The sequence below is a fragment of the Flavobacterium stagni genome (assembly GCF_004122105.1).
GTDB lineage: Bacteria > Bacteroidota > Bacteroidia > Flavobacteriales > Flavobacteriaceae > Flavobacterium > Flavobacterium stagni.
In genome coordinates, this window is record NZ_SBKN01000005.1 from 1 (window position 1) to 230,686 (window position 230,686).

Consider the following 230,686-nt stretch of genomic DNA (forward strand, 5'->3'; position numbering starts at 1 on the left):
TCAAAAGAGAAGTAACGCAAACCGCTCGTCAACACTTGTGTGCTTACAACGTTGTTGCTCGCATCCAAACGTTGGACTTGGTAGCGGTAAACCGATACTAAAGCAACTGCCGAACTGGTAACTTGTGTTGTTGTATTCGAGATTTGAGTTCCACAAGAAGCTACTGTACTTAATGGTGTTGGCGTGAACACGTAGAAAGCTGGCGCATAGTTCGGTTGCCATACATTGTTAATGCGCACAGTCGATTCAACTTTATATTTTGCACCATAGGCATAGTTGGACAAATTGGACAAGAACAAATTACGTAACCCCATATCCACCGTAACAGGAGCTGACATTGGGGTGTCATCGGCTGGATTCACACGCGTTACTACATAACGGTAGCCTTGTGCATTCGCTACTAAGCTCGTGATAATTGAAGCGCCATAAGTAATGGTTGAGTTGGGAACTGTTGCTGCGGGTGTTGTATAAACAGGTATACAACCTCCGGGTAAGCCAATGTTGTCGATGTTACCATTACAGTCGTTGTCTAAGCCGTCGTAACACACATCCACTGCTCCGGGGTTTACGTTTGCACGTGTATCATCGCAGTCGGTGTTATTCGTTACGTAGCCAGCCATAAATTGACATGCAGAAACCGTAGGATCACCAAAACCATCGCCATCTGCATCTCTAAAATAAGGAGAACCTGCTCCTATGGTCGGATTTGCATCATTGCAATCGGAATTATTTGCAACACCACAGGGAGCAAAAATCATACTTCCAAATCCGTCACCATCCGCATCTACATATTGAAGTTGATTGTCGTTACAATCATTATTATTAACTACCCCACAAGCCACCAAAACATTGCGACCAAAGCCATCGCCGTCGGCATCCATGTATTGCAATTGGTTGTCATTACAATCGGAATTATTATTAGGACCGCATTCGGCAAAGGTCGTACTTCCGTACCCATCGCCATCAGCATCCACGTATTGGAGTTCGTTGTCGTTGCAATCGACATTATTAACTACCCCACAAGCCACCAAAACATTGCGGCCAAAGCCATCGCCGTCGGCATCCATGTATTGCAATTGATTGTCATTACAATCGGAATTATTATTGGGACCGCATGCGGCTAAAGTAGTTCCACCATACCCATCGCCATCAGCGTCTACGTATTGGAGTTCGTTGTCGTTGCAATCGATATTATTGGTGACTCCACAAGCTACTAAAACATTGCGACCAAAGCCATCACCGTCGGCATCTATGTATTGCAATTGGTTATCATTACAATCGGAATTATTATTGGGCCCGCAAGCGGCTAAAGTTGTACCACCATACCCATCACCATCAGCGTCTACATATTGGAGTTCGTTGTCGTTACAATCGATATTATTGGTGACACCACAGGCTACCCAAACGTTGCGTCCAAAGCCGTCTTCATCCACATCTAAATATTGAATTTGGCCATCATTACAATCTACATTATTCGTGGCTCCGCAGGCAACAAGCACCTGACTACCATAACCGTCACCATCGGCATCCAAATATTGCAATTGGTTATCATTACAATCGGATGCATTTGTAACACCACAAGCTACTAATATAGCATTCCCGAAACCATCGCCATCAAAGTCTAAATATTGCAATTGGGAATCGTCACAATCGGAAGCATTGGAAACACCACAACCGGTAAGGGTTGTACTTCCAAATCCATCCCCATCGGCATCGACATATTGAAGTTGATTATCATTACAGTCGTTTGTATTGGCAACATAACCAACAGGAGCTCCTAGACAAGATGTTGTAGACGAATAGGGAACGCCAAAGCCATCACCATCGGCATCGACATAATAGGTTTGGACTGCATTTATTGTAAAATTGGCTTTAAAATTAGCACCATTATTACTCGCGTATTGCGTCCCCGCACAACTTGTTGCTTGATCGGAATACACTTCCAACACATAATTTCCAGGCGACAAAGTAGAAGTTAGATCCACATTGAGGTTGGTAGCACTCCATTGTTGATCACGACCGCCGCATCCATTGGCAAAATCAGAAGTGAAATTAAGTCCCACAGCTGAAAATGCACCGCTGCTTCCATTCACTAAATACACCCGATAATACAAATGCGTACTGGAAATGTCACATCCGCCACATTTCCAATTGTTATGTTCAGCTCCTTTTAAAAAAAGGCCTGAAGAACCTGCACAATAGGTTCCTAACTGTGCATTATCAAAATCGGGATTCGCTGTTGTGGCTTGAAGATCATAGAAGGTATCTCCATTCCCATTATTCAATACTATATACGTGGTATTGAATCCGGCCGACTGACTTCTAAGGTGTAATCCGCTAAACAAGAGCAAGAACAGCCCAACTTTAAAAAATAATTTTTGTCTCATAAGAAGAATTTTAGGGTTAACTAGGTTACTTATGAGATTTGAGGTTATGAGACAAAACTACAGGCTTTGCTGTTGGGCAGCAATACGACATTTTTCGTATTTGCATAAAAAAAACCTCCCGAAGGAGGTTTTTATTGTTTTGATAAAAAAATAATTATCGTTTAATCACACGTAGTGTTTTGATATTTTCACCTTGTGTTAAGATTACATTATAAACACCTGCTGGGAAGTTAGCCCCTACTTCTGTGCTTTCCACTGAATCGGATGAAACCGTTTTCGTTTCCACCAATTTACCCAACATGTCATACACTTGAATTGTATATTCTGCTGTGCTCGCTGAATTCACTTTGAAATAGAAGTTCTCTGCAAATGGGTTCGGATAAACTGTAGCTTCGAAGCTGATGGCTCCTGCTGCTTGTGTATCTTCGATAGTACGTGCTACGTTTGGCACTACAAGCGTACATGTTTTTCCGAATGGACCAAAGTCAGGTTGACCTGGCATACTCACCGCTACTTGTACTGAATACGTTTCTCCAGGTACTAAACCTGGGAAATCAGTCAATTTGAAGTAGTTGGCATTCTTGTCTACACTGTAGTCGTAACCTTGATTTACATTATATAAACGGTAACGGTACAATACTACATTACGAACTAAGTTCGCGTAGATATTTTCGTTATAGCTTGATACCGCGTAGTCGTTACATTGTGTAGCACGAACTTCACTAGTTGGGTGTTTCGGTGCTTGAATAGTACATACAGGACCGTAAGCCATAAACACACCGTCTAAGTTACGGATCGCACACGAAACGCTATAATTAGCATCGTAACGGAAATCGGTTACTTGTTCGAATGAGAAGTAACGTAAACCACTTGTAATTACTTGAGTACTCAATACGTTGTTACTTGCATCCAAACGTTGTACTTGGTAACGGTAAACCGATACTAAGGCAACTGGTGAACTCGTAACTTGCGTAGTCGTATTCGAAATTTGTGTACCACATGCAGCCACTGTACTTAATGGTGTTGGCGTGAACACGAAGAATGCAGGCGCATAGTTCGGTTGCCATACGTTATTGATACGAACCGTAGTTTCTACTTTAAACTTCGCACCATAAGCATAGTTAGACAAGTTAGACAAGAACAAGTTACGCATACCCATATCCACAGTAACAGGAGCTGACATTGGGGTATCATCGGCTGGATTCACACGTGTAACCACGTAACGGTATCCTTGACAGTTCGCCACTAAACTTGTAATGATAGAAGCACCATAACTAATTGTTGAGTTAGGAACAGTAACCGCTGGTGTTGTATAAATTGGAATACAACCACCTGGCAATCCGATGTTGTCGATGTTACCGTTACAGTCGTTGTCGATACCGTCATAACATACATCTACAGCACCAGGATGAATGGTATTTGATGCATCGTTACAATCTAAATCATTAGCAACATATCCAACTAATGGCAAACAAGAAACAATTGAACTTGCTGGATTACCGTAACCGTCATTATCGGTATCAGCATAGTAAGTAGTATTAGATAACAAAGTAATTACAGCAGACCCTGTATTACCCGTACCCACTAAAGAATTTGCATCAGTGATTGAAACAATAGAATACGTTGTAGTTGAAGCTGGAGTAACAACAATACTTGAACCAGAAACATAATTGGATTCTGTGTAATTATTAGTACCGTCAGTATATACTAAAGTGTAAGGACTTCTTCCTCCTGTGATAGCAACATTAATTACAGCACTATCACCAGAACAAATTGAAGTAGTTCCATTCATTGTTGCTGCAGTAGAACCTGTAATTAAACTTGTAGTTCCGTAAAGAATAATATTATTCACATTCGTTGCTGTATCAAAACCTCCAGTTCCTGCTGCACCTGTAGCATTGTATGCATAAACACGGAAAGTAGTAGCAGATTGAACATCCCCTAAAGAAGACATTACAAGACTATTGAAAGCAGAGGTACTTGCAGTCACCCCATTTAATACGGCGATATCAGTAGCATAATTGTTGATTGACGAACGAATCGCAATTGAACTTGGCCCTGTACCTGAACGATCCCACACAAAACTTAAAGATGTTGGAGTGAATTGGTAACCTGCATTAGGGGTAACGGTAAATTGATAGTATTTATTGGCATCAATTGTAGTTGTTAATGGCCAGTTTGAACCCCCTAGACGGTTCGCATTTCCTGTTGTAGTAATTCCGGCTACAGAAATGGTAGATGAAGACACTAAACTATTATTGTAAACACTTGGCTCAGTCGTTTCAGTACCGGCATTTCCAAAAGTACTCCACATTAAAATAGCGGGTTGGGTGATATTAGCTGTCAAACCTACTGGTTGTGTTAACTCATAATTGGCTGCGTCTGCTCCACCTAATGTTGAAGTAGACGTTACAGCAATACCTGTTCCTTGTGCTGAAGTAGCAAAAGTTCCTGTTCCATTTAAGGTAACAACATCCCCAGACACTACACCAGAAAGTGTACCTGTAATTACCGCAGCAGTTGTACCATCAAACGGTTTATTTTGTGCAGTAGCACCAGTAATGGTTAACGTTTTTACAGTGATATCAGCCGTCAAACCTGTCAATTGAGTTACCGAATAATTTCCTGCAGCAGCACCATTTAACGTTAAAGTAATCGACACAGGCTTAGTAGTACCAACCGTTTTGGTATCAAAAGTTGCCACTCCAGTGAAATTAACTACATCGGTATTGTAAATACCATTTAATGTACCGCCAGTATAAGTGGCCGATGTATTGCCATCGTAAATTTTATTGACAATTGATAATCCATCAACAGTCAACACTTTAGCTTCTACTGTAAGTACTAATACATCTGAACCTGTACCTCCTGCATTTGTAGCTTCCAAAGTAATCGAATAATTCCCTGGCGCTGCAGTCAAAACACCTGAAATTTCACCAGTTGTTGTATTTACAGTTAATCCTGCAGGCAAGTTGGTCGCATTATAAGATGAAGGAGCATTTGTTGCAGTAATAAAATAGTTAAATGCAGTTCCATACGTTACTGTTGCTGTTAAAGCACTTGAAATTACAGGCGATGGTTCTGAAGTAATATCTGCAACTAAACCTGAGGGTTGTGTTAATGAATAATTTGAAGAAGCACTTCCTGAAATAGTATACCCACTTACAGTTACGGGAATATCTGTTGCAACAGCTGAAGAAATAAAGGTTGCTACAGGAGTTCCTCCTAAAATAACATTGGCTTCATCACCAGTAACAACACCAACCAATGAAGGTGTACCTGTAATGGTAGCATCGGTATTTCCATCAAATACTTTATTCGCAATTGAAATTCCGTTAATCGTTAATGTTTTTGGAGTTACTGTACTTGAAGCGGTAGCCACATTTACAGAAGTAGCTCCTGTTGTAGACAATACGATATCGCCTGAGTAAGGAGATCCTGCAACTGATGCATTAGCGGCTAAACGGACATAAACAGGAACGTTTGTGATGTTTCCTGCAGCACCTACAGTAGCTGTCGATCCAAATCCAGATCCTGAAGTTGCAGAAACTTCAAATCCCGCTGGAGCCGTTGCTGTTACACCACTTAATAAATAAGTACCTGAAACAGTGAATGAAGTTTCAGTTGAAGCCGTGCCATAAGTTGTAGACAATGCGGCGGGAGAACCACTCGTTGAGAAAGATGGCGCTGGTGCCACACCTGTATATCCTTTAAGTACCACGTTATTGGTTGATACAGCACAATCGAATCCCCCTGTTCCAGTTAAGGCTGTCGCTTGATAACCATAAATACGGAATGTTGTTGGAGTTGAGATTGCTGATAAACCAGAAATCGCAATTGTACGAACTGCTGAAGTACTTGCTGTTAATCCAGTAACGGCTCCAATATTTGAAGCATATCCATCTACTGAAGAACGTAAAGCTACACTTGAAGGTCCGCTACCTGAGAAATCCCAAATAAATTCAAACGATGTGGGTGTAAATGTAAATCCGGCATTAGGAGTTACGGTAAATTGGATATACTTTGAAGTATCAATAGTTGCACCTACTGTCCAATTGGTTCCCCCTAAACGGTTACCGTTTGCAGCAGGAGTAACTGTACTTCCTGTATAATTTAAAGACGCTGAACCAATATTTGTTTCATTAGAAGTGCTTGGTTCTGTAGTTTCAGTACCCGCATTTCCAAATGTATTCCATTGTAATAAAGCAACAATAGCTGGATTGATGTTTGCTGTTAAACCAGTTGGTTGTGTCAAATAATAGTTCCCTGCATCTGCACCACCAATGGTTGATGTAGAAGTCACGGCGATATTGTTACCAATTGCTGATGAAGCAAAAGTTCCTGTTCCAGAAAGTGTCACCACATCTGAACCAGCAATACCTGAAAGAGTTCCAGTAATTACTGCATTGGTATTTCCATCAAAAGTTTTACTTTGTGCAGCAGCACCTGAAACAGTTAACTCTTTTGCCGAAATATTTACAGTTAAGCCCGTTGGTTGAGTCAAGCTATAATTACCTGCTTGAGCACCATTCAAAGTCAATGCAAAAGTTACGGGTTTATTTGAACCTATAACTTTATCAACCATAGTAGCCGACCCTGTAAATGAAACGGTATCTGAACCATATACACCTACTAATGAGCCACCTGTGTAGCTCACAGATGTAGTAGCATCATAGATTTTATCTACTGTTGCAATTCCTGTAATTGTTAAGGATTTTGCATTAATTGTCAACGACAAAGTTGCCGTTCCATCACCACCTGCATTCGTAGCTACTAAACCAATGTTATATACACCTGGTGCAGCAGTAGGAATACCCGAAATTTCACCTGTTGCTGTATTGATTGATAAACCAGCAGGTAAATTGGTGGCATTGTAAGATGTAGGTGAATTATCTGCAACTATTTGATAGGTATAAGAAGTACCATAAGTTGCCGTAGCCGTTAAGGCACTGCTGATTGTTGGCACAGGCGAAGAGGTAATCGTAATTGTTCCATTCGCTGCGGCAAAATTATAATTCGCAGCTGTTAATCCAGAAACATCTGGAGTAATTGTAATTCCGGCTGTTGCGGCTGGAGTTGTATCCGTATAATTTGTAGTGTAGGAAACAGTACCTGAAACAACACTACTTGTATCACCATTATAAAACCCGGATAATGTGTAAGTTCCTGCAGCGATAACTGAAGCGGCAGCAGTACCTTGTGCTACAGATTGATTCCCAGCAGTAGTGGTTAAAGTGGCTTTAGAAACACTATTCCCTGAAGCTGCAGTTGTAATATTTACTGCAGTTGCACCTGTAGAAGACAATACGATATTTTGACTATCATAAGATCCACCAACTGTAGCAGTTGCACTCATACGAATATATAAAGTTCCATTGGCTGTTCCTCCAGATTGGGTGAACGTGGCAGTTGTGCCAAATGTGGTATTATCCGAAGACACTTCAAATCCTGTTGGTGCAGTTGCAGTGATATTCGCAGAAAGACCAGAACCAGATATTAAAGATGTTTGCGATGGTGTTGCAACTCCATAAGTAGTTGAATATGCCAATAAAGAGGTAGTGCTTGAAGATATTGAAGCAGCACTTGGTACTGCAGAAGCCCATGATGTTGCTATTCGAATACCGTCAATTGTAGCACCTGGAGGTGTCCCCTGACGAATGTAAAATGCACTTGGATTTACATCGGCAGCTGTAGGGTCTGGAGCTGTAATATTTGCAGTACCCTCAGTACCATTTAGTGCTGGATTAATAAACACACTTACCGTATCATTCGTTGTTCCTGAAATAATTGAGTATTTAATTACAACTAAATAAGTAGTGTTTAGCGAGTAAGTAAAACCTGTAAATGTAGCACTTGCTACAGCTGCATTTTTGGAAATTCCAAAAGCCAAATTGTTAGAAGCATCTCTTTTAACAAAGAATCTTCCCACAAAGGATGATGCACCTGTACCCAAATGGATAAAATAATCTCCAGTTGTAGTTGCAGAACTTACATTAACCAAGAATGCTGCATAAACATTACCTGAAGTTTGAGCTGTATAAGTTCTGTTTACGTCAGCTACCCCAGTTGTTGAGATAGTAACAGCCCCTCCTACACCTGAGCCTGGGTAACCTGGATAAGTAAGACCAGATGTTGTAAACTGAGGATAAAAGGTACTACCACTATGTGCAGTCCAATTCCCTCCCGAAGCTGTTGTAATATCTCCGGCAGTAGAATAACTAAAATTTTCTGTTAACAACTGAGCATGACCCAATTGGAAAAGAAACATCAATAAGACCAAGAAAAACTTGTTCTTATTGAAAAATTGTAGATTTTTACGCATAATTAAAGATGTTGATTTTGCACAAAATTAAAAACTAAAACCCTGAAAACAGCTATTTTATGTTAGCTTTTTGTTAACAATCCGCTACCGTTTCATACGTCGATTAAATTGGTTTTTTGTCGGTTATTTTAGTTTATTTTAATAAAAAAACTCCTCTATTTCTAGAGGAGTTTTTCTGTATTAGGCTTGTCCTGTCGGACCGAAATTTAAAGGAGTTGGCGGTAAATCCGTTTCTTTAATTTCTCCATGGGCTTGTTCAAATCGATGAATATTTTCTGCCATCGCTTTCAACAACCGTTTGGCATGTTGAGGCGTTAAAATAATTCGCGATTTTACTTTCGATTTTGGAACACCTGGCATGATGGTCACAAAATCCAATACAAACTCAGAGGGCGAATGGTTGATAATGGCAAGGTTAGAATAAATTCCTTCCGCTGTTTTCTCATCCAATTCGATGTTGATCTGTCCGGGTTGCAATTCTTCGCTCATGATTAGTAAACGTATTCTTCTTTGTTAGCCATCAATTCGTTGTAATCATCTTTCGAACCAACGATAATGTTGTCATAATCACGCATACCGGTACCGGCTGGGATTCTATGACCTACAATAACGTTTTCTTTCAATCCTTCTAACTGGTCTACTTTACCTGCTACAGCTGCTTCATTCAACACTTTAGTCGTTTCCTGGAAGGAAGCTGCTGAGATGAATGATTTTGTTTGTAACGAAGCACGTGTAATACCCTGAAGTACTGGAGTTGCTGTAGCCATAACTGCATCACGAGCAACAACCAAGTTCTTATCATTACGTTTCAATACGGAGTTTTCATCGCGTAAATCACGTGGGCTTACAATTTGACCGGGTTTCAAATTCTCAGAATCACCAGCATCTTCAACCACTTTCATTCCGTACAATTTGTCGTTTTCAACCATAAAGTCGCTGGTGTGTGCCAATTGTTCTTCCAAGAATAAAGTATCTCCTGGATCTTGGATTTGTACTTTACGCATCATTTGACGAATCACCACTTCAAAGTGTTTGTCGTTGATTTTTACCCCTTGTAAACGGTAAACCTCTTGAATTTCATTTACCAAATACTGTTGAACGGCTGATGGACCTTGGATTCGTAAGATATCTTCTGGAGTAATCGCTCCGTCAGACAATGGCATACCTGCTTTCACGAAGTCATTTTCTTGAACTAGAATCTGACTTGATAATTTCACCAAGTATTTACGAACATCACCGAATTTAGATTCAATGATAATCTCGCGATTACCACGTTTGATTTTACCAAAAGAAACTACTCCATCAATTTCAGACACTACTGCTGGGTTTGAAGGATTACGCGCTTCTAATAATTCGGTAATACGTGGAAGACCTCCTGTGATATCCCCAGCTTTCGAAGAACGACGTGGGATTTTCACTAAGATTTTACCGGCTTTAATTTTCTCACCATCTTCTACCATAAGGTGTGCCCCTACTGGTAAGTTGTATGAACGAATTAACTCTCCGTCTTTTCCGTAAATCAATAAGGTCGGAATTAATTTTTTATTTCTTCCTTCTGAAATTACTTTCTCTTGGAATCCGGTTTGTTCGTCGATTTCAACTTGGAACGTTTGTCCTTGTTCTAAATCTTCGTATGCAATTTTACCTGTAAACTCAGATACAATTACCCCGTTATATGGATCCCATTTACATAAAGTAGTTCCTTTTTCAACCACATCCCCATCGTTCACAAAAATGCTAGAACCGTAAGGAATGTTATGTGTATTTAATACGATACCAGTTGTAGCATCGATTAATTTTAATTCAGTTGAACGAGAGATTACGATATCCACTTGGTTTCCTTCGCTATCTTCTCCTTTAACCGTTTTTAAATCTTCAATTTCAAGACGACCACCAAAACGTGCTACAATCGATGATTCTTCAGAAACACCTCCTGCAACCCCTCCAACGTGGAAGGTACGTAAGGTCAACTGTGTACCTGGCTCACCGATGGACTGTGCTGCAATTACACCTACAGCCTCACCTTTTTGAGTCATTTTACCTGTTGCTAAGTTTCTTCCGTAACATTTTGCACAGATTCCTTTCGTTGCTTCACAAGTTAATGGAGAACGTACTTCTACTCTTTCGATAGGTGATTCTTCGATTTCACGTACTACTGCTTCCGTGATTTCTTCACCTGCTGCAATAATTACTTGAGAAGTTAACGGATTAATTACGTCATGTAATGTCACACGACCTAAAATACGCTCACCAAGAGTTTCAACGATTTCTTCGTTTTTCTTCAAAGCCGTTACTTCGATACCACGTAATGTACCACAATCAACCGAGTTCACAATTACATCTTGGGAAACGTCATGTAGACGACGTGTTAAGTATCCCGCATCCGCCGTCTTTAACGCCGTATCTGCAAGACCTTTACGCGCACCGTGGGTTGAGATGAAGTATTCCAAAATCGAAAGACCTTCTTTAAAGTTAGAAAGAATCGGGTTTTCAATAATTTCTCCACCACCTGCAGTTGATTTTTTCGGCTTCGCCATCAAACCACGCATACCGGTTAACTGACGAATCTGCTCTTTCGAACCACGTGCTCCTGAATCCAACATCATGTATACTGAGTTAAATCCTTGTTGGTCTTCACGAATATTCTTCATTGCCAATTCAGTCAACAAAGCATTGGTAGAAGTCCACACGTCGATTACTTGATTGTAACGCTCATTATTTGTGATAAGACCCATGTTATAGTTCATGGTAATTCCGTCCACTTGTTCACGAGCATCTGCGATCAAATCGTCTTTTTTCTCTGGCACTTTAATATCACCTAATGAGAAGGACAATCCACCTTGGAAGGCGAATTTGTATCCCATATCTTTAATATCATCTAAGAATGCAGCCGTAGTGGGTACATTCGTAGTAGCTAAGATTTTACCAATAATATCACGCAATGACTTTTTCGTCAATACTTCATTGATATAACCCGCTGCTTCTGGCACCACTTCGTTGAACAATACACGTCCGGCAGTAGTTTGGATAATTTTGTATACCAATTCGCCATTTTCATTAAAATCTTTCGTTCTGATTTTAACGCGTGCATTTAACTCTAAACGTCCTTCATTCAAAGCAATATTTACTTCTTGAGCCGAATAGAATGTTAAGCCTTCTCCTTTAATAGTTAATTCTGGAGTAGACAAACGCTCTTTGGTCATATAGTACAATCCAAGTACCATGTCCTGAGAAGGAACGGTGATTGGCGCACCATTAGCTGGGTTCAAGATATTGTGAGAAGCCAACATTAACAATTGGGCTTCTAAAATTGCTTCTGGTCCTAACGGTAAGTGAACCGCCATCTGGTCACCGTCAAAGTCGGCATTAAACGCCGTACACGTTAACGGGTGTAACTGAATTGCTTTTCCTTCAATTAATTTCGGTTGGAAAGCTTGGATACCCAAACGGTGAAGAGTGGGGGCACGGTTTAGTAATACAGGGTGACCTTTGATTACATTTTCAAGGATATCCCATACTACCGGTTCTTTTTTATCGATGATTTTCTTCGCCGATTTAACCGTTTTCACGATTCCACGCTCAATTAACTTACGGATAACGAACGGTTTGTACAATTCAGCTGCCATATCTTTAGGCAAACCACATTCGTACATTTTCAATTCAGGTCCAACGACAATTACCGAACGAGCTGAATAATCCACACGTTTACCCAATAAGTTTTGACGGAAACGACCTTGTTTACCTTTCAAGGAATCCGAAAGAGATTTCAAGGGTCGGTTCGATTCTGTTTTAACAGCAGAAGCTTTACGTGTATTATCGAACAAGGAGTCAACAGCCTCTTGCAACATACGTTTTTCGTTACGTAAGATTACCTCTGGCGCTTTGATTTCCATCAAACGTTTTAAACGGTTGTTACGGATAATCACACGACGGTACAAGTCATTCAAGTCGGAAGTCGCGAAACGACCACCATCAAGTGGCACCAACGGACGTAATTCTGGTGGGATAACCGGAATTACTTTCAAAATCATCCACTCTGGACGGTTCTCACGGTTCAAGTTAGAATCACGGAATGACTCCACTACTTGAAGACGTTTTAACGCTTCTGTTTTACGTTGTTTAGACGTTTCATTGTTGGCTGAGTGACGCAATTCGTATGACAAAGCATCCAAATCGGTACGTGCTAACAAGTCCATAATACATTCAGCACCCATTTTAGCGATGAATTTATTTGGATCGTTATCGTCTAAATATTGGTTCTCCATAGGAAGGGTATCTAAAATATTCAAATACTCTTCTTCAGTTAAGAAATCTAATTTTTGTAACGGCTCACCATCTACATTTTTAGCGATACCGGCTTGAATTACCACATAGCGCTCGTAGTAGATGATCATATCCAATTTTTTGGAAGGTAATCCAAGGATATAACCGATTTTGTTTGGTAAGGAACGGAAATACCAAATGTGTGCGATTGGCACTACTAAATTGATATGTCCTACACGGTCGCGACGTACTTTCTTTTCAGTCACTTCCACCCCACAACGGTCACACACGATACCTTTGTAACGAATACGTTTGTATTTTCCACAAGCACATTCGAAATCCTTTACAGGTCCGAAGATACGCTCACAAAATAAACCGTCACGTTCGGGTTTGTGTGTACGATAGTTGATGGTTTCTGGTTTTAAAACCTCACCTCTTGATTCTGCCAAAATAGACTCAGGCGACGCTAGTCCGATCGTGATTTTGTCGAATCTTTTAATGGTATTTTTATCTTTATTTCTGTTGTTCATCTTAGTCGTTTTTAAAATAGTTACAGTTAACGGGGCCGATCCTTCTCAGCATCGGCCTTCCGGTACTGATATTATTCTTCTAATCGGATATCTAATCCAAGACCTTTCAATTCATGCATTAATACATTGAATGATTCTGGTAATCCTGGTTCTGGCATTGCTTCACCCTTAACGATAGCTTCGTAAGTTTTAGCTCTACCGATTACGTCATCCGATTTAACCGTCAAGATTTCACGTAAGGTACTTGATGCACCGTAGGCTTCAAGTGCCCAAACCTCCATCTCTCCAAAACGCTGACCTCCGAATTGGGCCTTACCTCCAAGAGGTTGTTGCGTAATTAACGAGTATGGACCGATTGAACGTGCGTGCATTTTATCATCCACCATGTGACCTAATTTCAGCATGTAGATAACCCCTACCGTAGCCGGTTGGTGGAAACGCTCTCCAGTTCCTCCATCATACAAATAGGTATGACCGAAACGTGGAATACCCGCTTCATCCGTTAATGCATTAATTTGGTCTAACGTTGCACCGTCGAAAATTGGGGTAGCAAATTTCTTCCCTAATTTTAATCCAGCCCAACCCAATACGGTTTCATAAATCTGCCCGATGTTCATACGCGAAGGTACCCCAAGTGGGTTCAATACGATATCCACTGGTGTTCCATCTTCTAAGAATGGCATATCTTCTTGGCGAACGATACGCGCTACGATACCTTTGTTACCGTGGCGACCTGCCATTTTATCTCCCACTTTCAATTTACGTTTCTTCGCAATGTATACCTTAGCTAATTTCAAGATACCTGCTGGTAACTCGTCACCCACTGTGATGGTAAACTTCTCACGACGTAACGCTCCTTGAAGATCGTTTAATTTGATTTTGTAGTTGTGGATTAAATCATTAACCAAACGGTTTGTTTCATCATCCGCAACCCACTGCCCTTTGGTTAAGTGTGCAAAATCTTCCACAGCTTGAAGCATTTTCTTGGTATATTTTTTACCTTTTGGCAATACTTCTTCACCCAAATCATTCATTACCCCTTGTGATGTTTTTCCATCAACGATAGCGAATAATTTCTCAACCAATTTATCTTTCAATTCAACAAAACGCACTTCGAATTCCATTTCTAATGCTGTCAAATCGTCTTTATCTTTCGTACGCTTACGTTTATCTTTCACCGCACGAGCGAATAATTTTTTGTCTAAAACTACACCGCTTAATGAAGGTGAAGCTTTTAACGACGCATCTTTCACATCACCGGCTTTATCACCGAAGATCGCACGAAGTAATTTTTCTTCTGGTGTTGGATCAGATTCTCCTTTTGGTGTAATCTTACCAATTAAGATATCACCCGGTTTTACTTCAGCACCGATACGGATCATACCGTTTTCGTCCAAATCTTTTGTCGCTTCTTCAGAAACGTTTGGAATATCATTCGTTAATTCTTCGTTACCTAATTTGGTATCACGAACTTCCAACGAATAATCATCGATATGGATAGACGTAAAGATATCGTCACGAACTACTTTTTCAGAGATTACAATCGCATCCTCGAAGTTGTATCCTTTCCATGGCATGAACGCTACTTTCAAGTTACGCCCGATTGCCAATTCACCGGCTTGCGTTGCATATCCTTCACACAGCACTTGTCCTTTTACTACGCGATCGCCTTTACGAACGATTGGTTTCAAGTTGATACAAGTACTTTGGTTCGTTTTTCTAAATTTAATCAATTGATACGTTTTCTCGTCAGTATCAAAACTTACCATACGCTCTTCGTCGGTACGGTCGTATTTGATGGTTACTTTATCCGCGTCTACGTATTCAACCACTCCGTTTCCTTCTGCATTAATCAATACACGAGAATCTGAAGCCACTTGACGCTCTAAACCTGTACCTACAATTGGAGATTCAGGACGTAAAAGTGGTACGGCCTGACGCATCATGTTTGATCCCATCAACGCACGGTTCGCGTCATCGTGTTCCAAGAAAGGAATTAACGAAGCCGAAATCGAGGCAATTTGGTTTGGTGCAACGTCGGTATAATGTACAACTGTTGGTTCAACTACTGGGAAGTCACCTTCCTCACGTGCAATAACTTTTTCAGCTGTAATTGTACCTTGACCATCCATCTCAATGTTTGCTTGCGCAATCATTTTACCTTCTTCTTCTTCAGCGCTTAAGTAAATAGGTTCAGAAACTAAATCTACTTTACCATTGACAACTTTACGGTAAGGTGTTTCAATGAATCCCATTCCGTTTACTTTGGCGAAAACTCCTAATGAAGAAATCAAACCAATGTTAGGTCCCTCAGGGGTTTCAATCGGACACAAACGACCGTAGTGCGTATAGTGAACGTCACGAACCTCGAAACCAGCGCGCTCTCTAGAAAGACCTCCAGGCCCTAATGCAGAAAGACGACGTTTGTGTGTAATCTCAGCTAATGGATTGGTTTGATCCATGAACTGCGATAACTGGTTGGTTCCAAAGAACGAGTTGATTACAGAAGATAAAGTTTTCGCGTTGATCAAGTCGATAGGTGTGAACACCTCGTTATCACGTACATTCATACGCTCACGAATTGTTCTCGCCATGCGCGCAAGACCTACACCGAATTGTTGTGAAAGTTGCTCACCAACCGTACGAACACGACGGTTTGACAAGTGGTCGATATCATCAATCTCTGCTTTAGAGTTGATCAATTCGATCAAATATTTCACAATGGTGATGATATCCTCTTTGGTAAGCACTTGCTTTTCCATTGGGATATCCAAGTTTAATTTTTTGTTCATACGGTAACGACCTACTTCTCCTAAGTTGTAGCGTTGATCCGAGAAGAACAATTTATCGATAATACCACGAGCCGTTTCCTCATCAGGTGGTTCTGCATTACGCAACTGACGGTAGATATGCTCAACAGCTTCTTTTTCAGAGTTGGTTGGGTCTTTTTGTAACGTATTGTGGATAATGGCGTAATCCGCTTGGTTGTTATCCTCTTTATGAAGTAAGATCGATTTTACATTCGCATCGATGATTTCTTCAATATTGTCTTTATCTAAAATCGTATCACGATCCAAGATAATTTCGTTACGTTCAATAGACACTACTTCACCGGTATCTTCATCTACGAAGTCTTCGTGCCATGTGTTCAAAACACGAGCTGCTAATTTACGACCAGCGTATTTTTTTAATCCGGTTTTAGATACTTTGATTTCTTCAGCAAGGTCGAAGATTTCTAAGATATCTTTATCGCGTTCAAATCCAATCGCACGGAATAAAGTGGTTACCGGTAATTTTTTCTTACGGTCGATGTACGCATACATCACGTTATTGATATCGGTAGCAAATTCAATCCAAGAACCTTTGAATGGAATGACACGCGCAGAGTATAATTTAGTTCCGTTGGCGTGGAACGACTGTCCAAAGAACACCCCTGGCGAACGATGTAATTGAGAAACTACCACACGTTCTGCGCCATTAATCACGAATGTACCGCTTGGCGTCATGTAAGGAATAGTTCCTAAATACACATCCTGTACGATGGTTTCGAAATCTTCGTGTTCCGGATCGGTACAGTATAATTTTAAACGAGCTTTAAGAGGAACGCTATACGTCAACCCTCTTTCGATACACTCTTGAATGGTGTAACGTGGTGGATCTACGAAATAATCGAGGAATTCCAACACGAATTGATTTCTGGTATCAGTGATTGGGAAGTTTTCCATGAAGGTATTGTACAACCCTTCGTTACCTCTTTCGTCTGATTTCGTTTCCAATTGGAAGAAATCTTTAAACGACTTGATTTGAACATCCAAGAAATCGGGATACTGTGGAATGTTCTTCGTCGAGGCAAAATTCAATCTTTCAGTCTGATTAGTTATCATCAATGGACAAAATTTTGATTTTTAAAAAAAGTACTTTTTTGTGTTTAACACGTTGTTTTGTTACTTTCCTTGGGTGAAATAACCGTCACATCTTTAAAAACAAACCAGGAAAACAGTCTGTTTTTTTCTTCGTTTCGGCTATCTTTTTTTATGGTTTTAAAGGAAAAAATGATCCTTTAAAAATTGATAATTTTATTATACGAAAAATGGTTTAGGTCTTCGAGTAACGACTCTAGACCTAAACCTTATTCTTTAACCGGAGAAGAATTATTTCAATTCTACTACAGCTCCAGCTTCTTCAAGTGCTTTTTTCAAGCCTTCAGCTTCTGCTTTAGAAACTGCTTCTTTAATGTTAGAAGGAGCTCCGTCTACGATATCTTTAGCTTCTTTAAGACCTAAACCTGTTAATTCTTTAACCGCTTTTACAACAGCTAATTTAGAAGCACCAGCATCTTTCAATACTACTGTGAACTCAGTTTGTTCTTCAGCAGCACCAGCATCACCACCACCAGCAGCAACTACTACTGCAGCAGCAGCAGGCTCGATACCGTACTCTTCTTTTAATATTGTAGCTAAATCGTTAACTTCTTTTACAGTTAAGTTAACCAATTGTTCTGCGAATTGTTTCAAATCTGCCATTTTTTCTATCTTTAAAATGTTTTTAAATTTATTTTATTTATTAAGTGCGTTCAATTATTCTGCTGCTTCGCCTTTTTGCTCTGCGTTGTTTAACAAAGCAGAAAGTACGCGTTTTGCAGGAGATTGAAGTAATCCGATGATTTCTCCAATAACTTCTTCTTTCGATTTTAACGCTGCTAATGAATCTAACTGGTTATCACCGATGTAGATTTCTTGGTTGATATAAGCACCTTTTAAAAGTGGCTTATCCGACTTTTTACGGAAATCTTTGATGATTTTTGCAGGTTGGTTCGCAACAGTAGCAATTAAGATAGAAGAGTTTCCTTTAAGGATAGTTGGTAATTCACCGTACTCGTTTTCAGAAGCTTCCATAGCTTTTTCCAACAACGTGTTTTTTACCACTTCTAATTTAATACCTGCTTTGAAACAAGCTCTGCGTAAGTTAGATGTCGTTTCAGCATCTAAACCTGACGTATCTGCAATGTAAAGGATGTTCGCCTCTGCTAATTTTGCAGTTAAGTCTTTTATCGCGATTGATTTTTCTTCTCTAGTCATAATAAAACTTTTTAACTACCCAATTATACTGCTTTAGGATCTAAAGCAATAGCAGGACTCATTGTACTTGACAAGTGGATAGACTTGATGTAAGTACCTTTAGCTGCAGTTGGTTTTAATTTGATTAATGTTTGAATAATTTCGTGAGCATTATCTACAATCTTGTCAGCATCGAAAGATACTTTTCCGATTCCAGCGTGAACGATACCAGTTTTGTCTACTTTAAAGTCGATTTTACCAGCTTTCACTTCTTGAACAGCTTTACCTACTTCCATAGTAACTGTTCCTGTTTTTGGGTTAGGCATTAAACCACGAGGACCTAAAATACGACCTAATGGACCTAATTTACCCATAACTGCTGGCATAGTGATGATTACATCAACATCCGTCCAACCGTCTTTGATTTTTTGTAGATAGTCATCTAAACCTACGTGGTCAGCACCCGCAGCTTTAGCTTCCGCTTCTTTATCTGGAGTAACAAGCGCTAATACGCGAACGTCTTTACCAGTACCGTGAGGTAAAGTTACCACACCACGAACCATTTGATTTGCTTTTCTTGGATCAACTCCTAAACGAACAGCAATATCAACTGACTCATCAAATTTTGCATAAGAAACTTGCTTTAATAAAGCAGAAGCATCTTTCAAAGAATACAATTTATTCTTTTCAATTTTTGATGCAGCTTCTTTTTGTTTTTTCGTCAATTTTGCCATAACTCATTATTTTTTTAGCGGAGAATCTCCGGTTACGGTAATACCCATTGAACGAGCAGTACCGGCAATCATACTCATAGCTGATTCCATAGTGAATGAATTCAAATCAGGCATTTTGTCTTCAGCGATCGTTTTGATTTGATCCCAAGAAACATTAGCCACTTTTTTACGGTTAGGTTGACCTGAACCGGATTTGATTTTTGCAGCATCCATTAATTGAACCGCAGCAGGAGGAGTTTTTACAACAAAATCAAACGACTTGTCTTTGTAGACTGTAATTTGAACTGGTAATACTTTGCCGGGTTGATCTTGTGTTCTCGCATTAAATTGCTTACAGAACTCCATGATGTTAACCCCAGCAGCTCCCAAAGCAGGTCCAACCGGTGGCGAAGGATTCGCAGCACCTCCCTTAACTTGTAGTTTAACTACTTTACTAATTTCTTTTGCCATTTTTTACAAAATTTAGCACATCTAACAGTTGGAAGCGTAGATGTAGGATTATAATTAATTGTGATTATACTTTTTCAACTTGCATAAAACTTAATTCCAATGGCGTCTTTCTTCCGAAAATTTTCACCATTACCTCAAGTTTACGCTTCTCTTCGTTGATTTTTTCAATCGTTCCGTTAAAACCATTGAATGGACCGTCAATTACTTTGACTGTTTCACCCAATTTGTAAGGAATCGATTGTGTATCAACATTAACAGCCAATTCATCCACTTTACCAAGCATACGGTTCACTTCTGATAAACGAAGTGGCACAGGATCGCCTCCTTTTACTTCGCCCAAGAAACCGATAACACCGGTAATGGATTTAATAATGTGTGGAATTTCACCGGTAAGGTTGGCTTCGATCATTACATAACCTGGAAAGTAAACACGATCCTTAGCTATCTTTTTCCCGTCACGAACTTGAACCACTTTTTCAGTTGGCACTAGAACTTGCGAGATATAATCTGCCATACCTAAACGGTTAATTTCAGTTTCAATATAGTTTTTAACTTTATTTTCCTGACCGCTTACGGCACGTACCACATACCATTTTTTCACACTTGTATCAGCCATTGTACTGTAGAGATTATCCTTTAATTAAATTGAAAAAACCAGTGATTGCTTTCGAACATAATTCGTCCACACCCCAAGTTGCTAAAGCACAGATTACAGAAAACAAAGCCACCACAATAGTTAACTTTTGTACTTCTGCCCATTCTGGCCAAGTTACATTTGATTTCAATTCTTCAAAAGACTCTGAAAAATATTGGAATACTTTCATCGTATTGTATCTTTTTTGCACGGGTGGAGGGATTCGAACCCCCATCAACGGTTTTGGAGACCGCTATTCTACCCTTGAACTACACCCGTTTATTAAAAACCAGCAGAGTTATCTAACAGACACTCTGCTGGTTATTTTATTTAATTCTTAAGAATTAGTCTAAGATTTCAGTTACCTGACCAGCTCCTACTGTACGACCACCCTCACGGATAGCGAAACGTAAACCTACGTTAAGAGCGATTGGGCTTAACAAATCAACAGTGATTGTTAAGTTGTCACCAGGCATAACCATCTCAACTCCTGCAGGTAAAGAAATAGTACCTGTTACGTCAGTTGTACGTACGTAGAACTGTGGACGGTAGTTGTTGTGGAATGGAGTGTGACGTCCACCTTCTTCTTTTTTCAAGATATAAACCTCAGCTTTGAATTTAGCGTGTGGCTTAACTGATCCTGGCTTACAAATAACCATACCACGACGGATATCAGCTTTGTCAATACCTCTCAACAATAAACCTACGTTATCTCCAGCTTCTCCACGGTCTAAGATTTTACGGAACATCTCAACCCCTGTAATTGTAGAAGTCAATTTGTCAGCACCCATACCGATGATTTCAACTGGATCACCTGTATTTGCAACACCAGTTTCGATACGACCTGTAGCAACAGTTCCACGACCTGTAATTGTAAATACGTCCTCAACTGGCATCAAGAATGGTTTGTTAACATCACGCTCAGGCTCTTCAATCCAAGCATCAACAGCTTCCATTAATTCGATGATTTTAGGAACCCAGTTTGGATCATTGTTCAATCCACCTAAAGCAGAACCTTGAACAACTGGTCCGTTATCTCCATCATACTCATAGAATGATAATAAATCACGGATTTCCATTTCTACTAATTCCAACAATTCTGGATCGTCAACCATGTCCACTTTGTTCATGAAAACAACGATTCTTGGAATACCTACTTGACGTCCTAATAAGATGTGCTCACGAGTTTGTGGCATTGGACCATCTGTAGCAGCAACTACTAAGATAGCACCGTCCATTTGCGCAGCACCTGTAACCATGTTCTTAACGTAATCCGCGTGACCTGGACAGTCAACGTGAGCGTAGTGACGGTTAGCAGTTTCATATTCTACGTGAGAAGTATTAATAGTAATACCTCTTTCTTTTTCTTCAGGAGCGTTATCAATTTGATCAAATGATTTCGCTTGACAATAACCAGCATCAGACAATACTTTTGTAATTGCAGCAGTCAATGTAGTTTTACCGTGGTCAACGTGACCAATCGTACCAATATTAAGGTGTGGCTTGGTACGACTAAAATTTTCTTTTGCCATTTTAATTAATTTTTAACTTAGTTATATTTATTAGTGTTCAAATAATTCAAATTTGAGCCAATGACGGGATTTGAACCCGTGACCTCTTCCTTACCAAGGAAGCACTCTACCCCTGAGCTACACCGGCGGTAAAGTTTTTTTGTTTCAGGTTTGAAGTTTCAGGTTTTAAAACTTGAAACTTGAAACTTTTAAACTTTTAATGGTGGGGAGAGCAGGATTCGAACCTGCGAAGGTGTAACCAGCAGATTTACAGTCTGCCCTCGTTGGCCGCTTGAGTATCTCCCCTAGCCAAGTTTTAGCCGAAGCCAAAACAGTATTTTCAGTATTTCAAAGAGCCGATGGAGGGACTCGAACCCACGACCTGCTGATTACAAATCAGCTGCTCTAGCCAGCTGAGCTACACCGGCAATATTCAATAAAAAAGTCCGCTATTTCTAACGGACTGCAAATGTAGGGAATTTATTTTTCTATCAAAATATTTTTTTGAAAAAAATTTCATCAAATATGGGAACGGATTTTCTCTTTCCGTTTAACTAATAATCGCTCAAGTGATTCAGCTGCTAACTCCGCCGCTTCCTCAAAAGTTTTACACTGTTTTTTTACTACAAAATCATCTCCCGGCACATGTATTTTTACCTCCACACACTTATTCTCTTTCTCACTCGTATTATCTACTTTCAAAAACACATCGGCAGCAACAATCTTGTCAAAAAACTTTTCCAATTTATCCAAACGAACCTGAATGAAATCAACCAACTTACGATCTACTGAAAAGTTTACAGCATTTACATTTACCTTCATACTTCTAATTTTTAAGGTTACACTTGCGAGCTACTTCCGGTTACGGGGATGCGCAGTGCCATGCACCTTTTGCAATTCTGCCAAACTATTGTGCGTGTACACTTGCGTCGACGCCAAACTGGAATGTCCTAACAGCTCTTTTACTGAATTTAAATCCGCCCCCTTGTTCAGTAAATGAGTCGCAAACGTATGTCGCAACACATGCGGACTCTTTTTTACCTTCTCGGAGACATTACTAAAGTACGAATTTATCAATCGATACACAAACGATTCATTCAATTTAACGCCTTTTAACATCAAAAAGAAATACCCCTCATCAACAATCACTTCTAAGTCAGCACGTTCCTTTAAATACACTTCAATTTCTTTAACGATAATGGGCAATAGCGGAATAATTCGCTCCTTATTTCTTTTCCCCAACACCTTAATCACACCACTTCCTAAATCCACATTTTTCACTTGCAACCCAATCAATTCCGCACGACGAATGCCCGTAGTATAAAACAAATCAATAATCAACTTGTCCCGCACTCCTTCAAATCCGTCGGGATAACGCAGCTGATTCAAGACCAAATCCAATTCGTTTTCAGAAAAAGGAATCTGTACTTTTTTTGGGGTTTTTAAGGCTTTGTGTTTTAGGAGCGGACTCACCTCCAATTGCCCCGTTTTTAATAAGAATTTGTAAAAGGCTTTTAAAGAAGAAATTTTTCGGTTAATGGTCGTGGTCGAAATACCATCATCGACCAAACTCACAATCCAACTCCGAATCATAGGATATTGCGCCGTTTCGAGTTGATCAGTAGCAAACGCCCCTACTAAATACTGCCGAAAAAACAGCAAATCATTTTCATAGGCCATCACCGTATGCGCCGAATACTTTTTCTCCAGCGCCAAATACTCCCGAAATGCGTTCAAATTATCCATAAAAAAACTGCTGTAACAAAGTTATGAAAACTTCAGTACAGCAGTTATATTTTTGATAGGAACTATTGACTATCCTTCCATTGCATCACGTAATCCTTGGATATACTGAGCTTTCTGGATTTGTGCACGACGAACCACGGATGGCTTCGTAAACGCTTGACGCGCTCTCAACTGACGTACAGTTCCGGTTTTATCAAATTTTCTCTTGTAGCGCTTTAAAGCTCTATCAATGTTTTCTCCGTCTTTAATAGGTATAATTAACATAAGCAGGACACCTCCCTTCATTTAGTGGGCGCAAAGGTAAACATTATTTTGAATTATAAATTATAATTTTTACTTTTTTTTGGGCGTGCCCCCGAATCGCGTTTTTGCACCTCTCCAGTTCCCTGTCGGGGTCGGGTCGTCCGCTGCAAGTCCGTTGCTTCGCAGCCGGGCTTTCCGCTTCCACCCCTCACGCAATCCCTGCTCCTATCTTATTCCTTTACCGCCGGCTGGTAATCTTTCTGATCAATAATCATCTTCGACAAAATCTCACGCAAGATCTCCGAAGTTCCACCACCAATCGGACCCAAACGACTGTCACGTAATAATCGAGCTAACGGATATTCTTCCATATACCCATATCCACCTAACATTTGCAAACAACTGTAGATTGTTTCGTCAGCTACTTTAGTCGATTTCAATTTGGCCATTGTAGCTTCTTTCACCACATATTCGCCCTGATTCAAACGCGCCGTAGCCGCATAGTTGAAAATTTTACAATGCTCCACATCCGTCGCGTGATTTACTAACGTATGACGTAAGGCTTGGAATTTGTTTATGGTGGTACCAAAAGCTTCGCGCTTGGACATATAATCTATAGTGTAATCCAAAGCATATTCTGCACGGGCATGGGCATTAATCGCCATCACCAGTCGCTCCAAAGCAAAGTGCTGCATGATGTAAGGAAAACCTTTGCCTTCCTCACCCATTAAATTTTCAGCCGGAATTTCTACATTATCAAAGGCAATCTCTGCCGTATCCGATGCACGCCAACCCAATTTATCCAATTTAGTAGCAGAAACGCCTGGTAAATTCGTATCCATCAAAAAGATACTGATTCCTTTGTTTCCTTGCTCCGGACTTGTTTTGGCGGCCACTACATAATAGTCGGCATACACCCCATTTGTAATGAACGTTTTCGAACCGTTGATGATATACTTGTCGCCTTTTTTTACAGCGGTTGTTTTCATACCTGCTACATCACTACCTCCAAAAGGTTCAGTAATACACAAAGCACCAATTTTATCCCCCGTAATACTCGGCGCTAAATAATCTTGTTTAATGCGCTCACTTCCTTCCGCATTCAAATGCGTCATGGCCAAGTAAGCATGGGCCCACATCGCTGCCGCAAATCCTGAAGAATGGATTTTTTGTAATTCTTCTAAAAAAACTACGGTGTAAAACAAATCCAAATTCATCCCCCCATACGCTTCTGGATAACGCAATCCGAAAAAGCCCATTTCTCCAAATTTTTTCCAGATGAAGCGCTCAATGGTGCCGGTCTTTTCCCATTTTTCAATATGAGGCACTACTTCTTTCTGCAAAAAATCTTTAAAACTTGCGCGAAACAATTCGTGTTCTTCTGTAAAGTATACTGAACTCATTTTTATCCGTTTTTTTAGTGTCTTTTTTTAGAATTCCAAATATAGCGCAATAATTTTTAATTTTTCCAAATTTATTCCCTTGACATTTGTTAATTCCTCAATAGTTAAATCCCCATTCATACTGCGATACGCCACAATATTTCGGGACACAGGATACCGGAAATACGGAAACTGACCTAACTCTTTGATTGTCGCCTCGTTAATCTTTATTTTGACCACATCAGGGTATTTTAAAAGGGTAAAATGCTCGTTGAGCTCCGTGATCACTTCGGGTTTCAACCCATAAACTTCATCCAACTGTTCCATGGAGACAAAAGCGCCTAGCGAACTTCGGTACTTCAAAATTCGTTCTGCCAGCACCTCACCGATTCCGCGAATCGCAACAAAATCCTCATCAGTAGCCGCATTGATGTCTTTGGGGACCATCTTTTTTTCTGCAAAAGTCTTTTGATTGAAAATAAACTTTTCCTGTTTCGATTTTGCATTTACCCACGCTGGAAACTTAAAATACACTTTCATTTTGTTTAAAACAGCATCGGGCACTTGTGTAACGGTTTGGAATTCTTGCGCGGAATTCACATACTTATTTTGCTTTCGAAAATCGACCAAACGTTGGTATTCTTGGGTTGACATTCCCCATTTGTAGGCTTTATAATCGGTTAAAAAGTTGGGATTAAAAGGATAAATCGGTGGTTTTTTATATTGTTTTACTACCGTATCCTTATCCTGGGTATCCGCTAACCATTGTTGGATATGTCGGGGAACAGGTTCGAGTTCGGGCTCTAATACACCCGAAAAGTATATTCCTTGCAAGATAAAAATGGTAATAAGTAAGCTTAAAATTCCGAGGCGTTGACTTTTTGTATAATGGGTAAATTGGCGTATAAAAATAAAGTTCATGGTATTATAAGTCGAAAACTGAAGATCGTTTCCCGCGCACCAAGTCTTTTAATTTTAAGATAAAAGCCATGGTTAGGTACAATCCAAAACCTAATCCTGCCGTCACGAAGGAAATGTAGATGAAGAACAAACGAACATTGGTAGCGCGCATGCCCAACTTATCCGCTAAGCGGGAGCAAACATAAAAACCATGTCGTTCAAAAAAGTGACGTAGATCCGTTATCATCAGGTTGTTCAATTTTCTGTTTTCAAAATTACGTATTTCTTTTTAACAACTCGATTCCAATCGCACAATTCAGGCATTTCTTCGCATCACAATACTGTTTTTTCAATTCGATTAACGCTTGTGATTGTTGGGCATTTGTTGCCTGAATTCCGTATTGATTGAATTTTTCCAGCACGCTATTTTCTCTGGAGGAATATGTTGTAACAAGAGCAATTGCGCTTCTGCCTCAAACTTGCCCATTTGTTGCGCATAAGCGAACTTTAAAGGAAGTAAAGTGTTGATGAGTAATAAATGAATAAACGATTCCGACAATTGTTTCTTCTTTTTCTGTGAAGGTTTATCAAAGTTGTAATGCGTTTCCCAATAGGTACTCACGCCAACTTGAAACAAGTCAAGCAACGATTCCAAACTATTTCTCTCCAATACCGATTGAAACAAATGCCTGCGTTTGTGGTAAACCATGGCCAATTGCGCTAATCGAATTGTTGGAAAATTATCCGGTCGTAATTTGAAAAAACGCACATTCACCTGCGGTTTCTCCAAACGGTATTTGAGTTGCAAAAAAGCATACCAATCGACCAACTCTTGAGCGTACACATCCAAGGGCTCATTGGGAAACAAACCAGATTGTCCAAATAGTAAGGCTTCCAAATAATGCACTTCTAAGGCTTCTTTTCTTACAACTGAAAACTGAATGGATTGTGCCACTTGCGCAAACGCTTCGCCATTGGTGTTCAATCCGAAATTCTTGGCGAGCAACACAAACAAAACCGACTCCCAATCGTTTTGATACTCCTCCAACAATTTCAAAATAGGTTCTGATTTTCGTGCTAATCGCTCAAAATACAACCGCTCCAGCCAATTTTGTAAAACAAACTGAGGAATAAATGACAATTCACGCTCACAGGAAATCCATTCTTTGCGTTGCATCAATTCGAGATAGTTGTTGAGCAATCCTTCTTCGACCCGATTCTTTAATTCCAAAACAGGCAACTCGGTATTGTTCTTTCGGTATACAGGCATGTCATGTTCCCAAACCACATGTAGGATGACATTTTCATAATTGGGATCTTGTTCATGGTGGTGGGCATACCAATCCGAAGACTTCAAATGGATTTCAACCATTCCGGCCCATTTTTGGGAACCAATGATGAGTTGGGCATTAAAAAAATCGGGGCCTTCGGTTTGTAAATAGTCTCCCGTTCGAAGTAATTGGATAGAATCTCCCGAAGTTGTATATAATTGTGTAACGTCAAAACGCTTGAAGCGCCACACGTGGTGCAAAAAATCTTCTTTCATAAGGCGTATAAAAATCTAAATGGTCTCGAAACCACGAAGTTAAAAAAATTCCACATGCAAAACCAATTTTTATCTTTGTAAAAAAGGATATCCATGCAAAAAATAACATTCTTCTGTTTGATCGCGCTGCAATTGGCTACGGCCCAATCGTATAAAATCACTTACCAAAAAGCCTCAAACGGAAAAGTCATCGAACCCCAAGATTTGACTCTTGTTTTCACCGATAAAAATGCCACGTTAATTACGACGGCCTCCATTCTAGACCGTAAAGCGGCATTTCCATTTGAAGAAACTTGGGTCAATCATACCCAACAAAAAATCTATCAAAAAGGGTATTTGGGCGAAAAACGTACGGCGCTTACAGTTGATAGTATTGCCTTAGCCAAACAAACTTTTGAACTGCTTCCCGAAACCAAAACCATATTGGGCTATCCGTGTAAGAAAGCCAAAACCATCATCAATTCCAATACACTGGAATTGTGGTATACTGATGCTTTGGGAGTGAAAGGTTCGCCCTCGACTTTGGGACAAAATCTTGGTTTGGTTCTGGAAATTGGTCGCAATGGAAATTTTTATACCACGGCTATTAAAATCGAAAAGCAAAAAAGTAAATCACCTATAACCCTAGATATTGCTCAAAAACCATTAGACCTGTTGAGTTATCGCGATATGTTGTGGAAAAGTCGGTTTACCACGATTCCGATTTTTAAGGATCAAATTCTAAATTTCTCGGACACATCTATCTCTAACGACAGTATTTTTCGTTTCGCGAATGGAACAATAGCCGTTCGTAAAATCAAATTTCCTGAAATTAAAACGGGAAGTCAAGTGTTTTTGGACTTAGTCGAACAATCAAACGGTGATGCCTATGACCGAACCGGCTCAGTTTTTATTATTCCTATGGATAAAAAACAATCGTTCTGGGACGGATTGCAGCAGGGTGCGAATACCTTACCCATCTATGAAAACGGCAATGGTAAAAAATACCAAGGCATTGTGGCAACCGATCAGTTTCAACCCCTAATTGAATTGATCCGTTTTTTCACTCCATTTGGCATTCAGAAGTACAATCATATCGAATTGAAAGACAAAACGTGGCATACGCAAGTTCCTTACCGCCAAGACATCAGTGAATTGGTTTCGGCTTATTCGGGGAAAGAAGTTTATGTGGGTACTTTTATTGGGAATTATGATAAAGGCGGTCATAAAATTTCGATGAATATCACCATTCACCCCGAAGAGGAAGCGCCCAACCGACACGGTGTAGTGATACCTTTATTCAATACGGTGAACATTATGGAAATGGCGGGTCAAGAATACGGGACCTTGTTCAATCACGAAAAAGGTTTGGTGGTTGAATTTACCTTGGAAAAAGACCTTACCACCGCGCGTTTGCGTTACCTAACAACAGGCCATGGCGGCTGGGAAAATGGGGACGAATTTGTCCCGAAGAAGAATACGATACTCTTGGATGGAAAGGAAGTCTTTCAAGTAACCCCATGGCGCGAGGATTGTGGTTCGTACCGTTTATTTAATCCGGCTTCTGGGAATTTCAACAACGGACTTTCCTCTTCAGACTACAGTAGATCCAATTGGTGCCCTGGAATGGTTACGTATCCCTACTATATTGATTTAGGCAATTTAAAAGCGGGAAAACATACGTTACAAGTTATTATCCCACAAGGCGCACCCGAAGGCAACAGCTTTAGCGCTTGGAATGTTTCGGGGGTGTTATTAGGAAAATAAAAAAGGCTGTCGGGAAAGACAGCCTTTGTTTTTATTTTATCGAACCGATAATATCGTGTTTGGTAATAATGTGGAATTTCTTGTTGGGCAATTCTACTAATACCGCTTGATTGTCTTTTGAGAATAATTTTGAAACTTCCTCAATAGGTGCCGCAGCATTCACAATAGGATACGGCTGACTCATTACTTCGCGAATCGGTTTGTTGGCCACATCTTTATCGGCTACATAACTACGGAATAAATCGGTTTCGTCAACGGAACCCACAAATCCAGTAGTGTCAATTACAGGAATTTGAGAGATTTTATATTTACGCATACGATCGATGGCATGCGAAACCAACTCTTCGGTGCGAACGGTAACTAAAGGTTTATCCAAATGATCTTTGATGACATCTTCGGCTTTGGTGATTTCTTCATCCAAGAAACCGCGCTCGCGCATCCAATCGTCGTTGAACATTTTCCCTACGTAACGGCTCCCCGAATCGTGGAATAAAACAACAACCACATCTTCAGGTTTGAAATGTTCTTTCAACTGATGTAATCCTTTGATACAAGAACCTGCCGAATTACCAACAAAGATTCCTTCTTCCAAGGCAATTTTTCGCGTGTAGACCGCTGCATCTTTATCGGTCACTTTGGTAAAGCCATCGATCAAACTGAAATCAACGTTTTTGGGTAAAATATCCTCACCAATACCTTCGGTGATGTACGAATAGATTTCATTTTCATCAAAGATACCCGTTTCGTGGTATTTTTTAAATACTGAACCATAGGTGTCAATTCCCCACACTTTGATGTTGGGGTTTTTCTCTTTTAAATATTTTGCCACCCCAGAAATGGTTCCGCCAGTGCCTACACCTACTACAAAATGAGTTACTTTCCCTTCGGTTTGTTCCCAAATCTCTGGACCGGTTTGTTCGTAATGCGCAATGGCGTTGCTGGGGTTGTCGTATTGGTTGACATACCAAGCGTTAGGTGTTTCTTCGGCAAGGCGACGCGAAACCGAATAATACGAACGCGGATCATCGGGTTCAACATCGGTAGGACAAACCACTACTTTGGCTCCAACGGCACGTAGGATGTCCATTTTTTCTTTGGATTGTTTGTCAGAGATGACACAAATCAATTTATACCCTTTGACGATGGCAGCTAATGCCAATCCCATTCCGGTGTTGCCTGAAGTTCCTTCGATAATTGTTCCTCCAGGTTTTAAGCGACCGTCGGCTTCGGCGTCTTCGACCATTTTAAGCGCCATACGATCTTTTACGGAATTCCCGGGATTGAAGGTTTCCACTTTGGCTAAGACCAAGGCATCAATCCCTTCCACCACTTTGTTCAATTTCACAAGCGGTGTATTCCCGATGGTTCCTAATATATTTTCTGAATAGTTCATTGTACAAAAAATTAAGCGAGCAAAGATAGGAATTTGCCAATAGTTTATGCAATTAGTCGTCTATGAATTATACAGCCCCTACCCCTGACCAGCCTACCGGCAGGCAGGTATAGCGGATAGCAGGAAATAGGTCCTTAAAAAATTATTGGAAAAAGTTCCACACGAAGCCGAAGCGAATAATAAAATCGCGGTACGGCATGCTTGGGGAAGCGTAATAATTATTTTTCCCGAAGAGCGAGTTCACGTGTTCGGCAATCAAGAAAATTCGGGTTTGGCGCACGCGCGCATTGAAGAACACATCGACCACGGGGAAATTCCCGATTTCCTTTTGGGTTTGCACAAAGAATTCACCTAGGATTGGATTGTAATCGTTGGCATAGAATTTTGTGAAATAGTTGACGGTTGCTCCAGTTTGTACAAACATGGCGCGTTTGAACCAGTGGTTAGAATAAAATAGACTGCTGCGGAAGGTAAGTTCGGGTACGTTGAGTACGGGCTGACTTTGATCCACCTTTTGGTAGAGTGCTGTGATGTCCCACCCCAGACTTCTGTACTTGAACTCACGATCCACTTTTACCGCGAGATAATTGATGCTTTCGGCAAATTGGTGGGGCGTGACAAGCTGTTGATTGGGGACGTTTTGGGTATCTTGAAAATAAAGAAAATCGGAGATGTTGGACACCTGAAGCGAAGCATGCAACCATTGGGTATTGGCTTCCGCTTTTAACGTGTTGAATTTCTCATTTTTAAAACTATTGAACCAATTGTAGTTGTCGTAACTGCTTTGATTGAGGATATAATTGTTGTTGGGTAATTTACTTTGGTTTTGGTATTGGAATACAAAATTGTTCTTGTCGTTTACGGTATAGCGTGCTTTCACTTCAAAATTGCGTAGGGTTTGTGAAGTAAAGGAATTGGAAAGAGTTGCGATTCCGTTCCATGCGCCTTTTCGGTATTCGTATTCACCGCCAATGGTTGCAATGGAGGCTTTGAGTTGGCCGGGAATTTCGACGGCGCCGACTGTTTTTGCACCTGGAAAATTATAGAAGTAATTGAATTGCTCGATAAAACCCCGAAGCATACCTAGAGTTTTATTTTCAAATTGAATTCCGACTCGATTATACAATTTATCGTAGGTCAGTTGGTCATTAATTTTAGAAATCGTTGCGGCATCACCAAAGCGATTAAAGGTAGTAGAGGTAGTTTCCCCAACAAGAGTAGTCGAAAGTGTCGCTTGATTGAATTCGAAATATTTGTGTTCGTAATTGAATCGGTGCAATAACACCAGATTATTTTGGGCGTCCTTGGTATTGATGCGCAAGGCATGATCAAAGAAGAGGCGCTTACTTTTTAATACACTGAATGCATCGGTGAGGTAGACCTGTAAACGGGCACGGTTATTATAAATGGCTTCATTTCCTTCAAAATTAGAAAGAGTTGTAATACCGCCATTTTCCCCATTTAAAAAATCTTGTCCTGCAAAGTGAGCGTTGATAGTGTAGCGTCCTGAAGGCATGCGGTAGGACGTTGTCAAACGGAAATTCCCAGTACTTGACAATTGGTTGATGTATTTACCCAGCGACCGAAGTCCTTTGAAAGCCACGGAAACATTCACATTTTTGGAAGTATTAATCGCTACCAAAGCATCAACGGACTGCCCTTGCTCCATTACGGTTTTAAAATAAATATCGGATAAAGGTGTGGGAACATGGTAGTAACGGATATCATTGGCTTCCATAAATCCGTAATGTTTGCCTTTGAAACCCATTTCAGGAAACGTGGAATACTTTTGTTGGCTAAAATCCAAATAGGAATAGGTTTGTCCTTCGTTGGGGTATTGCAATTGCCCAAAGCGATCTTTGCGTTGGTAATTGTATTGGTAATATTTTTTGATTGTTAATGTGGTATCAACAATAGTGGTGTCTTTTTCAAGAGAATAGATTTTGTACCAAGAAATTGGGGCTTTACGGGCTGCTTCTTTTGCCTTTTCTTCCGTTGTTTTGATCATACTTTTCACGGGTTTTTCCTCTTGATTTTGGGCAAAAGAAAAAATCGAGTAAAAGAAACAAATTACTATGATTAGATTTCTCATTAATGTGGTTTTCATAATCTTGGCAAAAATAGACAATGTTTATGAGTCGCGGTGGATTTAACAAAAATTTGGAGCAAAAAAAAACGCCTAAAAAAGGCGTTTTGGAGTTGGCTATAATAGCACCGAATTATTTTTTGGAGAATTTACGAACAAAGATGCCGTTTTCCGAACTGATTTTTACCATATACATTCCGCTTTGTAAAGCACTTACATCAACGGTGTTGTTTACAATTGAACTGGAATGTGCAACCAATTTACCCGTGATATCATAGATATTTACACTATTCAAAGTAAGCTCTTTGGGATTGTTGAAATGAATTTCTGTTGAAGCTGGATTTGGATATACAAAAAATGTATTATCAGAAGCAAACAATGTATTTGACAATGTTAAAGGCACCGTACCAGAAGCCAACAATGAATATCTTTGTGATCCACCTGAAAGGGTACCTTTATGATTCACTTGAATGGTATAAATACCCGGTGTAGCATTTGGAATTTCAATTTTCTCAAAATTATCTACATCATTATCAGAATTGTTAGTTGCGGGATCAAAATAACCATCTGGATTTAATTTCCAAGGATAATAGGTCACACCGTCTTTTACTACTTTAATATCTAAATTATTTACAAGACGTGGAGAACGATTATCGTTATCAGCGGTATTATTTACAGTACCTGCAGGGTCAGTCCAACTTATTGAAAAAACTAAATTTCCAGTAGTGTTAACTTGTACATTTTGAGAATATGTATCCCCTTGGTTTAAGAGTAACTCATCCATTAATGTACCATTACCTCGGTTTGAAATTAAATTAGCGGCTTCAATGCCATCGGGTATACCGTATCCAAAAGAATAATCAGGTCCTACATTATCACCCAAATCTTGAGCAGTATGACAAAGTAATCCACGAACACTTGAAGAACGCATATACAATCCAGGATTTAAATTATTGAAATGTTTTTGCAACAAAGCAATTAACCCTGTAATGGATGGAGCAGACATAGAAGTTCCGGATAGCATTGAATAGGCATTATCTGAAACAGAAATAGAAGAATTCACATCCACTCCTTTACCAACTAAATCTGGTTTTACCCGACCGTCATCTGGCGGACCAAAATTACTGAAACTTGCTAGTGTATTATTTTCATTCGTAGTTGCACTGGTAAAACCATTAACTGCACCTATGGTTAAAATATTTTTTGCTGTGGACAACCCGGATAATAAATCATATCCCCCATAATTCACAACGTGATCCAAAGTAGTATCATTTCGATCGTTACCGGCAGATTTCACCATTTGATAATAGGGATAGGTGGCATGAATTAAATCGGCTTGTCTTGATTGAGTCGTATATTGTCCAAATGTTTCTTCAGCTAATTGTGAAGCAATATTTCCATACGAATGATTTGACATCAAAAAACCCAATCCTGCATAAGCTTCAATTTCACTCATATCACTTGAAAAATCATACGTATACGCTGTAGATTGTGTAGCAAAACCTTTTCGTAAAGGATTAACACCGCTGGCAATAATTGTACCTAATACGTGAGTAGCATGCGTTGATAAAGTAGCCGCACCATCTGAAATTGTGACACGATTACCGAACTCCACATGAGTATTCCGAACTTTCCCTCCATCCCAAATAGCAACATTAATACCAGAACCTGTTAAACCCAATTGAGAGGTACCACCAGGTAATAAATTTGTTGCATTTAAGGATTGAACGGAATAAACATTATTATCCGTTTGATAATAAAAAGGCACACCATTTTCAACCCGTTCTGGACGTAAACCACGAAACAATCCATGACTTTTCACATAGTCATTTACTAAAGAAATATTACGTATTGAATCAAATTTTAATTCTGCTTTCAATGCATTTATTTCTGAGGGTAAAGATTGCTTCAAAATGAATGCACGCTCTTCATTATTTTGAGCAATTGCAACGATTGGAAATAGAAATAGTAATAATTTTTTCATAAATCAAATATAAAAAAAAACCTCTCAAAAGAGAGGTTTTCATTTTTTTTAACTATTTATTAGTAACCGTCATTTTGCGGCATATTGTTCACATTGATTTCCGCTTGTGGGATAGGCATTGTGAAACGATAGTCAGTAATTGTAATGTTTAATGGACTTGTAGCAGATGAATTCACTCCATCTTGAGAATAACGATCTGTAGATGTTACTCCAGCTTCAGCTCCTAAACGTTTTAAGTCAATATAACGGTGACCTTCAAAAGCTAATTCTTTTCTACGCTCTAATAAAATATCAGCAAAAGCAGCTTGTGCAGAAGCATAGGTTGGAGTTGGAACAACTGCACCAATGATATAATTTCTAGCTTGACGAACTTGTTGAATTAAAGAAGCAGCACCTGCTAAATCTCCATTACGTACTAAACACTCTGCTTTAATGAAATACATTTCAGAAAGACGGAATAATTTAATATCATTAGAAGTGTGACCTCCTGTTTTTCCAGGATATTTGTCGATTACAATAACTTCACCTGTTCTAGTAGCTGTAGAAGGATCAACAGCAATTGTAGAAGAACGGTCAACAAAACTCCATCTTCTGAAGTCTTCAGCTCCTCCACCTAGTGGTTGTGTGTATAAGTCAAATAAATTTCTACCCATATCAAACAAAGGACCACCAGTTAAATAAGAACCGTTAGTATTGTATTGGCTAGAGAAGTTATTCTTGTTATTTGGACGGTCTAACGACATTAAACTTTCACCTTGTTCAGCATCAACCCACATTTTACGATAAGTTGGCGCAGCAGTTGAAGTCCATTGATCAATTTGATACAATGCTCTTTGAACAGCTTGCGCTGGAGCTGTAGATGGTGAAGTATTGATTGTTGTACTACCTGTACCTGTACCAACTGGAGGCAACACGTTTGAAGTTGCTGGGTAATTTGCAGGTAAAGTGAAAGTAGATTGTGCTAAAGAAACACCAGAAGTGTTAATTACAGCATTAGCATATTGTAATGCTTTAACATAATCTTTTCTGTACAAGAACATACGAGCACGGAAAGCATTGATAAAATCAAAGTTTACGAATTTGTAAGAGTTAGTTGAAGCTTCAATCAAGTTTGCTTCAGCATAGTCTAAATCTGAATCAATTAAAGAATACAAAGCTGCATTTGTAGCTCTAGGAGTATCTTCTTCAATTGTAGGCACTTTATCTAACAACATAACACCTAAAGCATTAGGGTTACTTAAGTCAGGTGAAAAATACACCATCAATTCAAAATGAGCGAAGGCACGTAAAGCTCTAGCTTGAGCAATAATTGAATTGTAAGCCGCTTGATCAGCAGCTGGAGGTGTAAACAAAGCAGCACCACGGATTAAACGATTACAATAGTTAATCAAATTGTAATGCGTATTCCACATAGATGATGCATAACCATTCGTAGATACTACGAAGAAACGTTGTGTATCATTCACTGTTAAACCACTACCAATAGCAACTTCATCAGTAAGTAATGAAGCAGTCATAAAGTCAGTTTCAACATTGAAACGATCGTAAGTTTCATTTAAGAAAAGTTGCATATTACCCACACTTGTGAAAAGCGCTTTGTCATTCAACTCTCCCTTTTGCACAATATCTGTAGCATCATTACAAGCTGTAAATGATGCAAAAACAGACATCAGTAATAGAAATTTATATACTTTCATAGTCATTATTTTATTAGAAATTAATATCTACACCAAATGTGTAAGCTCTTGGAGTTGGGTAATAACCAGTAGCAGATGCCTGGAAAGATTCTGGATCCATACCTCTCCATTTTGTAAATGTTAAGAAGTTTTCACCTTGCATTTTAATTTTCAAACCTTTGATAAAAGTTTTCTCTAAGAATTTAGCAGGAACATCATAACCGATAGATAAATTTCTCAAACGAACGAAAGAAGCATCTTTCAAGAAACGGTCAGAAATATCACCTGAATCGTAGTTAGTCGCTGTCCAAGAAGGAACGTCAGTATTGGTATTTGTTGGTGTACAAGCATTGAATACATCGGTAGATACTGGGAATGGATCAACATTACGGATATCCATTAATCCAGCTAAATCTGGGTCATATCTGTAGAAATCTAAAGAGTAAACAAAAGTAGCATCTAAGAAGAATCCTTTATAAGAAGTATTCAAACCGAAACCTCCTTGGTACAATGGATACTCGTTCTTTTTAGTTTCTCTACGGTCAGCATCTGTTGGGTTTTCAGTAATGTTATTGTTGATATCTAAGAACAATAAGTTACCGTTGTCTGGATTAACACCTACGTAAGGAACTAAGAAATACTCATAAGCAGGAGCGCCTACAGCTAACATATAATCAGTACCCACACGTTGTTTACCAGTACCATTATCTAAAGTACCTAAGCTAACCATTTTTTGTTTGTTCAACGCACCGTTTGCAAAAAGTGATAATTTGAAATCACCATCTTTAAAGATGTTGTAACGTAAGTTAACTTCAACCCCTGCATTTTGTAATTCTCCGTTGTTACCGCTGATAGAAGTAATACCATTAGCAGCAGAAACAGGAATAGACATATACAAGTCAGTAGTATTCTTTTTGTAGTAATCAACAGAACCAACCAAACGTCCTTTGATATCAAAATCAATACCCACGTTAAATTGTCCAACAGTTTCCCATCTTAAATCTGTGTTTGCATAAGAAGAAACACCGAAAGATGAAACGTTTCCGTAACCTTGTTGTGAGCTATTTAAGTCACGAACCGCTTGAGATGCACCGAAAATTGTACTCACATCCGAGTCAACATCTCTAGCCACGATATTTTGGTTACCTGTAGTACCATAAGAAGCACGTAATTTCAAATCTTTGATCCATTCAACATCTTTCATGAAGTTTTCTTTGTTGATGTTCCAACGACCGGCAACAGACCAGAAAGTACCCCATTTGTTAGCATCAACGAAACGGTAAGATGCATCACGACGAATAGTTCCAGCGAAACCATATTTGCTTGAATAGTCATAATCAACTGTTCCGAAATAAGAGAAAGTACCTGCATCAATACGTGAAGCACCTACAGTTGGAATATAACTTGCTGGTAAAGTTGTGTTATAAGGAATATAACCTGTACCTGCACCAGGATACCAAGTTAATGGATTTAAACCAATTTGTTGGTAAACTGAAGTTCTTCTATGCGCTTTCATGTATTCTGTATACGCAGAAAGATCGATAGTGTGTTTGTCAGCAATAACTTTTTTGTAGTTCAAACGGTTAAAGAAGTTAAACATGAACTCACGGTTACTTCTTTGGTTTTCTAAACCATGGAAAGGTTGACCAGCACCCACTGCTCTAACAACAGATAAGTAAGCTTCTGGACCGATAGCAAAAACACGTTTGTCATCAGAATAGTCAACACCCGCATTGGTAGTAAAGGTAAGATTTTTAGTAAACTTATACCCTAAATTTGAAGTGATGATAGTTTTGTATTCATCAAAGAAACTAGGCGCATGTTTATCTTGGAATAAATCCATCAACATGAATGGAGTCAACTGTAAAGCAGGAGAACCAAATTCATCAAACAATTGTTGACCTGAAACATAAGATGATGGAGAATAATAAGCAGCTGAAGACAAATAAGCTGTCAATGGGTTTTGTAATACGTTTGTATTAATCCCTGCTCTTGTCTCTTGCTCTAACTGATTTCTTCTTGAATAGGCAGCCATGATGTTTAAACCATAGTTGAACTTATCATTTGAAGACTTACCAGTAATATTACTTCTTAATGTAAAACGCTTGAATGAAGTAGTTGGCACAATCCCTTCTTGCTCAAAATATCCTAATGAAGTGAAGTTAGACACATTATCACTACCCGCAGTTAATGAAATGTTGTGTGAAGCTGTTTTACCTGTTCTAAAGAAAACTTTTTTCCAATCTGTATCGATAGCATAAGCACCGATGTTTGTTGGATCAACAGTAACTAAACCTGGATACCCTGTTACTTCACCATCAAAACCTGGTCCAGAACCAAATAAATTTTGTAAAGTTAAGTGCTCTCTTGCATTCACTAAATTGTACTTATCACCTCTGAATTCAGTTGTACCATACGTTGAAGAGTACGCAACACTTAATTTAGATTTGAAACCACCTTTTTTAGTCGTAATTAAAATTACCCCGTTAGCACCACGGTTACCATAAATTGCAGTAGCAGAAGCATCTTTTAAAACGGTAACTGACTCAACATCATTTGGGTTCAAGTTTCTAAAAAACGCTTGACTCAATGGCACACCGTCAATCACATACAATGGATCAGTACTTGCATTCAATGAACTTGCTCCACGGATAACAACATCAATTTTGTTAGACCCTGGTTGTCCAGAAGACAAAGCAATGTTTGTACCTGCCAACTGACCTTGGATAGACTGCAAGAAGTTAACGTTTGGACGGTTTTCAATTGCTTTTCCAGAAACAGTTGCAGAAGAACCCGGATCCTTTTTCTTAATTGAAGTCTTACCATACCCTTGTACGATTACCTCATCCAATACTTTAGATGATTCAACCAATACAACATTGTAAGAATTTGCAGTACCTACTTTTACTTCTTTAGACTCATAACCAAGGAAAGAAATAACAAGTACATCACCTGCTTTAGCTTTGATGGAGAATTTACCATCTAAATCAGATTGCACACCATTGTTGGTACCTTTTACCTTCACATTGGCCATAGGCACAGTCGCCTTACCATCTGTAATAGTACCTGTAACAGTTTTCTCTTGTGCAAATGAAAACTGCATTGTTAACGCCACTAATAGCGTAAAAATCCATTTGAACTTCGATCTCATATTAAATTTATTTGAGTTAGTTATTCCGCAAACTTCCTAATTAATTCTTAAAAAAACAAATAATACTTCGGAATATTACCGTTTTCCATTGTTAAAGTTTATCAGGCATAGCGTAACTTTGTGGTTGCAACACAAAAAAAAGATGTTTTTTTATGTAAAAGGTTGCGTCTAAATTTTAAGAATTTATTTCTGTTTGCATTATGTTAAAATTTAACTTTTCCGATTTTGAATTTGAATGCGGTACCGATGAAGCCGGAAGGGGTTGTTTGGCCGGACCCGTCACCGCGGCTGCTATTATTTTAAAACCGGAATTTTCCATTGAACATTTAAATGACTCTAAACAGCTTTCTGAAAAAATCAGACACTTAATACATCCTGAAATTGAAACCCAAGCTCTATCCTTTGCCATTGTTCATCTCGAACCCGAAGTCATTGACGAAATCAACATTTTAAATGCTTCGATTAAAGCCATGCAGGAATGCATTAAAAAATTGCAACCCCAACCTCAGTTTATAATTGTTGACGGCAACCGATTTAAACCCGTTCTTGACATCCCATTTCAAACGATTGTAAAAGGAGATGCCAAATATATGAGTATTGCTGCTGCCTCTGTCTTAGCCAAAAATGAAAGAGACGCCTACATGGATCGTATCCATAAAGAATATCCTATGTATAATTGGAAAAAAAACAAAGGCTACCCTACTGAAGAACATAGAGAAGCCATTCGAAAATACGGTATCACAAAATACCACCGAAAAAGTTTTCGTTTATTACCCGATCAACTTAGTTTGGATTTCGGTATTTAATTAAAAATGATTTCAGCTTCAAAAAGCTGCGAAAAATAGCGGATAATTTTTTGTTGTACTTCCAACTCATCCACAGCCCTTCCTAATTCCACATGTAACGACGTCACACCCTTACCGCGTATCCCACAAGGAATGATATTATCAAAATAACCTAAATCGGCATTTACATTCAAAGCAAATCCATGCATGGTCACCCAACGACTGGCGCGCACGCCCATGGCGCAAATTTTTCGAGCAAAAGGAGTTCCCACATCCAACCAGACGCCTGTTTCACCATCACTACGCACGCCTTTCAATCCGTAATCTGACAGAACCATAATTATCGCTTCCTCTAATAATCGTAAGTACTTATGGATATCTGTGAAAAAATTCTCTAAATCTAAAATAGGATAGCCTACAATTTGACCTGGCCCATGATAGGTAATATCGCCGCCTCGATTGATCTTATAAAAAGTAGCTCCTTTAGCTTCTAATTGTTTTTCACTCAATAATAAATTAGAAAAATCACCACTCTTTCCTAACGTGTAAACATGCGGGTGCTCAACAAAAAGAAAATAATTTGCGGTTTCAATTTCAGGCTCTGACCTTTTTTGCAATTTATCTGCAACGATACTAGAAAACAATTCCTCCTGATAATCCCATGTTTCCTTGTAATCTTTACGCCCTAAATTTTGAAGTTGCACCTTTTTATTCATGTTATTTTTGAATATAATTCTTTACGGCAAAGATACGAAAAGCCATTTCCTGATCGCGCAAAATGAAACCTTATCTATATAACCCAATTAATCTGTTCTGAATATTGATTCTTTTTGACTAATAATTTATCTTTGCACGCTAAAAATAATTCTATGCAACTTTCCGAACAAGAGCTCATTCGTAGAGACAAACTCAACCAACTTCGTGCCTTGGGGATTAATCCTTATCCCGCTCAACTTTTTCCTGTGGACCATACTTCCAAACAGGTGAAAGAATCGTTTGAAGAAGGAAAGAAGGTAATTGTTTCCGGACGTTTGATGAGTGTTCGTGATCAAGGAAAAGCGGCATTTGCTGAATTACAAGATAGCGAAGGTCGGATCCAGTTGTATTTTAACCGCGACGTAATTTGTACCGGTGAAGATAAAACCATGTACAACACCGTTTTCCGTAAACTGACCGATTTGGGTGATTTTATCGGAATAGAAGGTGAATTGTTTTTAACGAAAGTGGGCGAAAAATCCATTCGCGTGGACCATTTCACTTTTTTGAGTAAAACACTCCGCCCACTCCCGATGCCGAAAGTTGATGAAGAAGGCAAGGTGTATGACAAATTCTCCGACCCCGAGTTGCGTTACCGTATGCGTTATGTGGACTTGGTGGTGAATCCTGAAGTGAAAGATATTTTCATCAAACGCACCAAATTATTCAACGCCATGCGTACGTATTTCAATACCGCGGGTTACATGGAAGTTGAAACTCCGGTATTACAATCCATTCCAGGAGGTGCTTCTGCGCGACCATTCATTACCCACCATAATTCATTAGACATTCCTTTGTATATGCGTATTGCCAATGAATTGTACTTAAAACGATTGATCGTAGGTGGCTTTGATGGAGTGTACGAATTTTCCAAAAACTTCCGCAACGAAGGAATGGACCGCACACACAATCCTGAATTCACGGCAATGGAAATCTATGTAGCTTACAAAGATTACAACTGGATGATGGAATTCACCGAAAATTTATTGGAATATTGTGCCGTACAAGTTAATGGCACTACGCAAGCAACATTTGGAGAACATCAAGTTGATTTTAAAGCGCCTTATGCGCGTGTCACCATGACAGACGCTATTAAAAACTTCACCGGATTTGACATCACTGGAAAATCAGAAGAAGAATTGCGTGAAGCAGCTTTATCCATGGGCATTGAGGTGAATGAAACGATGGGGAAAGGTAAATTAATCGATGAAATTTTTGGTGCAAAATGCGAAGGCCAATTCATCCAACCCACTTTTATCACCGATTACCCGAAAGAAATGTCACCTTTGTGTAAATCACACCGCGATAATCCCGATTTGACCGAACGCTTTGAATTGATGGTTTGTGGTAAAGAAATTGCCAATGCGTATTCTGAATTGAATGATCCTATCGACCAACGTGAACGCTTTGAAGCCCAATTAAAATTGGCCGAAAAAGGAGACGACGAAGCGATGTTTATCGATCAAGATTTCTTGCGAGCCCTTGAATATGGTATGCCTCCAACTTCTGGTTTAGGAATTGGAATGGACCGCTTAATCATGTTTTTAACAAATAACGCCTCTATCCAAGAAGTGCTTTTCTTCCCTCAAATGCGACCTGAGAAAAAACAAGTAGAAATGACGGAAGATGAAAAGTTAATTCTCGGACTTTTAAAAGCAGAGGACAACCAAGCCCTTGGTGTACTCAAAGAAAAATCACAATTAAGTGGAAAAAAATGGGATGCTGCCATGAAAGGTTTAGCAAAACACGGCTTAACTAAAGTGGTGGTTGATGGTGAAAGCAAAACAGTTCAACTCGTTTAAATTTCGCTCACATTATTCATTCTAAGGATTTTATTTTTATATTAGCATCCAAATAAAGATAATTATGAAAAAAATAGCTATAGCCTTGTTTACGTTTTTCGCAGTTCAAATCGCAGCTGCTCAGAAAACAACCGAAACAGCCAATCCTAAAGTGGTTGCTGCTTCAGAAATTGAAGCATTGAGTAAAGCAGTTCCCATGGACGACAATTTGAAAAGTAGTTATGCTACTTTATTTGTTCTTCGTGCACAAGAAATTGCAAGCACTACAGACGAAGCTAAAAAGAAAGAAATTTTTGATATGTATGCTCAAAAATTATGGTGGGGATTGAATGAAGAACAACGCGCTAAGTTAGAAGCTAACAAAGATTTGTACAACAAAATCATGGTGTATAAAAAATAAAGAAAAGGAGGTCAATTGACCTCCTTTTTTTATAAAGCATAATTCAAATTAATTCCGATGCGACTTCGGGCATTCACATTTCCTGCCATCAAATTTTGATGCAAAGGCAACATCACATTCGCACCCAAAGACCACTTCCCTAATCCGGCTTCAAATCCAATTTTAGAAAATAAAATCGAGCCATTCGTTTCTTTCAACTTTTGACCGTGTTGGTAATTGTGCGCATAAACTTCTCCACTTACTCCTAATTGAGGTGCCAAAGTCATTTTATCTTTATTCCAGATATAATAAAGTGTTCCCGCATAATTAAATTGATTGCCAAAACGATAGCCTTTTGAATTCTCGGATTTATTTGTATAATTCATCACGGCATTCACTCCAAATTGCCTGTAGCGAAGAGTATAATCTGTTAAAAAAATAGCATCCCAACTCCCTGTTCCCAATTGATACCCCGGATTGACACTTCCGTTGTTTGCTTGGTCAAAAACTCCGGTAGGCATCTTTACACCACCACCAACGATAAAGGTGTGTTGAACAGTCAAACTATCTTTTTTTAAATTCTGATATATTCGATAATTACCCAATAAAGTAATATCTCCTAACCCTTGCATGGACTGCGTTCCCGTATTGGTTTGATGCTGGTGAAAATGATACGGAACTAAAACTGAAACCTGTATTTTTTTACTCACAGGCAACCGACTCCACACTTGGAGTGTATTGTACTGTTCATCGTACCAAGGGGAATTGGAATACAATCCATCATTTGTACGATAAAATTGGTACAAATAACGCAATCCTACATAATTTGCATTAAGTAACGAACCAAAGCCCATACTGCCTCCACTCGCTGAACATCCACACGAATCACAATCTTCCATCGCTAACTTGAAAGGTTGAAATGCAGTTGGACTCGGAAAAGGCAGGGTGTCTTTCACGTGAGCATGCATACCCATAACCGAGAAAAACAAAAAAATTATTTTTTTCATAACTAAAATTCTGAAAAACGAACATCATGAATAAATTCCATGTCCGTTAAGGTTTTTAAAAAAGCAATCAATTGCGATTTCTCGGTAGTATTTAAAGGAATTCCTAAAGTTGTACCCGTTGTGAAAAGCGGGTCCAAATTGGGTGTATTGACCATTCCAGAATTGTAATGCTCCAAAACTCCTTCCAAGGTAAAAAATCGCCCATCATGCATGTACGGCGCTGTCAACTCAATGTTGCGAAGACTGGGCACTTTAAATTTATAGCGATCTGATTCCAATTCAGTTACCCGATAACGCCCCACATCATTCACTTGTGGATTAATAGGCAAACCGTTATTTCTGTAACTATTATCCGTAAATAAATCGGTCGCGTGACAGGTCGCACATTTTTGATTAAAAACGGCATATCCCGCCAATTCCGTGGCAGTTAATTCGCCACCCAATTCATTTCTCCGGTATTTATCAAACCGTGAATTGGAAGAAACCATCATGGTCATAAATTGACCCAATGCTTTTAGCATATTTTCGGAATTGATTTTCCCGTCTGTAAAGGCATTTTTAAACATCTTTTTATAGGTAGCATCCGATTTCATCATGGTCAATGCTGCATCGAAATTTCCGTTCATCTCAATCGGACTCGTAAACGGAATAATGGGTTGTAAATCCAGGTGCGTGGTAGCTCCATCCCACATAAAAGCCGTTTGAAAGGCTAAATTTTGAATGGGCGGTGAATTCCGTGTTCCTTGTGCATTATTGACACCATGACTGATGGAATGACCGTGATGCGTAAAAGCATCGGCTTGAATATGACAAAATCCACAGGACACCAATCCATCCGAAGATAATCGTCCTTCGTAAAACAATTTTCGCCCCAATTCAAAACCGGCCTGAGTGGGAGGATTATTCTGTAGATTGTAAACTACGTCTGGAAAATTTGACGGCTTATTAAAAGCTAACGGCACATCTACATAGTCCTCTTGATTGGAACAGCTGTAAAGCATTCCTATCATCATAATTACTACTAACTTTTTCATGATAAAAAAGAAAATAAGGCGTTACCTAAGCAACGCCTTTATCATTTTTAGTCATTATGAACGTGTTCGACTTCGAACATATTCGCCAAATTTGCAGTGATCAATGCTAAATTGGAACCACCCATAATCATCGCTCCCATTCCCATTCCATTGGCAGCTGTTAAAGAGATGGTGTTAGTACCATCAATCAATTGTGATGCATCTGCCATAATGTGCACTTGAGGCGTAATGTTTGTACGAACCAAGGCATTTGACGGGAAGTTCAACGTTACCGTAGCATAATTGTAATCAGTTCCTGTTTGGCCTGTATGCACCATAAACGAAGTGTCTGAAGAAACTGTAGGAGCCGTAAATGTCCCTTCAAAAGCTACAAATTTATACCCCGCACTCCACGACCACATCATGCCCGCATTTTGTGCTTGTGTTAAAAAATCACCTTGACCTGTAGCACCCAAATTAAATTGATCTTGATCTACGCCGATACCGAAAGTTACTTTTGTATAATTCCCAGCGGGAACATTGGTTAAATTTAAAAGTAACGAAGCAGGTGTCAATTCGTCAACAATAAAGTAGCTCTGACTTTTGGGATAGGTAAAAACCGTTCCGTCTTCTTTTGTGAGTTTGATATTGCTAATAATGTATTTCAATTTAGAAACCTTCACCACTTCACCATTGGAATTGGTATAGGCCGTATTCATGGCTAAATCAGCCGTTTTATAAACATTATCAAATTCTAATTTTAATGTCCCTTCACCGGAAACATTGGAGTTGGCATCATCATTTGAACAAGACAGTAAAGTTAGGGCCATAGTCATAACTACCGCCATATTTTTGAAAAAAACTTTCATATTAACAGTTTAAAATTTTAAAAAATAAATAGTTAACCATGTCTTAAAACAAGACATAGCGAGAGTATCCACAACAATGCGGAATGAAAAGATTAAGAAAATTTTTAAACGGTTGGTGGATGAAAAAATGCTGTATTCAATGTATACGAATACTGATTGGAATAGGAAGGAATTGGAATATAATATAGGGGCTCAATTGGAATACGAACTGATTCAACTTCAGTTAGCACAAATGGAATTTCCCACTCTACTTTGACATTGCTTTTTTTGTCTTTCTGTTCAGACTTTTCTGTTTCGGAAGCTTTGGCCAATTGTTTCATCAAGTGACATTTTCCGTTACACTTGAGTTCGGGTTTCGCTTTATTTTCGCACAAAACTTTAGCAATATAATCATAATTCAAAAGGTATTCAACCACCGGAAATACGGGTTTGAAAACAAATAAAAAAACAATTATGAGTACACTTTGTTTCACTTTGCAAAAATAGCCAATATTTTCTGTAATTTTAAACCTTAAAACTTTAATTTAGTCATATTCAAAAATAAAGAGAGAAATGAAAAAATTCGTGTTTATCATGGCCTTTTTTACTTGTGTTTTCGTGAATGCACAAGTAGAAAAAACGGGAACTCCTCCAAAATTAACCACAGCAGAAAAAACTACTATTTTGTACAATCGTTTGACAAAAGGATTAACGGTAACTACAGAACAGAAAGACAAAATTCTTCCTTTAGTTGAAAAAATTGTCCAAAATCGCGAAGCACATATTGCAGAATTAAAGGGTAAAAAAGACAACGGCGCTTTGAAAACTAAAGCAGAATTAGCCGAACTTCGCCAAAAACGGGATGCTGAAGAAAATGCGTTTAAAGAAGAGATGAAAAAAATTCTTTCTACTGAGCAGTATACAATTTTTGAAGAAGGATTGCGTCCTAAAAGAAAAATGATGGCTGAAAATGGAGCAGAGTTGGGCGAACCTACCAAAGAGGCAAAGCCTTAACTTTCTTTTTTTTGGTTTATAGTTAAAAAAGTATATCTTTGACTTATTATTCAATTCAAAATCAATTTCCAATGAAAAAATTAATTGCAGCTTTGGTCTTATTTTTTGCAACAACCTTAAGCATGAATGCTCAAGAAAAAGAATTGTCAGTTCAGGAATTGGCTAAGAAAGATGCAGTAGAATTGGCGCAGCTTGTTGGATTACCCGATACTCAAATTGAGGATTTTTTCCACTTGTTTGAAATGAAACATGAAGTTTTAACCAATAAGAATTTAAGTGTTGAACGTAAAACCGAGATGAGTCATGTAATTGAAGCCAAAATCAGAGGAACGTTGTCTCCGCAACAAATGGCTACTTTAGAAGCTAACACCGCTGTTTTTGATCGCCTTGTTGGAAAAGCAACTAAAACCAAGACCACGAAATAAAATAGAAATTAATATAGTATAAAAAAAGCTCCTCGGTTGAGGAGCTTTTTTATTATAGGCTTTTTATCACTTTAGCGACAGCTGCAATTGTGAAATCTAAATCTTCATACGTTAGCGCATCTGTGATAAACCACGTTTCATATGCTGAAGGAGCAATATAAACCCCTTCTTGCAACAATCCATGGAAAAACTTTTTAAATCGTTCATTGTCGCCGTTTTTTGCCGAATCAAAATCAATAACGGGTCGTGCATCAAAGTGAACCGAAATCATGGACCCCAATCGATTAATGGTATAGTCAATTCCTGAGGCTTTTAACACCTGATCCATACCTTCATGTAAATAGGCTGTTTTTGCATCAAGGCGTTCAAAAAGCGTTGCGTCGTCATTTATCGCTTGCAACATCGCATATCCCGCTGCCATCGCTAATGGGTTCCCACTAAGAGTACCCGCCTGATAAACAGGTCCGACCGGTGCCAAATAATTCATGATTTCATTTCGAGCTGCAAATGCACCAACGGGTAATCCCCCACCAATCACTTTTCCAAAACAAACAATATCCGCTGCAATTTGCATGCGCTCTTGAACTCCTCCCTTTGCAAGGCGAAATCCGGTCATCACTTCATCAAATATCAACAATGTACCATGTGCTGTACAAAGGTCACGTAAACCTTCTAAAAATCCTTCAAGCGGCGGAACACACCCCATATTACCGGCCACAGGCTCTACAATGATTGCTGCCACTTCATTGGGATTAGCTTCCAACAACTGTTGGACATTTTGTAAATTGTTGTATTGGGCAAGTAAAGTGTCTTTAGCAGTACCTTGTGTCACACCCGGACTATTGGGTGTTCCAAATGTACTTGCTCCACTTCCTGCTTGAATCAAAAACGAATCGGAATGGCCATGATAGCAACCCGCAAATTTTATGATTTTATCGCGTTTTGTGAATCCGCGCGCCAAACGAATGGCACTCATACAAGCTTCGGTACCTGAATTTACAAAACGAATTTTATCAATATTGGGCACCATCGAAATGGCCAATGCTGCAATTTGGGTTTCGAGTTCGGTCGGCATTCCAAATGATGTTCCGCGGTCTGCACGTTCTTTTATCGCCGAAATTACAGGCTCATACGCATGACCTAACAACATAGGCCCCCAAGAATTGATGTAATCAATCAAACGGTTTCCATCTTCATCATACAGATAAGCCCCTTTGGCTTTGGACACAAAAATTGGCGTTCCACCTACTCCTTTAAAAGCGCGAACTGGCGAATTTACACCGCCAGGAATAACTTGTTCAGCTTGTGCAAAAAGCTGACTACTTCTTTGGTATTGCATATTAATTTACACTCAAGGTTTGGCCAATGGAAATGGCGTTTTCGGTTAAGTTATTTTTCTTTTTTAAATCATCCACCGACATGTTGTATTTTTTAGCGATGGAAAACAAGGTATCTCCTTTAGTTACCACATGCTGATTACCAATTGTTTTCACTGGAAAAACAGTAGGTTTATCAATGGCAATTGAATCTTTTGATTGTATAATTTGGGGCACAGGTTTCCCCAATACTTCTGCATCAAAACGATACAATTGGTACTTTTCAATTAAGGTAATTAATTTTGTAGGATAAGCAGGATCAGTTGCATATCCTGCGGCTTTTAGCCCTCTTGACCACCCTTTGTAATCGTCTTGTTCTAAACGAAATAATGCCGCATAGCGCTCTCGTGAGACTAAAAACATCGAATGGTCTTTAAACGATTCGTGCGGATGAGAATATTTTCGAAAACATTCGCCAGCGGTATCATCGTCATAACTCACACTTGGACCTGTCCATTCTTTATGGCATTTGATCCCAAAATGATTATTGGCTTGCGTGCTTAAAGGTCCGCTCCCCGCCCCAGACTCTAATATACCTTGCCCTAGAGTAATACTAGCGGGAATGCCGTAATCGACCATATCTTTCTTGGCAATTTCTTTGTACTTATCAATGTACGCCAACACCATTGCAGTAGTTACTTTCACCGTTGTAGTAGCTTGAAGAACTTCTGTAGGCTGTTGATTGACCGCAGCTGTAGACGCGTTGTTGTCGGGTGCTGTTGCTTTGGAACTTGACGTTGAATGGGAAGTAGTTGATGACGGTTTATCAGTAGTCGCAACCGTAGTAGTATTCCGTTTTACGGGAGCAGCATTAGGACGTGTCCCTTTTCGTGGATCGGGCTTTTTTGGAGTTTGTGCTACGGGCTTTGTTGTACGTACAACAGGATGAGAGGTACCGCAACTCACTACAAAAAATGATACCAATAAAAAAAGAAAAACTTTATTCATAGACTTGAATTAAGGGCTGATTTTTCTTTTGCAAAATTGCATTTACACCCGATATTCCTTGTAAACCACCGGTGTGTATAAAGAGAATTTTCGAACCTTTAGGAAAATAACCCGATTGTATTTTATCGAGTATTCCAAACATTGCTTTACCTGTATAAATAGGGTCAAGTGGTATTTTGAAATTGCGATAAAATGTATTTATAAACGCAATAAGTTCCGGAGTTATTTTACCATATCCACCAAACTCGTATCCGTTTATTAAATCCCAATTATTTCCAGATGCAAAGCTACAAATATCTTGCCGTAAAAAATCGCCTTTCAAGGCGGGAAACCCTAAAATTTTCACATTGGGCAAGTTCGCATGAATGAGTCCGGAAATGGTCCCTCCTGTACCTACTGCTGTGGCAATAAAATCATAGCAAATATCTTCTGGAGTCAATATTTCTGAACACCCTTTTATGGCTAATGAATTGGTTCCCCCTTCTGGCAAAATATAAGCTTTAGGATAAAGCGATTGCCAATAAGCTGTATTTGTTTTTAATATTCTAAAATCATTACGAGAGACAAAAACAAACTGCATACCCCACTGATGGGCTTGAATTAGGGTCGGACTCCACAGCTTGGAATCCATTAATTCATCACCTCGAATAACTCCAATGGCATTCACTTTATTTTTAAAAGCTGCAAAAGCCGTTGCCGCGATATGATTAGAATGGGCACCCCCAAAAGTGAGCACTGAAGTATACTGATGCTCCTGAATATATTGTAAATTATAGAAAAGCTTTCGGTATTTATTTCCCGAAATGAATGGATGAATTAAATCTTCACGCCGCACATACAATTGTACGTCATTGAATGTTCCAATATAATTCGTTTCAACCTTCATGGGTTGCAAAATTATAATAAAAAAGGGAGCTAATTGCTCCCTCTTCTTATTGTACTCTTTCGATAATCACTTTTTTACTCAGGGTATGTCCCTCTGCGGTTTTTAATCGAGCAATATATATGCCTTCTGACAAACCGCTTGTTGAAAATTCATAGGTAGTATTATTACCAACATTTTTCTTAGTAAAAATCATTTTACCCAGCATATCGTACAAACTCACTTCGGCCAATTCATATTGCGTTGGATTATTAATGGTAAGCATTTGATTGGCGTTATTTTGAAGCACATCCAATTTTCCGGCGTCAAAAGTAGTATTCCCTAACGCTTCATCGGTGAATGTAATTTGAAAACGGTCATTAATTGTTCCAGTAGGCAAAGTAATGCTGTAAGATTGATTTTTAATATCGTGATATAATCCTGTGGTATTATCAAACAAATAAATGTTTTCTGCCAAGTCAAAATTAATTAAATCTTTAACCATTACAGTAAACGTTGTAGCTGCATTGGCCTTAAATCCAACATTAAATCGTTTACTAATATCAAATGAAGTAGTAGCATGTACAAAAGGCTCATTTTCTAATACCAAATACATATCCGCTGGTAAATTGGACGCTGCATCTGGAGATTTAGAATCGGCTTTATCAATTCCATCGATAGCATTGGGTAAAAAACAAACGGCTATTTGTCGTACAGCATTCCCCCCCAACGAAGCATTTACAGTAAAATGGGGTGTTGGAGCCATGGATAACTGCGTATAATCTACACCCGCCACATTGGGTATGTCCCAAAAATTGACTGCCCCAATAGAATTTGTCTGATTAGTATTACGTTGGAATTGCGATAAATTAGCCACACCTTCTTGTACATATACACGATGTGAGTTTTTTAGATGTACACTTCCATTAGTGACACCGCGCACCATAAATCCTTGGCCAATAGGCGAAAAGCGACGTTGATACATATTATTTGGCGAACTGTAAACAGTTCCAGGATTTCCTCCTAAATCATAGGTATAAAAAGTAGCTGGTGTATAGACACTCGTCAAACCATTATATACACCATAACCTCCACGATAATCCACAATATTATGTGAATTTACTGTATTATCGTGCTCCCAAAATAAGGCAGTACCGTCGATGGCTGAATTGGATGGATCCGTTAGGAATGCATTCAAATCAATAGCAGAGGGATAGGGATTTCCAGTTAAAGTAGAAGCTCCTGAACCAACATTTACAACGATAGTTCCATCATTGGGTTTTCCTCTAAAATCATAGCGTTGGCTATTTCCAGGATTATTTGAAGTAGCTTCACTTGGATTCGTGGCATCAGAACCGCTAACTCCTTTCATCGTAAATCCTTGACCAGGACCTATATTGGTAGCAGCACCGGATTGAACCCATTGGGCGTAGTTAGTTGAAGATAAAAAACGCCAGATCCAATACGATGCTATGGTTACTGCTCCAGTTGAAGAAATTCCATCATAACCAGCAGAGGTTAATGTAGCGGGATTACTTGTGGTAACTGTGGTGGGAACATTTAACATAGAAATTCCGAAATCTTCATTTCCAGAACCAGAGGATGGGTTCCCTACGGGTGAACACCAATAATTATAAGCATATTGATTTGACGTACCTTCCTGAAAAACAGAAAGTTTACCTACTCCTCTATTAGAGGAAGATCCGGCAGCACCTTGAAGAAACTGGCCTCCATTTCTAAGATATAAGTAGCTATTGCTACCATTTAGTTCTAAGTTACTTCCAGCGTATAGTAAAGTGCCCCTATTGAACACATAGCTATTATCACTTACATACAATTGTGCATTCCCTTTGGGTAGGAAAAACAACATAATTACGGGCATTAGTAGTAATCTTTTCATAATCAAATAGTTTTGGTATTGTAAAAGTAAGAATAATCTCAATACAATCGATGAAAAATACAAAAAAATCGATGAAATGCATCTTTTGCCGTGAAAAGCCCCTTAAATCATTGAAATATAGACATTTCAGCTAGTCAAAATTATTCATTATTTATGAATTTAGCTTGGATTTTTATTTTAAAATTAAAAAAAAGATATCAAAGTCAAATATTGCCCTTTGCATCCAATTTACTTCATAATCTTTTTCTTACTTTCATCTATAGGTGAATGTATTTTATTTGTAAGTTTTTTCATTCTTTGAAATATCTTTTATGTATTTTATCGATTTTTTATGCATTTCATCGTTATTATATAAAACCATAGACCTTATATTTGACGTATAAAATCAAATCAAAGGAACTCTTTTCATCGCAAAATGAAAAAATTCCAAAACCCTAAATCAAAAACTTCAAATCTTAAAGACATGAAAAAAGAACTACTTCACCCTTGGAATAGAATATTCTTTTTCTTCCTTTTACTTACAGCAGTTGTATCAAAAGCCCAAACCACTTGTGCAACAGCCCAAACGCTGTACATTAACGGACCATGTGTTTCGGGTACGGTGAGTGATAACACTCAAAACACCCCAAATTACAGCACTTGTCCAGGTACGTTTAGAAGAGAACGATGGTATTCTTTTACAGTTTCTGGATCTACGCAGACAATTACAATTTCTGCTACTGCAAGTAACCGAAACTTGGCTTTGATGCTCATTTCATCTACTTCTAGTTGTACTGGATTAACACAAATTGCTTGTGCCAATGCAACAGATACGGACAGTGCGCACTCGGAATCAATCACTCAATCACTAACTCCTGGGATATATTACGTTAAAGTTTTAAATGTTGGTAGCAATAACAATATGAATTTGACGAATTTATGTATTACTGGACCTACGCCTACCAATATTACTTGTGCAACAGCTACAAATTTACCTTGTGGAACTTCTGCTTTACCTGGAAGTACTTATGGTACTACTGGAGCAACAAATCACAATACGGGTTGTACAATGAGTAATAACGGAGTGTGGTATTCTTTTGTTGGAGATGGACAAGAAACAACTATAAGCACCACTGCCATTACAGGCTTTAATCATGAGATGGCCATCGTAAGTGGTTCATGTGGCAGTTTAACAAATATTGCATGTCAAGATCTAGCAGTAGCAGGAGGAACCGAAACCTATATTTTTAATACAACATCCGGTGTCAATTATTATGTATATGTAGCGTCGAATGCCATAGGGTCAACTACGGGTGCTTTTACGATTTCAAGAACTTGTGCTCCCATCTACAATCCCTGTAGCACAATAACGAACATAACTTCTTGTGGCGTTGCAAATTCAGGTACAATAAGTGCTGGTAATGGCATCTATGCAACATCAGCCTGTGGAAATACAACAGCTGGACGTGAATTAATTTACAGTTTCACACCCACTACAAGTGGCTATTACAGCATCAATCAAACTTCTTCATTCTCAACCATTAATTATGGTTTCAAAACGGCATCTGGTGGATGTAATACAACGGGGCTAACCTGTATCGGTGCATATAATGGTGCTGCAACTTCTGGCTATTTTTCTTTGATTGCTGGAACGCAGTATTATTTCATTTTAGACACAAATAGTACAACAGGGGGTAGCGTAAATTTCACTGTAAATTGTCCGCCTTCTGCACCTGCTAATGATGAATGTGCTGGAGCAATCGCCTTGACAGTTAACTCGACCTGTACTTTTTCAAACTATACACTTGTTAGTGCAACAAATAGCGCTGTAGCGGCACCTTCTTGTGGTAATTACATGGGTGGCGATATTTGGTATCGTGTTGTCGTACCTTCTTCAGGCATTATTAGCATTGATACACAAACTGGTACTTTGTCAAATTTAGGTATGGCATTATATACCGGTTCATGCGGGACTTTAAATTTACATTCTTGTGACGATGATTCCAGTTCGAATGGTGCTATGCCCTATTTGTACGCAACTGGACTAGCAGCAGGAACAACTGTATATATCCGCATTTGGGATGAAGGCAATAATGAAGCGGGAACATTTGGAATTTGTGTTTCAACACCACCAGTACCCGGAAATGACAACTGTTCAGGGGCAACTACAATAAATGTAAACCCAACAATCAATTGTACGTTCTCTGTTGATTCAACAACCGCTGGAGCAACACTATCTTCTGCCGGATGTTCAGGAACAGCAGATGATGATGTTTGGTTTCGTTTTGTAGCTAAAGAAGATAGTCATATTGTAACGGTTACTCCAACTACTTTAGGAAATGCTGTTTTTCAAGTATATAGTGGAACGTGTGCTTCTTTAACAAGTTTAGCCTGTATTAATAATACAACTGCTTCTACTCCAGAAACGACAACATTAACAGGGTTGACGATTGGAGCAACCTATTATATTCGAGTTTACAGTTTCAGTTCAGGTTCATCACAAGGTGATTTCAACATCTGTGTAGCAACACCTTGTATTTTAGGTAATGGGATTGGAACCAATTCCAACGGTTGTGTTGCTGCTGTTGTTGGTGCACAAGGTTCAGGTGGGGTTGATCCAGCTCCTGTAACAGGATGTGGTACTTCAACTTGCTCAACGCTTGAAGCTAACTATACTGCGTTAGGAACAACAACTAACTATACTGTCCAAAATATTGCATACCAACCACCTTATCAATTTGGTTGTTTAGCCAATTCAATCAGTGTTTATGTGGATGATGTTTGGTCAAACAACATTTCATTACCTTTCAACTTCTGCTATTATGGCAACAATTACAACCAAGTGATTATTGGTTCCAATGGTACCGTTTCATTTGACACAGTAAACAATACTCCAGGCGGATATAGTCAATGGAGTTTCAACACAAACTTACCCTCTAATGCGATGTTCCTGAATACCATTTTTGGGGTATATCACGACATTGACCCAAGTAAAGGTGGTGAAGTAGGATGGGAATTAATCACTTTACCTTCAGGATGTAGAGCCATGGTTATTGGATGGAAAGATGTTCCTATGTATTCAACAACTTGTAACAACTTGTTATATACAGGTATGATTGTATTGTATGAAAATTCCAACATCATTGATGTATATGTGAAAGAAAAAAATACTTGTGCTTCGTGGAACTCTGGGAATGCTCTTATCGGAATTCAAAATGCAACGGGGACTGCAGCAGTAGTTGCACCTAATCGCAATTCTTTAAGTGCCGATTGGAATACTATGGATGAGGCTTGGAGATTTACTCCTTCCGGAGCGTCAATTTCAACCATTACTTGGTATGAAGGTGTGGGTACTAGCGGTCCTGTTGTGGGAACAACTAATACTATTAACGTTTGTCCTGTGGCAACAACAACTTACACAGCTAAAGTTACTTATACATTCTGTAATGGTGCTGTTTTAGAAGTTACAGATGATACCACCGTAAGTGTTCTGGATCGCAAAACATGGAACGGATCAGTAAGTACAGATTGGTATGATCAAAACAACTGGTCGCCAGACAATGCTATTCCTACCTTGGATGATTGTGTTATGGTACCCGTTACGCCAAACAACCCTTTAATTTCTGAAACAGAATCATTTGCGGAGGCTAAAAATCTTATTGTATACAATGGTGCTGCCTTAACAATTGACGCAAACAATAGTTTAACAGTAAAAAACACCATAACCATTGAACCTAGTGCAACTTTTACCGTTGAAAACGGAGGAAGCTTAGTACAAATTGACAATGTCGCCAATACCGGTAATGTTAATTACAAGCGAAACGTATCGATTCGTGGTTATGATTATGTCTATTGGTCATCCCCTGTTGCGAATTTCAATGTTAGCAATATCGGCGCACCTACAACTTCAAGTTATATCTGGAAATGGAATCCAACCATTGCCAATACCAATGGTGGACAAGGAAACTGGGAATTTGCTTTAGGTAATACAATGACTCTTGGACGTGGATATATTGTGCGTGGACCTAATTCCTTTGGTAATGCTGTACCGCTTTCATTAAGTACAACGTTTACGGGTGTACCAAATAACGGAAATATCTCTTACACCATTGCTCGTGGATCGGATATTAACACTGCTTACCATACGGGAACGAATGGAAGTGAAATTACCAACTACAGTGACAACTGGAACTTAGTGGGGAACCCTTATCCTTCTGCGATTCGTGCGAGCCAATTTTTGTTCAATAACCGTTCTAAAATCCTTGGTAACATTAAAGTTTGGACACACGGCAACTTGCCTTCAGCCATTGCTAGTCCGTTCTATAACACGTACCAATACAATTACAACCCAAGTGATTATCTAACGTATAATTTCACAGGAACTAGTTGTTGTCCAGCTATGTCAGACGATTATTTTATTGGAGCAGGACAAGGATTTTTTGTTCAAATGATTGACGGACCAGCGGCTACGAATACATTATTGTTTGATAACTCATTACGTAATCACACGTATGCCAATACCACATTTTATAGAACATCATCAAATATCAATGCTGAAATAGCTAACGTCAATTTAGAACGTCACCGTTTTTGGTTGGACTTAGTTAATTCGAATATGGTTTCTGATCGTACGCTTGTAGGTTATGTTCAAACGGCAACCAATGGCAACGACAATTTCTTTGATAGCAATACGATGGTTTCTGGAAACATGGCTATCTTCACGATGATTGGAACTGAAAAATTCCAAATCCAAGGTCGTTCCCTACCCTTCAACATTAATGATGAAGTTGCAGTAGGAGTGCATATCCCAAGTACTGGTTTCTATAATATTGCTTTAGCAGCTGTTGACGGAATGTTCCAAAACCAAGCAATTTATATTAAAGATAAAGATTTGAACATTATTCATGATTTACGAGTTGGTCCCTACCGTTTCTATGGCAATGCGGGCACTCGATTGAATCGATTCATCATCATCTATAACACGCAACCGAGTACGACACTTAAAATGAATGTAAACGATGAATTGTATGTGATTGCAAAAGAAAACATTGAAGTACAAAACACACTACAATCTATCGAAGAGATAACCGTTTTTGATACATTAGGTAGAACATTGGGAAGATTTGAAGGTATTAAAGAAAATGAATTTACAATCAACTCAATCCCTAGAAATAACCAACCTTTAATCGTACAAGTAAAATTGGCGAATGGCGATTATAAAACGGAAAAAATTATATATTAACACCTTACTTAAATTGTTAATAATGAAGCCTCTGCACCAGCAGGGGCTTCATTTTTTTGTACTTAGTCTGAAATTATAACCGTTTGTCGAGTTTCTGTTAAAAGTCGTTTTTTTTTACTAAATTTTGTAGTAGAAACACGAATAGAAACAAAAACACATGAAAAACATTTACGCCCTAATCGGAATACTATTCCTATGCCTTAACGTTTCTTCTTTAAACGCACAGAGTGATTGTGCCTCTGCAATTGCAATTTCAATCAACGGTTCATGTCTATCGGGAACAGTCAATGATAATGTTGCTACAGCTCCCGTTTTCTCTGGCCCGTGTGCAACAGGTTCGTTTCGAAGAGAACGTTGGTACAAATTCACAGTTTCAGGCGGCACACAACCTATTGCCATAACGGCAGTCTCTACGAATTACAATCTCGCATTACAATTAATTTCTGAAACGAGTGCATGCTCAGGATTGAGTCAGATTAATTGCGCTAATGCCAGTACAAATAATAACTCTGCCCAAACAGAGAGCATTATCACATCACTTGGAAATGGCACCTATTACATCAAAGTATTGAATGTAGGAACCAGTGGAAACATGACGCTATCCAGCCTTTGTGTTACCAATCCGCCTTCCAATTATGCGTGTACCACTGCAACACCTTTGAACTGTGGCGCTACCCTATCGGGCACTACCGTAAACACTACTGGAACAATCAACAATGGTACCGGATGTACCCTAAGCAACAACGGTGTTTGGTACAGTTTTACAGGCGATGGACAAGAAACGACTATTTCTACCACAGCTGCTTCAGGATACGATCATGAAATGTCTATTTCAAGTGGTTCTTGCGGAAGTTTTACAAACTTAACTTGTCAGGATGTTGGTTTATCTGGAGGTACAGAAACCTATACTTTTGTTACTTCAGTTGGCGTAAATTATTATGTGTATATTGCCTACTATACCACAGGGACAACTACAGGAAACTTCACCATTTCTCGTTCTTGTACACCTGCCTACAATCCATGCAGTAGCATTACGGACATCAGTGCGTGTGGGGTGTCAACTACTGCAACCCTTGCAGCCGGAAATGGCTCTTACAGCACTTCCGCTTGTGGTTTTACTACACCCGGAAAAGAAATTATTTACACATTTACCCCTTCGGTCTCAGGCAATTATTCCATCATTCAATCAGCCTCTTTTGATTATATCGACTATCAATTTAAAGCGGTATCGGGAGGATGTAGCAGTACCGGTTGGACCTGTATCGATGATTTAACGGGCGCAGCAACAAGCGCTAATTTTGCACTTACCGCAGGCACTCAATATTACCTTTTACTCGACCCTGAAAGTTCGACAGGAGGCTCGGTAAGTTTTACTATTAACTGCCCTGTGCCTGCCCCTGTAAATGATGATTGTGCAGGCGCCATCACACTTCCAGTAACTTCACTTTGCAACTATGTAACCTACACGAATGCGGGAACAACTGCAAGTTCTGGAGTACCCGCTCCAGGATGTGCGAGTTATTCAGGTGGCGATGTTTGGTTCAAAATTATTGTACCTTCAACAGGAATCGTAACCATTGATACGCAAACCGGTAGTTTAACCGATGGCGGTATGGCTATTTACACAGGTAATTGCGGCGGATTGAATTTACTTTCCTGTGATGACGACTCGAGTGCCAACGGACTCATGCCCTCACTAACGGCAACGGGACTCACACCCGGCGCTACTATCTATGTTCGTTTTTGGGAATATGGAAACGATAATAACGGTACTTTCGGAATTTGCGTGACCACTCCCGGCCCACCTTCCAACGATGATTGTGCCAATGCAATTGCATTAGCCGTAAACCCAACAACAACCTGTACAATTCCTACTAATGGCACAACTTCTGGAGCAACTTCATCCATGACTGGTTGTGCAGGTACTGCTGATGACGATGTTTGGTTTACTTTCGAAGCCTACGATACTAATCACAGAGTTACAGTTACACCCGGTTCAATGACTAATGTCGTGTTGGAAATTTTTAGCGGCTCTTGTGGTAGCTTAACTTCAATGAACTGCGTGAATGCAACCACTGGAACATTAAACGAAGGAATTACGCTAACCGGATTAACAATCGGCACAATTTACTATGTTCGTGTCTATAGTTTTTCTTCAGGAGCGGGTCAAGGTACGTTCTCGATTTGTGTAACTACTCCTTGTGTTCCTGGTAGCGGCAATGGCAATAATTCAACCGGCTGTCCAACCAATGTTGCCGGTGGTTTAGGCTTAAATGGTAGTGACCCTGCACCTATCACCGTTTGTGGAACTTCTTCTTGTACAACCTTAGAGGCCACTTACAAGGATTTAGGCAATACTTCAACGTATACCGTTTCATCTATTCCTTACGCGCCTCCTTATCAATATGGCTGTTTGGCTAATTCCATCAGTATCAATGTAGATGATGTGTGGTCTGGGCTCATCACTTTGCCTTTTAATTTTTGCTTCTATGGAAATACCTATAGTAATTTAATTATCGGGTCGAACGGAGTAGTTTCTTTTAATACCACAAACAATACCCCAGGCGGTTACAACAACTGGTCATTCAGCAATAACCTACCCAGCACCTCACTCTTCTTAAATTCCATTTTTGGTGTTTATCACGATATTGACCCCAGTAAAGGTGGAGAAGTGGGTTGGGAATTGGTTACGATGCCTTCCGGTTGTCGCGCTATGGTTATTGGATGGAATGATGTTCCCATGTTTTCTTCTTCTTGTAATAATTTACTTTACACGGGGATGATTGTACTGTACGAAAACACCAATATCATCGATGTTTACGTACGTGAAAAACGGGTATGTCCAACATGGAATAGCGGAAATGCAGTTATCGGAATTCAAAACAATACCGCAACTCAAGCCGTAGTGGCTCCTAATCGTAACTCATTAGACGCCGACTGGACCACCACCAATGAAGCATGGCGTTTTATGCCTGCAGGTCCTTCCATCACTACCGTAACTTGGTTTGAAGGCGCGGGAACATCGGGTCCTGTTGTTGGCACAACTCCTACAATAAATGTGTGTCCAACCGCGACAACTACATACACAGCACGTATCCGCTATACGTTTTGTAACGGAGCCGTAATGGATGTCTTGGATGATACCACTGTTAATGTCGACCACTTCCGCTCATGGAATGGATCCGTTGATACAGATTGGAACAAACCAAATAACTGGACACCAAACACTTCTATACCCGATTATGACGATTGTGTAATCATACCTGTAACAACTAACAACCCTATTATTTCTGGCAGCAATTACCAAGCGTATGCAGGCAACTTAATTATTCAAAATGGTGCAACACTAACCGTTGTCTCCAATAATTCAATTACGGTTACAGACTGGATTACTGTCGAACCAACAGCAACATTTAACATTCAAAACAATGCTAGTTTAGTTCAAATCAATAATGTAGCCAATACCGGAAATATCAACTATACCCGTAATGCACTCATCCGTAAATTCGATTATGTGTATTGGTCGTCTCCCGTAGCTGGATTCAATACCAACAATATCGGCGCCCCCACAACCACTGGCTATATTTGGCGTTGGAATCCAACGATTGCCAATACCAACGGTGGTCAAGGCAACTGGGAAATGGCCGTTGGCAATACCATGTCACCAGCGCGTGGTTATATCGCTCGCGGTCCCGATTCGTTTAACAACACAACAGCCTCATTATTGGTGAATACTTTTACTGGCGTACCCAATAATGGTACCATTACAGCAGCCATCTCAAGAGGTTCGGACACCAATACTGCGTATCATGCTGGAACCAATGGCACTGAAATCAACAACTATAGCGACAACTGGAATTTGCTAGGCAACCCCTATCCTTCCTCTATTCGCGCCAGCCAATTTTTGTTCAACAACCGAACAAAAATTATGGGGAATATCAAGATTTGGACCCACGGAACCCTACCTTCCCAAATCGCGAGTCCGTTTTACAACACCTACCAATACAACTATTCACCTGGGGATTATTTGACCTATAACTTTACAGGTACAAGTTGTTGTCCCGCCGCATCCAGTGATTATTTCATTGGCGCCGGACAAGGGTTCTTTGTACAAATGATTGACGGACCCGCAACTAGTGATGTGGTAACTTTCAACAATGGTTTACGCAGCAATACATATGACAACAGTAACTTTTACCGTTCTTCCGATTATATTATCGAACCGCCAGTAAATGTAAATATCGAACGCCACCGTTTCTGGTTGGATATCGTTAACAGCAATCTGGTTTCTGACCGCACATTGGTGGGCTACGTTCAAGGAGCAACGCAAGGAAAAGATAATTTCTTTGACAGCAATACCCTAACCACAGGCGCCATGAGTATTTTTACACTTATTGGAACCGATAAATTCCAAATTCAAGGTCGGGCACTTCCCTTTAACTCTATGGATGAAGTCCCAGTGGGTATCGTAACGCCATCGGCTGGTTTCTATAACATTGCCTTAGCCGCTGTGGATGGTATGTTCCAAAGTCAGAATATTTACATCCGCGATAAGGATTTGAATATCATCCACAATTTAAAAAGTGGACCCTACCGTTTTTACAGCACCACCGGTACCCGAACCAACCGATTCATCATCATCTATGATTATAATTTACGCCAAGAAGAAAGCACCCTATCCAATGAAATCGCCATCGTAACTAACGAAACGATTACGGTGCAATCCACCACCATTCCGATTGAAACCATCACCGTTAGGGATCTATTGGGCCGTGTGCTAGGGACTTTTGAAGGTAATAACGAATATTCGGTGGAATTAATCAATACACCCAAGAAAAAGGTTCCGTTGATCATTCAAACCCAATTGGCCAACGGCACTGTAACCACTGATAAAATTATTTTCTAATAAAAACACAAAAAATTCCAAAAAGACCTTCGCTTCAAATAGTGAAGGTCTTTTTCGTTTTGATAGGCTTCTTTTTCAAAGGAAATCGCCTTATAAGCCGCATATTTATTGTTTAACCGCATCCAATGCACCAAAAACTCCACACCGTACCATACGAAAAAAAACACCCACAACAACTCCAGCTGCTGCCGCAAATGGATTTTTTCATGGTTGATCAATACGCTGTCCTCCGCATCTTTGGCATTGCGAAGAATCACAAAGGGATAAATCGTGAGGGCACGAAATCCAACAGGCGTTAAATATTTGGAAACGATGACTTTCATTCCTGCAAAGTTGTTAATTTTGTGGTTATGAATGACCAATTGAATCCGAATAATCTTGTGGAAGGTGTCGATTATTACCTGAGTCCCGAAGGATATCGCGTATTTACCGAACATTACCACTTGAAACGCGGATACTGTTGCAAATCCGGTTGCCGCCATTGCCCCTACGGCTTTGACAAAAGCACCGGCACCATTCGTACCAAACAAACCAACAAACCCAACAACTAAAATGACTTTTCACGAACAAATACGCGAAGGAATTCCGGCAGTACTGCCCCAACCCAAAGCGTACGAACCGCAAATTAACCATGCGCCCAAACGCAAGGAAATCCTGACCGAAGAAGAAAAAAAATTAGCGCTTAAAAATGCATTACGCTATTTTGAACCGCACCAACATGCCGAACTCATTCCGGAGTTCAAACAGGAGCTCGAAACCTACGGCCGTATTTACATGTACCGCCTTCGCCCCGATTACCGCATGTATGCCCGACCCATTTCGGAATACCCCGGAAAAAGCGAGCAAGCCAAAGCCATCATGCTCATGATTCAAAACAACTTGGATTATGCCGTGGCGCAACACCCGCACGAATTAATTACCTATGGTGGAAACGGTGCTGTGTTCCAAAACTGGGCCCAATACCGCCTTACTATGAAATACTTATCCGAAATGACGGACGAACAAACGCTCGTCATGTATTCGGGTCACCCTATGGGACTCTTCCCGTCACACAAAGACGCACCACGCGTGGTCGTGACCAACGGAATGATGATCCCGAACTACTCCAAACCCGATGATTGGGAAAAATTTAATGCCCTAGGCGTTACCCAATACGGGCAAATGACTGCAGGGAGTTACATGTACATCGGACCCCAAGGTATCGTGCATGGTACCACCATCACCGTACTCAACGGCTTCCGAAAAATCAAAAAGAGTCCGACAGGCAACCTTTTTGTCACCTCAGGTCTTGGCGGGATGAGTGGCGCGCAACCCAAAGCGGGAACCATTGCCGGATGTATCACGGTTTGTGCCGAAGTGAATCCCAAAATCACCCGCATCCGTCACGAACAAGGCTGGATCCATGAGATTATCGAAAATATTGACGCACTCGTCACTCGCGTTCGCAAAGCCCAAGAAACCAAAGAAGTGGTCTCTATCGCTTACCTCGGGAATATTGTAGACGTATGGGAACGATTTGATGAAGAAAACCTGCATATCGACTTGGGTTCTGACCAAACCTCGCTGCACAATCCGTGGGCGGGTGGCTACTACCCGATGGGATACAGTTTTGAGGAATCCAACGACTTGATGGCCAACCATCCTGAAAAGTTCCGCGAGGAAGTCCAAAAAACCTTGCGCCGTCATGCTGCAGCCATCAATAAACACACCGCCAAAGGCACGTATTTCTTTGATTACGGGAATGCTTTCTTACTCGAAGCTTCTCGTGCCGGTGCCGATGTGATGAACGATCATCCTACGTTGGGCCGCGAGTTTAAATTCCCAAGTTATGTTCAAGACATTATGGGACCGATGTGTTTTGATTATGGATTCGGACCCTTCCGATGGGTGTGTGCTTCCGGTGATCCCGAAGATTTGAAGAAAACCGACGCGATTGCTTGTGCCGTTTTAGAAAAAATAATGGAAACCGCTCCTGAGGAAATTCGCCAACAAATGGCCGACAACATCCAATGGATCAAAGGGGCCCAAGAAAATAAATTAGTGGTCGGTTCGCAAGCCCGCATCCTGTATGCCGATGCCGAAGGCCGCATGAAAATTGCCGAAGCCTTTAACCAAGCGATTGCCCGTGGCGAAATTGGCTACGTGATTTTAGGCCGCGATCACCACGATGTGTCGGGAACGGACTCTCCCTACCGCGAAACGTCCAACATTTATGACGGTTCCCGTTTTACCTCGGATATGGCGATTCACAACGTGATTGGCGATAGCTTCCGTGGGGCGACTTGGGTGTCGATTCACAACGGTGGAGGTGTTGGTTGGGGCGAAGTGATGAACGGCGGTTTTGGTATGGTTCTTGATGGAACTGCCGACAGTGATAGACGCCTGAAATCCATGCTGTTCTGGGACGTGAATAACGGAATTTCCCGCCGCAGTTGGGCCCGAAACGAAGGCGCTATTTTCGCAATCAAACGCGCAATGGAAGTGGAACCGCTTTTAAAAGTAACCCTTCCCAATTTGGTGGACGAAACCTTGTTGTAGCCGATTTCCACTCCGAAAGAAGCTGCACTCTTAATACCAATTGTTATGAAAAAACTTTTTTTATTATCCGCAGTTTTGACGTTACTCTTAACGTCCTGTAGTGCTGTTCGTGTCAATACCGACTACGATCAGAACGTGAAATTTGAGCAATACAAAACGTATGCTTACCAAAAATCGGTGATTGATAAAGCGGAGATATCCGACTTGGACAAACGCCGGATTTTGCGCTCCATCGATGAAACGATGCAAACCAAAGGGTTTTCCAAAAGTGAAACCCCCGATGTATTGGTGTCCTTTTTCACCAAAGAAAAAGAGCAAGTGAATGTCTACAACAACAACTGGGGCTTCGGCTGGGGTTGGGGTTGGAACCCTTGGATGTGGGGCGGCGGCTATAATTCGACCTACCGCTTTACCGAAGGCGTACTCACCATCAACATCATTGACGCTAAAACCAAAGAATTGATTTGGCAAGGCGTTGGGGAAGGTGAACTCACCAAACGCACCGAGAAAAAGGATGAAAACATCAAGGAGTTTGTGCAATCAATTCTCGAACAATACCCACCACAATTGAAAAAATAAGTTAAAAATAGTTTTAATTCAGCCGGCACAAGGGAAACTTTGCGCCGGTTTTTTTTGTACTTTTAAGAACCAATATTTCGCCATGATGCAACGACTTCAATCACCTATAGCCCTACTCCTCTGCCTCCTCACCTTCTTGGGGTGCACTTCAAAAAAAGAAACCCCACCCGAAGCCGGTGTCATCATCACCTTTGACGATGCCTACGTCAACGAATGGTACCGCGCCGATCAAGTCTTGAAAAAATACCACTGGAAAGCCACTTTCAATGTGTGCCGCATCGACTCGATTGGCGAACCCCAACAGCGGATGTTGCACCAACTCCAAAACGAAGGGCACGAGATTGCCGGACATGGCTACCACCATTACAATGCCGTCAAGTTTGTCGATCAAAACGGAATGCAAGCCTACCTCCAACAGGAAATCGACCCCATGATGGCCGCCATGAAACGCCGTAAGTTCAACGTAACCACCTTCACCTATCCCTATGGCGAACGCAGCGATGCCTTGGACTCAACGCTCACCAAACGGTTCCACATCATCCGTGGACGCGCCTTTTGCGGGGACCAACCCGAGAAGGAAGGGTGCTATTTTCGCGGCACCAAGTTTATGTATGCCTTTGACATCGACAAAAGCCACAAGCACTTTAGTTACCACTACTTGCTCGAACTCCTCGACTACGCCAAGAAAAACAACAAAATCCTCGTGCTGTGCGCGCACAATGTCGTCGACAACGTGACGAGCAACTACCAAACCCAACTCGAAACCCTCGAATTTGTGTGCAATTACATGAAGCTAAACAACATGAAGTTTTATACGTTGCGGGAGATGGAGGGGTTTATTAATTAGTTTCAGGTTTAAAGTTTCAGGTTTCAAGTTACAGGTTTCAGGTTTCAGGTTTCAGGTTTTGGGCGTGGTAGTAACCGATTATCTAAAGAAATAATGGAGAATATACAAGCCTAGCTATTTTCATTTTTTAATAATGTAATACGTATGAAATATTTCATTCTTTTCCTTCTGTTTAGCGGTAAAGTTCTAGCTTGTTCTTGTACCGAAATCCCGTCATACACGACCAATTGGAACTATGCCGATCAGGTGTTTTCTGCCTTAATTGTAAAAAAAGAAACCAAAATTTACGGACTATATGGCGAAAAAATCAATAGTTACACCTGTAAGATATTGAACTCCTACAAAGGGGAACTTTTACCCAATCAAAATTACCGAACCCTACTGGGTAAAGATGCAGCAAGTTGTGATTTTGAGTTTAAAGTGGGAAAGACCTATTTGATTTTTGCAAATGAAAACGGACTCAGTCTTTACTGTTCCGTTTGTTCCCGTACGAGCTTACTGGAAAACGTCCCGAAAGACAGTTTGAACATCCTTACCGAATACTATCAAAAGAGCCAAAGCGACACAGGCCCCCTTGTTATTAAGCGACTCGAAAGCAATACCGCTCACCAAGTTCGTCTCGCTACCCTTGGATACAAAGAAGCACTTAACCGCAAAAACCGCATCATTTATGGCCTCCTTATTGGTATAGCAGTATTCATTATCGTCATTGGTTCCTATTTGCTTATCAAAAGAAAAAAATGAAAACTTTCCTTACGCTCTGTTTGCTTCATCTTTGCCTTGTCGTCCATGGTCAAGACCACACGAAAAAAGGCTATAGCTACATGGAGAAATCCCAACGAAAGTTAGCTCAAGGCAAATTAGCCCAAGCCCGTGATTATTTGGAGATCGCCCGAAAAATTGATTTTCATGGCGGCAACCCTGAGGCAACGGCCCATAGCCGAATGAACCTCATTGAAGCACAAATTTTACTTCAAGAAAAACGGTACGACGATGCCTTGCGAGTATTAGACACCACACACGGCGCGAGTTTTGGCGTAAACTGCTTGGAGCGGGATTCGTTGAAGATTGTCGCATTGATTAATAAACACGGCCTACAAAAAGTGAAAGCCGCCTTTACAAAAGCAGTTGTACAAATGAATCCCGATACAGCCCAATTTGATGCAACCTATTGCGTGCCCCTCAACGATTTGGGTTATACTTTTTGTTTTTATGCCCCGATTATCCTTACCGAAGAAGAACTGAAAAGCTATCCATTAGCGGCACTCGCAAAAGAATGCCTCTTTTACCAACTGCTTTTCTAAGAAATTGCAATGGACTACACACCTTTCTTTTGGACACGTCATTTGCAAAACCCACACCCCAACTCAGTAACTCAGAAGCTCAGCAACTCAGCAGCTTTTCTCCCCTTTTGCGGAAACCCGTAAAATCACTCCACCACCACGCCGTATTTTTGAAACCTAGGAAAAATACTTCTGCAAACTAGGAAAAATCCTAATAGAGATTGTAGAAGAATGTTTAATTTGCGAGATAATTTTATAGTTAAATCATAACTAGCCGAACGTTATACACAATAGAACCAGAATCAAAACAAGTTAAAAATATTTATGGCAACACTAGAACAACAGAAACAACTTTCGGATCAAATAAAAAGTAAGCTGCAACAATTCTTAACAATTTCTTTAGATGAATTAACTAGAGAAACACAGTTGGGACAACAATTGAGTTTCAAGAGTGGTGAACAACTATTTGTTAAAATCATAGACCTTTTTAAGAAAGTGAATTCAGTTGAGTTATATGAAATTCCATATAAAATGCTTAACGGATTTAATGGACAATTAGATCATGCAATTAGCGTATTTGACCAAATCAAGAATTTTAATCCAGCGACAAATAATCCAGTTGGACAACGTGATAGCTTAATTGATCAATTGGAGAATCAATACGAATCATATTATTCAACAGCGATTCCAATACTTACAACTAGTCTTTTGAATACCAATGATCTTTCATTAGAAAGAGCAAAATTAAATGAAGCACTGACAGAATTAGAAAAGGAAAAAGAAAAGACCAAAAAAGATTCAGAAAAGTATCTAAATGAAATTAAAGATGTGTTAAGTAAAGCTAGGCAAGCAGCTGTTGAGGTTGGTGTTGCTCAGCATAATATGATTTTCAAAGAAGAGGCAGACGAGCATAAGAATTTATCTGAAAAATGGTTAAGATGGACAATTGGAGTTTTAATAGCTATTACGTTGGTTGGTATTGGCTTGCTGTACGTTAAACCATCAGACGAAGGAGCCCATTTTTTAATTCATTTTACAATTACAAAAATTGTGATTTTAACAGTTATGTTTTACGCTTTAGCAATATGCACACGAAACTATAAGGCACATAAACACAATTCAATACTTAACAAACATCGACAAAACGCTTTGAATACTTTTGAAACATTTTCGAAAGCAGCTGGTGCAGATTTACAAACCAAAAATGCGGTATTACTCGAAGCTACACATACGATTTTTTCAAATCAACAAACTGGTTACTTGAATAATGATGGAGAAAGTGACTCTCCGAATAAAATTATCGAGATAATAAAGAACTCTGCCTCAAAATCACAAGAATGATAACTACTGTGCATAACAGCACCTACCCAAAAGTGCCGGTTCAGTGCTTAAATCGAGCTTTGTGCTTCTATCAAAGTTTGTGCTAGGCTGACAGTGAATCGCTCCGAAATCGCCACCTTCGGGTAGCTGCAAAACGTTAGCGGTCAGCTTAAAAAAACCGTTAAAAAAGAACGACTAAAACACAAAAAACATGAAACCTAAATTTTTCACCTTAATTATTTTGCTATTTACAATCGTTTCATTTGCGCAAAGTCAAAGTAAACAGCTCATTCCTATCCAACAAAAACCAGTTGCAGAAAATACCATTTACCAATTATTTCCAACGCCTAATATTTGGACATATATCAAATTGGACACTCGTAATGGCAAGATGTGGCAAGTTCATTTTAGTGTAAATGCTGATGGGTTTGAGGGTCAAATAGTTTTAAATTCAGTTTCATTAACACCGGAAGTAGATGAAATTAAAGGTAGATTTACCCTTTACAAAACAGAAAACACATATAATTTGATATTGCTTGACCAAATTGACGGACGTGTTTGGCAAGTTCAATGGAATAGTGAAGAAGAAAAGAGATTTATAAGTCGTATTTATTAAATCAATTTCATAATAATAAAAAACGAACCGCTAACAGCTGTTACCCGCAAAAACTGGTTGCTTAGTCAAATTGACATTTTTACTTCACGAAAAAACTCTATTTTTAACTGAAATTATTCGTTTCGCAAACTCTGCAACTATTGCCTAGCCACGGAACGTTTGCGATAATTATAAAATGATAGAACAAATTGGACAGTAAAGCAGAACAATATTATCCGACCTACACTTTTAAACCTGAAAATCGGGACGTAGTTTTATTAGAGTTTGAAGAGGCTCAAAAAATTGCAAACGGTCAGGAAAAAGTTTATGGACAAGTAACAAATATTCTTTTAGCTGTAGTGACCGTCTTAATCCCATTGTTTTTCAAACAAGATAAAGAAAATAGTCAGACTTTAAATCTAATAAAGGAAAACGCTTTATTCTTTTCGGCTATAATATTTCTTTTTGGGGCATTATTGCTTCGCTACTTTGTGGATTTACAAAAAAAAATAACAATCAATGGAAGAAAAGTAGTAACTCTAAGAACTATGCTTGGACTTGACTATGGACACATTCATTTAACACTACCTAATTGGCGTGTAGAAGGAGCAACTAATCCTTATGCAATTAAATACTTTAATGGTTGGTTGATGTTTCAAAGTATGCCATTTTGGGTCTTGACAATTGGTGTTAATGCAATTTGGTGGTTAACTACAACTGATAGACCCGCTTTTCCAATTTTAATTAATGACAAAATTATTTTTAAAATTCCGTGGTTGGTGGGTAACTTAATAATAACTATAGTTTACTTATATGTTTTCAGACGTAACTTAAATGACACTCACGAAACAAGCTTCCTAAATATTGGTAGATTCTTAGCTGATATCATTCGGTTTAAATTAATCGACAACTTCGAATACACAATTTACAGAGCAAAGCTTGAAGTAGTTGAAATGACAAGACTCAAAGTAAATTTTGAAAACCTTAAATCGATACTCATTGATATTGAAGACAAAACTTTTTATTCTAACCAAGGGATATCAATTAAAGCAATTATTAGGGGTATTATTAGCCAATTTAGGTCTTTGAGAAAATCATTTCGCTTACTTGAAAGTGGCGGTTCGACAATTACAATGCAACTTGCAAGAACTTTGTTTATTCCTTCAAATCAAAACAAATATTTACGAAAGTTTTTTGAAATTTGGATTGCACTTTGGTTGCAAAGAAAGTTTACTAAACACGAAATTATTAATTTATATATTGTATCTGTTCGCTATGACTATGGTGTTATGGGACTTTCTAAAGCAATTAAACATTTTTATGGAAATATCAAAAGGAAGGCATTAACTCCAGAAGAATGCTTTGTTCTGGTTGAACGACTATCAAACGTTTCTGGAACTTATAGACAAGAACGGGTTGACTATTTAATTACTAAATCAACTGTATCATTGGACAGTAATAAAATCAATAACATTTATCAGACATTAAAAGAACAAGGTAAAATAAAAAAATAACTATTTCCAACAACCCCACATTCCCCGCTACCGCGCGAATCCTTTCGCGTGGTACTTAAAATAAACTCAACCATCTCCGAAGTCTCCCGCTCCACGAAGTCTCCCGACTTCGTAGCCTCAACAATCCCCACTCCCTTAACCCAAGAAACATCACAAAACCACTTCAGTACAAACACACCTCACCGTGTGGTTTTTTTGTATAGTGTTGTAAGCAACTGCCCTACCCAGACAATCCAAGCGCGTACCGAGCTGCTGAGAGGCTGAGCCCCTGAGCCATCGTTGCGTGAAGAATGGAATGGGATTTCTCCTTACGTCGAAAGGACTTTAAAAGCTGCTGAGAGGCTGAGCTGCTGAGCCCCTGAGCAATCGTTACGTGAAGAATGGAATGGGATTTCTCCTTGCGTCGAAATGACAAGTTTGCGCATAAAATTGTTTTTAGCTAGCTAAAAAAATACCACGTCCTGTTGTCATTTCGACGATAGGAGAAATCCCATAGGACAGGCCCCTTTTTTTCGCTTAGCGAAAAACACTTTTCTTTTTTCCAGTTTCACGAAGTCCCCCCACTTCGCAGCCATGATCATCCCTACTCCTTTGCCCTACCCTTGCCGCAGTGTTGATAACCTGACGCCTACATCATAGCCTATTTTTCCTTCGCCGACCGTCGTCATCGCTTCACTTCCCTGCTTATTGCTTAGGTTGTGTTGGCTTTAAGCCGCGATTGGGTTGTGTTTGGGTGCGTTACCCCACTCAAAAGGTAGGGTGAGGTACGCTTTTTACGTACTGCACCCACTAAAAAGGTACGAAGGGGTACGTAAAGTACGTACTGCCCCTACGCGTTTTGCGTACCTCGGGGAGGGGGGTGCCCCCCGTCGGAGTTCGTGTTTTGCGTACCTGGGGTACGCACCTTACGTACTGGATGTATGCTTTTTGCCGCATTGACGCAGCATTAGGCGTACTCTTTAGGGTACTTTGGTATTGGGGTTCAGGTTAGTCGGAACGGGTAGTGACTGAGTTCCTGAGCTGCTGAGCTGTTGAGCCTTCATAAACAACAACTCTTCCTTAGAATCCAACATTAAACACCACGCAACGACTAGGCTAACTATGTTACTATGTGGTTTAACAAAAAAGCCTATCGAATTTTTAAGCTTACTATGCGTTAACACCATGTTGTAATAAATTTAACCACATAGGGAGATAGCTTGCATAGTTACTGTGGTTTGTCACGTCACGACTTGAAACCTTACCCGAGCGAAGCGCCTTAAAACCCTTAAAATCTTAGCGAACTTTGCGAATACTTTTTCTCTTTGCGGTTATTAAAGCTGCTGAGCCACTAAACCCCTGAGCCATCGTTGCGTGAAGAATGGAATGGGATTTCTCCTTGCGTCGAAATGACAAGATTGTGTTTAAAGCGGCTGAGACACTGAGAAGCTAAGCTTCTGAGCCTTCGTAAACGTCAATTTACCACGAATAACCTGAAACTTTAAACCTGAAACTAAAAACTAAAACCCCGAGAACCACCATCTATGATCGTCCTCGGGATTATAAAAATATACTGTTACTTAAAAAGACTTGTCATTAGCACAGTTACTGCGACTGAGACTGCGACTGCGACTGCGACTGCGACTGAAAACTACAAAAGAAACTAATACCGCAACAGCTCCTCCATCTTCGCCTTCACCTTTTCCGCATTCGGGATCATGGTTTGTTCCAAAGTGCTATTCAACGGGATTGCGGGTAGGTTTTCAGAACCGATGACCATCACAGGCGCATCCAAGTCGCGGAAACATTCCTCTTGAATACGACCCGCCAAGCTGCGTGCAAACGAGTTGTTTACCGGTTCTTCGGTCACCACCAAACATTTCTTGGCTTTGCGAACCGATTTGAATATCGTTTCTTCATCCAACGGGTATAAGGTGCGCAAGTCGACAATTTCCACCTGCGTCGCCATGCCCGCCGAGGCATTCAACGCCCAGTGTACGCCCATACCGTACGTAATCACCGTAAGGGTTTCTTGGGTTTCTTGGGGCCATATTTCTTGCACGACATTCGCTTTTCCAAACGGCAACAGGTAGTCTTCAGACGGTTCGTTTACGCGAGCCATATCCGTACCTTTCACCTTACTCCAGTACAAGCCTTTGTGTTCCAAAATCACCACTGGATTCGGGTCGTAATAGGCCGCTTTTAGCAAGCCTTTCAGGTCGGCACCATTACTCGGATAGGCAATCTTAATCCCGCGAATATTGGTCAACACACTCTCCACCGACGACGAGTGATAAGGGCCGCCGCTGCCATACGCGCCAATTGGTACGCGCAAGATCATACTCACGGGCCATTTTCCGTTGGTTAAGTAATTGGAACGACTCACCTCGGTAAACAATTGGTTCAAGCCCGGCCAAATGTAATCGGCAAACTGTACCTCAACGATGGGTTTTAAACCAACGGCCGACATCCCTACCGTAGACCCTACGATAAAGGCTTCTTGAATGGGAGTATTGAACACGCGGTTGTCGCCAAACTTCTGGGCCAAGGTGGCTGCCTCACGGAAAACCCCGCCCAAGCGTCCGCCTACGTCTTGACCGTACAGCAAACATTCGGGATGTTTCTTCATGAGTTCTTCGACCGCAAATAAGGCGCAATCAACCATCACGACTTTATCTTCGCGTTGGGGGGAGCGCTCCCCGACTTCTTCCGTAACGGGTGTTGGAGCAAAATCATGGGTAAATAAATCTTCAGGACGCGGATCTTCTGCGGCTATCGCCTTTTCATAATCCGCTTCCACTTGTTGCAGCACGGTGGCTTCGATCGCTTGTAAATCGCTTGCTGTAAATCCCGCATCTAGCATTTGCTGCCACAAAACGGGATACGGATCGCGCGAACGGGCTTCGTCCAAGTCGTCACGGTACCATTCCATCCGCACACCCGAAGTGTGGTGGTTGAGCAACGGTACTTTGGCATGTACCAAAAACGGACGGCGTTCGGCACGTATCGTCTGGATAACCTGTTCCAGTGCGGTATAACTTTCTATAAAATTGGCCCCATCAATACTAATGGCTTCCAAACCATGGAATCCTTTGGCATACTCAAAGGCATTTTGGGCACGGGTTTCTTTGGCATTCGCCGAAATATCCCAGCCGTTATCTTGTACCAAATACAGGATCGGTAATTGCTTCAAGGCCGCCATTTGAAACGCTTCCGCAATTTCACCCTCGGTAACCGAGGCATCGCCGAGCGAACAAACTACTAAAGGCAGATCACCCGCCTCTTGCGGTATGCCCATACTTTCTTTGTACCAAAATCCCATGGCAGCCCCCGTAGCGGGAATGGCTTGCATCCCTGTCGCAGACGATTGGTGCGGAATCTTGGGTTTGTCGGCATCGCGCAAACTCGGGTGGCAATAGTAGGTGCGCCCCCCCGAAAACGGATCGTCACGCTTGGCCAACAATTGCAACATCAAATCATAGGGCTGCATCCCGATTCCCAACAACATGGCGTCGTCACGGTAATAGGGAAACGCATAATCTTGGGGGCCCAATTGCATGGCTACCGCAATCTGTATTGCTTCATGACCACGCGAAGTGGCGTGAACGTATTTGGAAACGGTTTTAAAATTCGCTTCGTACCATTCGGCCATGGTTTTGGCTGTCACTAAGGTCGTAAACGCTTTTTCAAGTATTTTTTTATCTAACATATCCATGGGGTGCGTCAAGCGCAAATTATTGAGCGGGCACAATCCATCCAAACGGATCGGCTTCTTGTTGTACTTTCATCGCATTCAAGGTATCGTTGACCATGTGCGAAACGGGATTGGCTTCAGGCAAGGTCAACGTGAAATCGTTATTGCCAATGGCTTCCACCATCGCGATGCCTACTGCTGTTCCGGTTCCGAAGGCTTCTTCGAGGAGTCCGTCTGCATGGGCCGCTTTGATTTCATCCATGGTAATCGGACGCTCGGTCACTTCATACCCTTTGTGACGCAACAAGTCGATGACACTCATGCGGGTAATTCCGTTGAGAATAGAACCGCTCAAACTCGGTGTAATGAATTTGCCATCTACTTTAAAGAAAATGTTCATGGTCCCCACTTCTTGGATATAATTGAAATCGTGGGCATCCAACCATAACACTTGGTCGTAACCTTGGGCTTTGGCATATTCGGTGGGACGAATGGCTGCAGCGTAGTTCCCCGCGGCTTTCGCTTCACCAGTTCCTCCATTTACGGCACGCACGTACTTTTTCTCCGCGTATAATTTGATTTTACGACTGAAAAAAGGGCCGGCCGGCGAAGCCATGATGATAAATTTATACGAAGTCGCCGCACGCATTCCGATAAACGCCTCATCGGCATACATAAACGGACGCAAGTACAATGCACTTCCTTCTTGGGTTGGAATCCATTCTTTTTCAAGGGCTACAAATTGCTTCAAAGCCTCCACGAACAAGTCCTCTGGAAATGCGGGCATGCCCATACGATCAGCACTGTGGTTTAAGCGCTTGGCATTTTCTTCAGGGCGAAACAACAAGGGCGTTCCGTCTTGTCCAAGGGTGGCTTTCATCCCTTCAAAAATCGCCTGACCGTAATGCAACGCCATGGCGGCAGGGTGCGTCGGAATCAAAGCGAGGGGTTCGATACGCGGGTTGTGCCACGCGCCATTTTCATAGTCACAGATAAACATGTGGTCGCTAAATCGCGTTCCCATTACAATGTTGTGAAAATCCACGCCGGCCGCTTGCGACTGCGCTACTTTCGTAATTTTTATTTCTTGCGTCATTGGTATCATTCTTTATTTAGTAGGTTGTATTGGTATCAAATTGTTCGAGGTAATCGCCCACCTTGCGCAGGAACGAGCCGCCGAGGAAGCCATCCACGACGCGGTGGTCAAACGATAATGAAAGGAACATCATACTGCGAATGGCAATCTCATCCCCTTTTGCGGTGGTAATCACCTCGGGACGTTTTTTGATAATGCCAAAGGCTAAAATGGCCACTTCGGGTTGGTTGATAATGGGTGTTCCCATCAAACTTCCAAACGTACCCACATTGGAAATAGTGAAGGTACTGCCTTGAATTTGTTCGGGTTTTAAGGTATTGGTGCGCGCACTGTCGGCCAATTGATTTACATCAGAAGCTAAAGCGGCTAAATCTTTGGTGTCGGCGTTACGCACTACGGGTACAATTAAATTCCCCGTAGGCAATGCGGTTGCCATTCCGATATTGATGTCTTTACGAACGTAGATTTTGGTATCTTCTACGGCGACATTAATCAAAGGATACGCCTGAATTGCTTTGGCAACAGCCTCCACAAAAAGCGGCGTGAAGGTAAGCTTCTGTCCCGTTTTGGCTTGAAAGGCCTCTTTGTGGTTATTGCGCCACGTCACGAGATCGGTCACATCCACTTCGAGATAGGACGTAACGTGGGGTGAAGTTTGTTTTGAATACACCATATGATCGGCAATCATCTTGCGCATACGGTCCATTTCGATGATATAATCTTTCCCTTCGGTATAATTGATTTTCGGTTTGGGATAGGAAGATGTGGGTGGACTTTGAACCACGGGTTTGCTTTGCACCGGGTATTTGCGGTTTTTCAAATACTGGTACACATCGCTTTTTTGCAAACGACCGTCAGCTCCTGAACCCGGAATCAACTGCAATTCTTCTATCGATAAGTTTTCTTTTTGTGCGATGCTAATGATAAGCGGCGACAAAAAGGTAGTGCCTCCCTGACGCAATTGCGCCACGGATGAAGGTGTGGCGGAGGCATAGGGCGAAATCGGTTCTGCAACTTGTGACTGCGACCTGCCTTGATCGGCAGGCAGTCCCGAAGTCTCGGGAGTGACTGAAGACTGCGACTGAGCTTGCTCACCCGACGCTTCAATCAATGCCATCACGGTTCCAACAGGTACCACATCGTTTTTTTGGAAACGAATTTCTTTAATAATTCCCGAAACGGGTGATGGCACCTCGCTGTCTACTTTGTCGGTGGCGACTTCCAAAAGGGTCTCTTCGGCCGCGATATAGTCCCCGACATTTTTCAACCAACTGATGACTGTCGCTTCAGCAATACTCTCCCCCAATTTGGGCATTCTAAATTCAACCATTTTTTTAGTTTCAGGTTTCAGGTTTCAGGTTTAAAGTTACACCCGACTGAGGGAATAAACTTTAAAAACGAAAACCGACTATTTATTTCTTTTTAAAATCGTTTAATGTTGCATAAAACGCTTCTTGTGTGGGTCGGTCTTTGGGGATTTCCCGTAAAGGTTCGACCACTTGCAGCGTTTCATAACATTCTTGGGGCAATTGTTGGTACAATTGGGTCCCTTTGGTTTTCCAGGCAATCATCTCGTCGGAAACGTCTTTAATGATTTCGGCGGGATTGCCCACAACCATTTTTCGGTTGGGAATTTGCATTCCGGCTTTGACAAACGCCAACGCGCCAATAATGCATTCGTCACCGACATTCACATCATCCATCAACACGGCATTCATTCCGATGAGGCAGTTTGCCCCAATATTCGCACCATGAATAATCGCGCCATGGCCGATATGAGCCCCGGCTTTTAAAACCATCGTCTTCCCTGGAAACATGTGTAGCGTACAGTTTTCTTGCACGTTACATCCGTCTTCGATGATGATTTCGCCCCAATCCCCACGGATGGCAGCACCGGGTCCGACATACACGTTTTTCCCAATAATCACATTCCCCGTGACCGAAGCCTGCGGGTGGATAAAGCTACTCTCGTGAATGACCGGAATGAATCCTTTGAATGCGTAAATCATTTTTTAGTGATTAGTGATTAGTGATTGGTGATTAGTGATTGGTGACTTGTGAACAAAATAACTTCTTTTTAAAATGCTAGTCACTAGTTACTAGTCACTAATTACTCTTACTTAAACTTTTCCAGTTTTTGTTTCGTGAAATCACTCAGTACCAAACGGCCGCTGATGGCTGCGCGTTCGGCGAGTAAGGTATCCCAATCGTCGGTGCCGCGCCAGAAGACTTTCTTCATTTCGAGCATGGCTTCGGGATTGTAGGTGCACAGGTGTTGTGCGAAAGCCCAAACCGCAGCATCCAATTCTTCTAACGTAGGGAATACTTGTGCAAACAATCCTTTCTCACGAGCCCAAGACGCTTCATAAAACGTATTGGCATCAATGGCAATTTGCGAGGTAGCGGAAACCCCCATTTTACGTTCAATGGCGGGCGACACCACAAAGGGTCCGATCCCTACATTGAGTTCGCTCAACTTAATTGCGGCAAACTGGGTCGCCATACAATAGTCGGTTGCCGCAGCAATACCCACGCCACCGCCTACGGTTTTCCCTTGTATCCGTCCGATGATGAACTTCGGACATTTGCGCATGGCATTGATCACGTTGGCAAAGCCAGAGAAAAAGACTTTTCCTGTAGCGGCATCGTTGATGGCGATGAGTTCTTTGAAACTTGCCCCCGCACAAAACGTACGGTCGCCGCCGCTTTGCAGGATGATAACTTTAACGTCGTCGCGTTGTCCTACTTCGGTTATCGTTTGTGCCAATTCAGCTAAAACGGCACCTGGCAGGGAATTTTGCTCCGGATGAAAAAACTCAATCGTCGCGATATTTTCTTGTATGTGGTGTTTTACGTAAGGTTCCATTTTTTTTTGTGATTAGTGATTAGTGACTAGTGATTAGTGACTAACATCTTGTTTCTTGTTTCTTTCCTCTTGCTTCTTACTTCGCTTAAGCCCTAGCCCCGATAGAGCCGATATCCTCGCAGCGGAGCGGAGAGATAAAGGCGAAAGCGGGAAATAGCTCCTCATTCTTACAGTACATCAAACTGTTCAAAATGGTGGTTCAAATGTTTGCGTTCGAGCAAATAACTCTCGTAGCGGTTCATATGACCAAAGACCATATTCTTCATCACGGCTTCGGGGTTTTGCTTGAAGAAGCTTACATAGGCCTCGCGTGCTTCCCAGAATTTGGCTTTGGCGGTAGCGAGATCCGCGTGGATCAAGTCTTCCAACTCCCCTTTCTTCATCGTTGGGAACGAAGTTCCTTTCGGGAAGGGTTCGTAATTGTATAACGAATGGTGGACTTTATCCAAAATCTTCTCGGGGGTGGCAATCTCGAAATCTTGCTTTTCGCCCGACATGATGCGGTAGCCTTCTTCTAAATGTTCGATCAAATGTTGCGCGGTGAGTATCCCCCATTTCGGTTGAGACGTTTCCGTTAATTTGTCCAAACAGGCTTGGATTTTCTCGGTAGTCATTTCCACAAAAACAGTTTGTTTTTTCTGCACCATGGTGAGAATCGTGGCCACAGCTACCAATTCGTCTTCGCTGTCAAAAACTTCGACAAACCATTTCACAATACCGCTTGGATGTTCGGCCGAAGCTACATCACGCTCGATTTTTTGTTTGCATGTCAAGCGCACATACACCGTATCGTTATGGTACAACGGACGTAAGAAACGGCATTCTTCCAACCCGTAGTTGGCAGCTACCGGTCCCTTGTTGGGGTACACGAATAACCCAGCAGCAGCCGAAAGAATGAAATACCCGTGGGCGGTACGTTTTTCAAAAATACTGCCGTCCAAGGAGGTGATATCGGTATGGGCATAGAAATGATCCCACGTCAGGTTTGCAAAATTGATGATATCGGTATCGGTGATGGTTCGCTTGTGTGTTTTCAACGACATTCCGGGTTGGATATCTTCCCAATGGTACTGGAACGGATGTTGGTCCACTTCCTTGTATTTCGCATTGGCTTGGTAGATACCCGTGATTTCGGTTAAGGTAGTGGGCGAACCCTGAATCGCGCAGCGTTGCATATAGTGTTTGATACCGCGCACTCCGCCCATTTCTTCACCGCCACCAGCGCGTCCGGGACCGCCATGAACGAGTAATGGGAGTGGCGAACCGTGACCGGTGCTTTGTTTGGCGTTTTCGCGGTTAAGTACGAGAATACGGCCGTGGTGTGATGCTGCGTTGACCACATAGTCTTTAGCGATGTCATCGGAGTTGGTAACAATCGATGATACCAACGAACCTTTCCCCATTTGGGCCAATTCGATGGCTTCGTCGAGGTTTTTATACGGCATGAGGGTCGACACAGGACCAAACGCTTCGATTTCGTGCACAGCAGTATGTTCGAAAGGTCGGTCTTGACGCAACACTACAGGCGCGACAAACGCCCCTTGGGTATCGGCACCAACTAAGGATACCGCATCCCAATCGCCACCGTATACGATCTGACTGTGTTGGGCGAGTTCGTTCACGCGCCCTTTCAACACGTCGACTTGGTGTTTGCTTACCAAAGCACCCATGCGAACTTCTTTGAGGCGTGGGTCGCCAATGGTTACTTTATCTAAGGATTTTGCCAAGGCGCTTTGCACGTCGTCCATCAAATTTTCGGGGACAATCATACGGCGAATGGCGGTACATTTCTGTCCGGCCTTCACGGTGATTTCGCTACGCGCTTGGTTGATGAATAAATCAAATTCGGGGGTTCCCGGTACGGCATCAGCGCCTAAAATAGAGGCGTTGAGCGAGTCGGCTTCCATAGTAAACGGAACCGCTTCTTGGATGATGCGCGGATGGGCTTTCAATTTACGTCCGGTGGCTGCCGAACCCGTGAAGGTAATCACGTCCTGACTTTCTACCGTATCAAAAATGTTGGTCACGGTACCGCAAATCAGTTGCAACGCCCCTTCCGGAAGAATATTAGATGCGATGATTTCGCGCACCACTGCTTCGGTTAAATACGACGTCGACGGCGCAGGTAACACCACGGCTGGCATACCCGCCATCCAGTTGACCGCACATTTCTCCAGCATTCCCCAAATTGGGAAGTTAAAGGCATTGATGTGAATGGCAACCCCTTTTTTGGGTACCATGATGTGGTGCGCCATAAAGCGACCACCACGTGACAAGTCGATGGGATCCCCTTCAACGTGATAAGGTTGGTTGGGAAATAATTTGCGCAACGATGCATTGGCAAACAGGTTCCCGAAGCCCCCTTCAATATCGATCCAGCTATCCACGCGGGTAGCGCCCGTGCGGTAACTCAGGTCATAAAATTGTTCTTTGCGTTTGTTCAGGTAGAGCGCCAAACTTTTGAGTCGATTCCCGCGCTCCTGAAAAGTCATTTTGCGGAGTTGCTCACCGCCTTTGGTGCGACCGTAATGCAGAATGGCTGGGATGTCCAATCCTTCTACAGAAGTCTCCGCGATGAATTCGCCGGTAACCGCATCGTAAGTGGGTGTTCCCGACCCTTTGGCGGTGGTCCACTGACCCAAAACGTAATGTTGAATTGTATTCATATACTTTCTTTTGACGTTTGACGTCGTTTGATTTTTATTTTTTTGGAGCAGGACGTTTAGTGTTCTTTACTCGCATTGTCCCGCTATCCGCTATATCCCTCCACTGCGTTCCGGGGATGCCGCTCCTATCGGGGCTAAACCGTCACGCCCGATTTCTTTACGCGCGTTCGATGATGACTGCATAACCTTGGCCCACACCAATACACATGGTAATCAAAGCGTATTGTTTACCCGTTTGCTGCAATTCCAAAGCCGCAGAGTAGGCAATGCGCGCACCTGTTACACCCAGTGGGTGACCGATGGCGATAGCTCCTCCGTTCGGGTTGATGCGCGGATCGTTATCGGCTAACCCTAGGGCACGAATACACGCGATGCTTTGCGCAGCGAACGCTTCGTTTAATTCGATCACATCCATTTGCTCAAGCGTTAAACCCGCTTTCGCTAAAGCTTGCTTGCTCGCCTCTACAGGTCCGATTCCCATGATGCGGGGTTCGACCCCGACTACTGCCGAACTGACGATTCGGGCTAAGGGTTTCAAGCCATATTCGGCTACGGCTTCACTTGAAGCGACAATTAAGGCTGCGGCTCCGTCGTTTAATCCCGAAGCATTTCCGGCGGTAACGCTACCGTCTTTACGGAAAGCGGGACGGAGTTTGGCCAATCCTTCCATAGAGGAATTGGGTTTGATAAACTCGTCTTTTTCAAAAACGATGGGATCGCCTTTGCGTTGAGGAATCGTTACAGGAGCGATTTCTTGCGCCAAGCGGCCGCTTTGTTGGGCAGCGGTTGCTTTTTGCTGACTGTGCAAGGCAAAGGCATCTTGGTCGGCACGGGAAATTTGGTATTGATCCACTAAGTTTTCAGCGGTTTCCCCCATGGCATCGGTGCCGTACATTTCGTGCATTTTGGGATTGACGAAACGCCATCCAAAACTAGAATCGTACATTTTGCTATCGGTTCCATAAGCGGCTGAAGGTTTGGACACCACGAGTGGTCCGCGGGTCATGTTTTCAACACCGCCTGCAATAAATACCTTCCCGTCGCCGGCTTGAATGGCGCGGTGGGCATGAATCACAGCCGATAATCCGGAGCTGCACAAACGGTTCACGGTTTCTCCCGGAACGGTATAGGGCAAGCCCGCTAAAAGAATTGCCATACGCGCCACGTTGCGGTTGTCTTCACCGGCTTGGTTGGCACAGCCTAAAATAACATCGGCATAGGCGTCTGTGGGGATTTGTGCATTGCGTTCTACCAAGGCTTTGATGACGTGAGCCGCCAAATCGTCTGGGCGCACAGCAGCAAGCGTTCCTTGGTAATTTCCGATGGGCGTTCGAAGGCCGTCGATGATGTAAGATTCCATATTTATTTGTTCATGGATTGCACAAGGCAATCGATTTTTATTGTTTCACTTTATTGAGCAGGAGCCCCTAGCCCCGACCTACCTTCGGCAGGCAGGTTTCGCAGGAAATAGCTCCTAAAAACTACCATTCGCGTTCACTACGGAAAACCGTTCCTTTGAACAGCGCGACGGTGGTTTCGTTTTTGGTTATGGCTACGGCATAGAATCCGAATCGGTTTTTGAGGGCTTCCTCGGTGGCGGTGGCGGTAATCACATCCCCGACTTTGAGGGTTTCCACATGGTTGATGGACGTATCGATACTCACCGATTGGCGTCCGTGGGAGTTGGCGGCAAACGCTAGAGCGCTATCAGCCAACGCATAAGTGATACCTCCGTGTGCGATGCCAAATCCGTTGAGCATTTCTGCACGAACGGTGAGTGACAAGGTACAGGTTCCGTGGTCAATGTGTACCAATTCGATCCCTAGCCATTGGCTAAAGGCGTCGTTGGAGAGCATGGTATGGACGATTTCGGAAGGCGTCATTAGAGTTATGAATTATGAGTTATGAATTATGAGTTATGAATTATGAGTTATGAATTATGAGTTATGAATTATGAGTTAGACATTAGACTTTAGTCTTTAGACGTTGGACTAGTTACTCTTATAAAACCGTTGGTTGGTTTTGGCCATTCGACGGAGGAGCGGACTGCAGCGGTAGCGGTCTTCACGGTATTCGTCGTAGAGCGCATCGAGTTTGTCGACACACCATTGAATCCCGAGTTCGTCGGCCCAAGCGAGGAGTCCCTTGGGATAATTCACCCCTTTGGTCATGGCATTATCGATGTCTTGTACGGATGCGACATTCAGGAAATGCGCATCGGCGGCTTCGTTGATGAGCATGACGATGACCCGTTGAAAAATACATTGTGCTAACGCGGTATCTTCAGTGGGTTGTGGCATTGCAGTGCTGTAATCGTAGAAACCACGACCCGACTTTCTTCCGTAGAATCCGGCTTCCGAAAGGCGTTTTTGCGTAAACGATGGTTTGTACCGCGGATCAAAATAGAAAGAGGTAAACACCGATTCGGTTACGGCATAGTTCACATCATTTCCGATGAAGTCCATGAGTTCGAAAGCCCCCATACGGAACCCGCCCACTGTTTTCAACGCCCAGTCGATGGTAGCAAAGTCGGCCATTCCTTCCTCATAAATGCGTAAACTCTCACTGTAAAAGGGTCGGGCCACACGATTCACGATAAATCCGGGAGTATCTTTGGCAACGGCTACGACTTTTTTCCAGGAGCGAATGGTTTCTACCGCGGTTTGCAACACGGTTTCTGCCGATTGCACCGCAGGAATGACTTCGACCAATTGCATTAAAGGTGCGGGATTGAAAAAGTGAATCCCGATGACGCGTTCTGCTTTTTGGCAGGAAGCGGCAATGGATGCGATGGACAACGAAGATGTATTGGAGGCTAATATCGTTGTTGGCGCCACAATACTTTCGAGTTCGGCAAACAACTTGCGCTTCACTTCTAGGTTTTCCACGATCGCTTCAATCACCAAATCCGCATCGGACAAGTCGGATAATGACGTCACATATGCGGTTCTATTTTGAATACCGGCTTTCGTCTCGGCGGTGATTTTTTCTTTTTCCACCAATTTGGACAAGGTCACTTCGAGTGCGGCTTTGCTTTTATCCAATGCCACTTGGTTTACATCAAACAATTTTACGGAGCACCCGGCGGTGGCGGCTACTTGCGCGATACCGCTGCCCATGGTTCCCGAACCGATAATCGCCACGTTGATTAACGATTGATGATTGTCGATTGTTGATTTTTGATTATTACTTTCTATCATGGTAATGCTACTTTGAAATCAGTTTTACAAGCTGATTTCGTTGATCTTCGATCGTTAATCGTTTAGTTTCCTTTGAATTCCGGTTTGCGTTTTTCGACAAAAGCGGCAACGCCTTCACGGTAATCGTTGGACGAACTCGCTTCGATTTGCAAATCGCTTTCCATGGCCAATTGCTCTTGCAGGTTATTGATCATGGAACGGTTCAATAATTTTTTGGTAAGCGCCAAGGCATGTGTCGGCATGTCGGCTAACGTTACAGCAAGCTTTTGCACTTCTTCTTCGAACAAGGCTGTGGGGTAACATTTGTAGATCATTCCCATTTCATAGGCTTCAGTGGCGGACACTTTATCGCCGAGCATCATCAAGGCCGATGCTTTTTGAAATCCGATTAAACGGGGTAAGAAAAATGTTCCGGCACTGTCGGGCACCAAACCAATTTTACTAAAGGCTTGAATGAACGCCGCCTGTTCGTTGGCGACCACAATATCACAGGCTAAAGCGATATTCGCTCCTGCACCCGCAGCAACACCATTAACGGCAGCTACAATGGGTTTTTCGATAGCGCGAATACGTTCGATAATGGGATTATAATGTTCTTCTAAGATTTTTCGGAACCCCGGATTGAGTTCGGGTGTGGTCACTTCTTTCAAGTCTTGACCGGCGCAAAAGGCTTTTCCGTTTCCAGTAATGACGATGGCGCGCACCTCAGGGTTTTGGGCGACCTCATCCAAGGCGGTTTGCATGGCGAGGGCCATTTCGCGGTTAAAGCTATTGAATACTTCGGGTCGGTTCAAGTGTAGGTACGCGACCTTGTTTTCAATCTTTTTTTCAATTGAATTTGTACTCATCGGTATATTGGTTAGTTGTAAGCGGACTTACGTTATTGTTTGTTATATAAACACCTGCAGCAACCGAAATTGTGCAGGTGGACTTTATTTTAAGCATTTAAAATAGTCAAAGGGTTCGTGACACGCCTCGCATTGAAACAAGGCTTTACAGGCGGTCGAACCAAACTGACTGACTAATCGGGTGTGGGTGGAACCGCATTGCGGGCACTTCACTATTTTTTTATTCCCAAGAAGCGCTTCCTTGTCGGCTTCCTCGGTTAGGGGCGCTGCGATGCCATAGGCTTCGAGTGCTTTTCGCCCGCGCTCGGTAATCCAATCGGTGGACCAAGCGGGAGCTAATATGAGTTTGACTTGGGCTTGGTACCCTTCTTTGGCGAAAGCCGCTTTGATATCATCGGCGATGGTATCCATGGCAGGGCAACCGCTGTAGGTGGGTGTAATTTTGATGAAAACATCGCGCTCTTGCACCTCAACTTCACGCACCACGCCCATGTCCATAATGGAAAGGACAGGAATCTCGGGATCGGAAACCGACTCGAGTATCGCGGTGATATGCGGAGTTATTGTTTTCATTTCAATTATCATGTTCTTACCAAGTCATGTTGGGATAAGTGCGTTGCATGTACTGCATTTCGGTCAAGATGAATCCCATGTGTTCGGAATGGATACCTTCTTTACCTCCTTTTAAGAAGTACTTCAAATCAGGCACAGTTAAGGTCGCTTCCGTCAATAAGGCCGTGATTTCTTGAGTCCAAGCCGCTTTTAAAGCAGCAACATCCACGCCTACTCCTGCTTCCACCATGGCGGTATCATCTGCGGTCATTAGGAACAACTCGTTGGTGAAAGTCCACAAATTGTCGAAAGCTTCTTGGATGCGGTTATGACTTTCTTCGGTTCCGTCGCCCAAACGTTTGATCCAATCGCCAGAAAAACGCTTGTGGTAACTCACTTCTTTGATGCTTTTCTTCGCGATGGCAGCTAGCACTTCGTCGTTGCTGTTTTGTAATTGTTCCAACAACAACAGATGAAACACATCAAACATGTATTGACGTGCCATCACATACCCAAAATCAGTATTGGGTTGTTCTACCAACAAGACGTTTTTGTATTCGCGTTCTTTACGCAAAAAAGCTAAGGTATCTTCAGTAGCCTCCCCGCCTTGCAATTCGGCTGCATATTGATAATAGCTGCGCGTTTGCCCTAGCAGGTCTAAGGCGATATTGGTGGTGGCAATATCGGTTTCCAGACTGGGTCCGTGCCCACACAGTTCGCTTAAGCGTTGCCCAAGGATGAGTGCGTTGTCGGCGATACCAAGGATGTAGTTTACTTTAGTCGTATACATGGTTCTATGATTAGTCATAAGTCGAAAAAGTCGTAAGTCGTAAGTCATCTTGGACTAAAACTCAAACCCTTTTACCTATGGACACATTTTATTTTTTTTTTTAATCTTTAAGGCTTAATGATTTAATCAAGCCTCGAATTATTCTTGCTACCTCATTGGCGCGTTCGATTAACATTTTTGAAATTGATTCCTCCAAATAATTTAACCGATTTCCCAAATAAAGCATAGATTTCACTTCGCTACACGAGCCTAAACTAATGTATAGAAATCGAACAAATTCTTTATCACTCATTCGATCAAAACCTTCTGCAATGTTGTTAGAAATAGATACGACTGCATTCTGAATTTGATTTTTGTATCCAAAATCTTTTACACTCGAAAATTCTTTATAAATCAACACTGCTAAATCTTGTGCTTTTTGCCAAGCCAAAATTTCTTCGAACTGATAAAACTTCATACTTTTTAAGATTACTCCACTTCATTTTCCTTTTCATTTTTCTAAAATAGCGTCATGTCTATCTATTCACTTTTCGTAATTATCGCATCAAAAAGTCTTTTTATAAGCCACTTATGACTGATGACTTTCCGACTTACGACTTCTTACATATGCTTTAACTCATCCGGCAATTCATAGAATGTGGGATGACGGTACACTTTATCCAATGCCGGTTCGAAGGTTTCTCCGTTGTGTTCGGGATTGGAGGCGGTGATTTGGCTAGAGGGTACAACCCAAATGCTTACCCCTTCGCCACGGCGGGTATAGACATCGCGTGCATTTTCTAATGCCATGGTTGCATCGGTTGCGTGAAGGGAACCACAGTGGCGGTGTTCTAATCCGTTTTTGCTACGGATAAAGACTTCCCATAGAGGCCAATTGTTCATAAAATTATGAGTTATGAGTTATGAATTATGTGTTGTTACACTGCTTTTTCTAGGTTGCGTTGGGTTTGTTTTTCGGCATGGGCCATGGCGGCATCGCGTACCCAAGTTCCTTTTTCCCAGGCGGAACGACGGGCTTCTAAACGCAATTTGTTGCATTTTCCATGTCCGTTAACGACTTGCCAGAACTCTTCCCAATCGATTTCACCGAAGTCGTAATGTTTACGATCTTCGTTCCATTTTAGGTTCGCGTCTGGAATTTTTGCGCCCAAGATTTCGGCTTGCGGCACGGTTTGGTCCACAAACTGTTGACGAAGTTCGTCGTTGGTTTTGCGTTTCAATTTCCATTTCACGGATTGTTCGGTGTTAGGTGATTCGGCATCACGGGGTCCGAACATCATCAAAGACGGCCACCACCAGCGGTTTAAGGCATCTTGCACCATATCCTTTTGTTCTTGCGTTCCTTTAGACATGGTTAATAAGATTTCGTAGCCTTGACGTTGGTGAAAACTTTCTTCTTTACAGATACGAATCATGGCACGCGAATAGGGTCCGTAGGACGTTCCCATTAAAGCTACTTGATTCATAATAGCGGCTCCGTCAACCAACCAACCGATGGCACCGATATCGGCCCATGTCAAGGAGGGATAGTTGAAAATGCTGGAATATTTTGCTTTACCTGTATGCAATTGCTCGTACATTTCGTCACGTGAAATGCCTAAGGTTTCGGCGGCGCTGTACAAGTACAAGCCGTGTCCGCCTTCATCTTGGATTTTGGCCAATAAGGCAACTTTACGACGCAAGGATGGCGCGCGGGTAATCCAATTGGCTTCGGGCAACATCCCTACGATTTCGGAGTGGGCGTGTTGCGAAATTTGACGAATGTGCGTTTGACGGTATTTCTCCGGCATCCAATCTTTGGGTTCAATTTTCTCGTCGTTATCGATGCGACGTTGAAACAATTCTTCTAAGTTTTTGATCTCTTTTTCTGACATCGTTGAATCCTTTTCGTTAGACAACTTGATGATCCCGAAGGCACATCGTTTTTTTTGTTTTTATGTTTTTCCCTTTTGGGATAATGTGATTTGAAAATCAATATTGTTGTTTAGCCCCGACCTGCCGGCAGGCAGGCAGGTAAAGGCGAAAGCGGGAAGTTACGTTCCTCAGAAATCGGAACGTCTGCTACTTAACTCATTACACCCCAAAGTCCACTACTACTTTCTTGGAAGTTGGAACAGCCTGACAACTCAATGTATAGTTTTTGGCCAATTCGTCTTCTTCCAGCGAGTAGTTCAATTTCATTTCGACCGAACCTTCTTTGACGATGCAACGGCAAGTACTGCACACGCCTCCTTTGCAGGCATAGGGCAAGTCGGCTCCCGCGGCAATCGCACCATCGAGGATGTTATCAAAATCATCGCCCATCACAAAGTGGAATTCTTTACCGCCATCGATGATGGTGACTTCGGTTCCTTCGACTTTTTTCTCGACGATTTTGCTGATGCGTTCTTTATCGGCCTCGGAAATCCCGGTATTGAATAACTCGAAATGAATGTATTCTTTGGGCAATCCAGCGGCCGTGAGTTCGTCCCGCAACAAGTGAATCATTTCCTCGGGTCCACACAAAAAACAATCGTGTGTATTGGGAATATCGATGATTCGCTTAGTAAGCGTTTGTATTTTTTCTTGGGTAAAACGACCGTTGAACAGTTCGGCGTGGCGGTGTTCTTTGGTCAAGAAATGGAAAATCTCAAAACGATTGAAATAGGTGTTTTTCAATTGTTCAATTTCTTCTTTAAAGATAATGGATTTTACGCTACGATTCAGGTAAAACAGTTTAAAAGTGCTGTGGGGTTCGTTGGCCAAATGCGTTTTGATGATGGACAACATGGGTGTTATTCCGCTACCTGCTGCAAAAGCGATGTAATTTTTAGCTACTTCTTTTTGCGTTTCCACATAAAACTTTCCATCGGGCGCCATCACTTCGATTTCGTCCCCCGCTTGCAACTGTTCGTTGACATAAGTCGAAAATAATCCGCCGGGAATTTGTTTGACCGCCACTTGCCATTTTTGTTCGTGTGGTGCCGAACAAAGAGAATAGGAACGGCGCACTTCTTGGCCGTCCAACTGCGTTTTGAACGTGAGGTGTTGGCCTTGTTTGAATTGGAAAGCCGGTTGGATTTCGGCAGGAATATCCAAAGTCACCACCGAACAATCTTTGGTTTCCTTGTAAATAGCAGCAACTTTTACCTTGTAAAACTGAACCATAATTTGCGTTTCTAATTTAACTAACAATTGTTAGTTTACGATACAAATTTAGTGATTTTTTTAATGGGTTACGAAATCGTTGTAAATTTTTAACGTGCGTTTACGGTGATCCCCTCGAGGAGCACGTTGCGCATATCGTTGCGCAGGGTAGTTTCGCTGAGGCTTTTGGTTTTATTGTACCAAAGGTAAAGCGTGCGCAAGGTGGACAAAATAGAGAAAATAATGACTTCGGGATTGCGGTGTTGGATTTCGCCGTTTTGCACACCCACTTTCACAATTTGTCGGAAATTTTCCTCGTAATCGGTGCGCATTTTTAAGAAATATTTCAAATCGGCTTCTTGCTCCAAATGCATCCAATCGTTATTCAAACAAGCGAGTGCATCGGGATTGCGCAGGGTGATATCGATATGCAATTGGATAATCCGTTCGATTTTAGCGATTGCGGAAGCTTCACTTTGCTGTACTTCTTCCATTACGGTTGTAAATTCTTCGGCGATAGTGATCACGATGAGTACGAGAATTTCTTGTTTGGATGCAATGTGGTTGTACAAACTCGCCGCCTTGATGTTCATGGCTTGGGCGATATCGCGCACAGTTACGGCGCTGTATCCTTTCTCTTTAAAGAGTCGGGCCGCGACGTTGATAATTTCCGTTTTGCGATCGGTGGGTTTCATGGGAGTCAAATGTACACAATTTTGCGTTTGGTAACTTGAGTTACGCTACACATGCAATTGACGTTTTACCTTTGTCAAAAAAAAGAACAGTATGGGACTATTGAATATGTTAGGATTTGGTGGAAAATCTGAAAATGTGAAAGAATTTATGGCAAAAGGCGCGGTGGTCATTGACGTGCGCACCTATGAAGAATTTGCTTCGGGTCATATCAAAGGATCGAAAAACATTCCGTTGCAAATTATCAGCGGTAAAGTTGCTGAAATAAAAAAACTAAACCAACCCATCATAGTGTGTTGCCGCAGTGGTATGCGCAGTGCACAAGCCGCTTCAATCTTAAAAGCACAAGGTATTGAAGTTATGAACGGCGGTGGTTGGGAAGGTTTGAATCGAGAATTGGCTTAGTATGAAAAAGTCCCGAGTAAAATCGGGACTTTTTTTATTGAATCGGGATGTTGGTAAAGGTTCCTGTGAGCGAATTTACTCCAGTAATTCCTGTACCTGTTGGAATTGAAAAAGAACCTGAGAGCTTGTTGTTTGCATTTGCCGTAATCGTAACACTTCCTGAAGTCCCCAACCACATCGCATTGGATCCGGGTTTAAGATAAGTTAGTACATTGGTTGCATTGTCTATTGTATAGGATCCTACTGCAAGCGACGACAGATTTATTTCAACAACTGTTGAGCCATTGTGAACTGCAAAAATGGACTTGAAAGTTGCATTTGCATAAGGTGTGGAAACCGTCTGATTCGCTGTAGCACCATTTTCTGTATAAAAGAAACCATCGGTTACGGAATTTGAATTGTTATTTGACGTTGGATTGTCTTTTGAGCAAGACACTAAGCTCGTGACAAGACATAAGAGAACTATTTTAAAAATTTTCATGATCTATTGTTTTAAAATTTGAATGCTTGTTTGTTTTTCTTGGGTCGAAATTTGTACGATATAAACTCCCGCAGGTAACGTGGATACATCTACGGATGCATCTTGGGAGTCACATTGGGCTTGAAGGACACTTCTTCCTTCAATCGAAAATACCTCAACACGAACTTGCTCTTGTAATTGGTCTATGGTAAAATACGATTGGGTTGGATTCGGGTACACTTTGAACTTTCCATTTGAAGTATTCACTACAGCTAAATTCGGGTCGGTCAACATCCATAATTCGGCAGTTCCGCCCAGTTGAAAAGCCGCTCTAAAAAACAAACTATTATTGGACACTTCCAATTCTTTAGGGATTGTATTCATCGCTAGCGTTGCATTTACCGTTGTAGGCATTTGTCGGGCCACGTTCACCGTACCCGCAGCGGTACCGTTAGTTTTAGATAAAAATCCCGTTTTTGTTTTTACAAAATAGAGTTCGTTATTATACACAATCGACACCAAGCCCAACCCAAAAGAATTGTCAAAATGACTCACTTGATTGGTTTGTAGTCCTTGAATCATCGAGAGCGAATCGTCAGAAGGGTTCAAGCGCCAAAGCACTAATTCCGCTTGATTTGAATTCGAAGCACCATCGGATCCTTGAAAATAGAGTGAGCCGTTGAATTCCCGCATGGTATTTTCAACGGTAGTATCGGAAGTTCCTGTATCTCCGAGATAGGTTTCCATGGCGCGCAAATAGGTGAAATTCCCGGCGGTATCGATTTTCCATATTCCTTGTTGCGTGGGCACGAGACGGTTTCTAGCAAAAAAATACAGGGCATTATTAGCTACAGTAAATCCACGTGCTAAGGCAAAATGATTGATAAACAATGAGTTCGTATTCGGATTGGGCAACGTAAAAATTTGGGTTCCTGCTTCCGTTCCGTCGGTGCTGTATAGGGCATAATTTGTATAGTCTGTGGCATTGGTATTGTTGGGTCGGCAGGTAAACCACAGGCGGTTGTTGAAAATTTGAAACGGAAAATACAGATAATTGCCTCCGTAGTAAAAAGCACCCCGTTCTGAAGTGGTATATAAATTACTCAAATCGACTACTTTTTGCGTCCCTGCTGTGGTCCCGTCGGTGGCATAAAGTTCGTAGCCAGTTGTACCATCATTGGCCACAAAGTATAATTTCCCATTAAAAACTTTAAAATTAGGATTGAATTGGGTTGAAACGGCCGAATTGAATCCGGGGTAAATATCTTTTAATAAGGATGTCCCTGCGAGTGTGCCATCGGAAGACCAAATTTCTTGCGCGGTATTTATATTGGAACCCACAAAATACATTTTGCCATTAAAAACAGTCAAGTATTTTAAATTGGTACAACCCGCAGCCGTGTAATCAAAAACTTTAACCGTTCCCGCTGTAGTTCCATCGGTACACCACAATGAATTTGCAGTTTGATTAAACGGATTATCGCTGGCAGGAAAATACAACTTGTTGTTGAAAATGCAGGTTCGATCCCGAAACTCCACGGGATCTTCCATAGCAACATCTAGGGCACTCGAACCGATGAAGGTCCCTGAAAATGAGATTTCTTTGAGTAAAGTAGTTGTATTTCCGTCATAGACAAACAATTCGCGTCCGCTTGTAGAGGACATTCCGGCAAAGATCATTTTCCCATTCAAAACGGTAAAGCCGGTAGGTTTTGCGATTCCGGCAGCTCCCGGAGTGACCACTGGTGGTTGAGCGAATATCCAGGTGGTCCATAAAAAGAAAAACGTGTGTACAAGTGTTTTCATAATCTTCTATTTAAGTTACAAAAATGAACAACTTGTACACACGAATCCATGCGCCAAACGGCGTATTTGTTTAGTATTTAGTCGTAAAACGAATGCTGATTTTTCCGGAAGCATCAAGCAGGATGGTTGCTATTAAGTTGGCCGTACCGACATTGGACCCATAGCGCTTGCGAATTTCAATTTTACGAACGATTCCTGCTTCTTTGTCGGCGGTGGTCAATAATTGGGGTTGTGCTTGGCTGTCGTAATGGTTGTAAGGAATGCTCATGGTTTTCGCAAAAAGATCATCCATGATAGCATTGTCGCCTTTTTTGTTGTATGCTGCGATAATGAAATTTTCGGTAAAACTCACTTCGACGGCTTTTACGGTAAAGTCGGTGATTTTAAGTTCCGATTTAAAGGCTTCGCCTTTTAGTGTTTGGTCATAGCCTAAGGATTTTCCTTTGACTTGGGCGAAGTTGGCTTTAATTAGCGCTTCCAATTCTGCTGGAAAGCGATCTGAGATTTGGGATGTTGCATCTATAGACAATAAAGTCACGACAACTAAAAGGATTGTTTTTAATTTCATAAGACTAAAAATTAGATTTTGTAACTATATTCCACCAACACATAATACACCGTATCATTTGAGACCACTGCCGTTTTTACCAACTCCCCTTTTTCGTCATAGGTATGGTTGTACCGAATAGGATCTTGGGTTTCGACTTTTAGATCTTCTATTAAATTATGATGGGAATCGTAGTTTTTTAAAAGCGTATAGGGTTCGCTCAATAAATTATGTTCCGATTGAACGAGTTGGCCCTTGACATAGTGATAGACTTCATCTACGAGCCATTTTTTCCCTTCTTTTACCCATATTTTTTGGTTGTAGGATGTTGGCAAGGCATACTGGGTAAATGTTTCTTTCCGCACTGGGGTTTTATCATCGGCTATGGTGAGTCTCTGAATGAGATGACCCATTTTGTCGTAGGTCAACAGAATTTGCGCGGTGATTTTACCGTTATCTAGTAATAGAATTTTTTGCAATTGCCCAGTTTTCGTATACAGGTACTTTTCTTCACTTTTGATATCAGGATAATTTTTTGTGTACCCTATGAGAAGCGAGTCTTTGTAATGAAAGGTCTCAGTGATCTCTTGGTCGTTTTCACGGGTAATCCGTTTTTGTAAACGTTGGTTTTCAAAAAAATAGGTAACCGTTTTGAAGGTATTTTTTTCACCCGTAACCCGATTGACTTCTGACTCTGTTTTGATGACTTCTTTCACCGATTTTGGAAAATGAAATTCAGCGACGCGATAGGATTCTTGGGCTCTCAATTCAAAACCTATCCACAAGATTATAATCACGAATATTCTCATAGTCTAATTTCTTGTTTTTGTCCGTTTAACACCACTCTAATTTTTCTATTTATGAAAATTCCAATAGAATCATATATCGTTTCCAAGACCATTTTTTTCAATTTCGCATCAAAACAACCCCATTTCCCATTCTTCTTGACCGCTATGAGTCCTTCATTGTCCGTTGGCCATCGAATTTCTTCAAAACCTTCTTCATAGGTTATTAATGACTCGCCTGATGTTGAATACAATGCCCATTGGTTCTTTTTATTTAGTACCAGAACAACCAAATTCGTGTAATGAATCATATCATATTCGGGTAAATAAATTGGACTTGCATTCTCAACATCCATCAAGATAATTTTCCCATTCCATTTCACTTGTGCTACTTTGAAATAAGGTATGTAGTTATAATGTAACTGTGTCGATTCTGCATTGGGATAGATGTAATCAAACACAGGTAGAGAAATCGCTCCGTTAGTACAATTTAAATAAGCATATTTGCCATTTTTATTTTTTATTACACAACCAAATCCTTCAAAAAAAATGTCAATTTTCTCTTTTTGAAGCGGAACTAGATAAGCTTCCTGATTCGAACTGTAAATACCGTAGCTAATTTCGTTGGATTGGTCTTTGACTTCTACATAAAGTACCTCTCCAAAACTTCCATTTTCTGTATGGTTTCTAAGAACCTTGAACGTATGAAAAGGCACACGTTTAAAATAACGATCTACATAATAACTTTCACCATTGCAATCGACTTCCAGCGCCAGTGTTTTCGAACGTTGAGAATTATTTAGAGGATTCCTAAATTTACAATCATTTTTACTAAAAACAGCATTCTCAAACGGTTTGACATTTTCATCCAAAATACGAATCTCATCCTCGTTATGCAGAAATATAAAAAGGCCATCCGGTATTTCATCCACAACAATTTCATCAATCCGATCTTCAAAAGGAACCAAAAGCTCTCCATCACAATTCATGATGGCTTTATATTTTGTTCCTTTTTGGGTTAAAATACGATATAGATTTCCTTTGGACTCAAAGGATTCTATATAACTAATATCATCAAAAATTGTTTTCCCGTCCAGTTTTATCTTGTAATAATTGCTGAACTTTACAGTGATTCGAGGACAATCTTGCGCCTGTAACCCCCACCCAAGAAAAGAAAGTATTCCAACTACCCAATAGCGCATCTTATAAATTTTTAAAATGAAACTTAAAAAAGTCTAAACCATAATACCGTTCAATATACGCTTTAAAATCGCTTCTAGAAATGGTTGAATTTTTCTTTATAAAGTCCCAATCCTCCTCAGAAATAGTAGCCAAATAGGATTTCCGTGCTTCTGAAGCCCATTTTAATATCGGCCCATATAGCGCATTTATCATTTGTTGCCCATCGGGTGTCCGACTACTTTTTGGACCGCCTTCCATGGTATGATTGATGGGTGTAGCGAAAACGGCTTCTGCAAGATTAATTTTGAATTCGACTGAATAATTGGAATCGTTTTTTATTTTTTCAAACAATAAAAGCATCGGATTGTACCCATATCTACAATTGCCTGCTGCCAACAAACCTTCTTTTGGATACTTATCGATTAATTCCATGAAACGCAACAACATAAGTTGCTGTTGTTCTGTTGTGGCTTTATCGTATTGCGTAGATGAATATTCTGCAAGTCCTCGTGGATACTTTATACCCTTTTTTCGGAAACCTCCAAAAATATAGGGCCAAATTTTAAGTTCTAATTTCTCCAATTGCGCTAATTCCGTACTGTCTTTAGTCACTTGTTGTAAGGTGTTAATTTCGGGCATGAGCATCGAACCCATAATTCGTGCCTGGTACAATTGCTCCATTTTTTCCGACAATGTTGATTTGGATTTTGTATTGAGGTAAAGGGTATAGGCTTGCTCTGCATCGTACATTTTTTGGGTCATTCCTGCAATATAAAAATCCTGATACTCCCCCATTTCGCCACTCTCCACAATATGGAAATTGGCAAACTCAGCTGCCGTTAGTCCATAATAGCCTTTGCTTTGTAATCGTGCATACCATTCGTTGTATCGTTGGGCATACAATGCACGAAAACTAGCATCTCTTTCCGCCTGTTCTGCGGGTTCAGCTTCGAGTTTTTTTTGCCAATGCTCGTCGTATTTCTTTTTGTCCCACATCCACTCAATCATTTTTAAAGCTTCTTTTTGATCGTCAGCAGAAGAACCCGTATTGCCATAATTTGGAGTAGCGGATTTACTATACATATTGGTTCGAATAGTATTGAGCGTGTTTTGTAAATCACGTGATTGCTGCCGATAGATTTCGGCATTATTGGGTGCATGATAGGCGTCACCGTATTGGGCTTGAGCAAAAACAGTATAAAAAAGGATAACGAAACTCCAACGCATAATCATTTTATTTTTGGTTTAAAGTTGAATTAATAATCTCACAGTTCCCATACGCCAAACAGCGTATTATATCAACTTATTATCTCGGGCTTTTTGTACGAGTTCGACCCGATTGTGTGCTTGCAATTTGCGGTAAATATTTTCGATGTGCTTTTTGACGGTTGCCGCTGAAATAAAAAGATTTTCTGCAATGGCTTTGTTTTTTAAGCCTTTCGAAATTTGCTCCAATACTTCGACTTCACGCTCGGAAAGTTGGATGGTTTCCGTAGTTTGTGTCACCAAAACCGCATCGGGATTTTTAAGAATGCGCAGGGTTTTCATGGCAATTGAAGGCGACATTGCGGCACCGCCTTGTAGTGTGTCTTGGATGGCCTCACGAATTTTTTCTCCATTCGTTTCTTTGAGCAAATACCCATCGGCTCCTGATTGTATCGCCTTAAAAATGGTTTCATCGGTATCAAAAACGGTGATCATCACAATTTTGATATGCGGCCATTTCGCTTTAATCGCTGCAGTTGCCTCAATACCATTCATTACAGGCATTTCAATATCCATCAAAATCAAATCGACATTGTTGTTCTTTTCTAAATACTGCACCATTTCGGCGCCATTGGCACAAGAAACTTTGATTTGGATATCGGGAAAATCCAACTTCTCTTGTAGGGCTTTGAGCAAGAAAAACTTGTCATCAACTAAGGCTAAACGAATCATGCTAATGGCAATTGAATAGTTATTAGTGTTCCTTCTTTGGGATTCGATTGTATGGCAAAACTTCCCCCGATTTCGGTAACGCGCTGTTCCATGGTTTGGAGTCCTTGTGATTGGTTTTTGGCGATTGCCCAATCGAATCCAATTCCGTTATCTTGTATGGTTAACACCAAATAATGTTCTTTAGAAAACCATTTGACCGCTATGGTAGTTGCTTTTGAATGTTTAATGGCATTATTGACCGCTTCTTGAAACACGCGAAAAAGGACAAGTGTAGCGCGCGTACCTAATTTTGTATCGGGATTGGGGTGAAAGTCATATTCAAACTGGATCGTCTCGGAAGCCTCACGCGCTTTCATTATAAAATTTACCATACGCAACCGCAATTCGTCAACGGTTTGGTGTTTCGGATTCAAAATCCAAATGGTATCGCGCAATTCGGTTATCGTGGTTTGTGTAAAATCGGCAATGGTTTGCAGCTTGTGTTGCGCTTTGGCATCTTGAAACAAACTTGTCTTTTGCAAACCTTGAATAATGGCATTGATAAAGGTAAGTTGCGAACCGATATTGTCGTGTAATTCTCTGGATATTTCTAGTTTTTGGGCGTTGAGTCGGTTGGTGGTCTCGGTTTCCTTAACTTGTTGTTCCCACAAATACTGCTGTTTTTGTCGTTTATTTTTTTGGTACAAAAGATATCCAATGGCTACGGCTACGAACAACAAAATTGCAGTAATAATTCCGGAAATTTTTACACGTTGCACCTCGACTTCTTTGGCCAATAGGGCATTTTCCTTTGCTTCGGTATCGTGTAAAACACGGTAAGCGATTTGTGCATTTTCGCGTTTTTCGTTCATTAACTCTTGATACACTTGTTGGTATTTTTCTTGGTATTCAAAAGCCTTTTGAAAGTCTTTCTGTGTTTTATAAAAATCCCGAAGTGCACTGTAATTTTTCAAGTAACCCGGTTTGTATTGTACTTTTTCTGCAATTGCAAAGCTTTGGTTGGTGTAATACAACAAGCTGTCTTTTTGCCCTTGAAAAGCGGCTAATTGCGCCAAATTGGTGTAGGTGTCAGCAATTTGTTTTTGTTGTTTATTTTGAATATCTAATACTAAACATTGGTGGAAGGATTGTTGCGCTTTCGCCAACTGACCCGAATACAGATAACAATTGGCTTGATTGTCTAAAAAAGTAACAGTTAATTGTAGGAGCCCGAATTTTTTACACAGTGCAATTCCAGTTGCATCATACGTCAGTGCCGAATCAAATCGACCCGACATGCCTTCGATATTGGCCAACGTATGCAGTGCGATGAGATAGGCAGAAGCATTTTTGGCTGTTGGCGTCGATGCCGTTGCATTTTTTGAAAACGCAATGGCTTTGTCGAGCTCATTTTTTTGATAATAAACTTGACCAATATTTGCCCAACAACTGGCTTCTTTATCCTGACTTCCCAGTTGGACAGCTTGTTGTTTTGCCTGATATAAAAACCGTAAGGCTTGCACATAGTCGCCATTGTTTTTATAATAATTACCAAAAGCAGCTTGAATGTAGTAGGACAGGGAATCGTTGGGTGTGTTTTTTAACAGCGCTTTCGCTTTTGTTGCGTGTTGAAACAAAGCCATTTCATTTCCAACACGTTGTTCATAATAGGTACAGGCTACCTCAGCAAGTACGGCATCCGCAGTATTTTGAGTATGTGAACGAAGCTGATTGACATTTTGTTCCATGTCCACTACGTTTTTGTAGCGCAATTGCATGGCAGTGTTAAAAAGCTGAATGCTTTTTGCATCCAATGAAGAATTTGACTTTCCTTTTTGGCTACATGAAAGGAGTACCAATAGAAAACCAACATATAATAGTGTAATACTTTTAATTCTCTTCATCGGGCAATCGAAGTTCGTGGATTAAATCGACCAACTGACTTTGAATTGCTTTCAGTTGTTCTTCGGTTTTTACAAGTTCTTTTTGGACAAGTTCCCAATCGTGTATTGGGTTTTTATCGGGATTTGGATTGGACATAAAAAGATGAAATTACGGTAAACTTTTTCCAAATCCAAAGGTGACTTCAAAAAGTGCCCGTTTCAATACGCCAAGGGGCGTATTTTTATAATTCAATAAAAAAATCGCATGAAAATCCTTTCACCCTAATGATTCGGTTGCACGACAACGCGCAATATAAAACCACCGAGAGGATCATTCTCAGTGGTACATTTTTATTTCTTCACATATCCCTTTCCGCTACAACTCGTACACGACATGACAACGTATCGTCCTGAACCGCCACAATGGCTACAAGTTGGTGGTCCGCCAGTAGTACCGGTATGTCGATCGTAGGTGACTTGGTCTTTTCGGTAGCCCGCTCCTTTGCACATGGGACATTGGATTTTAACTACTCCAGAACCCTCACATTTATGACATTGGGTTTCGTATTGGGTTTGATTGACGATTTCTTGTTGGCGGGCTTGATCCTCTTGGGCTCTTTTAGCTGCATAGTAATCCAATTCTCTTTGGTTCCCTAAACTTCTGTAATACGTTCCCCCATATACATGGCAGTAAAAATCACTTTCACTGTACTTATCGGGTCGTGTAAACGTACAAGTTGAGGATTTCCCATTGCTCCAATCGGTTGCTTCTAGAGTATAGCCGGTTTCAAAGTAAACGGTTCCTTTACCGCTAATTTGCCCAAAACTGTTGAATTCCCCCTCATAATATCTTGAATTGGGCGTATACTGATTACTTCTAGGAAAAACTTGTTTTCCAATATATTTACCTTGTTTATTACGTTCAATTTCAACGAGGGTATTTTCGATAGTAAAATTTCCTTTTACCAAAATCCCCTGCTCATAATCCCCAATTATTGCAACTGGATAATTATCATATGCTTTGGTACATTTTCCATGAAATACATAATTTTTTATAGGACCTACAATCGTGTATTTTCTACCAATAGCATCTTTACCATTCGCGGTAAAATCACCTATTGGATTTCCATTTTTAAATGTTCCAGATAATTCGTACCCCAAACCAAACTCGGGATCGTTATTTATATAAACAATGGAAGCACTATTTTGACAATCGCCACTTAAACAATAGATATTGGGTGCTAAAAGTTTGGCCTTTCTAACCAATTTACTCTTTTTGTATTCACACCATTCAATCGTTCCCTGTGGATTTTTTATTGGAATAAATCCATCAACCGTATTACCAAAGCCATAACTAAATTCCGCTGTAAAAGTACCCAGCTGGTTTGAAATAGTCCATTTCCCTACCGGACTAAATTCCGATCGTTCTCCAAGGTATTCATAGCCTTCTTTAGTTCGGTAGTAAGTAGTTCCAACAATAGAATATCTAATATTAAATTTTGATTTTAATTTGGTTCCATCAGTAGCTGTAAATTCAAATTCATCCGTAGTTTTAATATCCAATTCTGCTCCATTTTGAAAAGTAAATTTTAGGGCTATGGGAACTTTCATCCCAGAAAAACTCGAAGGACTATCATAGGTTTTATAGGAAGAAATTACCGCTTTGTCACCCGAAGCAAAACTGTAATTTCCATTTACAGGTTTCCCTTCAAAAAAATCACCTTCATAACTATCGCCATTAGCAAAGCTAACTTTTCCATTTCGAAATGAATACGCGCCATCAGATAGACGTTTTTTTACTTCTCCTTTAAAATGAATATCACCTTTTAAAGTTACCTCATAAATCTCTTGATTGCGTTCATTCAGCATTTGATTTTTTAACTTCCCTTTTTTGAAAAAAACTTGGTCTGCAGCAATAAATTGAACAGTGGGAATCTTTACGGGCAGCTTCATATCAAATAATTCCGGGAATACTTCACGGGCATTGATATCTTGTCCAAAACTAAATGAATAGAAAAAGAACAGAAAATATGAAATTACTTTTTTCATGGAATATAATTTTGTTTGTATCAAAACTAATTCGGTAATACCATAATGTAAATACGATAAAATACGTAATTAGATCAGCTTATTCGACTTGGCTTTCTGAATAGCTTCGAGTTTGTTGTGGACTTGCAACTTGGTGTAGATATTTTCCACATGTTTGCGAATAGTTCCAGCGGAAAGAAAGAGATTCTCAGCTATCGCATTGTATTTTAAACCTTTGCTTAATTGTTCGAGCACTTCAATTTCTCGAGAAGTCAACGTAATCTCTTCCCGATTAACCGATTCATCAAAAGAGACCGGTTCGCGCAATAACTTAAGTGTTTTCAAGGCAATCGAAGGCGTCATCGCTGCACCTCCATTGAGGGTTTCTACGATACCGTTGTACAATTCTTGGGGATTGACTTCTTTCAAAAAATACCCATCGGCACCTGCTTTGATGGATTTGAAAATATTTTCATCATTATCAAAAACCGTCAACATGATGATTTTAAGCTGGGGATATTTATGCTTCACCGCTTCTGTGGCTTCGATGCCGTTCATTTTTGGCATTTCGATATCCATTAAAATGAGATCGAGATGATGGTTCTTTTCTAATTTCTCCAACAATTCCGTTCCATCAAACGCCCGAAATTTCACTTCAATATCTTCGAAAAAAGACAATTTATCGAGTATGGCTTTTTGCAAAAATGTATTATCATCGACTATGGCTACACGTATCATTTTCTAACGTTTTAAAGTGAAAGTTACTTGGGTTCCTGTTCCTTCATTGGACGCAATAGTGCATGTTCCTCCTATTTCCTCCATCCTTTTTTTCATATTGTACAAGCCGTTTCCATTGACAACAGTAGCTTCTGAAAAACCAATGCCGTCATCCGTGATCTGAACTAGAATTTCATTCTCATGCTGTTGCGCCGATACTTGTATGGATTTGGCCTTGGCATATTTGAGTGCATTATTCACCGCTTCTTGAATGGAGCGATACAAGTTGATTCCTTCCAGCGACGTGAGATGAAAAGCATCTAATTCCGCAGAAATAACAAATTGCAAATTCACTTGATCTTGTGCCATTTGAGCTTTTTCCAAGAAATTCATCAAGCGCGACCGCAATTCTTCCATGGTGAAATTATCGTTGTTCATTGCCCAAATCGTATCGCGTAATTCTTGAATGGTGGTTTTACTAAAGTCACTGATTTTGGTGAGTTGGGCGCCGAGTTTGGCTTCAACATTGGGAAAACCAAACTTCAAATTTTCAACTGTAGATATAATAAAAGTTAGCTGCGCTCCAATATTATCATGTAAATCTCTTGAAATAGCCAATCGTTGTTCGTGCAATTGATTCTGACTTTCAATTTGCGCTATGGCAGCTTGCAATTCAAATTCTTGTTTTTGTTGGCTGTTTTTAAGTCGCTGCTGACGGTAAATTAAATACCCAATTAACCCCACAAACAAGGTGATCAGGGACAAAATTATTAACCAAGTTGTCTTTTTACGGTTCTTGATTTCTTGCTGTAAAAGCTCTTTTTCTTTTTTCTCGGTTTGGTATTTTGTTTCTAATTCGTTGGTGGCTTTCAGTGTAAATTCCTCCAGCGCTTGGTCTTTGGCATCCGTATATTTTTCGGTATAATATATCACACTATCGCCTAAATTTTCATGCGCATATACGGCTACTAGCAATTGATACGTTTGCAAGGCGTGATCTTTAAAATGCTGTTTTTCAAAAAGAGGTTCAACTGATTTCAGAATAAACTTTGCTTCTTTAAATTTTCCTTGGGCAACTTCTTCTTTGGCGACTTTAAGTTGGGATACCGCTTCGTCCAAATCCGAGTTCAAGCGTTGGCGAACCTCTAATGATTTTTGATACAAGGCCAAGGCTTCTTGCGACTTTTTCTGATCGGCTTTGACACTTCCAATATTACTCAAAGCCGAGGAAATTCCTTTGTTATTCCCAACCGATTGACACGCTTTCAACGCTTTTTCATAATAGCGAAGCGCACCCGTTGTATCTTTCATTTTCAACAAAACATTGCCCATATTGGTGCAGGAAACACAGAGTCCGTCATTGAGATTGTTTTTGGTCTCAAAGTCAATTTCCTCTTGAATGTATTTTTTTGCTTTGAGATAATCTTTTAATTTCAAAAGCACCAAACCGATATTTCCTTTGATGGTGAGGGTATTTTTTTGATCGTTAATGGATTCAAAATAGGCCAATGCCTCTAAAAAAGACTCCATTGATTTTTTGTAATCAAAGGTCCGCTCGTAGATATTACCTAAATTGTTTTGCACTTTGGCGATCCCTTTGGTGTCTTTTCGCGCCTTTCGAATTTTCAAACATTTGAGGTAGTTTTCTTTCGATTGTTGGTAATCGCCTTTACGAAAATGAACGGCTCCCACATCGCTATAGACTTGGGCAATCAAGGTCGAATCGCCTAATTTTTGTGCTTCTCGCAAGGCTTTTCCGCCATAAACGAGTGCAGAATCACTGGAAACATTGGAATAATACCAGGTTAAATCCGAATAAATCGTAGCAGTTCGTTTTGAATCGGGGTGGGATTGTAATTCCGTTTTCAATTTATCGATAAGTGCATTGACGTCTTGTGCGGCTATATTCCATCCGAAACTTAAAAAAAAGAAGAGACAAAGCTTCTTAAACAGGAAGCTGGAGCAGGATTTGCGTGCCATGGTTGGTTAGGGTTTTAATTTCTAGATTACCTCCAATTTCCTCCATCCGTTTTCGCATATTATGTAATCCATTACCAAAGTTAACATTTTCAAGGTCAAAACCTTTACCATCGTCACGAATTTCTATTTGTAAGGAATTATTTATTCGTTGGACTTGAACTTGAATGCGATTCGGTTGCGCATATTTTAAGGCGTTATTGACTGCTTCTTGTATGGAACGATAGAGATGAATACCCGACAAGGATGAAAAAGTTACGGCTGAAGCTTCTGGTGTACATTGAAAATCAAATTGAACAGACGTTGCTACTGAAGCTGCTTTTTCAATAAAATTAGACAAGCGCATTTTTAAATCTTCCATATGAAATTCTCCATGATTCATAGCCCAGATGGTATCGCGCAACTCACGAATGGTCTGTTGACTAAATTCAGAAATTCGGTCCAGTTGTAGGGTTAATTTTTCATTAAGTGCAGGAAACGCAAATTTTAATGTATCTATGGATGAAATTATAAAAGTCAGTTGAGCACCAATATTGTCATGTAAGTCTCTTGAAATGGCCAATCGTTGTTCATGCAACTGATTTTGATTAGCCACTTCTTGAATTGCTTTTTCTAAGGCAAAGGCTTGTTGTGTTTGAAGTAACTTTAATTTTTGTTGGCGCAACAATAACCATCCAATTCCTAAAACACTCAAGAGTCCCAACACTAAGAAACCTAACCAATACTTTTGGCGTGCAACTTGCAATTCTTGTTCATGCAATTGTTGCTCTTTTTCTTGAGTTCGGTAACTCACTTCAAGTTCGGTCTGTTTTGCACGCATGGTGGAAAGATTTAAACTGTCTTTCCAACGCACTACCTCTTGATAATCTGAAACTGCTTTATCGGATTTACCTAACGAATTCCATAGACTTGCGCGTTGCTGTAAACCTTGAACTAACAAGTCCGTAAGTCCTTTACGTTGGGCATAGTGTACTACAAAATCCAATCGCTGCAAAGCCTTAATTGGCTTTTTTTCAGCTTGGTCCAAAGAGGCTAAGGAAAGATTCGTTTCACATAGACCAATGGAATCGTTTAAAGATTGTCGAACCTGCAAGGCTTTTTCAAAAAAAGGTCGGGCTTGCGCATATTTTTTTTGCAAAAGAAAGAGTCCGCCCAAATTATTCAAACTGTATGGCAAACCCGATTGATCATGGTAACGCATTTTCAATTTCAATCCTTTTTGATAAAAAAAGTAGGCACTATCCCATTGCTCTTGCATCTCTTTTAAAACTCCATAATTATCATATAATCCCATGAGTGGTTGATCCAAATTTTTATGTTCCGCCAAATGAAGACCACGCTGCATATATCCTTCGGCTAAAATCATGTTATGCCGTTTCATTCGATACCCCATTTCACCATACAATTGTGCAACTTTCTCCCAATCGTGACGGGATTGGAATCCGCGAATTGCCTTAAGTCCCCACTCGATTTGAAGGTCATATTTTCCTTGATAGTAGAGTAACAAACTAATGTTTGCTGCGGTTTCATTTGCTCGCTTATTGTATTTTGGTGATTGGAATTGTTTCCAATTGTTCAAATAGCGAGGTAAAAGTCGGTTTGCATTTTGAATTTTTTGTTCGAAAGGAAGCTGATTCAATGAATCGATGGTGGTGCTGGACTGACCGAAAAGCGAAAAAGGCATTGTTATTCCAAAAAGAAATAACAACACCTCATTCAAAAGATGATATTTGTTTCTATGCTTTATCATCTATAGAACTAACCCGCTCAAAGAGCATTTTTTGTAACGACACCACCTCATGGCCAATGCGCTGCATATCTTGCGAATAGGTCGTGGTATAAGTGGTGGTCAATTGAGCCTGTTGCACCAACCGTTTTTGTTTTTCGACAAGAACATCTAATGCTATCTGTAATTGACCCAACTGCTTTCTATGTTGGTTTCGCAAACGTTGGTTCTGAATCCAAAGTCGCAGCGAAATCACCATAAAAAGGAAAACTAAGCCAACTAAAAGTAGGGTCATAAAGAAAGCGTTATATCGTACAAATTTTGACTTTTTTCAAACGCTAAACCATACGACAAAATGCGTATTTATTTTGTGGTCATTAATAATGTCTTTGGAACGGCAACCGATTTTAAAAGCACGCCTTCTTCGGAAGAAGTGGTATACCACAACCGCTCATTCGTTTCATCATAAAACGGCTGCACTTCATAATCAACAGTATTAATTACTGGACCTAAATTTTGGGGTTCGCTCCAATTTTTCCAGGTATCATCCAAGCGGTAGGACACATACAAATCATGACTCCCATAACCACTGAATCCGTTGGAAGCGAACAACAAGGTTTTTTGGTCGGACAACAGTTGGGGTGCCGATTCATCCGCTGCAGAATTGATTATTTTCCCTAAGGATTGCAACAACCCATACGTCCCGTCGGGTTTTCGTTTGGTCCAATACAAATCGGTGCCTCCTTGTGTAAAATCGGATTCAATGGAAAGGATTAAAACTTGGGCATCAGGGGTCATGGTCGCGTCTGAAAACGTATCAAAGTTACTGTAAGCGGCTATTTTTATTGGCCCTTCCGAAACCCATTGCCCGTCTTGTTTTTTAAACAACTCATAACCGGATTCTTGGGTTCCATTAGTATACGGCAATCCGCCTTTTAACAGAAATGTATCGGTAGCATATTCGATATAATTAAAAGAGTAATCGCCATTGAAAACGGCACTTTTTTGAGGAGTACCCAGGGTACCTTGGTTGAGCGGATAGCCATAAATAACTTCCTGATTATTTTCATATTGTGTCAAATACATATAATTCCCATTTTGCACACAGGGAATGCTACTATTCGTACCAGTTACTACTGGCTTTGGAAGTTGGGCGGAAGATGGAATACTATTGATTTGCGCTTCAATGGGTTGTTCACTATCCGAAATTCCGATGGCATCAATCTGTTTAGCGCCGGGCAAAAGCGCAAAATTAAATTCGATTTTTACGGCGATTACATTTTCAGACGGATGCTCCAACAACACGCGTTCAACTCCGGGATTGATGATTTCTGGCACCTCACCGATTTTTCTTCGTTTTCTGCCAAAATAATACGAACGATCTCCCCCTAATGTGCGTCGGTATACCGTGGTTTTGTAATCGGGTCTCCGACTCCAGACTGTTTGAAATTTCTCCCCATCTGTGGACACTGAAACGGCTACCACGCAACCTGCATTTAGGTTTTCAAAAATCGCAATTTGCTTTACGGTTTGGGCTTTTTCGAAACCTACACTAACGATCTCTCTTCCGTCCAAGGCATTTTTGGGCATCCAGGCATTGGCACTAAATCCGCCTTGAGGAAAAACATCGGGTTTACCTAAAATGCGTTTTATCCCAAATTGTTTGCCCCCCAAATCACTCGAATATTTGATCAATTTTGAAGCAAACTGTATATTTTGTGCTTGAAGTTGGCACCCCAACATCACAAGTAATATTCCTATTTTTTTCATCGTATTCCATTTTAAAAAAAAGGGCTGCAATGCAATGATTACAGCCCCGAACAAAGCAATATAACCTCTAATTATTCACTTTGATTTTTTCTACTTTTCTTCCTTTAAAGGCAAAGATGAATTCTCCGTCTTCAGTGATATCAATTCCGGTTCCGTATTGCGGACTACCGCCTTTTCCTTTGGACTGAACCGATCCTTTGGTATCGCCGTTTTCCATATTGATCCCGTAGATGATATTTTTGCTGTTGCGTTGGTCTCTTAAGTAGTAATTTCCACTAATGTCGTAGAAGAAATCTACCCCGCGGATTTTCTCAGTTGCATACACACGAGAACCGTCTTTTTTACGGTAAGAGGCCAAACCTTTCTCTGACAATACCACTACATTTTCACCGAAATCAATCACATCCGAGGCGCGACCAACTTTTGCATCATTATGTTTTACATCGAATAATTGTGTTCCAGAAGTAATGTCGTAGCCATAAAACTCGTCGCCATCGCCCACAAAAGCCGTTTTCCCATCTTGATCAACAATGATATCGGTGATGCGTTTGTCAAAGCGCTCTGAACGCCAAGCCGTTTGTCCGTTGGCATCATCAATACACAACACGCCATTTTTCTGGGCTTTATAATCCCAATAAATGTAAGGAACTAATTGCTTGTAACTTCCGCCCATAGCGCTACTTTGGGTTTCCCAGCGTAATTCTTGTACTTGTACTTTTCCACCAATTTGCAATAATACACGGTTACCTGATTTGTATAAATTAGGCATGCTAAACGCACCTGTAATTTTCTCTGAAGCCCACAACAGTTTCCCCGAATTCAAATCGTGTTTTTCCACATACTTGGTGCGATCCCGAGTTCCCAACATCACAATATAAACGGCATCATCTGTAAATACGGGGTCAGCGATAGTTCGGTAGTATTTTTTATTGGCCGAATTGGAAAACAAACCTTTTCCACCATCCATATCGTTTTCATACACTGCTTCCCATAATTTTTGACCCGTATTGATATCGTACACCTGCAAACCGTTCAAATACATGAATACTTTATCGCCTTTGATCCATAAATCTAAAATGGCACGTCGAGTTACTAATTCTTTTTCTACCGTTCCAAAAAAAGTGGCATCCCATAGAATCTCCCCGTTGGCGGCATTGATTTTCACCATTTGATTTTTAAACCCCGCAAACAAAGCGCCTAAAGCGGTAGGTTTAAAGTTTACCATGATAATTTCGTTGCGTTTGGGATCATAAATGTATTTTCCAACTCCCCCTTTGTAACGGTTGGTTTCCCATATTTTTTCACCGGTTTTGGCTTTGACCAAAATGACTGAATTGCGTTGAGAGATGAGAAAAGCATCCAATTCCGTGATGTATTTCACGGTTTCGAGTTCGCCTTGATCAGCACCGTCTTCCGACTTGGTTCCTTTAGGCATTAAGTTTTGGTATTCTTCAGAATTCCAAAGCTCTTTTCCGGTGGCGACATCGATGACCGCTACACGGTCGGTGCCTAATTTTCGTTCGTCGAATAAAAACAAATAACCGCCTTTTTCTTTCCAAATGACATATTGGTATTCGCTGTTGTTGGTTTTGTTGGTGGTAATTTTCTTGTAATCACCACTCCAGATTACTTTACCCGAAGCATCCAAAACGGTGGCTGAGTTGTCATCCGTTCCTAGAATATAAGAACCGTCTCCATTGTTAACCGCCAAGCGTGTGGCTCTATTTTCAAATTCTGATTCCCATACGGTAGCAAAACTACCTGATTTTTTACCCGCGGAACTTTTACCAAAAAGCTTTCCTAACTGGGCATGACTGTTTGTGCTTCCCATTGCTAACAGGGCAAACACACTGAGTGCTAGTTTTTTCATTGTTGTTTGATTAGAGGTTGATTTTTAAAAGGTTATCGTGTAGCGGATTTTATACCGCTGCTGTTTTTGCAGTTTGAATTTGAATTTGTGATCCAAAATATATTTCGACATGAAACTGATAAAATCCATGTCAGTAATATCACTTTCCACTTTGAAGAAAGTGGACACTTTCCCATTTTGAATGACGCTGATATCAACTACCATAGTGCCTTTGGCGTTTGGGAATTTTTTATTTTTCTTTTTGGTAAAATCCTCATCATGGAACACCTCATCGACTTCTTTGGTTACCATTTCGGCAACTTGTTCTTCATCGGTAAGTACGGGTTTTTGTGCCTGAAGGGCAGGTGTAATGAGGAGTAAAAAAGTAAGTCCGATAATAATCTTGACAATTCGCATACCTTGTTTTGTGTTGGTTACAAGGCAAACTTAGTCCGTTCACTTACGTAAGGAAATACGTAAAAAATCGTATTTTAACATTTTACTGTTTGAGGAGAATATCCGGAAAGCGCTGTTTGAAGTGGGCAATCTTTTGTTCCAATTGGTTTTGAAATTGCGCCCAAGCCTGGGTGTTTTGATGTTGTGGGCGGTGGAGAAGCGCCCGTTTTATATCGGCTACTTCTTTCATGATTGGTTCACAAGCGCTATCAATCGCTTTTGCTGTGAATCGCTCCCAGATGTAATCGATAGCCAAGGAATTGGGATGAATCATATCGGCGGCAAAAAAACGGTAATCTCGTAACTCATCCATGACAATTTCAAAGGCGGGGAAATAATAACCGTTCGGGTTCTGTTGTAAATTGTAAATGGCTTGTAATAAATTTCCTTTACTCAAATGATTTTCTAAATAACCATCTTTGATGTGACGTACGGGAGAAACCGTAAAAATGAATTGAATGTTGGGATTAATTTGTTGGATGCAATCCGTTATTTTTTGGAGTGCCTTCTGATTTTCTTCAGCACTTAAAAGTTTTTTCTCAAATTGGGAATTGGGAACTTTATGGCAATTGGCTACTACTTTGCCTTGATGGGTATACACCCATGAAGTTCCTAAAGTAAGGATACAATGGGTGGCATTTTCTAAAAACTCCCGAGTGACTTTTAATTGTGCATTGAGCTGGGCCAAATATGCTTCGGAATCGGTAGTACTTAAAGCAGAATGCACTTCATAGGATTGCCAGAGTTCGTTGGTTAAAAACATATCTTCTGCAGAAAACCATTCCCTATTTATTGAACGTTCCACCAATCGCTGGATGGAAACGGCGTTAAAAATTATTCCAAACGGATTGGTCAAGGTTGAAAAACCATGAAACGCCAGTTTTTCACTCATGTGTTCGGCAAAACACGAACCCAAACTGAAAACCTTGGATTGGTAATCAATGGGATTCATCATGGGTTGCACAGGAACCTGAGTAGTTAATTGTATCATGCAACAAAAATAATAAGGAACTGCTTTGAAATCCCAACTTGAATCATATATAATATATTTCCCAACTTTTAAAATATACTCGTTGAAAATAGTAATTTTACAATAAGTAAGAATTAACTTAAAATTATGGGCGGATTTATTCAAAAATACAATCGACTTGCATCGTTTAAGATTGTTCTTGTCTATGCGGCGGTCAGCGGTATTTACATTTATACTTCGGATTTTTTTCTCAACAAAATCGTTCATAATCCTGAAGTATTATCCCAAATACAAACCTTTAAAGGACTTGCTTTTATCCTCATCACCGCTGTTTTATTGTATTTTTTAATCAAAAAACACCTTCAAACTACGGCGTCTTATTACAAAGAATTAAATACAATTCGCGATTTATCCAATGCGCAACTCACCCAATCACGAACCGAATACATGTATTTGTTCAATCAAAGTCCGCTGCCCAAATGGTTGTTTGATTCCAAAACCTTAGAATTTATCTTAGTAAACCAAGCGGCTTGTTCCATCTATGGGTATAGCGAAAAGGAATACAAAACAATGGTATTGGAATCCATGTTACCTGAATCGGATATTGAAGCTATGCACCAAATATTACAAGTAAAAAATCCAACTACAGCTATTGAAATTCCAGATATTATTCGACTCCAAAAAAAGAACGGTGAAATTGTATTAGTAAAAGTAAAAGCGAATCTAATTGTTTTCGAAAATCGCGAAGTTTGGCTAGCCTCAGCAGTTGATGTAACAGCAGAAATTGAATACCAAAGCAAACTCGAGGAATCCAATAGACGTTTACAATTGGCCAGTGAAATTGCGAATATTGGTTATTGGGAAAATGATTTAGTAGCAAATAAAATTCACTGGTCACCTAACTTGTTCAACATATTCGAATTGGACCCCACCACACCCTTATCCTTGGAGCTGATTCGAAATCTTTTTCATCCAGAAGATCAAATTTATTTTGATTCCGAACGATTTTTACACCTAGAAAACAGAACCATCAATGAAAGCGAACGCCGGATAATTACTCCTGAAGGCAAAATAAAATGGTTACTTGAGCGCCAGTATTTGATTAGGGACGAACTTGGAAATCCATTACGTATGGAAGGTATTGCGATGGACATCACCCGAAGAAAAATTCACGAACAAGAGATTAATGACAGCAATGAACGCTTTCTAATTTTGGCCAAAGCAACGGTTGAAGCCATTATAGATTGGGATTTAATTCATGATACTATTTTTTACGGAGAAGGCTTTCAAACTCAATTAGGTTATAATTTAACCATGCAAGAACCTGATTTATGGTCTAAAAATATCCATCCAGAAGATCGTGAATGGGTACTAAAAGAATTAAATGCTACTATTAAGGATCCCAAACAAACCGGATTTAATGCTGAATTTCGATTTTTAAGAGCCAACCAAAGTGTGGCCTATATGCAATTGCGCGGAATTTTTATTCGCAATGAAAAAGGGCGAGTGACACGAGCCATTGGGGCAATGATTGATTTAACGGAAACCCTTGAACGTTTACAAGAAATAGAACTGCAAAATAAAACATTGCGAGAAATTGCATGGACACAATCCCATCTTGTACGCGCACCGTTGGCGAATATCATCGGACTCGTAAATTTATTACAAGAAAAACATTCGCACATTCCTCCCGATACGCTTATTGAATACTTAGCCGTTTCAGCGCAAGAATTAGATAACATCGTTCGAGAGATTGTCAATAAAACTGCTGAAATTAAAAAATAAGTTGCAAAAAAAAACCTTGTCAATTTCTGACAAGGTTGCTGTTTTATTGTACAAAAGCAATCGCTTTTTCTAAGGCTTCTGGAATTCCGGCAGCATGCTTCCCTCCTGCTGTGGCAAAGAACGGCTGACCGCCTCCACCGCCTTGGATGTATTTGCCTAATTCGCGAACCACCTGACCGGCATTGAATCCTTTGCTATCCACTAATTCTTTGGAAATGTAGCAGGTTAACATCGGTTTGTCATCCGTTACTGTGGCAAATACCAGGAACAAATCGGTTTGATTTTGACCCATTTCATAAGCCAAATCTTTGGCACCGTTGGCATCCAAATCCACTTGTGTGGCTAAGAAACGAACGCCATTCACCGTTTGCAATTGACTCGCCAATTCACCTTTCAAGTTTTTGGCTTTATCTTTTAATAATTGCTCGATTTGCTTTTTCAATTTGGCGTTTTCATCTTGCAAACTCACAACCGCTTTCAAGGTGTCTTGTGGGTTTTTCAACGTTTCTTTGATTTGAGTCAGCGCCGCTTCTTGTTGGGCAAAGAAATCAGCTACAGCCGAACCTGTTATCGCTTCAACACGACGAATTCCCGCAGCTACAGCTCCTTCGGAAACAATTTTAAAATGCCAAATATCAGCCGTGTTTTTCACATGGATACCTCCACACAACTCACGGCTTTCACCAAACTCGATCATGCGAACGGTATCGCCGTATTTTTCACCAAAAAGCGCCATAGCCCCTTTAGCCATCGCTTCTTGAATCGGCAAGTTACGGTATTCCACCAACGCCAATTGTTCAGCAATACGTGCATTAACAAAGTCTTCAACTTGTCGAAGTTCGGCATCGGTGACTTTGGCAAAATGTGAAAAGTCGAAACGCAAATAGTTTGGATTTACCAACGACCCTTTTTGTTCGACATGGGTTCCCAAAACCGAACGCAATGCCAAGTGCATTAAGTGCGTCGCGGAGTGATTTTTAGAGGTCGCGGTGCGTAAATCGTTATTGACTTTAGCCACAAAAGCTGCATTAACATTTTCCGGTAATTTTTTGGTAAAATGTAAAATGAGGTTGTTTTCTTTTTTGGTATCGATGATTTCAATGACTTCGTTAGCGGAAACGAGTGACCCTTTGTCGCCCACTTGTCCACCACCTTCCGGATAGAATGGCGTCGCATCCAAAACTATTTGGTATAAAACACCGTCTTTTTTGGAATCTACTTTACGAATGCGGGTGATTTTTACCTCATTTTCCGTTTGATCATATCCGACAAACGATTCTACATTGCCTTCTACGAAAACTTTCCAGTCGTCAGTAGTCACTTCTGAAGCAGCACGCGAACGCGCTTTTTGTTTGGCCAATTCTGAATCAAATTCGGCTTCGTTGAATGAATAACCTTTTTCTTTTAAGATTAAAGCCGTTAAGTCTTTGGGGAAACCGAAAGTATCGTACAATTCAAATACTTTCTCGCCTTTCACTTCTTTACCAGCCGTTTCGGCAACTACTTTATCCAACAATTGTAATCCTTGTTCGAGCGTACGTAAAAACGAAGCTTCTTCTTCTTTGATAACATTGGTCACTAAATGTTGTTGCGAACGGATTTCGGGGAAGAATTCGCCCATTTGATCGGCTAAAACTGTCACCAATTGATGGATGAACGCTTCTTTTTGGTTTAAAAAGGTAAAGCCATAACGAATTGCACGACGCAAAATGCGACGAATCACATAACCCGCTCCGGTATTGGACGGCAACTGACCGTCGGCAATGGCAAAAGCTACGGCACGCACGTGATCCACAATTACTCGAATGGCAATATTGATTTTATTTTGTTCTTCAGAAATCGATTTGATTTCGTTAGAGGTATATTTCAATCCGGTGATATTTTCCACTTTTTGGATTAATGGCGTAAACACATCGGTATCGTAGTTGGAAGTTACGCCTTGCATAGCCATACACAAACGCTCGAAGCCCATTCCGGTATCAACGTGTTGAGCAGGTAATTTTTCCAATGACCCGTCGGCTTTGCGGTTGAATTCCATGAATACGTTGTTCCAAATCTCTACGACTTGCGGATGGTCGGCGTTCACCAAACTACGACCTGAAACGGCTGCACGTTCGGCGTCCGTGCGTAAATCGATATGGATTTCAGAACAGGGTCCGCACGGTCCTTGATCGCCCATTTCCCAGAAATTATCTTTTTTATTACCGAGAATGATGCGGTCTTCAGACACATATTGCTTCCAAATATCGAAAGCCTCTTGGTCAAAAGGCACATTCTCTGCAGGGTTTCCTTCGAATACAGAAACGTACAAACGGTCTTTATCCAACTTCAAGACTTCGGTTAAGAATTCCCAAGCCCAAGCCAACGCTTCTTTTTTGAAATAATCGCCAAACGACCAGTTCCCGAGCATTTCAAACATGGTGTGGTGGTAGGTATCAAATCCTACATCCTCGAGGTCGTTGTGTTTCCCCGAAACGCGAAGACATTTTTGGGTGTCGGCGATTCGCGGACTTTTAGGCGTTCCGTTACCGAGGAAAAATTCTTTGAACTGCGCCATCCCTGAGTTGTTGAACATCAAGGTGGGATCGTCTTTCAACACGATGGGTGCTGAGGGTACGATCAAGTGATTTTTGCTTTCAAAAAATTGGAGATACGCTTTACGAATGTCCTGAGATTTCATGGAATGTGGTATAAAGTTGGTTTTTTAAACGTTTTTTGGTGCACTACGCTTGTTTGTTAGCCCTGATACCGCCCTTGTTGGAGCTCTTGGTAGCGAAGCGGACAAAGCGACGGGCGGTAGCAGGTGGCAGCTTGAAAAATAATCGGGCATCATGCTCCTGAAAATCAGACACTCTACGCTGCGCAGCGAACAAATTTAAAGTATGTGCGAAACATTTCTTAGATTTGTTCGTATAACCACCGTCTGCGATAGCCGGCACAAAAATAGTAAATTACCCGATGTCGAAGAAAGTAAAATATTATTATGATTCAGAGAGTTTGGCTTATCGCAAGATAAAGTCAAAAAAACGTACCAAAGTGGGGTACGCTTTACTGTTTCTAGCGGCATCGGCGTTGTTTGGATTTTTGAGTTTTGTGATTTTGATGAACACCTCGTATTTTGAGACGCCGAAGGATAAAATTTTACGACGCGAAATCGACAACATGAAAATCAGTTATTCGATTTTGAATAAAAAAATCGAGCAATTGGATGCGGTTTTGGCGAGTTTAGAAGATCGGGATAACAATTTATATCGGGTGTATTTTAATGCCAATCCGATTCCGACTGAAAAGCGGCGTTCGGGAATCATTACCCAGGACCGTTACCGCGAACTGGAAGGCTACAACAATTCTGATTTGGTGATCAATACCCATAAAAAGGTCGATGAAATCAGTAAAGCTTTGGCGGTGCAATCCCAATCGTTGGATGCGATTTTAAAATTAGCGAAAGCGAAAGATAAATTATTGGCTTCGATTCCGGCCATCCAACCCGTGAAAAATGAAGATTTAAAACACATGGCTTCGGGATTTGGGTACCGCAGCGACCCGTTTACCAAGGCGCGTAAGATGCATGAAGGTATGGATTTTACGGCCCGAACAGGTACACCGATTTATGCAACAGGTGATGGCGTGGTCAAACGCGCGGATAATAGTTTGTCGGGATTCGGAAACCATATTGAAATCAGTCACGGCTATGGCTACCTCACGTTGTATGCCCATTTGAGCAAATACAAAGTGCGACCCGGCCAACGCGTAAAGCGCGGCGACGTTATTGGATATGTGGGCAGTACGGGACGAAGTGAAGCCCCACATTTGCATTATGAAGTGCACAAAGGCGGGAAACCTGTGAATCCGATTAATTTTTATTACGGCAATATTTCGGCGGCAGAATATGTGGTGATTTCGAAAATTGCTAATCAAGAAAACCAATCACTCGACTAGGTTGAGTTAAAAATAAACGCAGTATGCACATTGAATTATCAAAAGACAAATTGTATTTCAGCATTGGAGAAGTGGCCAAGGCTTTTGGGGTGAATGCCTCGTTGATCCGTTTTTGGGATAAAGAATTTGACATTTTAAAACCCAAAAAAAATGCGAAAGGCAACCGCATGTTTACGCAGGAGGATGTCAAAAATCTACAACTGATTTACCATTTGGTGAAAGAACGCGGATTTACGTTGGAAGGCGCCAAAACCCATTTGAAAGAAAAACAGAAAAAGACCTTAGACAAGTTTGAGATCATTGCCAAATTGGAAGGTGTAAAATCAGAATTAACCAAAATCAAAAACGGATTATAAGATGAAAAATTTAGTTACATGGGCCTTAATTGGTTCGTATGTATTTACCTTATTGGGTGTGTATGCATTGGTAGATGGGTTTGAACATGCTACAAAACTGATGGTTTTAGGATTCTTTAGTTATGCAACTTTCCTGATTAAAGCCATCATTGAAATTTCAAGCTCCAAAAATAAAGGGGTCAACAAATTTTCATGGATAATGGGATTGCTGTTTATCGGTTCCTTTGTTGGAATTGCTTATATCATTGCTGGCAGAAAACGATTTGTGCAAAATGCGTAACAAGAACTAGCAACGTTCGTCTAATTGAAAAATAAATTAAAAAAATAGAACCATGACAAATATGAAAAAATGGATTGTTCCGATAATCCTTGTAGTGTTAATCCTTTTCGGAATTGGATCGTATAACGGTTTAGTAGGCAAAGAAGCCGATGCAAAAACCGCTTGGTCCAAAGTTGAAAGTGCATATCAACGAAGAAGTGATTTGATTCCAAATTTAGTAAGTACTGTTAAGGCTTCTGCAAATTTTGAGAAATCGACCTTAGAGGCTGTGGTAAATGCACGTGCGAAAGCAACGGCCGTAACCATTGACCCAAGTAACATTACTCCTGATCAATTGGCGCAATTCCAACAAGCCCAAGCAGGAGTTTCCAGCACACTTTCTCGTTTATTAGTGAGTGTAGAAAAATACCCTGAATTAAAAGCTTCTGAAAATTTCAAAGAATTACAATCTCAATTGGAAGGCACGGAAAACAGAATCAACATTTCTCGTGATCGCTACAATGATGCTGTTAACAAGTATGACATATCCTCCAAAACCTTCCCAACTGTGCTATTCGCTAAATTATTTGGCTTTAAAGAAATGGCACGTTTCCAAGCCGAAGAAGGTGCTGAAAAAAGACCTAACGTTGGTGAACTTTTTGACGAGAAAAAATAAAACTGACCAATGTCAACGGTAGAACAATTTTTAACTCCCGAAGAAGAGAAAGCAGTCGTGGCTGCGATTCAAGACGCGGAAAAAGCGACTTCGGGAGAAATCCGTGTGCATTTGGAGAAAACCTTAGATAAAGCCGCCATGGAGCGTGCTTTGGAGGTGTTCCACCAATTGAACATGACAGCCACGGCGCAACGCAACGGCGTACTGATTTATGTGGCTGTGGAGAGTCGGCAGTTTACTATTTGTGGTGACCAAGGTATCCATGAAAAAGTGACCGCTACTTTTTGGGATGCCACCAAAGAAGTGATGCAAGCTTATTTCCGTCAAGGCGAAAATTGCAAAGCGCTGTGTGAAGGCATTCGCTTGGCAGGAGAACAATTGAAAAGTTATTTCCCGTATCAAGAAGATGACCAAGACGAATTGAGTAACGAAATTTCAAAAGGATGATCAAGATTGTTTTTAAACTAGCGCAATTGCTCCTTTTGATGACTTTTCTGTTATTGCATCAATTGGGATTGGCCCAAGCGGAAATTCCGAAGAAACCTTCGTTTATTCCTCCGATTATTGACAGTACACAAACCTTGTCGAAATCGCAGTTGGAGGATTTGTACCAAAAATTAAAAGTCTATTCCGATAGTACGTCGACAGAACTCTTTGTGATGGTCGTCAATACCACACAAGGCGAAGATGTAGCGCGATATGCCACAGATTTGGGCCATAAATGGAAAATCGGACAAAAAGGAAAAGACAATGGTGTGGTGTTACTAGTAGCCTTAGAAGATCGCAAAATGAATATTGCATCGGGTTACGGCACAGAACATTTGTTGACCGACGCGATGTGTCGGCGCATCATTGAAAACGACATCAAACCCTATTTCAAGGCGGGCGATTATTACGGCGGAATTGATTCGGGTACGAATGCCATTTTCAAAGTTTTAAAAGGCGAATATAAAAATGACCGTAAAGGTGGAAAAGGGAAAGCCTTAGGGGCTGGTATCTTTTTGATTTTACTGGTTGTATTTATTTTCATTATTGCTATTGCTTCGAAAAACAGACGCGGTGGCGGTGGTCGCGGCGGTTCTGGTTTCTCAGGATCTACTTTAGCAGACATTATCATACTCAGCAGTTTGGGTCGTGGCGGCTCTGGTGGCAGTTGGGGCGGCGGTTCATCCTCTGGCGGAGGCTGGGGCGGCTTTGGCGGCGGCGGCGGTTTTGGCGGCGGCGGCGCGAGTGGGAGTTGGTAGGGTTGCAGTGGTCAGTATTCAGTGAGCAGTATTCAGTGATCAGTATTCAGTATACAGTAATCAGAATACAGGGAACAGTAAGTAGTGAACAGTTTTTAGTAAACAGAAATTATTCAGATTGTATTTTGTTTACAATCAAATGAACGTATTCAAATAAAAAGGCGGAACTTGATTTCCGCCTTTCTTTTTCTATTAATACATCATAAACCGTCGGCTTTCTTTCTTTTCGCCGGCGCCAAATTTATCCAACTTGTACGTAAGGGAAAACATGACGTAGCGCTTTAAAACGACATTTTGTTCGTCGCGAATTGTGGTTGCTGTGATGGTTCGGGTGGCGTTTTGGTTTTGGTTTAGCAGGTCATAGACTTTGACTTTTGCCGTGAATTTTTTGTTCCAAAAACTATAGGACAAACTGGTGTTCCACAAATAAAAGTCTTTTTTAAAACCATCGGCGATATTGGAATTGTACGTATAACCAAAATCATTCCCAAACACCCAATTCTTCGGCCAGTACAAAGTTGTTTGGAGGTTGAATCGGTGGAGGTAATTGGCGGCTGACTCGACCACATAATTGGTATAATCGGTGATATTTCGGGTGTATTGATAACTCGGATTGACAATCAATTTTTCACCGTATTCATAGGTAAAACTCACCCGGGGATTCAAACTTACACTTTGTGCTTTGTATACATTCCCATCAGTTATCCCTTTACTCAGACCAAAATTTGTCGCCATACGCAATTCATAACGAAATTTGTGCGCCTCTTTTTTATAGCTTTTATTCCAATACAGTCCGAACCAAGAATTATAGGTTCCCGCGACATTGGTATACGTGGTTGTTCGTTTGCGGTTGGCATCATAGGCGGTGGCTGATACGATTTGTGTATCGTAGAAATTCCCGCCCGAATACATCCCGTACCCTGAACGTGTGGCGTAATCAAAATCCCTAAAATTCAAATACAAACCATGACGACGCGAAGCATCCAAATTAGCATTTCCAATCACTGTATTCAGCGGATTACTTAAATCTTCAACAGGCAATAATTGGCTGGCATTGGGCACTTCGTTCTGGTAGTTATAACTGAGCCAGAAATTTCGCGATTTGGTAAAACGATAACTTATATAGGATTCCACATACGGGGTAAAAAAGTTTTTTTGCAATTGGGTGTTTATGCCCAAATAATCGACCGCATTGTTCATTTTTGTCCATTGCGGACCTAAGTCAAAGCTCCAATTGAATTTTGCTTTCTCCGAACTCAAACCGGCTGTGGGTCGGAAGGTTTGTTCTTTCGACGCATAGGCATTGTTCAAGAAATCATTAGCATTGGTATAATCTTGGTTTATCGCATCATATTCAAAGGAAGAACGTCCGTTTTTGGAATTCGCAAATTCTTGATAGATGGAGGTTTTGAGTCGGATCGAATCCCGCAACGGCTCGTAATAATTTACATCATAGCTGTACTGATTGTATTTATTGTACGTCGAATTCCGCTGATTTCGCACATCGTCGGGTTGGACATTTTGAAAAAACTGGGTTCGGGAATTCACAAAATTGGTAGCGTCCTCTTTTTGGTGTTCGTTAGAAAAAACAATGCTCAAATACCGTCCTTTTTTGGCAAATGATTTTGAAAATGATAGAGTGTTCCCAAAAATATCCGAAGTGTTTTCCGAATAATTATCCGATGTGCTTTCGTTTAGTAATTGGGCCAGTGCATCACGGGATTGTTGGGTTGCATTGCTTTTATTTTGCCCCAAAGAACGGCTCCACTTGGGTTCGAAAACAAAACTCATAGTGGAATCAATGACAATTTCGAATTCCCCTGAAGCGTTGTGAGCTGTAGCCGAATTTTTGTAATTGGACCATGATTCGGTTTCATAATTTCCAGAAGGCAATAAATTGAGTTGCTTGGTGCGGTTTTCGTTGCGGGTTTGCAGGTCGTTGAAAAAATAATTCATGGACATCGGACTATCTTTTAGCCATTCATCGGCGTAATTGACTCCCGCTAAATTGGAGTGGGTGATCCCATTATTTCCTCCAAATCGGCGCCCATTGATAGAAAAACCACCGTTATCGCTCATCCAAATGGAGGAATTACGACCACCGCCCATGTTGTCAAAAATTTCGTCCATGGAAAAACCTGTGGCGTTGATATTGTTGGACGAAGCCAGTACACTGACTTTTCTTTTGTTGTTAAAATAATTGATTAAGGTGCTGCTTTCATAGCGTTTATCGGAGCCGCCACCGGCCATGACTTTGCCAAACCAGCCCTTATTTTTTTTCTCATCGATAGTTAAATTGATGCTAGCGTTATTGGACGTTGCCGCAGATCCTGTTTTTTGTTCTTCTTTGGTTTTGGTGTCGGAAACTTGTACTTTATTGATGATGTTGGACGGTAAATTTTGAAGAGCGACTTTTCCATCTTTATCAAAAAACGGCTTCCCGTTGACCAATATCTGATTCACTTCTTTGCCGTTGACAGTAATCTTTCCATCGGCATCAATTTCGACTCCAGGTAATTGCTTTAATAAAGTTTCCACATTGGCGTCGGGGCGGACTTTAAACGATGCGGCATTGAATTCGACGGTATCTTTTTTGATTCGAATGGGCGGCGTTTCATTTTTCACCACGACTTCATCCAAGGTATTTATCGCTGATTTAAGGGCAATCGTTCCAAAATCATGATCTTTTGTCAATTCCTTCAATTCTAATTTATGGTCTTGATAGGTAACAAAGGAGACTTTTAAAATAACCGGTTGGGCTATTTTTTTTAATTTAAAATCAAAAACCCCCATCTTATTGGTAATGGAGTATTCAATTACGGTAGAATCTTTGGGATTGGTGAGATAAACAGTTGCGGATTCAATAGGAACTTTGGATTCCTCGTCTATAATTTTTCCTTTAATTTGAATTGTTTTTTGAGCAGATAAGAGCGAACATAAAAATAAAAGAACTGTTGTAAATACAATTTTCGGCATACAATGAATTGGTTTTAGTTAGAAGAAGAACTACAAATAACTTTAATTATTGCCAATTCCATTTTAGAATATACAATTTTAACACCAATAAAAAACCCGGAGTAAATCCGGGTTCTTGTAAATCAAATGGTTATCTTATTTCAATACTTTCAAAGATTCGGTAGCATACGAATTGGTTGGATCTAACGCTAAGGTTTTATTCAACAATTCTTTGGCTTTTGCTTTATCAGTGTTGGCATAGAATGAAGCCATATTATTGTAAGCTTCTGTAACTTTTGCTTTATTTTTTGTCACTTCTTCAGGACCTTTTGTACTAACAAGATCCACATATTTTTGATATTGTTCAGTCATGATATCATCTTTCGACATCACACTGTTGATTCGTGCTTTGTACAAATACGCTTCTGCATATTCAGGCTTTGCTGCGATCACATTATCCATGGCTTTGTCGGCATTAGCTAAAGCAACCATATCGGCTGTTTTTGCATCTTTTCCACGGTTTACAGTATGCACACACAAACCGTAGTAGATATTGTCTTCAAAAAAGTTTTTTGATGTGGTATTCATTATAGCGGCTTCAAAAATTCCAGCTGCCACACCGTATAACTTCTGAGCGAAATACGCTTTCCCGATTTCATTCAATCCATTGGCTAAGTTGGCATCCATTTCAACCCCTTTTTTCAAATTGGTCATACCGTCAGCAAACAATACTGGATCTACTGTTTTTCCGTCAGCGCCAATCGATTTTTTGATTTTAGCTAAACCTAAAAAGTAGTAGTCACCACCAATGATTTTTGTCCCTTTTGCTAAATATTCGGTTAACGCATTGATGGATTCATCGGTATTTCCGTTTTCATAAGCGGCGTAACCCAAATAACGTAAAATACGTGGATTCACTTTATCCAATTTCTTCATTTCTTGTGCTTCGGCTTCTAAAGCTTTATAGTCACGAGCTAAAATTAAGAAATCGGCATGACGCATACGCGATGACAAAGAGTAATCCGTCATTGACATGTATTTCTCATAGTTTGACAACGCTTTTGCAATATTCTCTTTATAGGTTTGCGGTTTATTATTTGCCCACAAATAATACGTTTCTGCTAATTCACGATACACAGGACCGTAGTTAGGATTAATTGCAATCACTTCGTCATACGCTTTTACTGCTTCGACATAAGCTTTGGCTCCTTTTAACAAGACACCCAACTGCATTTTAGCGCGAATAATTGAATTATCGGTTGCATAGGCATCACGATAGGCACTGTACGCATCATTTTGATTTTTCATACCAAAATAGGCGTCACCTGTTGCTAACTTTACGTAAGGATCATTCGGATTCGCCAATTTCGCTTTTTCTAAAACGGCCAATGCAGCCTGATAATCCGGTTTGTCTGCATTCATGTAGGCTTGAGCAATATAGACATACTCTTCTACATCTTTTTTACGCATTCCTTGCGTAGCCAAATCAAATTTAGCTTTTGCAGCTGAAGCATTCCCGGATTCTAAATCCAATTGCCCCAAACCGATGTTGTTAAATTTACCACCTTCAGCGGCAGTAAGACCTTTATCAAATGTAATTTTTGCTGAATCACCTACATTTTGTTTTAAGTACACATTTCCTAAAAGGAAAGCCGCTTTACCATCTGCAGGTTTTGTCTTTATGATAGATTTCAAAATTGATTTTGCCTTATCATATTGTTCAGCATCTATTGCTTTCTTGGCTTGCTCTAAATCTTGAGCTTGCATCATTGCTGAAGCAGTAAGAAACGCAACGCTGAAAAATTTAATCTTGCTCATTGTATTCAAATTTTAATTATGTGTTTTTTCGATTTGTTTTCGGGTGACGATTTTGCGACCGGGTTCCCGAACCGGTGCGATGCCGGATTTTAGCACGATGCGTTGTCCTTTCTCGCCGGCGATGAAAGAAGCGAAACCAATTCCGAGTCCTTCATAACCTTGACAATTGACGATGTACAAAACACGTGCCAAAGGATATTGATTGGTTCCTATGCTTTCTTGTGTAGGATATACATACTTCCCATTAACGCCTTTTACAGCCAATTCGTGTACTTGATCTACAAATGGTTTGAGATCAGCTGCGGGTTCGAACAACCAATTGCTTCCTACTACACCAATTAATCCTTCATGTTCCGCTACATATTGAATGACTTCTTTACTATTCTTAACAGAATAAACGCCTTCTTGAGGCAATTCCGTTATTTGTGCTAGTTCCATCATATAGCGCACACTTGCCGAATTGGGATTATCAAACACCAATCCCTTTATGGTATTTTTTTTGCCTTTAAGGTAATCCAGAACATCTTGTAAAACGATGGTGGTATCTTGCTCTTTGTTGTTGCGAATCAAGGCTAAAGCATCTAAAGCAAAAGGTGTTTCGCGAGGAACAATTTTATGAGCGGCAAAGAATTTATTTTCGTTCGTATTTAATTTACGGGCCAAAATAGCAATTCCTGCTTTTTTCTTTGACAATGCATTAATTACTTCTTTTTCTGACAAAGGTTGAATGTCCAATTTCGCTTCATACGTGGTTTCAAAAACCAATGCTTGATCAGAAACAATTGGCAATAAGGATTCGTCAACATATACTGTTGCTTTTCCGTGCAAAATGGTATCTTTTGCATTAGGATCATTTTGTTTACATGAAATAAACAATCCAACTCCCAACATTAGCAGTAAAAACAACGCTGAAATATAGGTTGTATAGGACGTTTTCTTATTGTTCCTCTTCATCAGAGTTCGGACTTAAATAACGAATAAATCTAAAAAAAGCATAGACAATTAAGAGTCCGCCAAAAGCATACCGATAATTTTGTTCCATGCGAAGCGGAATTTTTTCCCAAAATATGATCATTAACCCTAATGTTAAATAAATCAAAAAGAACAAAATTCCTATAAATAGAAGAAATCGCCCTTTAAGCGATTTCTTCTTATAGTTTGATCTAAATGTATCAAGCATAAATTATTCTTCCGGAGTTTCAATTTTAATTGGAATCTGGTACGAACATCTTACTTTTTTACCATTTTGTTCAGCGGGTGTCCAACGTGGGCATTTGCGTAACACACGTTCTGCCTCTTTCCCAGTACCGTAACCGATATCGCGTAAAATTTTGATATCCGTCAAAGAACCGTCTTTTTCCACTACGAAAGAAACGAAAACCTGACCTTTCAAGCCCGGCTCGTCTGGAGCCACGTAGTTTTTCTGAATAAAACTGTAAAACTTAGCGATACCTCCTGGGAAATCAGGCTTAACTTCGATACCTGCAGAGCTATAAATGGTATTGTCTTCTACAACTTCTTGTTGCGCAGGACCATTTCCTGGAGGCTCAACTGTAAGTACAGCATTCGGATCCCCTTTGATATCTTCTTTACCCAAGTTTTTATCCTTGATTTCTTCCATTTTTGGTGGTTCTTCAGTTACCTCTTCGGTTTTAGCCACAACAGGCTTCACGAATTTCACCTGATCCACTTTTGGAGGTGGCGGTGGTGGTGGTGGAAGATTCTCTTTAGGTTTTTCTTCTTTGGGCGGCAATTTTACCGTTCTAATTTTGGTATCCATAGTCGCACTATCATCTGCTGTTGCAGAACTGATAAACTCAGCGATTTTTGGCGTTGCTACAGCCACAGAAAAAATGACAGCACCAATAATGAAAGCTTTCATATTGGTATTCCCGTCTTTCATACGTAAATCGTAAGCACCATAACTCTTGTTACGTCCTTCGAAAACGATGTCCAACCATTGTTTTTTTAACAAGTCTAGTTTCATACGTTATAAATTTTGTACTGCAAGAGTGGTTATTACTTATTTAACTTTTCTGCCAATGCCTTTTCTTCAGGAGAAAAATCATTTACAATTGCATAGGTAGGAACCGAACAAATTGCCATTTCATCCAAAATATCTACTAAGTTTTTATAAGAAGACTTAGCTGTTGGTTTGATGATTACAATCAATCCTTTATCCTTATTCCCTGTTACTTGAGGAACCGAAGCTACGCGCTTTAATATTTCTTTACGAATTCCTTCACGACCATGGGTAGTCTGTGTCGGTTTTCCTCCTGGTTCTGGAGTTGCAAGTAATCCATGAAACCATTCGATTTTATCGTTAGCCCCTAAGATGATTGTCATCGTACGACGTTGGTCTACTTTGATTTCTGTATTATCCCTTGGGTTATCTTCTTTATCAGGCAATCCCAGATCCATTGCCTGAGGTTTCGACAAGGTGGTTGTCAACATAAAGAACGTGATCAAAAGGAACGCCAAATCCACCATAGCCGTTAAGTCTACTTTGGAATTTTGTTTTTTACTGCGAACCTTGCCCCCGCCTTTCTTGCCACCACCGTCGTTGGTATTTAATTCAGCCATTTCTTCTTGGGATTAATAGTTTTTACCTCTTAAACCGGTTACTAAGCTAAAGCTATTCACCTTTTGTTTCTGAAGCTCATCCATAATTTGTTTCACTTTTGGATATTGCTCTTTCGCATCGCCTTTAATTGCAAAATTCAATTGTTCTTGTTGAACATCAATATTTGCTTGACGTGATGTATAAATCCAGTCTTTCAACTGATTTTCCTTGTTATCATTTAGTGTATCGTGAGGAATACCCGGTTGTACTCCTTTTTTGTTACGATCTGCTCCTTTCATGGCGATAACTTGCTTTAATGCTTCAATTGGAGCACCAAATTCTTCAATCAACGCGAACTCATCTTTTTCTTTGTCGGTAAATTGAATATTGTACATGTCACCCATCAATTCAAGAGTTCTTTTGCGAACTTCTCTTCCTTTGATTCCGTAGAACACTTTGTCTCCGTCACCGATAGTAATCACTGCCAAATTATCTTCAGGCAATTTCGATTGTACGGTGGAATTTGGTGTTTCTACTGGAAGCGGTTCCGGATTTTTAGCGGTAGCCGTAAGGATAAAGAATGTAAGCAAAAGGAACGCAACGTCACACATCGCCGTCATATCAATAGACGCCGCTTTCTTGGACATTTTAACTTTTGCCATAATTACTTCTTTTTGATTATTTGGTTACGCTAAAAATTATTTTAAGCTTCCTTTCATTTTACGGTATTGATTAACGATAGCAGTACCTGCTTCGTCAATTGAATACGTAAGGGTATCAATTTTAGAAGTAAACAAGTTGTAAGTTACAATTGCTAAAGCAGAAGTTGAGATACCTGTAGCTGTATTGATCAACGCTTCAGAGATACCGTTTGCCAACATCGCTTGGTCAGGAGTACCTGCTGTTGCTAATGCCCCGAACGCTTTAATCATACCTGTTACTGTACCTAAAAGACCTGCTAATGTACCTAAAGAAACTAACGTCGATAAAATCGTCATGTTTTTCTCTAACATTGGCATTTCCAATGAAGTCGCTTCTTCGATTTCTTTGTGAATCATTTCAGCCGCTTCTTCAGAGCTAAACCCTTCTTTTTTAACATCATTATATTTAACCAAAGCTGCTCGAATAGCATTCGCTACTGAACCTTGTTGTCTGTCACATGCTGCAATTGCATCATCAATGTTTCCTTGAGCAATGCTTGCTTGAACTTGTTTTAAATAAGTATCTAAGTTTCCTTTTCCAGCCGCTTTAGAAATCACGAAAAATCTTTCGAATGAAAAAGTAACTACCATTAACAATAATCCCATAAGTACAGGTACGATTGGACCTCCCTTATATACCATTGCTAAATAGTTACCAGGTAGTGGGTGACCTTCGTTTGTCCCTCCTTCGAAGTTAGAACCTGCACCCATGATGAAATTCCATACAATCCATCCTACGAAAATACATAATACAATTACAATTGCGGAAAAGTAGTTACCGCCGTTTGACCCATTTGCGTTTTTTGCGTTTGCCATTTTTTAAAAATTTTTAAGTTTTTAATAATTTATAAGCTATTAGTTGTAAATAAACTTGAATTGGAGCAAATTTAATTTTTTAGTTCAAAAAAAAAAACTTTTTTGGTCTTTTATAACATTCTCTCAAATCATACCCTTCATTGTGAGAAACTTGACTAAATCTGCCGATTTTCTAAAGATTCACTAATAATTGTGCTAATAATTTTATGCTTAACCTTAAGTTAACATTGTTAAAACGATTCGATATTCGTCTTTATTATTTAAAAGAGCCTTTTTTTGTCAAAAGGGTTGGAAAACTAATTGAAAATTTTTTAAAAAATCAAATTTTACGCACCACAATATTGTAGTAAATTAGCCTATAATTCAAAACGAAACTTGCTATGAATTCATCCACTTCATTCACCACTAAAATCCAAGAAGGGTATTCATTTAAAGGCGGCAAATTATTGCTAGGAGCTGCACAATACAACGGTCAAATCATCGCTGAAGCCAAAATCGAAATTCCGTTGCGCACCATGAACCGCCACGGATTGATTGCAGGAGCTACGGGAACTGGAAAAACAAAAACGATACAAGTCCTTTCTGAACAACTCTCATTTCAAGGAATTCCGGTGTTGATGATGGATATCAAAGGTGATTTTTCGGGGATTGCACAACCTGGCACGGAGCAATCTTTTATAACTGAACGCCACAGTAAGATTGGAATTCCCTACACACCCAATGGCTTCCCGGTGGAATTAATGAGTCTATCAGCTCAGGATGGTGTTCGACTTCGTGCAACCGTATCTGAATTTGGACCCGTTTTGTTTTCCCGCATTCTTTCATTGAATGACACACAAGCGGGCGTCATGGCCGTAATTTTCAAATTTTGTGACGATCAAAAAATGCCTTTGTTGGATTTAAAAGACATCAAAAAGGTACTCAATTACATCACTGAGGAAGGTAAAGAAGTCATCGCGGCCGATTACGGCAAGATTTCAACGGCAACCACAGGAACCATCTTGCGAAAAATCATTGAATTGGAACAACAAGGCTGCGATATATTCTTCGGAGAATTGTCATTCGAAATCGAAGATTTGATGCGCATTGATGAAAATGGCAAAGGCTATGTCAACATTATCCGGCTGACCGACATTCAGGACAAACCCAAGTTATTTTCGACATTCATGTTAAGTTTGCTCGCTGAAATCTATCAAAAAATGCCCGAACGCGGCGATGTTGACCAACCCGAATTGGTCGTTTTTATTGATGAAGCGCATTTACTCTTTGATGAAGCTAGCGATGCCCTTTTGGACCAAATTGAAACCATCATCAAATTGATTCGTTCCAAAGGGATTGGTATTTACTTCATTACTCAAAATCCAATGGATATTCCCAAAGGGATTTTAGCACAATTGGGATTGAAAATCCAACATGCATTACGGGCGTTTACCGCTAACGATCGCAAAGCGATTAAAGAAACTGCTGAAAATTATCCCGAAACTGAATTTTACAATACAGAAGAATTGCTAACTTCCCTTGGAATCGGAGAAGCCTTGGTAACGGCATTAAACGAAAAAGGCATTCCCACTCCCCTTGCCGCTACGGTATTACGTGCGCCCGAGAGTCGGATGAATATTCTCGAACCGCACGAAATTGACGCTGTCAACCAACGCTCGAAATTGGTAAAAAAGTACCAAGAAAACCTGGATCGGGAGAGTGCTTATGAATTGCTCACGCAAAAAATTGAATCGGCTTACGCTGCTCCTGCAACTCCAGAAGTTGAAAAAAAGGAAGAACAGGGACCATCTATGGGTGAAACCATCGGAAAATCGGTAGTTAAAGTAGTGACGAGTGCGAGTTTCATTCGTGGGGTTTTTGGTGTTTTAAGTAAATTAATGAAATAATGAAAAGTATCATCACGATTGGTTTATTGGTTTTATCCAATATTTTTATGACGCTGGCTTGGTACGGTCATTTAAAATTTAAAGAACTGAAATGGTTTGAAAACGCGGGCTTGATAACGATTGTTTTGCTCAGTTGGGGCATGGCCTTTTTTGAATATTGCTTTCAAGTGCCTGCGAATAAAATAGGCTACGAAGGCAATGGCGGCCCTTTTTCACTGCTCCAATTAAAAGTGATTCAAGAAGTGATAACGTTGGTCATTTTTGTGATTTTTTCGTTATTGTTTTTCAAAAATGAAAGCTTGCGTTGGAATCATTTGGTGGGTTTTACGTTTTTGATTTTGGCAGTGTATTTTATTTTTAAAAAATAAATACTCAATCAAACTTGAAGCTGAATCGTTAAAACCACCTGTAGAATCTATTACAGCTTTTTGTGTAGTATTTTTTTCTATATTTGATACTATTAAGTCAATGCCTTATGAAAAAAATTATCTTCTTTATCTGTTTACTATCATTCGGTTTAACAACCCAAGCTCAAATCGTAACAATTCCGGATACCACATTGAAATATTATTTATTAAATCCTAGTGGTTCCAATCCCATCATTGATACTAATGGTGACAATGAAATTCAAGTAAGTGAAGCTCAAGCAGTAACCGAACTTACATTATTTGCGCAAAGCATTACCAATTTCACTGGAATAGAGGCTTTTGTGAACTTGAACAAACTTACTTTGTTTTCTTATACAGGAACAACTTTTACGCCTTTTACCACTTTACCAGCTTTACAAGAACTTACATTGATGGATCATAATGCCAATTCGGCTCAATTTTTACCTCAATTTGTCAATTTAAAAAAATTAATAATTCAATTATCCACTCCAATTGCACAGCTCAATTTCAATTCCAATCCTTCAATTGAGTTTCTTGAAATAAAGAACGACCCTAACTTATCAACATTATCAATATCTAGTTTAACAGCTTTAAAAACGCTTTTAGTCAGAACTCAGAATTTTTCAACTTTGAATTTAAACGCTAATACAGCTTTAGAAACAGTCGTTTTAGACGGCCCAACAGGCAATTTAACTTCATTGACAATTAACGCATTGCAGAATTTAAAATCGATTACAATTCCCGGAGCTTATTCGTTGCCCTCTATTGCTTTAAATAACAAACCCAATTTGGAATATGTAAATATAGGAAGCGATCTCATCACTACTCTTGATTTAACTGGCACAACGAACCTAAAAGAACTGATTTGTGGTTGTCCAATTAATCAGTTGGATGTAAGTCAGCTGTCCCAATTAATTCGTTTAGATATTCAAAATCAAGATACCCCAACCCAACCTTTAACTACTGTAAACCTTCAAAACAATCCCCTTTTAAAATATCTTATTCTTAAGAAAGTTGGCCTTACATCTTTAAATGTTTCCAACAATCCGACACTTGAAGAATTTCAGGTGAGTGACAATAATCTTAGTCAAATCAATCTGTCTCAAAATGGGAATTTAAAAATTGTGAATATTCAAAACAACAGTCAGATTTCTGTTTTCACAACATCCAATTTAACCCAATTAGAACAATTATATATTTTAGGTAATTCCATTACAAGTCTAGATTTGACACCACTTCAACAATTAAAAGTTTTGTATTGTGGCAGTCCATCCATTGCAAATTTGGATTTTTCACAAAACAATCTTTTGGAAAGCTTATCACTTTTCGGATTGCCCTTACAATCATTATCAATATCTAATTTGACTCTTTTAAAATATCTTAATTTAAATTCGATTCCAATTTCCCAGATCGATCTAAATGCCAATACTCAATTATCAAATATATATTTTCAAAATTGCAATAATCTTGAAACTGTGGATATGACTACTCAAGTGGATCCATTCTTTAATAGTTTCTTTTTTAATTGTCAAAATTTAAAATACATCCTCGCTAAAAACGGTGTTTGGAATGGCAACAACATGGTATTAAGCATGCTCCCCAATTTAATGTATATCTGTGTTGATGATAATGAAGTACAATCGTACCAAAATACGGGACCTAATGTGAGTGTGAACTCGTATTGTAGCTTTGTTCCTGGAGGTTCCTACAACACTATTCAAGGAACTGTAACTTTAGATATCAATGGAAATGGGTGTGATAATACAGATATCCATCCCGATTTTATTCGAATTAACCTTACGGATGGATCAACATTATCTGGAAGTACATTCACACACAACAATGGATTATTCAATTTTCATGTTGGACAAGGAACCTACACTTTGACTCCTAGTTTCCAAAACCCCTATTTTACATCTGGATCAAGTCCTCAAAGTGTGACTTTTACTACTACCAACACACAAATACCGGTCAATTTTTGCATTACGCCAACAGGTGTAAATCCTGATTTAGAAATTTCTATTTTACCTTATTTCCCGGCACGACCAGGCTTTGATGCTGTTTATCGCGTCATTTATGCCAATAAAGGGAATCAAATCATGAACGGCTCCCTAACTTTTAATTTTGACGATTCGGTTATGGATTTCCTAAATGCCAGTGTAAATCCAAACTCTATAAATACCGGAGTGTTGACATGGAATTACACGAATTTATTACCATTTGAAACACGTGAAATCTTGGTTACACTCAATATCAATTCACCAACAGAAACTCCAGCCATAAATATTAACGACCAACTTACATACACAGCTCAAATCACACCGATATCTGGAGACATGAGTACGGAAGATAATCAATTTACGTATACAGATGGGGTGGTGGGTTCCTTTGACCCCAATGATAAAATGTGTTTGGAAGGCAGTACCGTTTCAACCACCAAAATTGGAGACTATTTGCATTATCAAATTCGTTTTCAAAATACCGGAAATGCACCCGCTGAAAATGTAGTGATCAAAGACATTATCGATACCACCAAATTTGACATTGCTACGTTACAACTCATCAGTACGTCCCACGATTCAAGTTCGCGCATTGTCAATGGCAATCAAGTCGAATTTATATTCCCGAATATTATGCTTCCAGGCGAACAAGTAGACGAACCCGGTAGTCACGGCTATGTGCTTTTTAAAATCAAAACCAAAACAAATTTGACCAACGGTAGTACCGTAAACAATACGGCTTCTATTTATTTTGACTACAACTTCCCGATTGTGACCAATACAGCACAAACAACGTTTACGAATTTGGGAGTAGAAGAAGTGGCTCTTGAAGGCGTAACTGTGTATCCGAATCCGGTTCAAAATACCTTGCAAGTGAAAGCAAAACAGTTGATTGAATCCGTTCAAATTTTGGATCATCAAGGGCGAGTATTGGAAGTACAAATTCAAAATGAAATGGCTACGCAATTGAATTTTGAAAAATACCCAAAAGGAATTTACTTTGTGAAAGTTAGAACCGCTTCCGGAACGGCTGTTCACAAAATTGTAAAAGACTAATGAAAAAATACCAAATCCAATCTACACCCTTTGTAGTTCCCACTACTGACGGCAAATTAATTGAAGAACATCACGGTCGGGTGGCTACCCAAAATGAAGCGATTTCGATTGCACACATGGTTGCGCCACCGCATTGGAGCGAACCCTTTCAAACACCCGAATTTGAAGAATATACCTATATTATTTCGGGGAAAAAGCAATTTATTATTGAAGGTGAGACTGTAATTTTAGAAGCAGGCCAATCGATTCGAATAGCAGAAAACACTCGAGTACAATATTCGAATCCGTTTGATGAAGCGTGTGAATATATTTCGGTATGCCGACCCGCATTTGATTTTACCAAAGTGCATAGGGAAGAATAAATTGTAGCTTTTTTCTACTAGTAGGCGCAACCAATTTTGGATTTGTTCATCTACTGTAAAAAGAAAAAGCCATGAAAAAAATTCTCCTCACTATCACTTTCTGCTTCCTTTATCAGCTGTCCTCAAGTCAAATTGTTCTTTTTAACGACCCTGATTTTAAGCAACGCATCCTTTTCAACTATAGTAATCTGGATGCAAACTTTAATAATGAAATTGAAGTTTCAGAAGCCTTAACACTCACTGAAATGGAAATCGGAGGTTTAGACATATCCGATTTGACCGGTTTGGAAGCGTTTCAAAATCTGACCTTCTTAAAACTAGAGGACCTATCGGTAACCGATTTAAACGTCAACGCTTTAGTGAATCTGACCGACTTATGGTTGATTAATGTTACCGCGACCAATTATCCTTTATCAAACGTAACACAACTCACCGACTTAATAATCTATAATTCACCTGTGCCGAATTTGGACATTTCCAATTTAACAAATCTGGAAATACTCAATATCAATTCAGGTAATTTAACTTCGTTAAACCTTACTAATCTTATTAATTTAAAACAATTAGCTACACATAACAATGCGGCGTTTCCCATTTCATTCCCAAATCCGAATACAATTGAACGCTATTTTTGTGTAAATACCGAATTATCTCAAATAAACTTAACTGGATTTACAGCTTTAAATTATCTAAATTGTAGCAACAACCCTTTTACAAGTTTGACTATTGCTAATAATCAAACCCTCGACACTATAGTTTGTCAAAACATCAATCTGCCTAGCATTGCTTTATTTAACCTTCCCTCTCTAAAAAGATTAGACTGTTCCAATGGGCAGCTTTCAAGTTTGGATATCTCCACTATTCCATCTCTTGAAATATTGAATTGTAATGAAAATAACATTACTTCAATCAACCTGAGTAATTCAGGGGCACTGAAAGAACTTTATTGCCAAAACAACGAAATCAATGCATTCAATTTCACCAACCTTGGACAACTTGTACATTTAACTTGTAAAGACAACCCTGCTCCTTTACTTGATTTCTTGGGGTTAAATTCTTTGAAATACCTAACTTTTGGTAGCCCCCAATTATCCCAAATTAACTCTATTGGTGCGTTGACAGAACTTGACTTTTTCAACATGTACAATACAACCTTAACTCAAGTTGATCTTAGTCCGTTACAAAATGTTACCCGATTAGGAATTCATAACACCCCGTTAACCTCAATTGATTTTTCAAACAACAGTAAAGTTCGATTCATCAATTTTGATTACAATGCTCAATTAACCTATTTAAATGCAAATAATGGACTTCGCATAATTGGACTATTAACAGGAACATCCTATATCTATTATAGTCCTAACTTAAACAAAGTATGTACTGCACCCTTTAATATTGCAGATTTCACCACAATATTAACAAACTCGAATTACTTTAATTCGGTTCAAAATCCGTTAGTGTTACCGTATTGCGATTTCAATTCTGGCAATCGATTAACGGGAACCGTTCGGTATGATGGAAATGGAAATGGTTGTGACCCAACCGACAGCGTTGTAAGCAATGTACCGGTTCAAGTCATTTCAGGCGCTACAACATTTGCAACATTTACTGATGGCTTTGGCAACTACCAACTGTATCCTTCTGCTGGTCAATATACAGCATCAGTTGCTGTCGACCCTAATTATTTCTTTATCAATCCTAATTCTGCTACATTCAGTTGGAACAACACGAACTTGAATGTCTATATTCAAGATTTCTGTATTAGCCCAAATGGAATAAAAAATGACTTGGAGGTGACATTAGTTCCTTCAACTGAGGTGCGTCCAGGTATTCAAGTAGCTTATCAAATTGTATTCAAAAACAAAGGTAACCAACCGCTTTCGGGTACACTTACTTTGAATTATGACGATGCCGTAATGGATTTACAAAATGCTGGAACAACGAATCCTTATACCAATACAACCAATACGCTGTCTTGGAGCTATAGCAACTTATTACCTTTTGAAAGTCGCTCCTTATTTGCCACTTTTCAATTCAACACACCCACACAAAATCCACCTTTAAACTTAGGCGATGTTTTGACATTTACAGTTACGGGAACACCAACGAACAATGATTTAACACCAAATAACAACACTTTTACACTCATCCAAACCATTGTAAATTCATTTGATCCAAATGATAAAACGTGCTTAGAAGGTGCTGCAATTTCAACACAAAAAGTAGGCGATTATCTTCATTACCGCATCCGTTTTCAAAATGAAGGCAATGCTCCTGCTGTTAATGTTGCCATAAATGATGTAATAAACACTTCCATGTTTGACGTTTCTACGTTGCAAATTATTGGAAGTTCCCATTCCATGCGAACAGAGCGCTATAACAATTCGGTAAGTTTTATTTTTGAGGGAATCAATTTACCTCCTATGATTCAAAATGTGACTGCGAGTCAAGGATATGTTGCTTTTAAAATTAAAACCCTAACCAATTTAGTACTCAATGATGTTATCACGAATACTGGGGCAATTTATTTCGACTTTAATTACCCGATTATTACAAATACAGCTACAACTACGGTAACGGCTTTAAACAACAACATCTTTTTGGCCAATCAATTGCAAATAGCTCCTAATCCAACTCGCGATCGAATAACTATCGATTCTAAACTAGTACTTCTAGAAATTAGTTTGTATGATCTTCAAGGGCGACAGATTAGTGTTCAAAATACACAAGGTTCAACTGCAGTTGTGGATTTTTCTAATCGTGAAAATGGAATATATCTTCTAAAGATCAATACTGATCAAGGAACTGCAACCTACAAAATTGTAAAAGAATAAAACAAAAAAGCCCAATCATTTGATAGATTGGGCTTTTTAAATTATTGTAAAAGTGCGATGATTTTTTCTTCGACTTCAGGACTATTCCAAATTTCTTCGATGTTGGGTAATTTCATCACCTCTTCCATAATGGCATTTTGGTAGTCACCAATGGCTAATGCTTCCGAGTAAGGCTGTAAACTGAAGGTCACCCGACTGTAAAGCGGCATCCATTTATCAGGATGTTTGTCGGAAAACCATTTTTCAATTTTCTTTTGTAACAAGAAATTCGCATCGGCGGTTTTGGTACTCATTTCCACAAAATTGCGTCGGGACAACTCGGCAATGGCATCGGCATTGGGTTTGCGCGATTTTTCATAGGCGCGGAAAATGGCTTTCCAATCGTCACCCAATTCTTCAATCAACTGGTTTAAAACAGTAATATCTTCGAAACCGGCATTCATCCCGTGGCCATAAAACGGCACAATAGCATGAGCCGAATCGCCAATTAAAGCGACTTTATCTTCAAAAGTCCACGGATAGCATTTCATAATGGCCAAATAACTCGTCGGATTCTTGAAGAAATCGCTTACCAAATCAGGAATCACGGCTGCGGTATCTGGGAAATATTCGGCAAAGAAATTCACCAAAGCCGTTTCATTGTTCAATTGTTCAAAGGAATTTTCCCCTTCAAACGGCATAAATAACGTACAGGTAAAAGTTCCATCCAAATTGGCCAACGCCATTAACATAAAGTTACCGCGGGGCCAAATGTGTAAGGAATTTTTATCAATTTTATGGGAACCATCGGGATTGGCGGGAATGTGCAATTCTTTGTAGCCAATCTTCATGAATTCCTGCGAATAATCAAACATACTTTGGCGTTGCATACGGTGGCGAATACGTGAAAACGCCCCATCGGCACCAAAAACTTTATCGTATTTTAAATCGGACCACGGTCCTTTTTCAGTTTCTCCAATATGAAGCGTTGCTTCGGCTAACGTCACATCCCAAATACGGTATTCAAAAAAGAATTCTACACCAGCGGCTTCTGCCAAATCAATCATTTTTCGATTCAAAACGCCACGCGATAACGAAAAAATGGCTTCGCCTTCCTTACCATAATTTTGGTAGGTCAAATTGCCGTCTTTCATGTGAATGGCGCGTTTGTCAACGGGAATTCCAATGCGCCTAATTTCCTCATCCAAACCAATATCGGCGAGTGCTTTCCAACCGCGATCTGACATCACTAAATTGATGGAACGACCTGAAAACTCTACGGTGCGAATATCTGCACTACGGTCGTAAACATGTACGGTATGCCCTTGTTTTTTGAGGTAAATTGCCAATAAAGTGCCCACTAATCCGGAGCCTACAATGGCAATTCTTTGTGGCGTTTGCATTGTAATTGTAAAAAAGTTGGACAAAAATACTCAATATTATCCGAACGTCACCGAATTGTAAGGCAAAAATTACGTCAAAACCTAAATTTTGTTTAATATTTTATTTATTTTATTAAACAAACTTATCTTTGACAAAAAAAGTGATGAAAAGAATTACGCGATCCGAATTCAGTGAACTCCCGAAAGTCCCCCGTCTGAATCTGATCAACAGTTGCATGGGGTACAAGTCGGCGAATTTAATAGCCACCTGTTCGGTTGACGGTTTTGAAAATGTAGCCATTTTTTCTAGCATCACCCATTTGGGCAGTGATCCTGCTTTGTTGGGAATTATCGTTCGTCCTGCTTCTGTACCACGGCATACCTACAACAATATCAAAACTACGGAGTACTTCACTGTAAATGCGATTACCAGCGACATTATAGCTCAAGCGCATCAAACTTCGGCCGCTTATGATTATGGAGTTTCTGAATTTGAAATGACCGGCTTGGAATCGGAATACAAAGAGGGAATTGAAGTTCCTTTCGTTTCGGGTGCTCCGTTGCAGTTGTTGTGTAAGTATGTGAATGAATATGCTATTACTGAAAACAATACGATTCATGTCATTGCTGCAATTGAGGCCATTTATGTGAATGAGACACTGCTCGAAGACGATTACTGGATTCGGCTGGACCAAGGAAATATTGTCGCCATTAATGGATTGGACGGTTATGCCGAACCCCAACTGAAAGATCGCTTTGCCTATGCACGTCCGAGTAATTCGCTGAAATCACTTTTGAAACATGAGTCATAAGAAACCCTTTTTACCTGAAAAAACATGCGTCACTTGTGGCTTGCCGTTTAGTTGGCGCAAAAAATGGGAAAAGAATTGGGAAACCGTAAAATATTGCAGTGACCGCTGCCGCAAAAACAAGAAATAACATGAAACACTTGGTTTGGTTTCGAAACGACCTACGCACGGAAGACCAATATGCCTTATGGAAGGCAACTCAACAAGCGGAACTTGTCATCGGTGTGTATTGCATAGACCCGAGACAATTTGCTCCTACTTCGTATGGATTCCCCAAAACAGGTGCATACCGAGCGCAATTTTTATGGGAAAGCTTGCGCGAATTAAAACGCAATTTGAAAGCCTTAAATATTCCACTTTTTTTGCATTATGGGCATCCCGAAGTGTATTTGCCTGAATTGGTCAATACCTACCGTATCAATACCGTTTATTCCCAATACGAATGGACGGATGAGGAAGTAAAAGTTACCAATGCCTTGCAGCAAACTTGTCCACACATCGAATTGCAGCAACTCCAGGACGGATTCTTGTTTCATCCTGACGATATTCCGTACGGTTCAGCGAAAGAAGTCCCCGAAATCTTCACAGAGTTTCGCAAAAAATGTGAGAAGCTTTCGAAAATAAGGACGTTGGTCGAACCCAAACCGATGCCGGATTCCAATTATTTTGAAACACCCGAAATCCCTTCTTTGGAATCGTGCGGCATTACTCCGCAACAACCTGATAAGCGAACAGCCTTTCCATTTAAAGGGGGCGAAAATAAAGCATTGGCGCGCTTGGAGGATTACTTTTTTACTACCGAAAATTTATCCCAATACAAACAAACCCGCAATGGTTTGATGGGTGCGAATTACAGTTCGAAGTTCTCCCCTTGGCTCGCACACGGTTGCATTTCTCCCCGAAAAATATATTGGGAAGTGCAACAATATGAAGCTGAAGTATGCAAAAATGAAGATACCTATTGGTTGATTTTTGAATTGATTTGGCGCGATTATTTTCGGTACATCTCTCAAAAACACGGCAACAAAATTTTTCAATTGGATGGCATTGTCAAACAAAAATACGAATGGGAATTTAACGCTCGTAAATTTGAAAAATGGACCCAAGGCAAAACCCCCGAACCCTTTGTGAATGCCAACATGAAAGAATTAGCGTCTACGGGCTTTATGAGCAACCGTGGGCGTCAAAATGTGGCGAGTTTTTGGGCCAAAGAATGGGAACAAGATTGGCGTGCGGGTGCCGCTTGGTTTGAATCGCTATTAATCGACTACGATGTACATTCCAATTACGGGAATTGGTTATATAATTCGGGTGTAGGCAACGATCCCCGCGACCGAAAATTTAATATTCGCCGTCAAGCGGAAATGTACGACCCTAACAACGACTACCAAGATTTATGGAATACGTAACCCTACGCTTGATTTTGGGTGACCAATTGAATCTAAAGCATTCGTGGTTCACTCAAAAAGATCCCTCTGTACTGTACTTGATGGCCGAAATGCGTCAAGAAACCGACTATGTGAAACATCATATTCAAAAAGTAACGGGCTTCTTTTTGGCGATGCGTGATTTTGCGCAAGAGTTACAAAACCAAGGGCATGAAGTGCATTACATTCGTATAACGGAAGAACTGGCTGTAAAAAGTTTGCCTGAGATTCTGCAACATTGTTTCGACACCTATTCCATTCAACATTTTGAATACCAACTCCCAGATGAATACCGTGTAGATGAGCAATTGAAAACCTTTTGCACAGAATTATCGATTTCGCACCAAGTTTTCGACACCGAACATTTCTACACCACTCGGGAAGAATTGGGTCAGTTTTTTGAAGGCAAAAAGCAATTCTTGATGGAAAATTTTTACCGCATGATGCGCAAAAAACATCAGGTGTTGATGGTCGGGAACGAACCCTTGGGCAACCAATGGAACTTTGACCATGATAATCGTTTGAAATACAAAAATCAAGTTCCCGTACCTCCCATGGCGGTTTTTCCAAAAAATGTAATTTCGCTATTGAAAGAAATAGAACAAGCCGGCGTGGAAACCTTCGGCAGTATCGAACCCCATTTTTTTGCTTGGCCAACCAATCGAAAGGAAGCTTTGGAACAACTCGACTATTTCTGCGAGCATTTGTTACCGCATTTTGGCGATTATGAAGATGCGATGCATACCGAGCAGGCCTTCCTTTTTCATTCCCGCTTATCGTTTGTGATGAATACGAAAATCGTGAGTCCGAAGGAAGTCGTGGACCGCGTAGTCCTGCATTTTTACAAAAATCAAGACACTATCACACTATCCCAAGTTGAAGGATTTGTGCGACAAATACTGGGCTGGCGCGAATACGTGCGCGGAATTTACTGGCGTCACATGCCTGATTATGCGCAACAGAATGCTTTGGACAATACTTATCCGTTACCCGAAATGTATTGGACCGGAAAAACCAAAATGAATTGCATGCACCATGCTTTGGGCTTGAGTTTGCAAAATGCCTATGCACATCACATCCAACGACTAATGGTCATTGGCAATTTTTCGCTTCTCACCCAGCGGCATCCCGATGCGGTAGACGCCTGGTATTTGGGTGTTTATATGGATGCATTGGAATGGGTCGAACTCCCAAACACCCGCGGGATGAGTCAGTATGCCGATGGCGGAATATTGGCTACTAAGCCTTATGTCTCCTCGGGGAGTTATATTCAAAAAATGAGCAACTACTGCACGGGTTGCCACTATGATGTCAAATCCCGAACGGGAGAACAATCCTGTCCGTTCAACAGTTTGTATTGGAATTTTTTGGATGATAAAAAAGCCTATTTTGCCAAAAACCAACGCATGGCCATGATGCTGAATTTATTGGGAAAAATCCAACCCGAAGAATTGTATGCTATAAAAAAGAGGGCTTCCGAAATTATCGAAAACCCCGACCTTTTTTAAACTATTAAGAATTGTAAATTTTGAATTTTAAATTAATTGGCTTTGGGTTTTAGAACCAATAACGTTGACGTTGCTTCAATTTCTTTGCGGTTGAGTTTCATTTTTCGGAAACGGCCTTTGACATACATTTCGGCTTGATCGTTGTAATGCGGACTGGAGCGCACACCCGATTGACCCGTAGGTAATATACTCACACTATTTTCTACATCGGAGAAATCGATGATACGTCGGGTTGAAGGGCCTCCTCCTACTTTGTAATGACCATCTTCTGCCAAATAAAACAATAAGTTATTGATGACTTCATTACCACCGGGTACTTCAAAAGTGCCGACATTGAACAAAGGACGTAAAGCCGCGACTTTACCCAACGGGTGTTGGTGTTCCAAAGTATGTACTTTTCCCCAACGCCAATTGGTATATTCAGGTCCTAATTGTTTCTCTAATGCTTTGATGGCTTCATGAAATGAACGATTCACAATTTGATCTCGGGTTTCTTTGATTCCTTTGGTTTTCACATCATCCCACCACGGTGAATTGGGATTGACACTTTGGCCTGCCACCATTTGTTTGAGTATATGCGTTCCCAAGAATAAGGAAAAGCGCTCTTCTCCCAATTCGTCTTGGAAGGTGTTTTTTAAATAAAAATACAACCATTTGTTATAAATCGTAGGTGCGATATCATAAACGGCATGTGTACCCTCCCATTGTTGTAGAGTTTCTAAAGCACTTTTTTCAGTGGATGTCAATCCGTCTCTGGTCACACATTGCATCCAATTTTTCACCAATCCGGGATAAATTAAAGACGTATGGTCGTTAATCATGCGTTCGACATCGGCGCGTTCCCAATTGCTTTTGGTTGCTAGCAACGACTGTATGCGTTTGGCTCGGTCTTGGGGCAAATAATAACCTGGGTACAAATACCCGTTGATGGGTTCGGGTTGGTTATTGGACGAATACACATAATGCCAATCGGGATTGATAGCATGCGGATTTTCTTCAAAAGGTAAAAACGTGCGCTGATCGTCTTTGCCATTGGCTCCATTTAATATAAAATTTGGATTCACGCCTTCGGGCATTTTGTATAATTTCCCAGAAGTAATCCAACCTATATTATTTTTTGCATCGCCATACATCACGTTCAATCCGGGAGCATGCACGAGTCCGACCTTCTGATGAAAATCGTCCAAATTTTTGGCATGACTCAACCCGTACACCGCTTCCAAAATTCGATTGGGATGTTGGGTATAAATCCACGACATCGCCACCGGATTTTTGGCATTCAATCCTTTTAACAAACCATTCATCACGGGCCCGTGTTGGGTAGACTTAATAGTGAGTTGTACATCAGTGGTATCTTTAACTTTGATGGTTTTGGTTCGAACCGAATAGTTGGCATACCCCGATGCTGTTTTGTATTGCTTGGCATTTTGCGGATGATTTTCTTCTTGGAAAAAATCCAAATCATCGTTTTCAAACATGGTCAATCCATACGCATAATCGCGATTATGACCGAGTAACGGAAAGGGTGTCCCTGCCAAATAATAGCCGTACATTTCATAGCCAGGACAGGAAATATGCGCTTCATACCATGTGCCCGGTTGGGAGAACATAATGTGCGGATCGTTTGCAAAAATGACTTTGTTGTTTTTGGTTTTTTCGGCACCAATCACCCAACTGTTACTTCCGATAAAAGGCGGAACGGGCGATTGTTCTAAAAGTGCGGTAACCGACTTAGCAATGGCCGCATAGTCCTTGGCTTTTCCATCATAGGATTTTAATCGGGTTTTGGCTAAGGAGCCGTCTAGACCAAAATCAGCCAAATAGTCCATGCCCCATTCGTCACGAATTTCCGTAAGCAACGGGTCGGTTTTTTGTGCCATAGCAAAACTAAAGGACATGAATCCGAAGATATTGTACATGTCTTTAATGGTAAAGGGTTCTTTTTTCACGCCCACCAAATCAAACTCAATCGGTGTTTTTCCTTCTTCAAGATATTGATTTACCCCATCGATATAGGCTTGTGCCAATTGGTAGGCTTCCGAATTTTTGTCCAAGTTAGCTACCGCTTGTGCCGAATTTTCATCAATTCCGATTCCTGAAAAAAATTGATCGTTTTCTAAGGCTTTCGACCCAAACAATTCCGACAATCGCCCTGGGGCAATTCGACGCATTAATTCCATTTGCCACAACCGATCTTGGGCATGCACAAAGCCTAATGCATGCAGCGCATCTTTTTGGTTTTGGGCATAAATATGAGGTACACCGTATTCGTCAAAATAGACTTTGGTTTCCGAGGACAAACCCGTGAGTTCACGTTCGCCTTCATATTGCGGGGCTTTGGATTTGTAATAAATAAAAACGCCTAGAACGATAAGGAAAACTAGGGCAAGTATACTAAATAGAATTTTCTTAAGGATTTTCATAACGAAAGGAATTACAACAAATTTAGTCAACCCCATTGCAATTTTGTTTCATTTATTCAAAAAAAAAAGAGGCCGACACCATCCCTGATGTCCACCTCTTTTTCGGATAGAAGAAAATTATCTTTATTTCTTTTTCGAATCATCGATGATAGCGCCCGTTCCTGCACCTACTCCGGCCCCAGCTAATCCACCGATTATGGCGCCTTCTCCTTTTTTCTTGCTCACGATAGCGCCTGTTACGGCACCTACTCCAGCTCCAATTACGGCTCCTTTGGCGGCTCCACTCCATTTTTTACGGGGTTGAGTTGTAGTTGCAGGCGCAGCGGTTTGTTGCACCACCACTTCTTTTTCCACCGATTGATTCAATTCATTGATTTGTTGCATAGAATCGATGATGCGTTGTTTTTCTTGGGCTTGTTTCATGGAATCAATGGTGGCTACTTTTGCCGCTTCCACTTCTTTATTTACTTGCTCTGGGTTTTTGCAAGCTACCACCATCCCGATAGTCAACATTGCTACAATTATCTTTTTCATATTCTGTTAGTTTTGAGTTACAAGACAAAGTAACGGCAACAAGTAACCGATTGCTTTACAAGATTTTCAGGAATTGTTATAGGATTTTTAGTTGCACAAAAAAAGCCCTGATTTTTCAGGGCTTTTGGCTTGTTTTATTTTTTTAATTCGGTAATTCCTTGTTTGAGAATTTGACCAAATTCGTACATATCTTCATAGGAACAGTAAAACGGAGCGGGTGCTAGACGAATCACATTGGGTTCGCGCCAATCGGTAATCACACCGTTTTGCATCAGATAATCAAAAAGATTTCGTCCTTGACCGTGTAAATACACCGACAATTGACAGGCGCGTTCATCTTGATTTTGAGGTGTAATGACTTCGAAATCGGCGCCATCCAACTGACTATCGATATCATGAAGTACGAATTCGAGGTAAGCCGTTAATTGGTTTCGTTTTTCAATCAACCGATCCATTCCCACTTCGTCAAAGAGTTCGACTGATGCCAAATACGGCGCCAACGACAAAATGGGTAAATTACTCACTTGCCAACCGTTGGCTCCATGAACGGGATCAAAGTCGGGCTCCATTTTAAAACGACGTTCTTTGTTGTGTCCCCACCAACCTGCAAAACGCGGAAGATTAGTGTGGTGGTGTTTTTCGTGTACAAAACATCCGGAAGCATTTCCTGGGCCGGAGTTCATGTATTTATAACTGCACCAAGCGGCAAAATCGACATCCCAGTCGTGTAAGTTCAATTTGATATTACCAGCAGCATGCGCCAAGTCGAAACCTACATAAGCACCAACCGCATGACCGGCTTCGGTGATGGCTTTTAGATCAAACACCTGACCCGTGTAATAATTCACACCACCCCATAAAACCAAAGCTAACTCATCGCCGACTTCCTTGATTTTAGCGATAATATCTTCATGGCGGATGTTGTGTTCACCTTCACGACGTTTTACCTCAACTATCGCATCTTTGGGATCATAGCCGTGTACACGAACTTGTGATTGAAACATATATTGATCGGAGGGGAAGGCTTTTTCTTCGCAAATGATTTTATAGCGTTTTCCTTCAGGACGGTAAAACGAAACCATCAATAAGTGCAAGTTTATGGTCAAAGTATTCATTACCGTCACTTCAGAAGGCAAGGCACCTACAATTTTACTCAAGGGATTAGCAAATCGTTCGTGGTAATCCCACCAAGGTTTTTCAGCATAAAAATGACCTTCTACGGCAAGATTTGCCCAATCGTTCATCACGTCTTGAACAAATTTAGAAGCCGACTTCGGTTGGAGTCCGAGCGAATTCCCGGTAAAGTACACCACATTTTTACCGTTGTGCTGGGGGAAAATAAATTGGTCACGGTATGCGCGCAAACCATCTTGCGCATCGAGTTGTTGTGCAAACTCGCGTGTATTTTGAAATGTCATGGGTTAGTTTGTTTGGACGGTAAATGTAGTAATCTTGGAGGAGATTTAAAATAGCAGTTATGAGTTATGGATTATGAGTTATGAATGAAGTGCTGGTTGTATAATAGTTGCATCGACACATTGCCACATTGTCTAATTGTCACATTAAAAAAGGCCATCATTACTGACAGCCTTTTTTTATTTAATTATAAAATCAACATCGCATCTCCGTAGGAGTAGAAACGGTATTTTTCTTTTACAGCCTCTTCATAGGCTTTTTTCATTAAGTCATGCCCACAAAACGCAGAAATCATCATTAACAAGGTTGATTTTGGTGTGTGGAAATTGGTTACCATACAATTGGCAATACTAAAATCATACGGTGGGAAGATGAACTTGTTCGTCCAACCGTCATACGGATTTAAGGTTCTGTTGGAAGAAACCGAACTTTCAATGGCACGCATTGAAGTAGTACCGATACAACAAACGCGTTTCTTGTTTTCGATGGCTTTATTCACCACGTCACAAGCTTCTTGGGTGATGCGTAACTCTTCCGAATCCATTTTATGTTTGGACAAATCTTCTACTTCAACAGGGTTGAAAGTTCCTAAACCAACGTGCAATGTAACTTCTGCAAAGTTGATTCCTTTGATTTCCAAACGTTTTAATAAATGCTTAGAAAAGTGTAAACCAGCAGTTGGCGCTGCTACCGCACCTTCTTCTTTAGCATAGATGGTTTGGTAACGCTCCGCATCCTCTTCCGTTACTTCACGGTTGATGTATTTTGGGATGGGTGTTTCACCCAATTCTTTTAATTTGTAACGGAACTCTTCATAGGAACCGTCGTACAAGAAACGTAGGGTACGTCCACGAGAAGTGGTGTTATCAATTACTTCAGCAACTAACGAATCGTCATCACCGAAATACAATTTATTACCGATACGAATTTTACGAGCAGGATCTACTAATACATCCCATAAACGTTGCTCTGCATTCAATTCACGTAACAAGAAAACTTCGATACGCGCACCTGTTTTTTCCTTGTTTCCGTACATACGAGCAGGGAAAACTTTGGTATTGTTCAAAATCATCACATCACCGTCGTCAAAATAGTTGATAATGTCTTTAAACAACTTGTGTTCGATTTGACCTGTACTACGGTGCACCACCATCAAGCGTGATTCGTCACGGTTTTCAGCTGGAAATTCCGCTAACAACTCTTGAGGGAGATTAAAATTAAAATGGGATAACTTCATTGTTTCTAGTGTATTAGTTTACATGGATTGCCTAGTAGCAAACGGGTGCAAATATACTATTGGCAAAAGGGCGTTGTCAAGTAAATTGGGATTTATTTTTGTAAAGCCTTTATTTACTTGCAACACCCTTGAAAAAACTAAAACTACTCGACTACTTTACTATTACTTTATTGACAAAAACATTTCTTTCAGCGTCTACAGTTTTAATGATATACATTCCTGAATCCAATCCAGAAACATCGATTTGGTTTTGATTTGAAGTGAGCACCAATTGACCTTGAAGAGTCGATACTTCAACCATTTGTATGGGATATTGTCCTTCAATCGTTATTACATCTTGAGCAGGATTTGGATAAACTCGTAAGGAAGATTGATTTTCAAAATTTTGATTGGTCAATGAATTATTAACATATAACCCTGTTACTTCAGCAGCAGTAATCGGATAATTATAAATCTTTAAGTCGTCAATTGCACCATTGAATGTCCCACTTCCTGTAAACGACCCAAGATAGAAGGTATTGTCATCAAAAGCGGTAAACAAATTAAAAGCATTACTCCCGATTAAGGTGCCATTTCGATATATACGAACGGTTGTTCCATCATAAGTAAACACAAAATGATTCCATTCATTGGCGGGAACGGTTTGTGGCACAGAAAATCCGTTACTAAAACTCACAAAATCTAATGCATTCGAATAATTAACACATGCAAAGGCCATATCCGTTAAAATACCTCCGTAACTAAAAGGATAAGCTCCATTAGGCACCGCATTATATTTTACCCAAAGAGATACAGTACGCGTTGATCCATCAATAGGTAATCCAGTAATCTGCGCCAAAGTATTCCCGTTGGTTAAATTCAACGCTGCATTTGCATTTCCGTTACGATCAGAGGTGAAACCAGTTCCTGCATTGGACACAAAGGGTTGGTTAGCAGCTAATGAAGCGTAGGTTGCATCGAACGAATATTCCCCTATAGTTTGTTTTGTCCCTGTTGTAAAACTATCTGTTGTGGTGGTAGTTGTTCCTTCAGCGTTGGTGATTTCTAATTTATAATAGTAAATGGTGTTTTCCAACAAACCATTTATTATAGCTCCAAAATAATTTCCTGAAATAGAAATTGCATTTTGCTGACTAGTTAAGGCATTACTTATTGTACCGTATTTCACTACCACACTAGTAATTGCCGACCCATTTCCGTTTAACTCTGCATATAGAGTGGCGTTGATAGCTGCTGGTTTTTTTGTAATAGTATTGACAATTGGTAGTTGGGGAGCTGTTAATGAATTGTAGTTGTATAAATTGGAAATTTGAGTATCCTGCAATGCATAATTATAAACTTTCAAGTCATCAATAGCACCATTAAAAGAAACTTCTCCACCAACCCCAATTCCAAGTTTGAAAATATCGTTATTATTTAACGTATTCCATTGCAGTTGTGCCGTGGAAAGCAATTGCCCATTCTTATAAATCTTTGCATTTGTTCCATCATATACATAAGTGAAATAGTACCATGTATTAACAGTGTTTGTGCTACTGCCAAATGTGTTATTTGCAAAACCAAAAAACTCAACGCGATTATCTCTAAAAGATCCACCGCAGGCATTACTAGTTGAAGATTGACCATACGAAAAAGTCATATTATACGGACTTTGCATCGTATTTACTTTTGCCCAAAACGAAATAGTTCGCGCAGCATTTCCATAGGGTAAATTGGGAATAGATGCTGTCGAACCTGAATTCACAATATTTAAAGCGCTTGCGGCATTGCCATTTCTATCGGCTACAAATGATGTTCCGGCATTACTTGAAAAAGGCGTATTCCCATTAATATTATTGTAGGTATTATTAAAGTTATATTCTGCTACAGTAACGTTTGCTGGAGGAATTCCATCATTATAAATCAAGGTAACTTCAGCAGCCGTTAAAGCTCTGTTGTAAATCAACATATCATCATAGGCACCACTAAAGTGTGAACTTGTTGGATTATTCAATAAACTACCCAAATAAAAATTAGTAGCAAAGGTATTTAAACCAATATTGCCTTGATTCACCAACACCCCATTGATGTATATACTCGATTGTGAATTGGTTGTGTTGTAAGTAACCACTACATGTTTCCAACCATTTACTTGCATCGTAGAAGAAGCCGATACATTGCTGGAATAGGTAAAATTATATACCGTAGTTGGATTAAATGAAGCTCCATAAATTTGTGTTCCTGATCCTGTGCCGTATGTAAAAATTATATTATCCGCATTTACTTCTGAAGGTTTAATCCAAACACTAACACTTCTACTCTCATTTACAGTAGGCAAATTAGTTAAATTAGTACTGATTAATTGTCCATAGACTTTAGCAATTGCTCGATTAGCATTACCAAAACGATTCGAAGTGTAGCTAATTGTAGAATTTGAGGTAAACGTATTTGTTCCCGCCTCGCTGGTTGGCGTTCCATCAAATTTAAAATTATACAATAGTCCGTTGGTAGGAATTTGCGCATGAACAAATGGTCCACAACATAGTAGGAATAAAGCAAGTAGTTTTGATTTCATATTCAAAAAGATTTAAAATAGCATTCAAAACTAGTGCGATTCCTACTCCAGTATAGTAATGAGTTAACGAAACCCATTTTCGGGTTAACCAATCCTCTTAATAGACACTTTGTTAATCGAAATCAGGGTTTTATTAACTTCGAGAACATCCCTTAACGTAAAAAACTATCTTTGTCGAGATGCTCAACTACAGGCCCATATTACTTTTCCTTTTGTTTTTTTTGTCTTTATCCTATTCGGGTAGTGGGCAAAATCACCCGTTTTATTATACCATAAATAAAAGTAACGGACTCCCATCGAATACCGTTTATGATATTTTTCAAGACAAACAAGGTTATATGTGGTTTGCAACCGAACTCGGCATTTGTCGTTTTGATGGAAAAGTATATGAAACATATACCGAAAACTCTGCCCTTTCAAAAACGGGTTCTTGTATTAAAGAAGATGCTTTAGGGCGTATATGGTATAGCAATTTTGACGGCAACTTATTTTACATCGAACAAAATCAATTGCATGCTTTCAATAATAAAAACACGATTGGATTTGTGAAATTTTGTCTTTTTGAAAAAAACCTAATTGTCATTGAGAAAAATGGGATTATGGTTTATGATATCAAGACTTTAAAGCCAATGAAACGTATCCCGCTTTCAACACAAAAACTTATTACTGCCTACTCCAACGCCAACCATCTGTGGATTTTGGCTGATCAATTTTACACGCTTGATCCCCAATTAAAACTTCGAAGTCAAAAGTTACCTACTCACTTTTTATCCGATTTCCCAGCTGCAATTATGCAAGAGCGCTCAAACGGCTTGTTATTAGTATCAAAGTATGCCAAACATTTTTATACTTATGAAAATGGAACGTTTACAAAACATATTATTAAAGAGCATTTAAATTTTATACAAAATATTGGATTCGACCATCAATCCAATTGGATTTGTACCACACAGGGCGTCATTAAGTATACTGGAAATGATATTGTTTCCAAAAACAACTATTTCAAAGATTTCAACATTTCTTATGTATACAAAGATCGCAGTGGAAATTATTGGTTTTCTACAATTAATGAAGGACTATTGTTGGTTCCTGAAATTCAGAACCAATTTATACCCTTTTCACATAAGCCCAATGTGATTACAATTGATGGAACTCAATTATTTGTAGGCACAACCGATGATCATATATTTAAATTTAATCTACCTAATTTTCAACCTCATCCTTTTTATGAAGGAAAAACAAATCATGAAGTGTATTTTTTAAACTATGATCCACTACTTAAAAAATGTTTTTTTACCTCAAATACATTTAAAAGTTGTTCCCTTAATAAAACTAATGAAATCAATGAAATTATAGCCATAAAAGATATAGACCGAGTAGATAACACCCTCTATTCTTATGCGGCGAGTGGGAATTGCGGACTTTTAAGAGTAAGTAATACTCCAAGTCCGATGGATAAATTTATTCAAAAAAAAGGGCTAAATACCGAAGGGAAAGATAATTTACTGCGTATTTTGATTGCTAATGTTCAAGGAAAATCAACCACTTTCAATCCTTTAAATCAAACGATTTACTTTGCAACAAACAAAGGTCTTTTTGCTTTTAAAGACTTAAAAAAAACAGCGCTACTATGGAATAGCAAACCCCTTTTATTAAAAAAAATAAAAACAATTAACGGAATTACGTATGGCTTAACGGGTGATAGTAAATTAATCAAAATTGATGTAAACAATCGAATCGCCGAACTTTCAACCTCCCGTCTTACCCATCAAGAAGCCATTGAAAAAATCAAATTTATCGGCTCAAACATTTACCTATTTACGTCACAAAGTATTTTTGAATGGAATGTCAATTCTTCTTTTTCAAAAAAAATTTTCACCTTAAATCCCGAATTTGAAGTTAGCGATCTTGACCGCTTTAACAGCCAATACATTTTAGCGACCAATCATGGCTTTTTACTTATTCATTCGCAAGCAACAACAAGAGGTGCACTCCCAAAATTCAATTTAAATTATATTCAAATCAACGATACTGCCATCGCTCCTTCTCAATTACAAACGTTACAGTATAACCAAAACAAACTAAGATTTAATTACTCCATCCTTTCTTTTATTCCTAATCAAAAAAACAAGTTATTTTACAAACTCAATGATGAGCCATGGCAACTATTGGATGAGGAAAGTAGAAATTTTACCCTCAGTGCACTTGCTCCTGGAAAATATACACTTCAATTTAAAATAGTTTACGACAATCAATCCTCTGCTCCTGTGCAAATCCAATTTGAAATTGAAAAACCTTTTTGGCTTACCTTTTGGTTTTATGGTTTTGTACTACTAATCATTTTAGGACTTTTTTATTGGGGCTTTCAATGGCAATTGAAAAAAATAAAAAAACGCAACCAACTTTTAATCGACAAAATCAATCTAGAAAAAAACGTCAACCAGTCAAAACTAAAAGCGATTAAATCCCAAATGAATCCGCACTTCTTTTACAATGCGCTGAACACCATTCAATCGTTTATCTTGGCTAATGAAAAAAAACAGGCGGTGAATTATTTGTCTAAATTTTCATCCCTAACCCGAATGATTTTGGAAATGTCAGACAAAGAAGTGATTTCTATCGCTGAAGAAATTAAAGCACTGTCCCTGTATCTTGAAATTGAGAAGGCGCGTTTTGAAGAGGATTTTAGTTACCAAATACAAACCGATTCTTCTTTGGATACTGAGACTCTAAAAATCCCTACCTTGCTCATTCAGCCCTATGTTGAAAATGCAATCAAACATGGCTTACTGCATAAATCGGGTCCGAAAATCTTACACTTGGACTTTGCCCTTGTTGATCATCAAATCGTAATCACAATCGATGATAACGGTGTAGGCCGACAAAAAAGCAGTGAATTGAATCAAATAAAAAATAGAAAACATAAAAGCTTTGCTACAGAAGCATTACAAAATCGAATCAGTCTTTGGAACCTGTATCACAACCAACCTATTCAACTGGAAATTAGTGATAAAATAAGTGCAAATGGAATCGCACTAGGCACTTTTGTTCAACTTAAAATACCCTATTCTTCATAAAATGAAAGCACTACTTATAGACGATGAAAAAAGAGCACGCGTAAACTTGCAATTATTACTGGAAGAATACTGCCCCCAAATCACTATTGTTGCCGAAGTTGAAAATCTAGCCGAAGGAGTCAAAGCTATTCGAAAACACCAACCCGATTTGGTATTTCTTGACATCGAAATGCCAGGACATAGCGGACTCGAACTCTTGGATTTTTTTAATGAAGAGGAAATTAATTTTGGAATCATATTTACTACAGCTTATAACGAATATGCGATTCAGGCGTTTAAATTTTCTGCTATCGACTATTTGCTTAAACCTATCAATCCCGAAGAGCTAACCGCAGCTGTGGAACGTTTTGAAAAACAACTTTACAGTAAGGAAAGTTTAAAACTTTTGAAAGCTAATATTCAAAAAGAGCAACTGGATCGTATCGCTGTTCCTAACGGCAATTCTTTACTCTTTCTAGACATTACGGATATTATGTACATCAAAGGTGATGGTGCCTACTCGGATCTATTCATGTCCAATGGCGTAAAACATACGGTAAGTCGGAATTTAAAAAACTTTGAAGAACTCTTTCAAGAGGAAACAAATTTACTCCGGATTCACAAATCTTATATGGTTAACATGGCCTATACCGTAGCATTTCACAAGGCAGATGGCGGAAGTTTGGAGTTAAAAAATGGCACACATCTTCCCGTATCCTCGGAAAAATCTCAATTCATTTTGGAAAAAATCCAAATCGTTAAGCGTTAATCTTCTGTAGTTGAATTCCCACTTGCTCCAAATCATCCCAAAAGGAAGGATACGATTTAGAAACCACCTCTGCATCATGAATGACAATCGGGACTTTTAAAGCTAAAGGAGCAAATGCCATTGCCATTCTGTGATCTTGGTAAGTAGCAATTCCAACACCTTCATTAATTGTTGTGGTAGCGTCTAAAAGCAACTGTTCGTGGGTTACCGTTACCGTAGCGCCCAACTTTGACAATTCATTTTTCAAAGCTTCGAGACGGTCGGTTTCTTTAATCTTTAACGTATGTAAACCAGTTAAGGTACACGATATTCCAAGTCCGAAACACGTTACGGCAATCGTTTGTGCAATATCCGGTGCCCCTATTAAATTCGCCTCAAAATGACGAACGGGAGGCATGGCCACTTTGGTCAAACGAATTTGGTGATCAGCGAGAAACTCGGTTTCCACACTGAGTTGAGCATAGAGTGTGGCCAAAACATGATCGCCTTGTAAGCTTTTTGGATGATAACTCGACAAAGTAACTTGTGTTCCTACTTTTGACAACGCAATCAAACTGTACCAATAGGAAGCCGATGACCAATCGCTTTCCACCGTTAGTGTTTGGGTATCGCTATTTGAAATTTTTAAGGGAGCGACATGAATGTGGTTGCCTTCAAAAGTAGTCGTAACACCAATTTGATGCAACAAGGCCAACGTCATTTGGATGTAGGGCACCGAGGTAATTTCCCCTTCTAAGGTCAATTCAAGTCCGTGCTCCAAACTCGGCGCAATCAAAAGTAAAGCTGAAATATATTGACTACTTACATTTGCAGGCAATGTGACTTTGTGCTGTGTTAGTTTTTTTCCGTGAATTCGCAACGGTGGAAAACCTTGATTTCTTTCATAGGAAATATTCGCCCCCAACTGAATTAAGGCTTCCACAAGAATATGAATCGGACGTTCTTGCATGCGGGACGAACCCGTAATTACGACTTCCTTACCTTCTTGAATGGCAAAAAAAGCAGTCAAAAATCGCATCGCGGTTCCAGCATGATGGACATCAATATGAAGTACGTCTTGATTATTGGTTTTTAATTGTTCTAAAGCCTTCAACATAACTTCAGAGTCATCGGAATTGGAGGCATTTTCAACGTTCAAATGCGGATACAAAGCTTGCAACAAACGCAAACGATTGGTTTCTGATTTGGAACCAGTAATCGTAATTTGCTTCCCGTTGAGCAACGTTGAATGAAGTAAATGATTAGTCATGTGCCGCGACAAATTTAAGTCCGATAATAGACAAAATTAAGGTACTTAAAAAGAAAACACGCCAAAAAGTAGCCGGTTCTTTAAACACAAAAATACCGACAAGCACACTCCCCACAGCGCCAATCCCGGTCCAAACCGCATACGCTGTTCCGATGGGAAGTTCTTTGGTGACTTTAACAAGCAAAACCATACTCAGTGTTAAACACACCAAAAAGCCAACGTACCACCCCACGGTAGCCGAGCCTTGTGCTTCTCGCGCTTTTCCAAGACAAGTCGCAAATCCGACTTCAAAGAGTCCGGCAATGATTAAAAGAAACCAGTTCAAGGAGTGAGGAATTATGAATTATGAGTTATGAATTATGAGTTATGAGTTATGAAATACTAGTCACTAGTCACTACTTCAACTTCTCATTATTATGATGACGGTCGTGATCGCGTTGGGTTTTTAAGTCCATTTTCTTATCAAAAGCGGCTTGCAAATCAACGCCTGTTTGATTGGCCAAACAAAGTACAACAAAAACGACGTCGGCGAGTTCTTCCCCTAAATCTTTATTTTTATCGCTTTCTTTTTCGGATTGTTCTCCATAACGGCGGGCGATTATACGAGCCACTTCACCCACTTCTTCGGTCAATTGCGCCATATTGGTGAGTTCGTTAAAATAGCGAACCCCGTGATTTTTGATCCAGTTATCGACGTCTAATTGTGCATTTTTTAAATCCATATTTATTGTTTTATCAAAACGATTTTCTCCGTTTCTTTAGAAACCACCAAAGTTAGGAATTCTTTGAGGGATGGAAACAAATCTGGAGAAAATTCAGCTTGATTACAATCTAAGGTTCGAATCACTGTCATTTGATTTCCATTAACAGCGATTACAAATTTGTAAGACATTGCGTTATCAGGCAATGAAAATGCAACATCCTTGGGAAAAGATTGAATCGAATATCCCTCTGGTATTGTAAAAACTACGGTTGCCTTTTCTCTATTGGGATATGAAAAATGAACAGGATATTCTCGAGTATCGGATTTAAAAGGATTTTCAATGATACTTTGAAACAATAAAGGTGAAATTAAAAGTTTGTCACCAATACTTTCAATATATTTATGAGATTTAAATTCAAACAATTCCTCCGCTACAACTTTATCTTTTAGGTCATTTAAACCATAATTAGTTATTTCATCTAAATGCCATTTTTTCTCTTTTTGCTGTGTCCAATTATCTTTATCACTAGCTGAATAATCTGCAAGAACGTCCCAACATTTATAATCAGTATAAATACATTTTACTTGGCCACTTAAAGACCCATCCTTATCCACCTTTGTAAGAATTGAGGTGTTTTTTAAAGATAGTGTGCTTGGCATTAAGTTAACCGTTTCAACATTCCCATTTGCATAAAACATTTGCCCTTTATCATTAAGTGCCATAGTGGGCAATAAAGTAGATGTCCCCGCATGTTGTGAGGCATCCAAAAGATAAAGTTGATTCTCTAATTTTACACCTACAACAACATAATTAAAATACGAATAACTTGGAAAAGTAATCGCCCCATTTTCTCGGGTACTTAACAAAACGGGGTGGGCATCGAACCCTCCCATTCGTAAAAAAGAAATTAGAATTAGATTAATGTCCGCAACAGAGCCTGAACGTTTTTGATAAGCTTCATCTAAGGGCTGTGAACTAAAATAACCTTTGTTTTTATTCCATGAAATTTGTTTCTTCACCCACTCAAAAATAGCTAACATAAACTCTTTGGGTTGTAAATTATCATTAGCTATTCGATTAAAATCATCAATATAGTAATCGGAATTTTGTAATGCTTTTCCAAACTTTTCATGTTCATTTAGCATTTTAGCGACATCACTCCAAGTTGTGGCATACTTTTTTTGAGGTTCATCGGGAAACTGAACGGATTCTAATTCTAATGCAATTTTTGAGTAATAATCATTAATATCATTTGTAAATGGCTCTTCTTTGAGTGCTGGAATATTCTTTAATTCTGCCTCATTAACCACTTGATTAAATTGTAGATAGTAGTCACTATTTGCTCTTGAACTTCCAACTTTTGCAACATAGTTTATTGAATTTTGGTTGACTTTACTTCTTAAATCAAATTCTAATTTACCAAATCGAATTATTTTGTAAGTAAAGAATAAAGGGATTTCAATTTTTAATTTTGCCGCAGCTACTGGAATAGCATGTTGTAATTGCATTAAGTCAATCGATTGAATATCCTGTGAACGAATTTCATAGTTTAATTCAATAATTGAACCCACTTTTACACTCGGAAAAGCGACTATCTTTTTAGCCCAAAACTCATTTGTTTTTATATCAACACGACCTTCAGAAGTGACTTTTTGACGAACAATTTCCCCGTCAATTAAATTATATGTATATCCTTTAACATTCGTTACAACATCTTTATTAAGCGTCTTATAGCCAACATAATAGGGTATTGTAATGTCCGCCCAAGATAGCCCTTCAAGTTTGTATATTTTTAACTTTAGGGTATATTCAGCTACAATAGAAAAACCCGTTTCAGCATTGTAATCAAATTTTAATTTACAAGTTTTAAATAAAAAAGCTGCAGAAGCTGTAGAATCAGCTGGATAAAACTTTTCTTCCAACTGACTCTTGGTAACTTTATCTAGATTGTATTGTGCTATCGTAAGTAAAGGCACAAAAAAGACTAGAAATACAAATCGCAATTTCATGTATTAATTTTTCTTCAAAACGATCTTTTCAGTTTGTAACCGCACTAATTCAGCCATTAATTCCTTTAAAATCACATACTCATCCGCTAGAATAACTGCACTATTGATATCAAAAGTCATGATGATTTGGATGTTTCTATCATCATTTGTTATGTTAAATTTAAAACTTGCTTTATTGTCAGGCATAGAAAACGCTTTTGGCTTTGGCATGGATTCTACGCTATATCCTTCAGGAATCGTCAAGGCTACCATATATCGATTTTGATTTGGATATAGGAAATCTACTGGAAATTCTCGACTATCTTGTTTAAAAGGGTTTTCATGAAGGGTTTGAAATAAAAGCGGATTGACGTATAATTTCCCTCCAATTATTTCTACAGAATTGTTATCATCAAATTCAAATCCCTCCACAATTGGCTGCGCCAAATCCTTCACATTCTGTACGGAGTAGTTTTGAATTTCGATCCCTTTATTATTTTTTTCAATTCGATCCATATGGCTATCAGTTGTTAGTCCACCATAATTCGATCTAAAACGGAAAGCATCATAATCATAATACATCTCTTTCAATTTTCCTTTTACTTTTCCGGTTTCATCAATTGTAGCCATCATGGTAATCATATCTTTTGATATAAATTCGGGGGACAAACTGATGAGTGTATTAGTTCCATCTTTTTGTATCATACGCCCCATCCAATTTAAATCACGAGTAGGGAGAATATTAGGCATCGCATTTTTATCTGTGGCATCTAATAAATATAATTTATCTTGAAATGTCACTCCACAAATGACATAATTAAAAGCTGTCCGACTGGGAAATAATGCAATACCATTGCTTCGTGTACTTAAAATGATTGGATTGGCGTTTAATCCAATAAAACGCATCATTGAGGTAAGCATTAAATTTATTTCGGCTGTATTTCCTTTTTGGTTTTGGTAGGCTTTTCGAACACCGTCATTACACGAATACCCAATAAATTCATCCCAATTCATACGGGATTTTACAAAATTAAAGAGTAAGGCAATTTTTTCTTCTGGATCTGTGACATCTTTTAAAAGCGTCTCGACATCTTTTTCATAATAGCCTGACTTATTCAATTCGCTCCCGAAATTATCGTTTTCATAGATTTGTTTTGCAACGGTATCCCAATCGGTTGCAAAATTTTTAAATGGTTGTCCAGGGTAACGAGTACTCGCCAACTCATGGATCAACGCTGAACGGTAGTTGTCAATATTATTGGTATACGGTTCATCTTTTAAGGCCTGAATATTTTCTAACACATACGTTGTTATAGCTTCATTAAATGACATGGAATTTTGCTCTCTACCGGTTAATGTAGATTTATCCAACATATTTACACTTGAAAATTGGATGGTACGTTGTTTTCCATTTGTGGTTTTTAAAGGACTCAAAAATCCTTTAATATATAAATTGTACTGGAAATATTCAGGAATATAAGTCGTATATTCCGAATACATTACGGGGATATCTTTTTGAAAATCCCAAGTCGGAAAATTTTGAATATATTCTGAGGTAATGGTTACTTTGTATTCGATAATCGAACCTTCTTTTACATTCGGCATGGTGATTTTTTTCACTGCCCAAAATTTATTTAGGTCTTCGCGAAATTCGCCATCACTCGATAATTTTGTTTTTTCAACTTTACCATTCACCAAATTATAGGTTGCGGCTTTACTGTATATCACTTGTTCAGCATTGGCACTCCCTCCAATGTAATATCTTTCTGCGTGATTGGCATAATCATAACCCTCTTTTTTATAAATTTTTATTTTGGTCATAATTTCCGTAACAATTCGAAATCCTTCATCCGCAGAATAAACAAAAGAAGTTTTTGCTTCATTAAATAAAATAGCCGCAGGAGCTGATGAATCTATGGGACAAACTTTCTCACTCAATTCTTGTACAGTAACTTTTCCCAAATCAAATTTTTGAGCTTGAAGTGAGATTCCAATAAAAAGGAAGGCGATGAAAACAATTTTTTTCATGTTGGTTAGGCTTTAATTAATAATAATTTTGTTCCGTCATAACGGGCTATTTGTTCGCGGAATTTTCTAAAATTTTCATATTCTGATTTGTCAAATGTCCCTTTTTTTACAAGTAAACTTCTACTTACATTGAGCTTATTTGAACTAATTTCTTTTATCGTTAAGGTATAGGTTCCAAACTTATCTTCCACTTTTACAGGTTCAGGAATGGCCTCACATTTTAATCCTTGTGGCAATTCAATGGTATAATTTTCTTCATCGTAAAATCCTCTTGAAATCTCTAAAGGAAATTTACGATTGCGGTAGCGTTGTGGAATCGATGTCAATTGATTTAAAGGATTCACAAGAAAAGTCAAATACCCCCCGTTATTGCGAATGTAATCCGTAGCTGTGAAGAATAACTCTTCCGTAAATTCAACCTTTTCTTTATCGTCATTGTGCTTGTATTTTTCCACACTCAAGTTGGTTAACCACGAAAATTCTTCTTTGTAATCCTCAACAATTTCTTGTTTAGATTGCTGTTGGATATGGTTTTTCGCACTGTATTGCGTACCCGTACTTTTTCGGATAAAATCAGCGGACATTGTTCCGTCTTCGTTCAACTTTACGGCCCCTGAAATAAGTTGACTACTTAATTTTTCATTATAATTGTTTGTCCGTATCAGCTCACCTCCTTGTGGCTTTACTACTAAAGCCAATCTGTCATCGGTAAAATCACTTTGAAAACCAAATGGATTATCTTGGCTTGTACATTCAAGAAAGGTGTACTTTTTATCATTGGGCAAAGCCAATATCACATGGTTCCCTTGCATGGCTACAAAATCTTCCGATATATCGGCTTTCTCTCTACCCGCAAAAATGACCGTATAAAAGGATTCTACCCCAACGGCATTTAATAAAGATCGGGTATAATTTGTTAGTGCCTTACAATCCCCATAGCCCAATTTGTCAACATCTTTAGCCAACATAGGTTTCCAACCTCCAACACCCAACTGTATACTTACATACCGGGTTTTATTTTGGACATATTGGTAAATTCGCTGCGCTTTTTCAAGATCTGTTTTGGCCCCTTTCACCAAATCTTTCATTTTTGCTACAGTTTCCTCTGGCAATTCATCGGTTTCTTTTAAAAGTGTATTATACACCCAAATACCATGATCTTTCCACGTTTTCGCATCTCCATAAACACCAACTAAATTAAATTTATCCAAAGCAAATCGCACCATCGGCAATATTTTGGATTTGGAAGGTGTATAATCTTCTGGTTTTATGGCATTTAAATTTTCAATTTGTAATTCTAATTTCCCTGGAGTTAAGTTCTTTTGTAAAGTCAATCCCTCAAAATTGAATTCTTTAAAATTCAATTGCAAATCTGTGGGATACAAATAAGTTATTTTGGATTTTTGAACGCTTTCATAAAAGTCGTTAATGGGTGACCAAACGGGTAAAAAAGCGGTATTATTCGATTTTACTTCGCTTTCAAAAACAATAGTAAAAGGATATTCAGTAGGGGTATAATCCAAATAAAGCACACGATCGTCTGTCAATATTGAATAACCATCCGCAACACTTTGATCTTTAAAATCTGATGTTTTAATTTTTTTTAATTCTTTACCTAAGGCATTGTACACTACAGCACTTATAGCATTAATTTTCTCTGAAGAACTGTAATGTTCGTTGGCATCCAGATTATTTAATCCTTTAACATTTAACACGGTTAATACCTCGCGTTTTTTTATAATGTACGATTTTTGAGACACGATTTCGACAAGAATTTCTTGCTCACGCACCACACTATTTGCTGTTTCTTTCAGATTGTCCGAAATAGCTAAGGTAGAATAGGTATTGTTTTGTGCATATAATGTTTGCACCGCTACGAATAGCATTAGGAGAAATGGCTTATACATACTATAATTTTTCTCAAATATAAAATATTAAGAAAAATTAACAAGCATTATTCTTTATTTTTTGTGTCAATAATTAGGGTAACGGGGCCGTCGTTAAGCAATCGCACTTTCATATCCGCACCAAAGACACCCGTACCAATTTTTTTGCCTAATTCCTTTTCCATTTGTTGAATAAACGCTTCATATAACGGAATAGCTTGTTCAGGTCGTGCCGCGCGGATGTAAGAGGGCCGGTTGCCTTTTTTGGTCAGGGCGTGTAAGGTAAACTGACTCACCACGATACAATCGCCATCCGCCTCTTTCACCGAGACATTCATCACTCCCTTTTCATCTCCAAAAATGCGCAAATTGGTAATCTTTGCCGCCAACCAATTCACATCTTCTTGCGTGTCAGCTTCTTCAATACCTAAAAGCACCAAAACGCCCGATTGTATTTCGGAAACACATTTTTCCTCAACTGTAACCGATGCTTGTGAAACTCTTTGGATGACCGCGCGCATGATGAATTATTTTGAATTTTGAATGATAAATTTTGAGTTATGAGTTACAGTAGTAATACCAGTTATTTACATTTAAAAGGTTTGATCAGTGACCACTGATTTCTGTTTACTGATCACTGTTTACTGATCACTGCAAATTCCGCCGTTCCTCTGCATACTGATCCCCGCGGTAGTGTTCTTCTTCTCCTTCTAAAATTTGAATATAACTTCGGTACCTTGACCAGGCAATTTTATCAGCGTCTAAAGCTTTTTTAACCGCGCAATGGGGTTCTTCTTTATGCAAACAATTGTTGAATTTACAGTCTTCTTTCAAGGCAAAAAACTCCGGAAAATAATCCCCCACCTCTTGCGGCTCCATATCAACTACACCAAACCCACGGATTCCAGGCGTATCAATGATTTTAGACCCAAACGACAAATCAAACATTTCGGCAAAAGTCGTGGTATGTTGCCCTTGTTGATGGGAGTCGGATATCGCTGACGTACGTAAATCTAAAGTAGGTTCTAACGCATTGACCAACGTCGATTTCCCCACCCCAGAATGGCCGGAGAACATACACACTTTATCCTGCATCATCGCTTTTAATTCTTCCAACCCCTTATGTTCTAGTGCAGAAACACGCAAACAGGTATAGCCAATCTGACTATAGACATACTGTAAATACAGCTGTTCGTCTAAAGCCGCCTCATCATAGGTATCGATTTTATTGAAAATCAGCACCGCCTCTATACCATACGCTTCTGCAGTGACCAAAAATCGGTCGATAAAAGAAGTCGTTGTCGTGGGATTATTGATGGTCACCAATAAAAAAACAACATCGATATTCGAAGCAATAATATGGACTTGCTTGGAAAGGTTGACCGATTTCCGAATAATGTAATTCTTGCGATCGTGGATGTGGTGGATTTGACCCATGGTTTCATCCGTGGATTGATCCAATTCAAAATCAACAACATCGCCTACCGCAATGGGATTGGTACTCTTGATTCCTTTAATCCGGAATTTCCCTTTGATACGGCAATCGTAAACTTCGCCCGTTGCGGTTTTTACGGTGTAATAACTCCCCGTTGATTTATAAACCCATCCTGTCATGATGCAAAATTACATTTTATCCTTTCTAAACATAAAAAAAAGCTGTTTTTCAACAGCTTTCTTATTTTTTAATCTTCTAAAATCATTCGACCTAACTTATCATTCGATTTTCGGGAAGCATAAATAATAAATTCTCTTTCGCTTTTACGGCAATAGACACCGGGGCGAATCACCAATTCATTTTTTATCACCTCATCAGGATCTTTTCTGGACATGTTTCCTTGGTTATCAAACACAAACAAAGAAGGAACTGCATTGTTGTAATTCCCCATGGAGCGAATTTCCTCAATATTGGTTACCCCTTTATTTTTCACGTGATCATTGATCAAAATATTCAGCTGTCCATTTTTGTAAATCGGAATAAAACTTAAGTATTCCGGACCTTTACCCATCATCGCTACAGGGATAGACATTCCTAATGCCACATTATAACTCCCTGACGCACCTCCTGCAAATAAATTCACAGACATAGCAGTAATGGTAGCCGATTGTTCTTTGGGCACCACATTACCCCACTCAAAAGTTCCATCTGGACGTAAACTGGTTACAATAATTTCGTTGGTGATGTAGGTAATCGGTTGAAATCCTAAGGGGCCAATTCCTTGACGCTGTCCAAAAACAACCATTTGGTATTCAGACAAAACAATCAAACCGCCATCGTTCTTTTCGATAATTGTTTGAATGTTATATAACGGCTTCACGTCTTTTCCTTTTTTGGCACGACGCTCACCGATTAATTTCACTTTTGTCGCATAATCAAATTCATTGAAAACACTTTTTCCAACGGTATTATCCGCCACATTGATGGTGATGTTGTAAATCCCTTTCAACTCTTTATTGGCTCTACCGCTTTCGCGAACGCTGGAAAAGAAACCGGTTAATTTCACTGTACCTTTATTGGTGGCCAACATTTTACAGTTGATGATTTCTTTATCTACAATGTCCACTTTCACCACGTCTTTTTTATAGCCGTTGGCTTTTTTGTACAAATGCAACTCTACTTTCTCAACTTTTTCTTTTTTCTTTTTATCGCGGTATCCTTCATTCACTACGATAAACACATCGTCATTCACATTAACGTCAAAATCAGAAATCGTAAACTCGTAATCTTTTTTGTTGTCGTCGTATTTCACAACATCTTCAACCGAAAAAAACGAAGCCATGTTTTCATCAAATAATTTGGTTTCGTATTTCATCGAATCTTCTTTTTCGAACAACGAAGTGTGCATCACTAATAACACTTGCTCATCAGGTGATTTGCGGAAATAGAATCCTCCACGATCCGATTTATTCGCCACTTTGGATTCAAACATCAACGTGGTTTTGGTCGACATTTTCCCTTTTTCATCAATGGGAATTGCAACTAAAGAGAATGTTTTATCGGAACGCACAAATACGCTTCCAATCACGTACAATTTATCATTCAACAATACCATTTCTTCAAAATCCAATTCTTTATCCTTTAATTCTGGAAAAATGATAGGATTCTTAGAAAGTTGTTTCATACTTCCTGATTCAAAAATCTTCAAAAAATAATCGGATTTTCCTTTCAAAACCAAAGCATATATTTTTCCTTTGGTTTCCCCTACAATCTTAACAATCTTACCACCGTCATCTGGGAGTTCCTCCCCGTAGGTCATGTTAATTTTCTCAATTTTGTTTTGTGCAGATACAAGCGTAGCACAACAGCATAGCAAAGCTGTCACTGCTACAGCAAATAGTTTTTTCATAAAAAGTTAATAATTAGAGGTTATTAAGACCACAATGATAAGGAATTATTTGGAGCAAAAAAAAATCCCCGCAGGGACTTTCTTATTCATTTTTATACACTTTTTCTTGATGCGAAATACTTTCTTGGTGAATTGCTTTGAAAAATTGAACGATGAATTCTTCACTTAATCCACGTTGTTCGCCTTCTTTCACCATGCGTTCCAAAATCTCATTCCAACGTTTGTTCTGTAAAACCGCGACATTTTTTGCCTTTTTCAACGCCCCAATATCTTCGGCCACTTTCATGCGTTGTCCAATCACATCCAATAATTTGGAATCGTAATCGTCAATTTTCACCCGTAATTTGGACAATTGCTGTAAATAATCGCCGTCAGCATCGTCTTCTTTTCGAATGACCAAATCAAAAATAATTTGCTTTAATCGCTCGGGAGTCACTTGCTGTGCCGCATCACTCCAGGCATTATCGGGGTCACAATGGGTTTCGATAATCATCCCATCGTAGTTGAAATCCAAAGCTTGTTGGGTCACTTGAAAAATCATATCGCGTTTCCCTGTGATGTGCGACGGATCGATAATCAACGGAATATCGGGATACTTGCTTTGAAAATCAATCGCAATTTGCCACTCGGGGTTGTTGCGGTACTTGGTCTTTTCATAGGTCGAAAAACCACGGTGAATCACGCCTAATTTCTTGATTCCCGCATTGTACAAGCGCTCTACCCCACCAATCCACAAGGCCAAATCGGGGTTTACCGGATTTTTGACCAAGACTATTTTATCGGTATTTTGCAAAGCGTCGGCAATTTCTTGAACGGCAAAAGGGTTTACCGTTGTACGCGCTCCAATCCACAACACATCAATATCGTGTTCCAAAGCCAATTTTACATGTGCTGCTGTAGCTACTTCTACTGCCATCAACAAACCCGTTTCGGCTTTCGCTTTTTGCAACCATTTCAATCCGATTTCACCAACGCCTTCAAATCCGCCTGGACGAGTACGGGGTTTCCAAATGCCTGCACGAAAAATCGACACTTTGGAATCTTGTAATTCACGGGCAATCTGCAGTACTTGATTTTCGGTTTCTGCGCTACAGGGTCCGGCAATTACCAACGGATGCGGCAATTGAAAATCATCCAGCCAGGTGCGCATTTTTTTATTATTTTCCATAGGACTTATTTTTTGATTCCGTTTAATATTTCTTTGATGCGATTGGTATGTTGCATTTCTTGATACAAGGCTTCATACTGATCGGCTTCCAATAATTCCCGAAATCGGGACAAATTTCGGATATATTCTTCTAATGTTGCCAATACATTAACTTTGTTTTGACCAAAAATGGGCGTCCACATGTCGGGCGAACTCTTTGCCAAGCGCACCGTACTTTCAAATCCACTGCCCGCCATGTCAAAAATGTCGCGTTCGTCTTGTTCTTTTTCGATGACGGTTTTGCCCAACATGAACGAACTAATATGTGACAAATGGGAGACGTAGGCAATGTGTTTGTCGTGCGACTGCGGGTCCATATACCGGATGCGCATGCCCAATTTCCGAAACAATTCCATCGCGCGTTCTTGCAACCCAAAGGCTGTTTTTTCCACTTCACAAATGATATTTGTTTTGCCTTCAAACAATCCTTGTAAGGCGGCGTTTGGTCCGGAAAACTCGGTTCCCGCAATGGGATGCGTTGCTAAAAAATTGCGTCGGTTGGGATGGTGTTGCACGGCTTCGCATAAGGGTTGCTTGGTCGAACCCACATCTAAGACTAAGGTGTTTTCGTTGACCAAATCCAAGACTTGGGGCACTACGGTAAGCGCTTTGTCCACAGGCACTGAAACAATCACCATATCCATTTGCGGAATTTCTTCCCATTTCCCTTCTCGGTTCACTAGACCGAGTTCGATTGCTTGTTCCACATGACCCGCATGGGCGTCCAATCCAATGATTTCCGCCTGATCCCAAATCAAACGGATATCTCGAGCGAGCGAACCGCCTATCAAACCAATTCCGATAACTGCTATTTTCATTTCCTAAATCGTTGGATTACTTCTTTAATTTTTTCTTCGGTCACACAGAGTGAAAACCGAATGTATCCATTTCCGTTGCTGCCAAAAATGATACCCGGGGTGATAAATACATGGTAATGGTACAACCATTCATCTATCAACGTCTCGGCGTCAATCCCCTCAGGCAACTTCGCCCAAACGAAGAGTCCGACCCCTTTTCTATCATACGAACACCCCAACAAATCGGCCAGTTGCCAAATCAGTTCGCGGCGTTTGCTGTAGACCTTATATTGTTGATTAAACCAATCGGATCCCAATGCCAAAGCGGCCACAGCGCCTTTTTGTATTCCTAAAAACATACCGCTATCCATGTTGCTTTTAACTTTTAAAACAGCATCAAGAAATTCGGGTTTCCCAACCGCCATACCTACACGCCAACCTGCCATATTAAAGGTTTTGCTGAGTGAATTGAGTTCGATAGCCACCTCGACCGCACCCTCACAATTAAAAATTGAAATTGGGTTGTGGTGCAACACAAAACTGTACGGATTGTCATTGACCAAAAGCAGTTGGTGTTTGCGTGCAAAATCGACCCATTGCTGCAACAATTCCAAACTTCCCGGCGCACCCGTGGGCATGTGGGGATAACCGATGACAATCATTTTTACTTTTGACAAATCCAATGCTTCCAAAGCGGCAAAGTTGGGCAACCAATCCTGCTCGGGTTGTAGGTCGTAATATACCGCCTCAGCCTGCACCAATTCTGTTACCGAGGCATACGTTGGATATCCCGGATTGGGCAACAATACTTGATCACCAGGGTTTAGAAACGCCATGGCGATGTGCAAAATCCCTTCTTTAGAACCCATTAAAGGCAAAAAATCAACGGGAACATCGGGAGCCAAATTAAATTGCGTTTCATAAAACCGACGCATGCCAGCGCGGAGTTCGGGTATCCCTTGATAACTCTGGTATTCGTGCGCTTTGGGAAGGGAAAGTGCCTCGACTAAGGCTTGTTGCACGGAAGGGTGCGGCGGCAGGTCGGGACTCCCAATGCCCATATTAATCACGGGGTGACCTTGAGCCACGAGGGCTTGAACTTCTTTCAATTTGCGCGAGAAGTAATATTCTTGTACGGATTGTAAGCGATCGGCGGGGGTAATCATGGTAATGTATTTTGGTAAATTCCTAATAATTTGAATGAAGAAGCCATTAGGTTGAGCAAGGCAGCGGCCTTTTCAAAATCGGCATAGTTTTCAAAGGTTACATCGACAAAAAAGGCGTAGGTAAACGGCGACTCGATTTTGGGCAGCGATTGAATTTTGGTAAGGTTCAAACGGCAATCGCTCATTACGTTAAGCACGGCTGCCAAACTCCCGCGTTGGTGGTGGAGTTCAAATTTCACCGACGCTTTATTGATGGTATTCGAAGGCGCATTGGGTTGGCGCGAAACGATGGCAAACCGCGTAAGGTTGTTGTTCACGGTTTGAATTTGTGGCGCGATGATTTCGAGGGCAAATAATTCAGCGGCTACCACACTTCCAATGGCGGCTATACCCTGTAATTGCTGCGCTTGAATGCGGCGGGCGGTTTCGGCAGTATCTTTATCTTCAACTAATTTAAGATGAGGGTGCTGTTTTAAAAACTCCATGCACTGGAGCAAGGCCATGGGATGGGAATGGACTTCTTGGAGGGAAGCCAACGACTGACCGGGTAGTGCCATCAGATTTTGTTGGATTTCCAAATACTGCTCACCGACAATATGAAAATCGTTACGATCAATCAGGGCGTAATTGGGCAACAATGCTCCGGCAATCGAATTTTCCAAGGCCATAACGGCTTGGGTAGCGTGACCACGTAGCAAACTGTCGGCAACGGCTTCAAACGACAGGCATTCCACCAACTCAAATACGTCTGGAAAATACGCAAGAGCGACTTGATGGTGGAACGAACCTTGAATTCCTTGTATGGCTATTTGTTGTTTCATGGGCAAAAAAAAAATCCCGATGGGAATCGGGATTTTCGTATGGTTGCTTAATTTTTTACTTCTTGACATAACACAATACCCATCCCTTTTCCTTCGGTGTGAAGAAATAAAAGAAATAATTAAAATAGGTAGTGAATGTGTTACGCATCAGCTCTGTTGTTTTTGCTAAAATATTTATTTTAATTCAATAAACAAAAAATAATCTAAATTAATTCCTCCAATACATTTTTAATTTGATGCTGTTGGATAGGTTTCACTAAATAATTACTAGATAAACTATATTTTTTTGCACGTAAGAGGTCTTCCTCATTATTGGAACTTGTCAATAGATAAATTGTGATTTTTTGATCAATAGAGATTTTCGTAAATTCATCCAAAAAATGCCATCCATCCCAAATTGGCATATTCAAATCCAAAAAAATAACTTCAGGCAACTTTGAATCATTGGTTAACAAACAAGTAAGTGTATCATACGCATCTTTACCGTCCCTACAGACTAGAATACGCTCTACAAAACCTGATAGCTCTACATATTTTTTGGTAATAAAAACATGCATCGGATCGTCATCAATGATACAGACTAAGTCAATTTTTCTCATACAATATTAGGGTTTTAAAAAAATTTTGAATGTTGTTCCTTGGTTTACTTCGCTTTCGACTTCAATTTTTCCACCCATACTTTCGATTTGATTCTTGGTGATAAATAAGCCAATACCTCTTGAATCTTCCCGATTGTGAAATTTTTTATACATTCCAAACAATTTATCGCCAAAACGATTTAAGTCAATTCCTACTCCATTATCCTCAAAACTAATTATTTTAAATTGTGGGGTTGTTTCTGTTTTAATTTTCAGATAGGCCTTTTTTTCATAATCACGATATTTGATAGCATTAGTGATAAAGTTTAAGACGATACTATCTACATAAACAGGCACTCCTTGGACCTCAAAATTTTCATCTACTTCATTAATTAATTGAAAATCGGATTGTTTTAATTGCAACAACAGACTATTTCTATTTTTCTCAATAAGGGTATACAAATTTACGGGGCAAAGTTGATGTTTAGTTAAATTAACTTTAACAATATCTGCTAAATCATCAACGGTTTGAACAAGACTTTTGGCTCCTTGCTTTAATAAATCAAATTGCTCATAATTATCAAGATGTGGCAATTCTAATCGCAATAATTCAATTATTCCTGAAATGCCACCACTATGTGAACGTAAATTATGAGATACTATTTGAGCAAAATTTTTAAGGCGATTATTTTGTTCTTCTGTAATGTTGAGCAAAGATTGAATTTCGTCAACTTTTTTGATTATAGTGATATCTGTAGCAATTCCAAGATAGCCCACAATTTCATGGTCAGTGGTAATCGCATTGACGGATAACAATACGGGTATTTCATTTTTATCTTTATCGATGTAAGTCCATTCTTTGGTAATGGGCATTCCAAGATTCACTTCATGAACAAAAACTTCAAAGCCATTGATTTGCTTTTTGTAATTCAAAGACAAGCGTTTACTTTCTTTCTTAACCTCCTCCTCTTTATGAATAATCAATGGGGTTTGCAAATTGATCATTTCCTCAGCACTGTAACCTAATAATTTTTCGGCTCCTGAATTAAAAAAAGTGATTTGACCAAGAGTATCCGTAGCAATTATGGAAACTTGAGTACTTGCATCTAATACCGCTTGAAAATTTGACAACGCTTCTTTCAATTTACGTTCCGCTTCTTTTTCAGTACTGATATCGCGTATAATGGACCAAATTCGCTTGTTACCATGAACATCGTTTACACAAACTCCCTGAAGTGCAACTGGATATCGTGTACCGTCTTTACGAATCAACTCTTTTTCATACAATTGATAGCTCCCTTTGGAGTCGAGTTCCGTTTTAGCTTTTGCATCAACAACCTGATACTCTGGCGGAGTAATATCTTGATTGTTTAAAAGTAAAAACTGAATTTTGGTATATCCTGACGGCTCTAACAATTTTTCATTGACATCAATAAAATTACCTGTTTCATAATCCATTAATGCAATACCAATTGGTGATAATTTATAGAAAGTATTCAGCAAATCTTGTTGATAGGCAATTTCAAACTCTTGTTTCTTTCGCTTTGAAATATCAATAATTTGAGAGATAAAATGAAGAATTGTGCCTTCAGTATCTTTGACCATTGAAACTGCTAAAATGATATAAACGATATGACCCTCTTTATGAAAATACCGCTTTTCCATCTGATAATGGTCGCGTTTTCCTTCAATTAATTCATTGAGATAAATCAAATCTTTTTGGAGATCATCGGGATGGGTAATATCTTGAAAAGTTCGCTTTAATAGTTCATCTTCAGAATACCCCAAAATGTTGCATAATTCTCGATTCACTTTAAGCCAATTTCCATTTAATCCGACCAAAGCCATACCGATGCCTGCACTTTCAAAATTACCTCGAAAGGCTTCTTCACTGACTTTTAACGCTAATTCATTTTGCTTTTTAATCGTAATATCTTGTCGTGTTCCATACATTAATAAAGGAGCACCTTCATTTGTCCATTCAAAAACTTTTCCGCGATCCAACACCCATATCCAATCCCCATTTTTATGTTGCACCCGCGCCTCAAACTCATAAAAATCTATTTTGTGTTGAAAACAATCGGATAACCGTTTTTTTGAGTTAATTAAATCCTGTGGATGAACAAGTTTATGCCACGTATCAATAGAAATTGGCGCTAACTCTTCTAACGTATATCCAGCAATAGCAGCCCAACGTTCATTAAACACAACCGCACCACTTTCTATATTCCACTCCCATGTTCCTGCATTGGTTCCATCTAAAACCGACTTATAGCGTCGATTATTATCCACTATTTCTTGGATTGGACGTCCTTCAGGAATGACAAACACCACCTCCCCATTTTCATCAAAAATAGGCTTCAAAGTAAATAGAATGGTGATCGGGGTTTTATCTTTTACCCAAACAACGACCTCGTATTCAATAACCTTCCCTTTAACCGCTTCAAAAAAGTTAGCTTTTAATTCTTCTTTTGTATTTTCTGAAATTTGCCACCAATAGCAATCCCAAAAGTACTTTCCAATAACATCTTCATGTGTAATCCCTGCCATAGTAATGGCAGTATCATTAGCTTCCAATAAAATACCATCTAGATTTAAAAATCCAATAAATGTAAATGTGGAATTAAAAATGGCCTTGAACTTTAACTCATTATTTTTTAATTCGGTAATATCTTGAAAACTTCCTATTAATTTTTCACCAACTTTTCGCCCTGTTGCTTTTACCCAACGTTGATTCCCTTTGGTAGTAATCAAAATACACTCTAACTGATAAGGAATATCGTGTTGAATACAGTTTGCGACTGCTTTTTCAATTTCCTCAACATAGTCGCGATGGTAAAATTGAATGCCGTTTTCCACAGTGATTGCAGTTTCATAGGGTAATTCATGAATCTGATATACAATGTCACTCCATACTATTTTACCCGAAGTCAAATCATATTCCCAAACCCCTATTTTATTGACTCGTTGTGTTTCTTCTAATAAATGATTTTTTGTGTCAATTTGATGAAGCAACTCCTCCCGCTCCAATAAATTTTTACGGTATTCAAATAATTTCACACACAAACTGGATAAGTTTTTTAACTTTTTTATTTGAACTTTGGAAAGTGATTTAGGATTATCGTCAATGGCACACAGTGTACCAATTGGATACCCATTTTTGGTGATCAATGGAAAACCAGCATAAAAAACTAAATTTGGCGCATCAACCACTAAAGGATTGTCATAAAACCGTTCATCTTCACGAGCATTTTCAATTAAAAAAGGTTCTTCAGGAGTGAGAATAGCATGCGCACATAATGAAATTTCACGAGGAGTCTCTTTAACTTCAAGACCTTGTCTTGACAAAAACCACTGTTTATCTTCAGTAATTAAAGAGATTAAGGATATCTTGGTACCACAAATCGTTGCCGCCATTGACGTAATCATATCAAACTCGTCTTGCTCGTCCAATCCAATTAATTGCAAACTCTTCAATTCATTCAATCGTTCATTTTCATAAGAAGGTGTAGGTGGAATCATCATGGCAATTAATTTAAACGCTTTGTAATTGACTAATTTACAAAAAATAGTCCTATTGTAAAAATAAGACTACAGTTTTAATACTTTAATAATTGAAAATGTGATATAAACACTTAAAGAATTATTAGGTTTCACAGAACGCTTTGAGCAATTAATTATAGTTAAGGACTTACTTTATTCTAACAAACTTCTATTTCACCCGACTCGGCGTATCTTTCCCTTGCACGATGGATTGTGCACTGACGGCAATCGACTTGATCACTTCGGTCATGTTGGTTAAATCCAAGGTATTCACCTCATCACTCAATTGGTGGTAATTGGGTTCGGCATCCATTTTTGAGGTGGAAATCGTATGAGCAGGGACGCCCAAAGCGGCTAAAGTAGCGTTATCCGAACGGTAGAACAATTGCTCTGCGGGATACGGATCAGGGTGAAATTGAAACGGCGACCCTTGTAAGTTGCGTTGCAAAATAGTCCCGAAATCGGACTTTTCAAAACCGGTGATGTAACAGGAGTTTTTGCCCCATTTGCTTTCCGTGCCAATCATTTCGATGTTGAACATCGCGACTACTTGATCGGCGGCGATGTTCTTTGAGAAGTAACGCGACCCGAAACCGCCCACTTCTTCAGCAGTGAAGGCTACGAAAATCAAAGTGCGTTCGTTGTTGTTTAAGGCTTTATAGTATTGTGCCAAAGCAATCACAGCGGTTACTCCCGAAGCATCATCGTTAGCGCCGTTGTATACGGTATCTGTCCCTGTGGGTTCTGTACCTAAGTGATCAAAATGGGCCGAAAAGACCACATACTCATTGGGCTTGGATTTCCCTGGGATTACTCCAATCACGTTGTTGGCGGCTTTGCCACGAATTTGGAATTCCTGACGGTAGTTGGATAACGTCCCCCAATAGCCTAACCCGATTTTTGCAAATTCTTGTTCGATAAACGCCGACGCTTTGTCTATGCCCGGCGTAAAGAGTTTACGACCTTGCATGGCATCGGCGGCGAGTTCGTTTTCAATTCGGGTTACTTCTGTTTGGGAAATGGTGGGATTAGTTTGTGCAGTAGCGAATGAAATCGTGGCGGCACATAAGAACAGGATTTTTTTCATGGTGTTTTTGTTGTTTGATGAATGATTTAGGAACAATAACTGCTGCTAAAAGTACACATTTTTAGTAGGCAAAAATGGGGTTATGAATTATGAGTTATAAATTATGAGTTATGAATGAAGTAGATTAGACCCATTTGATTTTTTTTTGGAATTTCAGATCTACAGGCACACTTTCCCGCACGGATTTGCGTTAAGGATGGAGGCCTTGCGGAGCTCGCCTGAGACCACGAAGGCAGCGACGGCCGACAGCCTGACCTTGTGGGGTGGAAAACAAGTCACGTAGTGCTGTTTTTCACCCCACAAGGGAACGCCCAAAAATTCAATGAGAATCTGTACCTTTGTGTCAAATTTAGTACTACCATGTCTATAGAAGTTCACGCTATTTCCAAATATTACGGCACACAAAAAGCCTTGGATTCGGTTTCTTTTTCGGTTAAAAAAGGAGAAATCGTGGGTTTCCTCGGACCTAACGGCGCGGGTAAATCGACCTTGATGAAAATCTTAACTACGTTTTTAAGTGCCGATGAAGGGAAAGCCGTGGTGAACGAACATGATGTGACTACCGATGCGCTAAAAGTGCAACGCTCGGTGGGTTATTTACCGGAACACAATCCGCTCTACCTCGATTTGTATGTGCGGGAATACCTAGCATTTAATGCCGATGTATACAAAGTGTCGACTTCGCGCATTGAGGAAGTGATTACCTTAACCGGACTCACCCCTGAGGCGCATAAGAAAATTGGGCAACTCTCCAAAGGATACCGCCAGCGTGTGGGCTTGGCTACAGCGCTACTCCACAATCCCGAGGTATTGATTTTGGACGAACCCACTACGGGACTCGATCCGAACCAGTTGGTTGAAATTCGCAACGTAATTCGCAACGTCGGTAAAGACAAAACGGTTTTCCTATCCACCCACATCATGCAAGAAGTGGAAGCGATTTGCGACCGGGTCATCATCATCAACCAAGGGAAAATTGTAACCGACAAGAAACTGGATAAACTGGTGGAAGAAGTTACGGTACAATTGGTGGAAGTCGAATTTGATCAAGCGGTAAACGCTGATTTGTTTGCCCAACTCAAAGGTCTGACCCAAACGAAAAACGTGAAAGACAATTTGTGGGAACTGACGTTTCAAACCGAAGAAGACCCCCGCGCCCGTATTTTTGACTTTGCTACCGCTAATGGTTTGCGTGCCTTGCAAATTGTGGCGAAAGCGAAAAACCTCGAACAAATTTTCCGCGAAAAAACGGCCAAGAAGAACTAATTGAACAACAATTGTCCTTGGTAGGTTTGCTGCACATCGATAGTAGGTGGTGTGTGGAATAACACTACATTTCCTGTACTCACGATGCTGCCATGGATGTACTGCATGGGTTTGACGAGCATGTCATTGGACCCGCGACTGTAGACGTACATATTTTGAACTTCTAAATTTTGAGCTTCGATGCGGCCATCACCTGCCCAGAAAATCAGGGAAGCATTTTGCGCCTGACCCGTGATATAAAATCGGGAGACGTTATTATTTTCGATGGTGAATTCGGTCGTATTCACATTCAAAACAAAATCACCTGTAGCCGCACCGGGCACACCGTCACCGTGTGCATCGTTGGCATAAATATGCAACAAAGGATAATTTAATATCCCCACAGACCGGATATCTTGTTCGGTTTTGGAATAAATTTCTTCGAGATTGGGCGCGGTAATGATTACTTTGGCAACGCCGTATTCGCGAACCCAATTACAAGTAGATTTGTCTCGAATTTTCAACACGTTCCCATCTTGAACCACTTGGATGTTATTGATAAAATTTTCACCCGATTGCAACACGACTTTGTATTCGGGACCTTGGGTGATTTCGACTCCAATGCCGCGATAGACTTCGATGCGTGTGAACGCTGTAACGGGGACTTCACGGGTCATGATTGTACCTTCCGACTCAATACAATCGGAGGGTTTTTCACAAGCAACAAGCAGGACCAGTAAAAGTGCGAGCAGTTTTTTCATCTTATAAACGGATTCCTAGACCAAATTCGATAGCCTCAGCCAGAAACATGTGGGTTTTCAAACTCAAGGCGGAAAAGACTTTGGGTGTCCAATAATATTTTAATCCGATGCGGTCATACACCGGAATTTCGTTGTGCAAAGGATCATAAAAATAATACCCCACCTGGGCCTCAAGCGACAAGCGGTTGATATACAATTCATAGCCCGCAAAAATACCTGCGCGTTTGTAATCGGTATTGGGGTCGATATGATCTTCGGGGTAAGCTGCCGATTTGTATTTGATAAAGTCTTTAAAACTTTGGGTTAGGAAAAGATCGGCTCCCAGTTGCACACCGCTTTTGCGATTCAAACGTTTGTCGATATACGCCCCGAGGTGATACAACGGATGGCGGCCACTATTGATGACCGAACTCTCATTAAACCCTGTGCGGAACACAAAGTTATAGTGCAATTTTTCACGGTAATTCGTTTTCACTTTAGTTGTGTCGGGCGAATTAGAAACGGGTTTTTGAAGGTTGTAAGCGACTCCGATCGTGAGTCCATACGTATTGATACCGCTGTTGGGCGACTTTGAACGGCCGTTGGAATAATGCGTGAATAACAATCCGGCCGACACGTCCATTTGGTTATGAAACAACGGTTGGTGGTACTCGAGTCCGATGTTGATATTGGCCAACAGCGTACTCCCAAATGCTTTGTTTTTGGAATTGGTCACCTTGTCATACGGTTGGTTCATATACGCCACACCCGCGGCTGTTTGGACTTGGAGGTGCCGTTTTAAAAAATTAAATCGGAAATAAGTCCCTGTAGCCCAACTGTGTCCGAGGAACCGGTTGTTGAAATCTTGGTACAACAAATACACACCATACGATGGATAATTATAAGCCGCATGCCATTCTTGTGCGCCGTGGGTTTGTAGATTGTAATGGAATTGAATGCCTTCGGGATGTCCTTGCAAATGGTACAAATCGGGGGTGTGCGGCAAGACATTTCCTCTGAAAAAACGGACTTCAAAAGACGGTGTATTGGCGTTCTTCTGGGCGAAAAGGGCCTGAACTGTAAAGAAAACCAATACGATACTCTTGCGCATGAGTGGAATTTAGTGAAGCAAATATAATGGAAATTTGAAATTTGGAATTTTAAAGGATTGAAACAAAGCAATATTTGTATTTATATTTACTTTTATCCTATGAAATCGCATAACAACCAACCAAAAACCATATATCTTCTTTTATTGGTGCTTTTTTGCCTAGGCATCATTACGCGAAAATTTTCTTTTTTCATCTATCTCTACGGAATTTCAGTAGTACTTAACTTTTATATCTTGTATAAAATTCCGAGTTGTAACCTAGAGCATCCTAATCAGTACCGAGCCCTTTCAGCAATATTGATTCTACTCCCTTTAATACTCCTTGGACTACTGTTTTGGTTTTTTAGTAATGTTCAATGCTAATCCGTTCTTCTGGGAGAAAACAACCTGAACAAAAAGAAGAAGCCTTACAATACACTTTCGAATGAGAAATGATTCGTGAGGCAAATAAAGTGGAATTTGGGATTTTAAAATTTGGAATTTAATACCTTATTCCTTCACCACTTTCCGTGTCAAGCGTTCACCAGTAGCAAGTTGGACCTGTACATAATACACGCCCGCTTCCAGCGAAGACAAATCAAGTGTTGCAACATGTTTGCGGGTGAAGACTTGTTTTCCTAATGCGTCAAAAAGGATAACCTCATCATAGGTTTGTCCCAATTCTAAACTGGCTTTTGTCGGATTAGGATAGAACGCTTGTAATGGTGACGAAACCTCTGGCGAACTGAGCGAAATATAATCTTGGTAGCGGTATAAAATTGCGCTGACCATAACAACCAACTTATTGTCATTTTGTAAATGTGCTGCTCGCGCCCAATCCCAAGCGGTTACATCATTCAAATAATAACCATTGGTCATGAAAGCCGAATATAAGGTAGTATCCTCATTCAAATGCGCAATAATGTAATTGTAGGAATTGCTCTGACGCACAGTCATACACAGAATGTATTGCCCGTTGGGCATTTGCTCAATTAAATCCGAACTGATTCCAGGATAATTTTCAGCCCCAATGGTGTAATGATTGGGCACCGCAATATTGGTGAAGCTCATTCCATCGCCACTAAATGAAGGATCTAAAACACCGTTGGGATCCAACTTGGCAAAAGCCAACCCGCTCGTAATATTGAGTCCGGCCACCATTAAACTCCCATTGTATTGCACAAACAAATTTCCGGGATACGTCTTTCCACCGAAGTTGATTTGGGTAATTCCGTTGGTTCCAAACCAAGATGTCAAACTTCCGTTGCTATTGATTCGCATGACGGTTAGGTTCGAACTCGTACTCGAAGGGACGACATTCCCTAACAACAGAAAATCGCCATTATCGGCGGTATAAATAGTTGAAAAACTATCGGTTCCGGTCAGTGGTGATTCAAAAATACCGTTCACTCCAAAGGTGGTATCCACCGCTCCATTCGCTGTAAAACGAATCGCCAAACCACTGCCGTCGTAATTGGTTCCGCCCAAATACCAATAATTGTAACCCACAGCTAGAATACGGCCCTGACTGTCTACGGTGACATCCGTCAAACGCTCATCGTTGGGATCGGCACTGGTTTCTACATAGGTGTTGAGAATCGTCACGCCGTTGGTTCCAAAGCTGGTATCTTTAGTTCCATTCGCATTAAAGCGGCATACAAAAACTTTATAATCATAAGAGAAACCGCCCAAACTATGGGTGCGCCCCACCAACACGATTTTGCCATCATCTTGCACCGTAATCCCTGAAATATCAAAGCGCTCCGCATGATTATTGGACGTAAACAAAGCAGTACCGTTAGTTCCAAAAGACAAATCTAGACTTCCATTCTCTAAATATTTCTTCACGCCAATGGTCGGTGCTAAATTCGGAAACTGAATACTAAAATTTGGATTCAACGAATACGGAATCAACACCGATCTATCGGGATAAAAATAACTCGCATTCGACACCCCACTAATTCCGCTGCTATAGGCATTTCCCGAAGGCAATCCCGTATCAACAATTCCGCCATTGCCATAAGTTGGATCCAAAAGCAGCTGGGCAAACGAAAATGACGTACAGCATAAAATAAGTAAAGTAATCCGTTTTTTCATGGCGCTTTTTTTTACAAATATAAAAGAAACTCCTTCTAGTCAAAAAGTTATGATTTATGAGTTATGAATTATGAGTTAAAAGGACATGAGTTACAAGCCCCCAGCCCTCTAACGTCTAATGTCCAACGACTAAAGTCTAAAAAAAACCTGCCCCAACGAAGTGCAACAGGTTTTCAAATATAAAGGTTAGTTAGTAGCAATTAAAACACCTCTTTGGCAATGGACTTGATGTTGTCGGCTTTCCCCATCGAATAGTAATGCAACACGGGAACGCCCGCTGCCAAGAGTTCTTTACTCTGCGCAATGCACCATTCAATTCCAATCTGCTTCACGGCATCGTTGTCTTTGGCGCGCACCACTTCCATAATCAAACTGTCGGGCAATTCGAGACTGAAACGGTGTGGAATCAAGTTCAACTGCTTCTTCGTAGCAATCGGTTTGAGTCCGGGAATAATTGGCACCTCAATACCTGCTTTCCGACATTTGTCCACAAATTCAAAAAACTTTTGGTTGTCAAAAAACATTTGCGTGATGATATAATCGGCGCCATTCTTAATCTTTTGCTTTAAAAAATGGATATCCGAATCCAAACTCGGCGCTTCCATGTGCTTTTCAGGATAGCCGGCCACCCCGATACAAAAATTGGTTTTGGCGGTATTCTTTAAGTCTTCGTCCAAATAAATGCCACGGTTCAGGTTACTAATTTGCTCCACCAAATCCGAGGCATAATGGTTCCCATCTTTCTCGGGTTTGAAATAGGTTTCCGTTTTCAACGCATCCCCGCGCAACGCCACCACATTGTCAATACCGAGGAAGTCCAAGTCAATCAACAAGTTCTCCGTATCTTCTTTGGTAAAGCCACCGCACAGTACGTGCGGAATCGCATCCACGTCGTATTTCCCTTGAATGGCCGCACAAATCCCTACGGTGCCCGGACGTTTTTTTACAATTTTCTTTTGCAACAAACCGTTTTCCAACTCCTTAAATTCATATTCCTCACGGTGATACGTCACGTCAATAAACGGCGGTTGAAATTCCATCAACGGATCAATCCCGTCAAAAATCGACTGGATATTCTGCCCTTTCAACGGCGGTAAAATCTCAAAAGAAAACAACGGTTTTCCTTGCGCATTTTCGATATGTTGGGTTACTCTCATCTATTTTAAATTATATATTTTAAATTTTAAATGTGTAGTTATTTAAAATTTTTCCTCCATTTTAATGCCTGCCTGCCGTAGGCAGGTTTCAAGTTCAATGTTTTTTTGGGCGCGTCCCTGTGGCAGCACCTTGGTTTTTATTTCGTGAAACTGCGCCCACAGGGTCGGGTTATCCGCGGTGCATGGCATCTTGCTTCTACCCCTCGCGCAGCCCCTGCACCAAACAATTTTATTCTAAAGTCCAACGTCTAAAGGCTAATGTCTAATGTCTAATATCTAATATCTATCCCTCACTCACATTCGGCGCCAGCCATTTATGTGCCACTTCCACCGAAACGCCTCGACGCTGAGCGTAATCTTCCACCTGATCGGCTTTGATTTTCCCCAATCCAAAATACTTACTTTCCGGATGGGCAAAATAGTACCCCGATACCGAAGCCGCTGGCCACATCGCCATACTCTCGGTCAAGGTCACCCCTATACGTTCTTCCACTTGCAAGAGATTCCAAATCGTCGGTTTTTCCAAATGGTCGGGACAAGCGGGATAGCCCGGTGCGGGTCGGATCCCCTTATAATCTTCAGCAATCAAGGCTTGGTTATCCAACTGTTCATCGTTGGCATAGCCCCAAATTTCTTTACGAACCTTCCAATGCAAATATTCCGCAAAGGCCTCCGCCAATCGGTCGCCTAAGGCTTTGACCATAATCGCGTGGTAATCGTCCAAATCCTGTTCAAACACCGCTGCTTTTTCATCCACTCCAAAACCCGTCGTCACACAAAAACACCCGATATAATCTTGCACACCCGTTTCTTTGGGCGCGATAAAGTCGGCCAACGCAATATTCGGCGCACCCGCCGTTTTTTTCGACTGCTGACGCAGGGTGAGAAAAGTTGTCGGTTGTGGGTTGTCGGTTGTGGGCTGCACTGCAATATCATCATCGTTGACGGTATTTGCGGGAAAAATACCCACCAATCCTTTGGCAGTAAACCAGTTTTCCTCAACGATTTGCGCCAACATTTTTTGGGCATCGTCAAATAGCTGTTGCGCTTGTTCGCCCACGACATCATCCTTCAATAGCGCAGGATATTTCCCAAACAACTGCCACGAATGGAAGAACGGCGTCCAGTCGATAAACGGCACCAATTCCGCTAAAGTCACTTTCACTTCTTGTACCCCAATAAAATTGGGCTGTACCGGTTGGTATTGGTCCCAATCCAAACGCAATTTATTGGCACGGGCTTCACTGAGACGCAAGAACTCCTTTTCGCGACTGCGACTCAAATACCCTTCGCGCAATTGATCGTATTCCTCCCGAATTTGTTCGGCATATGTGACTTTATTTTCGGGTTGCAACAAATTACTCGCTACCGTTACAGCACGCGAGGCATCGTTGACATGCACCACACTTCCCGTGTATTCAGGGGCAATCTTCACCGCAGTATGGGCACGCGAAGTCGTTGCGCCTCCAATCATAATCGGGATGGAAATATTCAAGCGCTCCATCTCTTTGGCGAGATAGACCATTTCGTCCAAAGACGGCGTGATCAAACCACTCAATCCGATGATGTCTACATTTTCAGCAACAGCAGTTTGTATAATTTTCTCAGGCGGTACCATCACCCCCAAGTCGATAATTTCAAAGTTATTACAGGCCAACACCACCGATACGATGTTTTTTCCGATATCGTGTACGTCGCCTTTTACAGTAGCCATGAGAACCTTCCCTGCCCCCGCCGACTGACCGTCTTTGCTGGCTTCAATAAATGGCAACAAATAGGCTACAGCTTTTTTCATGACTCGAGCCGATTTCACCACTTGCGGCAAGAACATTTTTCCCGAACCAAACAAATCGCCAACTACATTCATTCCGTTCATCAAATGTTGTTCGATGACTTGGATGGGTTTATCAACCAAATGACGTGCTTCTTCCACATCCTGCTCGATAAATTCGTCCAAACCTTTCACTAAAGAATGCGTAAGGCGTTCTTGTACCGAACCATTGCGCCATTCTTGAACAACTTTATCTGTGGTTTTGGTATCCGATTTTAAGTTTTCGGCGTAGTCGAGCAAGCGTTCTGTCGCATCGTCACGACGATCGAGCAAAACATCTTCAACATAGGTGAGTAAATCGGGGTCAATTTCGTCATAAATCTCCAGCATTTTCGGATTCACAATACCCATCGTCATGCCGTGTTGGATGGCATGGTATAAAAAGGCCGAGTGCATGGCTTCACGCACTTTGTCATTCCCTCGGAAGGAAAACGACACGTTACTCACCCCTCCCGAAACATGGGCATAGGGCAGATTTTCACGAATCCATTTTGTCGCTAAAAAGAAATCTAACGCATTGCGGCGGTGTTCTTCCATACCGGTAGCGACGGGAAAAATATTGGGATCAAAAATAATATCGGTAGCTGGAAAACCCACTTGATGCACCAATATATCGTAGCTGCGTTTACAGATTTCGATTCGGCGTTCGTAGGTATCCGCTTGTCCCACCTCATCAAAAGCCATGACAATCACGGCAGCTCCGTAGCGTTTGATCAATTTGGCATGATGGATAAAAGCAGCTTCTCCTTCTTTCAAGGAAATCGAGTTCACGACACCTTTTCCTTGAATGACTTTGAGTCCGGCTTCAATAATCTCCCACTTCGAACTGTCGATCATCACGGGAACACGGGCAATATCGGGTTCGGCGGCAATTAAATTTAGGAATTTGGTCATGGCTTCTACCCCATCAAGCATTCCTTCGTCCATGTTGACGTCGATGATTTGCGCACCACCTTCTACTTGGGCGCGGGCGATATCTACGGCGGCTTCGTAATTCCCTTCTTTAATCAAACGTAAAAACTTACGCGAACCCGTCACATTGGTCCGTTCCCCTACGTTCACAAAGTTGGTTTCTGGAGTGATGATTAGTGGTTCTAAACCGGATAATTGCAAATATTGGGTTATCGGTTGTCGGTTGTCGGTTGTCGGTATCTCCTTACTCATAATGCACTTATAAACGGGCTACTGATGACTGTAAACTGCTCTCGGTTCTCGGTTTAAATTCGGCAGCCACTTGTGCAATCGCACGAATATGCTCAGGGGTAGTCCCACAACAGCCACCGATAATGTTCACCAAGTTTTCATTCAAATACTCGCGAATTAACGCTTGCATTTCTTCGGGTGTTTGATCGTATTGACCGAAAGCGTTGGGCAAACCGGCATTGGGATGCGCCGAAATATTGAGTTGGGTATGTTGGCCCAAGCGTTTTAAATACGGTTTCAATTGATCCGCCCCGAGTGCACAATTGAAGCCCACACTCAACAAAGGAATGTGTGCAATGGATATCAAAAAGGCTTCCACCGTTTGCCCGGACAACGTTCGTCCCGAGGCATCGGTAATAGTTCCAGAAACCATCACGGGAATGTCGGATTGACGTTCTTCTTTTACTTCTTCAATAGCAAATAAGGCGGCTTTCGCGTTCAGTGTATCAAATATGGTTTCCACCAAAAGTAGGTCGGCTCCTCCATCGATAAGTGCTTCCACTTGTTGGCGGTAAGCCATTCGCAAATCGTCGAAGGTTACGGCACGATAGCCGGGATCGTTGACATCCGGACTCATACTGGCGGTACGGTTGGTCGGACCGATAGAACCGGCTACAAAACGGGGTTTGTCAGTAAATTCATCGGCGACTTCTCGGGCAATTTTAGCGGATTGGTAATTGAGTTCGTAGACTAAATCTTCCATGTGGTAATCGGCCATCCCGATAGTCGTTCCCGAAAAGGTATTGGTTTCCACGATGTCTGCGCCTGCTTCAAAATAGGCACGATGCACGGCTTTTACCGCCTCGGGTTGGGTAATGGAAAGCAAGTCGTTATTCCCTTTCAAAGGATGGGGAAAATCTTTGAAACGCTCACCTCGGAAGTCGGCTTCCTCAAATTGATTGCGTTGTAACATCGTACCCATGGCGCCATCGAGGACGAGGATTCGCTGTTTTAGAATTGCATTGATATTTACACGCATACTGATAACTAATCTTGTATTGCGTTATCAGGAAAGAGAGGTATTTCCAAAGTTATCTTTTTCTGAACATGGTCAGAATAGAATGTAGCACCTTCCTCAGGGAGTGAGGGGTTGCTAAGCGTTCATAGGGTCTATTCCCTCCCGCTTTCGTGATAACGCCATTATTATTAAGAACCTCGCAAAGGTAAGACAAGAAATCGGGGATTTCAAAATAAAAATTTGAAAAAAAGCGCAAACGTTTGCGAAAAATTTAAAGATATATTTAGATTTATTGAAATTGATTTTCATAAATTTGCAGTCGAAAAACAGAAGAGGAGAAATTTGATCTGATTGCAACCTCGTAAAAAAATGCTAAAGCAGTGATCCTTCTTTAGTTGTTGCAACCGCATTTCCTTCCCTTCTTAGCTTAATAAAACAAAATTTTAAAGTTATAATTATGGCTTATTTATTTACTTCTGAGTCGGTAAGTGAAGGACACCCAGACAAAGTAGCCGATCAGATTTCTGACGCATTAATCGACAACTTTTTGGCATTTGATGCTGAATCCAAAGTAGCTTGTGAAACTTTGGTAACGACCGGACAGGTAATCTTAGCCGGTGAAGTAAAATCAAACACCTATTTAGACGTTCAACAAATCGCTCGTGATGTGATCAAAAAAATTGGTTACACTAAAAGCGAATACATGTTTGAAGCCAACTCTTGTGGGGTTTTATCTGCCATTCACGAACAATCGGCTGACATTAACCAAGGGGTAGACCGTGCGACGAAAGAAGAGCAAGGGGCTGGCGACCAAGGGATGATGTTTGGTTATGCAACAAACGAAACCAACAATTATATGCCGTTGGCGTTGGATTTATCGCATGCTTTGTTGATTGAATTGGCGAACTTACGTCGCGAGAACAATGAAATTACGTATTTACGTCCGGATGCAAAGTCGCAAGTAACTTTGGAATATTCAGACGATAACAAACCCCAACGTATTGACGCGATTGTGATTTCGACCCAACACGACGACTTCGATCAAGAAGAAGCGATGTTAGCAAAAATCAAGAAAGACATGATTGAAATCTTGATTCCACGTGTGAAAGCAAAATACCCACAATACGCTCATTTATTCAACGATGACATTACGTACCACATCAACCCTACGGGTAAATTCGTTATCGGTGGACCTCACGGAGATACGGGATTAACAGGTCGTAAAATCATCGTAGATACTTACGGTGGAAAAGGGGCACACGGTGGTGGTGCATTCTCTGGAAAAGACCCAAGTAAAGTAGACCGTTCTGCAGCGTATGCTACGCGTCATATTGCAAAAAACTTGGTAGCTGCTGGATTGTGTGATGAAGTTTTGGTACAAGTATCGTATGCGATTGGTGTAGCGAAACCCACTTCTATCAACGTAAACACTTACGGTACGGCTAAAGTTGACTTAAAAGACGGTGACATTAGCAAAATTGTAGAAACGATTTTCGATATGCGTCCGTACTACATTGAACAACGTTTAAAATTACGTAACCCAATTTACAGTGAAACGGCTGCCTATGGCCACATGGGACGCACGCCTGAAGTCGTGACTAAAACCTTCAAATCGCCTGATGGACAATCGAAAACCGTAGAAGTTGAATTGTTTACTTGGGAAAAATTAGACCACGTTGAAAAAGTAAAAGCGGCTTTTAATTTATAATACTTAGTTATTACGTTCATAAAAAAACCTGACTTTAACGAGTCAGGTTTTTTGTTTTTATAAGTTGTATTTCAACGTAAGCATTACATAACGCGGCTGTACAAAATATTGCGAATTGGTTACTCGGAATTGGTCAAACGAGTTATCATTCAGCGCCTTGGTGTTCAAGATATTCGTTGCTGAAACTTTATATTCCCATTTGCTGTCTTTCTTTTGGTAGGTGAAACTGGCCGACAAGAAATCGTATTCATTATCGACGGTTTTATCGCCGTTGTAATAATGATAGAATTCATATTCTGACACCAAAGAGAACGCATCCAAGAAATAGTATTCCAAACGCACAAAAGGTTTGTCGGTAAAGAATTTCGTTTTACTTCGTGGGTTTTCAAATTCGCTAATTGAATAAGTGTAACCAATTTCTAAATTGGGCACTTTTTTGTAGTTGGTTGCCAATTTAATCGTGTGGTTTTGAGCGATACTTTTCGATAACGCACTTGTTCCTCCTAAGAAATTATAAAACTTCGACCAGTTAACATTGGTTGAAAAAGACGCTTTGTAGTATTTATAAAACGAACGACCGTAAGAACCCGCTCCACTTAAGGTTTCATCCACATAATTGTAATTGTTCAACGGGGACGAAATTTGATTCACGCCGCTAAATACTGTTTGCGATTTAATCGCATCTATACTTCGGGTGTAGTTAATGAAGCCCGAAATATTTTCGAAATTGAACATGTTGTATTTGAAATACCGCAACGAATGGGTTTGCGCCATGGCATTTTCCAAACGGCGGTTTCCACTTGACAAACTGCTGTAATTGTTCAAAACATAGCCTTCAGCCAATCTTGAAATATCCGTAAATGTATTGGTAATGGCAAAATTATAAGTAAGCGTTTCTGCCTTTTTGATTTGGTAAAGGGCGAAGAAATCAGGTAAGATACGCGTAAAATTTTGCTTATAATCGGAGCCCAACTGCACATTGTTCATGTTGTAATAATGGAAACTTACCCCCGGATTGAACGTGAATTTTTTGTACAACATTTTATAATGTACCCCTAAAAATACATCGTTGAAATTGTAGGTTACCTTATTGTTGTTCTCGGGCGCTGTTAAATTATTGACTGAACCGTTGTCCAAAATTTGATAAATCGCCGAATTGAAACTTTGGTACGAATACGTGTTACCAAGAGTAAGATTCAAATTCGCTTTTGGGGTAACCATATAATAGTAATCCACTTTGGCATCCACTTTATTGGTTTTCACCAAACGATTCTGACTGTAATCGTTGCGGGATTGCGGAATATAGCCATTCAATGCAAAAGGTTGTGTGGCCAAATTAGCATTGTAAAAAGGATCTTCATTTTGATACAAATGCTGCAATTCAAAGGCAATCACGTGCTTTTCAGAGGGCGTACTGTAAATGGCAAAATTCTGATTTACGGAAGTCGGCTGTTGGTTTTTGGCTGTATTAATATTTTCATCAAAAGAAAATGTTCCCGACATGGTATTCCGATTCAAATTCCCATTTTCAAGTTGGTCGGAACGCTTTGCCAAAATATCATAATCCATTTGAAATTTGGTGCTTGGCTTATAACTCGCACTTCCTTTCATCAACCCAAATTTGCTGTTTTGCTTGGATAAATCGGTGGTATTAGCGATGGTATTGTTGGCGAAATTGGTCGTATTGGTTTGGGTTAGCATTTCTGTTTTCGAACCCGAATAAATTCCGAAACCACTTATGGTCCATGCTTTAGAAGGATTGATGGCAAAATTCACGGCACCAAATTTAGTATCTATACTTTTAGCACGGTTGTTGCGCAACATGGCAATTCCGAGGTCATTCGAACCCACATTAAAGCTACTTCCTCCTTTGGACATCATGTTTCGAAAGCCACCTGTCATTTTAAAATAATCTTGAATGGTCAAGGGCAATTCCCCAATATTATTGATATTGGTAATCACATTGATGCTGTATTTGGGATTGTAATAAAACAACTTCGGGTTAACGTTGTAGCGATCGAACTTAGTTTGGGGTTGGAACCCGCCTGAAGCCGTTACATCACCAAACCAGAAGTTTTTCTTACCTTCTTTCAATTTGATGTTCATCGCCACATTATCTTGGTTGTTTTCTACGCCTTTAAGAATCGAATTTTCATTGTAATTGCGTAACACTTGTACTTTATCAATGGCATCGGCGGGAATGTTTTTCACCCCAAGTTTGGTGTCACCATCAAAGAAATCTTTGCCTTCCACCATTAATTTAGTTACTTTTTTTCCTTCCACTTCCACTTCTCCGTCGGCATTGACTTCAACACCGGGGAGCTTTTTCAAGACATCTTCCAACTTGCGTTCTGTACCGTTTTTAAACGAATCGGCGTTATACATGATGGTATCACCTTTGATGGAAACGGGCATTTCTTTGATGATTTCCACGCCATCCAACTGAATTCCGCCGGGTTCCATGGCCACGTTTTGGGTCATGTTCTCGGACTTGGTTTGCAAAGTGATTTCTTTGTTTTGCATCCCGATGTAACTCAATTTGAGTACATAAGTCGTATTGGCTTTTAAAGTCATGGCAAATTTCCCTTTATCATTGGTAATGGCATAGGAATCGACGCCTTTGGTTTCTTGATTGACAGCCATAATGTTGGCCATTTCCAAAGGTGTTTTTCCCGATTCAGTAACCGTTCCTTCAACACGAATGTTTTGCGCAAAAAGGATTCCTGAACTACAAAGTAGTAAGAGGTAGTATATATTTTTCATGTTTGTCTTTGAAATGAATAAAATTAACGTCCCATTCTGAATTCCATACGGTTTCCTCCAGGGCCGCTATTCATCTCACGCATTTCCTCCATTTTTTTGAGTACGATATCGTCGTATTCTTTTTGTTTCACCTCTTTCCCATTGGTAGGTGCTTTGATTTCGACTTTGTCTTTGGAGTTCAATACAATTTTTGAACACAATACAATCGTCTTTCCATCATTCACTTCCAAAATCAAACCGGGCAAGCCCCAATATCCTTCCGGACCTTGATTAATAGGGATTTCAGGCGTATACCATGCGGTGATGGTAATGTCTTTGGGAAGATCAAAATCTTCCATAAAATTGGTACGGGTTTCTTTCTTCTCTGTGGTTGCCGTTGCATCTTTTGCTCCATCTTTGGGAGTTTCTGTTGTTGTTGCTGGTTTTTCTTCCGCTTTTTCTTCTTTCTTCTTGGGTCGGAAATTGCGGAAATCGGTTTTGCTTGCTGGAATGATACAAGTCGCTTTCATGCAATTGTAACCGCCAATTTGTTTGGTTTCCCCAGTCATTTGCCACTTGTAATGCGTCAAGGTATCTTTCACCAAAAACTCTTTCCCCATAAACTCTTTGTCTACGGTATACATTTGGTCTTTGACATTTTTATAATACGTTCCTCCGCCGCCCATCACAGAGGCCATCATACGGAAACCGCCATTGCCTTGTCCGGGTGCGTCTAATTTTTCTTCTTCTTTATAAATGGAAGCTTGACGATCGAAATTAAGCACAAATGTTTTTTCAAACATTTTCTTCATGCGCTCTTCAATCATTTTTTGCATTTCTGGGGTAATGTTTTTATTCCCTTCAAAACGGGATTTGAAATCGGCTGTACTTGTTTTGGATTCGTACACCGCCATCCCTTGAAAATCTTTTTGTGCCCAAATAGTTGTAGAACAAAAAAGTAGTGATGCAAAAAGAAAAAACTGTTTCATTATTTTAGTTGTTTAAGGAAAACAAATATGACGAAATACCCGCCAATTTGTTACCAAGGTTTTGTTAAATTCAACCTTTGGACATTTTTATTATCAAATGGTTTAAAGTATCTTAGCCGTATGCTACGTCACCTCATTATTGTACTTTTTCTTTTTCCTTTCTCCATTTGGAGTCAGGAACTTACACTTACTGTTGAGAAATTGGATGAACGACCTCTTACAGCGGATCAATATTGGGGATTTGACGGATTGGGAAATTACTTTTACAGCACCAACACTATTGTCTATAAAGACAACGGCACTTCAAAAATTCAATACCAAAATTTACCTCTGGGTCCTATAAAATCGGTGGACTTAACCAACCCGTTACGGCCCGTTGTTTTTTACGAACAGTTTAATACGGTGGTGATTTTGGACAATTATTTGAATGAAATCCAAACGATTAATTTTTCAAATACGACTCCACCGCTGGTTGTGAATGCAGTGGGCATGTCGAATCAAAACCGTTTGTGGGTATACGATAGCTTGCAACAGCAAATAGGCTTGTTTAGTTTGACAACTAACACCTTTACACCAATTGGAAATCCGATGCAAGGTATTTGGCTTTATGCCCAATTTTCATTCAATTCCTTACAATGGATTGACGCGCAAAACCATTGGAAAAGCGCCTCAATTTATGGTCAAATCGCAGATTATGGTGTTGTTCCCAGTGGACTCGTTCAATTTATAGAAGAAAAAAACTTCTTTTACATTGAAGCGGATCATCTGTACTATAAATCCTTTGAAACAAACAAAACCTACAAGGTCGAAATTGTTGAGAAATCCATCAAAAAAATATATTGTAAAGAACAAATTTTATCTATTTTTACGGACAAAGGAATCACAAACTATAAAATAACATTACCGTAATGCATATTGCTGTAGCAGGAAATATTGGCGCTGGAAAAACTACGTTGACGCGTTATTTAGCGAAACATTATAAATGGGAACCTCACTATGAAGATGTAGTTGACAATCCCTATTTGGACGACTTTTACCACCAAATGGAGCGTTGGTCGTTCAACCTTCAAATTTACTTCTTGAATAGTCGTTTTCGTCAGATTTTACAAATTCGCGAAAGCGGTAAAAAAATCATACAAGACCGTACCATTTACGAAGATGCGCATATTTTCGCGCCCAACTTACACGCGATGGGTTTGATGACCAATCGCGATTTCGAAAACTACAGTTCGTTGTTTGAATTAATGGAAGCCTTGGTGAAAGCACCGGATTTGATGATTTATTTGCGCAGTTCGATTCCGAATTTGGTGAAACAAATCCACATGCGCGGTCGCGATTATGAAAATACCATTTCCATTGATTACCTCAGCCGTTTGAACGAACGCTATGAAGCTTGGATTCAAACCTACGACAAAGGAAAATTATTGATTATTGATGTGGACAACATTGATTTTGTGAATAATCCCGAAGATTTGGGGACGATTCTCAACCGCATTGACGCTGAAATCAACGGTTTATTCTAAAACCAAAAAAATACTCCCAACCTGCTTCACGGCAGGTTTTTTTTATGGTAAGGTATCCCAAAGACTTTTCACTATCAACGAGGAAGTAAGCGGTTTGTCAAGCGTAATGTACTTGGTTTCCCCGGGAAGCAAATCAAAATAATTATCGCTAAATAGCACTTTTTCAGAGCTGATTAATGCTACATTTTTCGCAAACACATCGGTTTGAATGGCAATCGTAGTGGCATTGATTTTTTCTAACGAAATTCGAGGTTTTTGCAATTGCAAATCTTTAGGAGCAACTCCTGTATAAATTGCATTTAGTTGCATTTCAGGCGCTTTGAAATTAATTTGTAAAACGACCGTTCCGTCTAATTTTGGCCAATCGGTTTCTTTTTCTAAGGGTATTGTGTTAACACCATTGGCCGACATTGTCGCGTTTAGTCGTTTCTCTTTTAACAGCACACCACGCATCGAGAACCATCTGAGTTGGACTTCTCCCTCATGAACAGTATCTGCATCATTAATCAAATTAATTTCTAATGCATTGTCTTTCCATTTTGGCACAATCAATTGCGGAGCAAAACTTCGTTTCACTTGATACTGCGCGGCTTTCCAATGGCCAAAATAATCCATCGAACTCCAGGATGTCACCGGCCAACAATCGTTCAATTGCCAATACAAACTCCCCATGCAATAGGGGCGGTTGCGTCGATGGGTTTCAATGGCTTTTTGCAAACCGTAAGCTTGTAAAAGTTGTGAAACGTAAACGTAATTTTCAAATGAATTGGGGTTTTGGTAATCCCGTTGCAGGTAGTTTTCAATAGTTTCAAAACCCGTACGATGTTTTTGATGGTGACGAATGGCTTTTGAGGTTAGTGCTAACGGTTCACCATCTGATAAAATGCTTAATGTTTGAAGTGAAGGCATCCCTTGAAAACCGTATTCGCTCATGAATCGGCCCACTTTTTTATCATAGCTTTCAAAAGGTTCCAATCCCCACCACACGCCCCAATAATGGGAATCGCCTTGGGTCAGACTCTCCTTTTTTCCCCAACCGATAGACGGCGAGGATGGCCAATACCGGTTTTCATTCGAAGGCAATAATCGACTTAACGTATTGGGTATTCGTTGGTGAAACAACTGCTGATAATCCTTCCAAATTCGGGCAGAATCTTGAGAAGTATACTTGTACTGTTTTTGCCAACCCCAATTGTGCCATCCTTCGTCGCTTTCGTTATTGCCACACCATAATGCTAGGGAGGGATGGTTTTGTAAACGCTTGACCTGATCTTCGACTTCCTTTTCAACCGATTGCAGGAAGGGTTCATCACCCGGATACATGGCGCAAGCAAACATAAAATCCTGCCATACCAAAATCCCTTTTTCATCACAAGCGGCATAAAACGCATCATCGGCATAGACGCCTCCACCCCAAACGCGCAGCATGTTTTGATTGGAAAGTCGGGCATTCTCTACCAAAGCTTCCCATTGTATGGTAGTCGTGCGCGGCACAAAACTATCGGGAGGAATCACATTCGAACCCTTCATAAAAACGGGTTGCCCATTGAGTTTGAAGTAAAAACTTTTCCCTTGGGCATCAGGTTCCTGAACGAGTTCGATTGTGCGGATACCTATTTTAAGTTCCCGACTATCGCGTACTTTTCTTTTTTGTTCAAGGGCAATCGGAATGGAATATAAATGAGGTATACCCAAACCGTTGCACCACCATAATTTGGGATTTTCAATAGTTATAGGAAAATCAACGACCGTAGTCCCGGGCTGCACTTGAACCTTACGTTTTTGATGATTAACCAAGAGCGTTACTGTTGTTTCTTTGCTTGCTTCCAATGCCACGTGAACAATAACTTCCGCTTGTTCTTGAGTGATATTTTTTTGTTCGTGAAACACATGCTGAATGCGCACATCGTCCCACAACTGCAATTTGACAGGCTTCCAAATGCCACAAGTTACCAAGCGCGGCCCCCAATCCCAACCGAATTGATAGGGCGCTTTTCTAGCAAAAACGCGATTATCATCCGGGAGTTGATAGGGTAATTTTTGGGCTAATGCATTGGTTCGTTGCACTGCTGATTTAAACTGAATTTTTAAATGGTTTTGCGCTTTCGCGAAAGGTTTTATATCCACATGCCAGGTGCGAAACATATTATCCGCATCGAGCAAGGATTGGCCATTTAAAAAAACCGAGGCATAGGTATCGAGGCCTTCAAATAGGAGTTCGATATGCTCCTTTTGGAGTTCGGCATGGGTCAACACAAATTCGGTTTCATACACCCAATCTTCGTTTTCAATCCACTGCACCTCTTTTTCATTGGATTGTAAGAAAGGATCGGGAATACGTTGGTTGGCGAGCAAGTCGGTATGAACAGTTCCAGGAACCGTCGCTTTTAATTTTTCATTCTTTCCCCATTGATGAACTGTCCATGACAACTGACTCAAGTCTTTTTCCAGTACTTGAGCGGTGAGTCCGATTGACCAAAGAAGAAAAAACAACCACTTTTTATGCATTCGATTCCTTTTTTAAAGCTATAACTTCTTCAGGGTTAGCGATGGTTCCTCCATCCGTAATTGCCGAAGAATGTACAAAATGCACACCTGTTGTATTTACAATTTGCCGAACATTGGAAGAACGTAGTCCGCCACCGGGCATGATGGCAATACGATTTGCTGCTTTTTGTTGCATTGCTTGGAGTTCGTGTATTCCTTCTACCACATTGGCTTTTGTTCCTGAAGTGAGTATTGTTGTAAAGCCACAATCGATGATTTGTTCCAAGGCGGTTTCCCAATTAGACACACGGTCAAAAGCACGGTGAAACGTACACGGAATGGGATGCGCTAGTGCGACTAATAGTCGGTTGCGCTCTTCATCCAACGTTTCATCTTCCTTTAAAATTCCGAATACCAAACCATGGACTTGCAATTTTTTAAAATCCGTAATACTGCCTTTCATAGCCTGAAATTCTGCATCGGTATACACAAAATCACCCCCTCGTGGCCGCACCATCACATAAACAGGAATGGGCACTTGGGTCAGGACTTTTTGTGTGGTTTCTAAATCGGGAGTAGTTCCTCCTACTTCGATTCCGTCACACAATTCGATGCGGTCGGCACCGGCTTGTGCAGCGAGAATAGCCGATTCGGGATTAAAACAAGCGATTTCGAGTTGGATCATTTTAAATAAAAATTAGCGTCAATCAAACGGTTACCAGTAGTGTCGTGTACAGCATAATTGAAACCGCCTTGCACGCAATAGGAACCATAATTCCCTTGTTTGTCAAGGGCGATAAATCCCACTTGAATATCTTTTAAATTCTTTTTCCGGTTTTGGGTCAGTTTCACGATGCGCATCACGGCTTCTTCACAAGCTTGTTGCGGCGACTTCCCTTGGCGCATGAGTTCGACCACCAAATGGCACCCGGCAATTCGAATTACTTCTTCACCATGTCCAGTAGCAGTAGCGGCACCAATTTCGTTATCGACATAGAGTCCGGCGCCAATTATCGGCGAATCCCCCACACGACCGTGCATTTTATAGGCCATACCACTCGTGGTACAAGCGCCCGATAGATTCCCAGCTGCATCAAGAGCGATCATGCCAATGGTATCGTGATTTTCGATATTGACTTTGGGTTGGTACTGACTGGTTTTCAGCCACTCTTTCCATTCTTTTTCTGAGGCTTCGACTAATAAATTCTCTTTTTTGAATCCTTGGGACAAAGCAAAATCCAGCGCTCCTTGACCGACCAACATCACATGCGGTGTTTTTTCCATAACGGCACGCGCAACGGAAATAGGATGTTTGATATGTTCGAGACACGCCACCGAACCGATATTGGATAATTCATCCATGATACAAGCATCGAGTGTCACTTTACCATCGCGATCGGGACGACCGCCATAACCCACACTGCGTTCGTTGGGATCACCTTCAGGAATGCGCACACCGGCTTCCACAGCATCGAGGGCGCGACCTTTTTTGGCTAAAATTTCCCATGCCGCTTCGTTAGCTTGTAAACCAAAATTCCATGTAGAGAGTACGATGGGTTTTGTTCCTACTAAAGAAGGACTATCGGAACGTTCAGCAGCCTCAGTTTGCCAAGAAGTTAGCGATAAGCCAACCGTTCCCAGCGCGGCTGATTTTAAAAATTTACGACGTGTATTTTCCATTTATTCCACGATTATTTCGTCCACAAAAAGCCAAGAACCATTACCGGCACCGGGCATTCCGTCTTGAATTTTACCCTTATTTTTGGCCGTTACTTTCACGAATTGTGCTTTTACTTTTTTTCCTTTCCAATCCACATTCCCCTTTGCTTGTTGAATATCTGATTGGGAAAAAGTTTGAATTGTTTCGAATTTAATGCCATCGGTAGACACTTCGAAAACAATTTCATTGGGAAAATAAATCCAGCTCGACGGACTCTCGAGTGTCCCAACATTCAAGTGCGTGATGGATTGTTTTTTACCCAAATCGATAAGAGCTACCATATCTTTTTCCCAAAACCCTAACCAATCGCGACCGAACTTTTGGGTATCCCCTTTGACACCATTCACTAAGGCAAAACTACCTCCAGCACTGTAGCGTTTATCGGGTTGATTTTGAAGATTGACCATACAACTGGTGGCTTTGTGTATGGTAAAAGCTTGTTCGGAAAGCGCACTTTTTTGGGTAGTTTCTTCAAAATAGGCCGCTTTCACCGTTTGGGATTGCTTTAGAGTTAGCGTATTGGAAAAAGTTGGCGATTGTGCGGTGGGCTGACTCCCGTCCACCGTATAATGAATATTGGCTTGGTTTTGGTTGGATTTCAACACATACAATACGCCATTTTCACCACCGGGATTTGGCATGACCTCCGTAGTAATTTCGAATACTGCTTTACTAAAGTTGATTTTTTTGGTTTCCCATTCTTTAAAATGTTGGGTCACACGGTTAAAGTAATTGGAATAATCATTGGCATTAGCCGTTCCCCACAACACTTCAGCAAGTGCCGTCATCCTTGGGAAAATCATGTATTCCACCTGTTCAAAAGTGGGAATATATTCCGTCCACACATTCGCTTGTGCGCCTAAAATATATTGCGCTTCGTCCGCATTGAGTTCGGTAGGAATGGGTTGATAGCTATACACTTTTTCCAATGGTGTATACCCGCCTATCGCTAAGGGTTCGTTTTTGGGTTCGCCCTGATAATGATCAAAATAACAATGTGAGCCGGGCGTCATCACTACTTGATGTTTTTGTTTTGCGGCAGCGATTCCGCCTTCGGTTCCCCGCCAACTCATCACGGCTGCATTCGGGGCTAAACCACCTTCGAGAATTTCGTCCCAACCGATGATTTTTTTGCCTTTAGCATTGACAAATTTCTCAATACGTTGGATAAAATAACTCTGTAATTCGTGTTCGTCTTTCAGGTTATTTTCCTTCATCCTTTTTTGGCAATTGGGACAGGCTTTCCAACGGGTTTTCGGACATTCGTCACCACCAATATGGATAAATTGTCCGGGGAATAAATTCATGACCTCTGTCAATACATCTTGTAAAAAAGTGAAGGTTTCTTCTTTGGGACAAAACACATCCTCGAGTACGCCCCATTCTTGGGCCACTTCAAAAGGTCCGCCCGTACAAGAATACTGCGGATAGGCCGCTAAAGCTGCACGCGCATGTCCGGGCATTTCAATTTCAGGAACAATCGTAATATGTCGGATGCGCGCATAATCCACCACATCACGGATATCAACTTCGGTGTAATAGCCGCCGTAACGTTCGGCATCAAACTTTTGGTCGTTGTAATGACCCACCATCGAACCGTTGCGCCACGCACCTACTTCGGTGAGCTTGGGATACTTTTTAATTTCGATTCTCCAACCTTGATCATCGGTGAGGTGCCAATGGAAGGTATTGTATTTGTAGGCAGCGAGGTAATCGATGTATTTAAAGATGGCTTCTTTTGGAAAGAAATGCCGACTCACATCGAGGTGCATGCCGCGCCATTTGAATTTGGGGGCGTCTTGAATAATTCCGCAAGGAAACTGCAACTGATCTTTGGGAACATTAATGAGTAGTTGGGTTAAGGTTTGAAATCCGTATTGCACGCCGGTATAATCAGCTGCTTTTAGAAAAATAACTTTGGGGTTGATCTGAATTTCGTAGGCTTCAGGAGCTAATTTGGGTTCGATTTGCACAATGATAGCATCCTCTACGATTCCCGCTTTATTGGTAACATACAGTGCTTTTTTACGCAAACGAATTTCCTTCATTAACGGTTCGGCTTCGGCATCCATATCCATAGGAGCCGAAATGATAAGGGTTTCTTTTACCGTAAAAAACCCATCGTGAAACTCGACATAATTCGGTTTTGGAATCAAAGGATAATTGGTTTGAGACCATGCCCATGAGGCTAGAAGAACAAAAAGCAAAGAAAGTTGCGTACGCATTTTTTAGTTTATATTGTTTAGGTAAATATAAAAAAAAAGCCCCACCGAAGTGAGGCCTATATTGAAATCTAAGTTGATTATAAATTCAAAATCACATATTCTAAGATATAGGAAGTGTTTCCGATATTGCCTGAAGCGTGATTATGGAAAGTTGTATAATAAATGGTTCCACTATTGGCATTTCCTTGACAAGGTCCGAGTGTATCACCGTGGGCTTGATGAGCTGCCCAAGCTGAAGCGCTTATGGTTATTGTAACATTAGAATTTGTCGCCTCATCGTGATGGCAGATGGTTACCCAACCCGTATCGTCGCCACCAACGGGTGTACCTACTGCTCCACCCGAGAAATCCGTGTTGCGCACCATTAAAGGTTGGTTATTGGAAGGATTCATTACCAAAGCTTCCCAAAACGCTGGGTCATAGGCATTGATTTGTTCCCAACTTCCGAGATCGTAATCAATATTCAAGGTTGAAAATCCGATAGCGGCTGCTAAGTTAGCATCGGGAATGGTGGCGCCATTGATGAACCCTGAAGCTCCGTTATTGATGGCACACATTTTATCGTCGGAGATAAAACCAAAGGGTAAGTTACACGAATTGGAGTTGGTGCCACCACCGGTTAAATAAGCAACGGCCCAATCGGAAGCATACAAACTACCTCCATTGGTTACAAAATTGGCAAGATTCGTATCAATTTGTGCATTAAGTGTATTTTGTTTCCCCCCACAATTCAAAAAGATAATATCGTATTGAGAAATGGTGGCATAATTGGCTAGATCGTTATGTGTAATGGACTGAATAGTATACCCCAAAGATTGTACAATCAACTCGATTTTATCATAGGATCCCGGTACATAGGCCATATTGGCAACTTGTTCCAAACGACAAAGTGTGGGGTCTACTGTAATTGTTTCGTCTTTCACAACATCAATTTCGAGAGTAGTCCTAAAATTGGATCCGTTACCTGTTTGAAGATATAAATCTCGATGTCCGGCGGGAGCTAATAGCGTAAACGTTCCATCAGCAGCAGTTCGGGTGTAATGGATCTCATTTTTAGAATCGAATACAAAAACGAGTGCACCACCGACAGGCTTCGATCCGTTTTTAACCGTGAGCGTTCCTTTTACGGTTCCAGAAGGTTCGGTAATTTCACCTTGATTATCGTCTTTGCTACAACTAAGAAAAAAACTCATTAAAGTCGCAAGCGCTAAGAATACAATTTTGTTTTTCATGGGATTGGTTTTGGTTGGTAAAAAATTAAACTGTAGCGACTTGAGGAACTCAAATGTAGCTAAATACTTTGTAAAAGCCTCATTTTCAACAAAAAAAATCCCCGCAATTGAGCGGGGATTAGTATTTATTCGTTTTGACCGATTATTTATGAGCTTCTGAACAGCATTCTTTGCCTTTCATTTCACCAATAAATTTTCCATCTTTATCATAATGTGACATGCATTTTTCTTTTTCTTCGGGAGAGCAACCTAAAGAATCGCACATTTTGGCACATTCTTCTTTGGTCATGGAGGCACATTTGCTCATATCGCATTTGCCCATCATTTCTCCTTCGCATTTACCTTCACATTTTTCACCGGTACAATCGCCTTTACAGTTTTCTTTTGAAGCGCACATTTCTTTTTTGGCGCATTCTTTTTTGTCCACTGTACTATGACCGTTACTTAAGATAGGTGCGATTACCAATCCAACCAAACACGTTAATTTGATTAAGATGTTCATCGAAGGTCCTGAAGTATCCTTGAATGGATCCCCAACCGTGTCACCTGTTACAGCTGCTTTGTGCGCATCGGAACCTTTGAAGGTCATTTCACCATTAATTTCAACTCCTGCTTCGAATGATTTTTTCGCGTTATCCCAAGCACCACCAGCATTGTTTTGGAAAATAGCCCACAATACACCCGATACACAAACACCAGCCATATATCCTCCTAAGGCTTCAGGTCCCATTAATAAACCTAGAATAATTGGAGTAATGATTGTAATAGCACCTGGTAACATCATTTCGCGAAGTGCGGCTTTCGTAGAAATGTCCACACATTTTCCGTATTCAGGTTTGCCTGTTCCTTCCATAATACCTGGAATTTCACGGAACTGACGACGAACTTCTTGCACCATATCCATGGCAGCTTTCCCAACGGATTGCATCGCTAAAGCCGAGAAAATTACGGGGATCATACCACCGATAAACAAGGCCGCCAAAACATCTGCTTTGAAAATATTAATACCATCAATTCCAGTGAAAGTAACATAAGCCGCAAATAAAGCCAATGCCGTCAATGCCGCAGAAGCAATTGCAAAACCTTTACCAACAGCAGCAGTTGTATTTCCTACTGAGTCTAAAACGTCGGTGCGTTGACGCACTTCTTTAGGCAATTCACTCATTTCAGCAACACCACCAGCATTATCTGCAATGGGTCCGAAAGCATCAATGGCTAACTGCATTGCTGTAGTGGCCATCATCGCAGAAGCAGCGATAGCTACTCCATAGAAACCTGCCAAGAAATAAGCACCCCAAATCGCTGCAGCAAAAAGAATCACTGAACCGAAAGTAGACTTCATCCCTGTTGCAAGTCCGGCAATAATGTTGGTTGCAGCCCCTGTAGATGAATTTTGTACAATGTTTAAAACTGGTTTTTTACCTAAAGCGGTGAAGTATTCGGTAATCGCAGAAATCAACAAACCTACAGCTAAACCTACTAAAGTTGCGTAGAATACGTTGATACGCGGCACTTCTTTCACCCCTTCACCAAAGAAATTCATATTGATTGTGGCGGGTAACATTTTGTCGATTAAGAACCAACAAGCCACTACTGTCAAGGCTAAAGAAATGTAGTTTCCTAAGTTTAAAGCACCTTGTACTTCAGCTTCTTTAGCATCGTTGTTTTTAATTTTCACAAAGAAAGTTCCAATGATCGAAGCTAAGATTCCGATACCTGCAATGGCAAGCGGTAATAAAATAGGTCCCATGTTTCCGAAAGCATCCGTAAATTGCGAACCACTGGCTTCGGTCATGTCTTTAATGATATAATTACCTAGAACCATTGACGCCAAAACGGTAGCCACATACGAACCAAACAAGTCGGCTCCCATACCCGCTACGTCTCCAACGTTGTCTCCAACGTTATCCGCGATAGTTGCAGGGTTACGTGGATCGTCTTCGGGAATACCAGCTTCCACTTTTCCTACTAAGTCGGCACCTACGTCAGCGGCTTTGGTATAAATACCACCACCCACACGGGCAAACAAAGCAATTGATTCTGCTCCAAGCGAGAATCCGGCTAAGGTTTCCAATACCATAGACATATTATCATAGAAGGATTTTCCTTCGATGCCCATGAATTGGTTTAAGAATACTAAAAAGAAAATGCTCAAACCTAGTACGGCCAAACCGGCAACTCCCAATCCCATTACAGTTCCTCCTGAGAAGGAAACTTTCAAGGCTTGAGGCAAACTTGTTTTAGCTGCCTGTGTGGTGCGTACATTCGATTTTGTTGCGATGCGCATCCCGATATTTCCGGCTAAAGCTGAGAAGATTGCACCAAAAATGAACGCGACTACGATCATCCAATGCGAAACTCCAGAAATTTGGGAAACGGCGAATAAAGCTACAGAAGCGATGACTACGAAAATAGCCAAAATTCGGTATTCGGCTTTCAGGAACGCCATGGCTCCTTCTTGAATACTTTTGGCAATACTTTGCATGCGTTCATCACCGGCATCCTGTTTGTTTATCCATGAGGCTTTAATCCCCATGAATATCAATCCTAACACTGCCATAGCAATTGGCAGATAGATAAACATTTTCTCCATAAAGTTGGTTAGTTAGTTATAGAATTTAAATTATCAAATCGAACAAAAATAAAGAAAAATAAATACTAAGATTATGAATTTTGCCATTTTATTACAAATAAATGCCGAATAACCAATTTTCCTTGAATCAAGAGCCTTTTCGAAAGATAAGTCGTAAGCAAATCGTTAAATTTTCATCATTTTTTGGATATGAATCTGGATTTGCATTTCAAAAGTACTGTTGAAATTGAACGTATTAAAAAACAAAAAGAGCGGGCAATAAACCCACTCTTTTTAATTTGATTTGATAACAATAAACGCTAACTCAACGTATTTGTCAATTATTTGATGCTAAATAATCCTTCTGGACGGTTTTCAATCGCTGCAAAACGATCGATACATTGCTGTAAGATTTCACGGGCTTCGTCAACATTCCCCCAACCGTGTACGTCTACTTTTTTATTTTCAAGATCTTTATATACTTCGAAAAAGTGCTCGATTTCTTTCAACAAGTGCGGATTCACATCTTGCAAATCGTTTAACTTGTTCCAAATAGGATCGGAAACTGGCACACAAATGATTTTCTCATCCGGACCTTTATCATCGGCCATGTGGAACACCCCAATCGGTTTTACTTCCATTACACACATGGGAAACGTTGGTTCTGTGACTAAAACCAATACGTCTAATGGATCACCGTCTAATGCAAGCGTTTCTGGAATAAATCCATAATCTGCTGGGTACATCATGGAAGAAAACAACATACGGTCGTAACGAATTTTCTTTAATTCAAAATCGTATTCGTATTTATTGCGGCTTCCTTTTGGGATTTCGATTAATACATCGAAAGTATTTTTATTATCTGCTGTCATAATCTTGCTGTTCAATTAACTGAGGGCGCAAATTTACAGCGTGTTTCGACTATTCGCCAAAAAGATTTGCAAAAAAAAAATACACTTTCGACGCAATTGTGAATCCCTAATTTTTTTAACCGAAAAAATAGACATCGTGTTTTTTTGGGTGATAATTTTTATGAATTTACTATACATTCCCACTAGCGTCTACAAAGTACATTTATGTCCAAAAAAAAACTGATTTTGAAAACAAAAGTTCCAAAATCAGTCTATTGTCTTGATTTGTAGTGACGTACTTAAAAATAGAACCCAAATTCCCCTTTAATGGTGAAGTTGTTGGTTCCGGGTAAATCGCGGTAGTTTCCTCTCCAACTGGCATCAATGCGGAAAACTTTAAAGATATTCCCGATACCAACGCTGTATTCCCAGTAGGGTGTTTTTGGAGCTTTATACACTAAATCCGAAGCATTTAACAAGCGGTTTTCTTCTGAAAAATCGCCGTATACTCCACGAATTCCGATAATCTCCCGCCAATTCAATTTTCGGATACCAGGGATTCTAGAAAACAAACGCCCTTGGAAATTGTGTTCCCATTGAAGGGTTACGTATTCATCGGTAACAAATTCGTAGAAATTCAAATTACTAAAAGTGTTGCCAATGATAAAATAGGTTTGATTTCCGGGTACTACACTCATCAATCCTAGCGGAACAGCACCAAAGGTTTTCCCCATTTCCATGGTCAAATTGGTTCGCCCTAATGGACCGATAACGATAGGCTGTTTGTAATACAATTGCAACTTGGTATAATCAAAATCACTATTCAAAACTCCTTTGAAACCCTGACTCATTTTTAAAAACAAACGACTATAGGGATTATCTACAGATAAGCGTTCCACTCCATATCCTACCGATTTTTTCTTGGGTGTAAATTCGACCTGAAAATACACTTCAGATTGGCGCAAATCGCCACGCGTTTGTGTGCGTGCTTTATCAGTAAAATAATCCATAGTGAATAAATCGCGGGATGCCGATTCGAGTGTACGGAAAGAGAATCCGGTTTCAAAAATTAAATTTTTCACCGGTTCGATTTCTGCAGAAGCAGAAGTCAAGTTGATGTTGGACAATTTCCCGTTGGTTCCTGACATGAAAATACCGGAGGAAGCAAAACTTCGACCCAAGACATCATTGGTTGTGGTTAAACTTGCTCCAATTTGTTCGATATCTCTCCGATTCCCCGCAGCGAGAATCAAACGGTTTTTGGTATTGACCATCCATTTGGCAGAAACCCCGTATTTAAATTTATGATCATCAAACCCGAAAGCGGTATAGCCTTGGATTCGCCATTTATCGTTCGGACCAAAATACGTTCGCCCACCTGCGCGCAAACGAATACCTTCAACTACATTATATCCAAAAGTGGAAAAAATGGGACCGTAATCAAAATGCCCTTTTTGAATGTAACCGCTGGCTAAAATAGTCACCAGATTATACATTTGTTTGAACTTCTTGACGGTTTTAAGGGTGTCGAGCATTTTATACACCCCAACTTCATCTTTGTTCAATTTTTCAAAGCGATTTTTCTCCCAAAATTCTTCATTTCGGGTATACACTGCATTGTCAATGAAGTTGACTTCATCGCGGTAGAATTTTTCGGGTTTGGGTTCGTTGAATTTATGATTACGGTACAAAGAAGTTCGTTTCCCATATACACCTTTGGCTTCTTCCTTTTTAGACAACGAGAAATCGGACATCATATAATCTCTGGTGAGTAAAAACACCGAGTCGTTCACTACATCAAATTCTTGTTCGATATAAATATCTTTTACCCAGTTAATGTTGGCGCTTTTCGAAACGGCCATATTAATCGTCTTAATAGCAAATGTGGAATCATTCACCCAAAAATCCCCTTTGAAGGTCAATTCATTTTTACGTCGGGGATAAAAAACGATGTTGTAGCACCATTTGTCATCAATGTAAGCACTATCCCGCAATACGTAATTATAGACGTCAATTCCTGTTGTGGAAATAGGACTTGTAAAACTCTTATCAAAAAAGGTCAAGTGGTTGTTGTAAATATTGTAATCGTTATACAAGTCTTTGATAAACGTGTTGACGCCATCGCCGTTACTTAAACCTGAATTTTTATTTCCTTCTAAAATTTCTTTTTGCTTCCCTAATTTATTGTCGCCGTAGACTTTATATACCGACTCGTTGATAAAAATGGGTAAATACGTTTTACCCGTAATTTTGGAAGTATCAATTTTATTGAATACAAATTCCATCCCTTTAAACACTTTGCTTTTGGTGAAATTGCTGTCAATACTATTGAGATCAAATTCGACTTTTTCGTACTTATCGTAAGCGTATTGATCGAAGAGGCGCAATCCATTTTTGCGTTTGCGCTCCCAGATTTTCCGTAAGATTCGTAACGCTGGATTATTTTTCTTGGACGTTTTCCCGGTATACACCACGACTTCTTGAAGCACTTCTTCTTCATTAAGTACAATTTTTAAATTGTAGGTAACGGGTTTTTCCAAATCAACATCTTTTGTTGTATAACCCATAAAAGCCACCACTAAGGTGGTGTAACTTTTTGCTGATTCGATATAAAACTTCCCGTTTTCATCGCAAACCACACCCTCATTCGACCCCTTAAACACGAGGTTTGCAAAAGGAATCGGTTGATTTTTCTTGTCAATAACCACTCCACTCACTTTGGTTTGAGCGGCGACAAGAACGGTAAAAAAGAACAAAATAATACTTGCGCGTAGGTTTTTCTTCATCCTGTTTTGTTAAAATAAAAAAGCCATTCCAAGTGCTCTCGGAATGGCTTCAAATATAAAGGAAATCCTTATTTATACATTACTTTTTTGACGGCTTTAACAACATCACTTGCATTCGGCAACCATTCTTTCAAAAGGGTTGGCGAATACGGAGCAGGTGTATCTGCAGTTGTGATACGTTGTACGGGCGCATCCAAATAATCAAAAGCACGCTCTTGAACCATATAAGTGATTTCAGAAGCCACACTCGCAAAAGGCCAAGCTTCTTCTAATACCACTAAACGGTTGGTTTTTTTCACCGAATTGATGATTGCGTCATAATCCATTGGGCGAACGGTACGTAAGTCGATGACTTCACAAGAAATGCCTTCTTTAGCCAATTCATCGGCAGCGATTAACGCTTCTTTGATAATTTTACCAAAAGAAACAATCGTTACATCAGCACCTTCGCGTTTGATATCGGCTACACCAATTGGAATGATATATTCGCCTTCAGGCACTTCCCCTTTATCACCATACATTTGCTCTGATTCCATGAAAATAACAGGATCGTTATCACGAATCGCTGCTTTCAACAAACCTTTTGCATCATAGGGCGTTGAGGGCACAATCACTTTCAAACCGGGACAGTTGGCGTACCAGTTTTCAAAAGCTTGTGAGTGGGTTGCTGCCAACTGACCTGCAGATGCTGTAGGACCACGGAACACCATAGGCATAGGAAATTGACCGGCTGACATCTGACGCATTTTGGCTGCGTTGTTGATGATTTGGTCAATACCTACTAATGAAAAGTTGAAGGTCATGAATTCTACAATTGGACGACAACCGTTCATGGCTGACCCTACTGCGATTCCTGCGAAACCAAGTTCTGCAATAGGCGTATCAATGACACGTTTTGCGCCAAACTCATCCAACATTCCTTTGGAGGCTTTGTAGGCACCGTTGTATTCGGCCACCTCTTCACCCATTAAATATACTGATTCGTCGCGACGCATTTCCTCGCTCATCGCTTCGGCAATCGCTTCTCTAAATTGGATCGTTCTCATATCGAATATTTCGTTATTCAGTTTTAGGATTCGCAAAAATAAGAATTCTCGATGATTAAAATATTCCGTCTTTCGATTTTGTGCCTCCTTTTTTTACGAAATCGATATAATTGCGTTAAAAAACAGCTTTCATCAACCGAAAACCCAACTTTTCCAGCAAAAAATATTTTCACTACACCGAAATTTTGCGTTAAATTTTTAACAATTCAAAATCGAAATCCTAACTCTCTATTGAATCTTCAGCGAAATCGATTGAAATATGAAAAAATATTATGCATGCATACAAAAGTTAGAAATATATTTTTTACTTTTACGTCGGAAAAATTTAAACCCCTCAAAAATATATGAAAATATTAGTTTGCATCAGCCACGTGCCTGATACTACTTCAAAAATCAACTTCGTTAACGGGGACACGGAGTTTGATACCAACGGTGTACAATATGTGATTAACCCTAATGACGAATTTGGACTTACCCGTGCCATTTGGTTTCAGGAGCAACAAGGTGCGAAAGTAACGGTTGTGAATGTGGGCGGACCCGATACGGAAGCGACTTTACGCAAAGCCTTAGCCATTGGTGCTGATGACGCTATCCGTGTCAATGCTACACCAACTGATGGTTTTTTCGTAGCGAAACAATTGGCCGAAGTGGCTAAAAATGGAGGATATGATTTGATCATTTGCGGAAAAGAATCGTTAGACTACAACGGCGGAATGGTTCCAGGAATGTTAGCCGGATTATTGAACTACAACTTCGTGAATTCTTGTACCGAATTAACGGTTGACGGATCTGCGGCAAAAGCCTCTCGCGAAATTGATGGTGGAAAAGAGGTAATTGCTACAGCATTACCTTTGGTAGTAGGTGGACAGAAAGGAATTGTAGAAGAAAAAGACCTTCGTATCCCCAACATGCGTGGTATCATGACTGCTCGTACAAAACCACTTGCTGTGGTAGAAGCAACAGGAGCTGACAACAAAACCAAAGCGGTGAAATTTGAAAAGCCAGCACCAAAATCAGCGGTGAAAATGGTTTCTCCTGATAATCTTGACGAATTAATCAACTTGTTACACAACGAAGCGAAAGTAATCTAAGCTTCCAAAAAAGATAAAGACTATGTCAGTACTTATATATGCCGAATATGCAGACGGCAAATTCAAAAAAGTAGCGTTGGAATTGGCTTCCTACGCCAAAGCTGTAGCCGACACCATGGGCACTAGCGTAACAGCAGTAACTGTTAACGCGGGTGATACTTCAGAATTGGGCAAATACGGTGTTTCCAAAGTTTTAAATGTAAACAATGGCCAGTTAACCAACTTTAATGCAAAAGCTTATGCTGATGTGGTAAAACAGGCTGCACAAAAAGAAGGCGCTAAAGTAGTAGTTCTTTCTTCAACAACAGACAGTTTGTATTTAGCACCGTTAGTGGCTGTTGGCTTGGGAGCTGGTATGGCTTCCAACGTAGTTGGCTTACCTGTAAGCACGTCACCTTTCCAAGTAAAACGCAGTGCATTTTCACAAAAAGCATTCAATTATACGGAAGTTACCACAGATGTAAAAGTGTTGTGTATTTCTAAAAACTCATTTGGTTTGGTTGAAAACAATACCGCTGCAAGTGCAGAAGATTTTTCACCTGCTTTAAGTGATGCCGATTTCAATACTAAAGTGGAATCAGTTGAAAAAGCGAGTGGTAAAGTATCTATCGCTGATGCAGATATCGTGGTTTCTGGTGGACGCGGATTGAAAGGTCCGGAAAACTGGCACATTTTGGAAGATTTAGCTACAACACTTGGAGCAGCAACCGCTTGTTCTAAACCAGTTTCAGATATCGGTTGGAGACCCCATAGCGAACACGTGGGACAAACAGGTAAACCTGTGGCTTCTAACCTTTATGTGGCTATCGGAATTTCAGGTGCGATTCAGCATATTGCCGGAATCAATGCTTCTAAAGTAAAAGTGGTCATCAATACCGACCCTGAAGCACCGTTCTTTAAAGTAGCCGACTACGGAATCGTAGGTGATGCTTTGGATGTAGTGCCCCGTTTAACACAAAAATTAAAAGAGTTCAAAGCACAAAACAGCTAAGATTCTTTGAAAATATAACCTAAACTTGATAGGCCGTTTGTTTTTTTACAAGCGGCTTATTTTTTTTAGAAATCCCCAAATCTTTTTGTTATTTTGCAGTCCGTATTCGACTAGAAAATTAGACCCCCTAATTTTCAAAAATCAAAAGGTTTAGATAGAAGTTTACGACCGACAATAAAGGTGTTTTCATTTTATTGCCGCAATAATATTAAGATAGTATGAGTTTAGTCAAACTTACCATAAAAGGAATTTCGTACAGTCAGACCCAAAACGGTGCCTACGCATTGATTTTAAATGAAGTGGATGGCGAGCGCAAACTTCCGATTGTTATTGGCGCCTTTGAAGCCCAATCGATTGCGATTGCTTTAGAAAAAGAAATCAAGCCGCCGCGTCCGTTAACTCACGATTTGTTTAAAAGCTTTGCCGATCGATTTGATATTGTGGTCAAACAAGTGATCATTCACAAATTGGTGGATGGTGTATTTTACTCAAGTATCATTTGCGAACGCGACAAAATTGAAGAAATCATCGATGCGCGTACTTCGGATGCGATTGCCTTAGCATTGCGCTTTCAAGCCCCCATTTTTACGTATAAAAACATTTTGGACAAAGCGGGTATCTATTTAAATCCTTCCGGAAATGAAGGAGAAATGGGCGACGGCGTACTGTCAGAACCGGAAACTTTTGGACAATCCAACGAACCTACACCTACAGCAGGTAGCGGACTAAACACTTACAGTTTGGCGGAACTCAATGACATGTTGGAAGCCGCTGTACAAGATGAAGACTATGAAAAAGCGGCCCGTATCCGCGACGAAATATCCAAACGCGAATCTTAAAATTAATCCCTGTGAAACAATACCACGACCTCGTTAAGCATGTTTTAGAACACGGTGTTCAAAAAGGTGATCGCACTGGAACCGGAACCAAAAGTATTTTCGGCTACCAAATGCGTTTTGACCTCAGCGAGGGTTTCCCGATGGTAACCACCAAAAAGCTCCATTTAAAATCCATTATCTATGAATTGTTGTGGTTTTTAAAAGGAGAAACCAATATTGGTTATTTGAAAGAAAATGGGGTTAAAATTTGGGACGAATGGGCAGATGAAAACGGCGATTTGGGTCCGGTTTACGGCCATCAATGGCGCAACTGGGACAGTAAAAATATTGATCAAATTGCGGAGTTAATTGAGACTTTAAAACAAAACCCGAACAGCCGTCGCATGTTGATTTCGGCTTGGAATCCTTCGGTATTGCCCGACACTTCGGTATCCTTCGCAGAAAATGTAGCCAATGGTAAAGCGGCACTTCCTCCCTGTCATGCGTTTTTCCAATTTTATGTTGCAGAAGGAAAATTATCCTGTCAGTTGTACCAACGCAGTGCCGATATTTTCTTAGGCGTTCCGTTCAATATTGCTTCTTATGCGTTGTTAACGATGATGATTGCGCAGGTGTGCGACTTACAACCCGGCGATTTCATACATACCTTTGGCGATGCCCATATTTACAACAACCACTTCGAACAATTGGAATTGCAATTGAGTCGGGAGCCTCGCCCCTTACCCACCATGAAAATCAATCCAAACGTGAAAGATATTTTCGCTTTTGAATTTGACGATTTTACGTTAGAGGGATACGACCCGCATCCGCATATTAAAGGTGCTGTGGCGGTTTAAAACTATAATTTAATGAAAAAAAACATCTATATACTGGTAGTTTTACTTAGTAGTGCATTTGTATTTGCACAAAATGAAGTCATAAAATACACCGACTCTCTGGGTAAAGAAGCAACAGAAAAAAACTTTTATAACAAAAGTGTATTCAGTTTTCAAGATTCCTGCAAATGTTATGTCATTACAACTTTTAATGCTAAAAATATTCCAACTAAATCCGTTTGCTACGAAGATGCTGACACCCGAATAGTACATGGACAATATGTGGTATATGATTCCAAAGGGAGATTAGATTATGCCAACACCTACAATAAAAATTCGCTTGAAGGACCTTATCGACGTTGGTATGAGAATGGCAAATTATGTGAAAAGGGATATTATACTAAAGCAGATGAAACCATCGGCAGCAATTACAAAATTCAGAGTTTTTGGAATCGTGATGGCATTCAAACTGTGAAAGAAGGTAATGGAACCTATTTTTATGAAAATGAATTTTTTTCCGATAAAGGAACCTATAAAGAGGGTGTTAAAACAGGAAAATGGACGGGTTTATTTGGAAAAAAAATGAACACCTATGAAGAACTATACGAAAACGGCAGCCTCATTGAGGGAACGAGTACCACACCTGAGGGTGAAAAAGTAAACTACACAAAGGCTGAAATTCGTCCCGAACCCATTAAAGGCATTAATCATTTTTATAAATACATTTCAACAAATTTTGAACCAACCAATGAAGCGTTAAAAAAGAAAGTCAAGGGCACAATTATTTTATATTTTATTGTTGAAAAAACAGGGCAAATCAATGGGATACGCGTGAGTAAAAGCCTCGGGTATGGTTTAGATGAAGAAGCCGTTCGATTACTGTACTCATATCCCAAGTGGACCCCAGGATTACAAAAGGGATTGCCTGTTCGAACTTCCTATCAAATTCCTATTCGACTTGATTTTTCATCAAGCTATTAATACAAATAAAAAATCCGCCTTGAAGGGCGGATTTTTAAAACAAACCAACTAAAACTTACACTTCAAGAACGCTGTTTTCAGCGTTGGCATAAGCATTCCAACGGTAGCTGTCGGCTTCTGGATCATTAATAAATGCACCATCTACCACATATCTGAATTCAAAGGAGTTGTCTTTTGGCAAATCAAAAGCGCCTTTGAAAGATCCGTTCTTTAATTTTGATAGTGAGCCGGCTTCAGAATTCCAATCGTTGAAATCCCCCACTACTGACGCAGTAGCCGCTTCTTTAGCTTCCACAGTAAACGTCACTTTACAAACCGGTTTCGTTTTAATAAACTGTTTCTTAATCGCCATAACTATTTCATTTATAGATTACTGAAGCAAAGTAACGCAATAAAAACAAAGGTTGTACCCCCACAAAAACGATTTATTATTTTCACAAAAACAACCATTTTTTAAAATCAAATTCCCATTTTTTTCTTGCTTTTTAAAAATTATAAAATCAAGAAAACGTTTTCTTATTTTCAGATAATGAATTTGACTTTTCAAAAATTGAATGATTTTCCGTCCAACAAACGCCAAAATTGTATTAAAATCGGCGTGAACTCGCAATTCAATAAAAAATAATTGCTGGAAACCCCGTATTTTTACAACGCAAAAAAGCACCTTATGATTACTTTAATTGCGGCAGCCGCTGAAAACAATGCTTTGGGCAAAGACAACCAATTGGTTTGGCATTTACCCGACGACTTCAAACGATTTAAAGCGTTGACTACAGGTCATTACATCATTATGGGAAGGAAGACATTTGAAAGTTTTCCAAAGCCACTGCCCAATCGCACGCATGTGATCATCACCCGTCAAACCGATTACGCGTACGAAAACTGCATTGTAGTACATTCTTTGGAAGCCGCAATCGCTTCTTGTCCAAATGATGAAGAAAACTATATCATTGGTGGCGCCGAAATTTACCGTCAAGCCTTACCTTTTGCGGATAAAATCGAACTCACTCGCGTTCATGCTACTTTTGAAGCCGATGCCTTTTTCCCAGAAATCGATGAAAAAGAATGGAAAATCGAATCGGAGGAATTCCATCCCAGTGATGAAAAGCACCTTTGCGCCTTTACTTTTCAAACGTTTACCAAAAGATAATCCGAAAATTTCGGTACAAAAAGGAGCAATTATCGCTACCTTTGTGCCGCTAAAAATGCAAGTGAAATGGCAGAAAATGTAACCCCATACAAAGATTCCAACTTGGGTAAAAAAGAACAAGTTACCCAAATGTTTGACACGATTTCCGGTAATTACGACGGATTAAATCGGGTGATTTCGTTTGGAATTGATGTAAAATGGAGAAAAAAAGTACTGCAATTGGTGAAAGCTACCCAGCCAGAAACGGTATTGGATATCGCCACAGGAACTGGGGATTTGGCTATTTTAATGGCGCAGACCAAGGCCTCAAAAATTGTGGGCTTAGACATTTCTTCCGGCATGTTGGAAGTGGGCAAACAAAAAGTAAAAGCGCAAAACTTAGACACCATAATTGACATGGTATTGGGCGATTCAGAAAACATGCCTTTTCCTGACCATCATTTTGATGCCATCACGGTTTCTTTTGGCATTCGCAATTTTGAAACACTTGAAAAAGGTCTCGCCGAAATTTTACGCGTATTGAAACCTGGCGGTATTTTTGTCATTTTAGAAACTTCTGTTCCCGAAAAAACTCCATTTAAACAAGGGTACCGTTTCTATACCAAATTCATTTTACCTTTGATTGGCAAACTCTTTTCCAAAGACAATGTCGCCTACGGGTATTTATCCGAATCTGCAGCTGTTTTTCCTTATGGTGAAAAACTAAACAATATTTTACGTAAAATTGGGTTTATAGACGTGAAAGCTATGCCACAAACATTTGGAGTTGCGACCATTTATTCGGCATCAAAATAATTATGAAGAAATTAATCCTAATCCTCTTGTGCTTCCCTTTGGGCGTTTTGGCCCAATCAAAAGGTATTTTTTCTAAAGACCCGATTATTCATTTAGAAAACTTTGACAAACAACGGGTACATTGGGGTTACTTCTTAGGATTTAATAGTTTTGATTTCAAATTTGACTATATAAATCCACCCGTCAAAGATATTGCAGTGGCCAATACAACGGGATTTAATGTAGGTTTGGTAGGTAATCTTCGCTTGCACGAATACATCGACCTTCGCTTTGAACCCGGACTCTATTACACCCAACGCAATCTTACCTATAGTGGATTTACAAAACCTTTAGATGCGCTGCGGGAAGTGCGATCCACCTACATTATGTTTCCTCTTTTGGTTAAGTTTTCCTCCCAACGTGTGGGTAATGTTCGCCCTTATTTAGTAGGTGGTATTGATGCAACCTTGAATTTATCCAGTAATTCTAAATCGATAGATGACAATTACCAACAGCGATTTCGTGTAAAACCTTGGACCAATAATTATGAATTGGGCTTTGGTATCGATATTTATTTGGAGTATTTTAAGTTCTCGCCCTCAATCCGGGGTATTTTTGGGATGAATGACGAACTCATTCGCGATAACAATCCGGCGAGTCCATGGACGGGAAATATTGCGGGTATGAAAACACGCGGTTTCGTGGTGAATTTCACTTTCCACTAATCCCTTCTACGCATTTCACTTAAAAAAATAGCCGCGGCTGTAGCCACATTCAGGCTTTCAGTTTTTTGAACAGCACCAAAACGCGGAATGGCTAATCGTTGCTGCACAAGAGCTTCAACGGCACTGGAAATTCCGTTCGCTTCATTACCCAAAATCAAAATCCCTTCTTTGGGCAATGGGGTTGCATATACATTTACACCATCCATAAACGTACCCATGATGGGGAGATTCGTCGAACTCAAATACGCGGATAAATCGGTGTAAATTACTCGAACCCGTGTCATCGAACCCATAGTTGCTTGCACCACTTTAGGATTATACAAATCGGCGGTTTGCAAACTGCATATGAGTTGGGGTATCCCAAACCAATCGCACAACCGAATAATAGTTCCCAAATTCCCCGGATCGCGCACGTCATCCAAAACCAATTGAAATCCTTGTGGTGCTATGGCTTGCTCGGGTGCCATTTTAAAAACGGCCAAACAATTATTGGCGGTTTTCAGTGCTGACATTTTATTCAAATCCGTTTCAGAAACGGTCGTCACAGGCAATTGCTTTTCAGAAAAAAGAGCTGTCGTTTGGTAGATGTTTTGAAGTTCAAAATCCGAATGCAGCAATTCATTAATTACTTTAAAACCTTCCGCAATAAAAAGTCCGTTTTGATCGCGGTACTTTTTTTGATGAAGAGATGCAATTAACTTGATTTGGTTTTTGCTAACCATAAAAATACGTTACTTTTGAAATTAAATTTTGAACTTTTGCGCTACCGCCTTACAAAAATATCATTATTTATTGTAATACTGTTGTTCATCTTCAGTTGTGATGTTACCAAACGGGTACCTGAATCCAAGCGTTTATTGACAAAAAATGAAATTGTGATTGATAAAAAACCCAATCATGATGAAGTCGTTTATTTTCAATTGTACCAAAAACCGAACACTTCGATATTGGGATACCGTTTGCGATTACAATTATACAACTTAGCCAAACAACATTCAGACAGTCTTTACAAGCAATGGCTCGACCGCAAACCCAAGCGCAGAGCTCGTTTAAACCGATTATTATCCGCCAAACAAGTAGAACGCTTGGGCCAATCCTTTGTGGTATCTGGGTTGAGTAATTTTTTAATGAAAACAGGGGAAGCGCCTGCGATTTATGATTCCACTGCCGTAAAAAAATCCATCAAACGATTAAATGCTTACTATTATAACAAAGGCTATTTTGATGTTGAAACTACGATAGAAAAAGACACTTCTACAACGAAAAGAATTCAAATCAAATACAACGTCAACCGTAAAACTCCGTACACCATTGACAGTCTGAAGACGGCAATTACGAGTCCGATGCTCGATTCCCTTTTCCGTATTCATAACAACCGTACCTTAATTAAATCCGGAAAACAATACGACACTGAATTGTTGAATGGGGAGCGCGATCGTATTACGAGTGATTTCCGAAATAATGGTGCTTTTTATTTTCAGCAAAATTACATTCGTTACAGTTTGGACACCATTAGTACGGGAAAAAAAGTAAACGTAAATTTAATTATCAAAGACAATTCGTACCGTAAAAATGACTCAACGGTAACGGAACCCTTTCGCCTATACAAAATCAACAAAGTAGCCATTTACACGGATCAAACTACGAGTAAAAATGAAATCAAAGTCAGAGACAGTTTGGTCTATAATGACTTTATTTTGTACAGTGAAAACAAATTAAAATACCGCCCTAAAGCAATTACCGACGCGGTTCTGATTACCAAAGGAAGTTTGTTTTCTGACAACAATACCACATTAACCACCAAGTATTTGAGTAATTTACGGGTTTTTAAATATCCAACGATTCAATACAAAGAAGACCCCAAAGACCCCAACGGACTCATCGCGAATATTTATTTAACGCCGCGGAAGAAATATACTTTTGGGGCATCGGTTGACTTTACCCATTCCAACATTCAGGATTTTGGTATTTCAGGAAATACATCGTTGGGCATTCGGAATGTTTTTAATGGTGCCGAAACATTTGAAATCGGATTTCGTGGAAACGTGGGAGCTTCCAAAGACTTGGCCAATCCCAACAATACATTTTTCAACATTTCTGAAATTGGTTTGGATGCGAAATTGAATTTTCCTCGTTTGTTTTTCCTTTTTAATACCGAAAAAATCATCCCAAAAACCATGTTGCCCACCACTACGGTTTCGATGGGTTATGCCAAACAGCAAAATATTGGATTGGACAAACAAAACTTCACGGGTTCGTTCACGTACAATTGGGTTCCTAAAAAAAATCAAAACATTCGTCTGGATTTGTTCAATATTCAGTTTGTAAAAAACTTAAACATTAGCAATTACTTTAATGTATACAAATCGTCGTTTGATGCTTTAAATAATTTGGCGATTTATTACGATGCCGACACGAATTTTCCCCAGTTATTTTCGAATGGGAAATTGATCATTGACGAGGGAACAAACGGTTTTGTGAATGCCGTACTTGGTCCCAATCCGACAATCACTACATCGGCTGATGATTTAAAAACCATACGAAGTATTGAAGAACGCCGCAAAAGATTAACCGAAAACAACTTGATTTTCGCCTCTAATGTTAGCTATTACAAAACAACGAGCCGTGGCGTGGGCGACAATAATTTTTATTCCATACGCACCAAATTTGAGTCGGCTGGAAATATGTTATCTATTTTAGCCCGTGCTTCCAAACAATTGCAAAATCAATCGGGAGCCAATACCTTTTTTGAAGTACAATTTTCACAATATTTAAAAGGTGAATTTGAATTTATCAAACATTGGACATTACAAGGTAAAAATGTGATCGCCGTGCGCACATTTGCTGGTTTGGCAGTTCCTTATGGCAATTCCAACACCATTCCTTTTTCACGAAGTTATTTTTCTGGAGGATCCAATGACAATCGAGCGTGGCAACCCTACAGTTTGGGTCCGGGCAGTAGCGGCGGAATCAACGACTTTAACGAAGCAAATATGAAACTTTCGGCCAATGCTGAGTTTCGTTGTAATTTATTTGGCAAATTTAACGGTGCTGTATTTGCAGATGTGGGCAATATTTGGAACATTTTCGATGCCGTAGACCAGGAGGCCTATCAATTTAAAGGATGGAAATCGTTAAAAGAAATGGCATTGGGAACAGGATTTGGTTTGCGCTATGATCAAGGACTTTTTGTGGTTCGCTTTGACATCGGATTTAAAACCTACAACCCTTCGGAACAAATTGAAAATAAATGGCTGAGGGAGTTTAACTTAGCGAAATCCGTTCTAAATATCGGGATAAATTATCCGTTCTAATTTTTTTTATTTTTACTTTTGTACACTTAACTAAAAATATAACTACATCATGTCACACAACATTAAGCCCGGGGTTGCTACCGGAGATGAAGTTCAAAAGATTTTCGCTTACGCTAAAGAAAAAGGATTTGCTTTACCTGCTGTAAATGTGGTAGGTTCCAGCACGATTAACGGTACTATTGAAACGGCAGCTAAATTAAAAGCCCCTGTAATTATTCAGTTTTCAAACGGTGGTGCACAATTTAATGCCGGTAAAGGATTATCGAATGCTGGTGAACAAGCGGCTATTTTAGGAGCTGTAGCTGGAGCGAAACACATCCATACTTTAGCCGAGGCTTATGGTGCGACCGTGATTTTACATACTGACCACTGTGCAAAAAAATTATTGCCGTGGATTGACGGGTTGTTAGACGCTTCTGAAAAACATTTTGCAGAAACGGGTAAACCCTTATTCTCATCGCACATGATTGACTTGTCCGAAGAGCCTTTACAGGAAAACATTGAAATCTGTAAAGAATATTTGGCACGCATGAGTAAAATGGGAATGACCTTAGAAATTGAATTGGGAATTACGGGTGGCGAAGAAGACGGTGTAGACAATTCTGATGTTGATAGTTCAAAATTATATACCCAACCTTCTGAAGTGGCTTATGCTTATGAAGAGTTGATGAAAGTAAGTCCGCGCTTTACCATTGCTGCGGCTTTTGGTAACGTTCATGGGGTATACAAACCAGGGAATGTAAAATTGACGCCAAAAATTCTTAAAAACTCACAAGATTACGTTCAAGAAAAATACAACACGGGTGTAAATCCAGTTGATTTTGTATTCCACGGAGGTTCCGGATCTACTTTGGAAGAGATTCGCGAAGCCATTTCGTATGGTGTAATTAAAATGAACATTGATACCGACCTACAATTTGCGTTTACAGAAGGTATTCGTGATTATATGGTAAATAAAATTGATTATTTAAGAACGCAAATCGGTAGTCCAGAAGGTGCTGATTCTCCTAACAAAAAGCATTACGATCCGCGCAAATGGGTTCGTGAAGGTGAAATGACATTCAACGCTCGTTTGGAGCAGGCATTTGCCGATTTGAATAACGTAAACACATTATAACATTTAAGTGCCGAATTATTTTTGATAATTCAGCATTGCTAAATCAATAACTATGGCTTGGTTTAAACGTACTGAAAAAGGAATTAAGACCGCTACAGAAGAGAAAAAAGACGTACCCAAAGGATTGTGGTACAAATCTCCAACCGGTAAAATTGTAGATGCAGACGAATTAGAAAGAAACTTATGGGTAAGTCCGGAAGACGATTTCCACGTTCGCATTGGCAGTAAAGAATATTTCGAAATCTTATTTGATAACAACGAATTCAAAGAATTGGATGCAAAAATGACCTCCAAAGACCCGTTGGATTTCGTGGATACCAAGAAATATTCCGATCGTTTAAAAGAAGTAATGGATAAAACCAAACTGAAAGATGCAGTTCGCACAGCAGTAGGAAAATCCAAAGGAAAAGACTTGGTAGTTTGCTGTATGGACTTTGCCTTTATTGGCGGTTCGATGGGTGCTGTAGTGGGCGAGAAAATTGCACGTGGTATTGATTACTCCATCCAACATAAAGTTCCTTTCTTGATGATTTCGAAATCTGGAGGAGCCCGTATGATGGAAGCGGCGTATTCGTTGATGCAATTAGCAAAAACTTCTGCTAAATTGGCGCAATTAGCCGATGCAAAAATTCCTTACATTTCTTTATGTACCGATCCAACAACGGGTGGAACAACCGCTTCTTATGCGATGTTAGGTGATATTAATATTTCAGAACCGGGTGCTTTGATTGGATTTGCAGGGCCACGCGTGGTTCGTGACACGACGGGTAAAGACTTACCGGAAGGATTCCAAACCGCTGAATTCGTCTTGGATCACGGATTCTTGGATTTCATTGCTCACCGCAAAGAATTAAAAAACAAAGTGAATTTATATTTGGATTTAATCTTGAACCAAGAGATTCGATAATTCAAATAGTACTCCATAAAAAAAGCACAATAGGTTTTCTATTGTGCTTTTTTATTTATGCTAAAGAAAATTACATTCCACTGCGAATGGCTTCTACAGGATCTAATTTGGCTGCAGAAATGGCAGGCAAAATTCCGGAAACTACACCGATTGTTATCGCTAAAACCGAACCCAAAACAATATTGCTAAAGCTAAGGATAAACTCAAAATCCAACGCTGAAGTTAGAATAAATGTGAGCCCCCAAACCAATCCAATACCGACCAAACCTCCGAACAAGCAAAGGATAACGGCTTCAAATAAAAATTGGAACAAAATCATACGGTTTTTGGCACCCAACGATTTTTGAATCCCAATCAAATTGGTGCGTTCTTTTACAGAAACAAACATAATATTGGCGACACCAAATCCGCCCACCAATAACGAAAAGCCAGCGATAATCCAACCTCCTAGATTCATCATACTGATAATTCCATCAATTAAATCGGTGAATCCTGAAAACACATTAATAAAGAAATTATCTTCTTCATCGACTTTCATCCCGCGGTAATTGCGCAGTTTCATAGACAATTCTGCCTTAAACGCTTGCATATCTATGCCTTTTTTGGGTTTGACAATAATAATTGGCGTTTGGTATTTATTTTCTCCTAAGGCTCTTCGGATAAAATTCACTGGGATAATAGCGGAAGAATCGTCATTGCCAAACATCCCGTCCCCTTTCTTTTTCAATACCCCAACTATCGTAAATCGTTGACCATACAAACGGGCTTGTTTCCCTATTGGATTAAAATCTCCAAACAAGCCTTCGGCCAAGTCGGCTCCAATAACCGCCACCGCTGCCCCTGAATTGGATTCGGATTCATTAAAAAAACGGCCGTCGGTAAATTCAAAACCTTGAATATCGATAAATGAATTGGTTACTGGCACCACATTGACACTGGTAACCGTTTTATCTTCGAATTTCATATTTTCCGGACTCAAGAAAATTTGATACGACATTTCTTCGGCATCGTCCAAATTATCTTTTAGAAATTCATATTCTGCATAGGTAACATTCGGGAATTGCTCGCGTTTCCAGGCAGGAATATCGGAAGGTCCAAAACTGTCATTAAAAAGATAAATGGTGTTTTTATCCAAACTACTCAATTCTTTTTTGATTTTATGGTCTAAAGAATCAACGGCTGCCAAAACGGCTATGATGGAAAAAATACCTATGGTCACCCCAAGTAACGAAAGAAATGTCCGCAACTTATTATTGCGCAAAGCATTAACTGCAAACGCAAAACTTTCTTTCAATAAACGAAGGTATAATAACATAAATTTATAGATACTCAAAGATAACCATTTGTAGGGCGTTTTCGGGAATTGTTACATCGTGAGCGTCTATTTTATTTTTTAAAAAAATAGTTTTCAAAAAACGCTTAAAATGAACTACTTTTGCGCCTTAATACAACAACAACACAATGACGACTACAAAACCTATTCAGTCGGCCCTTATTTCGGTATTTTCGAAAGACGGTCTCGAACCCATCGTACGTAAACTTCACGATTTAAACGTTACTATTTATTCCACTGGCGGAACCGAAGAATTTATTAAAAACCTTGGAATTCCTGTAGTTCCCGTGGAAGAAGTAACCGATTATCCTTCCATATTAGGAGGACGCGTAAAAACATTACATCCAAAAATTTTTGGTGGCATTTTAAACCGTCAAGACAATGCTTCAGATGTGGCGCAAATGGAAGAATATCAGATTCCCCAATTGGACTTAGTCATTGTTGACCTCTACCCTTTTGAAAAAACGGTAGCCTCAGGTGCTTCGGAAGCGGATATTATCGAAAAAATTGATATCGGCGGAATTTCTTTAATTCGAGCAGCAGCCAAAAACTTTAAAGACACCGTTATCGTTCCATCTGTCAATGAATACAGTTTGTTTTTGGAAATGCTTACTTCAGGAAATGGCAGCACCACGTTGGCTCAAAGAAAGTTTTTAGCTTCCAGAGCGTTCCATACCTCTTCGCATTATGACACCGCAATTTTCAATTATTTTAATGAAGAAGAAACGATTTTCAAAGTAAGTTCAGACCAAGGACAGGTTTTGCGTTACGGTGAAAACCCGCACCAAAAAGGATTCTTCTTTGGTGATTTTGATGCGATGTTTACCAAGTTACACGGCAAAGAATTGTCTTATAACAATTTATTGGATGTCGATGCGGCGGTGAATTTAATTTTAGAATTTAAAAACAACGAACCCACTTTTGCCATATTAAAACACAACAATGCATGTGGACTAGCGACTAGATCTACCATGAAAGCCGCTTATTTGGATGCATTAGCGGGCGACCCCACCTCAGCGTTTGGAGGAGTATTAATTGCTAATGGTCGTATTGATTTGGCTACTGCTCAAGAAATCAATCAGTTGTTTTGTGAAGTAGTCATTGCACCTGCTTATGATGCAGAAGCCATTGCTGTATTACAAGAAAAAAAGAACCGCATTATTTTGGTTCAACATGAAGTAGCGTTACCCAACCAAAATCTACGTACTTGCTTAAACGGTCTGTTAATTCAAGATAGAAATAACAGTACCGATACTAAAGCGGGACTTACTTACGTTACCACTTCTAAACCCACAGATCAAGAAATAGACGATTTGCTTTTTGCTTCAAAAATTTGCAAAAACACCAAATCCAATACAATTGTTTTAGCAAAAAATGGCCAATTGATTGCTTCGGGAACGGGTCAAACCTCTCGCGTTGATGCATTACGTCAGGCGATTGAGAAAGCCAATTCGTTTGGATTTGATTTAAAAGGAGCGGTAATGGCGAGTGATGCTTTCTTCCCATTTCCTGACTGTGTTGAAATTGCAAACCATGCTGGAATCACTGCGGTAATTCAACCCGGTGGTTCAATTAAAGATGAATTAAGCATCAATTATTGCAACGAAAATAATGTTGCAATGGTATTTACAGGTACGCGTCATTTCAAACATTAATTTTATTATTTTTGTGGGCTGATTAATAAATAACGAACTAACACCCTTATAGAATCGTATGGGATTTTTTGATTTCATGACTGAGGACATCGCAATTGACCTTGGTACCGCCAATACCCTAATCATTCACAACGACAAAGTAGTCATTGATTCACCGTCAATTGTTGCTCGTGATCGTATTACGGGTAAAATTACTGCTGTTGGAAAAGAAGCCAACATGATGCAGGGTAAAACCCATGAAAACATAAAAACCATCCGACCGTTAAAAGACGGAGTTATTGCAGATTTTGCGGCTTCTGAAGAAATGATCAAAGCGTTCATCAAAAGCATCCCTGCCTTAAAGAAAAAAATGTTCACTCCGGCGTTACGTATGGTTGTATGTATTCCTTCAGGAATTACTGAAGTAGAGATGCGTGCGGTAAAAGAATCGTGTGAACGCGTGAATGGTAAAGAAGTATATTTGATTCACGAACCGATGGCTGCGGCAATTGGTATTGGAATCGACATCATGCAACCGAAAGGAAATATGATTGTAGATATCGGTGGTGGTACTACCGAGATTGCGGTTATTGCCTTGGGCGGAATTGTATGCGACAAATCTGTGAAGATTGCAGGTGACGTATTTACCAACGATATTATTTATTATATGCGTACCCAACACAACCTTTTTGTTGGGGAAACGACCGCAGAGAAAATCAAAATTACCATTGGTGCAGCAACCGATTCATTGGATTCACCACCTGATGACATGTCAGTTCAAGGACGCGACTTGTTAACGGGTAAACCAAAACAAGTAGAAGTATCGTTCCGTGAAATCGCTAAAGCGTTAGATAAATCCATTCAACGTATTGAAGATGCGATTATGGAAACCTTATCTCAAACGCCACCAGAACTAGCGGCAGATATTTACAATACGGGTATTTACTTAGCCGGTGGAGGTTCGATGTTACGCGGATTAGACAAACGAATTTCATTAAAAACGGATTTACCGGTTTACATTGCCGAAGATCCGTTGAAAGCAGTAGTTCGTGGAACTGGAATGGCGTTAAAAAACATTCCAAAATTCAGAAGTATTCTGATTAAATAATACTAGAATTCCCTAACTTTAGCATTGATTCGAGTCGTACCTAGTAGTGTAACACATGCAGCAAATATTTAATTTCCTATTTAAAAACAGCTATCGTATGCTGTTTTTGCTGCTTATGGCAATAGCGGTATCGCTTACAATTCAGTCGCATTCCTACCACAGAAGTAAAGTGATTAGTTCGGCCAATTTTTTAACGGGTGGCATTTATCAGCGCATCAATGATGTCAACGAATATTTCAACCTTAAAACGAAAAATGAAGAGTTGGCTCTGGAAAATGCGCGTTTAAAAAGCATCTTATTCAATCAAAAAGACACGACTAAAGTGCCGCTTTTGGATTCCATTAAAGGTGTGAAAAAAATTGATTTGATTGTAGCCAAAGTAATTCACAATTCCTACAGCTCCCAAGTTAACTTCCTTACCCTTGATTCTGGTGCAAAACAAGGCATCAAAGAAGAAATGGGGGTAATTAATAGTTTAGGTATTGTGGGTGTTGTCGAAGATGTTTCCCCCAATTATGCGACCGTATTGAGTATTTTAAATACCGAATCACCGATTAATGCCAAAATCAAAAAATCAAATCACATTGGTTCTTTGATTTGGAATGGGAAAAATACAGGTTTTGTACAATTGATCGACGTACCCCGTTTGGCTTCAGTTCGAAAAGGAGACACGATTGTAACCGGCGGACAATCCACGATATTCCCAGAAAATATCAATATTGGAACCATTGAAAATATTTACACGGATGACGAAACGAATTATTACACCATCAACGTTCGTTTATTTAACGATATGACTAGCTTAGGTCATGTGTATATTATTCGCAACAAAGACCGTAACGAAATACTCAACCTAGAAAAGAAAACACAAAAGCAAAATGAACAGTAACGCCTTACTTTTCAATACCGCCCGATTTGTTTTGCTCCTTTTGGTGCAGGTTGTGCTATTTAACAACATCAACTTTTTAGGATTTATTAATCCTTATCCTTATATCTTATTCATCATTTTGTATCCTGTAAACGGAAACCGCTATGGCTTACTTGCTGCGAGTTTTCTATTGGGAATTGTGATGGATTTATTTTGCAACTCGGGTGGCGTTCATACAGCGGCTTGTATTACTCTAGCAGCCATTCGTCCAGCCATTTTTAAATTTTCCTTTGGTTTGAGTTATGAATACCAAACCGTTAAATTAAATGATGTTCTCACACCGGAACGGTTTTCGTTTATACTCATTGCGGTTACCGTACACCATCTGTGTATGTTTCTTATGGAAATATTCGCTTTAGAATTTTTCTGGAGCATTATCGTTCGCACGCTTGTAAGTACTTTGTTTACAATCCTCATGTGTATTCTGATCATCTATTTAATTAAGCCTGGAAAACGATGAGAAAAGTTTTATTGCCTTCCTTAGTAATCATTGCGGGTTCTTTATTGTTGATTCGTATTTTTTTCTTGCAAATCATTGACGATTCGTTCAAACTGAAATCAGAGAATAATGCGATTAAAATCAAATACGATTATCCCGAGCGCGGTTATGTGTACGATCGTAATGGGAAACTTTTGATTGCCAACCAACCGTCGTATGATATTATGGTGGTGCCTCGTGAGGTGAAAAATTTAGACACCCTTGAATTCTGTCAATTATTAGACATCGACAAAGCCTTTTTTCTTAAAAAAATGGAAAAAGCAAGAGTGTATAGTCCGATGCTCCCCTCGGTATTTCTTCCCCAACTCAATAAATTAGAATACGCTGCTTTTCAAGAAAAAATTAGAAAATTCAATGGTTTCTATATTCAAAAAAGGTCGATTCGTGATTACCAAGTAAGTTATGGTGCGAATGTTTTTGGATTTATCGCTCAAGTAAACGAAGCGATTGTAGCCAAAAACCCCTATTACAAACCTGGTGATTTGATTGGAAAACAAGGTATTGAGCAAAGTTACGAGGAGATTTTACGCGGACAAAAAGGGGTTAAACACATCCTTCGCGATAAATTCAACCGAGAAATTGGTTCCTACAAAGATGGTAAATACGATACCATTGCCCAACAAGGAAAAGACATCACGCTAACTATAGATGGCGATTTGCAACAATATGGTGAAGAATTGATGGTGAATAAATGGGGAGGTATTGTAGCTATCGAACCCAAAACAGGAGAGATTTTGGCCTTGGTTACTTCACCGAATTACGATCCAGCCTTACTCGTAGGGCGCCAACGCTCGAAAAACTACAGTTTATTATATCGCGATTCGATTGCCAAACCCTTGTATGATCGCGGACTCTTAGCACAATATACACCCGGTTCTCCATTTAAAATTTTAACCGGACTCGTGGCTTTGCAAGAGGGAGTTATAAGTGACAGCACCCGTTTTGTTTGTAATCATGGGTTTAGTTATGCTCGTGGGCGATTCATGCGTTGCCACTGTTCGGGTGGATCCATCCAATTGCACCGCGCCATTTATGAATCTTGTAACACCTTTTTCTCCAGTTCCTACATCAAAATCATCAATAAGTACAACGACCATGGCTATGCCGTCGACTTATGGGCAAAACATTTAAAGAGTTTTGGCTTGGGAGATTTTATGGGCTACGATTTACCGATTGGTGTTCGAGGAAATATTCCTACTTCCAAAATTTATAATCGTACTTATGCCGGTTGGAAATGGGATGGAAAAACGATTGTTTCCAATGCCATTGGCCAAGGCGAGGTGTTGATGAGTCCGATACAACTGGCTAATTTTATGGCCACCATTGCCAATCGCGGGTATTATTATACCCCTCATATCATTAAAAAAATCAAAAACCAACCTATTGACCCAAAATATAGACAGAAACATACAACAACTATTGACCGCAAATACTTTGACCCCATCATTGAAGGAATGCATGCTGTGTATGGACCCGCAGGTACAGCATCTGGATTAGGAGTTGAAGGCATAGAAATTTGTGGTAAAACAGGTACCGCAGAGAACTTCATGGTGATTAACGGGAAACGAACCAAACTACAAGACCACTCTATTTTTGTTGCTTTTGCACCAAAAGACAACCCGAAAATCGCGATTGCCGTTTTTGTGGAAAATGGATATTGGGGAAAACGTTGGGCAGGTCCTATCGCGACCTTAATGATTGAACGGTATTTAAAAGGGAAAATCACGCGTACAGATTTTGAAAAACGCATGTTACAAGGTAGTTTACAAGATCAATACAACAAGCGATATCCCCAAAAACACCAAGACAGTTTAGGAATATTAAATGCCCGCGTGAAAGACAGTATAGCCCGAGAAAAAGGTAAAATTGATTCTTTAGCCACAAAAAAACCTGTAGAAGTAAAAAAAGATACGGTTAAGAAAAAAACACCATGAGAAACCAAAGTGTAAGTAGCAACATTGACTGGATCAGCATTGTGATATACATTACCCTAGTTATTTTAGGGTGGTTGAACATCTATTCTTCTTCCTTATCGGGTGCGCCAGAGGATGCCTCAATCTTTGACTTTAGTCAGATTTATGGAAAACAATTCCTATTTATCCTTTTTTCCATTCCGATTATATTTACCATTTTAGCCATCGAGGCTAAGTTTTACGAGAAATACTCCATCATTATTTTTGCGGTTTCACTTCTCTCACTTGCTGGTTTATTTGTATTCGGAAAAACAATAGCAGGTCAACGCTGCTGGTACGGAATTGGTAGTTTTACCCTCCAACCGTCTGAGTTTGCCAAAGCGGCAACAGCCTTAGCATTGGCCAAATATTTAAGCGATGTGCAAGTGAATCTACGCGAAATGAACCGCCAAATACAAGCACTATTTATTGTTTTTCTCCCCGTAATGCTTATCCTTCCACAACCCGACCCAGGTAGTGCATTAATTTACTTTGTTTTCTTTTTTGTATTGTATCGTGAAGGATTACCCGGCTGGTATTTGGTTACAGGCTTTATTGCTATCTTACTTTTCATTCTGACATTAGCCACAAACAATCCCTATATTGTAATCGGATTAACGGCTTTAACACTTGTTGTTAATCATTACCGAAGTCGCCTAGTCGACCGCAATATTTTTGCAAGTATTTTAATGTTTTTGATGATTTCGGTGTTTACATTTTCCGTAAACTTCGTTTTTAATAACGTTTTCAAACAACACCACCGCGACCGCTTCAACATTTTATTGGGTAAAGAAGTCGACATGAAAGGCGTGGGTTACAACACCAATCAGTCTGAAATTGCAATCGGTTCTGGAGGTTGGTTTGGGAAGGGCTATTTGGAAGGCACACAAACCAAAGGAGGCTTTGTACCCGAGCAACATACCGACTATATTTTCACCACTGTAGGTGAGGAATGGGGATTCTTAGGAAGTCTTTTTGTGATTGGCTTGTTTGTCGGACTCATACTCCGCATCATCTATTTGGCGGAGCGACAGAAAACGAAATTCAGTAGGGTTTACGGGTATTGTGTCGCGGGAATTCTCTTTATCCACTTCTTTGTCAATATCGCCATGGTTATTGGGGTTTTCCCGACCATTGGGGTGCCACTACCCTTTTTCTCCTATGGAGGTTCCGGATTATGGGGATTCACTATTCTATTATTCATATTCCTTAAAATGGATGCCAATAAGGTAAATGAGTGGTAAAAATAGGATTTAACAGAATCTTATCAGCCCTTTATTAAGGATTATTGTACCTTACTTTTTTAAATTCCAAGCTTATGAAAACAATACAAAAAATCAGCATAGTCGCTTTACTCCTGTGTTTCAGCGCTAATTTATCAGCACAAGAACAACAAACCACAACGGTTTCACCTGAAGTTATTCAAAAACAACAAGAAGAAGCTTTAAAAGCACAAAAACAAGCTGAAAAAGAACAACGAAAGGCTGAAAAAGCGCAACGCAAAGCCGAACGCGAAAAGGAAAAAGCCGAAGATAAATTACGTAAAATTGAAAAGGAACAACGTAAAATTGAAAAAGCCCAAGACCGTGTAGATTCCTATGAGAAAAAACTGCAGAAAGAACAACGCAAGTTAACCAAGATGCAAGAAAAACTCGAGAAGAAAATTCGCAAGAATAAAACAGAACCCGATGATCTTGAAGCCGCCAATAAGGCAATTCTCCGTCAACAAGAACGAATTCAAGAAACACAGCAAGACCTTGAAAAGGCAAAAGAAAAATTGCAACGTGTACGATAAAAAAAGCCCCGATTAATTCGGGGCTTTTTTATTATGACTTCATTATTTTTTCTTTTTTCACTTTGTTGGATACCCCTTTATTGGAACCGTTTTGTAAATCATCCAATACGTGAATGGCTTCCTCAATGTAAATATCTTTGGATAAATTTTCATGCCAACGCGAACGTTTTTCTTTTAATGTTGCATCCGTTTTCATTTGTTCTTCTTCGTCTGGTAACGATTTGAATTCAAATTTATTAGTATAATCACCCAATGATTTATACTTCTTATTGGCTTCATCTAATTGCTTTTGCTCTTGCTTGTATTTATCGATTTGAAGGCTAAAAGTTGTAACATCATTACGTTCGTCCAACCATTTGGCATTTTCATCAATCAATTTCATTTGCGTATTATTCGCAATTCGCTTTTTACTACTCGCTAACGCATAATCATAGTTGGGTTCATTACTCCATGTTTTGTATTGTGCTGGATCAATTTTATCCCAAGGCATAGCATTATCAATATCGCGCTCACCCATTTTTAAATACGCATATTTATCGGGCATTACCACATCACTTTTTACGCCTTCCAATTGGGTTGAACCCCCATTGATACGGTAAAATTTCTGCGTTGTTGTTTTTAATGCTCCTAAATCTCCTACTGAACTTCCACGAACAAATTGGTTCAAATCAATTACATTCTGTACTGTTCCTTTACCATAAGTTTGTTTTCCACCAACAATAACGGCACGTTTGTAATCTTGCATTGCTGCCGCTAAAATTTCTGAAGCTGAAGCGGAAAATTCATTGGTCATAATCACCAACGGGCCGTCCCAAGCAACTTTGGGATCACGATCATACAACACTTCTTTGCGTCCTGCCGCTGAACGTACTTGAACAATCGGACCTTGATCAATGAACAATCCACCTATGTCAACAACGGTTTTTAAAGAACCTCCTCCGTTGTCACGTACATCCACTATCATTCCTTGAACGCCTGCAGCTTTTAGTTTTTCAACTTCCACAGCTACGTCTTTGGCTGCATCACGACTGTCTTTATTTTCAAAATCGATGTAAAATTTAGGCAAATAAATAATCCCGTATTTTACCCCATTTTTCTCTACAATACTAGAACGTGCATAGGTCTCTTCTATCTCAACTTCATCTCGAATAATCGAAATTACTTTCAACGAACCATCTTGTTTTTTTACGGTTAAACGAACTTCCGTTCCTTTTGGACCTTTGATTTTTTTCACCACATCATCCAGGCGCATACCAACTACATCCACAGGTTCTGCTGAACCTTGAGCGACTTTCAACACGATATCACCTGCTTCCAATTCTTTTCCTCGCCATGCTGGTCCACCCGAAATTAATTCCGTAATTTCTGTGAAATCATTTTTCTTCTGTAAACGCGCACCGATTCCTTCTAATTTCCCACTCATGCTTACATCAAAACGCTCTTTGTCTTCAGGAGCAAAATACGATGTATGGGGATCAAAACGCGTAGTGATTGCATTTACATATACTGAAAACCAATCCGAACGCGTTAAATCTTTGATGAAGTCAAAATTCTCATTCAACGACTTTAACGCATTATCGCGGGTTTCTTTTTCTAATTGCTCATACGATTTAACTTCGATTTTAGCATCCTTCTTTTCTTCTCCCTTTTCTTGCAATTTTTGTTTTTCCACCAAAGAAGAAAGTGTAGATAACTTGATTTGTTTTCTCCAACGCTCCTTTAATTCGGAAACATCTTTACAATAGGGAGCACT

General features: G+C 40.0%; 179 protein-coding genes, 4 tRNA genes and 1 riboswitch (1 of these 184 cut by a window edge). Of the genes, 58 read left to right on the forward strand and 125 right to left on the reverse strand.

The window, feature by feature from the left end:
- The 23 genes from EQG61_RS08830 to EQG61_RS08940 form a co-directional block, all read right to left on the reverse strand.
- On the reverse strand, positions 1–2,387 hold a 2,387-nt coding region (locus EQG61_RS08830; protein WP_206733879.1), incomplete at its 3' end, for a putative metal-binding motif-containing protein.
- Between the two features lie 154 nt (positions 2,388–2,541).
- Positions 2,542–8,709 carry a YDG domain-containing protein gene (locus EQG61_RS08835; protein WP_129461565.1) on the reverse strand — a complete coding sequence of 2,056 codons (6,168 nt, stop codon included), beginning with the start codon at positions 8,707–8,709 and terminating at the stop codon, positions 2,542–2,544.
- 180 nt (positions 8,710–8,889) lie between these two features.
- Complete coding sequence (locus tag EQG61_RS08840; RefSeq protein ID WP_129461566.1) at positions 8,890–9,198, reverse strand: DUF3467 domain-containing protein; 309 nt, start codon at positions 9,196–9,198, stop codon at positions 8,890–8,892.
- 2 nt (positions 9,199–9,200) lie between these two features.
- Complete coding sequence (gene rpoC / locus EQG61_RS08845; protein WP_129461567.1) at positions 9,201–13,502, reverse strand: DNA-directed RNA polymerase subunit beta'; 4,302 nt, start codon at positions 13,500–13,502, stop codon at positions 9,201–9,203.
- 71 nt (positions 13,503–13,573) lie between these two features.
- Positions 13,574–17,386, reverse strand: a complete 3,813-nt coding sequence (gene rpoB, locus EQG61_RS08850; protein ID WP_129461568.1) for a DNA-directed RNA polymerase subunit beta — start codon at positions 17,384–17,386, stop codon at positions 13,574–13,576.
- Positions 17,387–17,653: 267 nt separating this feature from the next.
- Positions 17,654–18,025, reverse strand: coding sequence for a 50S ribosomal protein L7/L12 (gene rplL / locus EQG61_RS08855; protein ID WP_073364273.1), 372 nt, complete (start codon positions 18,023–18,025; stop codon positions 17,654–17,656).
- A gap of 54 nt (positions 18,026–18,079) precedes the next feature.
- The gene (gene rplJ, locus EQG61_RS08860) at positions 18,080–18,580 is read right to left on the reverse strand and encodes a 50S ribosomal protein L10 (protein WP_129461569.1); all 501 of its coding nucleotides are present in this window, start codon (positions 18,578–18,580) and stop codon (positions 18,080–18,082) included.
- Between the two features lie 23 nt (positions 18,581–18,603).
- A complete protein-coding gene (gene rplA, locus EQG61_RS08865) occupies positions 18,604–19,293 on the reverse strand; it encodes a 50S ribosomal protein L1 (RefSeq protein ID WP_129461570.1) in 690 nt (229 codons plus the stop codon).
- Positions 19,294–19,299: 6 nt separating this feature from the next.
- Positions 19,300–19,743 (reverse strand): 50S ribosomal protein L11, encoded by a 444-nt coding sequence (gene rplK / locus EQG61_RS08870; RefSeq protein ID WP_129461571.1) that lies wholly within the window; start codon positions 19,741–19,743, stop codon positions 19,300–19,302.
- Positions 19,744–19,807: 64 nt separating this feature from the next.
- The gene (gene nusG, locus EQG61_RS08875; protein ID WP_129461572.1) at positions 19,808–20,359 is read right to left on the reverse strand and encodes a transcription termination/antitermination protein NusG; all 552 of its coding nucleotides are present in this window, start codon (positions 20,357–20,359) and stop codon (positions 19,808–19,810) included.
- A gap of 13 nt (positions 20,360–20,372) precedes the next feature.
- Positions 20,373–20,567, reverse strand: coding sequence for a preprotein translocase subunit SecE (gene secE / locus EQG61_RS08880; protein WP_129461573.1), 195 nt, complete (start codon positions 20,565–20,567; stop codon positions 20,373–20,375).
- A gap of 18 nt (positions 20,568–20,585) precedes the next feature.
- Positions 20,586–20,656: transfer RNA gene (locus EQG61_RS08885), tRNA-Trp, on the reverse strand.
- Between the two features lie 65 nt (positions 20,657–20,721).
- On the reverse strand, positions 20,722–21,909 hold the full coding sequence (gene tuf / locus EQG61_RS08890) for an elongation factor Tu (RefSeq protein WP_129461574.1): 1,188 nt from the start codon (positions 21,907–21,909) through the stop codon (positions 20,722–20,724).
- Between the two features lie 55 nt (positions 21,910–21,964).
- Positions 21,965–22,036 (reverse strand) — tRNA-Thr (locus tag EQG61_RS08895).
- 73 nt (positions 22,037–22,109) lie between these two features.
- Positions 22,110–22,194 (reverse strand) — tRNA-Tyr (locus EQG61_RS08900).
- Between the two features lie 48 nt (positions 22,195–22,242).
- A tRNA-Thr gene (locus EQG61_RS08905) sits at positions 22,243–22,316 on the reverse strand.
- Between the two features lie 91 nt (positions 22,317–22,407).
- A complete protein-coding gene (gene hpf / locus EQG61_RS08910) occupies positions 22,408–22,710 on the reverse strand; it encodes a ribosome hibernation-promoting factor, HPF/YfiA family (RefSeq protein ID WP_129461575.1) in 303 nt (100 codons plus the stop codon).
- Between the two features lie 30 nt (positions 22,711–22,740).
- A complete protein-coding gene (locus EQG61_RS08915; protein ID WP_129461576.1) occupies positions 22,741–23,634 on the reverse strand; it encodes a tyrosine-type recombinase/integrase in 894 nt (297 codons plus the stop codon).
- A 69-nt stretch (positions 23,635–23,703) separates the two neighbouring features.
- Positions 23,704–23,898 carry a 30S ribosomal protein S21 gene (gene rpsU, locus EQG61_RS08920; RefSeq protein ID WP_073364309.1) on the reverse strand — a complete coding sequence of 65 codons (195 nt, stop codon included), beginning with the start codon at positions 23,896–23,898 and terminating at the stop codon, positions 23,704–23,706.
- A 209-nt stretch (positions 23,899–24,107) separates the two neighbouring features.
- Positions 24,108–25,280, reverse strand: coding sequence for an acyl-CoA dehydrogenase family protein (locus EQG61_RS08925; protein ID WP_129461577.1), 1,173 nt, complete (start codon positions 25,278–25,280; stop codon positions 24,108–24,110).
- A 27-nt stretch (positions 25,281–25,307) separates the two neighbouring features.
- A complete protein-coding gene (locus tag EQG61_RS08930; RefSeq protein ID WP_129461578.1) occupies positions 25,308–26,180 on the reverse strand; it encodes a ComEA family DNA-binding protein in 873 nt (290 codons plus the stop codon).
- A 4-nt stretch (positions 26,181–26,184) separates the two neighbouring features.
- Complete coding sequence (locus EQG61_RS08935; protein ID WP_129461579.1) at positions 26,185–26,406, reverse strand: PspC domain-containing protein; 222 nt, start codon at positions 26,404–26,406, stop codon at positions 26,185–26,187.
- Positions 26,407–26,517: 111 nt separating this feature from the next.
- Positions 26,518–27,705, reverse strand: coding sequence for a DUF2851 family protein (locus tag EQG61_RS08940; protein WP_317127774.1), 1,188 nt, complete (start codon positions 27,703–27,705; stop codon positions 26,518–26,520).
- 93 nt (positions 27,706–27,798) lie between these two features.
- Here EQG61_RS08940 and EQG61_RS08945 point away from each other — a divergent pair, with 93 nt between their 5' ends.
- On the forward strand, positions 27,799–29,451 hold the full coding sequence (locus EQG61_RS08945; RefSeq protein WP_129461580.1) for a PNGase F N-terminal domain-containing protein: 1,653 nt from the start codon (positions 27,799–27,801) through the stop codon (positions 29,449–29,451).
- Between the two features lie 31 nt (positions 29,452–29,482).
- Here EQG61_RS08945 and EQG61_RS08950 read toward each other — a convergent pair whose 3' ends face one another.
- The 5 genes from EQG61_RS08950 to EQG61_RS08970 all read right to left on the reverse strand — a co-directional run bounded on the left by EQG61_RS08950 (position 29,483) and on the right by EQG61_RS08970 (position 39,741).
- Positions 29,483–30,844: a pyridoxal-phosphate dependent enzyme gene (locus EQG61_RS08950; protein WP_129461581.1), complete on the reverse strand. Its 1,362-nt coding sequence runs from the start codon at positions 30,842–30,844 to the stop codon at positions 29,483–29,485.
- Positions 30,845–30,986: 142 nt separating this feature from the next.
- Positions 30,987–32,936, reverse strand: a complete 1,950-nt coding sequence (locus tag EQG61_RS08955; RefSeq protein WP_235829047.1) for a putative porin — start codon at positions 32,934–32,936, stop codon at positions 30,987–30,989.
- A 127-nt stretch (positions 32,937–33,063) separates the two neighbouring features.
- A complete protein-coding gene (locus tag EQG61_RS08960; protein ID WP_129461582.1) occupies positions 33,064–34,914 on the reverse strand; it encodes a S8 family peptidase in 1,851 nt (616 codons plus the stop codon).
- Positions 34,915–34,973: 59 nt separating this feature from the next.
- Positions 34,974–36,611 carry a RagB/SusD family nutrient uptake outer membrane protein gene (locus EQG61_RS08965; protein ID WP_164974921.1) on the reverse strand — a complete coding sequence of 546 codons (1,638 nt, stop codon included), beginning with the start codon at positions 36,609–36,611 and terminating at the stop codon, positions 34,974–34,976.
- A 13-nt stretch (positions 36,612–36,624) separates the two neighbouring features.
- Positions 36,625–39,741 carry a SusC/RagA family TonB-linked outer membrane protein gene (locus tag EQG61_RS08970; protein ID WP_129461584.1) on the reverse strand — a complete coding sequence of 1,039 codons (3,117 nt, stop codon included), beginning with the start codon at positions 39,739–39,741 and terminating at the stop codon, positions 36,625–36,627.
- A gap of 200 nt (positions 39,742–39,941) precedes the next feature.
- On the opposite strand from EQG61_RS08970, the gene EQG61_RS08975 reads away from it, so the two are divergent.
- A complete protein-coding gene (locus EQG61_RS08975; protein WP_129461585.1) occupies positions 39,942–40,547 on the forward strand; it encodes a ribonuclease HII in 606 nt (201 codons plus the stop codon).
- Here the strand turns inward: EQG61_RS08975 and lipB are convergent.
- Positions 40,544–41,242, reverse strand: a complete 699-nt coding sequence (lipB, locus tag EQG61_RS08980) for a lipoyl(octanoyl) transferase LipB (RefSeq protein ID WP_129461586.1) — start codon at positions 41,240–41,242, stop codon at positions 40,544–40,546. The genes EQG61_RS08975 and lipB overlap by 4 nt on opposite strands.
- A gap of 153 nt (positions 41,243–41,395) precedes the next feature.
- Here lipB and lysS point away from each other — a divergent pair, with 153 nt between their 5' ends.
- Together lysS and EQG61_RS08990 are read left to right on the forward strand one after the other, a co-directional pair.
- Entirely contained in the window at positions 41,396–43,084 is a 1,689-nt protein-coding gene (gene lysS, locus EQG61_RS08985; protein ID WP_129461587.1) for a lysine--tRNA ligase, read from the forward strand.
- A gap of 64 nt (positions 43,085–43,148) precedes the next feature.
- On the forward strand, positions 43,149–43,484 hold the full coding sequence (locus EQG61_RS08990; protein WP_129461588.1) for a hypothetical protein: 336 nt from the start codon (positions 43,149–43,151) through the stop codon (positions 43,482–43,484).
- Between the two features lie 29 nt (positions 43,485–43,513).
- Here EQG61_RS08990 and EQG61_RS08995 read toward each other — a convergent pair whose 3' ends face one another.
- The 4 genes from EQG61_RS08995 to EQG61_RS09010 all read right to left on the reverse strand — a co-directional run bounded on the left by EQG61_RS08995 (position 43,514) and on the right by EQG61_RS09010 (position 46,768).
- Positions 43,514–44,470 carry a transporter family protein gene (locus EQG61_RS08995; protein WP_129461589.1) on the reverse strand — a complete coding sequence of 319 codons (957 nt, stop codon included), beginning with the start codon at positions 44,468–44,470 and terminating at the stop codon, positions 43,514–43,516.
- A 2-nt stretch (positions 44,471–44,472) separates the two neighbouring features.
- Entirely contained in the window at positions 44,473–45,504 is a 1,032-nt protein-coding gene (locus EQG61_RS09000) for a cytochrome-c peroxidase (RefSeq protein ID WP_129461590.1), read from the reverse strand.
- Between the two features lie 47 nt (positions 45,505–45,551).
- Positions 45,552–46,352: an MbnP family protein gene (locus EQG61_RS09005; protein WP_129461591.1), complete on the reverse strand. Its 801-nt coding sequence runs from the start codon at positions 46,350–46,352 to the stop codon at positions 45,552–45,554.
- 104 nt (positions 46,353–46,456) lie between these two features.
- Entirely contained in the window at positions 46,457–46,768 is a 312-nt protein-coding gene (locus EQG61_RS09010) for a hypothetical protein (RefSeq protein WP_235829048.1), read from the reverse strand.
- Between the two features lie 136 nt (positions 46,769–46,904).
- Between EQG61_RS09010 and EQG61_RS09015 the strand changes: the two genes are divergently transcribed.
- The gene (locus EQG61_RS09015; protein ID WP_129461592.1) at positions 46,905–47,345 is read left to right on the forward strand and encodes a hypothetical protein; all 441 of its coding nucleotides are present in this window, start codon (positions 46,905–46,907) and stop codon (positions 47,343–47,345) included.
- A gap of 71 nt (positions 47,346–47,416) precedes the next feature.
- Complete coding sequence (locus tag EQG61_RS09020) at positions 47,417–47,770, forward strand: hypothetical protein (RefSeq protein ID WP_129461593.1); 354 nt, start codon at positions 47,417–47,419, stop codon at positions 47,768–47,770.
- A gap of 52 nt (positions 47,771–47,822) precedes the next feature.
- On the opposite strand, the gene hemL is transcribed toward EQG61_RS09020, so the two are convergent.
- From hemL to EQG61_RS09040, 4 genes are read right to left on the reverse strand one after another with little or no spacing between them, the layout of a single operon-like run.
- Positions 47,823–49,109 carry a glutamate-1-semialdehyde 2,1-aminomutase gene (hemL, locus tag EQG61_RS09025; protein ID WP_129461594.1) on the reverse strand — a complete coding sequence of 429 codons (1,287 nt, stop codon included), beginning with the start codon at positions 49,107–49,109 and terminating at the stop codon, positions 47,823–47,825.
- A gap of 1 nt (position 49,110) precedes the next feature.
- Positions 49,111–50,094: a glucosaminidase domain-containing protein gene (locus EQG61_RS09030; RefSeq protein ID WP_129461595.1), complete on the reverse strand. Its 984-nt coding sequence runs from the start codon at positions 50,092–50,094 to the stop codon at positions 49,111–49,113.
- A complete protein-coding gene (locus tag EQG61_RS09035) occupies positions 50,087–50,980 on the reverse strand; it encodes a 1-aminocyclopropane-1-carboxylate deaminase/D-cysteine desulfhydrase (RefSeq protein ID WP_129461596.1) in 894 nt (297 codons plus the stop codon). The genes EQG61_RS09030 and EQG61_RS09035 overlap by 8 nt, the downstream gene beginning before the upstream one ends.
- A 46-nt stretch (positions 50,981–51,026) precedes the next feature.
- A complete protein-coding gene (locus tag EQG61_RS09040; protein WP_129461597.1) occupies positions 51,027–52,856 on the reverse strand; it encodes a T9SS type A sorting domain-containing protein in 1,830 nt (609 codons plus the stop codon).
- Between the two features lie 463 nt (positions 52,857–53,319).
- On the opposite strand from EQG61_RS09040, the gene EQG61_RS09045 reads away from it, so the two are divergent.
- Positions 53,320–58,077, forward strand: coding sequence for a T9SS sorting signal type C domain-containing protein (locus EQG61_RS09045; RefSeq protein WP_164974922.1), 4,758 nt, complete (start codon positions 53,320–53,322; stop codon positions 58,075–58,077).
- A 157-nt stretch (positions 58,078–58,234) separates the two neighbouring features.
- Positions 58,235–62,983: a pre-peptidase C-terminal domain-containing protein gene (locus EQG61_RS09050; protein WP_129461599.1), complete on the forward strand. Its 4,749-nt coding sequence runs from the start codon at positions 58,235–58,237 to the stop codon at positions 62,981–62,983.
- On the opposite strand, the gene EQG61_RS09055 is transcribed toward EQG61_RS09050, so the two are convergent.
- A complete protein-coding gene (locus EQG61_RS09055) occupies positions 62,980–63,306 on the reverse strand; it encodes a hypothetical protein (protein ID WP_129461600.1) in 327 nt (108 codons plus the stop codon). The two genes, EQG61_RS09050 and EQG61_RS09055, sit on opposite strands and share 4 nt — an antisense overlap.
- A gap of 27 nt (positions 63,307–63,333) precedes the next feature.
- On the opposite strand from EQG61_RS09055, the gene EQG61_RS09060 reads away from it, so the two are divergent.
- The 9 genes from EQG61_RS09060 (at position 63,334) to EQG61_RS09100 (ending at position 71,659) form a co-directional block, all read left to right on the forward strand.
- Positions 63,334–63,534: a DUF5522 domain-containing protein gene (locus tag EQG61_RS09060; RefSeq protein ID WP_129461601.1), complete on the forward strand. Its 201-nt coding sequence runs from the start codon at positions 63,334–63,336 to the stop codon at positions 63,532–63,534.
- 1 nt (position 63,535) lies between these two features.
- Entirely contained in the window at positions 63,536–65,521 is a 1,986-nt protein-coding gene (locus EQG61_RS09065; RefSeq protein ID WP_129461602.1) for a urocanate hydratase, read from the forward strand.
- 45 nt (positions 65,522–65,566) lie between these two features.
- Positions 65,567–66,100 (forward strand): DUF4136 domain-containing protein, encoded by a 534-nt coding sequence (locus EQG61_RS09070; RefSeq protein WP_129461603.1) that lies wholly within the window; start codon positions 65,567–65,569, stop codon positions 66,098–66,100.
- An 82-nt stretch (positions 66,101–66,182) separates the two neighbouring features.
- Entirely contained in the window at positions 66,183–66,947 is a 765-nt protein-coding gene (locus EQG61_RS09075; RefSeq protein ID WP_129461604.1) for a polysaccharide deacetylase family protein, read from the forward strand.
- Positions 66,948–67,091: 144 nt separating this feature from the next.
- Positions 67,092–67,691, forward strand: a complete 600-nt coding sequence (locus tag EQG61_RS09080) for a hypothetical protein (protein ID WP_129461605.1) — start codon at positions 67,092–67,094, stop codon at positions 67,689–67,691.
- A complete protein-coding gene (locus EQG61_RS09085; RefSeq protein ID WP_129461606.1) occupies positions 67,688–68,251 on the forward strand; it encodes a tetratricopeptide repeat protein in 564 nt (187 codons plus the stop codon). Before EQG61_RS09080 ends, EQG61_RS09085 begins: the two co-directional genes overlap by 4 nt.
- A gap of 303 nt (positions 68,252–68,554) precedes the next feature.
- Positions 68,555–69,571, forward strand: coding sequence for a hypothetical protein (locus EQG61_RS09090; RefSeq protein ID WP_129461607.1), 1,017 nt, complete (start codon positions 68,555–68,557; stop codon positions 69,569–69,571).
- A gap of 190 nt (positions 69,572–69,761) precedes the next feature.
- Positions 69,762–70,166, forward strand: coding sequence for a hypothetical protein (locus EQG61_RS09095; protein WP_129461608.1), 405 nt, complete (start codon positions 69,762–69,764; stop codon positions 70,164–70,166).
- A gap of 188 nt (positions 70,167–70,354) precedes the next feature.
- Positions 70,355–71,659 (forward strand): biosynthetic peptidoglycan transglycosylase, encoded by a 1,305-nt coding sequence (locus tag EQG61_RS09100; RefSeq protein WP_129461609.1) that lies wholly within the window; start codon positions 70,355–70,357, stop codon positions 71,657–71,659.
- 1,642 nt (positions 71,660–73,301) lie between these two features.
- Here the strand turns inward: EQG61_RS09100 and EQG61_RS09105 are convergent.
- The 17 genes from EQG61_RS09105 to EQG61_RS09185 form a co-directional block, all read right to left on the reverse strand.
- Positions 73,302–75,347 carry an alpha-ketoacid dehydrogenase subunit alpha/beta gene (locus EQG61_RS09105; RefSeq protein ID WP_394345563.1) on the reverse strand — a complete coding sequence of 682 codons (2,046 nt, stop codon included), beginning with the start codon at positions 75,345–75,347 and terminating at the stop codon, positions 73,302–73,304.
- A 25-nt stretch (positions 75,348–75,372) separates the two neighbouring features.
- Positions 75,373–76,428: a branched-chain amino acid aminotransferase gene (locus EQG61_RS09110; RefSeq protein WP_129461610.1), complete on the reverse strand. Its 1,056-nt coding sequence runs from the start codon at positions 76,426–76,428 to the stop codon at positions 75,373–75,375.
- 16 nt (positions 76,429–76,444) lie between these two features.
- Complete coding sequence (locus EQG61_RS09115; protein ID WP_235829049.1) at positions 76,445–77,758, reverse strand: dihydrolipoamide acetyltransferase family protein; 1,314 nt, start codon at positions 77,756–77,758, stop codon at positions 76,445–76,447.
- An 82-nt stretch (positions 77,759–77,840) separates the two neighbouring features.
- Positions 77,841–78,437 carry an acyltransferase gene (locus EQG61_RS09120; protein ID WP_073364173.1) on the reverse strand — a complete coding sequence of 199 codons (597 nt, stop codon included), beginning with the start codon at positions 78,435–78,437 and terminating at the stop codon, positions 77,841–77,843.
- Between the two features lie 107 nt (positions 78,438–78,544).
- Positions 78,545–79,294 (reverse strand): enoyl-CoA hydratase/isomerase family protein, encoded by a 750-nt coding sequence (locus EQG61_RS09125; protein ID WP_129461611.1) that lies wholly within the window; start codon positions 79,292–79,294, stop codon positions 78,545–78,547.
- A 167-nt stretch (positions 79,295–79,461) separates the two neighbouring features.
- Positions 79,462–81,960: a phenylacetic acid degradation bifunctional protein PaaZ gene (paaZ, locus tag EQG61_RS09130; RefSeq protein WP_129461612.1), complete on the reverse strand. Its 2,499-nt coding sequence runs from the start codon at positions 81,958–81,960 to the stop codon at positions 79,462–79,464.
- Positions 81,961–82,117: 157 nt separating this feature from the next.
- On the reverse strand, positions 82,118–83,320 hold the full coding sequence (pcaF, locus tag EQG61_RS09135; RefSeq protein WP_129461613.1) for a 3-oxoadipyl-CoA thiolase: 1,203 nt from the start codon (positions 83,318–83,320) through the stop codon (positions 82,118–82,120).
- A 121-nt stretch (positions 83,321–83,441) separates the two neighbouring features.
- Positions 83,442–83,843: a hotdog fold thioesterase gene (locus EQG61_RS09140; protein ID WP_129461614.1), complete on the reverse strand. Its 402-nt coding sequence runs from the start codon at positions 83,841–83,843 to the stop codon at positions 83,442–83,444.
- 108 nt (positions 83,844–83,951) lie between these two features.
- Positions 83,952–85,160 (reverse strand): 3-hydroxyacyl-CoA dehydrogenase NAD-binding domain-containing protein, encoded by a 1,209-nt coding sequence (locus tag EQG61_RS09145; RefSeq protein WP_235829050.1) that lies wholly within the window; start codon positions 85,158–85,160, stop codon positions 83,952–83,954.
- A 62-nt stretch (positions 85,161–85,222) separates the two neighbouring features.
- On the reverse strand, positions 85,223–86,008 hold the full coding sequence (locus EQG61_RS09150) for an enoyl-CoA hydratase-related protein (protein WP_073364161.1): 786 nt from the start codon (positions 86,006–86,008) through the stop codon (positions 85,223–85,225).
- Between the two features lie 84 nt (positions 86,009–86,092).
- Positions 86,093–86,581: a 1,2-phenylacetyl-CoA epoxidase subunit PaaD gene (gene paaD / locus EQG61_RS09155; protein ID WP_235829051.1), complete on the reverse strand. Its 489-nt coding sequence runs from the start codon at positions 86,579–86,581 to the stop codon at positions 86,093–86,095.
- Between the two features lie 16 nt (positions 86,582–86,597).
- Positions 86,598–87,350 carry a 1,2-phenylacetyl-CoA epoxidase subunit PaaC gene (gene paaC, locus EQG61_RS09160; protein ID WP_129461616.1) on the reverse strand — a complete coding sequence of 251 codons (753 nt, stop codon included), beginning with the start codon at positions 87,348–87,350 and terminating at the stop codon, positions 86,598–86,600.
- Positions 87,351–87,450: 100 nt separating this feature from the next.
- Positions 87,451–87,807: a four helix bundle protein gene (locus EQG61_RS09165; RefSeq protein WP_129461617.1), complete on the reverse strand. Its 357-nt coding sequence runs from the start codon at positions 87,805–87,807 to the stop codon at positions 87,451–87,453.
- Positions 87,808–87,950: 143 nt separating this feature from the next.
- Positions 87,951–88,232 (reverse strand): 1,2-phenylacetyl-CoA epoxidase subunit PaaB, encoded by a 282-nt coding sequence (gene paaB, locus EQG61_RS09170; RefSeq protein ID WP_073364158.1) that lies wholly within the window; start codon positions 88,230–88,232, stop codon positions 87,951–87,953.
- 35 nt (positions 88,233–88,267) lie between these two features.
- Positions 88,268–89,224 carry a 1,2-phenylacetyl-CoA epoxidase subunit PaaA gene (gene paaA / locus EQG61_RS09175; protein WP_129461618.1) on the reverse strand — a complete coding sequence of 319 codons (957 nt, stop codon included), beginning with the start codon at positions 89,222–89,224 and terminating at the stop codon, positions 88,268–88,270.
- Between the two features lie 199 nt (positions 89,225–89,423).
- A complete protein-coding gene (gene paaE / locus EQG61_RS09180; RefSeq protein WP_129461619.1) occupies positions 89,424–90,497 on the reverse strand; it encodes a 1,2-phenylacetyl-CoA epoxidase subunit PaaE in 1,074 nt (357 codons plus the stop codon).
- A gap of 89 nt (positions 90,498–90,586) precedes the next feature.
- Positions 90,587–91,171 (reverse strand): TetR/AcrR family transcriptional regulator, encoded by a 585-nt coding sequence (locus tag EQG61_RS09185; protein WP_129461620.1) that lies wholly within the window; start codon positions 91,169–91,171, stop codon positions 90,587–90,589.
- A 91-nt stretch (positions 91,172–91,262) separates the two neighbouring features.
- Between EQG61_RS09185 and EQG61_RS09190 the strand changes: the two genes are divergently transcribed.
- Positions 91,263–91,574: a rhodanese-like domain-containing protein gene (locus EQG61_RS09190; RefSeq protein WP_129461621.1), complete on the forward strand. Its 312-nt coding sequence runs from the start codon at positions 91,263–91,265 to the stop codon at positions 91,572–91,574.
- A 34-nt stretch (positions 91,575–91,608) separates the two neighbouring features.
- Here the strand turns inward: EQG61_RS09190 and EQG61_RS09195 are convergent, their stop codons facing one another.
- The 18 genes from EQG61_RS09195 to EQG61_RS09275 form a co-directional block, all read right to left on the reverse strand.
- Positions 91,609–92,055: a hypothetical protein gene (locus EQG61_RS09195; protein ID WP_129461622.1), complete on the reverse strand. Its 447-nt coding sequence runs from the start codon at positions 92,053–92,055 to the stop codon at positions 91,609–91,611.
- A 3-nt stretch (positions 92,056–92,058) separates the two neighbouring features.
- Positions 92,059–93,840, reverse strand: coding sequence for a T9SS type A sorting domain-containing protein (locus EQG61_RS09200; protein ID WP_129461623.1), 1,782 nt, complete (start codon positions 93,838–93,840; stop codon positions 92,059–92,061).
- 70 nt (positions 93,841–93,910) lie between these two features.
- Complete coding sequence (locus EQG61_RS09205; RefSeq protein ID WP_129461624.1) at positions 93,911–94,408, reverse strand: hypothetical protein; 498 nt, start codon at positions 94,406–94,408, stop codon at positions 93,911–93,913.
- Positions 94,409–94,419: 11 nt separating this feature from the next.
- Positions 94,420–95,196, reverse strand: a complete 777-nt coding sequence (locus EQG61_RS09210; protein ID WP_129461625.1) for a hypothetical protein — start codon at positions 95,194–95,196, stop codon at positions 94,420–94,422.
- Positions 95,193–96,374: a WG repeat-containing protein gene (locus EQG61_RS09215; RefSeq protein WP_129461626.1), complete on the reverse strand. Its 1,182-nt coding sequence runs from the start codon at positions 96,372–96,374 to the stop codon at positions 95,193–95,195. The genes EQG61_RS09210 and EQG61_RS09215 overlap by 4 nt, the downstream gene beginning before the upstream one ends.
- A gap of 1 nt (position 96,375) precedes the next feature.
- Positions 96,376–97,581: a hypothetical protein gene (locus tag EQG61_RS09220; RefSeq protein WP_129461627.1), complete on the reverse strand. Its 1,206-nt coding sequence runs from the start codon at positions 97,579–97,581 to the stop codon at positions 96,376–96,378.
- Positions 97,582–97,647: 66 nt separating this feature from the next.
- Complete coding sequence (locus tag EQG61_RS09225; RefSeq protein WP_129461628.1) at positions 97,648–98,292, reverse strand: response regulator; 645 nt, start codon at positions 98,290–98,292, stop codon at positions 97,648–97,650.
- Complete coding sequence (locus EQG61_RS09230) at positions 98,289–100,175, reverse strand: tetratricopeptide repeat-containing sensor histidine kinase (protein ID WP_129461629.1); 1,887 nt, start codon at positions 100,173–100,175, stop codon at positions 98,289–98,291. The genes EQG61_RS09225 and EQG61_RS09230 overlap by 4 nt, the downstream gene beginning before the upstream one ends.
- Entirely contained in the window at positions 100,162–100,311 is a 150-nt protein-coding gene (locus EQG61_RS13770; RefSeq protein WP_164974923.1) for a hypothetical protein, read from the reverse strand. Before EQG61_RS13770 ends, EQG61_RS09230 begins: the two co-directional genes overlap by 14 nt.
- Before the next feature lie 194 nt (positions 100,312–100,505).
- Positions 100,506–102,203 carry a hypothetical protein gene (locus tag EQG61_RS09235; protein ID WP_129461630.1) on the reverse strand — a complete coding sequence of 566 codons (1,698 nt, stop codon included), beginning with the start codon at positions 102,201–102,203 and terminating at the stop codon, positions 100,506–100,508.
- A 69-nt stretch (positions 102,204–102,272) separates the two neighbouring features.
- Positions 102,273–102,920, reverse strand: coding sequence for a response regulator (locus tag EQG61_RS09240; protein WP_129461631.1), 648 nt, complete (start codon positions 102,918–102,920; stop codon positions 102,273–102,275).
- A 3-nt stretch (positions 102,921–102,923) separates the two neighbouring features.
- Complete coding sequence (locus EQG61_RS09245) at positions 102,924–104,879, reverse strand: tetratricopeptide repeat-containing sensor histidine kinase (protein ID WP_129461632.1); 1,956 nt, start codon at positions 104,877–104,879, stop codon at positions 102,924–102,926.
- Positions 104,845–106,560, reverse strand: coding sequence for a sensor histidine kinase (locus EQG61_RS09250; RefSeq protein ID WP_164974924.1), 1,716 nt, complete (start codon positions 106,558–106,560; stop codon positions 104,845–104,847). Before EQG61_RS09250 ends, EQG61_RS09245 begins: the two co-directional genes overlap by 35 nt.
- Positions 106,561–106,612: 52 nt before the next feature.
- A complete protein-coding gene (locus EQG61_RS09255) occupies positions 106,613–106,897 on the reverse strand; it encodes a hypothetical protein (protein WP_129461634.1) in 285 nt (94 codons plus the stop codon).
- Positions 106,898–106,965: 68 nt separating this feature from the next.
- Positions 106,966–108,372, reverse strand: coding sequence for a hypothetical protein (locus tag EQG61_RS09260; protein WP_129461635.1), 1,407 nt, complete (start codon positions 108,370–108,372; stop codon positions 106,966–106,968).
- Between the two features lie 67 nt (positions 108,373–108,439).
- Positions 108,440–110,242, reverse strand: a complete 1,803-nt coding sequence (locus tag EQG61_RS09265; protein WP_129461636.1) for an outer membrane protein assembly factor BamB family protein — start codon at positions 110,240–110,242, stop codon at positions 108,440–108,442.
- 24 nt (positions 110,243–110,266) lie between these two features.
- Entirely contained in the window at positions 110,267–110,638 is a 372-nt protein-coding gene (locus EQG61_RS09270; RefSeq protein ID WP_129461637.1) for a hypothetical protein, read from the reverse strand.
- 82 nt (positions 110,639–110,720) lie between these two features.
- Positions 110,721–111,668 carry a GSCFA domain-containing protein gene (locus EQG61_RS09275; RefSeq protein WP_235829052.1) on the reverse strand — a complete coding sequence of 316 codons (948 nt, stop codon included), beginning with the start codon at positions 111,666–111,668 and terminating at the stop codon, positions 110,721–110,723.
- Positions 111,669–111,794: 126 nt separating this feature from the next.
- Between EQG61_RS09275 and EQG61_RS09280 the strand changes: the two genes are divergently transcribed.
- Positions 111,795–113,432, forward strand: a complete 1,638-nt coding sequence (locus tag EQG61_RS09280) for a PAS domain-containing protein (RefSeq protein ID WP_129461638.1) — start codon at positions 111,795–111,797, stop codon at positions 113,430–113,432.
- A gap of 43 nt (positions 113,433–113,475) precedes the next feature.
- Here the strand turns inward: EQG61_RS09280 and alaS are convergent, their stop codons facing one another.
- Entirely contained in the window at positions 113,476–116,112 is a 2,637-nt protein-coding gene (gene alaS, locus EQG61_RS09285; RefSeq protein WP_129461639.1) for an alanine--tRNA ligase, read from the reverse strand.
- 278 nt (positions 116,113–116,390) lie between these two features.
- On the opposite strand from alaS, the gene EQG61_RS09290 reads away from it, so the two are divergent.
- Genes EQG61_RS09290 through EQG61_RS09315 form a run of 6 tightly spaced genes read left to right on the forward strand, consistent with a single transcriptional unit; the run spans position 116,391 to position 119,906 of the window.
- On the forward strand, positions 116,391–117,371 hold the full coding sequence (locus EQG61_RS09290; protein ID WP_129461640.1) for a M23 family metallopeptidase: 981 nt from the start codon (positions 116,391–116,393) through the stop codon (positions 117,369–117,371).
- A 23-nt stretch (positions 117,372–117,394) separates the two neighbouring features.
- Positions 117,395–117,727: a MerR family transcriptional regulator gene (locus tag EQG61_RS09295; RefSeq protein ID WP_129461641.1), complete on the forward strand. Its 333-nt coding sequence runs from the start codon at positions 117,395–117,397 to the stop codon at positions 117,725–117,727.
- A 1-nt stretch (position 117,728) separates the two neighbouring features.
- On the forward strand, positions 117,729–118,007 hold the full coding sequence (locus tag EQG61_RS09300) for a hypothetical protein (RefSeq protein WP_129461642.1): 279 nt from the start codon (positions 117,729–117,731) through the stop codon (positions 118,005–118,007).
- 52 nt (positions 118,008–118,059) lie between these two features.
- A complete protein-coding gene (locus EQG61_RS09305; protein WP_317127775.1) occupies positions 118,060–118,662 on the forward strand; it encodes a LemA family protein in 603 nt (200 codons plus the stop codon).
- Between the two features lie 9 nt (positions 118,663–118,671).
- Positions 118,672–119,109: a TPM domain-containing protein gene (locus EQG61_RS09310; protein ID WP_129461644.1), complete on the forward strand. Its 438-nt coding sequence runs from the start codon at positions 118,672–118,674 to the stop codon at positions 119,107–119,109.
- Positions 119,106–119,906 carry a TPM domain-containing protein gene (locus EQG61_RS09315; protein ID WP_206733881.1) on the forward strand — a complete coding sequence of 267 codons (801 nt, stop codon included), beginning with the start codon at positions 119,106–119,108 and terminating at the stop codon, positions 119,904–119,906. The genes EQG61_RS09310 and EQG61_RS09315 overlap by 4 nt, the downstream gene beginning before the upstream one ends.
- Before the next feature lie 192 nt (positions 119,907–120,098).
- Here EQG61_RS09315 and EQG61_RS09320 read toward each other — a convergent pair whose 3' ends face one another.
- The 8 genes from EQG61_RS09320 to EQG61_RS09355 form a co-directional block, all read right to left on the reverse strand.
- On the reverse strand, positions 120,099–122,882 hold the full coding sequence (locus EQG61_RS09320; RefSeq protein WP_129461645.1) for an outer membrane beta-barrel protein: 2,784 nt from the start codon (positions 122,880–122,882) through the stop codon (positions 120,099–120,101).
- A gap of 135 nt (positions 122,883–123,017) precedes the next feature.
- Positions 123,018–124,679 carry a tetratricopeptide repeat protein gene (locus EQG61_RS09325; RefSeq protein ID WP_129461646.1) on the reverse strand — a complete coding sequence of 554 codons (1,662 nt, stop codon included), beginning with the start codon at positions 124,677–124,679 and terminating at the stop codon, positions 123,018–123,020.
- 12 nt (positions 124,680–124,691) lie between these two features.
- Positions 124,692–125,633 (reverse strand): PstS family phosphate ABC transporter substrate-binding protein, encoded by a 942-nt coding sequence (locus EQG61_RS09330; RefSeq protein WP_129461647.1) that lies wholly within the window; start codon positions 125,631–125,633, stop codon positions 124,692–124,694.
- A complete protein-coding gene (locus tag EQG61_RS13925) occupies positions 125,617–125,754 on the reverse strand; it encodes a hypothetical protein (protein WP_317127776.1) in 138 nt (45 codons plus the stop codon). The genes EQG61_RS09330 and EQG61_RS13925 overlap by 17 nt, the downstream gene beginning before the upstream one ends.
- 108 nt (positions 125,755–125,862) lie before the next feature.
- Complete coding sequence (locus tag EQG61_RS09340) at positions 125,863–126,666, reverse strand: energy transducer TonB (protein WP_129461649.1); 804 nt, start codon at positions 126,664–126,666, stop codon at positions 125,863–125,865.
- A 32-nt stretch (positions 126,667–126,698) separates the two neighbouring features.
- Positions 126,699–127,262, reverse strand: coding sequence for an ExbD/TolR family protein (locus EQG61_RS09345; RefSeq protein WP_129461650.1), 564 nt, complete (start codon positions 127,260–127,262; stop codon positions 126,699–126,701).
- Positions 127,263–127,274: 12 nt separating this feature from the next.
- Positions 127,275–127,904 carry an ExbD/TolR family protein gene (locus tag EQG61_RS09350; RefSeq protein ID WP_129461651.1) on the reverse strand — a complete coding sequence of 210 codons (630 nt, stop codon included), beginning with the start codon at positions 127,902–127,904 and terminating at the stop codon, positions 127,275–127,277.
- A gap of 36 nt (positions 127,905–127,940) precedes the next feature.
- A complete protein-coding gene (locus EQG61_RS09355; RefSeq protein WP_129461652.1) occupies positions 127,941–128,759 on the reverse strand; it encodes a MotA/TolQ/ExbB proton channel family protein in 819 nt (272 codons plus the stop codon).
- 380 nt (positions 128,760–129,139) lie between these two features.
- Between EQG61_RS09355 and EQG61_RS09360 the strand changes: the two genes are divergently transcribed.
- The 5 genes from EQG61_RS09360 to EQG61_RS09380 all read left to right on the forward strand — a co-directional run bounded on the left by EQG61_RS09360 (position 129,140) and on the right by EQG61_RS09380 (position 137,286).
- Entirely contained in the window at positions 129,140–130,645 is a 1,506-nt protein-coding gene (locus EQG61_RS09360) for a helicase HerA-like domain-containing protein (RefSeq protein ID WP_129461653.1), read from the forward strand.
- A complete protein-coding gene (locus EQG61_RS09365; protein ID WP_129461654.1) occupies positions 130,645–131,013 on the forward strand; it encodes a DMT family protein in 369 nt (122 codons plus the stop codon). The genes EQG61_RS09360 and EQG61_RS09365 overlap by 1 nt, the downstream gene beginning before the upstream one ends.
- Before the next feature lie 107 nt (positions 131,014–131,120).
- A complete protein-coding gene (locus EQG61_RS09370) occupies positions 131,121–134,090 on the forward strand; it encodes a DUF7619 domain-containing protein (RefSeq protein ID WP_129461655.1) in 2,970 nt (989 codons plus the stop codon).
- Entirely contained in the window at positions 134,090–134,452 is a 363-nt protein-coding gene (locus EQG61_RS09375; protein ID WP_129461656.1) for a cupin domain-containing protein, read from the forward strand. The genes EQG61_RS09370 and EQG61_RS09375 overlap by 1 nt, the downstream gene beginning before the upstream one ends.
- Before the next feature lie 71 nt (positions 134,453–134,523).
- On the forward strand, positions 134,524–137,286 hold the full coding sequence (locus EQG61_RS09380; protein ID WP_129461657.1) for a DUF7619 domain-containing protein: 2,763 nt from the start codon (positions 134,524–134,526) through the stop codon (positions 137,284–137,286).
- 41 nt (positions 137,287–137,327) lie between these two features.
- Here the strand turns inward: EQG61_RS09380 and EQG61_RS09385 are convergent, their stop codons facing one another.
- Entirely contained in the window at positions 137,328–138,668 is a 1,341-nt protein-coding gene (locus EQG61_RS09385) for an FAD-dependent oxidoreductase (RefSeq protein WP_129461658.1), read from the reverse strand.
- 143 nt (positions 138,669–138,811) lie between these two features.
- Between EQG61_RS09385 and EQG61_RS09390 the strand changes: the two genes are divergently transcribed.
- From EQG61_RS09390 to EQG61_RS09405, 4 genes are read left to right on the forward strand one after another with little or no spacing between them, the layout of a single operon-like run.
- Positions 138,812–139,459 (forward strand): flavin reductase family protein, encoded by a 648-nt coding sequence (locus EQG61_RS09390; protein ID WP_129461659.1) that lies wholly within the window; start codon positions 138,812–138,814, stop codon positions 139,457–139,459.
- Complete coding sequence (locus EQG61_RS09395) at positions 139,449–139,586, forward strand: DUF2256 domain-containing protein (protein ID WP_129461660.1); 138 nt, start codon at positions 139,449–139,451, stop codon at positions 139,584–139,586. The genes EQG61_RS09390 and EQG61_RS09395 overlap by 11 nt, the downstream gene beginning before the upstream one ends.
- A gap of 1 nt (position 139,587) precedes the next feature.
- Positions 139,588–140,865, forward strand: a complete 1,278-nt coding sequence (locus tag EQG61_RS09400; protein WP_129461661.1) for a DASH family cryptochrome — start codon at positions 139,588–139,590, stop codon at positions 140,863–140,865.
- Complete coding sequence (locus EQG61_RS09405; RefSeq protein WP_129461662.1) at positions 140,853–142,391, forward strand: cryptochrome/photolyase family protein; 1,539 nt, start codon at positions 140,853–140,855, stop codon at positions 142,389–142,391. The genes EQG61_RS09400 and EQG61_RS09405 overlap by 13 nt, the downstream gene beginning before the upstream one ends.
- Positions 142,392–142,423: 32 nt before the next feature.
- Here EQG61_RS09405 and EQG61_RS09410 read toward each other — a convergent pair whose 3' ends face one another.
- From EQG61_RS09410 to EQG61_RS09430, 5 genes are all read right to left on the reverse strand, one after another.
- Positions 142,424–144,814: a penicillin acylase family protein gene (locus EQG61_RS09410; protein WP_129461663.1), complete on the reverse strand. Its 2,391-nt coding sequence runs from the start codon at positions 144,812–144,814 to the stop codon at positions 142,424–142,426.
- A 123-nt stretch (positions 144,815–144,937) separates the two neighbouring features.
- Entirely contained in the window at positions 144,938–145,348 is a 411-nt protein-coding gene (locus tag EQG61_RS09415; protein WP_129461664.1) for a glycine zipper family protein, read from the reverse strand.
- Positions 145,349–145,482: 134 nt separating this feature from the next.
- Positions 145,483–146,766 (reverse strand): kynureninase, encoded by a 1,284-nt coding sequence (kynU, locus tag EQG61_RS09420; RefSeq protein WP_129461665.1) that lies wholly within the window; start codon positions 146,764–146,766, stop codon positions 145,483–145,485.
- Between the two features lie 185 nt (positions 146,767–146,951).
- On the reverse strand, positions 146,952–148,001 hold the full coding sequence (gene queA / locus EQG61_RS09425; protein WP_129461666.1) for a tRNA preQ1(34) S-adenosylmethionine ribosyltransferase-isomerase QueA: 1,050 nt from the start codon (positions 147,999–148,001) through the stop codon (positions 146,952–146,954).
- 151 nt (positions 148,002–148,152) lie between these two features.
- Positions 148,153–150,555: a LamG-like jellyroll fold domain-containing protein gene (locus EQG61_RS09430; protein ID WP_129461667.1), complete on the reverse strand. Its 2,403-nt coding sequence runs from the start codon at positions 150,553–150,555 to the stop codon at positions 148,153–148,155.
- Between the two features lie 179 nt (positions 150,556–150,734).
- Here EQG61_RS09430 and EQG61_RS09435 point away from each other — a divergent pair, with 179 nt between their 5' ends.
- Complete coding sequence (locus EQG61_RS09435; protein WP_129461668.1) at positions 150,735–153,632, forward strand: sensor histidine kinase; 2,898 nt, start codon at positions 150,735–150,737, stop codon at positions 153,630–153,632.
- A gap of 1 nt (position 153,633) precedes the next feature.
- On the forward strand, positions 153,634–154,380 hold the full coding sequence (locus EQG61_RS09440) for a LytR/AlgR family response regulator transcription factor (protein ID WP_129461669.1): 747 nt from the start codon (positions 153,634–153,636) through the stop codon (positions 154,378–154,380).
- Here EQG61_RS09440 and aroA read toward each other — a convergent pair.
- The 16 genes from aroA to EQG61_RS09520 form a co-directional block, all read right to left on the reverse strand.
- On the reverse strand, positions 154,370–155,629 hold the full coding sequence (gene aroA, locus EQG61_RS09445; protein WP_129461670.1) for a 3-phosphoshikimate 1-carboxyvinyltransferase: 1,260 nt from the start codon (positions 155,627–155,629) through the stop codon (positions 154,370–154,372). The genes EQG61_RS09440 and aroA overlap by 11 nt on opposite strands.
- Positions 155,622–155,954 carry a DMT family transporter gene (locus tag EQG61_RS09450; protein WP_129461671.1) on the reverse strand — a complete coding sequence of 111 codons (333 nt, stop codon included), beginning with the start codon at positions 155,952–155,954 and terminating at the stop codon, positions 155,622–155,624. The genes aroA and EQG61_RS09450 overlap by 8 nt, the downstream gene beginning before the upstream one ends.
- 70 nt (positions 155,955–156,024) lie before the next feature.
- Entirely contained in the window at positions 156,025–156,351 is a 327-nt protein-coding gene (locus EQG61_RS09455; protein WP_129461672.1) for a nucleotide pyrophosphohydrolase, read from the reverse strand.
- Between the two features lie 2 nt (positions 156,352–156,353).
- Complete coding sequence (locus EQG61_RS09460; protein ID WP_129461673.1) at positions 156,354–158,342, reverse strand: transglutaminase domain-containing protein; 1,989 nt, start codon at positions 158,340–158,342, stop codon at positions 156,354–156,356.
- A gap of 3 nt (positions 158,343–158,345) precedes the next feature.
- Positions 158,346–160,349, reverse strand: coding sequence for a DUF3857 domain-containing protein (locus tag EQG61_RS09465; protein ID WP_129461674.1), 2,004 nt, complete (start codon positions 160,347–160,349; stop codon positions 158,346–158,348).
- Positions 160,350–160,354: 5 nt separating this feature from the next.
- A complete protein-coding gene (locus EQG61_RS09470) occupies positions 160,355–162,256 on the reverse strand; it encodes a DUF3857 domain-containing protein (protein ID WP_129461675.1) in 1,902 nt (633 codons plus the stop codon).
- Between the two features lie 47 nt (positions 162,257–162,303).
- Complete coding sequence (gene dtd / locus EQG61_RS09475) at positions 162,304–162,756, reverse strand: D-aminoacyl-tRNA deacylase (protein WP_129461676.1); 453 nt, start codon at positions 162,754–162,756, stop codon at positions 162,304–162,306.
- A gap of 127 nt (positions 162,757–162,883) precedes the next feature.
- The gene (rsgA, locus tag EQG61_RS09480; RefSeq protein WP_129461677.1) at positions 162,884–163,849 is read right to left on the reverse strand and encodes a ribosome small subunit-dependent GTPase A; all 966 of its coding nucleotides are present in this window, start codon (positions 163,847–163,849) and stop codon (positions 162,884–162,886) included.
- A gap of 68 nt (positions 163,850–163,917) precedes the next feature.
- A complete protein-coding gene (locus EQG61_RS09485; RefSeq protein WP_129461678.1) occupies positions 163,918–165,579 on the reverse strand; it encodes a hypothetical protein in 1,662 nt (553 codons plus the stop codon).
- 82 nt (positions 165,580–165,661) lie between these two features.
- Positions 165,662–166,747 carry a bifunctional 3-deoxy-7-phosphoheptulonate synthase/chorismate mutase type II gene (locus EQG61_RS09490; protein WP_129461679.1) on the reverse strand — a complete coding sequence of 362 codons (1,086 nt, stop codon included), beginning with the start codon at positions 166,745–166,747 and terminating at the stop codon, positions 165,662–165,664.
- Positions 166,748–166,752: 5 nt separating this feature from the next.
- Positions 166,753–167,604 (reverse strand): prephenate dehydrogenase, encoded by an 852-nt coding sequence (locus tag EQG61_RS09495; RefSeq protein ID WP_129461680.1) that lies wholly within the window; start codon positions 167,602–167,604, stop codon positions 166,753–166,755.
- Positions 167,601–168,749 carry a pyridoxal phosphate-dependent aminotransferase gene (locus tag EQG61_RS09500; RefSeq protein WP_129461681.1) on the reverse strand — a complete coding sequence of 383 codons (1,149 nt, stop codon included), beginning with the start codon at positions 168,747–168,749 and terminating at the stop codon, positions 167,601–167,603. The genes EQG61_RS09495 and EQG61_RS09500 overlap by 4 nt, the downstream gene beginning before the upstream one ends.
- The gene (locus tag EQG61_RS09505) at positions 168,746–169,570 is read right to left on the reverse strand and encodes a prephenate dehydratase (protein WP_129461682.1); all 825 of its coding nucleotides are present in this window, start codon (positions 169,568–169,570) and stop codon (positions 168,746–168,748) included. The genes EQG61_RS09500 and EQG61_RS09505 overlap by 4 nt, the downstream gene beginning before the upstream one ends.
- Positions 169,571–169,773: 203 nt before the next feature.
- Complete coding sequence (locus EQG61_RS09510) at positions 169,774–170,169, reverse strand: response regulator (protein WP_129461683.1); 396 nt, start codon at positions 170,167–170,169, stop codon at positions 169,774–169,776.
- Between the two features lie 6 nt (positions 170,170–170,175).
- Positions 170,176–173,565: a PAS domain S-box protein gene (locus tag EQG61_RS09515; protein ID WP_206733882.1), complete on the reverse strand. Its 3,390-nt coding sequence runs from the start codon at positions 173,563–173,565 to the stop codon at positions 170,176–170,178.
- A 295-nt stretch (positions 173,566–173,860) separates the two neighbouring features.
- The gene (locus EQG61_RS09520) at positions 173,861–174,778 is read right to left on the reverse strand and encodes a M20/M25/M40 family metallo-hydrolase (protein ID WP_129461685.1); all 918 of its coding nucleotides are present in this window, start codon (positions 174,776–174,778) and stop codon (positions 173,861–173,863) included.
- A gap of 360 nt (positions 174,779–175,138) precedes the next feature.
- Here EQG61_RS09520 and gldA point away from each other — a divergent pair, with 360 nt between their 5' ends.
- Positions 175,139–176,044 (forward strand): gliding motility-associated ABC transporter ATP-binding subunit GldA, encoded by a 906-nt coding sequence (gene gldA, locus EQG61_RS09525; protein ID WP_129461686.1) that lies wholly within the window; start codon positions 175,139–175,141, stop codon positions 176,042–176,044.
- On the opposite strand, the gene EQG61_RS09530 is transcribed toward gldA, so the two are convergent.
- The 6 genes from EQG61_RS09530 to EQG61_RS09555 all read right to left on the reverse strand — a co-directional run bounded on the left by EQG61_RS09530 (position 176,041) and on the right by EQG61_RS09555 (position 185,120).
- Positions 176,041–176,784 carry a head GIN domain-containing protein gene (locus tag EQG61_RS09530; protein WP_129461687.1) on the reverse strand — a complete coding sequence of 248 codons (744 nt, stop codon included), beginning with the start codon at positions 176,782–176,784 and terminating at the stop codon, positions 176,041–176,043. The two genes, gldA and EQG61_RS09530, sit on opposite strands and share 4 nt — an antisense overlap.
- A gap of 1 nt (position 176,785) precedes the next feature.
- A complete protein-coding gene (locus tag EQG61_RS09535; protein WP_129461688.1) occupies positions 176,786–177,874 on the reverse strand; it encodes an acyloxyacyl hydrolase in 1,089 nt (362 codons plus the stop codon).
- A gap of 489 nt (positions 177,875–178,363) precedes the next feature.
- Positions 178,364–179,950: a T9SS type A sorting domain-containing protein gene (locus EQG61_RS09540; RefSeq protein ID WP_129461689.1), complete on the reverse strand. Its 1,587-nt coding sequence runs from the start codon at positions 179,948–179,950 to the stop codon at positions 178,364–178,366.
- A 200-nt stretch (positions 179,951–180,150) separates the two neighbouring features.
- Entirely contained in the window at positions 180,151–181,107 is a 957-nt protein-coding gene (metF, locus tag EQG61_RS09545; protein ID WP_129461690.1) for a methylenetetrahydrofolate reductase [NAD(P)H], read from the reverse strand.
- Positions 181,108–181,390: 283 nt separating this feature from the next.
- Positions 181,391–184,102, reverse strand: a complete 2,712-nt coding sequence (gene metH / locus EQG61_RS09550) for a methionine synthase (protein ID WP_129461691.1) — start codon at positions 184,100–184,102, stop codon at positions 181,391–181,393.
- Positions 184,103–184,109: 7 nt separating this feature from the next.
- Positions 184,110–185,120, reverse strand: a complete 1,011-nt coding sequence (locus tag EQG61_RS09555) for a homocysteine S-methyltransferase family protein (RefSeq protein ID WP_129461692.1) — start codon at positions 185,118–185,120, stop codon at positions 184,110–184,112.
- Between the two features lie 49 nt (positions 185,121–185,169).
- Positions 185,170–185,279, reverse strand: a riboswitch (SAM riboswitch).
- A gap of 277 nt (positions 185,280–185,556) precedes the next feature.
- Between EQG61_RS09555 and metK the strand changes: the two genes are divergently transcribed.
- Positions 185,557–186,807 (forward strand): methionine adenosyltransferase, encoded by a 1,251-nt coding sequence (metK, locus tag EQG61_RS09560; RefSeq protein ID WP_129461693.1) that lies wholly within the window; start codon positions 185,557–185,559, stop codon positions 186,805–186,807.
- Between the two features lie 57 nt (positions 186,808–186,864).
- On the opposite strand, the gene EQG61_RS09565 is transcribed toward metK, so the two are convergent.
- Together EQG61_RS09565 and EQG61_RS09570 are read right to left on the reverse strand one after the other, a co-directional pair.
- Complete coding sequence (locus EQG61_RS09565) at positions 186,865–189,570, reverse strand: carboxypeptidase-like regulatory domain-containing protein (protein ID WP_129461694.1); 2,706 nt, start codon at positions 189,568–189,570, stop codon at positions 186,865–186,867.
- Positions 189,571–189,593: 23 nt separating this feature from the next.
- Positions 189,594–190,538 carry a GLPGLI family protein gene (locus tag EQG61_RS09570; protein WP_129461695.1) on the reverse strand — a complete coding sequence of 315 codons (945 nt, stop codon included), beginning with the start codon at positions 190,536–190,538 and terminating at the stop codon, positions 189,594–189,596.
- A 120-nt stretch (positions 190,539–190,658) separates the two neighbouring features.
- Between EQG61_RS09570 and EQG61_RS09575 the strand changes: the two genes are divergently transcribed.
- Both EQG61_RS09575 and EQG61_RS09580 read left to right on the forward strand, forming a co-directional pair.
- The gene (locus EQG61_RS09575) at positions 190,659–191,447 is read left to right on the forward strand and encodes a hypothetical protein (RefSeq protein ID WP_129461696.1); all 789 of its coding nucleotides are present in this window, start codon (positions 190,659–190,661) and stop codon (positions 191,445–191,447) included.
- Positions 191,447–192,061 (forward strand): deoxynucleoside kinase, encoded by a 615-nt coding sequence (locus EQG61_RS09580; RefSeq protein ID WP_129461697.1) that lies wholly within the window; start codon positions 191,447–191,449, stop codon positions 192,059–192,061. Before EQG61_RS09575 ends, EQG61_RS09580 begins: the two co-directional genes overlap by 1 nt.
- Positions 192,062–192,103: 42 nt before the next feature.
- Here EQG61_RS09580 and EQG61_RS09585 read toward each other — a convergent pair whose 3' ends face one another.
- From EQG61_RS09585 to EQG61_RS09625, 9 genes are all read right to left on the reverse strand, one after another.
- Entirely contained in the window at positions 192,104–194,569 is a 2,466-nt protein-coding gene (locus EQG61_RS09585) for a beta-mannosidase (RefSeq protein ID WP_129461698.1), read from the reverse strand.
- Positions 194,562–195,233 carry a copper homeostasis protein CutC gene (locus tag EQG61_RS09590; protein WP_129461699.1) on the reverse strand — a complete coding sequence of 224 codons (672 nt, stop codon included), beginning with the start codon at positions 195,231–195,233 and terminating at the stop codon, positions 194,562–194,564. Before EQG61_RS09590 ends, EQG61_RS09585 begins: the two co-directional genes overlap by 8 nt.
- Entirely contained in the window at positions 195,230–196,228 is a 999-nt protein-coding gene (locus tag EQG61_RS09595; RefSeq protein WP_129461700.1) for an isoaspartyl peptidase/L-asparaginase family protein, read from the reverse strand. The genes EQG61_RS09590 and EQG61_RS09595 overlap by 4 nt, the downstream gene beginning before the upstream one ends.
- On the reverse strand, positions 196,229–198,493 hold the full coding sequence (locus EQG61_RS09600) for a glycoside hydrolase family 20 protein (protein ID WP_129461701.1): 2,265 nt from the start codon (positions 198,491–198,493) through the stop codon (positions 196,229–196,231). It lies immediately after the preceding gene.
- 77 nt (positions 198,494–198,570) lie between these two features.
- A complete protein-coding gene (locus EQG61_RS09605; RefSeq protein WP_129461702.1) occupies positions 198,571–199,725 on the reverse strand; it encodes a carboxypeptidase-like regulatory domain-containing protein in 1,155 nt (384 codons plus the stop codon).
- A gap of 142 nt (positions 199,726–199,867) precedes the next feature.
- Positions 199,868–202,318 carry a sodium-translocating pyrophosphatase gene (locus EQG61_RS09610; protein ID WP_129461703.1) on the reverse strand — a complete coding sequence of 817 codons (2,451 nt, stop codon included), beginning with the start codon at positions 202,316–202,318 and terminating at the stop codon, positions 199,868–199,870.
- A 320-nt stretch (positions 202,319–202,638) separates the two neighbouring features.
- Entirely contained in the window at positions 202,639–203,169 is a 531-nt protein-coding gene (locus EQG61_RS09615; protein WP_129461704.1) for an inorganic diphosphatase, read from the reverse strand.
- A 278-nt stretch (positions 203,170–203,447) separates the two neighbouring features.
- Complete coding sequence (locus EQG61_RS09620) at positions 203,448–205,934, reverse strand: DUF5686 and carboxypeptidase-like regulatory domain-containing protein (protein WP_129461705.1); 2,487 nt, start codon at positions 205,932–205,934, stop codon at positions 203,448–203,450.
- 68 nt (positions 205,935–206,002) lie between these two features.
- Positions 206,003–206,980 carry a pyruvate dehydrogenase complex E1 component subunit beta gene (locus EQG61_RS09625; protein ID WP_129461706.1) on the reverse strand — a complete coding sequence of 326 codons (978 nt, stop codon included), beginning with the start codon at positions 206,978–206,980 and terminating at the stop codon, positions 206,003–206,005.
- A 344-nt stretch (positions 206,981–207,324) separates the two neighbouring features.
- On the opposite strand from EQG61_RS09625, the gene EQG61_RS09630 reads away from it, so the two are divergent.
- The 5 genes from EQG61_RS09630 to EQG61_RS09650 all read left to right on the forward strand — a co-directional run bounded on the left by EQG61_RS09630 (position 207,325) and on the right by EQG61_RS09650 (position 211,697).
- Positions 207,325–208,071, forward strand: coding sequence for an electron transfer flavoprotein subunit beta/FixA family protein (locus EQG61_RS09630; protein WP_129461707.1), 747 nt, complete (start codon positions 207,325–207,327; stop codon positions 208,069–208,071).
- A gap of 22 nt (positions 208,072–208,093) precedes the next feature.
- The gene (locus EQG61_RS09635) at positions 208,094–209,062 is read left to right on the forward strand and encodes an electron transfer flavoprotein subunit alpha/FixB family protein (protein ID WP_129461708.1); all 969 of its coding nucleotides are present in this window, start codon (positions 208,094–208,096) and stop codon (positions 209,060–209,062) included.
- 218 nt (positions 209,063–209,280) lie between these two features.
- On the forward strand, positions 209,281–209,901 hold the full coding sequence (locus EQG61_RS09640; protein WP_129461709.1) for a bifunctional nuclease family protein: 621 nt from the start codon (positions 209,281–209,283) through the stop codon (positions 209,899–209,901).
- Between the two features lie 11 nt (positions 209,902–209,912).
- The gene (locus tag EQG61_RS09645) at positions 209,913–210,737 is read left to right on the forward strand and encodes a thymidylate synthase (protein WP_129461710.1); all 825 of its coding nucleotides are present in this window, start codon (positions 209,913–209,915) and stop codon (positions 210,735–210,737) included.
- A gap of 12 nt (positions 210,738–210,749) precedes the next feature.
- Positions 210,750–211,697: an energy transducer TonB gene (locus EQG61_RS09650; protein WP_129461711.1), complete on the forward strand. Its 948-nt coding sequence runs from the start codon at positions 210,750–210,752 to the stop codon at positions 211,695–211,697.
- Positions 211,698–211,752: 55 nt separating this feature from the next.
- Here EQG61_RS09650 and EQG61_RS09655 read toward each other — a convergent pair whose 3' ends face one another.
- Positions 211,753–212,049 carry an isoamylase early set domain-containing protein gene (locus EQG61_RS09655; protein ID WP_129461712.1) on the reverse strand — a complete coding sequence of 99 codons (297 nt, stop codon included), beginning with the start codon at positions 212,047–212,049 and terminating at the stop codon, positions 211,753–211,755.
- 315 nt (positions 212,050–212,364) lie between these two features.
- Here EQG61_RS09655 and EQG61_RS09660 point away from each other — a divergent pair, with 315 nt between their 5' ends.
- From EQG61_RS09660 to porT, 3 genes are all read left to right on the forward strand, one after another.
- Positions 212,365–212,847, forward strand: a complete 483-nt coding sequence (locus EQG61_RS09660; protein ID WP_129461713.1) for a dihydrofolate reductase — start codon at positions 212,365–212,367, stop codon at positions 212,845–212,847.
- Positions 212,848–212,913: 66 nt separating this feature from the next.
- Positions 212,914–213,642, forward strand: a complete 729-nt coding sequence (gene ubiE / locus EQG61_RS09665) for a bifunctional demethylmenaquinone methyltransferase/2-methoxy-6-polyprenyl-1,4-benzoquinol methylase UbiE (protein WP_129461714.1) — start codon at positions 212,914–212,916, stop codon at positions 213,640–213,642.
- A gap of 2 nt (positions 213,643–213,644) precedes the next feature.
- Complete coding sequence (gene porT, locus EQG61_RS09670) at positions 213,645–214,346, forward strand: type IX secretion/gliding motility protein PorT/SprT (protein ID WP_129461715.1); 702 nt, start codon at positions 213,645–213,647, stop codon at positions 214,344–214,346.
- Here the strand turns inward: porT and EQG61_RS09675 are convergent.
- Positions 214,343–215,068 (reverse strand): TrmH family RNA methyltransferase, encoded by a 726-nt coding sequence (locus EQG61_RS09675; protein WP_129461716.1) that lies wholly within the window; start codon positions 215,066–215,068, stop codon positions 214,343–214,345. The two genes, porT and EQG61_RS09675, sit on opposite strands and share 4 nt — an antisense overlap.
- 15 nt (positions 215,069–215,083) lie before the next feature.
- Here EQG61_RS09675 and tamL point away from each other — a divergent pair, with 15 nt between their 5' ends.
- Genes tamL through accD form a run of 3 tightly spaced genes read left to right on the forward strand, consistent with a single transcriptional unit; the run spans position 215,084 to position 219,684 of the window.
- Positions 215,084–217,660, forward strand: coding sequence for a translocation and assembly module lipoprotein TamL (gene tamL / locus EQG61_RS09680; RefSeq protein WP_235829053.1), 2,577 nt, complete (start codon positions 215,084–215,086; stop codon positions 217,658–217,660).
- 49 nt (positions 217,661–217,709) lie between these two features.
- Entirely contained in the window at positions 217,710–218,777 is a 1,068-nt protein-coding gene (gene fbaA, locus EQG61_RS09685) for a class II fructose-bisphosphate aldolase (protein WP_129461717.1), read from the forward strand.
- A 52-nt stretch (positions 218,778–218,829) separates the two neighbouring features.
- A complete protein-coding gene (gene accD / locus EQG61_RS09690) occupies positions 218,830–219,684 on the forward strand; it encodes an acetyl-CoA carboxylase, carboxyltransferase subunit beta (protein WP_129461718.1) in 855 nt (284 codons plus the stop codon).
- A gap of 70 nt (positions 219,685–219,754) precedes the next feature.
- On the opposite strand, the gene EQG61_RS09695 is transcribed toward accD, so the two are convergent.
- Positions 219,755–220,999, reverse strand: coding sequence for an ABC transporter permease (locus EQG61_RS09695; protein ID WP_129461719.1), 1,245 nt, complete (start codon positions 220,997–220,999; stop codon positions 219,755–219,757).
- 146 nt (positions 221,000–221,145) lie between these two features.
- Between EQG61_RS09695 and purH the strand changes: the two genes are divergently transcribed.
- The 7 genes from purH to EQG61_RS09730 all read left to right on the forward strand — a co-directional run bounded on the left by purH (position 221,146) and on the right by EQG61_RS09730 (position 228,933).
- A complete protein-coding gene (gene purH / locus EQG61_RS09700; protein WP_129461720.1) occupies positions 221,146–222,672 on the forward strand; it encodes a bifunctional phosphoribosylaminoimidazolecarboxamide formyltransferase/IMP cyclohydrolase in 1,527 nt (508 codons plus the stop codon).
- Between the two features lie 58 nt (positions 222,673–222,730).
- Positions 222,731–223,759, forward strand: a complete 1,029-nt coding sequence (locus EQG61_RS09705) for a rod shape-determining protein (RefSeq protein WP_129461721.1) — start codon at positions 222,731–222,733, stop codon at positions 223,757–223,759.
- 55 nt (positions 223,760–223,814) lie between these two features.
- Positions 223,815–224,648 carry a rod shape-determining protein MreC gene (gene mreC / locus EQG61_RS09710; RefSeq protein WP_129461722.1) on the forward strand — a complete coding sequence of 278 codons (834 nt, stop codon included), beginning with the start codon at positions 223,815–223,817 and terminating at the stop codon, positions 224,646–224,648.
- The gene (locus EQG61_RS09715; protein ID WP_129461723.1) at positions 224,638–225,147 is read left to right on the forward strand and encodes a rod shape-determining protein MreD; all 510 of its coding nucleotides are present in this window, start codon (positions 224,638–224,640) and stop codon (positions 225,145–225,147) included. The genes mreC and EQG61_RS09715 overlap by 11 nt, the downstream gene beginning before the upstream one ends.
- A complete protein-coding gene (mrdA, locus tag EQG61_RS09720; RefSeq protein ID WP_129461724.1) occupies positions 225,144–227,120 on the forward strand; it encodes a penicillin-binding protein 2 in 1,977 nt (658 codons plus the stop codon). The genes EQG61_RS09715 and mrdA overlap by 4 nt, the downstream gene beginning before the upstream one ends.
- The gene (gene rodA / locus EQG61_RS09725; RefSeq protein ID WP_129461725.1) at positions 227,117–228,382 is read left to right on the forward strand and encodes a rod shape-determining protein RodA; all 1,266 of its coding nucleotides are present in this window, start codon (positions 227,117–227,119) and stop codon (positions 228,380–228,382) included. The genes mrdA and rodA overlap by 4 nt, the downstream gene beginning before the upstream one ends.
- Positions 228,383–228,456: 74 nt before the next feature.
- Positions 228,457–228,933: a hypothetical protein gene (locus EQG61_RS09730; RefSeq protein ID WP_129461726.1), complete on the forward strand. Its 477-nt coding sequence runs from the start codon at positions 228,457–228,459 to the stop codon at positions 228,931–228,933.
- A 31-nt stretch (positions 228,934–228,964) separates the two neighbouring features.
- Here the strand turns inward: EQG61_RS09730 and EQG61_RS09735 are convergent, their stop codons facing one another.
- Positions 228,965–230,686: the 3' portion of a carboxy terminal-processing peptidase gene (locus EQG61_RS09735; RefSeq protein WP_129461727.1), read on the reverse strand. The gene runs 450 nt beyond the window's last position; the window shows 1,722 of its 2,172 coding nt (coding positions 451–2,172); its start codon lies off the right edge, out of view; it ends in the stop codon at positions 228,965–228,967.

What these genes read in the sequence shown, in the direction of transcription:
- EQG61_RS08835 (WP_129461565.1), bottom strand. Translation starts at nt 8,709, where the DNA reads ATGCGTAAAAATCTACAATTTTTCAATAAGAACAAGTTTTTCTTGGTC.
- EQG61_RS08840 (WP_129461566.1), bottom strand. Translation starts at nt 9,198, where the DNA reads ATGAGCGAAGAATTGCAACCCGGACAGATCAACATCGAATTGGATGAG.
- rpoC (WP_129461567.1), bottom strand. Translation starts at nt 13,502, where the DNA reads ATGAACAACAGAAATAAAGATAAAAATACCATTAAAAGATTCGACAAA.
- rpoB (WP_129461568.1), bottom strand. Translation starts at nt 17,386, where the DNA reads ATGATAACTAATCAGACTGAAAGATTGAATTTTGCCTCGACGAAGAAC.
- rplL (WP_073364273.1), bottom strand. Translation starts at nt 18,025, where the DNA reads ATGGCAGATTTGAAACAATTCGCAGAACAATTGGTTAACTTAACTGTA.
- rplJ (WP_129461569.1), bottom strand. Translation starts at nt 18,580, where the DNA reads ATGACTAGAGAAGAAAAATCAATCGCGATAAAAGACTTAACTGCAAAA.
- rplA (WP_129461570.1), bottom strand. Translation starts at nt 19,293, where the DNA reads ATGGCAAAATTGACGAAAAAACAAAAAGAAGCTGCATCAAAAATTGAA.
- rplK (WP_129461571.1), bottom strand. Translation starts at nt 19,743, where the DNA reads ATGGCAAAAGAAATTAGTAAAGTAGTTAAACTACAAGTTAAGGGAGGT.
- nusG (WP_129461572.1), bottom strand. Translation starts at nt 20,359, where the DNA reads ATGGCTGATACAAGTGTGAAAAAATGGTATGTGGTACGTGCCGTAAGC.
- secE (WP_129461573.1), bottom strand. Translation starts at nt 20,567, where the DNA reads ATGAAAGTATTCCAATATTTTTCAGAGTCTTTTGAAGAATTGAAATCA.
- tuf (WP_129461574.1), bottom strand. Translation starts at nt 21,909, where the DNA reads ATGGCAAAAGAAAATTTTAGTCGTACCAAGCCACACCTTAATATTGGT.
- hpf (WP_129461575.1), bottom strand. Translation starts at nt 22,710, where the DNA reads ATGAAGGTAAATGTAAATGCTGTAAACTTTTCAGTAGATCGTAAGTTG.
- EQG61_RS08915 (WP_129461576.1), bottom strand. Translation starts at nt 23,634, where the DNA reads ATGGATAATTTGAACGCATTTCGGGAGTATTTGGCGCTGGAGAAAAAG.
- rpsU (WP_073364309.1), bottom strand. Translation starts at nt 23,898, where the DNA reads ATGTTAATTATACCTATTAAAGACGGAGAAAACATTGATAGAGCTTTA.
- EQG61_RS08925 (WP_129461577.1), bottom strand. Translation starts at nt 25,280, where the DNA reads ATGAGTTCAGTATACTTTACAGAAGAACACGAATTGTTTCGCGCAAGT.
- EQG61_RS08930 (WP_129461578.1), bottom strand. Translation starts at nt 26,180, where the DNA reads ATGAACTTTATTTTTATACGCCAATTTACCCATTATACAAAAAGTCAA.
- EQG61_RS08935 (WP_129461579.1), bottom strand. Translation starts at nt 26,406, where the DNA reads ATGATAACGGATCTACGTCACTTTTTTGAACGACATGGTTTTTATGTT.
- EQG61_RS08940 (WP_317127774.1), bottom strand. Translation starts at nt 27,705, where the DNA reads ATGAAAGAAGATTTTTTGCACCACGTGTGGCGCTTCAAGCGTTTTGAC.
- EQG61_RS08945 (WP_129461580.1), top strand. Translation starts at nt 27,799, where the DNA reads ATGCAAAAAATAACATTCTTCTGTTTGATCGCGCTGCAATTGGCTACG.
- EQG61_RS08950 (WP_129461581.1), bottom strand. Translation starts at nt 30,844, where the DNA reads ATGAACTATTCAGAAAATATATTAGGAACCATCGGGAATACACCGCTT.
- EQG61_RS08955 (WP_235829047.1), bottom strand. Translation starts at nt 32,936, where the DNA reads ATGAGAAATCTAATCATAGTAATTTGTTTCTTTTACTCGATTTTTTCT.
- EQG61_RS08960 (WP_129461582.1), bottom strand. Translation starts at nt 34,914, where the DNA reads ATGAAAAAATTATTACTATTTCTATTTCCAATCGTTGCAATTGCTCAA.
- EQG61_RS08965 (WP_164974921.1), bottom strand. Translation starts at nt 36,611, where the DNA reads ATGAAAGTATATAAATTTCTATTACTGATGTCTGTTTTTGCATCATTT.
- EQG61_RS08970 (WP_129461584.1), bottom strand. Translation starts at nt 39,741, where the DNA reads ATGAGATCGAAGTTCAAATGGATTTTTACGCTATTAGTGGCGTTAACA.
- EQG61_RS08975 (WP_129461585.1), top strand. Translation starts at nt 39,942, where the DNA reads ATGTTAAAATTTAACTTTTCCGATTTTGAATTTGAATGCGGTACCGAT.
- lipB (WP_129461586.1), bottom strand. Translation starts at nt 41,242, where the DNA reads ATGAATAAAAAGGTGCAACTTCAAAATTTAGGGCGTAAAGATTACAAG.
- lysS (WP_129461587.1), top strand. Translation starts at nt 41,396, where the DNA reads ATGCAACTTTCCGAACAAGAGCTCATTCGTAGAGACAAACTCAACCAA.
- EQG61_RS08990 (WP_129461588.1), top strand. Translation starts at nt 43,149, where the DNA reads ATGAAAAAAATAGCTATAGCCTTGTTTACGTTTTTCGCAGTTCAAATC.
- EQG61_RS08995 (WP_129461589.1), bottom strand. Translation starts at nt 44,470, where the DNA reads ATGAAAAAAATAATTTTTTTGTTTTTCTCGGTTATGGGTATGCATGCT.
- EQG61_RS09000 (WP_129461590.1), bottom strand. Translation starts at nt 45,504, where the DNA reads ATGAAAAAGTTAGTAGTAATTATGATGATAGGAATGCTTTACAGCTGT.
- EQG61_RS09005 (WP_129461591.1), bottom strand. Translation starts at nt 46,352, where the DNA reads ATGAAAGTTTTTTTCAAAAATATGGCGGTAGTTATGACTATGGCCCTA.
- EQG61_RS09015 (WP_129461592.1), top strand. Translation starts at nt 46,905, where the DNA reads ATGAAAAAATTCGTGTTTATCATGGCCTTTTTTACTTGTGTTTTCGTG.
- EQG61_RS09020 (WP_129461593.1), top strand. Translation starts at nt 47,417, where the DNA reads ATGAAAAAATTAATTGCAGCTTTGGTCTTATTTTTTGCAACAACCTTA.
- hemL (WP_129461594.1), bottom strand. Translation starts at nt 49,109, where the DNA reads ATGCAATACCAAAGAAGTAGTCAGCTTTTTGCACAAGCTGAACAAGTT.
- EQG61_RS09030 (WP_129461595.1), bottom strand. Translation starts at nt 50,094, where the DNA reads ATGAATAAAGTTTTTCTTTTTTTATTGGTATCATTTTTTGTAGTGAGT.
- EQG61_RS09035 (WP_129461596.1), bottom strand. Translation starts at nt 50,980, where the DNA reads ATGAAGGTTGAAACGAATTATATTGGAACATTCAATGACGTACAATTG.
- EQG61_RS09040 (WP_129461597.1), bottom strand. Translation starts at nt 52,856, where the DNA reads ATGAAAAGATTACTACTAATGCCCGTAATTATGTTGTTTTTCCTACCC.
- EQG61_RS09045 (WP_164974922.1), top strand. Translation starts at nt 53,320, where the DNA reads ATGAAAAAAGAACTACTTCACCCTTGGAATAGAATATTCTTTTTCTTC.
- EQG61_RS09050 (WP_129461599.1), top strand. Translation starts at nt 58,235, where the DNA reads ATGAAAAACATTTACGCCCTAATCGGAATACTATTCCTATGCCTTAAC.
- EQG61_RS09055 (WP_129461600.1), bottom strand. Translation starts at nt 63,306, where the DNA reads ATGAAAGTCATCGTTTCCAAATATTTAACGCCTGTTGGATTTCGTGCC.
- EQG61_RS09060 (WP_129461601.1), top strand. Translation starts at nt 63,334, where the DNA reads ATGAATGACCAATTGAATCCGAATAATCTTGTGGAAGGTGTCGATTAT.
- EQG61_RS09065 (WP_129461602.1), top strand. Translation starts at nt 63,536, where the DNA reads ATGACTTTTCACGAACAAATACGCGAAGGAATTCCGGCAGTACTGCCC.
- EQG61_RS09070 (WP_129461603.1), top strand. Translation starts at nt 65,567, where the DNA reads ATGAAAAAACTTTTTTTATTATCCGCAGTTTTGACGTTACTCTTAACG.
- EQG61_RS09075 (WP_129461604.1), top strand. Translation starts at nt 66,183, where the DNA reads ATGATGCAACGACTTCAATCACCTATAGCCCTACTCCTCTGCCTCCTC.
- EQG61_RS09080 (WP_129461605.1), top strand. Translation starts at nt 67,092, where the DNA reads ATGAAATATTTCATTCTTTTCCTTCTGTTTAGCGGTAAAGTTCTAGCT.
- EQG61_RS09085 (WP_129461606.1), top strand. Translation starts at nt 67,688, where the DNA reads ATGAAAACTTTCCTTACGCTCTGTTTGCTTCATCTTTGCCTTGTCGTC.
- EQG61_RS09090 (WP_129461607.1), top strand. Translation starts at nt 68,555, where the DNA reads ATGGCAACACTAGAACAACAGAAACAACTTTCGGATCAAATAAAAAGT.
- EQG61_RS09095 (WP_129461608.1), top strand. Translation starts at nt 69,762, where the DNA reads ATGAAACCTAAATTTTTCACCTTAATTATTTTGCTATTTACAATCGTT.
- EQG61_RS09105 (WP_394345563.1), bottom strand. Translation starts at nt 75,347, where the DNA reads ATGTTAGATAAAAAAATACTTGAAAAAGCGTTTACGACCTTAGTGACA.
- EQG61_RS09110 (WP_129461610.1), bottom strand. Translation starts at nt 76,428, where the DNA reads ATGACGCAAGAAATAAAAATTACGAAAGTAGCGCAGTCGCAAGCGGCC.
- EQG61_RS09115 (WP_235829049.1), bottom strand. Translation starts at nt 77,758, where the DNA reads ATGGTTGAATTTAGAATGCCCAAATTGGGGGAGAGTATTGCTGAAGCG.
- EQG61_RS09120 (WP_073364173.1), bottom strand. Translation starts at nt 78,437, where the DNA reads ATGATTTACGCATTCAAAGGATTCATTCCGGTCATTCACGAGAGTAGC.
- EQG61_RS09125 (WP_129461611.1), bottom strand. Translation starts at nt 79,294, where the DNA reads ATGGAACCTTACGTAAAACACCACATACAAGAAAATATCGCGACGATT.
- paaZ (WP_129461612.1), bottom strand. Translation starts at nt 81,960, where the DNA reads ATGAATACAATTCAACATTACGTTTTGGGTCAGTGGACCACCGCCAAA.
- pcaF (WP_129461613.1), bottom strand. Translation starts at nt 83,320, where the DNA reads ATGGAATCTTACATCATCGACGGCCTTCGAACGCCCATCGGAAATTAC.
- EQG61_RS09140 (WP_129461614.1), bottom strand. Translation starts at nt 83,843, where the DNA reads ATGACGCCTTCCGAAATCGTCCATACCATGCTCTCCAACGACGCCTTT.
- EQG61_RS09145 (WP_235829050.1), bottom strand. Translation starts at nt 85,160, where the DNA reads ATGATAGAAAGTAATAATCAAAAATCAACAATCGACAATCATCAATCG.
- EQG61_RS09150 (WP_073364161.1), bottom strand. Translation starts at nt 86,008, where the DNA reads ATGAGTACAAATTCAATTGAAAAAAAGATTGAAAACAAGGTCGCGTAC.
- paaD (WP_235829051.1), bottom strand. Translation starts at nt 86,581, where the DNA reads ATGAAAACAATAACTCCGCATATCACCGCGATACTCGAGTCGGTTTCC.
- paaC (WP_129461616.1), bottom strand. Translation starts at nt 87,350, where the DNA reads ATGTATACGACTAAAGTAAACTACATCCTTGGTATCGCCGACAACGCA.
- EQG61_RS09165 (WP_129461617.1), bottom strand. Translation starts at nt 87,807, where the DNA reads ATGAAGTTTTATCAGTTCGAAGAAATTTTGGCTTGGCAAAAAGCACAA.
- paaB (WP_073364158.1), bottom strand. Translation starts at nt 88,232, where the DNA reads ATGAACAATTGGCCTCTATGGGAAGTCTTTATCCGTAGCAAAAACGGA.
- paaA (WP_129461618.1), bottom strand. Translation starts at nt 89,224, where the DNA reads ATGTCAGAAAAAGAGATCAAAAACTTAGAAGAATTGTTTCAACGTCGC.
- paaE (WP_129461619.1), bottom strand. Translation starts at nt 90,497, where the DNA reads ATGGTTCAGTTTTACAAGGTAAAAGTTGCTGCTATTTACAAGGAAACC.
- EQG61_RS09185 (WP_129461620.1), bottom strand. Translation starts at nt 91,171, where the DNA reads ATGAAACCCACCGATCGCAAAACGGAAATTATCAACGTCGCGGCCCGA.
- EQG61_RS09190 (WP_129461621.1), top strand. Translation starts at nt 91,263, where the DNA reads ATGGGACTATTGAATATGTTAGGATTTGGTGGAAAATCTGAAAATGTG.
- EQG61_RS09195 (WP_129461622.1), bottom strand. Translation starts at nt 92,055, where the DNA reads ATGAAAATTTTTAAAATAGTTCTCTTATGTCTTGTCACGAGCTTAGTG.
- EQG61_RS09200 (WP_129461623.1), bottom strand. Translation starts at nt 93,840, where the DNA reads ATGAAAACACTTGTACACACGTTTTTCTTTTTATGGACCACCTGGATA.
- EQG61_RS09205 (WP_129461624.1), bottom strand. Translation starts at nt 94,408, where the DNA reads ATGAAATTAAAAACAATCCTTTTAGTTGTCGTGACTTTATTGTCTATA.
- EQG61_RS09210 (WP_129461625.1), bottom strand. Translation starts at nt 95,196, where the DNA reads ATGAGAATATTCGTGATTATAATCTTGTGGATAGGTTTTGAATTGAGA.
- EQG61_RS09215 (WP_129461626.1), bottom strand. Translation starts at nt 96,374, where the DNA reads ATGCGCTATTGGGTAGTTGGAATACTTTCTTTTCTTGGGTGGGGGTTA.
- EQG61_RS09220 (WP_129461627.1), bottom strand. Translation starts at nt 97,581, where the DNA reads ATGCGTTGGAGTTTCGTTATCCTTTTTTATACTGTTTTTGCTCAAGCC.
- EQG61_RS09225 (WP_129461628.1), bottom strand. Translation starts at nt 98,292, where the DNA reads ATGATTCGTTTAGCCTTAGTTGATGACAAGTTTTTCTTGCTCAAAGCC.
- EQG61_RS09230 (WP_129461629.1), bottom strand. Translation starts at nt 100,175, where the DNA reads ATGAAGAGAATTAAAAGTATTACACTATTATATGTTGGTTTTCTATTG.
- EQG61_RS13770 (WP_164974923.1), bottom strand. Translation starts at nt 100,311, where the DNA reads ATGTCCAATCCAAATCCCGATAAAAACCCAATACACGATTGGGAACTT.
- EQG61_RS09235 (WP_129461630.1), bottom strand. Translation starts at nt 102,203, where the DNA reads ATGAAAAAAGTAATTTCATATTTTCTGTTCTTTTTCTATTCATTTAGT.
- EQG61_RS09240 (WP_129461631.1), bottom strand. Translation starts at nt 102,920, where the DNA reads ATGATACGTGTAGCCATAGTCGATGATAATACATTTTTGCAAAAAGCC.
- EQG61_RS09245 (WP_129461632.1), bottom strand. Translation starts at nt 104,879, where the DNA reads ATGGCACGCAAATCCTGCTCCAGCTTCCTGTTTAAGAAGCTTTGTCTC.
- EQG61_RS09250 (WP_164974924.1), bottom strand. Translation starts at nt 106,560, where the DNA reads ATGCCTTTTTCGCTTTTCGGTCAGTCCAGCACCACCATCGATTCATTG.
- EQG61_RS09255 (WP_129461634.1), bottom strand. Translation starts at nt 106,897, where the DNA reads ATGACCCTACTTTTAGTTGGCTTAGTTTTCCTTTTTATGGTGATTTCG.
- EQG61_RS09260 (WP_129461635.1), bottom strand. Translation starts at nt 108,372, where the DNA reads ATGAAAAAAATAGGAATATTACTTGTGATGTTGGGGTGCCAACTTCAA.
- EQG61_RS09265 (WP_129461636.1), bottom strand. Translation starts at nt 110,242, where the DNA reads ATGAAAAAACTAGCACTCAGTGTGTTTGCCCTGTTAGCAATGGGAAGC.
- EQG61_RS09270 (WP_129461637.1), bottom strand. Translation starts at nt 110,638, where the DNA reads ATGCGAATTGTCAAGATTATTATCGGACTTACTTTTTTACTCCTCATT.
- EQG61_RS09275 (WP_235829052.1), bottom strand. Translation starts at nt 111,668, where the DNA reads ATGATACAATTAACTACTCAGGTTCCTGTGCAACCCATGATGAATCCC.
- EQG61_RS09280 (WP_129461638.1), top strand. Translation starts at nt 111,795, where the DNA reads ATGGGCGGATTTATTCAAAAATACAATCGACTTGCATCGTTTAAGATT.
- alaS (WP_129461639.1), bottom strand. Translation starts at nt 116,112, where the DNA reads ATGAAATCTCAGGACATTCGTAAAGCGTATCTCCAATTTTTTGAAAGC.
- EQG61_RS09290 (WP_129461640.1), top strand. Translation starts at nt 116,391, where the DNA reads ATGTCGAAGAAAGTAAAATATTATTATGATTCAGAGAGTTTGGCTTAT.
- EQG61_RS09295 (WP_129461641.1), top strand. Translation starts at nt 117,395, where the DNA reads ATGCACATTGAATTATCAAAAGACAAATTGTATTTCAGCATTGGAGAA.
- EQG61_RS09300 (WP_129461642.1), top strand. Translation starts at nt 117,729, where the DNA reads ATGAAAAATTTAGTTACATGGGCCTTAATTGGTTCGTATGTATTTACC.
- EQG61_RS09305 (WP_317127775.1), top strand. Translation starts at nt 118,060, where the DNA reads ATGACAAATATGAAAAAATGGATTGTTCCGATAATCCTTGTAGTGTTA.
- EQG61_RS09310 (WP_129461644.1), top strand. Translation starts at nt 118,672, where the DNA reads ATGTCAACGGTAGAACAATTTTTAACTCCCGAAGAAGAGAAAGCAGTC.
- EQG61_RS09315 (WP_206733881.1), top strand. Translation starts at nt 119,106, where the DNA reads ATGATCAAGATTGTTTTTAAACTAGCGCAATTGCTCCTTTTGATGACT.
- EQG61_RS09320 (WP_129461645.1), bottom strand. Translation starts at nt 122,882, where the DNA reads ATGCCGAAAATTGTATTTACAACAGTTCTTTTATTTTTATGTTCGCTC.
- EQG61_RS09325 (WP_129461646.1), bottom strand. Translation starts at nt 124,679, where the DNA reads ATGAGCAAGATTAAATTTTTCAGCGTTGCGTTTCTTACTGCTTCAGCA.
- EQG61_RS09330 (WP_129461647.1), bottom strand. Translation starts at nt 125,633, where the DNA reads ATGAAGAGGAACAATAAGAAAACGTCCTATACAACCTATATTTCAGCG.
- EQG61_RS13925 (WP_317127776.1), bottom strand. Translation starts at nt 125,754, where the DNA reads ATGATCATATTTTGGGAAAAAATTCCGCTTCGCATGGAACAAAATTAT.
- EQG61_RS09340 (WP_129461649.1), bottom strand. Translation starts at nt 126,666, where the DNA reads ATGAAACTAGACTTGTTAAAAAAACAATGGTTGGACATCGTTTTCGAA.
- EQG61_RS09345 (WP_129461650.1), bottom strand. Translation starts at nt 127,262, where the DNA reads ATGGCTGAATTAAATACCAACGACGGTGGTGGCAAGAAAGGCGGGGGC.
- EQG61_RS09350 (WP_129461651.1), bottom strand. Translation starts at nt 127,904, where the DNA reads ATGGCAAAAGTTAAAATGTCCAAGAAAGCGGCGTCTATTGATATGACG.
- EQG61_RS09355 (WP_129461652.1), bottom strand. Translation starts at nt 128,759, where the DNA reads ATGGCAAACGCAAAAAACGCAAATGGGTCAAACGGCGGTAACTACTTT.
- EQG61_RS09360 (WP_129461653.1), top strand. Translation starts at nt 129,140, where the DNA reads ATGAATTCATCCACTTCATTCACCACTAAAATCCAAGAAGGGTATTCA.
- EQG61_RS09365 (WP_129461654.1), top strand. Translation starts at nt 130,645, where the DNA reads ATGAAAAGTATCATCACGATTGGTTTATTGGTTTTATCCAATATTTTT.
- EQG61_RS09370 (WP_129461655.1), top strand. Translation starts at nt 131,121, where the DNA reads ATGAAAAAAATTATCTTCTTTATCTGTTTACTATCATTCGGTTTAACA.
- EQG61_RS09375 (WP_129461656.1), top strand. Translation starts at nt 134,090, where the DNA reads ATGAAAAAATACCAAATCCAATCTACACCCTTTGTAGTTCCCACTACT.
- EQG61_RS09380 (WP_129461657.1), top strand. Translation starts at nt 134,524, where the DNA reads ATGAAAAAAATTCTCCTCACTATCACTTTCTGCTTCCTTTATCAGCTG.
- EQG61_RS09385 (WP_129461658.1), bottom strand. Translation starts at nt 138,668, where the DNA reads ATGCAAACGCCACAAAGAATTGCCATTGTAGGCTCCGGATTAGTGGGC.
- EQG61_RS09390 (WP_129461659.1), top strand. Translation starts at nt 138,812, where the DNA reads ATGAAAAGAATTACGCGATCCGAATTCAGTGAACTCCCGAAAGTCCCC.
- EQG61_RS09395 (WP_129461660.1), top strand. Translation starts at nt 139,449, where the DNA reads ATGAGTCATAAGAAACCCTTTTTACCTGAAAAAACATGCGTCACTTGT.
- EQG61_RS09400 (WP_129461661.1), top strand. Translation starts at nt 139,588, where the DNA reads ATGAAACACTTGGTTTGGTTTCGAAACGACCTACGCACGGAAGACCAA.
- EQG61_RS09405 (WP_129461662.1), top strand. Translation starts at nt 140,853, where the DNA reads ATGGAATACGTAACCCTACGCTTGATTTTGGGTGACCAATTGAATCTA.
- EQG61_RS09410 (WP_129461663.1), bottom strand. Translation starts at nt 144,814, where the DNA reads ATGAAAATCCTTAAGAAAATTCTATTTAGTATACTTGCCCTAGTTTTC.
- EQG61_RS09415 (WP_129461664.1), bottom strand. Translation starts at nt 145,348, where the DNA reads ATGAAAAAGATAATTGTAGCAATGTTGACTATCGGGATGGTGGTAGCT.
- kynU (WP_129461665.1), bottom strand. Translation starts at nt 146,766, where the DNA reads ATGACATTTCAAAATACACGCGAGTTTGCACAACAACTCGATGCGCAA.
- queA (WP_129461666.1), bottom strand. Translation starts at nt 148,001, where the DNA reads ATGAAGTTATCCCATTTTAATTTTAATCTCCCTCAAGAGTTGTTAGCG.
- EQG61_RS09430 (WP_129461667.1), bottom strand. Translation starts at nt 150,555, where the DNA reads ATGAAATCAAAACTACTTGCTTTATTCCTACTATGTTGTGGACCATTT.
- EQG61_RS09435 (WP_129461668.1), top strand. Translation starts at nt 150,735, where the DNA reads ATGCTCAACTACAGGCCCATATTACTTTTCCTTTTGTTTTTTTTGTCT.
- EQG61_RS09440 (WP_129461669.1), top strand. Translation starts at nt 153,634, where the DNA reads ATGAAAGCACTACTTATAGACGATGAAAAAAGAGCACGCGTAAACTTG.
- aroA (WP_129461670.1), bottom strand. Translation starts at nt 155,629, where the DNA reads ATGACTAATCATTTACTTCATTCAACGTTGCTCAACGGGAAGCAAATT.
- EQG61_RS09455 (WP_129461672.1), bottom strand. Translation starts at nt 156,351, where the DNA reads ATGGATTTAAAAAATGCACAATTAGACGTCGATAACTGGATCAAAAAT.
- EQG61_RS09460 (WP_129461673.1), bottom strand. Translation starts at nt 158,342, where the DNA reads ATGAAATTGCGATTTGTATTTCTAGTCTTTTTTGTGCCTTTACTTACG.
- EQG61_RS09465 (WP_129461674.1), bottom strand. Translation starts at nt 160,349, where the DNA reads ATGAAAAAAATTGTTTTCATCGCCTTCCTTTTTATTGGAATCTCACTT.
- EQG61_RS09470 (WP_129461675.1), bottom strand. Translation starts at nt 162,256, where the DNA reads ATGTATAAGCCATTTCTCCTAATGCTATTCGTAGCGGTGCAAACATTA.
- dtd (WP_129461676.1), bottom strand. Translation starts at nt 162,756, where the DNA reads ATGCGCGCGGTCATCCAAAGAGTTTCACAAGCATCGGTTACAGTTGAG.
- rsgA (WP_129461677.1), bottom strand. Translation starts at nt 163,849, where the DNA reads ATGACAGGATGGGTTTATAAATCAACGGGGAGTTATTACACCGTAAAA.
- EQG61_RS09485 (WP_129461678.1), bottom strand. Translation starts at nt 165,579, where the DNA reads ATGAAAAAACTATTTGCTGTAGCAGTGACAGCTTTGCTATGCTGTTGT.
- EQG61_RS09490 (WP_129461679.1), bottom strand. Translation starts at nt 166,747, where the DNA reads ATGGAAAATAATAAAAAAATGCGCACCTGGCTGGATGATTTTCAATTG.
- EQG61_RS09495 (WP_129461680.1), bottom strand. Translation starts at nt 167,604, where the DNA reads ATGAAAATAGCAGTTATCGGAATTGGTTTGATAGGCGGTTCGCTCGCT.
- EQG61_RS09500 (WP_129461681.1), bottom strand. Translation starts at nt 168,749, where the DNA reads ATGATTACCCCCGCCGATCGCTTACAATCCGTACAAGAATATTACTTC.
- EQG61_RS09505 (WP_129461682.1), bottom strand. Translation starts at nt 169,570, where the DNA reads ATGAAACAACAAATAGCCATACAAGGAATTCAAGGTTCGTTCCACCAT.
- EQG61_RS09510 (WP_129461683.1), bottom strand. Translation starts at nt 170,169, where the DNA reads ATGAGAAAAATTGACTTAGTCTGTATCATTGATGACGATCCGATGCAT.
- EQG61_RS09515 (WP_206733882.1), bottom strand. Translation starts at nt 173,565, where the DNA reads ATGGCGGCAACGATTTGTGGTACCAAGATATCCTTAATCTCTTTAATT.
- EQG61_RS09520 (WP_129461685.1), bottom strand. Translation starts at nt 174,778, where the DNA reads ATGAAAAAAATCCTGTTCTTATGTGCCGCCACGATTTCATTCGCTACT.
- gldA (WP_129461686.1), top strand. Translation starts at nt 175,139, where the DNA reads ATGTCTATAGAAGTTCACGCTATTTCCAAATATTACGGCACACAAAAA.
- EQG61_RS09530 (WP_129461687.1), bottom strand. Translation starts at nt 176,784, where the DNA reads ATGAAAAAACTGCTCGCACTTTTACTGGTCCTGCTTGTTGCTTGTGAA.
- EQG61_RS09535 (WP_129461688.1), bottom strand. Translation starts at nt 177,874, where the DNA reads ATGCGCAAGAGTATCGTATTGGTTTTCTTTACAGTTCAGGCCCTTTTC.
- EQG61_RS09540 (WP_129461689.1), bottom strand. Translation starts at nt 179,950, where the DNA reads ATGAAAAAACGGATTACTTTACTTATTTTATGCTGTACGTCATTTTCG.
- metF (WP_129461690.1), bottom strand. Translation starts at nt 181,107, where the DNA reads ATGAGAGTAACCCAACATATCGAAAATGCGCAAGGAAAACCGTTGTTT.
- metH (WP_129461691.1), bottom strand. Translation starts at nt 184,102, where the DNA reads ATGAGTAAGGAGATACCGACAACCGACAACCGACAACCGATAACCCAA.
- EQG61_RS09555 (WP_129461692.1), bottom strand. Translation starts at nt 185,120, where the DNA reads ATGCGTGTAAATATCAATGCAATTCTAAAACAGCGAATCCTCGTCCTC.
- metK (WP_129461693.1), top strand. Translation starts at nt 185,557, where the DNA reads ATGGCTTATTTATTTACTTCTGAGTCGGTAAGTGAAGGACACCCAGAC.
- EQG61_RS09565 (WP_129461694.1), bottom strand. Translation starts at nt 189,570, where the DNA reads ATGAAAAATATATACTACCTCTTACTACTTTGTAGTTCAGGAATCCTT.
- EQG61_RS09570 (WP_129461695.1), bottom strand. Translation starts at nt 190,538, where the DNA reads ATGAAACAGTTTTTTCTTTTTGCATCACTACTTTTTTGTTCTACAACT.
- EQG61_RS09575 (WP_129461696.1), top strand. Translation starts at nt 190,659, where the DNA reads ATGCTACGTCACCTCATTATTGTACTTTTTCTTTTTCCTTTCTCCATT.
- EQG61_RS09580 (WP_129461697.1), top strand. Translation starts at nt 191,447, where the DNA reads ATGCATATTGCTGTAGCAGGAAATATTGGCGCTGGAAAAACTACGTTG.
- EQG61_RS09585 (WP_129461698.1), bottom strand. Translation starts at nt 194,569, where the DNA reads ATGCATAAAAAGTGGTTGTTTTTTCTTCTTTGGTCAATCGGACTCACC.
- EQG61_RS09590 (WP_129461699.1), bottom strand. Translation starts at nt 195,233, where the DNA reads ATGATCCAACTCGAAATCGCTTGTTTTAATCCCGAATCGGCTATTCTC.
- EQG61_RS09595 (WP_129461700.1), bottom strand. Translation starts at nt 196,228, where the DNA reads ATGGAAAATACACGTCGTAAATTTTTAAAATCAGCCGCGCTGGGAACG.
- EQG61_RS09600 (WP_129461701.1), bottom strand. Translation starts at nt 198,493, where the DNA reads ATGCGTACGCAACTTTCTTTGCTTTTTGTTCTTCTAGCCTCATGGGCA.
- EQG61_RS09605 (WP_129461702.1), bottom strand. Translation starts at nt 199,725, where the DNA reads ATGAAAAACAAAATTGTATTCTTAGCGCTTGCGACTTTAATGAGTTTT.
- EQG61_RS09610 (WP_129461703.1), bottom strand. Translation starts at nt 202,318, where the DNA reads ATGGAGAAAATGTTTATCTATCTGCCAATTGCTATGGCAGTGTTAGGA.
- EQG61_RS09615 (WP_129461704.1), bottom strand. Translation starts at nt 203,169, where the DNA reads ATGACAGCAGATAATAAAAATACTTTCGATGTATTAATCGAAATCCCA.
- EQG61_RS09620 (WP_129461705.1), bottom strand. Translation starts at nt 205,934, where the DNA reads ATGAAGAAAAACCTACGCGCAAGTATTATTTTGTTCTTTTTTACCGTT.
- EQG61_RS09625 (WP_129461706.1), bottom strand. Translation starts at nt 206,980, where the DNA reads ATGAGAACGATCCAATTTAGAGAAGCGATTGCCGAAGCGATGAGCGAG.
- EQG61_RS09630 (WP_129461707.1), top strand. Translation starts at nt 207,325, where the DNA reads ATGAAAATATTAGTTTGCATCAGCCACGTGCCTGATACTACTTCAAAA.
- EQG61_RS09635 (WP_129461708.1), top strand. Translation starts at nt 208,094, where the DNA reads ATGTCAGTACTTATATATGCCGAATATGCAGACGGCAAATTCAAAAAA.
- EQG61_RS09640 (WP_129461709.1), top strand. Translation starts at nt 209,281, where the DNA reads ATGAGTTTAGTCAAACTTACCATAAAAGGAATTTCGTACAGTCAGACC.
- EQG61_RS09650 (WP_129461711.1), top strand. Translation starts at nt 210,750, where the DNA reads ATGAAAAAAAACATCTATATACTGGTAGTTTTACTTAGTAGTGCATTT.
- EQG61_RS09655 (WP_129461712.1), bottom strand. Translation starts at nt 212,049, where the DNA reads ATGGCGATTAAGAAACAGTTTATTAAAACGAAACCGGTTTGTAAAGTG.
- EQG61_RS09660 (WP_129461713.1), top strand. Translation starts at nt 212,365, where the DNA reads ATGATTACTTTAATTGCGGCAGCCGCTGAAAACAATGCTTTGGGCAAA.
- ubiE (WP_129461714.1), top strand. Translation starts at nt 212,914, where the DNA reads ATGGCAGAAAATGTAACCCCATACAAAGATTCCAACTTGGGTAAAAAA.
- porT (WP_129461715.1), top strand. Translation starts at nt 213,645, where the DNA reads ATGAAGAAATTAATCCTAATCCTCTTGTGCTTCCCTTTGGGCGTTTTG.
- EQG61_RS09675 (WP_129461716.1), bottom strand. Translation starts at nt 215,068, where the DNA reads ATGGTTAGCAAAAACCAAATCAAGTTAATTGCATCTCTTCATCAAAAA.
- fbaA (WP_129461717.1), top strand. Translation starts at nt 217,710, where the DNA reads ATGTCACACAACATTAAGCCCGGGGTTGCTACCGGAGATGAAGTTCAA.
- accD (WP_129461718.1), top strand. Translation starts at nt 218,830, where the DNA reads ATGGCTTGGTTTAAACGTACTGAAAAAGGAATTAAGACCGCTACAGAA.
- EQG61_RS09695 (WP_129461719.1), bottom strand. Translation starts at nt 220,999, where the DNA reads ATGTTATTATACCTTCGTTTATTGAAAGAAAGTTTTGCGTTTGCAGTT.
- purH (WP_129461720.1), top strand. Translation starts at nt 221,146, where the DNA reads ATGACGACTACAAAACCTATTCAGTCGGCCCTTATTTCGGTATTTTCG.
- EQG61_RS09705 (WP_129461721.1), top strand. Translation starts at nt 222,731, where the DNA reads ATGGGATTTTTTGATTTCATGACTGAGGACATCGCAATTGACCTTGGT.
- mreC (WP_129461722.1), top strand. Translation starts at nt 223,815, where the DNA reads ATGCAGCAAATATTTAATTTCCTATTTAAAAACAGCTATCGTATGCTG.
- EQG61_RS09715 (WP_129461723.1), top strand. Translation starts at nt 224,638, where the DNA reads ATGAACAGTAACGCCTTACTTTTCAATACCGCCCGATTTGTTTTGCTC.
- mrdA (WP_129461724.1), top strand. Translation starts at nt 225,144, where the DNA reads ATGAGAAAAGTTTTATTGCCTTCCTTAGTAATCATTGCGGGTTCTTTA.
- rodA (WP_129461725.1), top strand. Translation starts at nt 227,117, where the DNA reads ATGAGAAACCAAAGTGTAAGTAGCAACATTGACTGGATCAGCATTGTG.
- EQG61_RS09730 (WP_129461726.1), top strand. Translation starts at nt 228,457, where the DNA reads ATGAAAACAATACAAAAAATCAGCATAGTCGCTTTACTCCTGTGTTTC.